Annotated in this window: 233 protein-coding genes, 1 tRNA gene, 1 other RNA gene and 1 pseudogene (2 of these 236 only partly in view); 134 read left to right on the forward strand and 102 right to left on the reverse strand. The window is 65.5% G+C overall.

Going from position 1 to position 216910, the window contains the following annotated elements; translation table 11 throughout:
• The 5 genes in view from ACZLZQ_RS02185 to ACZLZQ_RS02205 are tightly spaced (each overlapping or abutting the next) and all read right to left on the reverse strand, a layout consistent with a single transcriptional unit that may run on beyond the window.
• Positions 1 to 490 carry the 5' end (the start) of an oligopeptide/dipeptide ABC transporter ATP-binding protein gene (locus ACZLZQ_RS02185; protein WP_472947919.1) on the reverse strand. 524 nt of this gene lie to the left of the window's left edge, so 490 of the gene's 1014 nt are visible here — the first part of the coding sequence; its start codon is at positions 488 to 490; the stop codon falls past the left edge of the window.
• Complete coding sequence (locus tag ACZLZQ_RS02190) at positions 487 to 1494, reverse strand: ABC transporter ATP-binding protein (protein ID WP_472947920.1); 1008 nt, start codon at positions 1492 to 1494, stop codon at positions 487 to 489. Before ACZLZQ_RS02190 ends, ACZLZQ_RS02185 begins: the two co-directional genes overlap by 4 nt.
• Positions 1491 to 2378 carry an ABC transporter permease gene (locus tag ACZLZQ_RS02195; RefSeq protein ID WP_472947921.1) on the reverse strand — a complete coding sequence of 296 codons (888 nt, stop codon included), beginning with the start codon at positions 2376 to 2378 and terminating at the stop codon, positions 1491 to 1493. The genes ACZLZQ_RS02190 and ACZLZQ_RS02195 overlap by 4 nt, the downstream gene beginning before the upstream one ends.
• A complete protein-coding gene (locus ACZLZQ_RS02200; RefSeq protein ID WP_472947922.1) occupies positions 2378 to 3325 on the reverse strand; it encodes an ABC transporter permease in 948 nt (315 codons plus the stop codon). Before ACZLZQ_RS02200 ends, ACZLZQ_RS02195 begins: the two co-directional genes overlap by 1 nt.
• Positions 3325 to 4947, reverse strand: a complete 1623-nt coding sequence (locus tag ACZLZQ_RS02205) for an ABC transporter substrate-binding protein (protein ID WP_472947923.1) — start codon at positions 4945 to 4947, stop codon at positions 3325 to 3327. Before ACZLZQ_RS02205 ends, ACZLZQ_RS02200 begins: the two co-directional genes overlap by 1 nt.
• Positions 4948 to 5147: 200 nt before the next feature.
• On the opposite strand from ACZLZQ_RS02205, the gene ACZLZQ_RS02210 reads away from it, so the two are divergent.
• Positions 5148 to 5792 carry a GntR family transcriptional regulator gene (locus ACZLZQ_RS02210; RefSeq protein WP_472947924.1) on the forward strand — a complete coding sequence of 215 codons (645 nt, stop codon included), beginning with the start codon at positions 5148 to 5150 and terminating at the stop codon, positions 5790 to 5792.
• Positions 5793 to 5885: 93 nt separating this feature from the next.
• Here ACZLZQ_RS02210 and atzD read toward each other — a convergent pair whose 3' ends face one another.
• Both atzD and ACZLZQ_RS02220 read right to left on the reverse strand, forming a co-directional pair.
• Positions 5886 to 6974 (reverse strand): cyanuric acid amidohydrolase, encoded by a 1089-nt coding sequence (gene atzD, locus ACZLZQ_RS02215; protein ID WP_472948428.1) that lies wholly within the window; start codon positions 6972 to 6974, stop codon positions 5886 to 5888.
• A 46-nt stretch (positions 6975 to 7020) separates the two neighbouring features.
• Positions 7021 to 8484 (reverse strand): amidohydrolase family protein, encoded by a 1464-nt coding sequence (locus tag ACZLZQ_RS02220; RefSeq protein WP_472947925.1) that lies wholly within the window; start codon positions 8482 to 8484, stop codon positions 7021 to 7023.
• A 447-nt stretch (positions 8485 to 8931) separates the two neighbouring features.
• Here ACZLZQ_RS02220 and ACZLZQ_RS02225 point away from each other — a divergent pair, with 447 nt between their 5' ends.
• The 10 genes from ACZLZQ_RS02225 to ACZLZQ_RS02270 all read left to right on the forward strand — a co-directional run bounded on the left by ACZLZQ_RS02225 (position 8932) and on the right by ACZLZQ_RS02270 (position 19081).
• Positions 8932 to 10044, forward strand: a complete 1113-nt coding sequence (locus ACZLZQ_RS02225; protein WP_472932181.1) for a BMP family ABC transporter substrate-binding protein — start codon at positions 8932 to 8934, stop codon at positions 10042 to 10044.
• A 20-nt stretch (positions 10045 to 10064) separates the two neighbouring features.
• Positions 10065 to 11174: an ABC transporter permease gene (locus ACZLZQ_RS02230; protein ID WP_472947926.1), complete on the forward strand. Its 1110-nt coding sequence runs from the start codon at positions 10065 to 10067 to the stop codon at positions 11172 to 11174.
• Complete coding sequence (locus ACZLZQ_RS02235) at positions 11171 to 12094, forward strand: ABC transporter permease (RefSeq protein WP_472947927.1); 924 nt, start codon at positions 11171 to 11173, stop codon at positions 12092 to 12094. The genes ACZLZQ_RS02230 and ACZLZQ_RS02235 overlap by 4 nt, the downstream gene beginning before the upstream one ends.
• An 11-nt stretch (positions 12095 to 12105) precedes the next feature.
• Positions 12106 to 13122, forward strand: coding sequence for a formamidase (locus ACZLZQ_RS02240; protein WP_472947928.1), 1017 nt, complete (start codon positions 12106 to 12108; stop codon positions 13120 to 13122).
• 23 nt (positions 13123 to 13145) lie between these two features.
• Entirely contained in the window at positions 13146 to 13856 is a 711-nt protein-coding gene (biuH, locus tag ACZLZQ_RS02245) for a biuret amidohydrolase (protein WP_472948429.1), read from the forward strand.
• Between the two features lie 26 nt (positions 13857 to 13882).
• Positions 13883 to 15421: an ABC transporter ATP-binding protein gene (locus ACZLZQ_RS02250; RefSeq protein WP_472948430.1), complete on the forward strand. Its 1539-nt coding sequence runs from the start codon at positions 13883 to 13885 to the stop codon at positions 15419 to 15421.
• Positions 15421 to 16083 (forward strand): cysteine hydrolase family protein, encoded by a 663-nt coding sequence (locus ACZLZQ_RS02255; protein ID WP_472947931.1) that lies wholly within the window; start codon positions 15421 to 15423, stop codon positions 16081 to 16083. The genes ACZLZQ_RS02250 and ACZLZQ_RS02255 overlap by 1 nt, the downstream gene beginning before the upstream one ends.
• On the forward strand, positions 16080 to 16433 hold the full coding sequence (locus ACZLZQ_RS02260; RefSeq protein WP_472947932.1) for a cupin domain-containing protein: 354 nt from the start codon (positions 16080 to 16082) through the stop codon (positions 16431 to 16433). The genes ACZLZQ_RS02255 and ACZLZQ_RS02260 overlap by 4 nt, the downstream gene beginning before the upstream one ends.
• Before the next feature lie 111 nt (positions 16434 to 16544).
• Positions 16545 to 18344 (forward strand): allophanate hydrolase, encoded by a 1800-nt coding sequence (gene atzF / locus ACZLZQ_RS02265; RefSeq protein WP_472947933.1) that lies wholly within the window; start codon positions 16545 to 16547, stop codon positions 18342 to 18344.
• Positions 18345 to 18352: 8 nt separating this feature from the next.
• Positions 18353 to 19081, forward strand: coding sequence for a GntR family transcriptional regulator (locus tag ACZLZQ_RS02270; RefSeq protein WP_472947934.1), 729 nt, complete (start codon positions 18353 to 18355; stop codon positions 19079 to 19081).
• A 74-nt stretch (positions 19082 to 19155) separates the two neighbouring features.
• On the opposite strand, the gene ACZLZQ_RS02275 is transcribed toward ACZLZQ_RS02270, so the two are convergent.
• Entirely contained in the window at positions 19156 to 19560 is a 405-nt protein-coding gene (locus ACZLZQ_RS02275) for a host attachment family protein (protein WP_472932171.1), read from the reverse strand.
• Between the two features lie 266 nt (positions 19561 to 19826).
• On the opposite strand from ACZLZQ_RS02275, the gene ACZLZQ_RS02280 reads away from it, so the two are divergent.
• On the forward strand, positions 19827 to 20267 hold the full coding sequence (locus tag ACZLZQ_RS02280; RefSeq protein WP_472947935.1) for a DUF1810 domain-containing protein: 441 nt from the start codon (positions 19827 to 19829) through the stop codon (positions 20265 to 20267).
• 6 nt (positions 20268 to 20273) lie between these two features.
• Here the strand turns inward: ACZLZQ_RS02280 and ACZLZQ_RS02285 are convergent, their stop codons facing one another.
• Positions 20274 to 20606: a hypothetical protein gene (locus ACZLZQ_RS02285; RefSeq protein WP_472932169.1), complete on the reverse strand. Its 333-nt coding sequence runs from the start codon at positions 20604 to 20606 to the stop codon at positions 20274 to 20276.
• Positions 20607 to 20904: 298 nt separating this feature from the next.
• On the opposite strand from ACZLZQ_RS02285, the gene ACZLZQ_RS02290 reads away from it, so the two are divergent.
• Complete coding sequence (locus tag ACZLZQ_RS02290; RefSeq protein WP_472947936.1) at positions 20905 to 21072, forward strand: hypothetical protein; 168 nt, start codon at positions 20905 to 20907, stop codon at positions 21070 to 21072.
• Positions 21073 to 21167: 95 nt separating this feature from the next.
• Here the strand turns inward: ACZLZQ_RS02290 and ACZLZQ_RS02295 are convergent, their stop codons facing one another.
• From ACZLZQ_RS02295 to rpsU, 3 genes are all read right to left on the reverse strand, one after another.
• Entirely contained in the window at positions 21168 to 21470 is a 303-nt protein-coding gene (locus tag ACZLZQ_RS02295; RefSeq protein WP_472947937.1) for a hypothetical protein, read from the reverse strand.
• Positions 21471 to 21810: 340 nt separating this feature from the next.
• Positions 21811 to 22023: a cold-shock protein gene (locus tag ACZLZQ_RS02300; RefSeq protein WP_472932166.1), complete on the reverse strand. Its 213-nt coding sequence runs from the start codon at positions 22021 to 22023 to the stop codon at positions 21811 to 21813.
• A gap of 172 nt (positions 22024 to 22195) precedes the next feature.
• Positions 22196 to 22453, reverse strand: a complete 258-nt coding sequence (gene rpsU / locus ACZLZQ_RS02305; RefSeq protein WP_472932165.1) for a 30S ribosomal protein S21 — start codon at positions 22451 to 22453, stop codon at positions 22196 to 22198.
• Between the two features lie 386 nt (positions 22454 to 22839).
• On the opposite strand from rpsU, the gene ACZLZQ_RS02310 reads away from it, so the two are divergent.
• Both ACZLZQ_RS02310 and ACZLZQ_RS02315 read left to right on the forward strand, forming a co-directional pair.
• Positions 22840 to 23472: a glutathione S-transferase family protein gene (locus ACZLZQ_RS02310; RefSeq protein WP_472947938.1), complete on the forward strand. Its 633-nt coding sequence runs from the start codon at positions 22840 to 22842 to the stop codon at positions 23470 to 23472.
• Positions 23473 to 23633: 161 nt separating this feature from the next.
• Positions 23634 to 23906 (forward strand): ribosome modulation factor, encoded by a 273-nt coding sequence (locus ACZLZQ_RS02315; protein ID WP_472947939.1) that lies wholly within the window; start codon positions 23634 to 23636, stop codon positions 23904 to 23906.
• Between the two features lie 47 nt (positions 23907 to 23953).
• Here ACZLZQ_RS02315 and ACZLZQ_RS02320 read toward each other — a convergent pair whose 3' ends face one another.
• A complete protein-coding gene (locus ACZLZQ_RS02320) occupies positions 23954 to 24193 on the reverse strand; it encodes a hypothetical protein (protein ID WP_472947941.1) in 240 nt (79 codons plus the stop codon).
• A gap of 329 nt (positions 24194 to 24522) precedes the next feature.
• Here ACZLZQ_RS02320 and recQ point away from each other — a divergent pair, with 329 nt between their 5' ends.
• Entirely contained in the window at positions 24523 to 26388 is a 1866-nt protein-coding gene (gene recQ, locus ACZLZQ_RS02325; protein ID WP_472948431.1) for a DNA helicase RecQ, read from the forward strand.
• 171 nt (positions 26389 to 26559) lie between these two features.
• On the opposite strand, the gene ACZLZQ_RS02330 is transcribed toward recQ, so the two are convergent.
• On the reverse strand, positions 26560 to 26772 hold the full coding sequence (locus ACZLZQ_RS02330) for a hypothetical protein (protein WP_472947942.1): 213 nt from the start codon (positions 26770 to 26772) through the stop codon (positions 26560 to 26562).
• Between the two features lie 345 nt (positions 26773 to 27117).
• On the opposite strand from ACZLZQ_RS02330, the gene ACZLZQ_RS02335 reads away from it, so the two are divergent.
• Entirely contained in the window at positions 27118 to 27336 is a 219-nt protein-coding gene (locus tag ACZLZQ_RS02335) for a hypothetical protein (protein WP_472947943.1), read from the forward strand.
• A gap of 158 nt (positions 27337 to 27494) precedes the next feature.
• On the opposite strand, the gene ACZLZQ_RS02340 is transcribed toward ACZLZQ_RS02335, so the two are convergent.
• A complete protein-coding gene (locus tag ACZLZQ_RS02340; protein ID WP_472947944.1) occupies positions 27495 to 28277 on the reverse strand; it encodes a hypothetical protein in 783 nt (260 codons plus the stop codon).
• Positions 28278 to 28510: 233 nt separating this feature from the next.
• Here ACZLZQ_RS02340 and ACZLZQ_RS02345 point away from each other — a divergent pair, with 233 nt between their 5' ends.
• Positions 28511 to 30412, forward strand: a complete 1902-nt coding sequence (locus tag ACZLZQ_RS02345) for a propionyl-CoA synthetase (RefSeq protein ID WP_472947945.1) — start codon at positions 28511 to 28513, stop codon at positions 30410 to 30412.
• A 90-nt stretch (positions 30413 to 30502) separates the two neighbouring features.
• Positions 30503 to 31714 (forward strand): winged helix-turn-helix domain-containing protein, encoded by a 1212-nt coding sequence (locus ACZLZQ_RS02350; protein ID WP_472947946.1) that lies wholly within the window; start codon positions 30503 to 30505, stop codon positions 31712 to 31714.
• Between the two features lie 43 nt (positions 31715 to 31757).
• Here ACZLZQ_RS02350 and ACZLZQ_RS02355 read toward each other — a convergent pair whose 3' ends face one another.
• The gene (locus ACZLZQ_RS02355; RefSeq protein WP_472947947.1) at positions 31758 to 32354 is read right to left on the reverse strand and encodes a histidine phosphatase family protein; all 597 of its coding nucleotides are present in this window, start codon (positions 32352 to 32354) and stop codon (positions 31758 to 31760) included.
• A 199-nt stretch (positions 32355 to 32553) separates the two neighbouring features.
• On the opposite strand from ACZLZQ_RS02355, the gene argB reads away from it, so the two are divergent.
• Positions 32554 to 33447, forward strand: coding sequence for an acetylglutamate kinase (gene argB, locus ACZLZQ_RS02360; protein ID WP_472932156.1), 894 nt, complete (start codon positions 32554 to 32556; stop codon positions 33445 to 33447).
• Between the two features lie 4 nt (positions 33448 to 33451).
• On the opposite strand, the gene ACZLZQ_RS02365 is transcribed toward argB, so the two are convergent.
• Together ACZLZQ_RS02365 and ACZLZQ_RS02370 are read right to left on the reverse strand one after the other, a co-directional pair.
• Positions 33452 to 33730, reverse strand: a complete 279-nt coding sequence (locus ACZLZQ_RS02365; protein ID WP_472932155.1) for an addiction module antidote protein — start codon at positions 33728 to 33730, stop codon at positions 33452 to 33454.
• The gene (locus ACZLZQ_RS02370; RefSeq protein WP_472932154.1) at positions 33727 to 34032 is read right to left on the reverse strand and encodes a type II toxin-antitoxin system RelE/ParE family toxin; all 306 of its coding nucleotides are present in this window, start codon (positions 34030 to 34032) and stop codon (positions 33727 to 33729) included. The genes ACZLZQ_RS02365 and ACZLZQ_RS02370 overlap by 4 nt, the downstream gene beginning before the upstream one ends.
• Before the next feature lie 150 nt (positions 34033 to 34182).
• On the opposite strand from ACZLZQ_RS02370, the gene ACZLZQ_RS02375 reads away from it, so the two are divergent.
• A complete protein-coding gene (locus ACZLZQ_RS02375) occupies positions 34183 to 35481 on the forward strand; it encodes an MFS transporter (protein ID WP_472947948.1) in 1299 nt (432 codons plus the stop codon).
• 18 nt (positions 35482 to 35499) lie between these two features.
• On the opposite strand, the gene ACZLZQ_RS02380 is transcribed toward ACZLZQ_RS02375, so the two are convergent.
• Positions 35500 to 36405, reverse strand: a complete 906-nt coding sequence (locus ACZLZQ_RS02380; protein ID WP_472947949.1) for an EamA family transporter — start codon at positions 36403 to 36405, stop codon at positions 35500 to 35502.
• Positions 36406 to 36490: 85 nt separating this feature from the next.
• Here ACZLZQ_RS02380 and ACZLZQ_RS02385 point away from each other — a divergent pair, with 85 nt between their 5' ends.
• Entirely contained in the window at positions 36491 to 37201 is a 711-nt protein-coding gene (locus ACZLZQ_RS02385; RefSeq protein ID WP_472932151.1) for a pyrimidine 5'-nucleotidase, read from the forward strand.
• A 52-nt stretch (positions 37202 to 37253) separates the two neighbouring features.
• On the opposite strand, the gene ACZLZQ_RS02390 is transcribed toward ACZLZQ_RS02385, so the two are convergent.
• Positions 37254 to 37559 carry a hypothetical protein gene (locus tag ACZLZQ_RS02390; RefSeq protein ID WP_472947951.1) on the reverse strand — a complete coding sequence of 102 codons (306 nt, stop codon included), beginning with the start codon at positions 37557 to 37559 and terminating at the stop codon, positions 37254 to 37256.
• 81 nt (positions 37560 to 37640) lie between these two features.
• On the reverse strand, positions 37641 to 38489 hold the full coding sequence (locus tag ACZLZQ_RS02395) for an LOG family protein (protein WP_472947952.1): 849 nt from the start codon (positions 38487 to 38489) through the stop codon (positions 37641 to 37643).
• A 118-nt stretch (positions 38490 to 38607) separates the two neighbouring features.
• Here ACZLZQ_RS02395 and dapD point away from each other — a divergent pair, with 118 nt between their 5' ends.
• Positions 38608 to 39456 (forward strand): 2,3,4,5-tetrahydropyridine-2,6-dicarboxylate N-succinyltransferase, encoded by an 849-nt coding sequence (gene dapD / locus ACZLZQ_RS02400; protein WP_472947953.1) that lies wholly within the window; start codon positions 38608 to 38610, stop codon positions 39454 to 39456.
• 70 nt (positions 39457 to 39526) lie between these two features.
• Here dapD and ACZLZQ_RS02405 read toward each other — a convergent pair whose 3' ends face one another.
• Positions 39527 to 40921 (reverse strand): lytic transglycosylase domain-containing protein, encoded by a 1395-nt coding sequence (locus ACZLZQ_RS02405; RefSeq protein WP_472947955.1) that lies wholly within the window; start codon positions 40919 to 40921, stop codon positions 39527 to 39529.
• A 320-nt stretch (positions 40922 to 41241) separates the two neighbouring features.
• On the opposite strand from ACZLZQ_RS02405, the gene ACZLZQ_RS02410 reads away from it, so the two are divergent.
• A complete protein-coding gene (locus ACZLZQ_RS02410; protein ID WP_472932146.1) occupies positions 41242 to 41877 on the forward strand; it encodes a hypothetical protein in 636 nt (211 codons plus the stop codon).
• Here the strand turns inward: ACZLZQ_RS02410 and ACZLZQ_RS02415 are convergent, their stop codons facing one another.
• The 4 genes from ACZLZQ_RS02415 to def all read right to left on the reverse strand — a co-directional run bounded on the left by ACZLZQ_RS02415 (position 41878) and on the right by def (position 45962).
• Positions 41878 to 43113, reverse strand: a complete 1236-nt coding sequence (locus ACZLZQ_RS02415; protein ID WP_472948432.1) for an MFS transporter — start codon at positions 43111 to 43113, stop codon at positions 41878 to 41880.
• Positions 43114 to 43455: 342 nt separating this feature from the next.
• Positions 43456 to 44199, reverse strand: a complete 744-nt coding sequence (gene truA / locus ACZLZQ_RS02420; RefSeq protein WP_472947956.1) for a tRNA pseudouridine(38-40) synthase TruA — start codon at positions 44197 to 44199, stop codon at positions 43456 to 43458.
• Positions 44199 to 45161, reverse strand: a complete 963-nt coding sequence (gene fmt / locus ACZLZQ_RS02425) for a methionyl-tRNA formyltransferase (protein WP_472947957.1) — start codon at positions 45159 to 45161, stop codon at positions 44199 to 44201. The genes truA and fmt overlap by 1 nt, the downstream gene beginning before the upstream one ends.
• A gap of 291 nt (positions 45162 to 45452) precedes the next feature.
• Positions 45453 to 45962: a peptide deformylase gene (def, locus tag ACZLZQ_RS02430; protein WP_472947958.1), complete on the reverse strand. Its 510-nt coding sequence runs from the start codon at positions 45960 to 45962 to the stop codon at positions 45453 to 45455.
• A gap of 144 nt (positions 45963 to 46106) precedes the next feature.
• On the opposite strand from def, the gene ACZLZQ_RS02435 reads away from it, so the two are divergent.
• Entirely contained in the window at positions 46107 to 47267 is a 1161-nt protein-coding gene (locus ACZLZQ_RS02435; protein ID WP_472947959.1) for a DNA recombination protein RmuC, read from the forward strand.
• Between the two features lie 197 nt (positions 47268 to 47464).
• Here ACZLZQ_RS02435 and ACZLZQ_RS02440 read toward each other — a convergent pair whose 3' ends face one another.
• The 5 genes from ACZLZQ_RS02440 to ACZLZQ_RS02460 all read right to left on the reverse strand — a co-directional run bounded on the left by ACZLZQ_RS02440 (position 47465) and on the right by ACZLZQ_RS02460 (position 52507).
• Entirely contained in the window at positions 47465 to 48697 is a 1233-nt protein-coding gene (locus ACZLZQ_RS02440) for a lytic murein transglycosylase (protein ID WP_472947960.1), read from the reverse strand.
• Between the two features lie 16 nt (positions 48698 to 48713).
• A complete protein-coding gene (locus ACZLZQ_RS02445) occupies positions 48714 to 49331 on the reverse strand; it encodes a LysE family translocator (protein ID WP_472947962.1) in 618 nt (205 codons plus the stop codon).
• A 40-nt stretch (positions 49332 to 49371) separates the two neighbouring features.
• On the reverse strand, positions 49372 to 49977 hold the full coding sequence (gene recR, locus ACZLZQ_RS02450; RefSeq protein WP_472932139.1) for a recombination mediator RecR: 606 nt from the start codon (positions 49975 to 49977) through the stop codon (positions 49372 to 49374).
• 293 nt (positions 49978 to 50270) lie between these two features.
• Positions 50271 to 50594: a YbaB/EbfC family nucleoid-associated protein gene (locus ACZLZQ_RS02455; RefSeq protein ID WP_472947963.1), complete on the reverse strand. Its 324-nt coding sequence runs from the start codon at positions 50592 to 50594 to the stop codon at positions 50271 to 50273.
• 11 nt (positions 50595 to 50605) lie between these two features.
• Positions 50606 to 52507, reverse strand: a complete 1902-nt coding sequence (locus ACZLZQ_RS02460) for a DNA polymerase III subunit gamma/tau (RefSeq protein WP_472947964.1) — start codon at positions 52505 to 52507, stop codon at positions 50606 to 50608.
• Between the two features lie 326 nt (positions 52508 to 52833).
• Here ACZLZQ_RS02460 and ACZLZQ_RS02465 point away from each other — a divergent pair, with 326 nt between their 5' ends.
• Complete coding sequence (locus ACZLZQ_RS02465) at positions 52834 to 53436, forward strand: methyltransferase family protein (protein ID WP_472947965.1); 603 nt, start codon at positions 52834 to 52836, stop codon at positions 53434 to 53436.
• Between the two features lie 88 nt (positions 53437 to 53524).
• Here the strand turns inward: ACZLZQ_RS02465 and ffs are convergent.
• An RNA gene (ffs, locus tag ACZLZQ_RS02470) (signal recognition particle sRNA small type) lies at positions 53525 to 53621 on the reverse strand.
• Positions 53622 to 53812: 191 nt separating this feature from the next.
• Between ffs and ACZLZQ_RS02475 the strand changes: the two genes are divergently transcribed.
• Both ACZLZQ_RS02475 and nudC read left to right on the forward strand, forming a co-directional pair.
• Positions 53813 to 54226, forward strand: a complete 414-nt coding sequence (locus ACZLZQ_RS02475; protein WP_472947967.1) for an HIT domain-containing protein — start codon at positions 53813 to 53815, stop codon at positions 54224 to 54226.
• Complete coding sequence (nudC, locus tag ACZLZQ_RS02480) at positions 54223 to 55149, forward strand: NAD(+) diphosphatase (RefSeq protein WP_472947969.1); 927 nt, start codon at positions 54223 to 54225, stop codon at positions 55147 to 55149. Before ACZLZQ_RS02475 ends, nudC begins: the two co-directional genes overlap by 4 nt.
• An 81-nt stretch (positions 55150 to 55230) precedes the next feature.
• Here the strand turns inward: nudC and ACZLZQ_RS02485 are convergent, their stop codons facing one another.
• Together ACZLZQ_RS02485 and ACZLZQ_RS02490 are read right to left on the reverse strand one after the other, a co-directional pair.
• Positions 55231 to 56124 carry a prephenate dehydratase gene (locus ACZLZQ_RS02485; protein ID WP_472947970.1) on the reverse strand — a complete coding sequence of 298 codons (894 nt, stop codon included), beginning with the start codon at positions 56122 to 56124 and terminating at the stop codon, positions 55231 to 55233.
• A complete protein-coding gene (locus tag ACZLZQ_RS02490; RefSeq protein ID WP_472947971.1) occupies positions 56121 to 56867 on the reverse strand; it encodes a 3-deoxy-manno-octulosonate cytidylyltransferase in 747 nt (248 codons plus the stop codon). The genes ACZLZQ_RS02485 and ACZLZQ_RS02490 overlap by 4 nt, the downstream gene beginning before the upstream one ends.
• A 210-nt stretch (positions 56868 to 57077) precedes the next feature.
• Here ACZLZQ_RS02490 and ACZLZQ_RS02495 point away from each other — a divergent pair, with 210 nt between their 5' ends.
• The 11 genes from ACZLZQ_RS02495 to ACZLZQ_RS02545 all read left to right on the forward strand — a co-directional run bounded on the left by ACZLZQ_RS02495 (position 57078) and on the right by ACZLZQ_RS02545 (position 69889).
• A complete protein-coding gene (locus ACZLZQ_RS02495) occupies positions 57078 to 58361 on the forward strand; it encodes a c-type cytochrome (protein WP_472947972.1) in 1284 nt (427 codons plus the stop codon).
• A gap of 254 nt (positions 58362 to 58615) precedes the next feature.
• Positions 58616 to 60565, forward strand: a complete 1950-nt coding sequence (locus ACZLZQ_RS02500) for an extracellular solute-binding protein (protein ID WP_472947973.1) — start codon at positions 58616 to 58618, stop codon at positions 60563 to 60565.
• Positions 60562 to 62439, forward strand: coding sequence for an extracellular solute-binding protein (locus ACZLZQ_RS02505; protein ID WP_472947974.1), 1878 nt, complete (start codon positions 60562 to 60564; stop codon positions 62437 to 62439). The genes ACZLZQ_RS02500 and ACZLZQ_RS02505 overlap by 4 nt, the downstream gene beginning before the upstream one ends.
• Before the next feature lie 68 nt (positions 62440 to 62507).
• Positions 62508 to 63593, forward strand: a complete 1086-nt coding sequence (locus tag ACZLZQ_RS02510; RefSeq protein ID WP_472947976.1) for a microcin C ABC transporter permease YejB — start codon at positions 62508 to 62510, stop codon at positions 63591 to 63593.
• 103 nt (positions 63594 to 63696) lie between these two features.
• A complete protein-coding gene (locus ACZLZQ_RS02515) occupies positions 63697 to 64818 on the forward strand; it encodes an ABC transporter permease (RefSeq protein WP_472932391.1) in 1122 nt (373 codons plus the stop codon).
• A 25-nt stretch (positions 64819 to 64843) separates the two neighbouring features.
• Complete coding sequence (locus ACZLZQ_RS02520; protein ID WP_472947978.1) at positions 64844 to 65089, forward strand: hypothetical protein; 246 nt, start codon at positions 64844 to 64846, stop codon at positions 65087 to 65089.
• Positions 65086 to 65514 (forward strand): type II toxin-antitoxin system VapC family toxin, encoded by a 429-nt coding sequence (locus ACZLZQ_RS02525; RefSeq protein WP_472947980.1) that lies wholly within the window; start codon positions 65086 to 65088, stop codon positions 65512 to 65514. Before ACZLZQ_RS02520 ends, ACZLZQ_RS02525 begins: the two co-directional genes overlap by 4 nt.
• A complete protein-coding gene (locus ACZLZQ_RS02530) occupies positions 65511 to 66617 on the forward strand; it encodes a cation diffusion facilitator family transporter (RefSeq protein WP_472947981.1) in 1107 nt (368 codons plus the stop codon). The genes ACZLZQ_RS02525 and ACZLZQ_RS02530 overlap by 4 nt, the downstream gene beginning before the upstream one ends.
• Positions 66614 to 68275 (forward strand): ABC transporter ATP-binding protein, encoded by a 1662-nt coding sequence (locus ACZLZQ_RS02535; RefSeq protein WP_472947982.1) that lies wholly within the window; start codon positions 66614 to 66616, stop codon positions 68273 to 68275. The genes ACZLZQ_RS02530 and ACZLZQ_RS02535 overlap by 4 nt, the downstream gene beginning before the upstream one ends.
• The gene (locus ACZLZQ_RS02540) at positions 68272 to 68925 is read left to right on the forward strand and encodes an NUDIX domain-containing protein (protein WP_472947983.1); all 654 of its coding nucleotides are present in this window, start codon (positions 68272 to 68274) and stop codon (positions 68923 to 68925) included. The genes ACZLZQ_RS02535 and ACZLZQ_RS02540 overlap by 4 nt, the downstream gene beginning before the upstream one ends.
• Positions 68926 to 68947: 22 nt before the next feature.
• Positions 68948 to 69889: a 2-hydroxyacid dehydrogenase gene (locus ACZLZQ_RS02545; RefSeq protein ID WP_472947984.1), complete on the forward strand. Its 942-nt coding sequence runs from the start codon at positions 68948 to 68950 to the stop codon at positions 69887 to 69889.
• Between the two features lie 25 nt (positions 69890 to 69914).
• Here the strand turns inward: ACZLZQ_RS02545 and ACZLZQ_RS02550 are convergent, their stop codons facing one another.
• The 3 genes from ACZLZQ_RS02550 to ACZLZQ_RS02560 are packed head-to-tail and all read right to left on the reverse strand — an operon-like array spanning position 69915 to position 72557.
• Positions 69915 to 70775, reverse strand: a complete 861-nt coding sequence (locus ACZLZQ_RS02550) for a C40 family peptidase (RefSeq protein WP_472947985.1) — start codon at positions 70773 to 70775, stop codon at positions 69915 to 69917.
• Positions 70772 to 71122: a MarR family transcriptional regulator gene (locus ACZLZQ_RS02555; protein WP_472932120.1), complete on the reverse strand. Its 351-nt coding sequence runs from the start codon at positions 71120 to 71122 to the stop codon at positions 70772 to 70774. Before ACZLZQ_RS02555 ends, ACZLZQ_RS02550 begins: the two co-directional genes overlap by 4 nt.
• Before the next feature lie 52 nt (positions 71123 to 71174).
• A complete protein-coding gene (locus ACZLZQ_RS02560) occupies positions 71175 to 72557 on the reverse strand; it encodes a leucyl aminopeptidase family protein (RefSeq protein ID WP_472947986.1) in 1383 nt (460 codons plus the stop codon).
• A 111-nt stretch (positions 72558 to 72668) separates the two neighbouring features.
• On the opposite strand from ACZLZQ_RS02560, the gene ACZLZQ_RS02565 reads away from it, so the two are divergent.
• Positions 72669 to 73481: a tetratricopeptide repeat protein gene (locus ACZLZQ_RS02565; protein ID WP_472947987.1), complete on the forward strand. Its 813-nt coding sequence runs from the start codon at positions 72669 to 72671 to the stop codon at positions 73479 to 73481.
• 98 nt (positions 73482 to 73579) lie between these two features.
• Here the strand turns inward: ACZLZQ_RS02565 and ACZLZQ_RS02570 are convergent, their stop codons facing one another.
• The 9 genes from ACZLZQ_RS02570 to ACZLZQ_RS02610 all read right to left on the reverse strand — a co-directional run bounded on the left by ACZLZQ_RS02570 (position 73580) and on the right by ACZLZQ_RS02610 (position 82592).
• Positions 73580 to 74572 (reverse strand): type II secretion system F family protein, encoded by a 993-nt coding sequence (locus ACZLZQ_RS02570; protein ID WP_472947988.1) that lies wholly within the window; start codon positions 74570 to 74572, stop codon positions 73580 to 73582.
• Positions 74573 to 74641: 69 nt separating this feature from the next.
• Positions 74642 to 75649 carry a type II secretion system F family protein gene (locus ACZLZQ_RS02575; RefSeq protein WP_472947989.1) on the reverse strand — a complete coding sequence of 336 codons (1008 nt, stop codon included), beginning with the start codon at positions 75647 to 75649 and terminating at the stop codon, positions 74642 to 74644.
• Between the two features lie 3 nt (positions 75650 to 75652).
• Complete coding sequence (locus ACZLZQ_RS02580) at positions 75653 to 77155, reverse strand: TadA family conjugal transfer-associated ATPase (RefSeq protein WP_472947990.1); 1503 nt, start codon at positions 77153 to 77155, stop codon at positions 75653 to 75655.
• 69 nt (positions 77156 to 77224) lie between these two features.
• The gene (locus ACZLZQ_RS02585; RefSeq protein ID WP_472932114.1) at positions 77225 to 78493 is read right to left on the reverse strand and encodes a CpaE/TadZ family protein; all 1269 of its coding nucleotides are present in this window, start codon (positions 78491 to 78493) and stop codon (positions 77225 to 77227) included.
• 14 nt (positions 78494 to 78507) lie between these two features.
• On the reverse strand, positions 78508 to 79251 hold the full coding sequence (locus tag ACZLZQ_RS02590) for a CpaD family pilus assembly protein (RefSeq protein ID WP_472932113.1): 744 nt from the start codon (positions 79249 to 79251) through the stop codon (positions 78508 to 78510).
• The gene (locus ACZLZQ_RS02595; protein WP_472947991.1) at positions 79248 to 80855 is read right to left on the reverse strand and encodes a type II and III secretion system protein family protein; all 1608 of its coding nucleotides are present in this window, start codon (positions 80853 to 80855) and stop codon (positions 79248 to 79250) included. The genes ACZLZQ_RS02590 and ACZLZQ_RS02595 overlap by 4 nt, the downstream gene beginning before the upstream one ends.
• 8 nt (positions 80856 to 80863) lie before the next feature.
• Entirely contained in the window at positions 80864 to 81679 is an 816-nt protein-coding gene (gene cpaB, locus ACZLZQ_RS02600; protein ID WP_472947992.1) for a Flp pilus assembly protein CpaB, read from the reverse strand.
• A gap of 140 nt (positions 81680 to 81819) precedes the next feature.
• Entirely contained in the window at positions 81820 to 82329 is a 510-nt protein-coding gene (locus ACZLZQ_RS02605; protein ID WP_472947994.1) for an A24 family peptidase, read from the reverse strand.
• A gap of 86 nt (positions 82330 to 82415) precedes the next feature.
• On the reverse strand, positions 82416 to 82592 hold the full coding sequence (locus tag ACZLZQ_RS02610; protein WP_472932109.1) for a Flp family type IVb pilin: 177 nt from the start codon (positions 82590 to 82592) through the stop codon (positions 82416 to 82418).
• A gap of 232 nt (positions 82593 to 82824) precedes the next feature.
• Between ACZLZQ_RS02610 and ACZLZQ_RS02615 the strand changes: the two genes are divergently transcribed.
• From ACZLZQ_RS02615 to ACZLZQ_RS02630, 4 genes are all read left to right on the forward strand, one after another.
• The gene (locus ACZLZQ_RS02615) at positions 82825 to 83307 is read left to right on the forward strand and encodes a pilus assembly protein N-terminal domain-containing protein (protein WP_472932108.1); all 483 of its coding nucleotides are present in this window, start codon (positions 82825 to 82827) and stop codon (positions 83305 to 83307) included.
• 148 nt (positions 83308 to 83455) lie between these two features.
• Positions 83456 to 84652, forward strand: coding sequence for a phosphopentomutase (locus ACZLZQ_RS02620; protein ID WP_472947995.1), 1197 nt, complete (start codon positions 83456 to 83458; stop codon positions 84650 to 84652).
• 133 nt (positions 84653 to 84785) lie between these two features.
• On the forward strand, positions 84786 to 85415 hold the full coding sequence (upp, locus tag ACZLZQ_RS02625; protein ID WP_472932106.1) for a uracil phosphoribosyltransferase: 630 nt from the start codon (positions 84786 to 84788) through the stop codon (positions 85413 to 85415).
• Positions 85416 to 85538: 123 nt separating this feature from the next.
• Complete coding sequence (locus ACZLZQ_RS02630; protein ID WP_472947996.1) at positions 85539 to 86081, forward strand: retropepsin-like aspartic protease family protein; 543 nt, start codon at positions 85539 to 85541, stop codon at positions 86079 to 86081.
• Between the two features lie 7 nt (positions 86082 to 86088).
• On the opposite strand, the gene deoA is transcribed toward ACZLZQ_RS02630, so the two are convergent.
• The 7 genes from deoA to ACZLZQ_RS02665 are packed head-to-tail and all read right to left on the reverse strand — an operon-like array spanning position 86089 to position 92808.
• Positions 86089 to 87405, reverse strand: a complete 1317-nt coding sequence (gene deoA / locus ACZLZQ_RS02635) for a thymidine phosphorylase (protein WP_472947997.1) — start codon at positions 87403 to 87405, stop codon at positions 86089 to 86091.
• A 58-nt stretch (positions 87406 to 87463) separates the two neighbouring features.
• Positions 87464 to 88261, reverse strand: coding sequence for a purine-nucleoside phosphorylase (locus ACZLZQ_RS02640; RefSeq protein ID WP_472947998.1), 798 nt, complete (start codon positions 88259 to 88261; stop codon positions 87464 to 87466).
• On the reverse strand, positions 88258 to 88650 hold the full coding sequence (locus tag ACZLZQ_RS02645; protein ID WP_472947999.1) for a cytidine deaminase: 393 nt from the start codon (positions 88648 to 88650) through the stop codon (positions 88258 to 88260). The genes ACZLZQ_RS02640 and ACZLZQ_RS02645 overlap by 4 nt, the downstream gene beginning before the upstream one ends.
• Before the next feature lie 45 nt (positions 88651 to 88695).
• On the reverse strand, positions 88696 to 89664 hold the full coding sequence (locus ACZLZQ_RS02650; RefSeq protein ID WP_472948000.1) for an ABC transporter permease: 969 nt from the start codon (positions 89662 to 89664) through the stop codon (positions 88696 to 88698).
• The gene (locus ACZLZQ_RS02655) at positions 89664 to 90803 is read right to left on the reverse strand and encodes an ABC transporter permease (RefSeq protein ID WP_472948001.1); all 1140 of its coding nucleotides are present in this window, start codon (positions 90801 to 90803) and stop codon (positions 89664 to 89666) included. The genes ACZLZQ_RS02650 and ACZLZQ_RS02655 overlap by 1 nt, the downstream gene beginning before the upstream one ends.
• On the reverse strand, positions 90800 to 91285 hold the full coding sequence (locus ACZLZQ_RS02660) for a VOC family protein (protein WP_472932099.1): 486 nt from the start codon (positions 91283 to 91285) through the stop codon (positions 90800 to 90802). Before ACZLZQ_RS02660 ends, ACZLZQ_RS02655 begins: the two co-directional genes overlap by 4 nt.
• Positions 91282 to 92808 (reverse strand): ABC transporter ATP-binding protein, encoded by a 1527-nt coding sequence (locus tag ACZLZQ_RS02665; protein WP_472948002.1) that lies wholly within the window; start codon positions 92806 to 92808, stop codon positions 91282 to 91284. Before ACZLZQ_RS02665 ends, ACZLZQ_RS02660 begins: the two co-directional genes overlap by 4 nt.
• A 175-nt stretch (positions 92809 to 92983) precedes the next feature.
• Here ACZLZQ_RS02665 and ACZLZQ_RS02670 point away from each other — a divergent pair, with 175 nt between their 5' ends.
• On the forward strand, positions 92984 to 93187 hold the full coding sequence (locus tag ACZLZQ_RS02670) for a SlyX family protein (protein ID WP_472940339.1): 204 nt from the start codon (positions 92984 to 92986) through the stop codon (positions 93185 to 93187).
• A 166-nt stretch (positions 93188 to 93353) separates the two neighbouring features.
• On the opposite strand, the gene ACZLZQ_RS02675 is transcribed toward ACZLZQ_RS02670, so the two are convergent.
• Complete coding sequence (locus ACZLZQ_RS02675; protein ID WP_472948003.1) at positions 93354 to 94355, reverse strand: BMP family lipoprotein; 1002 nt, start codon at positions 94353 to 94355, stop codon at positions 93354 to 93356.
• 210 nt (positions 94356 to 94565) lie between these two features.
• The gene (locus ACZLZQ_RS02680; RefSeq protein ID WP_472948004.1) at positions 94566 to 94865 is read right to left on the reverse strand and encodes a hypothetical protein; all 300 of its coding nucleotides are present in this window, start codon (positions 94863 to 94865) and stop codon (positions 94566 to 94568) included.
• 245 nt (positions 94866 to 95110) lie between these two features.
• Between ACZLZQ_RS02680 and ACZLZQ_RS02685 the strand changes: the two genes are divergently transcribed.
• The 7 genes from ACZLZQ_RS02685 to ACZLZQ_RS02715 all read left to right on the forward strand — a co-directional run bounded on the left by ACZLZQ_RS02685 (position 95111) and on the right by ACZLZQ_RS02715 (position 105041).
• A tRNA-Ser gene (locus ACZLZQ_RS02685) sits at positions 95111 to 95200 on the forward strand.
• 643 nt (positions 95201 to 95843) lie between these two features.
• Positions 95844 to 98867: a type I restriction endonuclease subunit R gene (locus tag ACZLZQ_RS02690; protein WP_472948005.1), complete on the forward strand. Its 3024-nt coding sequence runs from the start codon at positions 95844 to 95846 to the stop codon at positions 98865 to 98867.
• Entirely contained in the window at positions 98857 to 100158 is a 1302-nt protein-coding gene (locus ACZLZQ_RS02695) for a restriction endonuclease subunit S (RefSeq protein WP_472948006.1), read from the forward strand. The genes ACZLZQ_RS02690 and ACZLZQ_RS02695 overlap by 11 nt, the downstream gene beginning before the upstream one ends.
• A complete protein-coding gene (locus ACZLZQ_RS02700) occupies positions 100155 to 101381 on the forward strand; it encodes an AAA family ATPase (RefSeq protein WP_472948007.1) in 1227 nt (408 codons plus the stop codon). Before ACZLZQ_RS02695 ends, ACZLZQ_RS02700 begins: the two co-directional genes overlap by 4 nt.
• Positions 101378 to 102997: a type I restriction-modification system subunit M gene (locus tag ACZLZQ_RS02705; protein ID WP_472948008.1), complete on the forward strand. Its 1620-nt coding sequence runs from the start codon at positions 101378 to 101380 to the stop codon at positions 102995 to 102997. Before ACZLZQ_RS02700 ends, ACZLZQ_RS02705 begins: the two co-directional genes overlap by 4 nt.
• Positions 102998 to 103250: 253 nt before the next feature.
• Positions 103251 to 103796: a recombinase family protein gene (locus tag ACZLZQ_RS02710; protein WP_472948009.1), complete on the forward strand. Its 546-nt coding sequence runs from the start codon at positions 103251 to 103253 to the stop codon at positions 103794 to 103796.
• Between the two features lie 228 nt (positions 103797 to 104024).
• Positions 104025 to 105041, forward strand: coding sequence for a hypothetical protein (locus ACZLZQ_RS02715; RefSeq protein ID WP_472948010.1), 1017 nt, complete (start codon positions 104025 to 104027; stop codon positions 105039 to 105041).
• A gap of 451 nt (positions 105042 to 105492) precedes the next feature.
• Here the strand turns inward: ACZLZQ_RS02715 and ACZLZQ_RS02720 are convergent, their stop codons facing one another.
• From ACZLZQ_RS02720 to ACZLZQ_RS02740, 5 genes are all read right to left on the reverse strand, one after another.
• Positions 105493 to 106179: a hypothetical protein gene (locus tag ACZLZQ_RS02720; RefSeq protein ID WP_472948012.1), complete on the reverse strand. Its 687-nt coding sequence runs from the start codon at positions 106177 to 106179 to the stop codon at positions 105493 to 105495.
• Positions 106180 to 106702: 523 nt separating this feature from the next.
• On the reverse strand, positions 106703 to 107506 hold the full coding sequence (locus ACZLZQ_RS02725; RefSeq protein ID WP_472948013.1) for a transporter substrate-binding domain-containing protein: 804 nt from the start codon (positions 107504 to 107506) through the stop codon (positions 106703 to 106705).
• Positions 107507 to 107553: 47 nt separating this feature from the next.
• Positions 107554 to 108327, reverse strand: coding sequence for an amino acid ABC transporter ATP-binding protein (locus ACZLZQ_RS02730; RefSeq protein ID WP_472948015.1), 774 nt, complete (start codon positions 108325 to 108327; stop codon positions 107554 to 107556).
• Positions 108327 to 108977: an amino acid ABC transporter permease gene (locus ACZLZQ_RS02735; protein WP_472948017.1), complete on the reverse strand. Its 651-nt coding sequence runs from the start codon at positions 108975 to 108977 to the stop codon at positions 108327 to 108329. Before ACZLZQ_RS02735 ends, ACZLZQ_RS02730 begins: the two co-directional genes overlap by 1 nt.
• A 49-nt stretch (positions 108978 to 109026) precedes the next feature.
• Positions 109027 to 109710 (reverse strand): amino acid ABC transporter permease, encoded by a 684-nt coding sequence (locus ACZLZQ_RS02740; protein ID WP_472948019.1) that lies wholly within the window; start codon positions 109708 to 109710, stop codon positions 109027 to 109029.
• A gap of 243 nt (positions 109711 to 109953) precedes the next feature.
• On the opposite strand from ACZLZQ_RS02740, the gene ACZLZQ_RS02745 reads away from it, so the two are divergent.
• The 5 genes and pseudogenes from ACZLZQ_RS02745 to ACZLZQ_RS02765 form a co-directional block, all read left to right on the forward strand.
• Complete coding sequence (locus ACZLZQ_RS02745; RefSeq protein WP_472948021.1) at positions 109954 to 111486, forward strand: UxaA family hydrolase; 1533 nt, start codon at positions 109954 to 109956, stop codon at positions 111484 to 111486.
• Between the two features lie 101 nt (positions 111487 to 111587).
• A complete protein-coding gene (locus ACZLZQ_RS02750) occupies positions 111588 to 112565 on the forward strand; it encodes a GntR family transcriptional regulator (protein WP_472948023.1) in 978 nt (325 codons plus the stop codon).
• A 285-nt stretch (positions 112566 to 112850) separates the two neighbouring features.
• Complete coding sequence (locus tag ACZLZQ_RS02755; protein ID WP_472948025.1) at positions 112851 to 114563, forward strand: AAA family ATPase; 1713 nt, start codon at positions 112851 to 112853, stop codon at positions 114561 to 114563.
• Positions 114547 to 115380: a hypothetical protein gene (locus tag ACZLZQ_RS02760; protein WP_472948027.1), complete on the forward strand. Its 834-nt coding sequence runs from the start codon at positions 114547 to 114549 to the stop codon at positions 115378 to 115380. Before ACZLZQ_RS02755 ends, ACZLZQ_RS02760 begins: the two co-directional genes overlap by 17 nt.
• Positions 115381 to 115453: 73 nt before the next feature.
• A pseudogene (locus tag ACZLZQ_RS02765) lies at positions 115454 to 115639 on the forward strand (helix-turn-helix domain-containing protein); the annotation flags it as partial.
• 34 nt (positions 115640 to 115673) lie between these two features.
• Here the strand turns inward: ACZLZQ_RS02765 and ACZLZQ_RS02770 are convergent.
• From ACZLZQ_RS02770 to ACZLZQ_RS02805, 8 genes are all read right to left on the reverse strand, one after another.
• Entirely contained in the window at positions 115674 to 116045 is a 372-nt protein-coding gene (locus ACZLZQ_RS02770; RefSeq protein ID WP_472948030.1) for a DUF3768 domain-containing protein, read from the reverse strand.
• A gap of 12 nt (positions 116046 to 116057) precedes the next feature.
• A complete protein-coding gene (locus tag ACZLZQ_RS02775) occupies positions 116058 to 116801 on the reverse strand; it encodes a hypothetical protein (RefSeq protein ID WP_472948032.1) in 744 nt (247 codons plus the stop codon).
• A 328-nt stretch (positions 116802 to 117129) separates the two neighbouring features.
• Entirely contained in the window at positions 117130 to 118149 is a 1020-nt protein-coding gene (locus ACZLZQ_RS02780) for a hypothetical protein (RefSeq protein ID WP_472948034.1), read from the reverse strand.
• 193 nt (positions 118150 to 118342) lie between these two features.
• Positions 118343 to 119167 (reverse strand): hypothetical protein, encoded by an 825-nt coding sequence (locus ACZLZQ_RS02785; protein ID WP_472948036.1) that lies wholly within the window; start codon positions 119165 to 119167, stop codon positions 118343 to 118345.
• A gap of 133 nt (positions 119168 to 119300) precedes the next feature.
• Positions 119301 to 120134: a hypothetical protein gene (locus ACZLZQ_RS02790; protein WP_472948037.1), complete on the reverse strand. Its 834-nt coding sequence runs from the start codon at positions 120132 to 120134 to the stop codon at positions 119301 to 119303.
• A 62-nt stretch (positions 120135 to 120196) separates the two neighbouring features.
• Positions 120197 to 120445 carry a helix-turn-helix transcriptional regulator gene (locus ACZLZQ_RS02795; RefSeq protein WP_472948039.1) on the reverse strand — a complete coding sequence of 83 codons (249 nt, stop codon included), beginning with the start codon at positions 120443 to 120445 and terminating at the stop codon, positions 120197 to 120199.
• 129 nt (positions 120446 to 120574) lie between these two features.
• Positions 120575 to 121603, reverse strand: a complete 1029-nt coding sequence (locus ACZLZQ_RS02800) for a helix-turn-helix domain-containing protein (RefSeq protein WP_472948041.1) — start codon at positions 121601 to 121603, stop codon at positions 120575 to 120577.
• Complete coding sequence (locus tag ACZLZQ_RS02805; protein WP_472948043.1) at positions 121603 to 122790, reverse strand: tyrosine-type recombinase/integrase; 1188 nt, start codon at positions 122788 to 122790, stop codon at positions 121603 to 121605. Before ACZLZQ_RS02805 ends, ACZLZQ_RS02800 begins: the two co-directional genes overlap by 1 nt.
• A gap of 293 nt (positions 122791 to 123083) precedes the next feature.
• On the opposite strand from ACZLZQ_RS02805, the gene ACZLZQ_RS02810 reads away from it, so the two are divergent.
• On the forward strand, positions 123084 to 124430 hold the full coding sequence (locus ACZLZQ_RS02810) for a site-specific integrase (RefSeq protein ID WP_472948044.1): 1347 nt from the start codon (positions 123084 to 123086) through the stop codon (positions 124428 to 124430).
• Positions 124431 to 124780: 350 nt separating this feature from the next.
• Here ACZLZQ_RS02810 and ACZLZQ_RS02815 read toward each other — a convergent pair whose 3' ends face one another.
• From ACZLZQ_RS02815 to ACZLZQ_RS02825, 3 genes are all read right to left on the reverse strand, one after another.
• Positions 124781 to 125869 carry a helix-turn-helix domain-containing protein gene (locus ACZLZQ_RS02815; RefSeq protein WP_472948045.1) on the reverse strand — a complete coding sequence of 363 codons (1089 nt, stop codon included), beginning with the start codon at positions 125867 to 125869 and terminating at the stop codon, positions 124781 to 124783.
• On the reverse strand, positions 125866 to 126483 hold the full coding sequence (locus tag ACZLZQ_RS02820; RefSeq protein ID WP_472948047.1) for a hypothetical protein: 618 nt from the start codon (positions 126481 to 126483) through the stop codon (positions 125866 to 125868). Before ACZLZQ_RS02820 ends, ACZLZQ_RS02815 begins: the two co-directional genes overlap by 4 nt.
• Positions 126484 to 126645: 162 nt before the next feature.
• A complete protein-coding gene (locus tag ACZLZQ_RS02825; RefSeq protein ID WP_472948049.1) occupies positions 126646 to 127002 on the reverse strand; it encodes a MerR family transcriptional regulator in 357 nt (118 codons plus the stop codon).
• A gap of 281 nt (positions 127003 to 127283) precedes the next feature.
• Between ACZLZQ_RS02825 and ACZLZQ_RS02830 the strand changes: the two genes are divergently transcribed.
• Positions 127284 to 128807, forward strand: a complete 1524-nt coding sequence (locus ACZLZQ_RS02830; RefSeq protein WP_472948051.1) for a FecR domain-containing protein — start codon at positions 127284 to 127286, stop codon at positions 128805 to 128807.
• Positions 128808 to 128924: 117 nt separating this feature from the next.
• Here the strand turns inward: ACZLZQ_RS02830 and ACZLZQ_RS02835 are convergent, their stop codons facing one another.
• The 11 genes from ACZLZQ_RS02835 to ACZLZQ_RS02885 all read right to left on the reverse strand — a co-directional run bounded on the left by ACZLZQ_RS02835 (position 128925) and on the right by ACZLZQ_RS02885 (position 134228).
• Positions 128925 to 129215, reverse strand: a complete 291-nt coding sequence (locus tag ACZLZQ_RS02835; protein WP_472948052.1) for a DUF2312 domain-containing protein — start codon at positions 129213 to 129215, stop codon at positions 128925 to 128927.
• Positions 129208 to 129342, reverse strand: a complete 135-nt coding sequence (locus ACZLZQ_RS02840; protein WP_472948054.1) for a hypothetical protein — start codon at positions 129340 to 129342, stop codon at positions 129208 to 129210. The genes ACZLZQ_RS02835 and ACZLZQ_RS02840 overlap by 8 nt, the downstream gene beginning before the upstream one ends.
• Before the next feature lie 49 nt (positions 129343 to 129391).
• Positions 129392 to 130426 (reverse strand): phage Gp37/Gp68 family protein, encoded by a 1035-nt coding sequence (locus tag ACZLZQ_RS02845; RefSeq protein WP_472948055.1) that lies wholly within the window; start codon positions 130424 to 130426, stop codon positions 129392 to 129394.
• Complete coding sequence (locus ACZLZQ_RS02850; protein WP_472948057.1) at positions 130419 to 130601, reverse strand: hypothetical protein; 183 nt, start codon at positions 130599 to 130601, stop codon at positions 130419 to 130421. Before ACZLZQ_RS02850 ends, ACZLZQ_RS02845 begins: the two co-directional genes overlap by 8 nt.
• Complete coding sequence (locus tag ACZLZQ_RS02855) at positions 130598 to 130834, reverse strand: hypothetical protein (protein ID WP_472948058.1); 237 nt, start codon at positions 130832 to 130834, stop codon at positions 130598 to 130600. Before ACZLZQ_RS02855 ends, ACZLZQ_RS02850 begins: the two co-directional genes overlap by 4 nt.
• Positions 130831 to 131901, reverse strand: coding sequence for a hypothetical protein (locus ACZLZQ_RS02860; protein WP_472948059.1), 1071 nt, complete (start codon positions 131899 to 131901; stop codon positions 130831 to 130833). Before ACZLZQ_RS02860 ends, ACZLZQ_RS02855 begins: the two co-directional genes overlap by 4 nt.
• Positions 131902 to 131916: 15 nt before the next feature.
• Positions 131917 to 132150 carry a hypothetical protein gene (locus ACZLZQ_RS02865; RefSeq protein WP_472948060.1) on the reverse strand — a complete coding sequence of 78 codons (234 nt, stop codon included), beginning with the start codon at positions 132148 to 132150 and terminating at the stop codon, positions 131917 to 131919.
• The gene (locus tag ACZLZQ_RS02870) at positions 132147 to 132464 is read right to left on the reverse strand and encodes a hypothetical protein (RefSeq protein ID WP_472948062.1); all 318 of its coding nucleotides are present in this window, start codon (positions 132462 to 132464) and stop codon (positions 132147 to 132149) included. Before ACZLZQ_RS02870 ends, ACZLZQ_RS02865 begins: the two co-directional genes overlap by 4 nt.
• A gap of 2 nt (positions 132465 to 132466) precedes the next feature.
• Positions 132467 to 133411 carry a DUF3164 family protein gene (locus ACZLZQ_RS02875; protein ID WP_472948063.1) on the reverse strand — a complete coding sequence of 315 codons (945 nt, stop codon included), beginning with the start codon at positions 133409 to 133411 and terminating at the stop codon, positions 132467 to 132469.
• 72 nt (positions 133412 to 133483) lie between these two features.
• A complete protein-coding gene (locus tag ACZLZQ_RS02880) occupies positions 133484 to 133693 on the reverse strand; it encodes a hypothetical protein (protein ID WP_472948064.1) in 210 nt (69 codons plus the stop codon).
• Positions 133694 to 133700: 7 nt separating this feature from the next.
• Positions 133701 to 134228: a hypothetical protein gene (locus ACZLZQ_RS02885; protein WP_472948065.1), complete on the reverse strand. Its 528-nt coding sequence runs from the start codon at positions 134226 to 134228 to the stop codon at positions 133701 to 133703.
• Between the two features lie 436 nt (positions 134229 to 134664).
• Here ACZLZQ_RS02885 and ACZLZQ_RS02890 point away from each other — a divergent pair, with 436 nt between their 5' ends.
• Positions 134665 to 135003, forward strand: a complete 339-nt coding sequence (locus tag ACZLZQ_RS02890; RefSeq protein WP_472948066.1) for a hypothetical protein — start codon at positions 134665 to 134667, stop codon at positions 135001 to 135003.
• Here ACZLZQ_RS02890 and ACZLZQ_RS02895 read toward each other — a convergent pair.
• Complete coding sequence (locus tag ACZLZQ_RS02895; protein WP_472948067.1) at positions 134996 to 135991, reverse strand: S24 family peptidase; 996 nt, start codon at positions 135989 to 135991, stop codon at positions 134996 to 134998. The two genes, ACZLZQ_RS02890 and ACZLZQ_RS02895, sit on opposite strands and share 8 nt — an antisense overlap.
• 169 nt (positions 135992 to 136160) lie before the next feature.
• Here ACZLZQ_RS02895 and ACZLZQ_RS02900 point away from each other — a divergent pair, with 169 nt between their 5' ends.
• The 38 genes from ACZLZQ_RS02900 to ACZLZQ_RS03085 all read left to right on the forward strand — a co-directional run bounded on the left by ACZLZQ_RS02900 (position 136161) and on the right by ACZLZQ_RS03085 (position 166751).
• Positions 136161 to 136604: a hypothetical protein gene (locus ACZLZQ_RS02900; protein ID WP_472948068.1), complete on the forward strand. Its 444-nt coding sequence runs from the start codon at positions 136161 to 136163 to the stop codon at positions 136602 to 136604.
• Positions 136605 to 136908: 304 nt separating this feature from the next.
• The gene (locus ACZLZQ_RS02905; protein ID WP_472948069.1) at positions 136909 to 137481 is read left to right on the forward strand and encodes a winged helix-turn-helix domain-containing protein; all 573 of its coding nucleotides are present in this window, start codon (positions 136909 to 136911) and stop codon (positions 137479 to 137481) included.
• The gene (locus ACZLZQ_RS02910; RefSeq protein WP_472948070.1) at positions 137478 to 137852 is read left to right on the forward strand and encodes a hypothetical protein; all 375 of its coding nucleotides are present in this window, start codon (positions 137478 to 137480) and stop codon (positions 137850 to 137852) included. The genes ACZLZQ_RS02905 and ACZLZQ_RS02910 overlap by 4 nt, the downstream gene beginning before the upstream one ends.
• Entirely contained in the window at positions 137849 to 138244 is a 396-nt protein-coding gene (locus ACZLZQ_RS02915; RefSeq protein WP_472948071.1) for a hypothetical protein, read from the forward strand. Before ACZLZQ_RS02910 ends, ACZLZQ_RS02915 begins: the two co-directional genes overlap by 4 nt.
• Positions 138241 to 140766: a DNA methyltransferase gene (locus ACZLZQ_RS02920; RefSeq protein WP_472948072.1), complete on the forward strand. Its 2526-nt coding sequence runs from the start codon at positions 138241 to 138243 to the stop codon at positions 140764 to 140766. Before ACZLZQ_RS02915 ends, ACZLZQ_RS02920 begins: the two co-directional genes overlap by 4 nt.
• The gene (locus ACZLZQ_RS02925) at positions 140763 to 140948 is read left to right on the forward strand and encodes a hypothetical protein (protein WP_472948073.1); all 186 of its coding nucleotides are present in this window, start codon (positions 140763 to 140765) and stop codon (positions 140946 to 140948) included. Before ACZLZQ_RS02920 ends, ACZLZQ_RS02925 begins: the two co-directional genes overlap by 4 nt.
• Positions 140949 to 140953: 5 nt before the next feature.
• A complete protein-coding gene (locus ACZLZQ_RS02930) occupies positions 140954 to 141169 on the forward strand; it encodes a hypothetical protein (RefSeq protein ID WP_472948074.1) in 216 nt (71 codons plus the stop codon).
• On the forward strand, positions 141166 to 141987 hold the full coding sequence (locus tag ACZLZQ_RS02935; RefSeq protein ID WP_472948075.1) for a DNA cytosine methyltransferase: 822 nt from the start codon (positions 141166 to 141168) through the stop codon (positions 141985 to 141987). The genes ACZLZQ_RS02930 and ACZLZQ_RS02935 overlap by 4 nt, the downstream gene beginning before the upstream one ends.
• Positions 141984 to 142802 carry a phosphoadenosine phosphosulfate reductase domain-containing protein gene (locus ACZLZQ_RS02940; protein ID WP_472948076.1) on the forward strand — a complete coding sequence of 273 codons (819 nt, stop codon included), beginning with the start codon at positions 141984 to 141986 and terminating at the stop codon, positions 142800 to 142802. Before ACZLZQ_RS02935 ends, ACZLZQ_RS02940 begins: the two co-directional genes overlap by 4 nt.
• Positions 142799 to 143794 (forward strand): helix-turn-helix domain-containing protein, encoded by a 996-nt coding sequence (locus ACZLZQ_RS02945; protein WP_472948077.1) that lies wholly within the window; start codon positions 142799 to 142801, stop codon positions 143792 to 143794. Before ACZLZQ_RS02940 ends, ACZLZQ_RS02945 begins: the two co-directional genes overlap by 4 nt.
• A complete protein-coding gene (locus tag ACZLZQ_RS02950; protein ID WP_472948078.1) occupies positions 143778 to 144335 on the forward strand; it encodes a hypothetical protein in 558 nt (185 codons plus the stop codon). Before ACZLZQ_RS02945 ends, ACZLZQ_RS02950 begins: the two co-directional genes overlap by 17 nt.
• Before the next feature lie 140 nt (positions 144336 to 144475).
• Positions 144476 to 145147: a hypothetical protein gene (locus tag ACZLZQ_RS02955; RefSeq protein WP_472948079.1), complete on the forward strand. Its 672-nt coding sequence runs from the start codon at positions 144476 to 144478 to the stop codon at positions 145145 to 145147.
• 269 nt (positions 145148 to 145416) lie between these two features.
• The gene (locus tag ACZLZQ_RS02960; protein WP_472948080.1) at positions 145417 to 145602 is read left to right on the forward strand and encodes a plasmid mobilization protein; all 186 of its coding nucleotides are present in this window, start codon (positions 145417 to 145419) and stop codon (positions 145600 to 145602) included.
• A complete protein-coding gene (locus ACZLZQ_RS02965; protein WP_472948081.1) occupies positions 145602 to 147299 on the forward strand; it encodes a DUF262 domain-containing protein in 1698 nt (565 codons plus the stop codon). Before ACZLZQ_RS02960 ends, ACZLZQ_RS02965 begins: the two co-directional genes overlap by 1 nt.
• 363 nt (positions 147300 to 147662) lie before the next feature.
• Entirely contained in the window at positions 147663 to 147968 is a 306-nt protein-coding gene (locus ACZLZQ_RS02970; protein ID WP_472948082.1) for a hypothetical protein, read from the forward strand.
• 72 nt (positions 147969 to 148040) lie between these two features.
• Positions 148041 to 148628 (forward strand): hypothetical protein, encoded by a 588-nt coding sequence (locus ACZLZQ_RS02975; RefSeq protein ID WP_472948084.1) that lies wholly within the window; start codon positions 148041 to 148043, stop codon positions 148626 to 148628.
• A gap of 490 nt (positions 148629 to 149118) precedes the next feature.
• On the forward strand, positions 149119 to 149520 hold the full coding sequence (locus ACZLZQ_RS02980; protein ID WP_472948086.1) for a hypothetical protein: 402 nt from the start codon (positions 149119 to 149121) through the stop codon (positions 149518 to 149520).
• Complete coding sequence (locus ACZLZQ_RS02985) at positions 149480 to 151477, forward strand: phage terminase large subunit family protein (protein WP_472948087.1); 1998 nt, start codon at positions 149480 to 149482, stop codon at positions 151475 to 151477. The genes ACZLZQ_RS02980 and ACZLZQ_RS02985 overlap by 41 nt, the downstream gene beginning before the upstream one ends.
• Before the next feature lie 9 nt (positions 151478 to 151486).
• Positions 151487 to 153199, forward strand: a complete 1713-nt coding sequence (locus tag ACZLZQ_RS02990; protein WP_472948089.1) for a phage portal protein — start codon at positions 151487 to 151489, stop codon at positions 153197 to 153199.
• The gene (locus ACZLZQ_RS02995) at positions 153199 to 153447 is read left to right on the forward strand and encodes a hypothetical protein (RefSeq protein WP_472948090.1); all 249 of its coding nucleotides are present in this window, start codon (positions 153199 to 153201) and stop codon (positions 153445 to 153447) included. Before ACZLZQ_RS02990 ends, ACZLZQ_RS02995 begins: the two co-directional genes overlap by 1 nt.
• 13 nt (positions 153448 to 153460) lie before the next feature.
• A complete protein-coding gene (locus ACZLZQ_RS03000) occupies positions 153461 to 154534 on the forward strand; it encodes a head maturation protease, ClpP-related (RefSeq protein ID WP_472948091.1) in 1074 nt (357 codons plus the stop codon).
• Positions 154535 to 154570: 36 nt separating this feature from the next.
• The gene (locus ACZLZQ_RS03005) at positions 154571 to 154945 is read left to right on the forward strand and encodes a head decoration protein (RefSeq protein ID WP_472948092.1); all 375 of its coding nucleotides are present in this window, start codon (positions 154571 to 154573) and stop codon (positions 154943 to 154945) included.
• 28 nt (positions 154946 to 154973) lie between these two features.
• Positions 154974 to 156002: a major capsid protein gene (locus ACZLZQ_RS03010; RefSeq protein ID WP_472948093.1), complete on the forward strand. Its 1029-nt coding sequence runs from the start codon at positions 154974 to 154976 to the stop codon at positions 156000 to 156002.
• Positions 156002 to 156199 carry a hypothetical protein gene (locus ACZLZQ_RS03015; protein WP_472948094.1) on the forward strand — a complete coding sequence of 66 codons (198 nt, stop codon included), beginning with the start codon at positions 156002 to 156004 and terminating at the stop codon, positions 156197 to 156199. The genes ACZLZQ_RS03010 and ACZLZQ_RS03015 overlap by 1 nt, the downstream gene beginning before the upstream one ends.
• A 22-nt stretch (positions 156200 to 156221) precedes the next feature.
• The gene (locus ACZLZQ_RS03020) at positions 156222 to 156620 is read left to right on the forward strand and encodes a hypothetical protein (protein WP_472948095.1); all 399 of its coding nucleotides are present in this window, start codon (positions 156222 to 156224) and stop codon (positions 156618 to 156620) included.
• The gene (locus ACZLZQ_RS03025) at positions 156617 to 157375 is read left to right on the forward strand and encodes a hypothetical protein (RefSeq protein WP_472948096.1); all 759 of its coding nucleotides are present in this window, start codon (positions 156617 to 156619) and stop codon (positions 157373 to 157375) included. Before ACZLZQ_RS03020 ends, ACZLZQ_RS03025 begins: the two co-directional genes overlap by 4 nt.
• 3 nt (positions 157376 to 157378) lie before the next feature.
• Entirely contained in the window at positions 157379 to 157873 is a 495-nt protein-coding gene (locus ACZLZQ_RS03030) for a phage baseplate assembly protein V (RefSeq protein WP_472948097.1), read from the forward strand.
• A complete protein-coding gene (locus ACZLZQ_RS03035; RefSeq protein WP_472948098.1) occupies positions 157873 to 158136 on the forward strand; it encodes a PAAR domain-containing protein in 264 nt (87 codons plus the stop codon). Before ACZLZQ_RS03030 ends, ACZLZQ_RS03035 begins: the two co-directional genes overlap by 1 nt.
• A 13-nt stretch (positions 158137 to 158149) precedes the next feature.
• Entirely contained in the window at positions 158150 to 158350 is a 201-nt protein-coding gene (locus tag ACZLZQ_RS03040) for a hypothetical protein (protein ID WP_472948099.1), read from the forward strand.
• 63 nt (positions 158351 to 158413) lie between these two features.
• Positions 158414 to 158743, forward strand: a complete 330-nt coding sequence (locus ACZLZQ_RS03045; RefSeq protein WP_472948100.1) for a GPW/gp25 family protein — start codon at positions 158414 to 158416, stop codon at positions 158741 to 158743.
• On the forward strand, positions 158740 to 159600 hold the full coding sequence (locus ACZLZQ_RS03050) for a hypothetical protein (RefSeq protein ID WP_472948101.1): 861 nt from the start codon (positions 158740 to 158742) through the stop codon (positions 159598 to 159600). The genes ACZLZQ_RS03045 and ACZLZQ_RS03050 overlap by 4 nt, the downstream gene beginning before the upstream one ends.
• Positions 159597 to 160529 carry a phage tail protein gene (locus ACZLZQ_RS03055; protein WP_472948102.1) on the forward strand — a complete coding sequence of 311 codons (933 nt, stop codon included), beginning with the start codon at positions 159597 to 159599 and terminating at the stop codon, positions 160527 to 160529. Before ACZLZQ_RS03050 ends, ACZLZQ_RS03055 begins: the two co-directional genes overlap by 4 nt.
• 8 nt (positions 160530 to 160537) lie before the next feature.
• Positions 160538 to 161044, forward strand: coding sequence for a BW3TFN family phage tail fiber component (locus tag ACZLZQ_RS03060; protein WP_472948103.1), 507 nt, complete (start codon positions 160538 to 160540; stop codon positions 161042 to 161044).
• Positions 161045 to 161046: 2 nt separating this feature from the next.
• Positions 161047 to 164304: a DUF4815 domain-containing protein gene (locus tag ACZLZQ_RS03065; protein ID WP_472948104.1), complete on the forward strand. Its 3258-nt coding sequence runs from the start codon at positions 161047 to 161049 to the stop codon at positions 164302 to 164304.
• 3 nt (positions 164305 to 164307) lie between these two features.
• Positions 164308 to 164913, forward strand: coding sequence for a hypothetical protein (locus ACZLZQ_RS03070; RefSeq protein ID WP_472948105.1), 606 nt, complete (start codon positions 164308 to 164310; stop codon positions 164911 to 164913).
• Between the two features lies 1 nt (position 164914).
• Entirely contained in the window at positions 164915 to 165322 is a 408-nt protein-coding gene (locus ACZLZQ_RS03075) for a hypothetical protein (RefSeq protein WP_472948106.1), read from the forward strand.
• A 140-nt stretch (positions 165323 to 165462) separates the two neighbouring features.
• Entirely contained in the window at positions 165463 to 166131 is a 669-nt protein-coding gene (locus ACZLZQ_RS03080; RefSeq protein WP_472948433.1) for a glycine-rich domain-containing protein, read from the forward strand.
• Positions 166128 to 166751, forward strand: coding sequence for a hypothetical protein (locus tag ACZLZQ_RS03085; protein WP_472948107.1), 624 nt, complete (start codon positions 166128 to 166130; stop codon positions 166749 to 166751). Before ACZLZQ_RS03080 ends, ACZLZQ_RS03085 begins: the two co-directional genes overlap by 4 nt.
• Before the next feature lie 6 nt (positions 166752 to 166757).
• Here ACZLZQ_RS03085 and ACZLZQ_RS03090 read toward each other — a convergent pair whose 3' ends face one another.
• Positions 166758 to 166934: a hypothetical protein gene (locus tag ACZLZQ_RS03090; RefSeq protein WP_472948109.1), complete on the reverse strand. Its 177-nt coding sequence runs from the start codon at positions 166932 to 166934 to the stop codon at positions 166758 to 166760.
• 181 nt (positions 166935 to 167115) lie between these two features.
• Here ACZLZQ_RS03090 and ACZLZQ_RS03095 point away from each other — a divergent pair, with 181 nt between their 5' ends.
• From ACZLZQ_RS03095 to ACZLZQ_RS03175, 17 genes are all read left to right on the forward strand, one after another.
• The gene (locus tag ACZLZQ_RS03095; RefSeq protein ID WP_472948110.1) at positions 167116 to 168543 is read left to right on the forward strand and encodes a phage tail sheath protein; all 1428 of its coding nucleotides are present in this window, start codon (positions 167116 to 167118) and stop codon (positions 168541 to 168543) included.
• A gap of 68 nt (positions 168544 to 168611) precedes the next feature.
• The gene (locus ACZLZQ_RS03100; protein WP_472948111.1) at positions 168612 to 169127 is read left to right on the forward strand and encodes a phage major tail tube protein; all 516 of its coding nucleotides are present in this window, start codon (positions 168612 to 168614) and stop codon (positions 169125 to 169127) included.
• A gap of 73 nt (positions 169128 to 169200) precedes the next feature.
• Entirely contained in the window at positions 169201 to 169491 is a 291-nt protein-coding gene (locus tag ACZLZQ_RS03105) for a phage tail assembly protein (protein WP_472948112.1), read from the forward strand.
• Positions 169492 to 169695: 204 nt separating this feature from the next.
• Positions 169696 to 172368, forward strand: a complete 2673-nt coding sequence (locus ACZLZQ_RS03110) for a phage tail tape measure protein (protein WP_472948113.1) — start codon at positions 169696 to 169698, stop codon at positions 172366 to 172368.
• Positions 172368 to 172802, forward strand: a complete 435-nt coding sequence (locus ACZLZQ_RS03115) for a phage tail protein (protein ID WP_472948114.1) — start codon at positions 172368 to 172370, stop codon at positions 172800 to 172802. The genes ACZLZQ_RS03110 and ACZLZQ_RS03115 overlap by 1 nt, the downstream gene beginning before the upstream one ends.
• Positions 172802 to 173017: a tail protein X gene (locus tag ACZLZQ_RS03120; protein ID WP_472948115.1), complete on the forward strand. Its 216-nt coding sequence runs from the start codon at positions 172802 to 172804 to the stop codon at positions 173015 to 173017. Before ACZLZQ_RS03115 ends, ACZLZQ_RS03120 begins: the two co-directional genes overlap by 1 nt.
• A gap of 3 nt (positions 173018 to 173020) precedes the next feature.
• Positions 173021 to 174004: a phage late control D family protein gene (locus tag ACZLZQ_RS03125; protein ID WP_472948116.1), complete on the forward strand. Its 984-nt coding sequence runs from the start codon at positions 173021 to 173023 to the stop codon at positions 174002 to 174004.
• Positions 174005 to 174075: 71 nt separating this feature from the next.
• On the forward strand, positions 174076 to 174570 hold the full coding sequence (locus ACZLZQ_RS03130; RefSeq protein WP_472948117.1) for a hypothetical protein: 495 nt from the start codon (positions 174076 to 174078) through the stop codon (positions 174568 to 174570).
• A gap of 91 nt (positions 174571 to 174661) precedes the next feature.
• Positions 174662 to 175300, forward strand: coding sequence for a hypothetical protein (locus tag ACZLZQ_RS03135; protein ID WP_472948118.1), 639 nt, complete (start codon positions 174662 to 174664; stop codon positions 175298 to 175300).
• A gap of 9 nt (positions 175301 to 175309) precedes the next feature.
• Positions 175310 to 176092, forward strand: a complete 783-nt coding sequence (locus tag ACZLZQ_RS03140; protein ID WP_472948119.1) for a hypothetical protein — start codon at positions 175310 to 175312, stop codon at positions 176090 to 176092.
• The gene (locus ACZLZQ_RS03145) at positions 176092 to 177648 is read left to right on the forward strand and encodes a hypothetical protein (RefSeq protein ID WP_472948120.1); all 1557 of its coding nucleotides are present in this window, start codon (positions 176092 to 176094) and stop codon (positions 177646 to 177648) included. The genes ACZLZQ_RS03140 and ACZLZQ_RS03145 overlap by 1 nt, the downstream gene beginning before the upstream one ends.
• An 88-nt stretch (positions 177649 to 177736) precedes the next feature.
• A complete protein-coding gene (locus tag ACZLZQ_RS03150; RefSeq protein ID WP_472948121.1) occupies positions 177737 to 177976 on the forward strand; it encodes a DUF7940 domain-containing protein in 240 nt (79 codons plus the stop codon).
• Entirely contained in the window at positions 177963 to 178544 is a 582-nt protein-coding gene (locus ACZLZQ_RS03155; protein WP_472948122.1) for a lysozyme, read from the forward strand. Before ACZLZQ_RS03150 ends, ACZLZQ_RS03155 begins: the two co-directional genes overlap by 14 nt.
• Positions 178544 to 178990 carry a hypothetical protein gene (locus ACZLZQ_RS03160; RefSeq protein WP_472948123.1) on the forward strand — a complete coding sequence of 149 codons (447 nt, stop codon included), beginning with the start codon at positions 178544 to 178546 and terminating at the stop codon, positions 178988 to 178990. The genes ACZLZQ_RS03155 and ACZLZQ_RS03160 overlap by 1 nt, the downstream gene beginning before the upstream one ends.
• 31 nt (positions 178991 to 179021) lie before the next feature.
• Positions 179022 to 179144 (forward strand): hypothetical protein, encoded by a 123-nt coding sequence (locus ACZLZQ_RS03165; protein ID WP_472948124.1) that lies wholly within the window; start codon positions 179022 to 179024, stop codon positions 179142 to 179144.
• Positions 179145 to 179220: 76 nt separating this feature from the next.
• A complete protein-coding gene (locus tag ACZLZQ_RS03170) occupies positions 179221 to 179499 on the forward strand; it encodes a hypothetical protein (RefSeq protein WP_472948125.1) in 279 nt (92 codons plus the stop codon).
• Positions 179499 to 180050 carry a hypothetical protein gene (locus tag ACZLZQ_RS03175; protein ID WP_472948126.1) on the forward strand — a complete coding sequence of 184 codons (552 nt, stop codon included), beginning with the start codon at positions 179499 to 179501 and terminating at the stop codon, positions 180048 to 180050. The genes ACZLZQ_RS03170 and ACZLZQ_RS03175 overlap by 1 nt, the downstream gene beginning before the upstream one ends.
• Positions 180051 to 180342: 292 nt before the next feature.
• Here ACZLZQ_RS03175 and ACZLZQ_RS03180 read toward each other — a convergent pair whose 3' ends face one another.
• Positions 180343 to 181311, reverse strand: coding sequence for a Bug family tripartite tricarboxylate transporter substrate binding protein (locus ACZLZQ_RS03180; protein WP_472932094.1), 969 nt, complete (start codon positions 181309 to 181311; stop codon positions 180343 to 180345).
• A gap of 272 nt (positions 181312 to 181583) precedes the next feature.
• Here ACZLZQ_RS03180 and ACZLZQ_RS03185 point away from each other — a divergent pair, with 272 nt between their 5' ends.
• From ACZLZQ_RS03185 to ACZLZQ_RS03215, 7 genes are all read left to right on the forward strand, one after another.
• Complete coding sequence (locus tag ACZLZQ_RS03185) at positions 181584 to 181886, forward strand: hypothetical protein (protein ID WP_472948127.1); 303 nt, start codon at positions 181584 to 181586, stop codon at positions 181884 to 181886.
• A gap of 115 nt (positions 181887 to 182001) precedes the next feature.
• Positions 182002 to 183153: an ABC transporter substrate-binding protein gene (locus tag ACZLZQ_RS03190; RefSeq protein ID WP_472948128.1), complete on the forward strand. Its 1152-nt coding sequence runs from the start codon at positions 182002 to 182004 to the stop codon at positions 183151 to 183153.
• Positions 183154 to 183480: 327 nt separating this feature from the next.
• Positions 183481 to 184479 carry an ABC transporter ATP-binding protein gene (locus ACZLZQ_RS03195; RefSeq protein ID WP_472948130.1) on the forward strand — a complete coding sequence of 333 codons (999 nt, stop codon included), beginning with the start codon at positions 183481 to 183483 and terminating at the stop codon, positions 184477 to 184479.
• A complete protein-coding gene (locus tag ACZLZQ_RS03200) occupies positions 184476 to 185414 on the forward strand; it encodes an ABC transporter permease (RefSeq protein WP_472948131.1) in 939 nt (312 codons plus the stop codon). Before ACZLZQ_RS03195 ends, ACZLZQ_RS03200 begins: the two co-directional genes overlap by 4 nt.
• Positions 185404 to 186216 (forward strand): ABC transporter permease, encoded by an 813-nt coding sequence (locus ACZLZQ_RS03205; RefSeq protein WP_472948132.1) that lies wholly within the window; start codon positions 185404 to 185406, stop codon positions 186214 to 186216. The genes ACZLZQ_RS03200 and ACZLZQ_RS03205 overlap by 11 nt, the downstream gene beginning before the upstream one ends.
• 11 nt (positions 186217 to 186227) lie before the next feature.
• Positions 186228 to 187655: a gamma-aminobutyraldehyde dehydrogenase gene (locus tag ACZLZQ_RS03210; RefSeq protein ID WP_472948133.1), complete on the forward strand. Its 1428-nt coding sequence runs from the start codon at positions 186228 to 186230 to the stop codon at positions 187653 to 187655.
• Positions 187656 to 187810: 155 nt separating this feature from the next.
• A complete protein-coding gene (locus ACZLZQ_RS03215; RefSeq protein ID WP_472948134.1) occupies positions 187811 to 188632 on the forward strand; it encodes a sulfite exporter TauE/SafE family protein in 822 nt (273 codons plus the stop codon).
• A 19-nt stretch (positions 188633 to 188651) separates the two neighbouring features.
• Here ACZLZQ_RS03215 and ACZLZQ_RS03220 read toward each other — a convergent pair whose 3' ends face one another.
• Positions 188652 to 189098, reverse strand: a complete 447-nt coding sequence (locus ACZLZQ_RS03220) for an RbsD/FucU family protein (RefSeq protein ID WP_472948135.1) — start codon at positions 189096 to 189098, stop codon at positions 188652 to 188654.
• A 168-nt stretch (positions 189099 to 189266) separates the two neighbouring features.
• Here ACZLZQ_RS03220 and ACZLZQ_RS03225 point away from each other — a divergent pair, with 168 nt between their 5' ends.
• Positions 189267 to 189431 carry a hypothetical protein gene (locus ACZLZQ_RS03225; protein WP_472932085.1) on the forward strand — a complete coding sequence of 55 codons (165 nt, stop codon included), beginning with the start codon at positions 189267 to 189269 and terminating at the stop codon, positions 189429 to 189431.
• Between the two features lie 91 nt (positions 189432 to 189522).
• Here ACZLZQ_RS03225 and ACZLZQ_RS03230 read toward each other — a convergent pair whose 3' ends face one another.
• From ACZLZQ_RS03230 to ACZLZQ_RS03255, 6 genes are all read right to left on the reverse strand, one after another.
• Positions 189523 to 189642: an MFS transporter small subunit gene (locus ACZLZQ_RS03230; RefSeq protein ID WP_472932084.1), complete on the reverse strand. Its 120-nt coding sequence runs from the start codon at positions 189640 to 189642 to the stop codon at positions 189523 to 189525.
• A gap of 10 nt (positions 189643 to 189652) precedes the next feature.
• Positions 189653 to 191008 (reverse strand): L-lactate MFS transporter, encoded by a 1356-nt coding sequence (locus ACZLZQ_RS03235; protein WP_472948434.1) that lies wholly within the window; start codon positions 191006 to 191008, stop codon positions 189653 to 189655.
• Between the two features lie 168 nt (positions 191009 to 191176).
• The gene (locus tag ACZLZQ_RS03240) at positions 191177 to 192403 is read right to left on the reverse strand and encodes an OpgC family protein (protein ID WP_472948136.1); all 1227 of its coding nucleotides are present in this window, start codon (positions 192401 to 192403) and stop codon (positions 191177 to 191179) included.
• Positions 192404 to 192471: 68 nt separating this feature from the next.
• Entirely contained in the window at positions 192472 to 194355 is a 1884-nt protein-coding gene (gene mdoH / locus ACZLZQ_RS03245) for a glucans biosynthesis glucosyltransferase MdoH (RefSeq protein ID WP_472932387.1), read from the reverse strand.
• Between the two features lie 102 nt (positions 194356 to 194457).
• Positions 194458 to 194823: a hypothetical protein gene (locus ACZLZQ_RS03250; RefSeq protein WP_472948137.1), complete on the reverse strand. Its 366-nt coding sequence runs from the start codon at positions 194821 to 194823 to the stop codon at positions 194458 to 194460.
• Complete coding sequence (locus tag ACZLZQ_RS03255) at positions 194820 to 196460, reverse strand: OpgD/OpgG family glucan biosynthesis protein (RefSeq protein ID WP_472948138.1); 1641 nt, start codon at positions 196458 to 196460, stop codon at positions 194820 to 194822. The genes ACZLZQ_RS03250 and ACZLZQ_RS03255 overlap by 4 nt, the downstream gene beginning before the upstream one ends.
• A gap of 167 nt (positions 196461 to 196627) precedes the next feature.
• Here ACZLZQ_RS03255 and ACZLZQ_RS03260 point away from each other — a divergent pair, with 167 nt between their 5' ends.
• On the forward strand, positions 196628 to 197509 hold the full coding sequence (locus tag ACZLZQ_RS03260) for an SMP-30/gluconolactonase/LRE family protein (protein WP_472948139.1): 882 nt from the start codon (positions 196628 to 196630) through the stop codon (positions 197507 to 197509).
• A gap of 53 nt (positions 197510 to 197562) precedes the next feature.
• Here the strand turns inward: ACZLZQ_RS03260 and ACZLZQ_RS03265 are convergent, their stop codons facing one another.
• On the reverse strand, positions 197563 to 198519 hold the full coding sequence (locus tag ACZLZQ_RS03265; RefSeq protein WP_472948140.1) for an aldose epimerase family protein: 957 nt from the start codon (positions 198517 to 198519) through the stop codon (positions 197563 to 197565).
• Between the two features lie 208 nt (positions 198520 to 198727).
• A complete protein-coding gene (locus ACZLZQ_RS03270) occupies positions 198728 to 199213 on the reverse strand; it encodes a MarR family winged helix-turn-helix transcriptional regulator (RefSeq protein WP_472932078.1) in 486 nt (161 codons plus the stop codon).
• Positions 199214 to 199458: 245 nt separating this feature from the next.
• Here ACZLZQ_RS03270 and ACZLZQ_RS03275 point away from each other — a divergent pair, with 245 nt between their 5' ends.
• Positions 199459 to 199869: a diacylglycerol kinase gene (locus ACZLZQ_RS03275; RefSeq protein ID WP_472948141.1), complete on the forward strand. Its 411-nt coding sequence runs from the start codon at positions 199459 to 199461 to the stop codon at positions 199867 to 199869.
• A gap of 13 nt (positions 199870 to 199882) precedes the next feature.
• On the opposite strand, the gene ACZLZQ_RS03280 is transcribed toward ACZLZQ_RS03275, so the two are convergent.
• Genes ACZLZQ_RS03280 through pabB form a run of 3 tightly spaced genes read right to left on the reverse strand, consistent with a single transcriptional unit; the run spans position 199883 to position 202750 of the window.
• Positions 199883 to 200749 carry an aminotransferase class IV gene (locus ACZLZQ_RS03280; protein WP_472948142.1) on the reverse strand — a complete coding sequence of 289 codons (867 nt, stop codon included), beginning with the start codon at positions 200747 to 200749 and terminating at the stop codon, positions 199883 to 199885.
• Positions 200730 to 201326 carry an anthranilate synthase component II gene (locus ACZLZQ_RS03285; RefSeq protein WP_472948143.1) on the reverse strand — a complete coding sequence of 199 codons (597 nt, stop codon included), beginning with the start codon at positions 201324 to 201326 and terminating at the stop codon, positions 200730 to 200732. Before ACZLZQ_RS03285 ends, ACZLZQ_RS03280 begins: the two co-directional genes overlap by 20 nt.
• Entirely contained in the window at positions 201323 to 202750 is a 1428-nt protein-coding gene (gene pabB, locus ACZLZQ_RS03290; protein ID WP_472948144.1) for an aminodeoxychorismate synthase component I, read from the reverse strand. The genes ACZLZQ_RS03285 and pabB overlap by 4 nt, the downstream gene beginning before the upstream one ends.
• Before the next feature lie 303 nt (positions 202751 to 203053).
• Between pabB and sthA the strand changes: the two genes are divergently transcribed.
• On the forward strand, positions 203054 to 204529 hold the full coding sequence (gene sthA / locus ACZLZQ_RS03295; RefSeq protein WP_472948145.1) for a Si-specific NAD(P)(+) transhydrogenase: 1476 nt from the start codon (positions 203054 to 203056) through the stop codon (positions 204527 to 204529).
• A 224-nt stretch (positions 204530 to 204753) separates the two neighbouring features.
• Here the strand turns inward: sthA and ACZLZQ_RS03300 are convergent, their stop codons facing one another.
• Positions 204754 to 206253 carry a CoA-acylating methylmalonate-semialdehyde dehydrogenase gene (locus ACZLZQ_RS03300; RefSeq protein WP_472932072.1) on the reverse strand — a complete coding sequence of 500 codons (1500 nt, stop codon included), beginning with the start codon at positions 206251 to 206253 and terminating at the stop codon, positions 204754 to 204756.
• A gap of 122 nt (positions 206254 to 206375) precedes the next feature.
• Between ACZLZQ_RS03300 and ACZLZQ_RS03305 the strand changes: the two genes are divergently transcribed.
• The 5 genes from ACZLZQ_RS03305 (at position 206376) to ACZLZQ_RS03325 (ending at position 210028) form a co-directional block, all read left to right on the forward strand.
• Positions 206376 to 207257, forward strand: a complete 882-nt coding sequence (locus tag ACZLZQ_RS03305; RefSeq protein ID WP_472948435.1) for a LysR family transcriptional regulator — start codon at positions 206376 to 206378, stop codon at positions 207255 to 207257.
• A gap of 107 nt (positions 207258 to 207364) precedes the next feature.
• A complete protein-coding gene (locus ACZLZQ_RS03310) occupies positions 207365 to 207619 on the forward strand; it encodes a ribbon-helix-helix domain-containing protein (protein ID WP_472948146.1) in 255 nt (84 codons plus the stop codon).
• A complete protein-coding gene (locus ACZLZQ_RS03315; protein WP_472948147.1) occupies positions 207606 to 207899 on the forward strand; it encodes a type II toxin-antitoxin system RelE/ParE family toxin in 294 nt (97 codons plus the stop codon). The genes ACZLZQ_RS03310 and ACZLZQ_RS03315 overlap by 14 nt, the downstream gene beginning before the upstream one ends.
• A 221-nt stretch (positions 207900 to 208120) precedes the next feature.
• Positions 208121 to 208321, forward strand: coding sequence for a DUF3329 domain-containing protein (locus tag ACZLZQ_RS03320; RefSeq protein WP_472932068.1), 201 nt, complete (start codon positions 208121 to 208123; stop codon positions 208319 to 208321).
• Between the two features lie 171 nt (positions 208322 to 208492).
• Positions 208493 to 210028, forward strand: a complete 1536-nt coding sequence (locus ACZLZQ_RS03325; protein ID WP_472948148.1) for a putative bifunctional diguanylate cyclase/phosphodiesterase — start codon at positions 208493 to 208495, stop codon at positions 210026 to 210028.
• A 49-nt stretch (positions 210029 to 210077) separates the two neighbouring features.
• On the opposite strand, the gene cobT is transcribed toward ACZLZQ_RS03325, so the two are convergent.
• Entirely contained in the window at positions 210078 to 211094 is a 1017-nt protein-coding gene (gene cobT, locus ACZLZQ_RS03330; RefSeq protein WP_472948149.1) for a nicotinate-nucleotide--dimethylbenzimidazole phosphoribosyltransferase, read from the reverse strand.
• Positions 211095 to 211327: 233 nt separating this feature from the next.
• Here cobT and ACZLZQ_RS03335 point away from each other — a divergent pair, with 233 nt between their 5' ends.
• Entirely contained in the window at positions 211328 to 212104 is a 777-nt protein-coding gene (locus ACZLZQ_RS03335; protein ID WP_472948150.1) for an adenosylcobinamide-GDP ribazoletransferase, read from the forward strand.
• A gap of 3 nt (positions 212105 to 212107) precedes the next feature.
• Here the strand turns inward: ACZLZQ_RS03335 and cbiB are convergent, their stop codons facing one another.
• Together cbiB and ACZLZQ_RS03345 are read right to left on the reverse strand one after the other, a co-directional pair.
• Entirely contained in the window at positions 212108 to 213151 is a 1044-nt protein-coding gene (gene cbiB / locus ACZLZQ_RS03340; RefSeq protein WP_472948151.1) for an adenosylcobinamide-phosphate synthase CbiB, read from the reverse strand.
• A gap of 175 nt (positions 213152 to 213326) precedes the next feature.
• On the reverse strand, positions 213327 to 214631 hold the full coding sequence (locus ACZLZQ_RS03345; protein ID WP_472948152.1) for a cobyrinic acid a,c-diamide synthase CobB: 1305 nt from the start codon (positions 214629 to 214631) through the stop codon (positions 213327 to 213329).
• Positions 214632 to 214684: 53 nt separating this feature from the next.
• Between ACZLZQ_RS03345 and ACZLZQ_RS03350 the strand changes: the two genes are divergently transcribed.
• Both ACZLZQ_RS03350 and ACZLZQ_RS03355 read left to right on the forward strand, forming a co-directional pair.
• Positions 214685 to 215866: a cobalt-precorrin-5B (C(1))-methyltransferase gene (locus tag ACZLZQ_RS03350; RefSeq protein ID WP_472948153.1), complete on the forward strand. Its 1182-nt coding sequence runs from the start codon at positions 214685 to 214687 to the stop codon at positions 215864 to 215866.
• A complete protein-coding gene (locus tag ACZLZQ_RS03355; RefSeq protein ID WP_472948154.1) occupies positions 215859 to 216647 on the forward strand; it encodes a cobalt-precorrin-6A reductase in 789 nt (262 codons plus the stop codon). The genes ACZLZQ_RS03350 and ACZLZQ_RS03355 overlap by 8 nt, the downstream gene beginning before the upstream one ends.
• On the opposite strand, the gene cobM is transcribed toward ACZLZQ_RS03355, so the two are convergent.
• On the reverse strand, positions 216644 to 216910 hold the 3' end of the coding sequence (gene cobM, locus ACZLZQ_RS03360; RefSeq protein WP_472948155.1) for a precorrin-4 C(11)-methyltransferase. The gene runs 558 nt beyond the window's last position; only the last 267 of its 825 coding nucleotides appear in the window; the start codon falls outside the window, past its right edge — the gene reads right to left on this strand; it ends in the stop codon at positions 216644 to 216646. The two genes, ACZLZQ_RS03355 and cobM, sit on opposite strands and share 4 nt — an antisense overlap.

Consider the following 216910-nt stretch of genomic DNA (forward strand, 5'->3'; position numbering starts at 1 on the left):
CGGCGGCAAGGCCGACGCGGCCGAGCAGCTGCGCGACGCGCGCCTCGATCTCGTCCGTGGCGCAGATGGCGAAATGGCGCAGCGGCTCGGCGATGAGCGCGCCGACGGTCATGCGCGGGTTCAGCGAGCCGCGCGCATCCTGGTAGATCATCGCGACGTCGCGGGCGAAATCGGGCCCCGCCGCCCGCATCTCGGTCACCGCCTTGCCCTGGTAGAGCGCAAGGCCCTGCGACGGCTCGGTGAGGCCGAGGAGGACGCGCAGCAGCGTCGACTTGCCGGACCCGCTCTCGCCGACGAGCGCGACGCTCGCCCCGCGGCGGATGCTGAGGCGCACACCGTCGAGCGCGGCGAGATTCTGCTGCCGTCGCTTCAGAAAGCCGGCGGGACGGGTGACCTGGTAGACCTTCTCGACGTCGAGAAGCTCGAACAGCGGCGGGCCCTCCGGGAAAGGCGCTGTCTTCGTCGGGAGCGGTGCGGCAAGGGAGGTCATTGCGGATTCCAGCAGGCGAGCGATCGGCCGTCGACCTCGGCGAGCGGCGGCCGCTCGGCGGCGCAGCGCGGCAGGACGGCGGGGCAGCGGCTGGCGAAGCGGCAGCCGGACGGCATGGCATCATAGCTCGGAACGCCGCCTTCCGGCGGGTCGAGGTCGCTCGTGCCGATCTCCAGCACGCAGGACTTCAGGAGCTTGGTATAGGGGTGTCGCGGATGCTCCAGCACGGTGCGGCATTCGCCAGCCTCCATCACCTGCCCGGCATAGAGCACGACGATCCGGTCGCAGGACTGGCTGGCGAGCGCCAGATCGTGCAGCACGAAGATGCAGCTCGCGCCGCGGGCCTTGGTCTGGTCGAGGATCAGCCGGACGATCTGCGCCTGGATCGTCACGTCGAGCGCCGAGGTCGGCTCGTCGGCGAACAGCAGGTCCGGATTGCAGGCGAGCGCGATCGCCACCATCACCCGCTGCTGCATGCCGCCGGAGAGCTGGTGCGGAAAGGCGGAAAGGCGCGCCGCGGCATCGTTGATGCCGACATCCTCGAGCAGCGCGACGGCCCGCAGCCGTGCCGCGCGGCGGTCCAGACCGAGATGGCGGCGCAAGACCGAAATGAGCTGGCTGCCGACGGTGTAGCAAGGATTCAGCGCGGAGCCGGCGTCCTGGAAGACCATGGACAGGCGCCGTCCGCGCAGCTTCGCCCAGCCCTTCTCCTTCAGCGTCACGAGGTCCGGCACGTCGTCGAAGCGGGCGCGGCCCTCGATCTCGGCCTCGCCGCGGCCGAGGAGCCCCATCAGCGCGACGGCGATGGTCGACTTGCCGGCGCCGCTCTCGCCGACCAGCGCCAGCGTCTCGCCGCGCCCGACGGTGAGCGAGACCGCGTCGAGAATGCGCTTGCCGCCCCGGTGCAGCGTCAGGCCCTCGACGTCCAGCAAGGCCTCGGCCCGCGACGCTGCGATCACGGGTGCGACGGGGGTGGAGGCGTGGAGGGTCGCGGCGGCGTTCATCGGGCGCTCCGGAGTTTTGGATCGAACTCCTCGCGCACGCCGTCGCCGACGATCGAGAGGGCGATGAGGAGCAAGGCCAGCGCCAGGCCCGGCATGCCCGACATCCAGGCCGCGAAGGAGACGAAGCCGCGGCCCTCGGCGATCATCAGCCCCCAGTCGGGCGTCGGCGGGGTGACGCCGATGCCGAGGAAGGAGAGCGAGGACGAGACGAGGATCGCTTCGGAGACGCGGATCGTCACCTGCACCAGCAGCGGGAAGAGGACGTTCGGCAGGATATGGCGGAGGATCACGGTATGGCGCGGGATGCTCATCAGGCCGGCCGCCTCGACGAAGAGCTGCACCTTCACCTGCAGCACGTCCGAACGCACGGTGCGGGCGAACGGCCCGATCAGCGAGAAGCCGACGGCAAGGATCACCTTGTCGACGCCCTGGCCGAGAATGGCGATGAAGGCGACGGCCAGGATCAGCGAGGGCAGCGCCAGGATCGAATCGATCAGCCGCATCAGCCACCATTCGGTCCATCCGCTGGCAAGGCCTGCCGCGATGCCGAGGACGAGCCCGCCGAGCGCGCCGATGAGGACGGAGACGACGCCGATCAGAAGTGCGTAGCGGGCGCCATGGATGATGCGGGAGAAGATGTCCTGCCCGTAGCTGTCGGTGCCGAGGAGGTGCGCGCCGCCGGGCGGGGCCATCATCGCCTCGATCGACTGGTCGGTCGGGCTGTAGGGGGCGAGTTGCGGCGCGAAGAGGGCGCAGACGACGAAGCCGAGGGTGACGAGGAGCGCCAGGGTGAAGAAGGGCCGGCGCAGGAACAGCGACGTCTGGCGACGGGGGCGTGTCGCGGCCGGCAGGCCGGCGGCAGGCAGCGTATCGGAAACGGTCATCAGCGCGGCTTCAGCCTCGGATCGAGGAAGGGATAGGAGAGGTCGACGATGAGGTTGACGACGATGAACAGCACCGCCGTCAGCATCACGGCCGCCTGCACCAGCATGTATTCGCGCCCGAGCACTGCGCCGGTGAGGAGCTGGCCGATGCCGGGCAGCGAGAACACCGTCTCCGTCAGGACAGCGCCCTGCAGGATGCCGCCGAGCTGCAGGCCGATCATGGTGACCACCGGCATGGCGATGTTGCGCACGCCATGCACCCAAATCACCCGCCATTCCGGCTCGCCCCGCGCGCGGGCGGCGGCGATGTAGGGCTGGTCGAGCACGTCGACCAGCGAGGCGCGGGTGATGCGCACGATCATGCCGATGAAGAAGGTCGAGAGCGTCAGCGCCGGCAGCACCATGTGGTACAGGCCGAGCCAAAGGTCGTCCCACGGCGCGACGAAGCCCATCACCGGAAAGGCGCCGAGCTGCACGGCGAGGAACCAGATCAGGCAGATGCCGAGGAAGAACGAGGGAAAGGCCGTCCCGGTCAGCGCGAAGACCGCGATGCCAGCGTCCCAGATGCTGTCCTTCTTCACCGCCGAGACGACGCCGAGCGGGATGCCGACCAGCACCGCCAGCACGATCGAACAGGCGGTGAGCGTCAGCGTCACCGGGAGCGCCTGGTGGACGACATAGTCGAAGATGTCGGCGCGCCCGACATAGGAGACGCCCCAATGGCCGGTGATGAAATTGCAGAGCCAAGAGACATACTGGACGACGACCGGCTGATCGAGGCCGAGCGCCGTGCGCAGCTGGTCGTAGCTCTCCTGCGAGAATTCCGAGCCCAGCATCAGCATCACCGGATCCCCGGGCGCCAGCTTCAGGAGGGAGAAGCTGGCGACCGAGACGATCAGGAGGACGACGAGGGTCTGGAAGACCTTGCCTGCCGCCTGCGCCAGCATCAGGACATGCTCACGCCGTGTAGGTTGACGAGATCGCAGGGAATATACTCGAAGCCCTGCACCTTCTTGGAGAACACCTTGTAGATCGGCATGTGCGCGAGCATGGCGATCGGCGCCTCGTCCATCAGGATGTCCTCGGCCTTGTGGTAGAGCGCGGCGCGCTTCGGCACGTCGATTTCGGTTTGCGCCTCGACGCAGAGCCGGTCGAATTCCGGGCTGGACCAGCCCCAGTAGTTCCAGGAGCCGCCGGTCTTGAACTCGGGGAAGATCGTCTCCTCCGGGTCGAGATCGGCGACCCAGTCGAAGTCGAGCATCTCGAACTTGCCGTCCTTCATCCGCTGCACCCAGGCGGCCGGCTCCAGGAGCTCGAGGTTCACCTTGATCCCGATCTCGGCCAGCATCGTCACGATGGTCTGGGCCACGCGGGTGCCGACCGGGCCACGCTCGGCCATGATGTAGGTAACGGCGATTTCGCCTTGGTTCTTGGCCTTGGCGCGGAACTCCTTGGCCTTGGCGAGGTCGAAGCGGTGGCCGCGGTCGGTCTCGCCGATCTTCGGGTCGTAATAGCCGGTCATCGGCGGCGAGATCGGGCTGAAGGCCTGCTGCGCCAGCCCGAAATAGGACCGCTTGAGCAAGGTCTCTCGATCGATGGCGAAGGCGACGGCCCGGCGCAGATTCACGTCGTCGAAGGGCGCGGCGCGGTTGTTCATGCCGATATAGGTGTAGTTGCCCTCGACCTCGCCGTAGAGCGTGACCGTCGGGATCTGCTTCACCTGCGCCACCAGCTGCATCGGACAATCGGTCATGCCGTCGATCTGGCCCGACAGCAGCGCTGCGACGGCGGTGCTCGCCTCGTCGATGAGCATGAAGGAGGCACGCTGCAGCTTCGGCAGGCCCTTCTCGAAATAATCGGGATTGGCCTCGAGCTCGATCGAGTCGTTCTCCTTCCAGGAGACGAACTTGAACGGGCCGGTGCCGACTGGGTTGCGGCCGTAGTCGAGGCCGTACTTCTGGGCTGCCGCCGGGCTGACGATGGTGCCGGCGCGGCCCGTCGAGCCGGTCAGCGCCACCGGCAGGAAGGCGTAGGGCTTCGAGAACTTCAGCCGCACGGTCAGCGGGTCGACGATCTCGATCTCGTCGAGCAGCTCCAGCTTCCAGGCATGCGGCGAGGCGGGGGTGCCGGCCTTGACGCGCATCAGCGAGAACTTCACCGCCTCCGCGTCACACGGCGTGCCGTCGTGGAATTTGACGCCGGGGCGCAGCTTGAAGAGGTGGGTCTTGTCGTCCTCGAGGTCCCAGCTCTCGGCAAGGTCCGGCTCGAACTTCACCGCGGTACCGTCATAGGTCACCTTCAGGAGGCCGTTGTGGATGTTGTTGATCACCTGCACGGCCGAGAGGAAGAAGGTGAAGTGCGGGTCGAGCGTGTCGATGTGCTTGATCGCGGCGATGCGGATATGGCCGCTCTGCTGGGCGCGTGCCTCGCCGGGCATGAAGCCCGCGCCGGCCGCGGTGAGGATCCCGGCGCCGAGACCCTTCAGGAGGGTGCGGCGGCCCATGCGCAGCGTGATCCGCTCTTCCAGGATGCGCTTGTGGTCGATCTTGCCGGCAGTCTCGTTCGTCATGTCTGGACCTTTCTCCGTTGTCCCCTTCCCGCGGGACCGGATCGCGCGACGGCGACGGGAAAAGCTCGGTGGTCCGCATCGCCGGGGCCCGTCGAAAGCCTCTTCTGGGCGACCTCTTTCCGCTGCCGATCTTCTGGTGTCGACTTTGATGGCGTTGTGTATACAATTGCAAGCCTAAATAATAAGCACGAGTAGATAATATGCAGACACCCCGTGGCTGGGCGGATCAGATCCATTCCGCGCTGATCGAGCAGATCGTCGAGGGAAAGCTCGGGCCCGGCGACGTCCTGAACGAGCAGCCGCTGGCCGAGGCTTTCGGCGTCTCCCGCACCCCGGTGCGCGAGGCCTTGCAGCGCCTCAGCGCCGCGGGTCTCGCCGAGCGCGGGGCACGGCGCGCCTTCGTGGTCCGGCGGATGGAGCCCTCGGCCCTGCAGGCGCTGTTCGAGGCGGTCGGCGAGCTCGAGGGGCTGGTCTCGCGTCTGGCCGCGCTGCGGATGACCGAGGTCGAACGGCAGGCGCTGACGGCCATCGTCGCGGACGGCGAAGAGGACGGCGTCGACTATGCCGAGGCCAATGCCCGCTTCCATGCCGCCATCCACCAGGGCGCGCACAACCCCGTTTTGGCGGCGACGCTTGCCGATATCAGCCTGCGCACCTTGCCCTGGCGCGGCGCGCAGTTCCGCGCCCGCATCGCCCGCATCCAGAGCTCGCGGACCGAGCATCGGGCGATCCTCTCGGCGATCCTCGCGCAGGACGGCGAGGAGGCGCTGCGGCTGATGCGCGCCCACGTCGCCGCCTCCTTCCTCGGCATCATGGCGATCGTCCGGAGCAGCGCCGGGGCCTGACCCGCGCGAAGGCCACCGTCCCCGCGGCGCTAACGTCCCTGCGCAGAGCGCGTCGGCCGCCCTTTGCGGGCGGCCTCAGCGGGGCTGGCGCGATCAGCGCGCCGGTATTCGCTCGGCGATGATCGCGACCGGACCGCCGCCGTCCGGGCCTTGGTGCTCGGCACCGCCGGAGACGAAGATTTCGGTCGTGCCGACGAGACCGGAGAGGACGCCGGCGACGAAGGCGCGGGCATGGCGGGTGGCCGAGATGTCGCTGTCGTCGTTCATGGTGTGGCGGCTGCCGCGCACCCGGCCGCTGCGCGACGCTTCCGCCTTGGCGAGCAGCGCCCGGAAGCCGGCGCCGGCGGGGATGCCGAGCCTATCCATCGCCGCGCGCACGGGCTCCGCATCGATCGCGTCGCCCATCACTGCGTGGTCGATCGCCAGCGGCCCGCGCCACCTCGCGCTCATGCCGAGAACCAGGATCTCGTGCCCCATCAACTCGATCCCGGCCGAGGTGCTGGCGCGGCCGGAATAGAGGTTCATGTCAGCCCCGATCCGGCTGTCGCCGAGCGCTGCGGCGTCGATCTCGCCGAGCGCCAACGCGACGCCGAGCGCGCTCGCGCCCCGCGACAGGCCCATCGACTTCAGCGTATCGCCGGTGGCGCAAGCCGCGCCGCGCCCGGCCGCGTCCGTCATCCGGGCAGAGGTCAGCAGCGGGCATTTGATCTGGACGAAATGCACGTCGGCGGGGTCGGTGATCCCCGCTTGCGCCATCGCCGCGGCGACACCGGCCCGGACCGCATCGACCTGCGCCATCCGCCCGACCTCTTCGGGCAAGAGGTCCGGCGTGATGGCGGCGCCGAGCGCCAGCGACATGCCGCCGGCCCCCGACGCCTCGTCGTCATTGTTGCGCTCGAACACCAGCCAATGCGGGCTGAGCGCGCCTTCCGTGCCGCCGGACATGACGAGGACCACGCGGGCGGCCGCCTCGCCGATCTCGGCCGCCAGAAAATCCGTCAAAGCACGGGTGGCAAAGCCGCGGGTGAAGTCGTTGACGCAGCCATTGCCTTCGGTCTTGCCGAGGATGGCGACGATGCCGGCGGGATCGAGCCGGCCGGCGCGCACGAGGGCCTCAAGACCCGAGACGTCGTCGGGGGCGGCGGCGGGCACGCGGTGAAGGCGGGCGACGGGAGCGGTCAGGGTCGGTCTCCTTGGGTCAGGCGGCCGGCGGGAGGCCGGCGGGACGTCAGCAGCAAGGCGGGGCGCGGAAATGGGCGCCCAGCGCCGCTTCGAGATGCGGCAGGGCGGCGGCAAGGTCGGCGGACGCGCCGATGCCGTGCCGCAGCCGGTCCATCAGCTCGCGCTGCGCGGCGGGGTGATCGATGCCGGTCAGCCTGCCGTCTGCGAGGATGGTACGGCCGCCGACGATCATCTCCGCGATATCGGCCTTCACACCCCGGGCGAGCAGCAGGTCCAAAGGATCCGAACAGGGCAGGAGGGCATCGGCATCCAGCCGGTCGAGGTCGAGCAGCAGGAGATCGGCGGGCTCCCGCGCGGCGATCCGCCCGCCGGCGTCAACGCCGGTGATCGAGGCCCGGCCGTTCCGCATGGCCATGTCGAGCAGCGCTTCGGGCGCGATCACCGCGTCGAACCCCCAGCCGCGGTGCAGGAGGTTGGCGAGGCGCATTTCGCGCAAGGCGTCGTCGTCCTCGTCGAGCGCCAGGCCATCGAGCCCGAGGGCGACGCGGCATCCCGCCCGGACCATGTCGCCGACCGGCGCGATGCCCGAGCGGATCTGCAGGTTGGAGCTGGTGTTGACGGCGATCGTCGCGCCGCTCTCGGCGATCAAGGCCAGCTCGTCCGGCCGGGCGTAGGTGCAGTGCGCGAGCGTCAGGCGCGGCGACAAGAGGCCGATCTCGGCGAGATAGGCGACGAGGCCTCGGGGATAGGCGGCATCGGCCCAGGCCCTCTGGTAGCGGGTTTCGAGGAGATGCATGTGCACGCGGCGACCGGTCAGCGCCGAAGCCTCGGCGACCGCCTCGAGGAGTGCGGGGCTGCACCATTGCGGGCCAGCGGGCCCGTATTGCACGCAAGCGCCCTCCCCGACCGCCGCGGCCGTGTCATCAACCAGCCGCAGATGCTCGGCGACGGTCGGCGGCGGCGCGGCGATGCGCCGGGCGATAGCGGCGCGCGCCGGCGGCGGCAGCGCCGCCAGAACCGGATCGGCCGGGCCGTAGACCAGCGGGTTGATGTCGCGGAGCGCCGGGGCAAAGCCGATGCGCACGCCGATGTCGCGGGCCGCCCGCGCGGTCTCGGCCGCCTCCTGCGGAAGCCGGCCGACGCTCTGGAACCGCGTGTGGTGCACCATCACCGCGCCGGCGCCGCCGAGGACGCTGCGGCCGATCGAGGCGCAAGCCGACAGATAGGGATCGACATGCGGCAGCAGCGCGAGATGGCTGAGCCAGAGCTCGAGCGGCTTGCCGCCCGCCCCGAACGAGCTGGCGCGCACCGGCCGCGCATGATCATGGGCGTTGGCCAGCACCGGAATCGCGACGCGGCGCGGCGGCTTTCCCCCTTCAGCCGGAAAGGCGGAGGCGACTACGTCCACGATCACCCCTTCGGCAATCTCCAGCCGCGCCGGCACGGTGGGGGAGAGCGCCGGCGCGCCGATCACCCCGGCACAGTCGATGATCCGCCGGTCCGGGATCAAGCGACAGCGCCCGCGGACGGCAGAAGGCGGCCTTCGGCGGGAGCGGATCCGTGGCGTGCAGGCGTCGGAAGAAGGTGGGTCAAAGGCACATCGGCTTCCTGGTGCGAGGGGAGCGGGCCGCCGGCCGGTGCGCGGCGAGAAGGGGTGCCGTCGGCCACCCGAATCGCTGGAGCATACACAAGCCCGCAGCAGTTCCCACCCGCGGCGCCTGCATCCCCGCGATCGTCGCCGGGAAGAAAGACCTGCCATCCTAAGCCAGGCCCCACACAGCTTGCCGCACTGCACAAGCGGCCAGCGATCGCGCCCTTGTCTGCCCACAAAACAAGCAAAAAGAGATCGGCGCCTTCCTCTCGAACCATTAATTAGCCAGCCAATACAGCCGGATGCGGCGTTGGCACGGTCATTGCATGCAATCCCCGTATCGGACCCCGAGATTGGATTTTTGCCATGGCCCTCCTCCCGCTTCACCGCCGCCGCTTCCTCACCGGCGCCGCCGCTCTCGCTGCCAGCCCGCTCATCATGCGGGCGGGCCCGGCCCGTGCCGCGGACATGACGATCGGCTTCCTCTATGTCGGGCCGAAGGACGATTTCGGCTACAACCAGGCGCATGCGCAGGGCGCCGCCGCGGTGAAGGCGATGGCCGGCGTCACGGTGCTGGAGGAGGAGAACGTGCCGGAGAGCGAGGCGGTGGTGCGCTCGATGCAGTCGATGGTCGAGCTCGACGACGCCAAGCTGATCTTCCCAACCTCGTTCGGCTACTACAAGCCCTTCGTGCTCGACGTCGCCGCCGCCAATCCCGAGGTGCAGTTCCGCCATTGCGGCGGCCTCTGGAGCGACAAGGACCCGAAGAATGCCGGGTCCTATTTCGGCTATATCGGCATGGCGCAGTATCTCTCCGGCATCATCGCCGCCCACCAGACGAAGTCGAAGAAGCTCGGCTTCATCGCGGCCAAGCCGATCCCGCAGGTGCTGCTCAACATCAACTCCTTCACCCTCGGCGCCCGCTCGGTCGATCCCTCGATCACCACGCAGGTGATCTTCACCGGCGACTGGTCGATGCCGGTGAAGGAGGCGGAAGCCGTCAACGCGCTCGTCGACCAGGGCATCGACGTCATCACCAGCCATGTCGACGGCCCGAAAGTGCTGACGCAGACGGCCGCCGGCCGCGGCGCCTTCGTCTGCGGCTACCACACCAGCCAAGCCGCGCTCGCGCCCGATCACTACCTGACCGGCGCCGAGTGGAACTGGGAGAACGTCTACCGCTCCTTCGTCGAGAAGGCGCAGGCGGGCGAGGCGCTGCCGAACTTCCTGCGCGGCGGTCTGGCGGAAGGCTTCGTCAAGTCGAGCCCCTACGGCGCGATGGTCGGCGAGCCCGCCCGCAAACAGGCCGACGCGGTGCGGGCCGAGATGATGAAGGGCGGCTATGCCGTCATCCAGGGCCCGCTGAAGGACAACAAGGGCAAGGAGGTCGTCGCTGCCGGCGCCCGCTATCCCGAGACCGCGATCGAGCTGGAGAGCATGGACTACCTCGTCGAGGGCGTCATCGGCTCGACGAACTGAACAAGAGCGGGACCGGCAAGATGACCCTACCCCTCTCCTCCCCGGTCGCCCGGCTCGGCGGCCCCGCGCTGTCCGAGGTCGCGGCCCGGCGGATCGAGGCCGTGGCCTTGCCGGTTCTCGCCATCCTCGTGGGCTTTGCGGTCTTCGCGGTCTTCATCGCGGCGCTCGGCAAGTCGCCGCCCGAGTTCTTCCAGCTGGTCTGGCGCGGCGGCTTCGGCACCGCCTTCTCGGTGGCGAACACGCTGCAGCGGGCGGCACCGCTTCTCCTCACCGCGCTCTGCGTCGCTCTGCCGGCGCAGCTCGGCCTCGTCGTCATCGGCGGCGAAGGGGCCTTCGTTCTGGGCGGGCTCGCCGCGGCGGCGAGCGGCACGCTGATGGCCGGCATCCCCGCCGCGCTCGCGCTGCCGGCGATGGCAGTCTGCGGCATGGCGGCCGGCGGGGTCTGGATCGGCCTTGCCGGCTGGCTGCGCCACCGCCGCGGCGTCAACGAGACCATCTCCTCGCTGCTCCTCGCCTATATCGCCATCGCCGTCTTCAACCATCTGGTGGAAGGGCCGCTGCGCGACCCCGCCTCGCTGAACAAGCCCTCGACGGCGCCGCTCGGGCCCGAGCTGAAGCTCGGGACGATACCGGGGATCGACGTCCACTGGGGGTTTGCGGTCGGCGTCGTCGCTTGCCTTGCCGCCGCCTTCGTCATCCAGCGCACGACCTTCGGCTTCGCCGCCCGCATCGCCGGCGGCAATGCGCGCGCGGCAGCCGTGCAGGGCTTGCCGGTCGGCCGGCTCGTCGTCGCCTTCGCCGTGGCGGGGGGCGCGGCAGCGGGGCTCGCGGGCATGATCGACGTCGCCGCCGTGCAGGGCTCGGCCAATGCCTCGCTGATCGCCGGCTACGGCTATACCGGCATCCTCGTCGCCTTTCTCGCCCGGCAGAACCCGCTCGCGATCATCCCGATGGCGATCCTGATCGGCGGCATCGAGGCTTCCGGCGGCCTGGTGCAGCGGCGGATGGGCTTGCCGGACGCGACCATGCTGGTGCTGCAGGGCCTGCTCTTCCTGTCGATCCTCGTCTCCGAGACCTTTGCGGGCCGCCTTGTGCGCCGTCGCGGCCAGCCTGCGGGAGCTTCGGCATGAGCGATGATCTCGGCCTCTGGAGCGTCGCCGTCGCCATTCTCGGCGGCGCCATCCGAGTCTCCGTCCCGTTCCTCTTCGTCAGCCTCGGCGAATGCGTCACGGAGAAGAGCGGGCGCATCAATCTCGGGCTCGAGGGCACGCTCGTCTTCGGCGCGATGGCCGGCTATGGCGGCTCGCTCTATACCGGCTCGCCCTGGCTCGGGGTCCTCGCCGCCGGCCTCTGCGGGGTGCTGTTCGGCCTGCTGCACGGCGCGCTCTGCTCGCTGCGCAACGTCAACGACATCGCCGTCGGCATCGCCTTGATGCTGTTCGGCATGGGGCTCGCCTTCTTCTTCGGCAAGCCGCTGATTCAGCCTGCGGCGCCCATGCTGCCCTCGATCGACCTCGGCTTCTGGACCAGCCAGCCGGCGGTGAAAGCGGCGCTGCAGATCAGCCCGCTGTTCCCGATCGGCATCGCCATCGCTTTCGGCCTCGGCTTCGTCTTCCGCCGTACCCGCATCGGCCTCGTGCTGCGCATGGTTGGCGACAGCGCCGATGCCGCCCGCGCCATGGGCTACGCGATCCTGCCGGTGCGGATTCTTGCCACCGCCTTCGGCGGCTTCATGGCCGGCGTCGCCGGAGCCTATCTCTCGCTCTACTATCCCGGCTCCTGGAACGAGGGGATCTCGCAGGGCCAGGGCCTCATCGCCGTCGCGCTCGTCATCTTCGCGCGGTGGAACCCGGTCGCTTGCTTTGCGGCGGCCCTCCTCTTCGGCGGCGCCGGGGCGCTCGGGCCCGCCCTCCAGTCGGTCGGCGTCACCGGCGGCTACTACCTCTTCTACGCCGCCCCTTACGTCCTGACCCTTATCATCCTCATCCTCACCTCCTCGCCGCGGCGCGCCCTCGACGGTGCCCCGCGCGAGCTGTCCATCACGAAATAGGAGCAACCCGCATGAACGGTCTCGGCGGACTGAACAAGTCGGAACACGGCGTCGTCATCGGCTGCGTGCAGCTGCAGCTTCCCACCGTGGTCACCCCCGCGGATCTCGCCCGGCAGACGGAAAGGATCGTCGAGATGGTCGCCAAAGCCCGGCGCAATCTCGGCACGATGGACCTCGTCGTCTTCCCGGAATACGCCCTGCACGGCCTCTCCATGGACACCAATCCGGAGATCATGTGCCGGATCGACGGACCGGAGGTCGCGGCCTTTTCCAAAGCCTGCCGCGACAACGCGATCTGGGGCTGCTTCTCGATCATGGAGCTGAACCCAGGCGGCATGCCCTACAATACCGGCCTCATCATCGACGACACCGGCGAGATCCGCCTCAACTACCGCAAGCTTCACCCTTGGGTCCCGGTCGAGCCGTGGGAGCCCGGTAATCTCGGCATTCCCGTGATCGACGGCCCGAAAGGCGCCAAGCTCGCGCTGATCATCTGCCATGACGGCATGTTCCCGGAAATGGCGCATGAATGCGCCTACAAGGGCGCCGAGATCATGCTGCGCACGGCCGGCTACACCGCGCCGATCCGCCAGTCCTGGCGCTTCACCAACCAGGCCAACGCCTTCTCCAACCTGATGATCACCGCCAATGTCTGCATGTGCGGCTCGGACGGCTCGTTCGATTCCATGGGCGAGGGCATGATCGTCAACTTCGACGGCACGGTCATCGCGCACGGCACCTCCGGCCGGGTCGACGAGATCATCACCGCGGAGGTCCGGCCCGATCTCGTGCGCGAGGCCCGCCTCGGCTGGGGCGTCGAGAACAACCCCTACCAGTTCGCCCATCGCGGCTATGTCGCGGTGAAGGGCGGCGCCGGCGATTGCCCCTACACCTACATGGAGGACCTCGTCGCCGGCACCTACCGCCTGCCCTACGAGGACGCGGTGAAGGTGACCGACGGCACGCCCTGCGGCTTCCCCGCGCCGACCCGCCTCTATGGCGGACCGCTGAAGCTCGCGGCCGAGTGAGGGGAGACGAGACCGTGGACACCGTGACTGCGCACCGGACCATTGCCTCCACGCCCTATCGCTGGCCGTTCGACGGCAGCCTGCGGCCGGACAACACGGCACTCGTCATCATCGACATGCAGACCGACTTCTGCGGGGTCGGCGGCTATGTCGACGCCATGGGCTACGACCTGTCGCTCACCCGCGCGCCGATCGAGCCGATCCGGGCGGTGCTCGCCGCGATGCGCGCGGGCGGCTACCCGATCATCCACACCCGCGAGGGTCACCGGCCGGACCTTGCGGACCTTCCCGCCAACAAGCGCTGGCGGAGCCAGCAGATCGGCGCGGGGATCGGCGACAGCGGGCCTTGCGGGCGCATCCTGGTGCGCGGCGAGCCAGGCTGGGAGATCATTTCCGAGCTCGCGCCGCTGCCGGGCGAGGTGGTGATCGACAAGCCGGGCAAGGGCTCGTTCTGCGCGACCGACCTCGAGCTGATCCTGCATTCCCGCGGCATCCGCAACCTCATCCTCACCGGCATCACCACCGACGTCTGCGTCCACACCACCATGCGCGAGGCGAACGACCGGGGCTTCGAATGCGTGATCCTCGAGAATTGCTGCGGGGCGACCGACAGGGGCAACCACGACGCGGCGATCAAGATGGTGACGATGCAGGGCGGGGTCTTCGGCGCCGTGGCAACCAGCGCCGCGCTGATCGACGGCCTCGCCGAGACGCGGGCGGGACCAGCCACGTGAGCGCCCTCTCCCGCCCAGCCGAGACCGTGGCCGTTTCTGCCACGCCGGCGTCCGAGCGCCCGCTGCTGGAGGCGATCGGCCTCACCAAGCGTTTCGGCGCCTTCACCGCGCTCGACGACGTGTCGATCGCGCTGATGCCTGGCGAGTTCCACGCGCTGCTCGGCGAGAACGGGGCGGGAAAGTCGACCCTCGTCAAATCCATCCTCGGCTACTACCGCCCGGAGGCCGGCGCCGTGGTGCTGGACGGGCGGGAGCAGACGATCGCCTCGCCGCGCGACGCGCGGCGGCTCGGGATCGGCATGGTCTACCAGCACTTCACGCTGGTCCCCTCTATGACCGTCCTCGAGAACCTCGTGATGGCCGGCGCCGACGTGCCGACGCTGATCGACTGGCCGGCCGAGCGGCGCCGGCTCGAGAGCTTCATGGCGACGATGCCGCTGAAGGTGCCGATGGACACTCCTGTCGACCGCCTGTCGGCCGGCGAGCGGCAGAAGACCGAGATCCTGAAGCAGCTCTACCTCGGCTCGCGCGTCCTGGTGCTGGACGAGCCGACCTCGGTGCTGACGCCGGGCGAGGCGCAGGAAGTGCTGTCCTTCCTGCGCGATCTCGCCCGGTCCAGCGGCATGGCGGTGCTTCTCATCACCCACAAGTTCGCCGAGGTGACCGGCTTCTGCGACCGGGTGACGGTGCTGCGCCGCGGCCGCGAGGTCGGCAAGGGCTGGGTGGCCGATCTCGGGATCGACGCGATGGCGCGGCTGATGATCGGCGAGCGCGACCTCACCGATTTTCCCGAGCGCGCGCACATGCCGGCATCCTCCGCGGTGCTGGAAGCTGCGGCGCTGGAGGCGGGGCTTCCCGATCAGCGCGGCGCGATCCGCATCGAGCACCTGCAGGTCGCGGCCGGCGAGATCGTCGGCATCGCCGGCATCTCCGGCAACGGGCAGACGACGCTGGTCGAGGTGCTCTCCGGGCAGACGCCCGTCACCTCAGGCGCGCTCAGCGTGCGAGGCAAGCCCTACGGCGCCAGCCGCCGGGAGGCGCAGGCGATGAAGGTGCGCTGCTTGCCCGAAGAGCCGCTGCGCAATGCCTGCGTCGGCACCATGAGCGTCTCGGACAACCTCGCCTTCCGCGCCTTCGACCGCGCGCCCTCCGGCCGCCGCCGCCGGCTGCTCGACCGCGGCGCGATGCGCGCGGCCGCCGAGCGGCTGATCGCGGCCTATTCGGTCAAGACGCAGTCGCCCTCCTCGCCGATCGCGACGCTGTCCGGTGGCAACGTGCAGCGCGCGGTACTCGCCCGCGAACTCGACGGCGAGACCGACCTGCTGGTCGTCGCCAATCCCTGCTTCGGCCTCGATTTCGGCGCCGTCGCCGACATCCGCGCTGAAATCCTCGCCGCCCGCAACCGCGGCACCGCGGTTCTCCTCGTCTCCGAGGATCTCGACGAAGTCGTCGCCTTGTCCGACCGGATCCTGGTGATGTTCGAGGGCCGCATCGTGTTCGAGACCCCGGGCGGCGCCGGCGCCGATCCCTATGTGATCGGCCGCGCCATGGCGGGGCACGCGTGATGCTGGTCGCTTCCGCTCTGCCCTCGCCCTTCCCGCTCGATGCCGCCCGCATCGGGCTCATCGTCATCGACATGCAGCGAGACTTCCTCGAGCCTGGCGGCTTCGGCGAAAGCCTTGGCAACGACGTCGGACCGGTCAACGCCATCGTGCCGGCCGTGGCGCGGCTCATCGCCGGCTTTCGCGCGGCGGGCCTGCCGATCCTCCACACCCGCGAATGCCACCGGCCGGACCTTTCCGACTGCCCGCCGGCCAAGCGCGCCCGCGGCACGCCGGGGCAGCGCATCGGCGATCCCGGCCCGATGGGGCGGATCCTGATCGCCGGCGAGCCGGGCGCCGAGATCGTTCCGGCTCTCGCACCGCTGCCCGGTGAGACCGTTATCGACAAGCCCGGCAAGGGCGCCTTCTACGCCACGGATCTCACCGCCGAGCTCGAGCGCTGCGGCCTCACCCAGCTCGTCCTCGCGGGCGTGACCACCGAGGTCTGCGTGCAGACGACGATGCGCGAGGCCAACGACCGCGGCTATGACTGCATCCTCGCCGAGGACGCCACGGCCAGCTATTTTCCCGCCTTCAAGCAAGCGACGCTGGAGATGATCCGCGCCCAGGGCGGGATCGTCGGCTGGACGGGGACCGTCGACGCCCTTTTGGAGGCCTTGCCATGAGCGTCCCCTTGCTGTTTCCCGCCCTCCTGACCAGCGGGTTCGCCAAGGCCGCCTACGAGCCTTTCCGCGAGGGCGTCGAGATCTGCCACCTCCAGCGGGCAGAGGCGGGCACCGGACCGGCCCTCGCGCTGCTGCGCTACCGGCCCGGCGCCTCGGTGCCCCGCCACGAGCATACCGGGCTCGAGACGATCTGCGTCCTGTCGGGCAGCCAGAGCGACGAGCACGGCACCTACCGCACCGGCGACGTCGTCCTGAACCGGACCGGCAGCCGGCACCGCGTCTGGTCGGAGGAAGGTTGCACCGTGCTGATCTCCTGGGCTGCGCCGGTGCGCTTGCTGGATGCGGACTGAACTCGCTCTTTCCCACCGTCAACGACCATGCCCAACCCTTGGGCCCACCCCTTAGCCGACCCCTGAAGCCCGTGCCTTGAGCCCATGCCTTGCAATGCCGAAAGTCCGGATATGACCCAGCTTCCCCCCATCCTCGATTTTGCCCGGCTGCGTCAGGCCTATGCCGATGGCCTGACGCCTCTGGCGCTGGTGGAGGCGCTGCTGCCGCGCCTCGATGGCGCCGACCCCGCCGTCTTCATCACGCGCGTGTCGCCGGACGCGCTGCGGGCGGCGGCGGGTGCGCTGGTGGCCCGGGCGCCGGCGCCGAATTCGCTGCCGCTCTGGGGCATGCCCTTTGTCGTGAAAGACAATATCGACGTCGCCGGCCTGCCGACGACCGCCGGCTGCCCGGACTTCGCCTATACCCCCGACGCCGACGCCACCGTGGTGGCCCGGCTGGAGGCGGCCGGCGCCCTTCTCGTCGGCAAGGCCAATCTCGACCAGTTCGCGACCGGCCTCAACGGCACGCGCTCGCCCTATGGGGCGCCGCGCTGCGTCTTCGACGAGGCCTATGTCTCCGGCGGCTCGTCCTCGGGCTCGGCCGTCGCCGTGGCCGCGGGGCTCGCCGCCTTTTCACTCGGGACCGACACCGCCGGGTCGGGCCGCGTCCCCGCCGCCTTCAACAACATCGTCGGCCTGAAACCCTCGCCCGGCCGGATACCCACCACCGGCGTGGTGCCGGCCTGCCGGTCGATCGACGTCGTCACCATCTTCGCCGCCGGGGTCGCCGATGCCGACGCGGCGCGGCGGGTGGCGGAAGGGTTTGATGCCGAAGACGTCTACGCCCGCCGCTTCGGCGCCGTGCCCCTTCCAGGAAAGCTCCGGCTCGGCGTGCCGACGGAGGCCGAGCGCGAGTTCTTCGGCAATGCGGCCTATCGCACGCTCTACGACGCGGCGATCGAGCGCGCCCGGGCAGCCGGAGCGGAAATCGTCGAGTTCGACTACCGGCCGTTCCGCGAGGCGGCGGCGCTCCTCTACGAGGGGCCTTGGGTCGCCGAGCGGCTGCACGCCGTCTCCGCCTTCCTCGGCACCCACCCCGATTCCTTCGATCCGACGGTGCGCGGCATCATCGAGCGTGCGCGCGGCATGACGGCGGTTGATGCGTTCGACGGACAGTACCGGCTCGGAGCCTTCCGGCGGCAGGCCGAGGCGAGCTGGGACGCGGTCGATGCCTTGCTGCTGCCGACCTCGCCCGACATCCAGAGCGTCGAGGCCATGCGCGCCGATCCGGTGGCGATGAACGCGCGTTTCGGCCGCTTCACCAATTTCGCCAACTTCTTCGGCTGCGCGGCGATCGCCGTGCCCGCCGGGTTCACGCCGGCCGGACTGCCCTTCGGCGTGCAGTTGGTCGCGCCTAAGGATACCGACGCGGCGCTCGTCCCTTTCGCCGCGCTTCTCCATGCGTCGGCCGGCACCGGCGCCGGTCTCGACCGCGAACTCGTTCCACCGACCGTGCCCGCGTTACCGGAGGACCGTCTCTTCGTCGTGGTGGTCGGGGCGCATCTCACCGGCATGCCGCTGAACCGCGAGCTGACGGCGCTCGGCGGCCGCCTCGTGCGGGAGACGAAGACGGCCAGCGATTACCGCCTCTACGCCCTCGCCGGCACCGTCCCGCCGAAGCCCGGCCTCATCCGCGCGCCGGGGTTCGACGGCCCGGGCCTGGCGGTCGAGGTCTGGTCGCTCGACGCCGCCGGCTTCGGGCGCTTCGTCGCCGGCATTCCGCAGCCGCTCGGCATCGGAAAGCTGACGCTCGAGGACGGCACGCTGGTGTCCGGCTTCATCTGCGAGCCGGCCGCGGTCGAGGGGGCGCTGGAGGTGACGGGGTTCGGCGGCTGGCGGGCCTATGTCGCGTCGAAGGCGAATCCGGCCTGACGCAGTCCATGGCCAGACGTTCGAAGCCCCTCGCGCCAAAACGCACCCAGGCCGAGATGATCCGCGAGGTTCTGTCGGACCGGATCGTGCACGGCATTCTCCGGCCCGGCGAGGCACTGGACGAGACCTCGCTCGCCGAGGAGTTCGCGGTGTCGCGCACGCCGATCCGCGAGGCCCTCCGCCAGCTCGAAACCATCGGGCTCGCCTGCTCGCGTCCGCACCGCGGGACGGTGGTGACCGAGATTTCCGAGGCGGAGCTGCACGACATGTTCCGCGTGATGGGCGAGCTCGAGGCCCTCTGCGCCCGCATGTCGGCCGAAGCCATGACCAGCGCTGAGCGCGACGCGCTGGCCGTGCTGCATGCGGAGGGCGCCGCGCTGGTCGAGGCCGGCGCCATCGAGCCCTACCGCCTGCACAATGACCGCTTCCACCAGAGCCTCTATGCCGGCGCGCACAATGCTTTTCTGGAAGGCCTGGTGCAGTCGGTGCAGCGGCGCCTCCAGCCGTTTCGGCGCCTGCAGTTCGAGGCGCTGCACCGGATCGAGAGCTCGCAGCGGGAACATGGCCTCGTCGTCGCGGCCATTATCGACGGCCATCCCGAGGCCGCCGCGCACGCGATGCTGCGGCATCTGTCGGTGGTCGAGGAAACGGTGGAGCGGACGGTCGCCGCCATCGACGTCAGCAGTGCGGCACACTTCCTGGCGCCTGACAGCGAACACGCCCGCCGCCAGGGGTGAGCCGTCCATGACGGTCCCATAAAAAAGGACCGCGCCGGGCGCGGTCCTTTTTCATCATGTCGCGGCTGCCGGGATCAGGCGGCGGCGATGGCCTTCTCGATGGCGTCGCTGCTCTGGCCCGTCAGGTCCTTGGAGAGCTCGCCGGCCAGGATGTCCTTGAGCTTGGCGTGGTAGTGCTTGCGCAGCTCGCCGAGCGCGCGCGGGGCCGCGATCACGACGAGGTCCTTCATCTTGCCCTCGATCGCCTGCTTGTTCAGGTAGTCGGCGATGCCGGCGGTGAAGCCGTCCTCGTCCTGCTGGCTGTCGGAGGGGTTGGCCGAGCTGCTGGGATGGCCGACGCCGCCGCTCTTGTTGTCGGTGTTGATCGTCGGGGTGGCAGACGCCTTCAGCGAAGGGTTCGCCTCGTCGCCGGTGTTGTGAAACAGGCTGAGCTTCTGGCCGTCGAGGACGGCGACGGTGGCTCCCTTGGGGATCTTCATGCGGCTTCTCCAGGCTATCGGCCGATCCCCGAGGGACCGGCAAGGTCAAGCGAACCGAACCGTGCGTTCGGCTCGTCCTGCCCGCACAACGTGGCCGCCGCCGTTTGGATGCCTTTTCCGTCGATCCGCGCCAGATACCTATCGGCGCAACCGGTGTCCGGCACGCGACGGCACTCGAACGCTCAATACGGCGTTCGCTTCAGGCACCGTCGCCCCCGTGAAGCTTCGCGCCGGCGCCCCCGCTTCCTGATCAACGGAGAAAAGCCATGCCCGCCTATGAGTTGAGCCGCTTCGTCGCGGCGCAGGATCCGGTCATCGATGCGGTGTTTGCGGAACTGCGGCAAGGGCGCAAGACAAGCCACTGGATGTGGTTGGTGTTTCCGCAGATCGCCGGCCTCGGCCAAAGCGACATGGCCCGGCGCTTTGCGCTCGGCTCGCTGGCGGAGGCGCGGGCCTATCTCGGCAACGGCGTGCTCGGCGCCCGGCTGCGGGAGGCGGTGCGCCTCGTCTGCGCGGTGGAAGGGCGAAGCGCGCACGCGATCTTCGGCTCGCCCGACGACATGAAGTTTCGCTCGTCGATGACGCTGTTCGCCGAGGCCCTGCCGGAGGAGACGATCTTCCAGGAAGCGCTCGACCAGTATTTTGATGGGGAGCGCGATCCCCTGACAATGGCGAAGCTCGCCGGAGCGGCGCCGGAAGGCCGGTGACAGGTATCAGGCGACGCGGGCGAGCGAGATCGGACGGCGATGACGGCTGGCGGTGTCGAGTTCGGGGGTCTGCGCGCCGCGCGACTGTTCGAACAGGACCTCGCCGGCGACGCCCGCCACCTCGGCCAAGGAGTGTTCGTCGCAAGCCGACGCCACGGTGAGTCCGAGCGAGCGCATATGCGACCGGCCGAAAGCGAAAACCGCAAGACTTGCCCGATGGGTCGGCGACAACTGCAAAACGACCTCCCTCACCCGCTCGGCGTTCGATCGCAGCAGCAAGGCCAAGAGTTCGTATGGGATGGGACAGACCGCTTCGTTCGGTGCGTATCGGTTGCTCATCTTGGCCTCCTTGCTGGACAAGGACACGATGCCGCCGGTGTGGTTAACAGAAGCTTAATAGGAAGGAGACCTTCCCGTTAAGCCTCTGATGGTGCGTCATTTCTGCATCGCCTTTGGCAGGCCAGCAGGAGCCGTCCGCCGGCCCGAGGCCACAGTTCCGAGACCGCCCAGGGCCGTCAACCATGGCACAGCCAACGACTTTTTCGAAAACGATCGCGCCGCGTTGCGCTCGCGAGGGAACCGCAGGCCGGTTCGGTGATTCCTGCGAGCATCAAGGCTCCAACTACAGGATCATTTCATGTCGAACGCTGACGCAGGTCCCTTCGAAGAGGGCAAGATCGCCGCTTCCGACGGCGAGCGCATCTCCGCCAATCCCTACGAGAAGGGAACGGATGAATTCGATCTCTGGCGCGAGGGTTTCAAGTCTGACGACGACGAGGAAGACGACAGCTACGTTGAAGAGTAAGGCAATCGCCGGCAGGTTTTGAAACGCCTGCCGGCATCAACGCCTGTTATGAGCCGCGAACCCGTTTTTCTTGCAGACGGATCAGAGGCAAATCCTCAGTTGGCCAGTTCATCCGGGCCGAGAAAGACCGCAATTCCTTTTTCCTCGAGAACGAGGTTGAATTCTTCGTAGGCCTCACGCTCCGTTGCGAAGAGCGTATCCCAGCTTGTCGTCGTTTCATTGACGTCGACGACCTCCATGGCCCAGCCGCGGTCGCTGCCGACAGTCCTGAAGATCAGTACCTGAACCGTCCGCTCGTCACGCGTGACGAGGCCGCCGAGGGGCGAGAACTCAAGGTCGGGATCTGCGGCCACCGGCTCCTGCTGGTCTTGTTCCGGCAGCACCATCTTTCCGGTCACCCCTCACTCAGATGAAAACCATTGCTCCCACCATCATCATGGCCGCGGCGGTTGCGGCGATCTGCCAGATCGGCGCCGCAGTGACGGAGGTAGCGGGACGGCGGGACGAGGAGATGATCATCTGATGTTCCTGCAAGGAGCCGGGTGCGCGGTCGCAGATTAACGGGCGTTAACGCTTTGGAGTTGCATGGCGGATGCCGTTTTGTGAACCTGCTGCGACGCCCTGCGCGGCAGACGATACCGCCGCAGGTCGTCGGCGGCTTTCTTGATGGTCACAGCAACAAAAAACCCGCCGGCATTTCTGCCAGCGGGTCGTATTCTGCGCGGGGACCTGAAGGTCTCAGAGCGCCTGGAGGTTGACGGCCTTCGGGCCCTTGCCGCGGGTGTCCGGCTCGGCGTCGAAGGAAACCTTCTGGTTGTCGGAGAGCGAGGACATGCCGGACTGCTCGACAGCCGAGATGTGCACGAACAGGTCGGCGCCGCCGTTGTCCGGGGTGATGAAGCCAAAACCCTTGCTCATGTTGAAGAACTTGACGGTGCCGGTCTGGGCCATGGGATATTCCTTTTAGAACCGGGCGCTTGCGCCCGTGGTAACAAACCCCTGCCGGTCGGCAGGGCAATCTGAAAACGACAACAGCGGACACACCGAGGATCGCAGCCGATCTTCGGTGTGTCCGCTGTTGAGATGGATCAAGTGCCCACGCGCCCCGAAAGGCGCGGCAGGATCAGGTGCGAGGGGCGGGAGCGCCGCGCTCGAACACCTTCTTCTTCGGGCTCGGCAGCAGGCCTTCGCGCTGCAGCTGCTTGCGGGCGTTCTTTCGGGCGCGGCTGACGGCCGCTGCCTTCTCGCGAACGCGCTTCTCCGAAGGCTTCTCGAAGAACGAGCGTGCCTTCATCTCGCGGAACACGCCTTCGCGCTGCATTTTCTTCTTCAGGACGCGGAGGGCCTGATCGATGTTGTTGTCGCGAACTTCGACTCTCAAAAAAAAATCCTAACGTAGACAGGTCCCGCCGCATCGGCAGCGTCGGACGCTATTTCGCACAAAACTTGCTGTCAGGGTAGCGAATGCCATCATGACATGGCTTCAGTCTCGGAGCATGACCGGACGTTGCCGCCCGCCTGTTCTTTGCCCGAAGCCATTGGAGGCGTCGGCTCATGACGAGCCGGTCCACCGCGCTTTGGGGGTTCCCTACAACATTCCGGCGTCAGAGGCCATAGGGGAAATCAGTGCTAGTGCAACGAACCTAGTGCGCCTTGGTCTGATCGAAAGTCCCGCCGCAGGACTGCTCACATCGGCGTGTGCGGGATGCCGGGCGAATGCGCCCGCCTATAAACCCGTGTCGACCATCATGCCAAGGGAGAGAAACAATGGCCGACATCACGCTCTGGGGCTTCGACGGCTCCACCTATGTGCGCACCGTCAAGATGCTGCTCGCGGAGAAGGGCGTCACCGCCTACGAGCAGGTTCCCGTCGACGTCCTCGCCGGAGAGCCACAAAAGCCCGAGCATCTGGCGCGCCATCCTTTCGGCAAGGTGCCGGTGCTCGATCACGGCGACCTCCGCCTGATCGAGACGTCGGCGATCACCCGCTATCTCGACGACGTGCTGCCGGGAAAATCGCTGACCCCCGACAATGCCCGCGACCGGGCCCGGATGGACATGACGATCGGCCTGATCGATTCCTACGGCTACAATGCCCTCGTCGGCGGCGTCGCCGCCTATCACCTCTTCCCCGACTTCGTTGGCGGCAAGAACGAGGATATGCGCAAGTCCGGAATCGAGACGGGGCGGAAACTGATCGACTATCTCATGAAGATCCGCGGATCCTCACCCTTCATCGCCGGCGAGCTCAGCCTCGCTGATCTCTATCTCGCGCCGGTCATCGCCTACGTCACGATGACGCCGGACAAGGACGCGCTCTTTGCGTCGGAAGGTATCGCCGACTGGTGGCAGCGCATCGAGGCTCTGCCGAGCTTCGTTGAGACGCAGCCGAAATCCTGATCGTCGCAAAGCCATCCCGTTCCCGCTGGCCGGGACGGGATGGCGCATCGGGCGGTCACCGACTAGCGTCTGAGTGCGCCTGCGCCCCGCCACCGGTTGGGACGCTATCCGTTCTGCCGAGATATCGACGGGCCGGGCGCCGGAAAGAGAAGGATTGGGACATGACGACCATTGCGACCGAGGAAGGCGCCACCGCCGCGCGGAACGGGGAGCCGCAGGAAGCTTGCCCGCACGCTCTGGGATCGCCGGCGCATCGCGACTGGCTTGCGGGATGGCAGAGCCAGGCTTCCCTTGCGCCGTCCGCTGGACAGCCCGACACTTCCTTGGAGACGTCCGGCAGGATCAGCAGCGAGGAACTGGCCGACGTGATCGGTGCCGACGATTACGAGGCCGGCGCCGAAACCATCGCCGCACCGGCAACGCCCCGGCCCTGAAGCTGTGCTGTCGGCGTGGCACGAACGCGTGCCGCGCCGATCATCATCTACAGCCAGCTGCTTCCGTCCGGCGAAGTGCAGCCATAGGGCGGCAGCTGGCCTTCGAACCGCGACTGCATCTTCCGGCACCCCCAGGTCCGCAGCGGCGCCGGCGCGTATCCGTTCAGCGCGATGCCGACCTCGTCATACGGTGTGTCGCTGAGCGCCACGTACATATACCAGCGACCGCCCAGCATCACGACCGCGGCGACGAGAATGACGACGACAACCTGAACTATCTTCTGCACATCTGCTCCTTGTGGATATCGATGGAAGAGACCGCGCGATCTCGCGGAAGAGCCCGCCATCTGACGGCGAAGCACCCGGCGATGAAGCAATGGCGGCGTTAAGCCACAGGCGCTTGCGGCGCCTGCTGCCGGGCTGCGACGGGGCCGCATTGCAGCCAGGGTCCGCTCTGTCAAGCATTGCGCCTAGGCACGACGCTCGGCGAAGCGGCGTGTCCGGGCATCGTCGAGCGATTGGAAACCCGGCCATGCGGGTGACGGATGCCACCGGAAGAGGATGCCCGCCGACACGCCGACAGCGGCTCCGTTGACGGGATCGAAGGGTTTGCCGTATCTCGCCGTACTCCCCATCTCGGCGGGAAGACCACGGCAAGGAGCACGGCGAGTTGAAGGATCCCTCCGACGTCCTGCAGGACGTTTTCGGCCATGCGGCGTTTCGCGGGCAGCAGGAAGACGTGGTGCGGCATGTGACGTCGGGCGGCGATGCGGTCGTGCTGTTCCCGACCGGTGCCGGCAAGTCGATGTGCTACCAGGTGCCCGCCCTTTGCCGGCCGGGCGTCGCGATCATCGTCTCGCCGCTGATCGCCTTGATGCGCGACCAGGTCGAAGCGCTGCGCCAGGCCGGCGTCGCCGCGGCCGCGCTGAACTCGTCGATCTCGCCGGAAGAAGCCTCCGACATCCGCCGCCAGGTTGCCGACGGGACGCTCGACCTTCTCTACGTCGCACCCGAACGCGCTTCCACCTCCGGCTTCCGCCGCATGCTGCAGGACGCGAAGGTCGCGCTGATCGCCATCGACGAGGCGCACTGCGTCAGCCAGTGGGGGCACGACTTCCGGCCGGACTACCGCGAGCTCTCGCATCTCGGCGAACTCTTTCCCGGCGTGCCGCGCATCGCCCTGACGGCCACCGCCGACCCGATGACGCGCGCGGACATCATCGAGCGGCTCGATCTCGGCGACGCCCGGGTCTTCTCCTCGAGCTTCGACCGGCCGAACATTAGCTATTCCATCGTCGAGCGCGACAATGCGAAAGCCCAGCTCCTTAAATTCCTGGCCGAGCACGAGGGCGACAGCGGCATCGTCTACTGCCTGTCGCGGGCGAAGGTCGACGACACCGCGTCCTGGCTGTCGGCGCAAGGCATTCGCGCGCTGCCCTATCATGCCGGGATGGACGCCTCGAAGCGCGGCGCGCACCAAGATGCCTTCCTGAAGGAAGAGAACCTCTGCCTCGTCGCTACCGTCGCCTTCGGCATGGGGATCGACAAGCCGGACGTGCGCTACGTCGCGCATCTCGACCTCCCCTCCTCGATCGAGGCCTACTACCAGGAGACCGGCCGCGCCGGCCGTGATGGCGCGCCGGCCGATGCCTGGATGAGCTACGGCATGGGCGACGTCGTCCAGCGCCGGCGGATGATCGACGACGGGCAGGCGCCCGAGGAGGTCAAGCGCGTCGAGCGCGGCAAGCTCACCGCCCTCCTCGGCCTCTGCGAGACCACCGGCTGCCGGCGCCAGGCGCTGCTCGCCTATTTCGGCGAGGTCTACGACCACGCTTGCGGCAATTGCGACACCTGCCGCTCGCCGGTCGAGACCTTCGACGGCACGGATGCGGCCGTGAAGGCGATGGCGGCGGTCTACCGCACCGGCCAGCGTTTTGGCGCCGGGCACGTGGTCGACGTGCTCACCGGCAAGGCGACCGAGAAGGTGCTGCGCTTCGGCCATGAGAACCAGGCGGTGTTCGGCGCCGGCAAGGATGTCGACGGAAAAACCTGGCAGTCGGTGCTGCGACAGCTCACCGCCAGCGGCCTGCTGGTCGTCGACCACGAGTCGCACGGCGCCCTGAAGCTCGGCGAGGGCGCGCGCGACGTGTTCCGCGGCGAGCGCCAGATCACCTTGCGCAAGGACCGGCCGCGCAAGGCGACCGAGTCCCGGCGCTCGACCAGCCCCGCGGCGGTCGACCTGCCGGCGGAGGCACAGGCGCTGTTCCACGCGCTGCGGGCCGAGCGGACGAAAATTGCCAAGGCGCAAGGCGTGCCGCCCTATGTCGTGTTCCAGGACACGACGCTGAAGGCGATGGCGCTGACCCCGCCGGATAGCCTCGACGCGATGATCGCGTTGCCGGGCGTCGGCCAGGCCAAGCTCGAGCGCTATGGCGAGGCGTTCCTCGCCGTGCTCGAGCACGAGCGTCAGCGCGCCGGCTGAGATCCGAACGCATTGGTCACCCATAGAAGATGACGGTTACGCAGAGCGGGTTGGCTGAGAAGAAGACGGTCTGACAGCCGTCGTGAAACTTTCAAACGTCGGAACACGGTCTCGATGCGGCTGCGGCGACGGTACCGACGGCTGTCGCACCTATTGGACTCAAGCCGCGCTTTACGACCCGACTGCAGGCTTGATGCCCTTCGCCTCCAAAGCCGCCCTGAACGACTTGGCATCATGGCAGCGCTCGCCCATCAGCCGCTGTGCCGTCGGCAGAGCTTCGATCAAAGCTGCCGCACCGGTGTCCTCGCGGACCGACCCGGTGGCCCTAGAGAAGCGCAGGCAGCAGGCGTTCGCATCGGCGACAGCATGAAGCTTGGTGTTCATGGGGCCTTTGGTGCGTCCGAGCTGTCGTCCAAGCCTCTGGACTTGCCGCGGCTCCTGGAAACGAACGGACGCAGGCGGTTGATCTGGTCGTCCGTCAGCCATTACAGGCCCCGCCTATCCAGCCTCCTCACGGAGCCTGAAACATGTTTCGACCTTATACAGATGACCCCGACCCTTAACCGGACCGATAAACTGCCGGATTATACGGCTTCTATACGAAACTGTAACTAGCGTATTTATTTAGCATGACACTATTATCGTCTTGAATGACAAATCTGTCGAAGACAGATCCACATCTGTATTTTAGATTTTTAGAGCTTTTAGTGAATAGGCAGGGTTTTTTTGATGGATATCGGCTCCGAACAAACCAACGAAGTGCTCGCCAAAGAACTTCACCGCGCCGATCAGCTGTTTGATAAATTCAGGCGCAGAGAGTGCGCTAGGCATCAAGTTCGCATGAGCCATCTGCAGAGGCTGCATCTCAATGCGCGAGCAACTGCTTTCGGCAAGGCAGAGTTCTCGGATGCAGAAATCGCTGTATACAAGGATCGTCCGTTACCATGAGAAGCGCATTCTCCGCGTCCGTTCATCCTATCCAGAGCGGAATTTGGAGTTGATAAGTCGGCGCGCCGTTTCGGGTGGACAAGGGAACGCACAAGCCTTTCGGCGACCGATACATTCGGCCGATGGAACGAGGCCTCACGCCGACGACGGGAAGAGCGTCAGAAGCGCACCCAGAGCGCCGTGACCACGCCCCGCTCGCGCAAGGCGTTCTCGCCGGATACGGTGGCGATGCCCCCGAGCTGCACGGAGAGGCTCTGCGTCAGGTCGTAGACGACGCTTACCTCGGCCTTGTGCTCGCGATGGTCGGCGGCGTGACCGACCGAGAACGTGTTGAAGCTCTGCGCCATCCAGAGAAGCCGCGGGCGGGGGCGCACGCCGAAGGTCAGATCGCCGCGGATCTCGTCCGCCTCGGCCCCGGGACGCAGGCGATAGGCGCCCTGGAGATCGGCAAAGCCGCTCCAGTCGCCGAGTGTGAAGCCGCGGCCGGCAAGCAGCCGCAGGTCGATCTCGGCGTCCGGATCGCCGTCCCACCGCCGGGCGGCCTGCCCCGTCGGCAGAAGGCCAGTCGCCTCGATCGACACAACGGCGCCGTCTTCCTCGAAAAGCCGCAGGCGCGCGCCGAGGCCCGAGAGGCCGAAACGGGCATCCTCCAGCGCCATGGGCGCGCCGGCGGCCTCCGTCTTCATCTCCGTCCGCGCGATCGCGGTCAGCCCCTCGGCAAGACCATATTCGGCGTAGACGCTGAGCTCTGCCTTGCGGAAGACTGGAATGGTGCCCGCGCTGCCCTTTCCGTCGAACGATTCCATCGCCTCGCTGTAGAGGCCGCTGACGATCACCTGACCCCGGCCCTTCGGCAGCGTCCAGGCGCCGGACTGGGCGGGCGTCGGCGCCAGCAGCACGAGACCGCAAATGGCGCGTAAGAGGGAGACATAGAGGGCCATGCCATGCGCCATGCCGCCCCCGCTTAAACTGGCAGATGCCGGCTTCACTCAACCGCGGGCCGCAGCCGGTTGCAATCGGCCTTGGCCTGCAATCTGCGGAGCCACCTAGTCACCAGAGGCGGCGAAAGTCCCATTTGCATCCGGCAGCCCCGGGCCTAGACTGCCCGGGATGACAGCGGGCGAAGACCTGCGTGATCTGCGGCCGCAGGGCTGCCCCATCCGGGAGGGAACGCATGGAGAGCCACTACCGCGCCGTCTATGCCGAATGGCAGCAGGATCCGGCGGCGTTCTGGATGGAGCAGGCGAAGGCGATCGACTGGGCCGAGCCGCCGACGATAGCCTTCGAGGGCAACGCCGGCGTCTACGGCCGCTGGTTCCCCGATGCCACCTGCAACACCTGCTTTAACGCCCTCGACCGTCACGTCCTGGCGGGCCGCGGCGACCAGGCGGCGATCATCCACGATTCGCCGGTGACGGGCACGCAGCGCACTCTCTCCTATTCGGCGCTGCTGCTGGAAGTGCAGGCGCTGGCGGCGAGCCTCGAGGATCTCGGCGTCATCAAGGGCGACCGGGTGATCATCTACATGCCGATGGTGACGGAGACGGTGGTCGCCATGCTCGCCTGCGCCCGCATCGGCGCCGTCCACTCGGTGGTGTTCGGTGGCTTTGCCGCGGCCGAGCTTGCGACGCGGATCGACGATGCCCGGCCGAAAGTGATCCTGTCGGCGTCCTGCGGCATCGAGCCGGCGCGCATCGTGCCCTACAAGCCGCTGCTCGACGCCGCCATCGCCAAGGCCCGGCACCAGCCGGACGCAACCGTGATCCTGCAGCGTCCGCAGTCGCCGGCGGCAATGGTCGAGGGTTTTGACCACGACTGGGCGAGCCTGCGCGCCACCGCACTCGACGGCATTGCGGAGGGGCGCGAGGTGCCTTGCGCGGTCCTCAACGCGACCGATCCGCTCTACGTCCTCTACACCTCCGGCACGACCGGCCAGCCGAAAGGCGTGGTGCGCGACAATGGCGGCCACATGGTCGCGCTGCACTGGTCGATGGGCTCGATCTTCGGCGTCGAGCAAGGCGAAGTCTGGTGGGCGGCATCCGATGTCGGCTGGGTCGTCGGCCATTCCTACATCGTCTACGGGCCGCTCCTGAAGGGTTGCACGGCCGTGCTGTTCGAGGGCAAGCCGGTCGGCACGCCGGATGCCGCGACCTATTGGCGGGTGATCGCCGAGCACAAGGTGGCAGCGCTCTTCACCGCGCCGACGGCGATCCGCGCGATCCGCAAGGAGGACCCGGAGGGTGTTCTGCCCCGCGGTCACGATCTCTCGGCCTTCCGCACCCTGTTCCTCGCCGGCGAACGCGCCGACACCGAGACCATCCGCTGGGCCGAACGAGCGCTGGACGTGCCGGTGATCGATCACTGGTGGCAGACCGAGACCGGCTGGCCGATCGCCTGCAACCCGGTCGGCCTCGGGATCCTGCCGGTGAAGTATGGCAGCCCCGGCGTCGCGATGCCGGGCTACACCATCGCCATCCTCGACGAGGCCGGCACGCCGCTGCCGCCCGGCGGCCTCGGCGCCATCGCCTTGAAACTGCCGCTGCCGCCCGGTGCGCTGCCGACGCTCTGGAATGCCGACGACCGCTTCCTTGCCGGCTATCTCGAGACCTTTCCCGGCTACTACTCGACCGCAGACGCCGGCTCGCTCGACGAGGACGGTTACCTCTTCGTCATGGGCCGCACCGACGACGTCATCAACGTCGCCGGCCACCGCTTGTCGACCGGCGAGATGGAGGAAGCCGTCTCGGGCCACCCGGCGGTCGCCGAATGCGCGGTCATCGGCATGCATGACGCGCTGAAGGGCGAGGTGCCTTGCGGCTTCGTCGTCCTCAAGAACTCCAACCGCCTCGGCGATGCGGTGGTCGAGGCCGAGCTGGTCGACCTCGTGCGCGAGCGCATCGGCCCGGTCGCCGCCTTTCGCAAGGTGGTCGTCGTCGACCGGCTACCGAAGACGCGCTCGGGCAAAATCCTGCGCGGCACGATGAAGAAGATCGTCGACCGCACGCCCTTCGACATGCCGGCGACGATCGAGGATGCCGCAGCGCTCGACGATCTCCGGCGCGCGCTCGGGCTGTAGAAGCCGGCGACTTGACCCGGCGAGCCGCCTCCCCGAAGGTCCGCCGCGATGGACGACGGGCAGCACAGCCGAGAGGCGGGGACAGGCGGCATGACGGAGCACCTTCCGGCAAGGCTCGCCCGCCGGATCGCGCTGGCAGCGCAAGGCTTTGCCGAGAAGCGCCCGGACACGCCCGCCGATTGGCGCAGGATGAACCGGGTGATCGAGCGGCTGGGGCTGCTGCAGATCGACTCGGTCAGCGTCTCCGCGCGCGCCCACTACATGCCGCTGTTCTCGCGGCTCGGTGACTATCCCCGCGCGGCGCTGGAGCAAGCGGCCTGGGGCAAGCCGCGAAAACTCTTCGAATATTGGGCGCACGAGGCCTCGCTGCTGCCGCTGGAGACGCAGCCGCTGCTGCGCTGGCGCATGCAGCGCGCCGCCGCGGGAGAGGGCATCTATGGCGGGCTTGCAAGCTTCGCCCGGGAGCAGAAGGCCGAGGTCGAGGCGGTTCTGCAGCGCATCGAGGCGGAGGGAGCCCTCTCGTCCTCCGACTTCGCGGCGCCGAAGGGCGCCGGCGGCTGGTGGGGCTGGAGCAACACCAAGCGGGCGCTGGAATTCCTGTTCTGGTCCGGCCGCATCACCACTGCGACCCGGCGCGGCTTCGAGCGGGTCTACGATCTGCCGGAGCGCGTGCTGCCTTCGGCCATCGTCGCGGCGCCGACGCCCGGCAGCGCGGCCGCGCACCGCGCCCTCCTGCTGGTCGCGGCGAAGGCGCTGGGCATTGCCACCGCCGCCGACCTTGCCGACTATTTCCGTCTGGCGCCCGCGGACGTCCGGCCGCGCCTTGCCGAGATGGTCGAGGACGGCGTGCTGCTGCCCGCCACCGTCGAGGGCTGGCGGCAACCGGCCTTTCTCGATCCGTCGGCGCGGCGTCCGCGGGCGATCGCCGCCGCCGCGCTGCTCTCGCCCTTCGATCCGCTGGTGTTCGAGCGGGCGCGCACCGAGCGCCTGTTCGGCTTCCGCTACCGGATCGAGATCTACGTGCCGGCGGAGAAGCGCGTGCACGGCTACTACGTCCTGCCCTTCCTCCTCGGCGACCGGCTGGTTGCCCGCGTCGACCTGAAAGCCGACCGGAAAGCCGGAACGCTCCGCGTGCTCTCCGCCCATGCCGAACCAAACGCGCCACCCGAGACGGCCGAGGCGCTGTGCCGGGAATTGCGGCGCATGGCCGGCTGGCTTGGCCTCGACAGGCTCGTCGTGCAGCCGGCCGGCGATTTCGGGCCTCGGCTGGCCGATGCGGCGTCGCATCTGCCGGCCAGCTGAGGCGGGCCAAACCCCATCCCCGCGCCGTCTGCACCAGCAGTCTTTAGTCGAGCCGGATCCGTCCGCGGACGGCCAGCGTGCCGTCCGCATCCCGCGCGACGACAATCATCTCGCCGGAAGCCGGAAAGATGCCGGTGAGGGCCGTAATGTTCACCTGGTGCGTCACCATCACCAGCTTCTCGCCCGGCGGCAGCGCGGCGAGACGGTCGAGCACGGCGCGGCTGGCGGCATCGGCGGTGCCGCGATCATCGAAGAACGAGTTCAGCGCGGGCTCGGCGACCACCGGCGCGACGCCGAGCAAGGCGGCGGTGTCGCGGGCGCGGCACCATTCGCTGGTGAGGACGCGGTCGACGGTGATCCCGGCCTCCCGGATGGAGGCGCCGATCCGCTCGGCCTGCGCCCTGCCCTGTCGATCGAGATTGCGCTGCGTGGTGCAGTCGCCGAGGGTGAAACCCTCGGGGTCGCCGGTGCCGGGGGCGATCGCATGGCGCATCAGGACGTGCGCGCCCGGCGCCTTCAGAGCCGCCCATCCCGCCGCCGCCCCATCTGCCGACGCCCCCACCGCAGACGCCGCGAGGAGCGAGCAGGCCAGCGCGACGGCCTGAAGCCATCGCCACGCGCGGTCCCGGCTAGGCACCATGGTAGAACTCCCGCTTGCTAGACCGTCCGCCGTCGAAGGGCTGGCACCATCCTTCCACCGTCGGCCGCCCGGCGAAAGCCTTGACCGGTCACAGCTGCGGGACCGGGAGACGCATCGCTGCATCCAGCCGATTGCCGCTGTGCGCGAATGCCGCTAAAGCCTCGCCGCGAACCTTTTGGCATTTTCGAAGGACCCCGGCATGGACGCCCATTCCCCCGACGGCGAGAAGCAGGCGGCGCTCCTCGCCGAAGCCCTGCCCTTCATGCAGGCCTACGAGCACAAGACCGTCGTCGTGAAATACGGCGGCCATGCCATGGGCAATGCCGAGCTCGGCAAGGCGTTCGCCCGCGACATCGCCCTTCTCAAGCAGTCCGGCATCAACCCGATCGTCGTCCACGGCGGCGGCCCGCAGATCGGGGCGATGCTCGCCAAGATGGGCATCGAATCGAAGTTCGAGCACGGCCTGCGCGTCACCGACGAGCGCACCGTCGAGATCGTCGAGATGGTCCTCGCCGGCTCGATCAACAAGGAAATCGTCGCCCTCATCAATGCCGAGGGCGAATGGGCGATCGGCCTCTGCGGCAAGGACGGCAACATGGTCTTCGCCGAGAAGGCCAAGAAGACCGTGATCGACCCCGACAGCAACATCGAGCGGGTGCTGGATCTCGGCTTCGTCGGAGAACCCGTCGAGGTCGACCGCACCCTCCTCGACCTTCTCGCCCGCTCGGAAATGATCCCGGTGATCGCGCCGGTGGCGCCTGGCCGCGACGGCCACACCTACAACATCAATGCCGACACCTTCGCCGGCGCCATCGCCGGCGCGCTGAAGGCCTCGCGCCTCCTGTTCCTCACCGACGTGCCGGGCGTCCTCGACAAGCAAGGCCAGCTGATCAAGGAGCTCTCCGTCTCCGAAGCCCGCCAGCTGATCCGCAACGGCACCATCACCGCCGGCATGATTCCGAAGGTCGAGACCTGCATCCAGTCGCTGGAGCGCGGCGTCGAGGGCGTCGTCATCCTCAACGGCAAGACCCGTCACGCCGTTCTGCTGGAACTCCTGACCGAGCACGGCGCGGGAACGCTGATCGTTCCGTAGAGCGTCAGACCGAGACGGTGAGCTTGACGCCCAGTGCGTCCATGATCTTGCGCACCGTCTCGAAACGCAGCTTCGACCCAGGAGCCAGAGCCTTGTAGAGGCTTTCGCGGCCGAGCCCCGTCGCATCGGCAATGCCTGTCATCCCCCGTGCCTTCGCGACGTCGCCGAGGGCCGCGATGAAGAGATCTGGGTTATCGTCCTCGAGCGCCGCCGCGAGATACTCAGCGATCGCCGTATCGTCAGTGAGATATCTGGATGCGTCGAAGAGAATAAGTCGGGTCATTCATTCTTTCCGTCAAGCCGTGCGAGCATCTCCTTGGCCCGCTCGATATCGCGCCTCTGTCCAGACTTGTCGCCACCGACAAGCAAAAGAAAAACCGTCTCGCCGCGGCGTGCGAAATATAGGCGATAGCCGGGGCCATCGTGCACCCGCATTTCCGAGACGCCCCCACCGACGGATGCGACATCGCCGAAATTGCCCAGTCCCGCAGACCGAATGCGCGCAACGATGCGCGCCTGCCCACGCCTGTCGCTTAGCTTAGAAAGCCAATGGTCGAACTCATCCGACATCAAGATCGTGAGCATTCGGGCACTGTATCCTATCGGATACGGTCGTCAAGCACCGCACCCTAACCGTACCCGGCGTTACGGATTCTGCTTGTGGCGTGACGTAACCTGCGGTACTGCGGCTGCAACCTGTTCGCCCGTCACGCGTATTTGGAAAGCAGAAGCCCCGTGTCCTCAGCCGCCGCCGTCACGCCCCGCAATTCGCCGGGCCGGGTTCTCTTCGCCAGCCTCATCGGCACGACAATCGAATTCTTCGACTTCTATATCTACGCCACGGCCGCGGTGATCGTGTTCCCAAAACTGTTCTTCGCGGGCGGTGACCAGACCACGGCGATGCTGCAGTCCTTCGCGACCTTCGCCATCGCCTTCTTCGCCCGGCCGATCGGCGCGGCGCTGTTCGGCCATTTCGGCGACCGGATCGGCCGCAAGGCGACGCTGGTGGCCGCGCTGATGACCATGGGCGTCTCGACCATCGCCATCGGCTTGCTTCCGACCTATGCCTCCGTCGGCATCGTCGCGCCGCTGCTGCTGGCGCTCTGCCGGCTCGGCCAGGGTCTCGGCCTCGGCGGCGAATGGGGCGGCGCGGTGCTGCTCGCCACCGAGAACGCACCGGAGGGCAAGCGCGCCTGGTACGGCATGTTCCCGCAGCTCGGCGCGCCGATCGGCTTCATCTGCGCCACCGGCAGCTTCCTGATCCTCAGCGACCTCCTCACCGACGAGCAGTTCTTCTCTTTCGGCTGGCGCATCCCGTTCCTCGCCAGCGCGCTTCTCGTCTTCGTCGGTCTCTACGTGCGGCTGCAGATCACCGAGACGCCGGTCTTCCAGGAGGCCATCGACAAGGACGAGCGGGTCCGCGTGCCTTTCCTCACCGTCTTCACCGAGTACAAGAAGGAGCTGTTCGTCGGCACCTTCGCGGCGCTCGCAACTTTCGTGCTGTTCTACCTCATGACGGTGTTCACGCTGAGCTGGGGCACGACCAAGCTCGGCTTCACCCGCGACCAGCTGCTGCCGATCCAGATGCTCGGCGTCGTGTTCTTCGGCCTTGCCATCCCGTTCTCGGCCAAGCTTGCCGATCGTTACGGCCGGCAGAAGACGCTGATGGTGACGACCGCCTTCATCTTCCTCTTCGGCTTCCTGTTCGCGCCTCTGTTCGGCTCGGGCACCGGCTACGGCGCCGTCGCCTTCTCCATCATCGGCTTCTGGCTGATGGGCTGCACCTACGGCCCGCTCGGCACGGCGCTGTCGGAGCTGTTCCCGACCTCGGTGCGCTACACCGGCGCCTCGCTGACCTTCAACCTCGGCGGCATCGTCGGCGCCTCGCTCGCCCCCTACATCGCGACGACGCTCGCCACCAACCATGGCGGCCTCGCTTCGGTCGGCTACTACATGTCGCTCGCTGCGGTGGTGACGGCGCTGGCGCTCCTCGCCATGCCGAAGAACGCGCATCTCGAGCGCCAGCCGAGCTGACCGGGACGCGCGGCTCTCTCAGGCGGTCCCGGACAGAAGCGCCAGGATCGCCGCGAGGATGAGGACGCAGCCGATGAACTCCATCGGCCGGATCCGCTCGCGAAACAGCAGGACCGACGAGGCGAAGGTGAACACCAGCTCGATCTGGCCGAGCGCCCTGACATAGGCGACCTTCTGCAGCGCCATGGCGGTGAACCAGCCGATCGAGCCGGCGACACCGACGAGCCCGACGGCGAGCGAGGGCCGCCACGACCGCCCGATGGCCCGAAGCTCCGCCGGGTCGCGCACAGCCAGCCAGGCGAGCATGGCGACCGTCTGGAATGCCGTCGCGAAGGCCAGCGCATAGGCGGCCCGGATCATCACCTCGCCGCCGTCGAGGGCGAGGGACGCCCAGCGAAACGCCACGGCGGAAATGCCGAAAAGAGCGCCGGAGAGAACGCCGATCCCTGCCGCCCGCGAGAAGAGGGCTCCGCGCCAGCCCCCCGTCGCCGCGGTCTTTCCCGCAAGCGAGATGCAGCCGACGCCGATCACCCCGACGATGATGGCAGCCGTCCCGGCCACCGAGATCGTCTCGCCGAGGATCAGCAAGCCGAACAGCGCCGCCTGCACCGGCTCGGTCTTCGAATAGGCCGTGCCGACCATAAAATTGCGCAGTGCGAACAGGCTGACCAGGAAGAAAGTCCCGCCGATCTGCGCGAGACCGCCCAGCGCCACCGCGACGAAAAAGTCGGGCGTCGCGCGGGGCCAGTCCATTCCGAGATGGTTCAGGGACAACAGGTAGATCAGCGCGAAGGGAAAGCCGAAGCCGAAGCGCGCGAAGGTGGCGCCCGTGGTCTTCAACTCGCCGTTCAGCTGTTTCTGCAGGGTCGAGCGGGCGTTTTGCAGGAAGGCCGCGGCGATGGTAAGGGGTATCCACAAAGGCATGGCGGCATTCCGGTTGACGATCTCACCGCCTTAGCACCTTGGTCCCGCCCGCGGCGACGGGATCCTCTCCAGCCCCCCGAGCCAGATGACCGATATTCGAAAGACCGCCGACGCCGCTCCCGCCGATTTTGCCGATGTCAGCGAGTGGGTGTTCGATCTCGACAACACGCTCTACCCGCGCCGGACCAATCTGTTCGCCCAGATCGACGTGCGGATGACGAGTTTCGTCGCCGACTTCCTGAAGCTGCCGCCCGAGGAGGCGCGACGCGTCCAGAAGGACTTCTACCGCGAACACGGCACGACGCTGCGCGGGCTGATGAGCGTCCACGACGTCGATCCCGACGCCTTCCTCGAATTCGTTCATGACATCGACTATTCCGGCCTTGCCGCCGACCCCGACCTCGGCGTCGAGATCCAGCGGCTCCCGGGCCGCAAGTTCATCTTCACCAATGGCGACCGAGGCCATGCCGAGCGCACCGCCCGGGCACTCGGCATTCTCGACCATTTCGAGGATATCTTCGACATCGTGGCGGCGGGCCTCAACCCGAAGCCCGCCCAGGCGACCTATGACAAGTTCGTCGGCCTGTTCGGGATCGAGGGCACGCGGGCGGTCATGTTCGAGGATCTCGCACGCAACCTCGAAGTGCCGAAGCGTCTGGGCATGCGCACCGTCCTCATCGTCCCGCCGAACCTCGAGGAAGTGCTCGGCGACGTCTGGGAGCACGAGGGCCGCGACGGCGAGCACATCGACTTCATCACCGACGACCTCACCGGCTTCCTCCGCTCCATCCGCTGAGGACCAGCGCCGAGACTATCGGTGAGACCGTCGGCGCTGGAAGTCGCCGGCGTCAGCGGCCGAGCAGCGAGCGGCCGGCGCTGGCGAGCGGCGGCTTGTCCGGACGATCGCCCTTTTCGAGCACCTCCGCCTCGGTGGAATAGTCGGCCCGCTGGTTGTCGGAAAGAACCTTGCCCTGCTGGTTCTGCGGATAACGGGCCGCACCGGCTTTTGCCGAGTCGCGTCCGGCTGCGCTGACGGGGTCGCTGTCGGAACGCTCCGGCGGGGCGTGGGTCTCGTCCGGCGCGATGGCCGCGGGGGCGTCCTTGCCTTGCTGGATCCGCATTATTTCGGAATCGGTGTCTTCGCCGTCGCCCATGCTCATCTCCTCGCCGGCCCATGCCGGCCCTGCTTTTCAACGCCGCGTCAGCGGGCGGGTTCCTGTTGCAGGGGCAGGGCGCTAGAAGCCGTAGAACTGCCGGATCACCGCCCAGCCCTCCTCGGCGGTGTCGACGAAGGTGATGAGGTCGACATCCTCCGGCGCGATGACGCCTTCCTCGGCGAGCGCATCGAGGTTTAGCACCTTGCGCCAGAATTCCGAGCCGAACAGCACCACCGGAATGCGCTGCATCCGCCGTGTCTGGATCAGCGTCAGCGCCTCGAACAGCTCGTCGAGCGTGCCGAAGCCGCCGGGGAAGATCGCCATCGCCTTGGCGCGCAGCAGGAAGTGCATCTTGCGGATGGCGAAGTAGTGGAAGTTGAAGCAGAGCTCGGGCGTTGCGTAGAGGTTGGGCGCCTGCTCGTGCGGCAGGACGATGTTGAGCGCGATGGATACCGCGCCGACATCGCCGGCCCCACGGTTGCCGGCCTCCATCACCCCTGGCCCGCCGCCGGTGACGACCACGAACTCCTTGCTGCCGGAGGCATCGGCCGAGTGCTGCGAACAGAGCCCGGCAAAGCGTCGGGCCTCGGCGTAGAAGCGCGAATTGGCCTCCAGCCGCGCCTTCTGGGCCGGGTTGCGTGCCGCCCAGGCGGCCTTGCCGGGCTCGGGGATGCGGGCGCCGCCGAACAGCACCACGGTCGAGAGGATTCCGGCCTCGACCAGCGCCATCTCGGTCTTCACCAGCTCGAGCTGCAGGCGGACCCCGCGCATCGCTTCGCTGGTCAGAAAATCCTCGTCGGCATAGGCGAGGCGGTAGCTCGGCGACCGCGTCTGCGGCGTATCGGGCTTCGTAGCAAGCTTCTGCTTGTCCGAATGCGAACTCGGAAACGGGTCCCAGGTGCCCTTGGCCTTGTCGTCGTTCGTCATGCGCATCGCCTTATCGCTGGTCGCGAGGGTGAGGGGCCCCGTCGATTGACCGATTCGGGACCTTCTACTAGACGAAGACGGCAGGATAAAACGATTGTCCGACCCGGAGAGCTGCCCGATGACCCCCCATGATTCCCTGGCCCAGACGATCGAAGCCGCTTTCGACGCCCGCGATACGGTCTCGACCGACACCAAGGGCGAGGTCCGCGATGCTATCGATACAGCGCTGAACCTCCTCGACAGCGGCGAGGCCCGCGTCGCTTCGCGCGGCGAGGACGGCGCCTGGACGACGCACCAGTGGCTGAAGAAGGCGGTGCTGCTGTCGTTCCGGCTGAACCCGATGTCGACCGTCTCCGGCGGCCCCGATGGCGCCCACTGGTTCGACAAGGTGCCGGCGAAGTGGGCGGGCTGGGGCGACGCCGAGTTCCGGCAGGCGGGCTTCCGCGCGGTGCCCGGCGCCATCGCCCGCCGCTCGGCCTATATCGCCCGCGACGTCATCCTGATGCCGTCCTTCGTCAACCTCGGCGCCTATGTCGACACCGGCACCATGGTCGACACCTGGGCAAGCGTCGGCTCCTGCGCGCAGATCGGCCGGAACGTCCACCTCTCCGGCGGCGTCGGCATCGGCGGCGTGCTGGAGCCCATGCAGGCCGGCCCGACGATCATCGAGGACAATTGCTTCATCGGCGCCCGCTCGGAAGTGGTCGAGGGCTGCATCGTGCGCGAGGGCTCGGTGCTCGGCATGGGCGTTTATATCGGCCAGTCCACCCGCATCGTCGACCGTGCGACCGGCGAGATCAGCTATGGCGAGGTGCCGGCCTATTCGGTGGTGGTGTCCGGCACCCTCCCCGGCAAGCCGTTCCCGGACGGCACGCCCGGCCCCGGCCTCTACTGCGCGGTAATCGTCAAGCGGGTGGACGAGCGCACGCGCTCGAAGACCTCGATCAACGAACTGCTGCGCAGCTGATCCGCTCCTGAAACGACGACGCCGTCGCGGGCAGGACCCGGACGGCGTCGTCGGCTTATTGAAGAAGAGCCTACTCGTCGAAGGCGAGCGAGGCGGCCATTGGCTTGGCCGAGGTGAGAATACGACCGCCACGGCCACCCTCGCTCGCCGCGACCGCGACGGGCGCGATGCTCTGGCGCACGCCCGGCAGCGGCGCGATCGCACCGGGGGCGGCGGGCGCGGCGGTCACCGAACTGGCGACGGCGACCGGTGCCGTCGCGGCCTGGGCGACCGTGCCCTTGCGGACCGAGGCGATCGCGGCCCGGGCGCGGATCGTGGCAGGGTTGGATGCGACGTCGACCTGACGCTGGCGTTCGTTGGCGGCGACCAGCGTTCCGGCATTGACCGGGCCGCGGCGGCGCTCGATGGCGGCCATATGGCGCTTGACGTTGGCGCAATAGGCGGCGGCCGAGCGGCTCATGACGGTGGTGCGGTGACCGCCCTTGTACTTCATCGCGGCGCCGCAAACGTCGTGGCCGCTCTGCTTCCAAGCGCCGGCGAGATACTTCATGCCGTAGCGCAGATTGGTTTCGGGGTCGTAGAGATCGGAGGCCTGACCGGAGAAGCCGAGGCTGCGGGCCGTCGATGGCTGGATCTGGGAGAGGCCGTAGACGCCGCTGCCCCGCGCCTTCGGGTTGTAATGGCTTTCCACCCGCACGACCGCATAGGCGAGCTCGCTCGGGATGTTGTTGTCGGCCGCAGCCTGCTCGATCATCTTGTCGATCGACGCACTGCCGGTGATGGTGTCCTTGCCGCCGAACGTATCGCCAAAACGCTCGGTGACGACGGTGTAGGCCTTGGCGCTGGTCTCGACGGCAGCGGTCTTCACCGCGACGGCGGTATCGGCGACGGCGGCAACGGTCGCCGGCACGGCGTTGACTGGGTTCAGCGCGGTGGCGACCGCTGCGACGTTGTCGAGCGCCGACGGGCGCTTCTGCGCTGCGACCAAAGCGGCGCGGGCCACGAGATCGTCCGGCGCGATGACGAGGATCTCGGGCGCCAGCGTCGTCGCCTTGCGCTCGGCGACATCCGCCTGCAAGGCCGCGACCTCGACGGCCGGCTCGGCCGCGGCCGACGCTGCCGGCGTTGCGGCGGAAAGGCGCGCGGTCTTGCCCGCGGCGGCGGTGGTGGCAACTGGCGCCGGCGCTGGTGCCGGCGGCGCGGCGGCGAGCTTGGCGGCGAGCTTGGCGGCGTCGGGCTTCTGCGAGGGCTGGGCGACGCGGCGGCCATCGCTGAACGCGGCGATCCGCACCGGCGCGTAGCCATAGGCATCGACGCTCGGCGTGCCCGACTGGTTTTTCGGCTCCAGCGAGCTGGTCTTGGTGCCCGCCTGGTTGGAGACGCAGGCCGTGAGGAAGAACGGGGCGGAGAGAGCGATCAGGGCGATCGGACGAAAGCTGGCAGGGGCGACGGACCGCCGAAGCATTTTCGTTGCTGATCGCATGCTGTTCTCCGAGAACGTTAAAGATCGTTCATGAATTCAGATCGGTGCCAATCATGGCAGCGAGAAGGCAAGGCGCGGCCCCAGCGGGGCGCCGATCACGTTGTGCACCGGACTGCAACCTTTTGGCAACTATTGCCGCCAAACATGGCGCGAGGCTTGGCCCGAAATCCATTGCCTGTGGAAAAACCATCCTCATCAGCCGCGCTCCCGTTTGTGACAACGGCTGCGCAAGGGGCTTGTCGAAGAGGCCGCCGGCATGGCCAATAGAGCGGATGCTTCTCTCGCTTCGCTGGCGGATACCCATGACGTCGTCCTTTCCCGCAGGCTCCCCGCCCACACCCGAGACGACGCCGACCGTCAGTGAGGTGCTGCAGTATTTCGCCGGCTCGGCGCAGTTGATGGCGGGAAATCCGGAAGGGTTGCGACGGCTTGATCTCTCGGCCGACGGTTTCTGGACCTCGTTCTTCGCGATGATCGTCTCGGCCCCACCGCTGGTGCTGTCCTGGATCGAATACGAGGCCAGCGAGCGCGCGGGGCATCCGACCGATGCCGGGCCGGTGATGATCTATGCGGCGCACGCGCTGGCCGATGCGCTGGCCTGGATCCTGCCGGTACTGGTGCTGATGGTACTGGCAAAATCGATCGGCTTCCGCCGCAAGATCGTGCCGCTGGTGGTCGCCACCAACTGGGGCGGCGCGCTGCTCGCCTGGCTGTTCGCGCCCTATTGGCTGCTGCTCTACGCCACCGGGCCGAACCCGGTGATGGACGGAATCGGCTACGCCGTCGGCCTCGGCTCCATCGTCCTCACCATCCGCCTTGCCGCATCGGCGATCGGCCGGGACCTGCCGGCGGCGATCGCCGTCGTGGCCTTGATGATCGTGACCTCGCTCCTCGCCTATGGCGCGGTGATGGACGTGACCGGCGTCGCGCTGATCTGATCAGGCGGCAGAGGCTTGCCGTGCACCGGCGCGCCGCTCGCTGACCACAGCCAGGAGGAAGATGAGGAAGCCGCCGACCGCCAGCACCGCGCCGACCCAGCCGGTCGCGGCAAGGCCGTAGCCTCTGGCAATCGCAAGACCGCCGAGCCAGGCGCCGAGGCCGTTGGCGACGTTGAAGGCGGAGTGGTTGAGGGCGGCGGCGAGCGTCTGCGCGTCGCCCGCGACGTCCATCAGCCGGGTCTGCAGCGCCGGCCCGACGGCGACGCCGCAGCCGATCAGGAAGACGCAGATCGACAGCATCACCGGGCTCGAGGCCGTCAGCGCGAAGACGATGAGGACGATCGTGTCGACCACCAGCATGCCACCGATCGTGCCCATCAGCGAGCGGTCCGCCAGCCAGGCGCCGACGATGTTGCCGCCGACCATGCCGGCCCCGAACAGCACCATGATGAGCGGCACGCTCGACGCGTCCATGCCGGCGACCTGCATGGCGGTGTCGGCGATGTAGCTGAACACCGAGAACATGCCGCCGAAGCCGATGGCGGCGATGCCGAGCGTGTACCAGACCTGGCTGCGCCGGAACGCGCCGAGCTCGCGCATCGGGCTCGCGCCCTCCTTGACCTTGTCCTGCGGCACCAGTGTCCAGACCAGTACGAAGGTGAGGACCGCGATCGCGCCGACGATGGCGAACAGCGAGCGCCAGCCGAACACCTGGCCGACATAGGTGGTGAGCGGCGTGCCGATCAGCGTCGCCACCGTCAGCCCCAGCATCACCCGGCCGACCGCCTGCGTCCGCTTGTGGTGCGGCACCATCGACGCCGCGACGAGCGCGGCGACGCCGAAATAGGCGCCGTGCGGCATGCCCGACAGGAAGCGGAAGACCAGCAGCGAGCCGTAGGTCGGCGCCAGCGCGCTGGCGAGGTTGGCCAGCGCGAAGATCACCACCAGCGACAGCAGCAGGAAGCGGCGGCTGAGCTTGGCGGCGGCGACCGCGATCACCGGCGCGCCGATGACGACGCCGAGCGCATAGGCGCTGATGATATGCCCGGCCTCGGGCGTCGAGATCGACAGCCCTTCGGCGACGTTCGGCAGCAGGCCCATGATCGCGAACTCGCCGGTGCCGATGGCAAAGCTGCCGGTGGCCAGCGCCAGCTCGGTCAGCGCACCGGTGCGGCGTGAGACCTGCGGCACTGTGTTGCTGGCGGGCAGAAGCGTGGCGGCCTCGACGGCGGAGATCTCTGTCACGGGCGGTCTCCGGGCCTCGCCACGGGACGACCAGCGCCCGAAACAGGAGGCGGATCTGATGCGGTCGGGCAGGGCCTTTTAGAAGGTAAGACTTAGCGATAGCGGCCCGATGCCGGCGCACCTAGCCAGCGATTGCATGGCAGGCATCGTCTTTTTGCAGGGCCTGTCCAGGCGGCAAGGGCATGGTGGTTAGGACGTTGCCGTCACCAAGGACAGGCTCGCGCCGTTCCAGGCGGCAGGAAGCGTCTGGGGTGCGGTTCCCGCAGGCGCGGACGTCGGGATGCCGTTCCCGAAGGCAGGAGGGTCAGAGTGCCGTTCCCGCTTGCGGGAGCGTCAGTTGTAATCGACCTGGGTGAGGTAGAGGCCGTCCGGCGGGGCGACCGGGCCGCAGCGCTTGCGGTCGAGCGATTCCAGCGCCGCGACGAGGTCGTCGCCGGTCCAGCGGTGCTCGCCGATCAGCTTCAGCGAGCCGGCGAGCGAGCGGATCTGGTTGTGCAGGAAGGACTGCGCCGAGGCGTGGATGTGCACCTCGTGGCCCGGCCCCTTCACCACGTCGAGCCGGTCGAGCGTCCGGACCGGGTTCTTCGCCTGGCAATGGGTGGAGCGGAAGGTGGTGAAGTCGTGCGTGCCGAGGAGCAGCTTCGCAGCCGTGTCCATCGCGGCGACGTCGAGCGGCTTCCACACCCACCAGACCTGTCCCGCCAGCAGCGCCGGCGGCGGGCGGCGGTTGAAGATGCGGTAGAGGTAATGCCGCTTGCGCGCCGAGAAGCGGGCGTCGAAACCATCGGGCACCCGGTCGACGGAAAGGATCGAGACGCTCTCCTGGCGCAGGAACGCGTTCATCGCGTCGCGCACCGTGTCGGTCTCCCATTCCTTGGCGAAGTCGACATGCGCGACCTGGCCGGACGCATGGACGCCCGCATCGGTGCGCCCGGCGCCGAAGATCGTCACGGCCTCGCCGATGAAGCCGGCCAGCGCCGTCTCGATCGCCTCCTGCACGGAATAGCCGTTCTTCTGCCGCTGCCAGCCGACATAGCGCGTGCCATCATACTCGATGGTCAGCTTGTAGCGGGGCATCAGCCGGCCCGGCCGCCGGCCGGCAGCGGCGTGCCGCGTAGGAGATCGGCGGCCCGCATCGGCTTGCCGCCGGCGCGCTGCAGGTCGAGCACGCGCACGGCGCCGCCGTTTGCCGCGGCGATCAGCAGGCGGTCGTCGAGAAGCGCGCCCATCGCCGCGCAGTCCCGTCCAGTCTCGACCGCCGCCCGCAAAAACTTCACCCGCTCAGGGCCGGCGCCGACGTCGAGCGTGGTCCAGGCGCCGGGGAACGGCGAGAAGGCGTTGATCTTCTGCGCCACGGCCTCGGCGCTGGCGGTAAAGTCGAGTTGCGCCTCGGCCTTGTCGATCTTGCGGGCGTAGACCATCTGCCGGCCGGTACGCTGCGCCATCGCATCCTGGTCCTCGAAGGTCAGCGTCCCCGCCTCGAGCCTTGCCAGCGCCTCGACCATCGCCGCGGCCGAGACCGCCGACAGCCGGTCGTGCAGCTCGCCCGCGGTCTCGGTGTCGCCAATGGCGAGTTCCTCGGTGATCGCCACCGGGCCGGTGTCGAGCCCGGCCTCCATCCGCATCACCATCATGCCGGTCGCCCGGTCGCCCGCCTCGATCGCCCGCTGGATCGGCGCGGCCCCGCGCCAGCGCGGTAGCAGCGAGGCGTGTCCGTTGAGGCAGCCGTGCCGCGGCGCATCGAGCGCGCCCTGCGGCAGCAGCAGGCCGTAGGCGACGACGACGCCGATGTCGGCTTTCAGGTCCGTCAGCGCGGCAATCTCCGCCGGATCCTTCAGCGACAGCGGCGAGCGCACCGGCAATCCCAGCCGCTCGGCCTCCACCTGCACCGGCGACGGCGTCAGCGTCAGGCCCCGGCGCCCGGCGGCGCGCGGCGGCTGGGTGTAGACGGCGGCGATCCGGTGCCCGGCGTCCGACAGGGCGGTGAGCGTCGGCACGGAGAAGGCCGGCGTGCCCATGAAGACGACGGTCAGCGGCATGAGGGGGTGGTCTCCGGTTTTGGCAAAGTTGGCATGGAAGGACAGGGACGACGTCGAAGATGATGTGGCAGCAACCCGATGGTTGCGACAGGCCGCTCACCTCTCCGCTTCGTCATCCCGGACTTGATCCGGGATCCATTCCTCTGCGGTGCAATCGCAGTCCGGTTCAGAACGTCCGGGAAGGTCAACCCTCAGCCAGCATGTTCAACGGCTTGGAATGGATCCCGGATCAAGTCCGGGATGACGAAACTGACGCGTCGCAACGCAGCTCCCTCTACCCCAGGCCGCTCCTCACCCCCGCCGCGCCAACTTCGTAAACTTCTTCACCACCATCTCGCGCTTCAGCTTCGAGATGTGGTCGATGAACAGCACGCCGTTGAGGTGGTCGAGCTCGTGCTGCAGGCAGGTCGCTAGCAGCCCGCTCGCCTCCTCCTCGTGCTGCTGGCCGTCGAGGCCGAGATAGCGGACCACGACCGTCGCCGGCCGCTCGACCTCGGCGTAATAGTCGGGGATCGACAGGCAGCCTTCCTCGTAGGTCGAGCGCGCGTCGGAGGACGACAGGATCTCGGGGTTCAGGAAGACGCGCGGCGCCTTCTCCTCGTCCTCGCCGGAGAGATCGATGGTCAACATGCGCAAGGGCTCGCCGACCTGGATCGCGGCAAGGCCGATGCCCGGCGCATCGTACATCGTCTCCAGCATGTCGTCGGCGAGCGCGCGGAGCGCTGCGTCGACGGTCTCGACGGGGCGGGAGACCTGGCGCAGGACCGGATCGGGCAGGATGATGAGGGGCTTGATCGTCATCGCGCTCACCTAATGCCTGCCGGCGGGACCGTCAATCCGAAGCCCCTGCCCCCGCGTCCCCAGAGACGTTGTCCGACAGCGGATCGCCGCATCCGTTCCCGTTTTGATCTAGCCCGCCCCCGGTTTCCGCGCTATGGCTCAGGGATGTCCTCCGCCCTCGATGCCTTCGATGCCCCGCTGCTCGTCCTCTCCGGCCATGTGATCAGCGTCGGCACCGCGGCGCTGGCCGGGCTCTGCCTCGCCCTCTCCGTCGCCGTCCTGATGCTCCTTTCCAGCCGCTCGCGGCTGCGGCGCGAGATGGAGGCGCTGTCGGCCGAGTCCTCCGACAGGCTCGACGCCATCCTGCGCTCGCAGGCCGAGGTCACCGGGCGGATGCAGACCATGGCGGAAATCTTCGGCGAGCGGCAGGCCGACATGGCGCGCACCCTGGCCGAGCGGCTCGACGGGATGTCGAACCGGGTCGGCCAATCCATTCTCGACACCACCAAGGAGACCAAGCAGAGCCTCTCGGCGCTGGCCGAGCGGCTGGCGATGATCGACCGGGCGCAAGGGCGGATCTCGGACCTTGCGGGCGAAGTGGTGCGGCTGCAGGACATCCTTAGCAACAAGCAGACCCGCGGCGCTTTCGGCCAGGGGCGGATGGAAGCGATCGTCGCCGACGGGCTGCCGCTCGGCGCCTTCACCTTCCAGGCGACGCTGTCCAACGGCAAGCGGCCGGACTGCCTGATCTCGATGCCCAACGGCGCGCCCTCGCTTGCCATCGACGCGAAGTTTCCGATGGAGGCGTGGTCGGCCTTCCGCGAGGCGGAGGACGAGGCGCACCGCCTGTTCTCGGCCCAGCGCCTGCGCCGCGACATGGACGTGCATGTGAAGGCGATCGCGGAGAAGTACCTCATCCCCGGCGAGACGCAGGACACCGCCTTCCTGTTCGTGCCCTCGGAATCGATCTTCGGCGAGTTGCACGAGCATTTTCCCGACATCGTCCAGAAGGCGCACCGGGCGCGGGTGGTGATCGTCTCGCCCTCGCTCCTGATGCTGTCGATCCAGGTGGTGCAGGCGATCCTGCGCGATGCCCGGATGCGCCAGGAGGCAGGCCTGATCCAGAAGGAGGTGCGCCTCCTCACCGACGACCTCGGCCGCCTCGACGCACGGGTTGCGGCGCTGCGGACGCACTTCACGCAAACCGGACGGGACGTCGACCAGATCCTCGTCTCGACCGAGAAGCTGCTGAAGCGCGGCGAGAAGATCGCGCTCGTCGAACTCGGCGAGGCCGAGCCGCTGGTCGCGCGACAGATCGCGGAGTGAAGCGATGGTCGATCTCCCCCCTTGAGGGGGAGATGCCGGCAGGCAGAGGGGGGCGAACTGCCGCAAACATCTGCTTGAACGCATTTCGCAAACACAGCGCTGTCCGGCGGCCGTGATAGGCAGAGCTTCAGACCTCGGCGCCCTATGGCGCCCCCCTCTGTCCTGCCGGACATCTCCCCCTCAAGGGGGGAGATCGGCTAGCCTCTCAACTTGGCGGCCAGGCCCTTGCTCGGCCAGCAGGTCTCCGGAAGCCCGAGCTTCTTCTCCACCATGCCGATCACCCGCCGCGTCTTGAAGCCCGGCAGACCGTCCGCGCCGCCGACGTCGTAACCTTGCGACACCAGCCGCTCCTGTAGCCGGGCCACGTCGCCGCGGGTCATGCCCTCGACCCGTTTCCATGAGCCCTCGAAAGCCCCGCCACCGCGGATGCGATCGGCGACCTGGCCGATGTAGAGGGCGTAGAGGTCGGAATTGTTGTAGGTCTTGATGACGTAGAAATTCGGCGTTGCGATGAAGGCCGGGCCGAGCCGGCCGGCCGGCATCATCAGATGCCCCGTCGCCCGCGCCTCGCCCGATGGAAACGCCTTGCCGGAGATGCGCGTGACCCCGCCCTTGGTGAAGTCGGCGATCGGCCGTCCCTGGTCCGGTCCCTCCAGCGTGCAGGAGACGCCCGCGGGCACGCTCGCCTCGTATCCCCAGTCGCGGCCGGCGACCCAGCCGGACTGCTGCAAATAGTTGCCGATCGAGGCCAGCGTGTCGGGCACGGACTTCCAGATGTCGCGGCGCCCGTCGCCATCCTGGTCGACGGCATAGGCCATGAATTTCGAGGGCATGAACTGCGGCTGGCCGAGCGCCCCGGCCCAGGAGGAGCGCATGTCGGCGACCGTCAGATGGCCGTCGGCGACGATGTCGAGCGCCGAGAGGAGCTCGGTGCGGAACATGTCCTTGCGGCGCGAGAGATAGGCCTTCGTCGCCAGCACCTCGAAGGCGTTGTAGGGGATCTTTGCCGCGCCATAGCCGGATTCCCGGCCCCAGATCGCGAGGATCACCGCCGCCGGCACGCCGGTGCGCTTCTCGATGCGGGCGAGCACCGCCGCATGCGTCTTCGCGAGCACCCGCCCCTTGGCGGCAACGCCGGAAATGCTCTTCTCGTCGAAATAGGCCGAGGGGCTTTGGAACTCGGCCTGCCGGTTCTTCTCCTCGACCTTGGCGGTATCGCCGGGAAGTTGAAGGTCCGGCAGCTTGAGGTTCGGCTTCACGCCCTGGAAGGCGTCGTCGAAGACGCGGCGGGAGACACCGCGCGCTTTTGCAGCCGGCCAGATGTCCTTCTCGAGGAAGGCCTGGAACCCCTTGTCGACCGAGGTCCCCTGCGCCGACGCGGCGACGGGCGCCAGCATCAGCAAGGCCACAGCGGCAAAGCGCGCTCTCATCTTCGCTCTCATGTCCTCAAACCCTTCGCATCACGGTCCAGACGGCGGCCCCGGCAAGGATCGCCGCGGCCGACCGGTTGAGCCGCGCCAGCATTTCCGGTCGGCGCAGCGTGGCGCGGGCGCGCCAAGCAAGCGCCGCATACGGCGTGAGCACGGCGAAGAGCACGAGGGCGGTCACCGGCACCAGCACCACAAAATCGCGAAGGCCGACCTTCGACAGGTCGAGCAGGGTCGGCAGCAAGGCGAGGTAGAAGAAGATGGTCTTCGGATTCGACAGCGTGATCACGAAGCCGGCCATGAAGCTCTTCGTCTTTTTCTCCGAGGCCATCGCCTCGATCCGCCCCACCGTGCCGGCCGAGCGCCAGAGGGCGACGGCGAGGTAGAGAAGATAGGCGGCCGCGAGGTAGCGGATCACGGTGAACACCTCGCCGAAGGTCTCGGCGAGGATGGCAAGGCCAAGGCAGGCCGCGGTGAGGTAGGCGACGTCGCCCAGCACCAGTCCCATGAGGAAGGCCATTCCGTGCCGAAAGCCCGAGCCGAGCGAACGCGCGACGAGGGCAACGACCCCCGGGCCCGGAATGGCGGCGGCGATGGCCAGCGCCAGGCAATAGGTGGCAAGGCTCGTCGCCGTCATCGGAAGTTCCTCCCCACAGGTTTTCCAGATCGTTTCCGCATCAGAACGCCGTCCGCGCGCGCATCGCGGCTGACAGCGTGCCCTCGTCGAGATAGTCCAGCTCGCCGCCGACCGGCACGCCATGCGCGAGGCGGGTGATCTTGACGTCGAAGCCGGCGAGCTGGTCGGTGATGTAGTGCGCTGTGGTCTGGCCCTCGACGGTGGCGTTCACCGCGATGATCACCTCGCGCACCGCGCCCTTGGCGATGCGCTCGACCAGCTGCGGGATGGTGAGGTCCTCCGGCCCGACGCCGTCGAGCGGCGACAGCACGCCGCCCAGCACGTGGTAGCCGGCGTTCAAGGCTTTTGCCCGCTCCAGCGCCCAGAGGTCGGACACATCCTCGACCACCACCACCAGCGATTGGTCGCGCGCATGGTCGCGGCAGATCGTGCAGGGGTCCTGCGTGTCGATATTGCCGCAGACCGAGCACACCAGCACCCGCTCCAGCGCCTGGTTCATCGCCTGCGCCAGGGGCCCCAGCAGCTGCTCCTTGCGCTTCACGAGATGCAGCGTCGCCCGCCGCGCCGACCGCGGCCCGAGGCCGGGGAGCTTTGCCAGCAGCTGGATCAGCCGCTCGATCTCGGGGCCGGCGATGGGTTTTGCCATGGGATCAATCGCAGTGGAGGTAAGAGCGGTATGGGCGGGCGGCACGGTGCCGACCGATAGGATTCAGCGAGGCTGTTGTTCGGGCATTTGGGCGGAACCGGAGGGCGCCGCCTTGCGGCGTGGGGGACAGGACGCAAGCCGCTTCAGTTTCGTCATCCCGGGCTTGACCCGGGATGACGAAGCGTTGAGGTTTCGCCAGGCCTGTCAACGTTCCCTAGCCTAGGCCGAAACCGCGAAGTGTCATCGCCGCGCCAGCAACCGCCACCGCAACGCCACCCCTTCCCCGAACCCGCCTAAAACGGCAGCTTCATCCCGCCCGGCAGCTGCAGGCCGGCGGTCAGCGCCTGCGTTTTCTCCTGGATCACCACTTCGAGCTTGGCCTTGGCGTCGGCATGGGCGGCGACGATGAGGTCCTCGAGGATGTCCTTCTCGTCTTCCTTCATCAGCGAGGGATCGATGTTGAGCTGCACCAGCTCGGTGCGGCCGTTCAGCCGGACCGTGACGAGGCCGCCGCCGGACTGGCCGGTGGCGGAGATGTCGGCGATCTCCTGCTGGAGGTCCTGCATCTTTTCCTGCATGGCCTTCGCCTGCTTCATCATGCCCAGGATGTCTTTCACGTCATTTCTCCTCAGAAATCGTCGTCGTCGTCGGATTCGAGCGGCGGCTCGGGGGTGAAGTCGGCACTGCCGGCGCTGCCGGGATAAAGGGTCTCGACCGCTTCCGCCTCGGCGGCGGCGTCGCCGCGCAGCCGGACGTCGATCACCTTGGCGCCCGGAAACTGCTGCAGGATGGCGGCGACCTCGGGATCGGCGATCGCGTCGGTGACGAGCGCCGTGTGGCGCGCCTCGGCCGCCTCGGCGATGGTCGGCGCGCCCGCCTCGTTGGAAATGGTGACGACCCAGCGCTTGCCGGTCCAGTCGAGCAGGCGCCGCTGCAGGTCGCCCGGCAGCGAGCGCGGCGCGCCGTCGGTCAGCGAGATCTCCATCCGCCCCGGCTCGATCTTCACCGGCCGGATGTAGCGCGTCAGCGAGGCCTTCATCAGCGAATCGCGGTGCTTTTCCGACAGCGCGACGAGATCCTGCATGCTGCGGATGTCGGGCATCGCCTCCATCGGCTGCGGGGCCGGCTGCGCCGCGGGACGCTGGCCCTGCGCCGCCAGCATCAGCCGCGGCGGCGAGGCCATCACCGGCGCCGCGGGCTGGGCGGCGATGGGCGCCGAGACGGCGGACGCGGTCGCGCCCGTTCGCGCCATGCCGTTGCCGGCCGGCATGGACGGCGCTGATCCAGCGGAGGCGCCGCCCTCGCCGGCGTTTCCTGGCGGGCCGGGGATCTGCGGCGTGCCGGCGGGCAGGCCGGCGCCGGTCTGGATCAGCCGGACGAGGTCGGCGGGCGAGGGAAGGTCCGCGGCATAGGCGATGCGGATCATCGCCATCTCCGCCGCCTGGCGCGGCGAGGTGGCGGCGCGCGCCTCCTCGATCGCCTTCAGCAGCATCTGCCAGACCTGGGAGAGCGTGCGCACCGACAGCGTCTTCGACAGCTCCAGGCCCCGCCCCGATTCGGCGGGCGACAGCGTCGCGTCATCGGCCGAATCCGGGACGAAGCGCAGCGAGGTCACGAGATGGGTGAAGTCGGCAAGGTCGGCGAGCACCACGACGGGATCGGCGCCGGCATCGTACTGCGCCCGCAGCTCGCCGAGCGCGGCGGCCGCATCGCCGCGCATCAGGTGCTCGAAGAGGTCAATCACCCGCCCGCGGTCGGCAAGGCCCAGCATGTCGCGCACGGTCTCAGCGCCGATGGCGCCGGCGCCGTGCGAGATCGCCTGGTCGGTCAAGGACAGCGCGTCGCGCACCGAGCCCTCGGCGGCGCGGGCGATCAGGCGCAACGCGTCGTCCTCGGCCTCGACGTTCTCGGCCTTGGCGATCCGGCCGAGATGGCCGATCAGCGTCGCCGCGTCGACCCGGCGGAGATCGAAGCGCTGGCATCGCGAGAGGACGGTGATGGGCACCTTCCGGATCTCGGTCGTCGCGAAGACGAACTTCACGTGCTCCGGCGGCTCCTCCAGCGTCTTCAGCAGGCCGTTGAAGGCCTGCGTCGACAGCATGTGGACCTCGTCGATGATGTAGACCTTGTAGCGCGCCGAGACCGGGCGGTAGCGCACCTGGGCGATGATCTCGCGGATGTCGTCGATGCCGGTGTGCGAGGCCGCGTCCATCTCGACCACGTCGACGTGCCGACCCTCCATGATCGCCTGGTCGTGAATGCCGGGCGTGCGCATGTGGATCGTCGGCTCGTGGATCTCCGATGTCTCGTAGTTCAGCGCGCGGGCGAGGATGCGGGCGGTCGTCGTCTTGCCGACGCCGCGGACGCCCGTCAGCATCCAGGCCTGCGCGATGCGGCCGGTCTCGAAGGCGTTGGTGAGCGTGCGCACCATCGGCTCCTGGCCGATCAGGTCCTCGAAGCTGGTCGGCCGGTATTTCCGCGCGAGCACGCGGTAGGCCTCGGCCATCTCGGGTTTTTCCTGATCGTCCATCCTCGGCAGTCGTCCTTCGGTTACCGCTGCGCTCCGTTAATTCTGCGGCACATCGCAGCACGAACGTCGCGTTGAAACGAACACTGGGAGCGCCCTGTAGGCCGCGGGTATGGCGATACGGTGCTGCAGCGCATCTGGAACGGCTGCCGGAAGATTGCAAGGCAAGGGTAGAGCAAGACGGCAAGCTTTTGAAGCGCCGCAATGCGGCCACGAGTTCCGCGCATCTGCCGCCGTTGCGCTGCAACAGCCTTCGCGGCAACGCGCGCCGCAGACGATTTGCCGATGCAGACCTCCGCCGGGGGGCGCATGTCCCCCAGGAGCGTTCCATGGCGTTGTCCCGATACCAGTCCTTTCGCCGTCTGGCGCTCGCCATTCTGATCGGCATCGCCTTCGTGCTGCTGCTGGTGGTGCGCTCGAGCTCGGACGGACAGTTCCACGAATATGTCGAGGCGATCGGCCGCGGCCTGATCGTCGTCGGCATTCTCGGGCGGATCTGGTGCACGCTCTATATCGGTGGCCGCAAGGCGTCGGAGATCGTTTCGACCGGCCCCTACTCGATCACCCGCAACCCGCTTTACGTGTTTTCCTCGATCGCGGCGGCCGGTGTCGGCGCGCAGACCGGCAGCATCCTGCTGGCGCTGATCTTCCTTGTCGCCTGCATCGCGAGCTTCCTGATCGTCATCCGCCGGGAGGAGCAGTACCTGTCGGTGCAGTTCGGCGCGGCCTACCAGGCCTATCTCGACGCTGTTCCGCGCTTCTTTCCGCGCTTCGGCCAGTTTCGCGACAAGACTGAGCTGACCGTGCGCACGCGCCTGGTCTACCGGACGCTGACCGATGGCATGGTGTTCTTCGTCGCCATACCAGCTTTCGAGGTGGTGGAGACGCTGCAGCAGGCCGGGATCCTGCCCGTGCTGCTGCGGATCTCGTGACGCGCGGCACGACCACGATTCCGCAGGCCGTAGTCCCGAGGGGACCGGCCAGTACCGCGGCAGCATGTTTACAGCAGGAAGGAAAAAGGTGGGAGGCTGGCACGATGACCCGTGCCGTGCTCGTTGGGGCTGCTTCCTTCCGGATCTGACCCGGTTGGCGAGTGGCTCGTCCACCACCAACCTCCCGGCGCTCATATCGCGCTTTTGCCGCCAAAACGCAAGACCCGCATCCGGTCATCGCCGAGATCGCGATGCTGCCCCTCCCCGGCGGCACAATACCCCGGGAAGCCTGATGTTTTGCAGCGAAGACCGATTCCCCTTTTGGCCGGGAGACTCTAGATGGTGGACATCTCCCCTTCCTCCGACGGATCCCCCCATGCGCGGCTTCGAACTCGACCCCCGGCTCGCCCGTGACACGCTGCCCGTCACCCCGCTCGGTCTCTGCGACCTCCGGCTGATGAACGACAGCCGCTGGCCCTGGCTGATCCTCGTGCCGAAGCGCCACGACATCACCGAGGTGCACGACCTCAGCCCGCTCGACCAGACGATGCTGGCCTTCGAGACCGCGCTCGTCGCCAAATGTCTGAAGGAGACGGTGATGGCCGACAAGATGAACCTCGGCGCGCTCGGCAATGTCGTGCCGATGCTGCACATGCACGTCATCGCACGGCGCGCCGGCGATACGGCCTGGCCGGGCCCGGTCTGGGGTGTCGGCACCGCCGTTCCCTACGCGCCGGATGCGGCAGAGGCGTTCGTGCGAACGATCCGCGAGGGAGTGCTCGCGCCGTGAGGGCCGAGGGCACCGTGCCGCTCGGCTTTGCCGGCAACCGCCTCGTCCGCGATGGCGAGAACCGTCTGCCGGACACGCTGGCTAATGCGCTCGCCGACCCGCTGGCCCGGGTCTACCTGATGCACGAGGGGCGCTGGCTGTGCCGCGGCGATGCCGGCAGCGTCGATCCGCGCTTTGACACCGCCGCTGCCGTGGCGCTGGCGGGGGATGGCGACATCGTCCTTCTCGGCCACGATCCCGACGGGCTCGGGCCGCGCCTTGCCGCAATGGCCCTCACCTTGCCGCCGGAGGAGGAGACCGGCATCGGGGCCGAACCCCTGCGGGCGCTGGCGTCCGGACGCCTGCTCGACGCCGACACCGAAAGCCAGCTCGGCCAGGCCGAGCATCTCCTGAACTGGCACGCGCGCAACCGGTTCTGCGGCAAGTGTGGGACGCCGACGCTGCCCGATGCCGCCGGCTACCGGCGCCGCTGTCCCGGCTGCGACGACGTACAGTTCCCGCGGACCGATCCGGTGTCGATCATGCTGATCCACGACGGGGCCGGCCGCTGCCTGCTCGGCCGCTCGCCGCGCTTCCCCGAGAAGATGTGGTCCTGCCTTGCCGGCTTCATCGAGCCCGGCGAGACGCTGGAACAGGCGGTGCGGCGCGAGACGATGGAGGAGGCCGGAATTGCCGTCGGCGAGGTCCGATACCACTCCTCACAGCCTTGGCCCTTCCCGGGATCGCTGATGATCGGCTGCATGGCGCTTGCCACCTCGACCGAGATCCACTTCGACACGGTGGAACTCGAGGACTGCCGCTGGTTCGGCCGCGACGAGGTCCGGGCGATGATCGCCGAGACGCATCCCGACGGCCTCACCGCGCCCAAACCCTTCGCCATCGCGCACCATCTGGCGCAAGCCTTCGTCGACCTCGTCGACTGAGGGTGCTCAGTTGGCACGTCGACTGAGCTGGCCCAGCCGTCTCGTCGACTGAACACGTTCAGTCGACCGCGTTGACGGCAGCTATTCCGCCGGCGTCAGGAACTGCTGGCGGTCGGGGGCCGCGGGGTAGACGCCGACGACGGCGAGCTCGGCCGAAAAGAAGGCGAGTTCGGCCAGCGCCCGCGCGACAGCCGGATCGTGCGGATGGCCTTCGATGTCTGCGTAGAACTGCGTCGCCGAGAAGCTGCCGCCGATTTGGTAGCTCTCGAGCTTGGTCATGTTGACGCCGTTGGTGGCAAACCCGCCGAGCGCCTTGTAGAGCGCTGCCGGGATGTTGCGGACCCGGAAGACGAAGGTGGTGACGACGTTGCGGCTGACAGGCGATTGGCCGGCGTCGCGCGCCGTCCATAACGCATCGTCTTCCGGACCCGGCCGCGACAGCACGACGAAGCGGGTCATGTTGTTGTCGGCATCCTCGACGTTCTCCTCGGCGATCTCGAGCCCGTAAAGCTCGGCCGCAAGGCGCGGCGCCAGCGCCGCCGCGCTGCGGTCGCCGGCCTCGGAAATGATGCGCGCGGCGCCTGCCGTGTCGCCGGCGACGATGGGCTTCCAGCCATGCGAGCGGATGATGGCGCGGCACTGGCCGAGCGCATGGATATGGCTGTGGACGCTGCGGATTTCGCCGAGCGACACGCCCGGCAGCACCATCAGCTGGAAGCGGATCGGCAGGAAATACTCCCCGACGATCTTCAGGCCCGAGATCGGCAGGAGGTGGTGGATGTCGGCGACCCGGCCGGCGATCGAGTTCTCGATCGGAATCATCGCGAGATCCGCCTCGCCATTGGTTACGGCGGCGAACGCATCCTCGAAGGACGGGCACGGCAGCGGCACCCGGTCGGGAAACATGTTGCGGCAGGCGGTATCGGAGTTGGCGCCGGCCTCGCCCTGGAAGGCGATGAGGTTGTTGCGGCTCATCGGGCAGCTCCAGCGGTGGCATGATAATGAAGGCGGGCCTGCTCGAGGTCCTCCGGCGCGTCGACGCCGAGCGGAACGGTGTCGACGATCTCGGCGTCGATCCGCATGCCGGCTTCCAGCGCCCGCAGCTGCTCCAGCCGCTCGCGGCTCTCGAGGGTCGAGGGCGGCAAGGCGACGAAGCGCGCCAGCGCGGCGCGGCGATAGGCGTAGATGCCGACGTGGTGGTAGAGCGGCCCATCGCCCCAAGGGGCGGTCGCCCGGGTGAAGTAGAGCGCCCGCAGCCGCGTCGGCGCGATCGGAGACCCCACCAGCTTGACGATGTTCGGGTTGACGCGGTCGGCCTCCGACCGGATTTCGACCGCCAGCGTCGCGATGTCGCAGCGCGGATCTTCGAACGGCGCAAGCACCTGGCGGACCGCCTCCGGCTCGATCGTCGGCAGATCGCCTTGGAGGTTGATCACGGTCTCGACCGAGCCGTCGGGGTCGAGGCTCGTCAGCGCTTCGAAGATCCGGTCCGAGCCCGACGGATGGTCGGCGCGCGTCATTACTGCCTCGAAGCCTGCCGAGGTCACCGCCGCGCGCACGGCTTCGGTGTCGGTCGCCACGACGACCCGGCCCATGCCGGCGGCCGCGGCACGTTCGGCGACCCTGACGATCATCGGCCGGCCGGCGATGTCGGCGAGCGGCTTTCCCGGCAGCCGGGTGGAGGCCATGCGGGCCGGGATCAGGATCAGGATGGACATGGGGCCCTGGGAAACATGGATGACGGCGAAACTTGGAAAGATGCTAAGGAGCGGATTGAATGATCGGCACCGGAGTGTCAAAAGGTTGCTTCGCAGCGCCTTCTACAGATGTTGCCCTCAATCCGCAAAAGACCGGGTCTCACGCGTCTTCTGCTCAGTGCCAAAACGGCCGCAACAGACGGCCTCATCGACCCGGGAGCCGCTCTGTCCATGGATTCTTTCGAGTTCAACAAGATTGCCGGCGCCGTCCTGGCGACGGTCTTCCTCGTTTTCGGCGGAAGCCTGCTCGCGGGCGGCATCTATCATTCCGAGACACCGGAGACTTCCGGCTACACGATCGTCGCCGCTGAGGCTCCGGCTGCCGGCGAAGGCGCCGCGGCGGCCGTCGCGGAGGATCCGCCGATCGCGACGCTCCTCGCTTCGGCCAATCCCGAGAAGGGCGCGGCCGAGTTCAAGAAGTGCCAGGCCTGCCACAGCGGCGAAGAAGGCGGCCCGAACAAGGTCGGCCCGCATCTCTGGGACGTGGTCAACCGCCCGATCGCCTCGATCGGCGACTTCTCCTATTCCGCCGCCATGAAGGATTTCTCCAAGGGCAGCTCGGTCAAGTGGGACTATGATCACCTCTACCACTTCATCAAGGCGCCGAAGCAGTACGTGCCGGGCACCGCGATGGGCTTTGCCGGCCTCAAGGATCCGCAGGGCCGTGCCGACCTGATCGCCTACCTCAGAACCCTCGCCGCCAGCCCGGCCGCCTTGCCGGATCCGGCTGCGGCCGCCCCGGCTGACGCTGCCGCCGCGCCTGCGGCAGATGGCGCGGCCCCGACCGCCGATGCCGCCCCGCCGGCTGCCGATGCCGCTGCCCCTGCGTCGGCCGCAGCAGCTCCGGCAACCTCGACGCCTGAACCTGCTTCGCCGGCGGCACCGGCCGCCACCCCGGCACCGGCGGCCCCCGCACCTGCCGGCACTCCGGCAACGGCACCCGCGGCGCCTGCCGCCCCTGCAGCAGCGCCTGCCACCCCTGTTGCTCAGGCTCCGGCCGCACCGGCACCAGCAGCACCAGCCGCCCCTGCGCCCCCGGCTCCAGCCGCACCGGCCGCTGCCCCTGCCCAGCAGGGCGCTGCCGCGCCCGCCGCCCCGGCCGCGACGCAGACCGCTTCCGCGGGAGACGCCAAGGCCGGCGCCAACGTGTTCAAGAAGTGCCAGGCCTGCCACGCCGTCGGCGCGGGTGCAGCGAACAAAGTCGGCCCAGAGCTGAACGGCATCATCGGCGAGGCCGTCGCCGGCGTCGAAGGCTACAACTTCTCGCCCGCGCTGAAGGCCTTCGCCGGAACGAACCCGGCCTGGACCGAGGCGCTGCTGACGCAGTGGCTGGCCAACCCGAAGGGCCTCGTGCCCGGCACCAAGATGGCCTTCCCCGGCCTGAAGAAGCCGGAAGACATCGCCAACGTGCTGGCCTACCTCGCCACCTTCGACGAGAGCGGCAACCCGAAGTAAGCGCCATCGGCGGCTGCTTCAGACCTTTAGAAGCCCCGGCCCACGCCGGGGCTTTTTTGTATGGGCGGGAGCCCATGGAAGCGGGCCGAAGCTGCCGGAGTTTTGACTTGTGGGACCGGGGCCTGCATGAAAAGGCTGATGCTGCCGTGGGTTTTAGCCGGGTGAAACTTTCGTCATGCGCCGCGCGCGCCGAACGAAGGCCACAAACCGCCCCGACGGTGGTGAAAACCTGTCTGCCGCACCGGAGGTCTTATTTGACGCTGCTCTCGCGATCCGCCCGCGCCTTGCTTCTCGCCAGCCTCCTCGGAACGCTCGCCCCCTCGGGCAGCCTGGCACAGGACCAGGGTTCCGCCGCGGCCGCCGGGGCCCAGGCACCCGAGAACGCGCCGGAGAAGATCGCCCCGGCCCTGCCGGCCGCAGCCGCCACCCACGACTGGCGAAACGGCACCAGCCTGATCGGCGAGCCGAAGTACAAGGAAGGCTTCCCGCACTTCGATTACGTCAACCCGGATGCCCCGAAAGGCGGCACCGTTCGGCTCGACGGCAGCGGCACCTTCGACAGCCTGAACCCGATCCTGTCCAAGGGCGACGTCGCCGAGGGCATTACCCTCGTCTACGAGACGCTGATGGCGCCCTCGAGCGACGAGAGCTCGACGAATTACGGGCTAATCGCCGATGCCATTTCCTATCCCGCCGACTACTCCTCGGTGACCTACCGGCTGAACCCCTCGGCGAAGTGGCACGACGGCACGCCGATCACCACCGACGACGTGATCTGGACCTTCGAGACGCTGAAGGAGGTCAATCCGAGCCAGGGCTTCTACTACCGCCACGTCCAGTCCGCGGCGGCGACCGGCGAGCGCGAGGTGACCTTCACCTTCGACGAGAAGAATAACCGCGAACTGCCGAACATCGTCGGCCAGCTGATCGTCCTGCCGAAGCACTGGTGGACCGGCAAGAACGCCGCCGGAAAGCAGCGCGACATCACCGAGACGACGCTGGAGCCGCCACTGGGCTCGGGGCCCTACAAGGTCGACAGCGTGTCGACCGGCCGCGGCATCAGCTATGTCCGGGTTCCCGACTACTGGGGCGCCACGTTGCCGGTGAATGTCGGGCAGAACAATTTCGACCGGATCGAGTACATCTACTTCCGCGACGACACCGTCGCCTTCGAGGCGTTCAAGGGCAACCAGTTCGACTACTGGCTGGAGAACAAGGCGGCGCGCTGGGCCTCGGGCTACGATTTCCCGGCGGCGCGGGACGGCTTCGTGACGAAGACGCGCTACGAGAACCCCTACCGCACCGCCGGGCTGATGGTCGGCTTCATCCCGAACCTGCGCCGTCCGGTGTTCCAGGACATTAACGTGCGCAAGGCGCTGAACCTCGCCTTCGACTTCGAGACCATGCAGCGCACGCTGTTCTTCGGCGAATATGTCCGGCCGAACTCCTTCTTCTTCAACACCGAGCTCGCCTCCTCGGGCGTGCCGGGTCCCGACGAACTCGCCTTCCTCGAGCCGCTGCGGGGGCAGATCCCCGACAGCGTCTTCACCGCGCCCTATGCCAACCCGGTCGCCGGCGACAACGCCAAGATCCGCGACAACCTGCGCGCCGCCGTCGGCCTCCTGAAGCAGGCGGGCTACGAGCAGAAGGGCGGCCGCATGGTCGAGGTGAAGACCGGCGCGCCTTTGTCTTTCGAGGTGCTCCTGAACGGGCCGACGCTGGAAGGCGTCGTCACCCAGTACCAGGACAGCCTGAAGCGGATCGGCATCGAGATGCGCATCCGCACCGTCGACCCCTCGCAGTTCGTCAACCGGGTCCGCGGCCGCGACTACGACATGATCTATGGCGGCCAGGCGCAGTCGCTGTCGCCGGGCAACGAGCAGTACGACTATTTCAGCGCGGCCGCCGCCGACAAGCCGGCCTCGCAGAACTATGCCGGCATCAAGAACCCCGCCGTCGACGCGCTCGTGCGCGAGGTGGTGCAGGCCAAGGACCGGCCGACGCTGATCGCCGCGACGCATGCGCTCGACCGGGTGCTGCTCGCCAACCAGTACATCATCCCCTCCTATGTGCCGAAGGACCAGCGGATCGCCATGTGGGACCGCTTCTCGCATCCCGAGAAGTTGCCGGAATACAGCGTCGGCTGGCCACAGGTCTGGTGGTATGATCAGGCGAAGGCCGCCAAGATCCCGGCGGCGCGATGAGCACGGCGCTGGGCCTGACGCGCCGCCGTTTCGGCCAGCTGCTGGTGGCAGCCGGCGCGTCTGCGGCCTTGCCGCGCCTCGCCTTTGCGGCGACGCCGACGGAAACGCCGCTGCACGGCGTTTCCGCTTTCGGCGACCTGAAGTACGGCCCCGATTTCCAAGCCTTCGACTACGCTGCGGTCGACGCCCCGCAAGGCGGGCGGATCAACTATTCGGTGCCGAACTGGCTGTTCAACCAGTCGACGCAGACCTTCGACACGCTGAACACCTTGGTGCTGCGCGGCAACGCACCGCCGCGCGTCGAAAAGCTCTACGACGCGCTGATGGTGTCCTCGCTGGACGAGCCGGACAGCCTGTACTGCGCGCTGGCCGCAAACGTCAGCCTTTCGGCCGACCGCAGCAGCTTCACCTTCGTCCTGCGGCCGGAAGCGAAATTCTCGACCGGCGCGGCGGTCACCGCCGAGGACGTCGCCTTCTCCTATCTAACGATCAAGGAAAAAGGCCATCCGGCGCTGACAACGATCCTCAAGGCCGTGACCGACGTCGTCGCGGTCGACGCGCGGACGGTGAAGATCGTCTTTTCCGGAAAGCAGACCCAGCAGGAGGCGCTGGAGGCGCTTGGTATCCCGATCCTGCCGAAAGCCTTCTTTGGCAACCGCTCGTTCGAGACCAACGACCTCACCGAAATCCCGGGCAGCGGCGCCTATAAGGTCGGGCGCTTCAAGGTCGGCCAGTTCATCGAATACGAGAAGCGGGCCGACTACTGGGCGAAAGACCTCCCCTTCGCGCGCGGCCTCGACCATTTCCAGACCATCCGCATCGACTTCTTCCGCGACCGCCAGCCGGCGCTCGAAGCCTTCAAGAAGGGCGAGATCGATTTTCGCGAGGAGTTCACGACCCGCGCCTGGGCGACCGAGTACGAATTTCCGGCGGTTGCCGCCAAGCGCGTGGTCAAGCGCGAGTTTCCCGAGGAGACCCGCCCGAAATTCCAGTGCTGGGCGCTGAACCAGCGGCGCGAGCGGTTCCGGGACGTGCGGGTGCGGCGGGCGATCAACCTCTGCTTCGACTTCGAATGGACCAACGCCAACCTTCTCTTCGGCCTGCGGACCCATTCCAATTCCTGCTTCGAGGGCTCGGACTTCGTCGCCACCGGCGCCCCCTCGGGGGCGGAGTTGGCGATCCTCGAGCCGCTGCGCGCCGACCTGATGCCGGAGGTGTTCGGCGAGGTCTGGGTGCAGCCGGTCAGCGACGGCAGCGGCAATGACCGCAAGCTGCTGCGCGAGGCCTCGCAACTGTTTGCCGCCGCCGGCTGGAAGCAGCAGGACGGGCGCCTCGTCAACGCCAAGGGCGAGGTGTTTAAGCTCGAGCACATGATCAACGGTGCCGAGCAGCAGCGCGTCTACGGCAAGTTCTTCGACACGCTGCGCCGGCTCGGCGTTGATGCGAGCTTCCGCCTCGTCGACGAGGCGCAGTACACCGACAGGCAGAACAGTTACGACTACGACATGGTGCTGGCCGCCTTCAGCCTCGGCGCGACGCAGACCCGCGAGGGCCTGTCGATCTTCTTCGGCAGCGCCGCGCGCGACTATCCCGGCTCCTACAATCTGCCGGGCATGGCCGACAAGGCGGTCGACGCGCTGATCGAGAGGGTCGGTGGCGCGAAGACCCGCGAGGAGATGACGCTCGCCATGCGCTGCCTCGACCGGGTCCTGCGCACCCGCCTCGACTGGCTCCCGAACATCAGCGCCGGCGTGCACCGTGTTGCATACTGGGACATGTTCGGATTCAAGGAGCAGAAGCCCGACTTCGGCTTCCCCGTCGAATCGCTCTGGTGGTTCGACGAGGCCAAGGCGAAGGCCATCGGCCGGGGCTGACGCCCGATCCTGCAGACGACCGGCTTCCGCTCTCCTGGCGGAGGCACCCACCAAGGTGACGAGACCCTATGGGCGCCTACATCCTCCGACGGCTGCTGCTGATGATCCCGACCTTGCTCGGGATCATGGCGATCTCCTTCGCGGTCATCCAGTTCGCGCCGGGCGGCCCGGTCGAGCAGGTGATCGCGAACCTTCAGGGCCAGGGCAGCAACGGCGCTGACCGCATCGGCGGCGGCGCCAGCGATTTCGGCGGCCAAGGCAGCACCGACAGCGGCTACCGCGGCGCCCAAGGGCTCGACCCCGCCTTCATCAAGAAGCTCGAGGTGCAGTTCGGCTTCGACAAGCCGCCGCTCGAGCGCTTCGGCAAGATGATCTGGGACTATAGCCGCTTCCAGTTCGGCGAGAGCTATTTCCGCTCGGTCTCGGTGCTCGACCTCATCATCGAGAAGATGCCGGTGTCGATCTCGCTCGGCCTCTGGATTACGCTCCTGTCTTACGGCATCTCGATTCCGCTCGGCATTCGCAAGGCGCTGAAGGACGGCTCGACCTTCGACGTCTGGACCTCCGGCGTCATCATCGTCGCCTACGCCATTCCCGGCTTCCTGTTCGCAATTCTTTTGATCGTGCTGTTTGCCGGCGGCTCATTCTACGATCTCTTCCCGCTGCGGGGCCTGACGTCGGAGAATTGGAGCGAGCTCTCCTGGCCGGCGCGGATCGCCGACTACTTCTGGCATCTGACGCTGCCGCTGATCGCGCTGTCGCTCTCGGCCTTCGCCACGACGACGCTCCTGACCAAGAACTCCTTCCTCGACGAGATCCGCAAGCAGTACGTCACCACGGCGCGCGCCAAAGGGCTCACCGAGAACAAGGTCCTCTACGGGCACGTCTTCCGCAACGCGATGCTGATCATCGTCGCCGGCTTCCCCGGCGCCTTCATCTCGGCCTTCTTCGCCGGCTCGCTGCTGATCGAGACGATCTTCTCGCTCGACGGCCTCGGCCTGCTGGGCTTCGAAAGCATCTACAAGCGCGATTACCCCGTGGTCTTCGCCACCCTCTACATCTTCTCGCTGATCGGCCTTGTCACGGCCCTCCTCTCCGACCTCACCTACACCTGGATCGATCCCCGCATTGATTTCGAGAAGCGGGAGGTCTGAGATGGACACGACCCGAGAGAACCTGACCGAAACCGGCTCGACCATTCCCGCCGCCGTCGAGGCGCGAGAGGATGCCAGCACCGATACCGCCGGCATCGCCCAGATGGCGCCCGGCGCCCAGGTCGCGCGCAGCCGGCTGTCGCCGCTCAACGCCCGCCGCCTCCAGAGCTTCAAGGCGAACCGGCGGGGCGTCTGGTCGTTCTGGATCTTCCTGTTCCTCTTCGTGGCGACGCTCGGCGCCGAGTTCGTCGCCAACGACAAGCCGCTGCTGATCGAGTACAAGGGCGAGTACTACGCCCCGATCTTCGTCGACTATCCGGAAGAGGTTTTCGGCGGCTTCCTGCCGGTGACCAACTACCGCGATCCGTTCGTGCAGGAGGAGATCACCGCGAACGGCTGGATGGTCTGGCCACCGATCCGCTACTCCTACCGCACGGTGAACAACGAGATCCCGACGCCCGCCCCCTCGGCGCCGTCTTGGACCTTCACCAAGGAGGAGCGCTGCGCCCGCTATCCACAGGGCGTGAACGATCCAAACTGCGTCCTCGGCAACACCAACTGGCTCGGCACCGACGACCAGGCCCGCGACGTCGCCGCGCGGCTGATCTACGGCTTCCGCATCTCGGTGCTGTTCGGCCTGATCCTCACGGGCCTGTCGGCCGTCATCGGCGTCTCGGCCGGCGCGGTGCAAGGCTATTTCGGCGGCTGGGTCGATCTTCTCTTCCAGCGCTTCATCGAGATCTGGTCGTCGATCCCGGTGCTCTATCTCCTCCTCATCATCGCCGCGATCCTGCCGCCGGGGTTCTGGATCCTCCTCGGCATCATGCTGCTGTTCTCCTGGGTCTCTTTCGTCGGCGTCGTCCGCGCCGAATTCCTGCGGGCGAGAAACTTCGAGTACGTGAACGCAGCGCGGGCGCTCGGCGTCGGCGACTGGACAATCATGGTCCGGCATTTGTTGCCGAACGCCATGGTGGCGACGCTGACCTTCCTGCCGTTCATCCTCAACGGCTCGATCACCACCCTCACCTCCCTCGACTTCCTCGGTTTCGGCTTGCCCCCGGGCTCGCCCTCGCTCGGCGAACTCCTGGCGCAAGGCAAGAACAACCTGCAGGCGCCCTGGCTCGGAATCTCCGGCTTCGTGGTACTGTCGCTGATGCTCTCGCTGCTGGTCTTCGTCGGCGAGGCCGTGCGCGACGCCTTCGATCCGCGCAAGAGTTTCCGGTGAGGGCCTCAGCCGCAGGAGATGAGAGATGGGCGAACGTGTGGTGATCGAGAACTATCCTGCAATGAACTTGCCGGATGACCTCCGCGGCAAAATCGATCCTACCCACCGCGTGCGCGTGACGGTTGAAGACGACACGCGCGGAAAACCGGAGCGCTCGCTCGATTCGCTCATGCAGAAGATCGATGACTACCGCAGGCATAACCCCGGCAAGGCCATCACAACGGAAGAAGCCGTCGCGCGGGTCAGGGCATTGAGGGACGAATGGGATTGACCGCTTCGCCGATCTATCTCGACACCAATGCTTTGATCGACGCCGTCGAAGGTCAAAAGCCGCATCTCATGGCCTTGCTGAGGAGGTTAAGATCCCGCGGTGCGGCCTTGCTTAGTAGCGAACTGTCCCTGTCCGAGGTTCTTGCAAAGCCGTTTAGAGAAAACGACGAAGCCTTGATCGCCATCTACGATGACATGATCCGATCAGACGGCTTGGTTTCTGCCATCCCTGTCGATCGCTCCGTCCTCCGCCGTAGCGCCGAGCTTCGGCGTCTTGGGGGCAAGCTGCCCGATGCAATCCATGTCGCCACCGCTCTGATCACCGGCTGCAAGGTCATCCTATCCTCCGACAAGCGCCTGCCGCTTCCTGATGGCCTCAAGCGACTTCCGACCGAGGAAGCCGCCGCGCTGGAGAACATCGCATGACCTCTCATTCCCATGCCGGACACGACCACGGCCCCGGCGGCCATGACGGTCACGACCATGCCGGCCATGCCAGCGAGAAGCGCCTGCTCTGGGCAGCGGCGCTCACGGGCTCCTTCATGCTGGCGGAAATCGCCGGCGGGGTGATCTCGGGATCGCTGGCGCTGCTCGCCGATGCCGGGCACATGTTCGTCGACTTCGCGGGCCTTGCGCTCGCCTTCTTCGCCATCCGCCTGTCGCGCCGGCCGGCCGATGCCAGCAAGACCTATGGCTATGGCCGCTTCCAGATCCTCGTCGCCTATTCCAACGGGCTCGTCCTGTTCGGCATTGCCGGCCTGATCATCCTCGAGGCCTGGCACCGGCTGGACAATCCGGCACCGGTGCTCGGCGGACCGATGCTGGTCGTCGCCGTCGGCGGCCTCCTCGTCAACATCGCCGCCTTCTTCGTCCTGCACGGCGGCGACAAGGAGGATCTCAACATGCGCGGCGCCTTGCTGCACGTGATGGGCGACCTCCTCGGCTCGGTCGCGGCCATCGTCGCCTCGCTCGTGATCCTGTCGACCGGCTGGACGCCCATCGACCCGCTCCTCTCGGTGCTGGTCTCGCTGCTGATCCTCGGCAATGCCTGGGGCCTCGTCCGCGACTCCGGGCACATCCTGCTCGAGGGCGCACCGAAGGACGTCGCCGCCCCCGATGTCGGCGCGCATCTCGAGGCGACGGTGGTCGGCATCGTCGACGTCCACCATTTCCACGTCTGGGCGATCACGCCGAAGATCCGCGCGGCGACCTTGCATGCCCGGATCACCGAGGGCACCGACCCGACCGAGACAGTGCGCGCCGTCAAGCGGGCGCTTGCCGAGCGCTTCGCCATCGACCATGCGACCGTCGAGATCGAGAGCGGGCCTTGCGCCGACGGCCGCCATGACTGCAGCGGGCCGGGCGCCCGGCACAGCGAGAACCACGCCAGCCATCCTTACGCGGGCCATGACCATTCCGGTCACAGCCATGCGCACGCCGGGCACGACCACGCGGCACCGGCAAAACCACATGCCCATGGGCACCCCGCACATAGCCACCGCGCCAACCTGACGGGATCCGTCGCATGAGCTCTGTTTCCGCCGCACCAGTTGCCGCTGCCGAGGGCCCGCTGCTCTCGGTGCAGGGGCTGAAGGTCGCCTTCCACCAGAACGGCAAGACGACGCTCGCCGTCGACGACGTCTCCTTCGACATCGCGGCCGGCGAGACGCTGGCGCTGGTCGGCGAGAGCGGGTCGGGCAAGTCGGTCTCGGCGCTGTCGATCCTGAAGCTCCTCCCCTATCCCTCCGCCAGCCATCCCGGCGGCGCCGTGCTCTACCGCGGCGAAAACCTCATCGACGACGACGAGCGGGACCTGCGAAAGGTGCGCGGCAACAAGATCTCGATGATCTTCCAGGAGCCGATGTCCTCGCTCAACCCGCTGCACACCATCCAGCGGCAGGTCGGCGAGGTCCTGAAGATCCACCGCGGCGTGTCCGACAAGGAGGCCAACCGCCGGACGCTCGAACTCCTGCACCAGGTCGGCATCCGCGACCCGGAAAAGCGCCTCGACGCCTATCCGCACCAGCTGTCGGGGGGCCAGCGCCAGCGCGTGATGATCGCGATGGCCTTGGCCAACGAGCCCGATCTTCTCATCGCCGACGAGCCGACCACGGCGCTCGACGTCACCGTGCAGGCGCAAATTCTCGAACTCCTGAAGGTGCAGCAGCAGAAGCGCCGCATGGCGATGCTGTTCATCACCCACGACCTCGGCATCGTCCGCAAGATCGCCGACCGGGTCTGCGTGATGTACCACGGCAAGATCGTCGAGACCGGGCCGACCGAGGCGATCTTCGCCAACCCGCAGCATCACTACACCAAGCATCTCCTCGCCGCCGAGCCGCGCGGCACACCGCCGCCGGCCAACCTCAACGCCCCCGTGGTGATGGCGGCCGAGGGGTTGAAGGTCTGGTTTCCGGTGAAGACCGGGTTCATGCGCCGGACCACCGACCACATCAAGGCGGTGAACGGCGTCGACATCAGCCTGCGCGCCGGCCAGACGGTCGGCGTCGTCGGCGAGTCCGGCTCGGGCAAGACAACGCTCGGCCTCGCCCTCTGCCGAATGATCTCGTCGAAGGGCGCGATCAGCTTCGAGGGCGAGCGGCTGGACCAGCGCTCTTTCAAGGCCATGCGCCCCTTGCGCAAGCGCATCCAGATCGTTTTCCAGGATCCCTTCGGCTCGCTCTCGCCGCGCATGTCGATCGCCGACATCATCGCGGAAGGGCTGAAAGTGCACGAACCGCAGCTTTCGGCCGACGGGCGGGACGCCCGCGTCGTTTCAGCACTCAGCGAAGTCGGGCTCGACCCGGCAACCCGCTTTCGCTACCCGCACGAATTCTCCGGCGGCCAGCGCCAGCGCGTGGCGATCGCCCGCGCCATGGTGCTGAGCCCGCGCTTCGTCATGCTCGACGAGCCGACATCGGCGCTCGACATGAGCGTGCAGGCGCAGGTGGTCGACCTCCTGCGCAGCCTTCAGCAGAAGCACGACCTCGCCTATCTCTTCATCAGCCACGACCTGAAGGTCGTCCGCGCGCTCGCCAACGAGGTGATCGTCATGCGCAACGGCGAGGTGATGGAGCGCGGCCCGGCGGAAGAGATCTTCGAGCGGCCGAAGACCGACTATACCAAGGCGCTGATGGCGGCCGCCTTCGACATCGCGACCGCGCCGACGGACATCGCCGCCCAATGACCAGCCACTACCGCGATGCCCTCGCCGACCAGCCGCTCGCCGTCACCATCGAGCGCCGCGAGCGTCTCTGCGACGGGTTCCGGCCGTTCGAGGCGGTGACGCTTCGGCACCGCTCGCTCGACGGGGAGAGCGAGATCGGGCCGCTCAGGCGCGAGCTGATCGCCACCGGTTCGGTGGTCATCGTCATCCCCTACGACCCCGTGCTCGACCGCATCGTCATCATCCGCCAGTTCCGCATCGGCGCCGCGCTGAAGACGGCGAATGCCGCAGCGCTCGAACTCCCCGCCGGCCTCGTCGACGAGGGCGAGGCGCCGGAAGCGGCCGCCGTGCGGGAGCTGCAGGAGGAGAACGGGCTCATCGCCCTCGGTGTCGAGCGCTGCTTCACCATGCTGCCCTCGCCCGGCCTCACCGACGAATACGCCTTCATCTTCCTCGCCCTCGTCGACGCGTCGGCGCTGGCGAGCGCGGCGGGGCTTGCCGAGGAGCACGAGGACATCCGGCCGATCGCCGCCGACGTCGACGCGCTGATCGAGGCGGTGGACGAGGGCCGGATCGAGAACGGCTTCCTCATCGCCTGCACCCACTGGTTCGCCCGCAAGGGCCGCGCCCGGGCGGCGAGCCTTCTTGCCACCTTGCCGGAACCGCGCTGACCGGCCCCAGAGAGGACCTGACTTGACGATTCTCCTGTCCGTCACCGGCTTCCAGCCGAACCATTGGCTGCACGTCTTGAACCGGCACGCGCCGCGCCGCTCGGTGGTGCTGACACCGGCGAGCGAGCACGATGCGACGATCGACTATGCCGTGGTCTGGAAGCAGCCCGCCGGCATCCTGCAGAAGCTGCCGAACCTCAAGGCGATCTTCTCGCTCGGCGCCGGGGTCGACCATGTCCTTGCCGACCCGCATCTACCCAACGTTCCGATCGCCCGCATCGTCGCGCCGGACCTCAGCGCCCGGATGAGCGAATACGTCGTCTGGCGCGTGCTCGACCATTTCCGGCGTGGGCCGACCTACCGCGCGCAGCAGGCGGCAGGCCATTGGAACGAGCGGATGCAGCCGGCGGCATCCGATATCACCGTCGGCATCATGGGGCTCGGCGAGCTCGGCACCGATGCGGCGCGGAAGCTGTCCATGCTGGGCTTCAGGATCGCCGGCTGGTCGCGCTCGCCGAAAAAGGTCTCTGAGATCAGCAGCTTCCACGGCAACGACGGTCTCGACGGCTTCCTCGCGGTCTCTGACATCGTGGTCGTGCTGTTGCCGATCACGCCGGACACAAAGGGCATCCTGAATGCCGCCCTGTTCGCCAGGATGAAGAAGCAGACCCCGATCGGCGGCCCGGTGCTGATCAATGCCGGTCGCGGCGGCCTGCAGGTGGAGGCGGACATCCTGAAGGCGCTGGACGACAAGGTGTTGATGGAGGCCTCGCTCGACGTCTTCGAGACCGAGCCGCTGCCGGCCTCCAGCCCGCTGTGGAAGCACCCGCGGGTCTTCGTCACGCCACACGCCGCCGCATCTTCCGATGCGGAAGCGCTGGTGCCGCTGATCCTCGCGCAGATGGACGCCTTCGAGCGCGGCGAGCCGCTGAAGCATCTCGTCGACCGCAGCGCCGGCTACTAAGCCGGCTTAGGTCGGCCCAGCGACTTCAGCCGAGACGGCGGATCGAGGTCACACGGGAGCCCCGCGCCTCGGCCCGCGCCGTGGCCTCGGCGAGCAACTCGACCGTTGTCATCATGTGGTGCGCGTTGGCATGCAGCAGGCGATCGACGTCGAGCATGATGCCGACATGCCCCTTCCAGAAGACAAGGTCGCCGCGCCGCAGCGGGGCCCCCTCGGCGAGCGCGGTCCCCAGCCCGCGCTCCTGCATGTCGGTGTCGCGCGGCGCTTCGACGCCGGCCATGCCGAGCGCGACCTGGACGAGGCCGGAGCAGTCGATGCCGAGCGTCGTCTTGCCGCCCCAGAGATAGGGCACTCCGACGAAGCGCTCGGCGACCCCAACGAAATCGGCGGCAGCGTGGTCGATCGGCCGGAGATGCTGCGCCACCACCGCGCCGGCGGGAGCGGCGAGCACATAGGCGGCGTTCCGGTCGCTCGCCTCGCCCCACGCCGTCAGACGCGCCCCCATCGGCAAGCCCATCAGCGGCGGCATCTTGATGTCGGGGCCGGGAAACAACAGCGTGCGCGGCACGCCGACCTTGTGCGTCGGCACCCCGTCGGCCGCCCCGAGCGCTGCCGCCGCCATCCAGCCGACATAGCCGTCGGCGGTGAGCTGCACCCAGGCAAAACCTTCCTCGGTCGTCTCGAACACGAGGACGTCCTCGCCGAACAGCGCCTCGGTCTCCTGCGCCGCATCCGGCCGTGGCTCGCGCCGCAGCGCGGCCGACGAGACCAGAACCCGCTCGGGCCTCCCCTCGACGAACACGTCCGAGTCGACCTTGCCCCTCAGCCGGGTGTCGGCAAGGTCCGGGCGATAGGCGTTCAGCCGCTTGTCCAGGGTGTCGCTCATGGTGCGAGGGCTCCTGCCTGTTCGACCAGCCGGTCCGCCATCTTGGAGACGTAGAGGCTGCCCTTGACGGTGCGCCGGATGAGCACGTTGCGCTTGTCCGCCGGGTCGCGCCGCCGTTCGACGAATTCGAGCGCGCCCATGGTATCGAGGGCGCGGGTGATCACCGGCTTGGTGACGTTCAGCCGGGCGGCGAGGCCCCGCACGGTATGCGGCGGGGCCTCGAGATAGATGGTGAGGAGGATCGCGGTCTGCCGCAAGGTCAGATCGTGCGTGTCCTCCCAGGCCTGCAGCAAGGCCGTCTGGTGGAGAAGCCGAAGCGCCTGCGCAGGTCTAAGCTCGATGCCCATGACCTTGCTCTAGCACGCGTTCGTTTCGCTTCCGTTTCAGTTCTGGCCGAGCTTAGCGCCCGTAGCGCTGCTTTAGCACGCTGAAGATCGCCCGGATCGCCTGCGCCTCGCCGCCGACGGGCCCGACCGGCGACGCCTGCGGACGCCAGCCATAGACGTCGAAATGCGCCCAGGCGCCGGCCTTCTCGACAAAGTCCTGCAGGAACAAAGCGGCGGTGATCGCGCCGGCAAACCCGTCCGGCGTCACGTTGTTCACGTCGGCGATCTTGGAGGAAAGGTTCTTGGCATAGGGCTGCCAAAGCGGCAGCCGCCAGATCGGGTCGGCCACCTCAGCGGACGCCGCGGCGAGCTCTGTGGCGAGCGTCTCGTCGTCGGTGAAGAAGGGCGGCAGGTCGGGGCCGAGCGCGACGCGGGCGGCCCCGGTCAGCGTCGCCATGTCGATCAGCACCTGCGGGGCCGTCTCGTCGGCCAGCGCCAGGGCGTCGGCGAGGATCAGCCGCCCCTCCGCGTCGGTATTGCCGATCTCGACCGTCTTTCCCTTGCGGCTTTTGAGGATGTCGCTCGGGCGGAAGGCCGCCCCGGCGATGGCGTTCTCGACGGCGGGGATCAGCACGCGCAGCCGGATGTCGAGCTTCAGCGCCATGATGATCCGCGCAAGGCCGAGCACGTTGGCGGCGCCGCCCATGTCCTTCTTCATCAGGAGCATGCCGGAGGCCGGCTTGATGTCGAGCCCGCCGGTGTCGAAGCTGACGCCCTTGCCGACGAGTGTCACCGCCGGCGCATCGGTGCGCCCCCAAGTCATGTCGATCAGCCGCGGCGCGACGGAGCTCGCCCGGCCGACCGCATGGATCATCGGGAAATTCTGCGCGAGAAGATCGTCGCCGACGATCGAGGACACTTCGGCGCCGTGATCGACTGCCAGCGTGCGGACCGCCGCCTCGATGGCGTCCGGCAGCATGTCGTTGGCGGGCGTGTTGATGAGGTCACGGGTGAGGAACACGCCGGCGGCGAGCGCTTCCGTCTCGCTTTGCTCGCCTTGGCCGGCGAACACCAGCTGTGGTGGCACGGCCTGGCTGGGCTTGGCGCGGTAGCGGTCGAAGCGATAGCCGCCGAGCAGGAAGGCGAGGCTTGCGAGATCGGCATCGAGGCCGTGCCCGTCGGCGAGGTGCCATGGTCCCTCCGGCAGGCCGGCGAGTGCCCCCGCCAGCAGCGAGCGCCGCGGGCCGTCCGCCGTCCTGTCGCTGCCGAGGCCGAGCACCGCGCCGAGGATCGCCCCCTCCTCCCCCGGCACCAGGAGCACCTCGCCGGCGCCGGCCTTGTAGGCGCTGGCCTTGGCCCAGCGGGCCGCCGGCAGCGGCAGGCTTTCGAGCGCGGCGGGCGAAGCGGCCCAGATCGGGCGCGCGCCAGGAGCATCGGCGGGAAGGAGGCTCGTCATGTCGGGGTATCCCTTTCGGCGGAAGGCAGCGTTAACGCCTCATTAGGGTTAACACTTTATTGTCGGCCTTCTCAGTTACCGGCGGATCGCCGGATCCATGCGAGGACCGATATGCGTCATACGGATCATAGCTGCCGCGGCGCTTATCGGAAGGTCTTTGTCGTCGCCATCGCCGCCGGTCTCCTCGGCGGATGCGCCCAGACCTCCAAGATGCATACCGGCTCGATCGGTGCGCCGCGGACGGCCAAGCCGATGGACCGCATGTCTTCGAGCGAGCTGCAGGGCGCTCTCACCACCTACGGCATGGCCTACGAGAAGACCCCGAAGGACAAGTCGGTCGGCCTCGGCTATGCCGCCGCCTTGCAGATGGCCGGCCGCAACGACCAGTCGCTCGCGGTGATGCAGCAGATGGCGATCGCCCATCCCAAGGACCGCGCGGTTCTCGCCGCCTACGGCAAGGCGCTGGCCGCCGCCGGCGAGCTCGAGAAGGCGCTGGAGACCATCCGCCGCGCCCAGACCCCGGACTTTCCGGACTGGAAGCTCTATTCGGCCGAAGGCGCGATCCTCGACCAGCTCGGCCAGTCCGACGGCGCGCGAACGCTCTACCGCAAGGCGTTGGAGATCCAGCCGAACGAGCCGGCCATCCTCTCCAATCTCGGCATGTCCTATGTCCTTGCCAACGATCTGAAGTCGGGCGAGACCTATCTGCGCCAGGCGGTGGAGCGGCCCGGCGCCGACAGCCGCATCCGCCAGAACCTTGCGCTCGTCATCGGCCTGCAGGGCCGGTTCGCCGAAGCCGAGGAGATCGCCCGGGCCGAGCTCTCGCCCGACGATGCGGCCGCCAACGTCGCCTATCTCAAGGGCATGCTGAAGCAGCAGAACACCTGGTCGATGCTGAAGGACCAGGACTCGAAGAAGTCCTGACCCCTTCGCAAGCGCAACCCGACATGCCGAAGGCCGCTCCCACCGGGATGCGGCCTTTTCTGTTGCGGTCCTGCAGCCTTGCCGGCGACCCCGGGTGATCAGGTCCGCGACATGACCTGGATGACGGCAGGTCCGATGATGACCGCGAAGAGGACCGGCAGGAAGAACAGGATCATCGGCACGGTGAGTTTCGGCGGCAAGGCGGCCGCTTTCTTCTCGGCCTTGTTCATGCGGGTGTCGCGGCTTTCCTGGGACAGCGTGCGCAGCGCCTGGCCGAGCGGCGTGCCGTAGCGTTCGGCCTGGATCAGCGCGGTCGTCACCGAGCGGACGTCATCGATGCCGGTGCGCAGGAAGAGGTTCTCATAGGCGGTCTTGCGGTCGGGCAGGTAGGAGAGCTCGGCGCAGACCAGCACCAGTTCCTCGGCCAGCGGCACCGACTGGATACCGATCTCGTCGGACACCCGCCGGAACGCCGCCTCGATCGACAGGCCGGATTCGACGCAGATCAAGAGGAGGTCGAGCGCGTCGGGCCAGGCCCGGCCGATCGAGAGCTTCCGCTTGGAGACCTTCTGCGAGATGAAGATGTTGGGCAGGTAGAAGCCGAGATAGGCGACGACGATACAGATCAACACCCGGATCATGAACGGCCGGTCGGCCAGCGCGCCGATGACGAAGATGTAGATGATCGCCGCCAGGAGGAAGACCAGCGGCAAGGTGGCCCGGGCGAACAGGAAGAGCGTCAGCGGGCGCTGGCCGCGGTAACCGGCGATGCGCAGCTGCCCGACGGTCTTCTCGTCGGCGAGCGCCTTCTTCAAGTCGAACTTTTCGACGACGGCGGCGGCAAAGCCCTTGCTCTCCGCCTGGCGGACCGAACCCTTGCGCCCGCGCTCCTTCTCGATCGACATCCGCGCCCGCTCGCGGGCCCGCACCTCCTCGCGCTCGAGGGCGACCGCCTTCATCCGCGATTTCAGCTCGTTGCCTTGCAGCAGCGGCAGCGCGATGCTCATGATCGTCGCAAACACGGCGATGCAGACGAAGATCGCCAGCGCCTGGGCGCTGGTGAGCCCGACAAGGGCGAAAAGGCTTTGCATGGCACCGTTTCCATTCCGCTCGGGGCGTTGCAGGTCGAGCGAGCGCTGGGCGCTGGCAGGCCCGCCGTCTCAGAAGTCGAAGTTGATCATCTGCTTCATCACGAAGATGCCGAGCATCATCCAGAACGCCGAGATGACGAGGATGATGTTGCCGGTCGAGGTGTTGAACAGCAGCGAGATGTAATCGGGGCTGGTGACGTAGACGAGACCGCCGACGACGAACGGCAGCGAGCCGATGATGCCGCCGGAGGCCTTGGCCTCCATCGACATGGCCTGGATCTTCTGCTTCATCTTCTTGCGGTCACGCAGCACCCGCGACAGATTGCCCAGCGCCTCGGAGAGATTACCGCCGGCCTGGGCCTGGATGGTGATGACGATCGAGAAGAAGTTCGTCTCCGACAGCGGGATGTTCTGGTAGAGTCGCTCGACGGATTCGGGCACGGTCATGCCCATCTGCTGGGCCTCGACGATCTTCTTGAACTCCGAGCGCACCGGCTCGGCCGCCTCGCTGGCGATCATCCGCAGCGTGTCGTTCAGCGGCAGGCCGGATTTGACGCCACGCACGATGAGATCGACCGCGTTCGGGAACTCGGCGATGAACTTCTTCTGCCGCTGGTTGCGCAGATAGTTGATCACCCAGCGCGGCAGCCCGAAGCCCGCGACGACGCCGATGCCGAGCGCGACCAGCACCGATGACTGGACGATGAGCGCGACCAGCCCGAACAAAAGGCCCGCCGCGATGCTGATCAACTGGAACTGCTTCTCGCTCATCGACATGCCGGCCTGGTCCATCCGGCGGCGCAGGCTGGGCCTCGCCGCGTGCTTGGAGCGGACCTTCTGCTTCTCCTCGATCTCCTTCAGCGAGTTCTGGATCGTCTTGCGGCGCTTGCTCGCCTCCTGCACGCGGTCGCGGGCGATGCGCTTGGAATTGCCGTCGGTCTCCGCCCGCTTGAACTGGTTCAGCCGGGCCTCGGCGTTCTTCTCCGCGGCCATCCGGGGCTGCAGGAAGACGTAGGCGATCGCTCCGGCCGACAAGGTCGTCAGCATCACGAAGAGGAGGATGGTGAGGCCGGACATCGGCTAGAGCCTCGTGCTCACGTCGGCCGCGTCCAGCGCCGCCGCCAGACGCTGCTCTTCGTTGTAGTAGCGGGCCCGGTCCCAGAACACCGGACGACCAATGCCGGTCGACGAGTGCTTGCCGAGCAGCTTGCCGTCGGCGCCCTCGCCGAGGATGTTGTAGACGAAGAGGTCCTGCGTTGTGATGACGTCGCCTTCCATGCCCACCACCTCGGTGATGTGGGTGATCCGGCGCGAGCCGTCGCGCAGGCGGGCGGCCTGGACGATGACGTCGACGGATCCGACGATGATCTCCTTCACGGTCTTCGCCGGCAAGGTGAAGCCGCCCATGGCGATCATCGATTCCATGCGGTTGAGGCACTCGCGCGGGCTGTTGGCGTGGATCGTGCCCATCGAGCCGTCATGGCCGGTGTTCATCGCCTGCAGGAGATCGAAGACCTCCGGTCCGCGCACCTCGCCGACGATGATGCGTTCGGGCCGCATGCGCAGGCAGTTCTTGACGAGTTCGCGCATCGTCACCTCGCCCTCGCCCTCGATGTTGGGCGGGCGGGTTTCCAGGCGCACGACATGCGGCTGCTGCAGCTGCAGTTCGGCCGTGTCCTCGCAGGTGATGATGCGCTCGTCCTCGTCGATGTAGCGCGTCAGGCAGTTCAAGAGCGTCGTCTTGCCCGAGCCGGTACCGCCGGAAATGATGACGTTGCAGCGGACGCGGCCGATGATCTGGAGGATCGTCGCCCCTTCCGGCGAGATCGCGCCGAACTGCACCAGCTGGTCGAGGGTCAGCTTGTCCTTCTTGAACTTTCGAATGGTCAGCACGGCGCCGTCGATGGCGAGCGGCGGGGCGATGACGTTGACGCGGCTGCCGTCGGGCAGGCGCGCGTCGCAGATCGGCGAGGCTTCGTCGACGCGCCGGCCGACCTGGCTGACGATGCGCTGGCAGATGTTGAGGAGCTGCTGGTTGTCGCGGAAGCGCACATTGGTCTCGATGACCTTGCCGCCGACTTCGATGAAAGTCTTGCGCGCGCCGTTGACCATGATGTCGGCGATGTCGTCGCGCATCAGGAGCGGCTCCAGCGGACCGTAGCCGAGCACGTCGTTGCAGATGTCGCCGAGGAGGTCCTCCTGCTCGGCAATGGTCATCGCGAAGTTCTTGATGGCGATGATGTCGTTGACGATGTCGCGGATTTCCTCGCGCGCGCTTTCGGCATCGAGCCGCGCGAGCTGCGACAGGTCGATCGTGTCGATCAGCGCGGCGAAGACCTGCGTCTTCGTCTCGTAATAGCTGCCGGACCGCTCGCGCGGCGATGCCGCCTGTGGCGGCGGAATGACCGTCGGCGCGGCCCGAGGGGGCTCGCGGACGTCGGAAGGCGCTGCCCTCACCGGCTCGACCGCGCGGCTCGGGGCGGGGTCGCGCTGCGGGGCCGGCGAGGGCCGCTCGGCGACGGCAAGCCCGCCGGCGCCCGCTGCCCGGTCCTTGGTCCCTTCGTTTCCGCGTTTTCCGAACATGGTCTACTCTTTCTGGGCCTCAGCCCCGCCCTAAGCCCTTGCGGACGGGCATGCCGGCATGCCGTCTGGCTACTTGCGCCGCAGTCTTCCAAGGAAGTCGCGGCTCGGCTTCTTCGCCTTCTTGGCCTCGGTACGGCCGGTCAGGAGATGGGCAATCTGCTGGAAGGCCTCGACCGAGGCATGCTTGCCGTCGGTCTCGGCGATCATCCGACCATTGTTGGCCGCCGTGCCGAAGACCGCCGGATCGAAGCCGATCAGCGCGATCGGGGTCAGGCCGAGCGGGTCGGCAAACTCCTGCGGGCTAATCTCCGGGCGCTTCGGCATCTGCAGCTGGTTCAGCACGAGATGCGGCGGCCGATCGTTCGGGCGGCTGCGCTTCAGCGTGTCGATGAGGTTCTTGGCGTTGCGCAGGTTGGCAAGGTCGGGCGTTGCGGTGATGACGATCTCGTCGGCGCGCGACAGGACGCTCTTCGTCCACTCCGTCCAGCCATGCGGCACGTCAAGCGCGACGATCGGCGTCGAGCGCTGGGCGGTCTCGATCAGCGCGCTGAAGGCCTCGGCGTCGAAGTCGTAGGTGCGATCGAGGATCGAGGGCGCCGCCAGCAGCGACAGGTGCTCGGCGCACTTCGACAGCAAGCGGTCGAGAAAGACGTCGTCCATCCTGTCGGCCGAATACACCGCCTCCGCGATCCCTTGCGCCGGGTCCTGGTCGAAGTTGATGTTGGCGGTGCCAAAAGGCAGGTCGAGATCGGCAAGGACGACGTCGCTCGAAAACAGCTTCGAGATCGACCAGGCGACATTGTGGGCGACGGTCGAGGAGCCGACGCCGCCCTTGGCGCCGACGAAGGCGACAGTGCGGCCCATCGGCTCGGCATCGGCCGCCATGAACAGGGTCGAGATCACCGACATCAGGTCGGCCATGGAGATCGGCGCGACGAGATATTCCGAGATGCCGCGGCGGATCAGCTCGCGGTAAAGCGGCACGTCATTGTAGTGGCCGACGATGATCACCTTCGAGCCGGGATCGCAGACATCGGCGAGCCCCTCGAGCTCGGCGAGGAGCTCGGTCGGCGCGAAGCGCGATTCGAGGATCACGAGGTTCGGCGTCGGGGCGCTGGCATAGTGGTCGGTCGCCGCACGGATGCCGCCCATGTGGACGCGCACGTGTGCCTTGGCCATGCGCCGGTCCTCGCCGGCCCGCTCGATCGGCCTTGCGACGCCCTCGCTCTCGCAGAAAGCCTGGATCGAGATGCGCGGGATCGGGCGCACGGCGTCCATCAGCGACGCCTCCTCGCCGACAGCGTCGTCCAGGCGATCGGTAGTGCTTCTGTCGATCATCGTCGTTTTCCCGCCTACCAGTCGTAGTCAGTTTCGGTGTTCGACCGGTCCGAAGCCGTCGCGGCACCCCGGCGGTAGTCGCTCAGCATGTTGGTGCGGCGTTCAGCGTCGATCTCGCCGAGGCCGCGCGGCTCCAGGAGATCGCGCGGATCGGCGATCTGCGCGGCAAGGTTCTGCTGGCTGGCGCAGCCGAAGTTGAAGTAGTTCTTGTTCTCGTGGGTATCGCCGAGGTCTTCCGGCCAACGGCCGCAGCGCTCGGTCGCGGCCTTCAAGGTAGCGAACGACAGCCGGATCGGCGACGGCCCATTGAAACCGGCGGTCCGGTAGGGCTGCACCAGGATGCGGTCGGCCTTGATGCCCTCCCGGCGCAAGGTGCGGATCACGTCGCGGGAAGCGAGTTCAGCCGCCCCCGCATTCTCGGAGCCCGAGGGCAGGAGCACGCGGATGGCAGCCGAGCCCGAGCGCAGGAAGCGCGTCGCGAAATGGCTGATCCGGTCGCGCGAGGCCGACGGCAGGCGGCTCTCCGACGAGACGACCGGGATGTCCAGCGTCTCTTCCGCCTCGCCGACGGTGATCGGGTGGCGGGTGCGGTAGTCGTCGGGGATGGCGCCGACCTCGATCGAGTGCCGGTCGGCACAGCCGCCGAGGAGCGCGAGACCCGCCAGCAGCATCAAGGCGGGAGCGGCACGCCGCCCCTTCCCCGGGGCAAGGCGCGGCGGGAACGGCGACAGGACGGAGACTTTCCTCGAAGCGCTCATTTGTAGATGTATCCGACAACGCCGTGGTACCGGCCGGGGGGGAGCTTGGTTTCCATCGCGCCGTAGACGCGGTTGATGCGGCCGAGGAAATTGCCGGCGCCATCGGAGGAGAAGTTGAGCCCGTCATCCGGCCGCGCGAGCTTCGCGCGGGCGGTCGGGCGCACCAGATAGGGCGTGACGATGATCACCAGCTCGGTCTCGTAGCGCTGGAAGTCGCGGCTGCGGAATAGCGTGCCGAGCACGGGGATCTTCGACAGGCCAGGATAGCCGGAGATCACCTGGCGTGTCTCGTCGCGCACGAGACCGGCAATCACTAAAGAACCGCCCGAGGGCAACTCGACCGTCGTATCGGCCATGCGTTTGCGCAAACCGATTACGTTTACGCCAGGTGCCAGACCGGCGGGCAAGGAGTAGGGGGATTCGAATGTCGGTTCCGAAACGCTGGTGCGCAACTTCAAACTGATGCGGCCCGGAGACAGGACTACGGGAGTGAAATCGAGACCAATTCCGTAATCGATCTTTTTGCTCTGATAAGTCACAGTACCCGGAATTTGGCGCTCGATGGTCTTTCCGTTGACTTCGACATACTCAACCGTCGCCGCTTCTTCGTCCTTACCGTCTGAAACAGTAAATTCGCCACCGACCTTGAAACTGGCCGACTCGCCGGAGATCGCCGTCAGGCTCGGTTCAGCGAGGGTCCGCATGACACCTGCCTGCTCGAGCGCTGTCAGCTGCCCCTGGATACCGGTCGGATCTGTCGAGTTGGTAAAACTGTCGATTGTTCCACCAGAGCTGGAAATTGCCTTTCCGAGGCCGAAGGGGCTGTCTGAGATCGTAGAGAATTTCATCCCGTCGACGACGCCCTTAGCGATGCCGTTTAGACCCAGCTGCTTGATCACCGAGCGTTGCACTTCCGCCACGGTAACCTTCAGGGTCACCTGATCGTCGCCCTGGATCTGCAGGAGGTTGACGATCTGGCTCTGCCGGCGGTTTTCCTGTGCAAGGGCGACGGCGCCGCCCTCGGGGCCCGCGCCGGAGGTTGCCGACTTGATGTAGGAGCCGGTCGTCGCCTCGCCGCCGGTGAGGTAGATCTCCGCCAGCTGCACGGCGCGGGCGGCGTCCTGCGGCGTCTGCACGGTGCCGGTCAAAACGACGTTGTCGTTGAGGATCTCGACCTTGACGTCGGCATCGGCGACGTATTTCCGGATCGAGCTCTCGAGCCCGGAGATGTCGCGCTCGATCCGGAGATCGAGGACGGCGATCTCCTTGCCGCGGGCGTCGAAGATGAAGATGTTGGTCTGGCCGATCTGCTTGCCGAAGATGTAGATGCGCCGGGCCGTCCGGGTCACCGCGTCGGCGACGGCCGGGTTGGCGACGAGGATGTCGTGCGCGTCGACCGGCAGGTCGATGACCTTCGACTTGTCGAGGCCGAGGCTGATCGTCTGCTGCGGCCGGTTGACCTGGACGATCGAACTGTTGGCCGCCGCCGCCGGGGACACCGAGGCGACGACCGGCGAGAGCGCGGTGGTGAGCGCCATCAGGCCGGCGAGAAGGCTGCGGGCGCCCGATGCACGGCGAAGACGCGTCTGTGGTGAGATCAGCATGGCGCTCGTCACTTCTTGGTCGTGATGTCGGACGTCTGGCCGTAGCGGACCAGGCGAATGCGGTTCGGGCTCTTCTCACCCTCGAGAAGGAAGGCGGCATAGCCCGCGGAGCCGGGGATCGAGTCCTCCAGCGAGCGCAGCGCGAGGACCAGCTTTTCGGCGATCGGCTGGGCGGCGATCAGGGCTTCGGCTTGTGTCGGATCGACCTCCAACGTCGCTGTCGAGCCGACGACGACCTTCGTGCCGTCCTGCTCTTCGATCGTCTGGTCGATGGCGAGGACGCGCAAATTGCGCAGGATGGTCTCGGTGTCGTAGGTGCCGGCCACCTGCCCGTCGACCTTGCGCCGGGTCATGATGATGTCGACATGGTCGTTCGGCAGGATGAAGCCGCCGGCGGACGTGTCGGCCGAGATCTGGATGGCGATGGCGCGCTTGCCGGCGGGCAGGATGGCCGACATGAAGCCGCGATCGGTCTTGATCAGCTTGCTTTCGCGCACCGGCTCGCCGCTGAAGAACGACTGCCGGGCGACGGAACCCTTCAGCTCCTCGATTGCCTCCGGGCGCGTCGTCCTCAGGATGAACGTGCTGCTGACGCCGTCTTCCGGCCATTTCTGCCAGGTCAGCGCGTCGGCGATCGACGAGCCCATCGGCACATCCTTCGACGCGACGAGCACTTCGGTCAGCTTGATCGGGGGTTCGGCGGGCGCCGCCGTGATGATCACGGGCTCGGCGGACTCCTGCGACGACATGGTCATGGCCAGAAGTCCGGCACCGCCCGCGGCGAGGATCGCTATTCCGAGCACCGCAAGGCGGGCGATATTCATGTCCAACCCTCTCTCGAGCACCCGCGGAACACGGGCAGGTTGGACATCTTATGGGGGACAAACCCTCACTATATGGTTAACGAAGCCCTACGCCCTGGCAGACCTGGTGACGCTTTGTTCAGGCTTCCGCAAGGACCGGTTCACCCCATGCTTTGGAGGGCGTACTCGATCCAGGCGCTCGAGGAATAACTGGTCAGCCCAGCCGCGCCGAGCGCGATGCCGTAGGGGATACCGGTCTTCTGGTCGAGCAGATGGTCGACGAAATCGATGCCGGTCGCAGGGACGAGATTGATCCGTATCGCCAGCAGGCCAAGCGTCAGGAAGCCGCCGTAGACGCTGCCGATGGCAAGATATTCCATCAGGGTCTGGCTTGGTCCGAACCACAAAGCGGTCGCAGCCACGAGTTTTGCGTCGCCGCCCCCCATCCATCCCGCGGCAAAGAAGCCGAAGGTGACCGTGAGGCAAACAAGGGCGATACCAATATGCATCGCCATTTCGAACGCCGGCACCCCAAGCGCCAGCGACAGTGCGATATAGGCGACCGACAGGATCACCGGAACGCGGTTGGAAATGGTCATCGAGACGAGGTCGGAAAAAGCCGCGTAGATCATCGCGAACGGAAAGATGACCAACAAGGCGGCCGCCAGCATCGACTAAAACCCTTTTTACGGAGGGAACGTGGTGAGGCCGAAAGCCTCACCACCATCCCACACAGTTACTTCAATTCGTCTGACGTTTAGGCGCCCTTGCCGGAAAGCTTGCCCGCGATGTTGTTGAACACGGTGGTCAGGTTGGTGCCGACAAGGGTCACGGCAGTGATGATGACGACGGCGATGAGGGCGGCAATGAGGCCGTACTCGATGGCGGTCGCGCCGGATTCATTCTTGGCGAAGCGCTTGATCAGGTTGGACATGGAAAGCTCCTTGGATCCGTGTGGGGAAACTGGCCCGGCGACGCGGTCTCGTCGGTCGGATGAGGTCACCCTAGCGGCGGCTGATTTCGATCGTTTTAAAGAATAAGCTTAATTTATCCCGAAAAATATGTTGGTGGCTGAACGACTTATCAGGGCTGCCGTCCGCTTAAACCTTCATTCACCAAGCCATGCTAGGGAAGAAGCCTTAACCAGCGTCAAGGCGGGCTCTCTCATGTTCAGGCACAGCCGCGTCATCTTCGCCGCGATCGCCATCGCCGCATCCGGCGCGGCCTTCATCATCCCGGCATCGGCCGCTCCGGCCACGGCCGCCGACGGGCGCCTCCACGTCTCGGTCGACCATGCCCGCGTCCTGAAGATCGACCGCGCGGCAGAGACGGTGATCATCGGCAACCCGTCGATCGTCGACGTCACCGTGCACGATTCCACCACGCTGGTTCTCACCGGACGGTCCTACGGCATCACCAACCTCGTCATCCTCGATGGCGACGGCAAGTCGATCGTCGACGAGGAAGTGGCTGTCCAAAGCTTTGAGGCGGGCACCGTCCGCATTTACCGCCAAGCCGAACGGACGACGCTGGCCTGCCTGCCGACCTGCGAGCCGACGGTGACCATTGGCGACAACGAGACCGCCTTCGCGGGCGCCTCGGGCCAGTTCACCGCCCGCCAGACCATGGCGACCAGCGGCAACAAGTAACGGGTCAACCCATCGGGGCCGTCGCGGGGGCCGATAACGACACGACTGCCAAGGCAGCCATGCGGCATCCGCGATTCCCCCTCCCCCGCCGATGTCGTAGACTGGCCGCCCGCGCCGGAAGCCTCGGCGCGCTGTGGGAGAAGATGTCGTGGGCCGTGCCGTTCTCATCGTGATGGATTCCTTCGGGATCGGAGGGGCGGCAGATGCCGCCGCCTATGGCGATGTCGGCGCCGATACGCTCGGCCATATCGCGCAAGCCTGCGCATCCGGCCGAGGCGATCGCCCCGGCCTGCGGCAAGGTCCACTCGCCTTGCCGCACCTCGTAACGCTCGGGCTTTTCCAAGCCGCCGGGGCACCGACGGCAGGCGGCGCGCCGAGCGGTCTCTGGGGCTCGGCCGGCGAGGTCTCGCGCGGCAAGGACACGCCGTCCGGCCACTGGGAGATCGCCGGCGTTCCCGTCACCTTCGACTGGGGCTATTTCCCGCAGACGATTCCGACCTTTCCGGCCTCCCTCGTCCAGCAGCTGATCGACGACGGCGACCTTCCGGGCATCCTCGGCGACCGCCATGCCTCGGGCACCGAGATCATCGCGGAGCTCGGCGAGGAGAGCATCCGCACGGGGAAGCCGATCGTCTACACCTCGGCCGACAGCGTGCTGCAGATCGCCGCGCACGAGACGCATTTCGGTCTGGACCGGCTCTACGCGCTCTGCGAAAGCGCGCGAAAACACGTCGACCCGCTGAATATCGGCCGGGTCATCGCTCGCCCCTTCACCGGCGAGACGGCCGAAAACTTCCGCCGGACCGCCAACCGGCGCGATTATTCCGTGCCGCCGCCGGAGCCGACGCTGCTCGACCGGGCGGTCGCGGCCGGCCGCCGCGTGATCGCCATCGGCAAGATCGGCGACATCTTCGCTCACCAGGGCGTCAGCGAGGTCCGCAAGGGTGACGGCAACATGGCATTGTTCGATGCGCTTCTCGGCGCTCTGGACGATGCTGAAGACGGCGACCTCGTCTTCGCCAACTTCGTCGACTTCGACTCGCTGTTCGGCCACCGCCGCGACGTCGCCGGCTATGCTGCCGCGCTCGAGGCCTTCGACGCCCGGCTGCCGGAGCTCTTCGCCACCCTCCGCCCCGGTGATCTCGTCCTCGTCACCGCCGACCACGGTTGCGACCCGACCTGGCCCGGCACCGACCACACCCGTGAGAACGTGCCCGTGCTCGGCTTCGGCCCGGGCGTCGCCCCCCGCGGGATCGGCCACCGCAAGAGCTTTGCCGACATCGGCGAGAGCATGGCCGCCCATCTCGGACTGCCGCCGGGGCCGCACGGCACGAGCTTTCTCTAGAAGGTTCGGCAGGAAGGGCGCGAAAAGCGTGGAGTTTGGCGGTCTAGGCCCGTGTGCGGGCGCCGCCGCGCTTGGCGCGCGCGCCTCCACCGACTAGGTTCGGCCCGAGAAATTCCGAGGAAAGGTTTGCGGCATGGACGGCGTTACCGTTATCGATCACCCGCTGGTCCAGCACAAGCTGACGATCATGCGCGACAAGGAAACCTCGACGGCGAGCTTTCGCCGGCTGCTGCGCGAGATCTCGACGCTGCTCTGCTACGAGGTGACGCGCAATCTCGACCTCACCACCAAGCGGATCGAAACGCCGATGGTGGCGATGGATTCGCCTGTCCTGGAAGGCAAGAAACTGGTCTTCGCCTCGATCCTGCGCGCCGGCAACGGCCTGCTCGAGGGCATGCTCGACCTCGTGCCGGCCGCCCGCGTCGCCCATGTCGGCGTCTACCGCGACCACGAGACGCTGATGCCGGTCGAATACTACTTTAAGGCGCCGGAAGACCTTGCCAGCCGTCTCGTCATCGTCGTCGACCCGATGCTCGCCACCGGCAATTCGGCGATCGCTGCCATGGACCGGCTGAAGGAGCGCGGCGCGAAGAACATCCGCTTCCTCTGTCTGCTGGCGGCCCCCGAGGGCATCGAGCGCTTCCGCGCGGCGCATCCCGACATCGCCATCTACACCGCCTCGATCGACAGCCACCTCAACGAGCAGGGCTACATCGTCCCGGGCCTCGGCGATGCCGGCGACCGGATGTACGGCACCAAATAGCCGTTAACCGCTCGGCAACCCTTTCGGCAATCGCCGCCGGACGCACGGCGCAGCGTTAATGAAAGGCGTGACAGGGTTTGGCCATGGCTCCTCGTGGGGAGCGTGGGCGGAGCTTGAGATCGAATGCAGAAAGTCGTGGTGTTCATGGCGGGCGCCGCCGTCCTGGGTTTCCTGTTTCCCTCGACCTTTGAGCGCTACCAGAAGCGGATGGCCGACGAGCAGCGGGCGGAGGCGGTCACCGCGGCGCCCGCGGTGGTGGAGGTCGCCGCCCGGCCAAACGCCCCTCCCTTGTTGTCCGGTCGCGCCCGCATCGACGCCGATCCGGACGGGCACTTCCGCACGGCGGCGCGGATGAACGGACGCCCGGTGCCGGTGCTGATCGATACCGGGGCGACCTATGTCTCGATGAGCGAGGCCACCGCCCGCCAGCTCGGCATCCAGCTTTCCGCCGCCGACTACCGACACAAGGCGCAGACCGCGAACGGCGAGACCGCCGTGGCGCTGGCCCGGCTCGACCGGATCCAGATCGGCAATGTCGCCGTGGACGACGTGGACATCATGGTCGCCCGCGGCACCGGGCTGCCGACGACGCTGCTCGGCATGAGCTTCCTGTCCAAGCTGAAACGCTTCGAGGTCCAGTCGGATCAGTTGAGCCTGGTGCAGTAGGCGCGGATTAGCCGAAGCGCGTCAGCACCGCCGGCCGGACGGCGACGGCGTCCGCTGCGATTGTATACGCTTTCTGGATACGATCCGCGGCAGCCTGCGCCGCCTCCGCCGAGCGCGCATGGATCCGGCAGAGCGGGTCGCCCGGCATCAACCGCGCGCCGAGGCCGACGAGGTCGGTCAGCCCGACCGCGTGGTCGACCGAATCCTGCGGCCGTGTCCGGCCACCGCCGAGGGTGACGACGGCAAGGCCGAGCGCCCGCGTATCGACGGCCGTGACATAGCCGCCCGCCACGGCGCCGACGTCGCGGATGATCTCGGCTTTCGGCAGGTAGGCGCCGAAGCGCTCGACGAAATCGGCGGGCCCGCCGAGCGCTGCGACCATCCGCCCGAACACCTCCGCGGCCCGGCCATCGCCAAGCGCCGCCTCGGCCTTGCGCCGCCCCTCGCCGGCGTCGGGCGCAAGGCCGCCGAGCGCCAGCATCTCGCCGGCGAGCGCCAGCGTGACATCGAGCAGCCGCGCGTCCTGCCGGTCGCCGGTGAGGAAGCGCACGGCGTTCTCGACCTCGACGGCGTTGCCGGCGGCGGAGGCGAGCGATTCGTCCATGCCGGTGAGGAGCGCGGTGGTCCTGAGGCCTGCGCCGTTGGCGACCTCGACGAGGCTTGCCGCCAGCGCCGCCGCATCCTCCTCCCGCGCCATGAAGGCACCTGAGCCGGACTTCACGTCGAGCACCAGGCCCTGCAAGCCCGCCGACAGCTTCTTCGACAGGATCGAGGCGGTGATCAGCGGGATCGATTCCACCGTCGCGGTAACGTCGCGGATGCCGTAGAAGCGCTTGTCGGCCGGGGCGAGGCGCCCGGTCTGGCCGATCACCGCGCAGCCGACCTCGGCCACCGTCTTGCGGAACAGCGCATTGTCGGGGGTGACGGAATAACCGGGGATGGACTCCATCTTGTCGAGCGTGCCGCCGGTATGGCCGAGGCCGCGGCCGGAGATCATCGGCACCGCCCCGCCGCAGGCCGCGACGATCGGCGCCAGCATCAGCGAGACATTGTCGCCGACGCCGCCGGTCGAATGCTTGTCAAGGATCGGCCGGTCGAAGCCCGACCAGTCCAGCGTATCGCCGGAATCGCGCATCGCCTCGGTCAGCGCCACGGTCTCGTGCTTCTGCATGCCATTAAAGAACACCGCCATCGCGAACGCCGCGACCTGTCCCTCGGTGACGCGCTCACCCTCGAAACCGGCGATGAAGGCCTTGATGTCCTCGGCCGCGAGCGTGCCGCCGTCGCGCTTCTCGCGGATGATTTCCTGGGGGAGACGGGTCATCGGCAAAGGCCTTTCTTCAGGCGGCAGGCAAGAAGTGAGCAAGGAAGCATCGCCGGTCTCAGAGAAACCGCGGCAGGGCCGCCTTGAGGATGCGGGCAAGGATCGCCCCGCCCCGCGGCGCCACGTCCTTGGTCTCGGCATGCGAGAGCTCGGCGCCGGTCATGCCGGCCCCGTAATTGGTGATGACCGAGGCCGCCACGACCTTCAGGCCGAGGAAGCGGGCGAGGATCGTCTCGGGCACCGTCGACATGCCGACGGCGTCGGCGCCGAGGATGCGGGCCATGTTGACCTCGGCCGGCGTCTCGAAGGACGGGCCGGAGAACCACATGTAGACGCCCGCCGACAGCGGCACGTCCACTTCCACGGCGGCTTCCTTCATCACCCGGCGGAGGTCCTCGTGATAGGCCTCGGTCATGCCGGTGAAACGCGCGTCCGTCGGCTCGCCGATCAGCGGGTTCTCGCCGGAGAAGTTGATGTGGTCTTCGATCAGCATGACCGCCCCGGGGCGGATCTCGGACCGCAGCGATCCCGCCGCATTGGTGAGGACGAGGATCGAGACACCCAGCGCCTTCAAGGCCTCCAGCGCCGGCCGCATCGCCGCGGCATCGCCCTTCTCGTAGTAGTGCACGCGGCCCGACAGGAGGAGGACGTCGACGCCGTTTAGCCGCCCGGCCACAAGCTCCCCGGAATGGCCGCTGACGCCGCTTTGCGGGAAGCCCGGGATCTCGGCGTAAGGGATCGCCAACGGGTCCTCGAGTTCACCGACGAGCCCGCCAAGGCCGGAGCCGAGGATCAGGGCGATCCGCGCCTTGCGACCGCCAAGCTTCGCCTTCAGCGCTTCGATGTCGACGCTCATCCCAGGTTCTCCGCCGCAAAGCCGCGCGGGAACAATTCGCCGAGCGAAATGGTCTCGCGCACGCCCGTCTCGTCGCAGAGATGCACCTTGGTCTCCGGCGTCCCGAACTCGGCGATGCGCTGGCGGCAGCCGCCGCAGGGCGTGCACAGCGCCAGCTTCTCGGCGAGCACGGCGATCTCGGCGATGCGCCCGCCGCCGTCCATCACCATCTGGGCGATCGCCGTGGTCTCGGCGCACCAGCCTTCGGGAAAGCTCACCACCTCGACGTTGCAGCCGGCAAACAGCCGGCCGTCGCGGGTGCGGATCGCCGCACCCACCGGAAACTTCGAATAGGGTGCATGCGATTTTCGCAGGGCCGAACGGGCCAGCGAGAACAGGTCTTCGGACATCACGTTTCCTTTGCGGTAGGGCCGAAGCCGGTGCGGATGGCGGAACTACCGCTCCTTCACATAGGGCACGCCGCCGGCCTTCGGCGGCACCGCCTTGCCGACGAAGCCGGCGAGCAGCACCACGGTCAGGAGGTAGGGCAGCGCCTGGACGAACTGCACCGAGACCTGACCGACCACCGGCAACTCGACGCCCTGGATGCGGATCGACACCGCGTCGAGAAAGCCGAAAAGGAGGCATGCGAACATCACCGGCACCGGCCGCCATTTCGCGAAGATCAAAGCGGCGAGCGCGATGTAGCCCTTGCCGGCGGTCATGTCACGGTTGAATCCGGCCGACTGCGCAAGCGCGAGATAGGTCCCGGCGAGCCCCGTCAGGACGCCGCAGACGATCACCGCGCGGTAGCGCAGGAAGGCGACCGAGATGCCGGCCGTGTCGACCGCCGCCGGGTTCTCGCCGACCGCCCTCAGCCGGAGGCCGAAACGGGTGCGAAACAGCACCCACCAAGCCAGCGGCACCATCAGGAAGGCGACGTAGACGAGGACGTTCTGCCCCGACACCAGCGTCTGGTAGATCGGCCCCAGGACCGGAATGGTGCCGATCGTCTCGGCCCCCGGCAGCGTCACCGCGCCGAAGCGCGCGCTTTCCGGCAGCGAGGGCGTGCGCCCGCCTTGCCCGTACCAGTTCTGTCCAAGCAGCACCGTCAGCCCGATCGCGACGAAGTTCAGCGCCATGCCGGAGACAATCTGGTTGCCGCGGTAGGTGATCGACGCCAAGCCATGCACCAGCGCGAAGCCGACGGCGGCAGCGACGCCCGCGGCAAGGCCGAGCAGTGCCGAACCGGTCGCCGCGGCCGCGACCGCCGACGCGAAGGCGGCAATCAGCATCTTGCCCTCGAGGCCGATGTCGAACACCCCTGCCCGCTCGGAATAGAGCCCGGCGAGCGCGGCGAGGAGCAGCGGCGTCGACAGCCGGATCGCTGAATCGGCGACGTTGAGAATCACGCCGAAATCCATCACACGCGCTCCCCGGCTGCGACCGCCGGCGTCTTCGCCCGCGGCGACAGAAAGCCGTAGGCGATGCCGACACCCGGCCGGATCATGTTCTCCAGCGCGCCAGCGAACAGGATCACCAGACCCTGGATGATGACGATCATGTCGCGCGAGATCGCCGGCATGTCGAAGGCGAGTTCCGCCCCACCCTGGTAGAGCACGCCGAAGAGCAGCGCCGCGGGCAGGATGCCGGCGGGATGGCCGCGGCCCATCAGCGCCACCGCGATGCCGACGAAGCCGGCGCCCTCGGGAAAGTCGATCTGCAGCCGCGCCTGGTCGCCCATCACCGGGTTCAGCGCCATCATGCCGGCGAGTGCCCCCGACAGCGTCATGGCGATGAGGATCAGCCGCGTCTCCGACATGCCGGCATAGCGCGCCGCGCTCGGCGAATGGCCGAGGGTCCGCAGCTCGTAGCCGAGCCGCGTTCGCCAGATCAGCACCCAGACGGCGAGCGCGGCGACGAGCGCGATGAGGAAGGTGACGTTCAGCGGCGCGCCGCCGAGGTCGAGGCCGATCATCTCGAACAGGCCGGTCAGCTTCGGCGCCTGTCCGCCCTCGGCGAAGGTGCGGGTCGCCGGCTGCATCGAGCCCGCGAGCTTCAGCGGCCCGACCAGCAGATAGTTCATCAGGCTGGCGGCGATGAAGTTGAACATGATGGTGGTGATGACGATGTGCGCGCCGCGCCTTGCCTGCAGCAGGCCGGGCATAAAGGCCCAGAGCGCGCCGAAGGCGGCCGACGAGAGCACCGCGACCGGCAGCGTCACCCACCAAGGCGCGATGTCTCCCAGGCTCAGCGCCACGACCGCGACGCCGAGCCCTCCGAGATAGGCCTGGCCCTCCCCACCGATGGTGAAGAGGCCGGCGTGGAAGGCGACGGCGACGGCAAGCCCGGTGAAGATGAAATTGGTGGTGTAGTAGAGCGTGAAGCCGATACCCTCGCCGTAGCCGAAGGCGCCGCGCCACATCAGCTCGGCCGCCTCGACCGGGCTCTCGCCCACCGCCAGCACCACGAGGCCGGCGACCGCGAAGGCGAGCACGACGTTGAGCAAGGGAATCAGGCCGAAATCCACCAGCGGCGGCAGCTTGGCATAGGGACGGCTCATGCAAGGCCTTTCGCGGCGGCGGCTTCTTCGGCGCCGCTGTCTCTCGTCGGCTTGCCGAGGTCAAGATGGCCTTTCTTGGTCAGGCGGAAGAAGGGATTGTGCGCCAGTTCCCAGAGATGGCCGTCGGGATCGGCGAAATAGCCGGAATAGCCGCCCCAGATGGTCGGCTCCGGCGGCTTGATCGGCCGCGCCCCGGCCGCGGTGGCGGCTTCGAACACCCGGTCGACATCGGCCTCGCTTGGAAAGTTCACCGCCAGCGCCGTGTTGGGGAAAGGCACGTCGCCTTGGCTCGACAGGCCGACATCGGCTGCAAGATCGCGCCGCCCGAACAGCGAGAGCACCATGCGCTCGCCTTGCAGGAAGACGACGCCGTCATTGCCGGCGCTGGTGCGCGTCCAGCCGAGGGCGACGTAGAAGCGCGCCGCCCGGTCGAGATCGTCGACCGCCAGCGTCACCAGCGAAATCCGGGCGTCGCGCATCATGCCGCCACTTCCCTCCCGATGCCGGCCATCAGCAGGCCGAGCTGGTTCTCCGCCGCACCCGCAGCGCATTCGCCGACGATCCGCCCGTCGAACATCACCAGGATGCGGTCCGAGAGGGCCTGGATCTCGTCGAGCTCGACCGAGACGAGGAGGATCGCCTTGCCGGCATCGCGCATGGCGACGATGCGGCGGTGGATGAACTCGATGGCGCCGACGTCGACGCCGCGCGTCGGCTGGCCGATGAGCAGCACCGCGGGGTCGCGCTCCATCTCGCGGGCAAGCACGATCTTCTGCTGGTTGCCGCCGGAAAAATTCGCGGTCTTCGCCCGGCAGTCGGCGGGTCGGATGTCGTAGGCCGCGATCTTCTCCGACGCGTCCCGGCGCATGGCGGCGAGATCGAGCAGGCCGTTTCGGCTGAAGCGGGGATCGCCGTGATAGCCGAGCATGGCGTTCTCCGCCTCCTCGAATGCCAGCACGAGTCCCATGTGGTGGCGGTCCTCCGGCACGTGGGCAAGGCCCATCCGCCGCATCTCGGCGGGATCGACGGCGCCCGACGCCGGGTCGATCTCGCGGCCGAGCAGCGTCACCGCTCCCGCCTCGGCGCGGCGGATCCCGGCCAGCGCCTCGAGCAGCTCCGACTGGCCATTGCCCGCGACCCCGGCAATGCCGACGATCTCGCCGGCCCGCAGCTCGAACGAGATGTCCTTCGCCATCGCGACGCCGCGCCCGTCCCGCACCGTGAGGCCGCGCACGGCAAGCTTGACGGGGCCCGGGGTCGCCGGCGCCTTGTCGACCCGCAGCAGCACCCGGCGGCCGACCATCAGCTCGGCGAGCTCGGCGACGTTGGTTTCGGCCGTCCGGCGCGTCGCCACCATCTCGCCGCGGCGCATCACCGAGACGGTGTCGGTGACATCCATGATCTCGCGCAGCTTGTGGGTGATGAGGATGATCGTCTTGCCCTCGTCGCGCAGCTGCCGCAGCACGCCGAAGAGGTGATCGGCCTCGGCCGGCGTCAGGACGCCCGTCGGCTCGTCGAGGATCAGGATGTCGGCGCGCCGGTAGAGGCTCTTCAAAATTTCCACCCGCTGCTGCAGGCCGACGGGCAGCTCGCCGACCACGGCATCGGGGTCGACGTCGAGCGCGTGCTCGCGCGCCAGCCGCTTCAGCTCGGCCCGCACCTTGCCGATGCCGGCGCGCAGGAAAGGCGACTGCTCGGCGCCGAGCATGACATTCTCGACCACGGTGAAATTTTCGACCAGCATGAAGTGCTGGTGCACCATGCCGATGCCGGCGGCGATGGCGGCTGAGGTGTCGGCGATGGCGACGGGCTTGCCGCCAACGCGGATTTCGCCGGCATCGGCCTGGTAGAAGCCGTAAAGGATCGACATCAGCGTCGACTTGCCGGCGCCGTTCTCGCCGACGATGCCGTGGATCGAACCCTTCTCGACCGTCAGGCAGATGTCGTGATTGGCACGCACCGCGCCAAAACTTTTGCCGATCCCGATGAGTTCGATGGCCGCCATGCCTGCTCCCTTGTGCCGGCGAAGTTTAAGGGGCCCGCCGCCGGAAGGCCAGCCTCCCCGCGCCGCCGGCCGGCCGGCATCCACCAGGGAACGGCCTCGACAAGACCGGCCGCTTCGTGATCTTGGGCCGGCGCGCCGGCAGCCTTCAGTGCGCCGAGACCGACGGGGACATGCCATGACCGACACCGACCGCATCGATGCGCTGGAGATGACGCTCGCCCACCAGCAGCAGGTGATCGACGATCTTTCGGCCGAGGTCCAGCGCCAGGGCGAGGCGATCGATCGCCTGCTGAAGGCGGCCCGCAGTCTCGGCGACCGCTTCCAGGCACTGGAGGACATGGCCCCCGCCCCCGAGCAGACCAAGCCGCCGCATTACTGAAGACGGGGCCATCTCCCCACCCGAGGGGGAGATCGCCGGCAGGCCAGAGGGGGCGACGTCGGGCGGGGCGGCTTCCCGCTTGAGGCGCTGCCGCCACGTCGGGGGAGCAGATCTCGCCCCCCCTCTGCGTGCCAGCATCTCTCCCTCAAGGGGAAGTCAGCTCACCTCAATACGGGCAGGCGCTGTCCGAATTGTAGTTGTGAACCTTCACCGTGCCGGCGACGATGTCGGCCTTTGCCTTCTCGACCGCGGCCTTCATTTCCGGCGTGATCAGCGCCTCGTTGTCCTTGTCGAGCGAATAGCCGACGCCGTCATCGGCGAGGCCGAGCGTCACCGCGCCCGCGGTGAACTTGTCGTTCGCCGCATCGTCGAAGGCCTTGTAGACGGCGTTGTCGACGCGCTTGACCATCGAGGTCAGGACATGGCCGGGATGGAGGGCATTCTGGTTGGAATCGACGCCGATGCCGAACTTGCCAGCGTCGCTGGCGGCCTGCAGCACGCCGATGCCGGTGCCGCCGGCGGCATGGAAGATCACGTCGGCGCCTTGGTCGATCTGCGATTTCGCGAGCTCGCCGCCGCGCACCGGATCGTTCCAGGCGGAGCCGGTCGTGCCCGTCATGTTCTGCAGCACCTTGGCGTCGGCCTTGGCGGCCTTCACGCCACCAACATAGCCGCAGGCGAAGGTGCGGATCAGCGGGATGTCCATGCCGCCGACGAAGCCGACCGTGCCGGTCGCCGACTTCATGCCGGCGAGGATGCCGACGAGATAGGAGCCTTGCTCCTCGGAGAACAGCACCGAGCGCACATTGGGCAGGTCGACGACGGAATCGATGATGACGAACTTCGTCTCCGGAAACTCCTTGGCGACCTTCTCGATCGCCGCGGCCTGGCTGAAGCCGATGCCGACGATCGGCGAGGCACCGCGCTGGGCGAAGCGACGCAGCGCCTGCTCGCGCTGCGAATCGTTCTGGATCTCGAAGTCGCGGTATTCGGTGCCTTTGTCCTTCTTGTATTTCTCGGCGCCGGTGTAGCCGGCCTCGTTGAACGACTTGTCGAACTTTCCGCCCATGTCATAGACCACGGCCGGGCTGATCTCAGCCGCCTCGGCCGTCGGCAGGCTCGCGGTCAGGACGGTCGCAGCCAGAAGGCCCGCCACAAAGTTTTTCATCTCGCTCCAGATCCTTGCGATGGGCAGCGGCGCCGCCCCGTTGAGCCGGCGGGATCGCCCTCAATCCCGGCCTTCAAGGCGCGAGACTGGCATGCGCGGGGTGAAGTTTCACGCTCTTTCTGCGCCGCGGGACGACGCTCCACGGGGTTTGCCGCCGGCCGCGCTGGGCCACTCCGGCCGCCCGGCTCCCAGCCCGGCTTGCGAGCGCGATCAGCGCCGGGGCGGCCGGCCGCGGACCGGGCCGGGCCGGCGACCGAAAAACATCAGCACGAAGGCCAGCACCGCCAGCACCAGCGCCGCCGGCCAGACTGAAACCAGCGCGATCACGTCGAGCACGCTCGCATCGCCCTCCGCCGGTGCGAGCGGCAGGCGCAAGGCCGCCGCCGCTTCCGCCAGCGTGGTCAGGCTCAGCGCATCGTTGGCGAGCGAGCGGGCGATGTCGGCGACCGCGAAGACCAGGCCCACGGCGAGGACGATCTGGCCGGCGAGGCGAAACAGAAATCGGATCATGCGGCCTCCCCTGATAGGCGAACGCGCCGCGCTTCCCGCGCCGTAGCCCGCGCCCTTCTAGAGCGGAATTGCCCGCCGATCCAGCGCTGCGCCGCCACCCGGAACCGCGGCAGCACGCGCCATCACCGAAAGCCCCTTGAACAGAAGGGGGTTCTCGCTATAAGTCGCCCCCAACCGACTCGCCGGTTTCTTCGAAGCCCGCGAGCCCCCGACCCGCCTGGCGCCCGCGCCGACGGAACGGGGATGGAGAGGTGGCCGAGTGGTTGAAGGCGCACGCCTGGAAAGTGTGTTTACGTGAAAGCGTAACGGGGGTTCGAATCCCCCTCTCTCCGCCAGATCTTAGGATAAGCCTATGAAAGTATTCATAGATTTTAACCGCCGCCGTCGGCGCTCCACATAACACCCCACAAAATCACTGCGCCTTACCTGACTCGTTAGTGGTCCGGTACGAGATCGTACACCCTCGCTATCTTCATGCAGGCGCTTACGCCGTCGCATATCGCAAAAGTTCGCTGCTACCTTCAGCTTGGTATTATATACGAGCTTACGCACCGGATGTTCGGCAGCAATTCTCCACGGACAACGAGGTGTAGAAGGCTACGGAAGTTTCCCGGCGAGCAAGTGCATCCTTGAAATTACCGATTTTGAGAAGAGGTGCCTTGCTCCCTCACGAGCAAGGCGCATGCCAGTCCGCCTCCCGAGGCGTTCGAGACGAAAGCGGTCCATCCGCTTTTGGAAGGCAGGCTTCGGAAGCAGACGATGATCGCGAGAATGTTGCCGCGGTACGTTCGAAACCGGTAAGGGTTTGTAGGCTCTTGGTGGCTCCAGAGCCAGCAACCTGCGTAAAAGGCGAACCCAGTCTCTACCTCCTGCCGGGCCAGCCACGGGCTTTCAATTTCGCCAATCCACGGGTAGTCACGTGGAAGCCCTGCAAAGGGAGAAGCATATCCTTTCAGTCTTCGGAGTGACGCCTTTAACATGATCACACTAGAGCGCGACCTTGAGGATACGCTAGTTTCGAAGCTCCAAGAATTAAAGTACGAGTATCGTCCCGATATCCAAGACCGCGCCCAGCTCGACCGAAATTTTCGTACGAAGTTCGAGGCGCTCAATCGTGTAAGCCTTACCGACTCAGAGTTTACGCGCCTCCTGGAGGGGATCGTCACGCCGGATGTTTTTACGGCGGCGCGAACACTTCGTGAGCGCAATAGCTTCACCCGTGATGATGGGACGCCGCTCAACTACACGCTCGTCAACATCAAGGACTGGTGCAAGAACTCCTTCGAAGTGGTCAACCAGCTTCGCATCAATACGGACAACAGCCATCATCGGTACGATGTCATTCTGCTGATCAACGGCGTGCCGGTCGTTCAGATCGAGCTGAAGACTCTCGGCATTAGCCCGCGTCGTGCCATGGAGCAGATCGTCGAATACAAGAACGACCCTGGAAGCGGATATACAAAGACGATCTTTTGCTTTCTCCAGCTATTCATCGTTAGCAACCGCGATAGAACATTCTATTTCGCGAACAACAATGCGCGTCACTTTGCCTTTAATGCCGAGGAACGTTTCCTGCCAGTCTACGAGTTCGCCGACGTAGACAACAAGAAGATTGTCCATCTCGATAGCTTCGCCGAGACATTCCTCGTCAAGTGCACACTCGGCCAGACCATCAGCCGCTATATGGTTCTGGTCGCAAGCGAGCAGAAGCTCCTGATGATGCGGCCCTATCAGGTCTACGCGGTGAAGGCGATTGTCGACTCGATCGCACAAGACTGCGGCAATGGCTACATCTGGCACACCACCGGCAGCGGCAAGACGCTGACTTCCTTCAAAGCGTCAACGCTGCTGAAGGACAATCCGGACATTGAAAAGTGCCTTTTCGTCGTGGACCGAAAGGACCTCGATCGGCAGACGCGCGAGGAGTTCAACAAGTTCCAGGAAGGTTGCGTCGAGGAAAACACCAACACCGCATCCCTTGTCCGCCGCTTGGTCTCCGACGATTACGCCGACAAGGTAATCGTCTGCACGATTCAGAAGCTTGGCCTCGCGCTTGACGAAAATAGCAAGCGCAACAAGCAGCAGAAGAAGGACGGCAAGAAGTCCTTCAAGGAACAGCTAGAACCCCTGCGCGAAAAGCGCATCGCCTTTATTTTTGACGAATGCCATCGGTCACAGTTCGGCGAGAACCACAAGGCCATCAAGGAGTTTTTCCCGCGCGCCCAGCTCTTCGGTTTCACCGGAACACCCATTTTTGACCAGAACGCCGCTCACCAGAAGATTGAAGACACGCAGGCCAGCATGAAGACGACGGAAGACCTCTTCCAGCAGCGTCTTCACACCTACACGATCACGCATGCCATCGAAGACAGAAACGTTCTTCGCTTCCATGTCGACTACTTCAAGCCGCAGGGCAAATCCCTGCCGAAGCCGGGCGAGCCGCTGGCCAAGCGGGCGATCATCGAGGCAATCCTGACCAAGCACGACGCCGCGACCGGTCAGCGCCGGTTCAACGCTTTGCTCGCCACATCGTCGATCAATGACGCCATCGAATACCACCGCCTGTTCGCCGAGATGCAGGCGGAGAAGCAAGCCGATAACCCGGTTTTCAAGCCGCTGAACATCGCCTGCGTCTTCTCCCCGCCCGCCGAGGGCAATCCTGATGTGAAGCAGATCCAGGAAGACCTGCCCCAGGAGAAGGAAGACAACGCGGTCGAACCGGAGAAAAAGAAGGAGGCCCTGAAGGCCATCCTCGCGGACTACAACGCCAACTACGGCACCAACCACGCAATCGGGGAATTCGACCTGTATTACCAGGACGTTCAGAAGCGCATTAAAGACCAGCAATGGCCGGATGCCGACTTGCGCCAGGCTTACCCCAACCAGCCAAACCACAAGATCGACATCACGATCGTGGTGGACATGCTGCTCACCGGCTTTGACTCGAAGTTCCTGAACACACTCTACGTCGACAAGAACCTGAAGCATCACGGCCTGATCCAGGCCTTCTCGCGCACCAACCGGGTGCTGAACGCCACCAAGCCCTATGGTAACATTCTCGACTTCCGGCAGCAGCAAGCGGCCGTCGATTCTGCCATCGCCCTCTTCTCCGGTGAGGCGGCTGCCGAGAAGGCCCGCGAAATCTGGCTGGTGGACAAGGCTCCGGTGGTCATCCAGAAACTGGAAAGCGCGGTGCAAAAGCTCGACACCTTCATGAAGTCGCAGGGCCTCGAATGCGCCCCCGACGCAGTGCCCAACCTCAAGGGCGACGCGGCCCGCGCGGCGTTCATCGAGCATTTCAAGGAGGTCCAGCGGCTCAAGACCCAGCTTGACCAATACACCGACTTGACCCCGGAAAACGCCGCAGCGATCGAGCAGGTCCTGCCGCGCGATAATCTCCTTGGGTTCCGCGGTGCCTATTTGGAAACGGCCCAGCGTCTACGAGCCCAGCAGGGCAAGGGCGCGGACAAGCCGACTCAGGAAGCGGACCAGCTTGATTTCGAGTTCGTCCTCTTTGCCTCGGCCGTGATTGACTACGACTACATCATGGGCCTGATCGCTCGCTATTCCGAGGCGACCCCCGGCAAGCAGAAGATGAGCCGCGAGGAGCTGATCGGCCTGATCCAGTCCGATGCCAAGTTCATGGACGAGCGTGACAATATAGCCGCCTACATAAGCACCCTGAAGGCGGGCGAGGGGTTGAGCGAAAAGGCCATCCGCGAGGGCTATAGCCGCTTCAAGGCCGAGAAGAACGCGGCTGAGCTGGCGGGCATTGCGGGCAAGCACGGCCTTGCTGTAGAGGCGCTTCATCGCTTCGCCGATAGCATCCTGCAACGCATGATCTTTGATGGCGAGGCGCTCACCGATTTGATGGAGCCCCTCGGCCTGAATTGGAAGGCGCGCCGGGTGAAGGAACTGGACCTGATGGCCGACCTGATACCGCTGCTGCTCAAGCGCGCCGGTGGCCGCGAAATCTCGGGGCTGAGCGCTTATGAGCAGTAAGGCGACATTCTCGACGGCAGCAGTCGATGGGTCTGTATCGATGCCTGAGCTGCGCTTTCCAGAGTTTCTCGGCCAGCAAGTGGAAGCGCTTCAATTGGCGGACGCTACGATTGAAAGCACAGAACGAAACGGCGCTGGTAAAGCCACATCTCAAATCATGGGGGTCTCCAAGGTCGAAGGCATCGTGCCTATGGAAGAACGCATCGTCGCGGCAGACACCGCACGTTACAATTCTGTTCGAAAGGACTGGTTCGCTTACAATCCGATGCGGCTTAACATCGGCTCAATAGCTCGGTGGAAAGGCGAAAACAACATTCTGGTTAGTCCTGACTATGTTGTCTTCAAGTGCAAGAGCGTCGGCCCTCACAGGCTCGATCCAGCCTATCTCGATCACTTCAGACGTTCTGACGCCTGGGAGAATTTCGTTTCGGAAAAGGGCGACGGAAGCGTTCGTGTTCGCATCTATTACAAGGACCTTGCGCGTCTACGAATAGCGCTGCCGTCCTTCCCTGAGCAACAAAAGATCGCCGAATGTTTGGACTCAGCGGAAGCGTTGATCGAGGCGCAGAGGCGGAAGGTGGAGGCGGTCAAGGCCCATAAAAAGGGCCTGATGCAGCAACTCTTCCCCCAGGAAGGCGAAGCCCAACCCCGCCTGCGTTTCCAAGAGTTTAAGGGGGCGGGGGAGTGGGAGTTCGTTCAATTGGGAAAGGTTCTCAAGGCCCCTCCCGATTATGGAGTTAGTGCGGCAGCCGTCCCCTACGCTGCAGAATTGCCTAAGTATCTTCGTATAACGGATATATCAGAAGACGGAAGCTATCGGGGAGAGAACAAAGTCTCCGTTGATATGGTGCCAACTGCTGGTAACTATCTCGATGAAGGTGATATTGCGATTGCCCGCACTGGTGCCAGCGTTGGAAAGTCGTATCGATACCGCCGGGATGACGGCAAGCTGGTGTTTGCAGGCTTCCTAATCCGATTGAGACCCGACCAGCGCAAATTGGCGACCGCATATCTCGCACAGTACCTGACAACTTCAAAGTATTGGGATTGGATTGCTATAAACTCTGCCAGGAGTGGGCAGCCAGGTATTAACAGTGCTGAACTTAGTTCACTGCCGGTGCCGTTGCCAGCAGGTGACCGCCTGCTGAAGGAACAAGACCGCATCGCCGACTGCCTCACTGCTCTTGATGACCTCATTGCCGCTGAAAGCCAAAAGCTCGGCATCCTCAAGACCCACAAGAAGGGGCTGATGCAGCAGATTTTCCCCTTGGTCGAAGAGGATGACGCATGAGCGGCATTCGCAACTACCAGAGTTTGGGAAAGCTGGTGACACGTCTGCGGGATGATCTGAACGACTCCGATCTCGTGCTGCTTTTCGCTTACAACCGCACTGGCAAAACGCGCCTTTCTATGGAATTCAAGGACGCGGGCAAGCGCAAGACGAAGAAAAACCCGACCGGGACGCCCGACACGCTCTATTTCAACGCCTTCACCGAGGATTTGTTCGTTTGGGAAAATGACCTCGAAGGCGACAGCGTGCGCCGCCTGCAACTGAACGACAAGTCGTCCTTCTTCAACGCGATGACCGAACTCGCGCTGGACGAAACGATTGCCCAGTACCTCTTCAGATATGCCGACTTCGAATTCGACTTCACCTACAAGGAGGTTCCTGCAGACACCGGGACCGTCTCCAAACCGGACTACGTGAGTTTCCGAAAGGGCGACGAGATCAACATCAAGGTATCGCGCGGCGAGCAGAACATCTTCATCTGGTGTGTGTTCATGGCGATCTGCGAGCGGATGCTCGACGGCCATGAGTCCTATCAGGGGAAGAACTACCTATATATTGACGATCCGATCTCATCGCTCGATGACAACAACGCGATCTCCGTCGCCTGCGATCTGGCGAAACTCCTCCGCCGGACGGCGACAAGGAAGGATGGCGCGAGTGCGCCTGCGCCGATCAAGGTGATCTTCTCTTCGCATCACTCCTTGTTCTTCAACGTGATGTGCAACGAAGTCGGCAGGCGGATCGATGGCGAGCCAAGAATCACCCATAAACGCTACTTCCTGCACCGCCCGGGCGGCGACGGCGCCTTCACGCTCCAAGTCACCGACGACACGCCCTTTTTCCATCACGTCGCCACCTTGGCCGAGTTGCTGCGTGCCGCCGATCCCACCAAGGGAAAGCTCTATACTTTCCATTTCAATGCCCTGCGCAGCGTCATGGAGAAGACGGCGTCTTTCTTCGGGCATCCGAGCATGGCGTTCTGTCTGAAGGCGCTCGACAACGAGGAAGATCGGGCGCTGTTCAACCGCGCTCTGAACCTGTTGAGCCATGGCGCCTACGCCATCCATGAACCTACTGAAATGGGCGAGGACAACAAGGAACTTTTCCGCCGCATCCTGCGCGAATTCATCGCGCGGTTTGAGTTCGCCCTGCCAGGCGTAGTCGCCGCCCAACCCGTAGTTCCGGCGCCCGCGCCCGCCGCAGAGGAAGCACCCGCACAATGAACGACCAAAACCAAAAGCAACTGGGCAAAACGCTTTGGAACATAGCCGATACGCTCCGCGGCGCGATGAACGCGGACGATTTCCGCGACTACATGCTGTCGTTCCTCTTCCTGCGCTACCTCTCTCACAATTACGAGATGGCCGGGAAGAAGGAGCTCGGGCGCGACTATCCAGATCCCAACGCGATAGGCAACGGCGGGCGCTCGCCCTTATCTGTTTGGTACGCGGAGAACCCCGATGATGTTACGGCTTTTGAAAAGCAGATGCGCCTGAAGGCGCACTACCTAATCAAGCCGGAGCACCTCTGGACCAGCATCGCCCATATGGCGCGCACCCAGAACGACGACCTATTGAACACCCTGCAGGCGGGCTTCAAATACATCGAAAACGAGTCGTTCCAAAGCACGTTTGCTGGCCTGTTCTCGGAAATTAATCTCGGTTCTGACAAGCTCGGCCGGACGTATGCTGATCGCAACGCCAAACTCTGCGCCATCATTAGCGAGATCGCCAAAGGGCTCGCCGACTTCTCCTCGGATGTGGATGCGCTTGGCGACGCCTACGAATATCTGATCGGCCAATTCGCCGCCGGTTCGGGCAAGAAGGCGGGCGAATTCTATACCCCGCAGCAGGTGTCAGACATCCTTTCCGCTATCGTGACACTCGACAGCCAGGAGCCCGCAACCGGTAAAAATGAGCGGCTCGCCAGCGTGCTCGATTTCGCTTGCGGCTCTGGCTCGCTGCTGCTGAATGTGCGCAAGCGCATGGGGCCGCACGGCATCGGCAGAATTTACGGGCAGGAAAAGAACATCACCACTTACAACCTCGCCCGCATGAACATGCTGTTGCATGGCGTGAAAGACACGGAATTTGAAATTTACCACGGCGACACGCTGACCAATGACTGGGACATCCTGCGTGAGTTAAATCCCGCCAAGAAGCCCTCATTCGATGCCATCGTAGCGAACCCGCCCTTCAGCTTGCGCTGGGAGCCGACTGAGGCGATGGGCGATGATGTGCGGTTCAAAAACTACGGGCTGGCGCCCAAGTCGGCCGCGGACTTTGCCTTCCTGCTGCACGGTTTTCACTATCTAAAGGATGAGGGTGTGATGGCCATCATCCTCCCCCACGGGGTGCTGTTCAGAGGCGGGGCGGAAGAGCGCATCCGAACCAAGCTGTTGAAGGATGGCCACATCGACACGGTCATCGGCCTGCCGGTGAACCTATTCTATTCGACTGGTATCCCGGTCTGCATCCTTGTGCTGAAGAAGTGCAAAAAACCGGACGACGTGCTCTTCATCAACGCAGCCGAGCATTTTGCGAGGGGGAAGCGCCAGAATCAGCTTACGCAAGCGCATATCGGTAAGATCATCGAGACCTACCAGTTTCGCAAAGAGGAGGAGCGCTATTCAAAGCGGGTGAGCATGGGTCGGATTGCCGAGGAAGGCTATAATCTGAATATTTCGCGCTATATAAGTACTTCCGTGGGAGAGACGGAAATCGATTTATCGGCCACGCACGCCGACTTAGTCGCGATCGACAACCAAGTGCGTGAGGCAACCAATAAGCACAACGTCTTTTTAAAGGAACTCGGTTTGCCTATGCTGCCGGTACGATAGGCAAGAGCTAGTATCTCAATCCCTTGGCGCCACGAGCCGAGTGGGAAATTTAACTGACTAATGACGTTTGCCTTCTGGGCCATCGCATTGCTCCAGATGAACGAGGGCATAGGGCGCCGAGCAAACGCCCTTTCAACACATCAGCGTATACCCTGCAGTGACGTCACCCGGCAGGCGAGTGCTTGCGTAACATCTGGGTTGACTGCGCCTATTTACGGCTTGGTAGCCTCGCGCCTAAAGCTTGAGGTGACACATGGCCCGTATCGGTTACGCACGCGTGAGCAGCATCGACCAGGATCTCGACATACAGCTTGGCAAGCTCAAGGCCGAGGGATGTGCTGTTATTCGGTCAGAGAAGGTGTCCGGCGCCAGTCGCGACGGCAGGGGTGGGCTTGCCACAGTGCTAGAGTTTTTGCGGCCCGGTGATGAGCTTGTCGTTACGAGGCTTGACCGCCTCGGCCGAGACACCCGCGACGTGTTGAATCTTATCCATGAATGCGAGCAGCGCGAGGCTTTTGTCACGGTGCTAGATCCGCATGTTTCTACGCGCGGCGAAATGGGCCATCTGGTGCTAACTGTGTTGGGCATGGTCGCACAAATGGAACGGCGATTTATCAAGGAGCGGCAGCGTGATGGGATCCAGCGGGCGAAGGCTGAAGGCGTCTATCACGGAGGAAAGCGGCGGCTCGACCATGACCGTGTTAAGGCTATGCATTTGGCCGGCGCCGGACCGGCGGCTATAGCGCGCGAGCTTGGGTGCTCCCGTATGCAAGTATACCGCATTTTGCAATCTGAGTAGGTAGAGTCAGGACTCATGATACGAATGCCGCTTTGCGCCGAAAGCTAACTGTCCGCTACAGGACGCGGATGCTAGACAGCCTTCGTATCATTTGGTGAATAGCTCCGACGCCGCGAAGCTTACGAAAGTCTAGCAGGAGCGAACTTGTGAGAGTCTAAATAGAGCAGAACAACGATGCCTGATGAGCCTCAGGTGAATGCCATTATACAAAGATGAGCAATACCAAATATGGCCGAGGTCACGCGTTTTCCGCATTATCACCAGGCCGAGAATGTGGTGACCAACCACGTGATGGTCCTTCTGCGCATACTATACGACGCGTCGCCGAAGCTACTCGAGTCTTTGCTCCGCGCCTTTTGCGTCGAAGAGATCACAGTAGGCCCTCGTTTCTCGCAGCAGGTCGCCGGGACGCATAGTGTGCCTGACGGGCTCGTACTGCAGGAACCTTTGTCTGTATTCATAGAGACGAAACTAGGCCCCTCGTCGGATCCGGACCAACTGAGTAGGCACTGCCGTACAATCGTTGACCGCCTGCCCGGACGGAAGGGCAGCTTCCTTATATCTCTGACCTCCGGCAAAAGCAGTCAAGTGATGCCCGCCGAAGTAACCTCGATCGCGAAGGAACACGGGGTGACATTGGTTGAGACCACCTTCGGCGAGTTCGTTGCGCAGGTGACCACCCTTCCGGTGACCGACCTTGGGCTACGCGAAACCCTACAGGAATTCGCCGACTTCATCTTCGCGCAAGGCTTGATACCGCGCGAGGAGCAAGTCATGGTCGCCATGCTGACCGGGACGTCGTGGCGGGAAAATTTGGCTCATGGGGTCTACTACGAGCCGGTTGAACGCAGCCCCAAGTGGCAGCGTGCAGCATTCTTGGGTCTGTATCACGACAAGCAGGTCAGCCACGTCGGGCGCATCGTTTGCGCGGTTTCTGCGATGCGGGACGACGCAGGGCGGATTGCCTTCGAGATACCCGAGACAGGAACCCTCGACGACAACGGGAGGCAGGCAGTCCGGGACGTGATCGAAGCGGCCCAGGGTTACTATCCAGGATTTGAGCTCTCACCGCATCGCTACTATGTTGTCGACGCTTTCGTAGCCACGGGCTTCCGCAAGGCATCACCCGGCGGGATGATGGGACACCGGTACTTCGACATCGAGGAAATCGCGCGGAGGCGATTGCAATCAGGGGCAGCCGCTATCGCAGCGGCCCAAGCGCTTGATGGTTACAACTTCGTCTGACGTGTGCCCTTCAGCCTAAGCCTTTCTCGACGGTGACTGGATCCGCATATTCCTATGTGTTGTAGCGGCGGCAGTCTGAGGGCTGCGTGTTGACATCTACAAGCGCAAATAGCCTGAGCTTTGGCGTAACTTATTAACAGGGTCCGGGACTGCCGCTGTACTTAATGAGTTCAGTCGACCCGTTTGCCGTGCAGCTTAGTGCGTTTCGGCATCATGCGCCTACGACGAGCTAGTGGCGATAGAGACCGACCGCCATCAGCCTCGCTCATGGTTCGCCGCAAGCAACTGGAGTGCGATTGAAGATATCATCTGCTTGGGCGCAGCAGGTAAAATTTGCGGATCTGCAAATAACTACCTGGCCTGTTTATAATTGTAATCGCTTACTGATAGCTAATAACATTACCTTACTGCGCGGATGCGATTGCTCCGCTCTATGTACCTTTCGACCAACTTATGCGTCATCAGCCGGGGAAAGGCGCACTAGTTGATCTCGTAGCGATGCCATCTGTTCAACGTTTGCATGCTCAACCCGTATCCGGTTCGGGCGGAACCGATGCCAGAGGTCTACGGCTTCTCGAAAGCGCTCGGCTGCCCCCTGGAGTCGTTGATCAAAATCAAGGGAGTCGATCAACCAATGATAATTTCGTCGATCGATGCGAGCGTATTTTGCGCGTGTTCGGCCGTCAACGCCAGGGTCGGCAGCTATTGTTTCAAGCGTGTCGCGAATTTGCTCCCAAGAGTTACGAAGCTGCTCCCGATAGCCATCCGCCGGCAAATAAGCATCGCCCGCAGGGGCATCGTCTCCTGCGCGGTTTGCCGACAAGTCGCCGATTGATCCTCTGACCTGGCCTAGACCCTCGATGGCGGTGCCAAAAAGCGCTTCCATCTCACTCAATTTATCGCGGATCTGGTTCAACGAACTTTCCACATCCGAGCGGTGTTGAGCTACGAGTTGCTTGGATGCATCCAGTGAAGACTGCAGGTCCTGCACCCGATTGCCGAAAAGCCGCGCTCCGAGCATTACACCGATCACGGCGGCAGCTAAGGTCAAAATGCCAGATAGCAAAATGGCTTGGGGTTCAGTAAGGGAAGTCCACATATGTATCCTGGTATGCGCATCGTAATGAAATAGTTGCATGTAGTTGGTTCGTGTACAACCAATTTATGCATCATTCGCCCTTGCGACGTAGGTAATCCGCTACCAAAAAATCTAGCCAAAAAGGATCGAGGATGAGTGCAGCCGGTCACAAGCTGATCTGAATCCACCATACGGGCCCATGAGCAGCATTCACTGCGCTGGGCAACCGGCTGCGCCCGGCTCGCCTTGCCCTTTGGCGACGGTGCACCTCGCTGCGACGCCTATCGGTAATCTTGGAACGAACCACCTACATCATTTTCGGTTAAACGCTCTGTAGTCCACCCCAAGCTGGAGATACGTTCGATGCCCGTTAGGGGCCGATACCGGACCGTCTGCTTGGGGTGCGCCTTCGCCGGATACCTGCCGTTCCGTTCGCCACCTAAGCCGGCCACGCTTGATCCCAACGAGCAACAAACCTCCGCCGTCCAACGAAACCCATTCTGTTGGAAAGCGCGCGAACCACCAGCAAGTGATACGCGCGCAAAATTGGTCGCTCGGTCGCCGAGAATAAGTTAAGTCGCTGCTATTTTGTGGTCATCTCGGCGGGTAGGTCCTGCCCGAAGTACTTTTTGTAAATCGTGTTTAGCTTGCCGTTCTTGAGGTTCGTGTCCACGAAGCCGTCGAGCGTTGCCTGGAAGGCCGCGTCGCCCTTCCGGAGACCCATTGCCATCGGGTAGTTGTTCAGCTCCATCTTGATCTCGAGACCGAGGCCGGGGCTTTGGTCGGCGACCGCCTGGGCGGTGGAGAGCGCGGCCGCGAACACCTTCTGCTGGCCAGTGGCCATGGCGGTGTTCGTGGTCGACTCGTCCTCGTAGCGAACGATGCTTGCGTCGCTGCCGCTGGACTTGACTAGCTTGGTCAGCTCGATGTCGGCGGTCGTGCCGCGCGCGACGGCGACTTCCATCCCGGCAAGATCGGCGGCGGCCTTGATCGCTGCGTCCTTCGGGCCGGAGATCACGACCGGGATGACGCCGTAGGGCTTGGAGTAGTCAATGACCTTCTTGCGCTCTTCGGTGACGGAGAACGAGGCGATCACGACGTCGGCGCGGTTCGAGAGCAGGAACGGCACGCGGTTCGCGCCGGACACGGGCACGATCTCGAGCGTCACCCCGAGATCCTCGGCAAGGAGCTTGGCGGTCTCGACGTCGGAGCCGGTCTCCTTCGCGGAGCCGTCCAGCATGCCGTAGGGAGGATGGCTGACGTCGACGGCGACGATGATCTTGCCGCGCTCCTTGATGTCGGAGAGCGTGTCCGCGAGGGCGGCGCCCATCGAGGCGACGAGGCTGGCCGCGAGCACGACGCCCGCCAGAAGTGATGTCTTGCGCATGGTGTTATCCTCCCATTATGCCGCGCCCGAAATGGACGAGGAATTCGTCACAGGCCGTTGCCGACGAACTGCCGGAGTTCCGACGTCGTTGGTTCTGCCAGCATGCCGCCGTCGCCCTTCTCCCAGACACGGCCTTCATGCATAAACACGATCTGGTCCGCGACCTTGGCGGCGAAGGCCATCTCGTGCGTCACGAGGACCATGGTCATGCCGCCCGCCGCGAGCTTGGCGATCACACGCAGCACCTCACCCGTCAGCTCGGGATCGAGCGCCGAGGTGATCTCGTCGAAGAGCATCAGACGCGGACGCATGGCGAGCGACCGCGCGATGGCGACCCGCTGCTGCTGGCCGCCGGAGAGCTGCTCCGGGTAGTTCTTGGCCTTCTCGGACAGCCCGACCTGCTCAAGCACCTCGGCGGCGAGCGCGCCGACGGCGACGCCCTTCAGCCCGTTCACCTTGCGGGGCGCGAGGGTCACGTTCTCCTCGACGGTCAGGTGCGGGAACAGGTTGTAGCTCTGGAAGACGATGCCGACTTCCTTGCGCAGGTCGCGCAGGTCGAAGTCGCGGGCGAACAGGTCGCGCCCGCAGACAGAGAGCTGCCCGGCGTTGATCCTCTCGAGACCGTTGATGCAGCGGAGCGCCGTGCTCTTGCCGGAGCCACTCTTGCCGATCAGGGCAACGACCTGCCCCTCCTTGATGTCGAGCGTGATCCCCTTCAGTACCTCGAGGGCGCCAAAACTCTTTCGGACCTCATGAAAGCGGACGAGCGGGGTTCCTGCCGATACGAGCGGGTCTCTTGAGGTCTGGGTCAGCATGTCCATCACTCCGGGATTCGATGAAGGCGACGCTCGAACCGCCGGGCGAAGACCGACATCGGGAAGCAGATCGCGAAATAGATGAGGGCGGCGAGGGTGAACACGACGAACGGGTTGAACGTCGAGTTGTTGATGACCTTCGCCGAGTAGGTGAGGTCGATGAAGCCGATCACCACCGAGTAGGAGGTATTCTTCACGATCTGGACCATGAAGCCGACGGTGGGCGGGACCGCGATGCGCAGCGCCTGCGGCAGGATCACGTAGACAAAGCGCTGGTACGAGGTCAGCGCGAGGCACTCGCCCGCCTCCCACTGGGTCTTCGGCACCGACTGGAGGCAGCCTTTCCAGATCTCGCCAAGGAAGGCGCTGGAGTAGAGCGTCATCGCCATACCCGCGGCGACGAGGGCCGAGACGTTGTAGCCGTAGATGCTCATGCCGAAATAGACAACGAACATGATCACCGGGAGGGGAATGCCCTGGACGAGCTGCACGTAGAGGCTCGCCGTGCGGGATACCCAACGCTTGCGGGCTGCACGGGCCATGGCAAGCGGCAGGCCGAGGACGGTACCGCCGACGAAGCCGAGAAGCGACAGGACGATGGTCCAGATGGCGCCCTGAAAGATGTAGAGTATCTGGTCGATCGTCAGCCCGAACATGGGAGGCTCCCCTTCCAGGTTGCGGGAGCTGCGATCGCTCGGAGGGCGGTCACAGCGGGGTTCCTAGACGGCGGAGCCGCGGGAACGCAACGTTGGCCACGCCGTGCAGGAGGAATCGCAGGGCGGTCGCCATGATCAGGTAGAGCACTGCGATGACGAGGTAGACCTCGAAGCCCCGGAACGTGAAGGACTGGATCTGGTAGGCGACGCCCGTGAGTTCCTCGGCCGAGATCTGGGACATGATCGAGGTGGCGAGCATCATCAGGATGAATTGGCTGACAAGTGCCGGGTATACGCGCTCGGCGGCCTGCGGAAGCTGGATGTTCCAGAAGAGCTGGCTGCGGCTCATCGCGAGGCAGGAGCCCGCCTCGAGCTGGCCGCCGTGCACGCTCTGGAAGCCCGCCCGCATGATTTCGGCGGTGTAGGCGCCGACGTTGATCACCAGCGCGACCACAGCGGCGTTCGTTGGGCCGATGCGGGCGCCGAGGATGGCGAGGCCGAAAAACAGCCAGAAGACCTGGATGATGAGGGGGGTGTTGCGGATGCCCTCAACGTAGACGGTCACGACGCGCTGGACCCACTTGGGACCGTATAGCCGGCCGACCGCGCAGGCGGTGCCGAGAGCGAAGCCGGGAATGATCGATATGGCCGTCATCCAGATGGTCAACCACACGCCGTTGCCCAGTTCGCTATAATAGTCTGGCAGAAAGCTGAAATCGAAAACGTAAGACACGGCGCATCCTCACGCAGGAAGTAGTCCCACGTCGCTACAGTCTACGATGTAGATGGAAACCCATCACGGCGACTTAGCGTTAACGCCTAGGTGCCGCAATCCTTTTGACGAAACATGCAACCTCCTCCCAAAGGCTTGTCACCCGAAAGCAATTCGACTTGACAAATCCATGGCTAACATGGATGGCTATTGCTTGCAATAGCCATTTGGAACGCCTCCAAGCCCACCCCGAGGAAATGCCCGATGTCTGCCATCACCACTCCGCTACCTGCCATACGCCTCAACATGAAGGACAACGTCGCCGTCGCGCGATCGGCCATCTCGGCCGGCGAGAATGCGGGCGACGTGTTCGTCACCACGGATGTGCCGGCCGGCCACAAGCTAGCGCTGGGGCCGATCATACTGGGCAGCGACGTCGTGAAGTACGGCCAGGTGATCGGCTTCGCGACCCGCGACATCGCTCCCGGCGAGCACGTGCACCTCCAGAATATGGCCATGCACGACAGCGCGGTGGTGCATCAGTTCGCCGCCGATGCCCACGCGACCCCGCTGCTGCCGGAGTCCGCGCGGCGCATCTTCATGGGTTACAAGCGGACTGACGGCCAGGTAGGCACGCGGAACTACATCGGCATCATCTCATCGGTGAACTGCTCGGCGACGGTGTCGAAGGCGGTCGCCGACCGCTACAACCGCGGCGGTGGGCTTGCAGGCTTCCCGAACGTCGACGGCATCGTGGCGCTGACCCACGGCACCGGGTGTGCCATCAGCATGAAGACCGAGGGCTACCAGTACCTGATCCGGACGCTGAGCGGCTACGCGCGCAATCCGAACTTCGCCGGCATCCTGATGATCGGACTGGGATGCGAAACGAACCAGATCAGCTTCATCACCGATAAGTACGGCCTCGAGGAAGGGCCGTTCCTGCGCACGATGACGATCCAGAACCTCGGCGGCACCCGAAAGACCGTGGAGGCGGCGTCCGCGATCATCGATGAGATGCTCCCGGCCATCAACGCGATGCAGCGGACGGAGCAGCCGCTCTCCGGCCTGAAGCTTGCCCTCCAGTGCGGCGGCTCCGATGGGTATTCCGGCATCTCCGCCAATCCGGCGTTGGGCCTCGCCTCCGACCTCCTCGTGCAGCATGGCGGCACGGCAGTCCTCTCCGAGACGCCGGAGATCTACGGTGCCGAGCACCTGCTGACGCGTCGGGCGACCTCGCCGGCGGTCGCGCAGAAGCTGATGGACCGGATCGACTGGTGGCAGGGCTATACCGAGCGCCACGGCGCGGAGCTCAACAACAACCCGTCGCACGGCAACAAGGCGGGAGGCCTGACGACAATCCTTGAGAAGTCGCTGGGTGCAGTGGCCAAGGGCGGCTCGATGCCGCTCGAGGCCGTCTACGAATACGCGGAGATCATCGACAAGACGGGCTTCGTCTTTATGGACACGCCCGGCTACGACCCGGTCGCGGTGACCGGCCAGGTGGCGGGCGGCTGCAACATGATCGTCTTCACCACGGGCCGCGGCTCGGTCTCCGGCTTCAAGCCCGCGCCATGCATTAAGGTCGCGACCAACACCGCGATGTTCGAGCATATGGACGAGGACATGGACATCAACACGGGCGGCATCGTAACCGGCGACGACACGATCGACGCTGCCGGTCACCGAATATTCGAGAAACTGATCGCCGTGGCCTCCGGCGAGAAGACGATGAGCGAGACCTACGACTACGGGGACAACGAGTTCGTCCCGTGGCAGCTCGGCGCGGTCACTTGAGCCGGCTGAGGCCATAAGCTTCGAAGCGTCGTGACAGTCGGCGGACTTCACTCTACCACTTCGGCCGGGACGGACATGTTTTGAGAACGGGTGAGCAGATTTTGGTCGCGTTCGAGCGGAAGCCAGCCTACGCGAGCATGACGGAGACGCTCCGGGAAAGCATGGCCCGAGGAAGCATCCCGGCAGGGACCGTGATCCTCGAGAGCCATCTCGCGACCCTCTTCAACTCGAGCCGTGCGCCCGTCCGACAGGCGCTGGCGACCTTAGAGAGCGAGGGCCTCGTCGGCCGCTTCGCAGGACGCGGCCTAGTCGTCGGTCCGGGTTCGGCGCCGTCGCGCATCCCTATCACAAAGGAAATGCTGGCGCGGTCTTCGAGCGACGGCCTGCTACCGGACGTCGATCCGGCCGACGCCATCTACTACGCGGTGGAGCGCAACATCATCCTGCACTCGCTGTTCGGCGGATACCGGGTGAACGAGCTGGCACTCGCCCGCGAGTACGACATCAGCCGCCTCGCCGCGCGCAACATCCTGCTGCGCGCCCAGGGCCTCGGGATCGTCGGCAAGGGCGAGAAGTCCCACTGGTGGATTGTCCCCCTCAACCTCGATCGCATGGCGGCACTGTACGAACTGCGCGCGATCCTCGAGCCCGTCGCCCTCGGCAACGCCGCCGCGCGGATCCCCATGGCGCTCGTCGAAGAGATCTTCGATCGTCACCGAGACGCCATCGAGCGTTTCCCGGAGGTAGACATCGCGACGCTCGACGAGCTTGAGGACGACATCCACGTGAAGCTGCTCGGGCACTCCACCAACCCGGAGATCGTCGAGGCGCTGAAGCGGGGCCGCGCGCTGTTCGTGTCGACCAAGCACATCCAGATCGCCCTCCGGCGGACCGCGCTGATCGATCCGTTCCTCGACGAGCACCTGTCGGTGGTGGAGGCGTTGCGGGAAGGCCGGGTGGAGGCGGCCCAGCAGTGCCTGCACGACCACCTGCGGGCGTCGAACGCGAAGTCGCTCTGGAACCTCGCCAGCTTCAACGAAAGCCAGAAGGTCGAGCCCGTCGACTATATCCTAACTTAGTGGCTACGTAGGGCCGAAAGCAGCCTGTCAGCCTTTAGCTCATCTAGATGCAATAGTGGTCATCGCGATGACCAGCAGTCGCATTTCGCGCTTCGCTCCAACCGCTGCCGCGTCCTAAGGCGCATCGAGCGTGCCACGCGGGACAGACGTGCGACTCCTGGCGGCTTCGCAGAGTCCGCCGATGTGCAAACCGCTGGTCCCCCGCGTTCCTCTGGTTCTTCGGCTAGACTAGCGTACAAAGCTGGCCAAAGAAGCTGCCAGTCCTTAACGCACGCGAGGCTGACCGTGAAAATCATCTACCGCTCAAGAACGGACCATAAGCGGCAAGCGGGAGGCGGGCCGGAGCCTGTTCTCCAGCTCTCGTGGAATAACTGGGACGACTATAGCCATAAGACTAGCCTGGTTGCCCATCTCCAGCTCGCCGACGGGGAGCGACAACTCGACCCGATAAAAATTCTTGTTGCGGGAAAGAGCTTCACGGCGAACTATTTTGAAAAGCTCATCGAGAGCGGGTGGGATGGAGTCTTCCCCCCGCCGGACACGCACTACATCTCCAATCCCAGCGGGATTACTTTCTACGAAGAACTCATCGCTATCGCCGGGCAGGACGCTGCGCTGAGTGCGGCCGAGACGCTGCATGACGCGTCACTACTGGCTCGAGTGCGCGACGATGAGGAAGCTTTGGGACTGATCGCCTTATCCGAGTTCCGCTCTTCGCTGCTGCGCGAGCGTGGAAGCCAACGGGCATTCAACGAGGGCTGGAAGCTGTTCACCGGCGAGGATTCGACGGTCGAAGACTTTCGCTTCGCATTTCAGGATCGCGACGGGACCATACAGACGATCCTATTCGAGTTCGGATCGGAATCATTGCTGCCCCATGACGTCAGCCTTCTGATTGGCCCAAACGGGGTCGGGAAGTCGCAACTCCTCTACCAGTTTGTCGAACATTGGCTCCAGGCAGGCGGTCCGCCGGACACTGGATTCGAGGCAGCTCCAAGCTTCGGGCGGTTGATCGCAGTGTCGTATAGCCCGTTCGAGCGCCTGCGCGTCGACACCGAAGGCCTCAAGCTCGCGGATCGGGCAGTCTACCAGTATTTCGGGCTGCGCGGCCGAAGCGGCCCGCGCACCACTTTGTCGCTCGACCATGCCCGTGAGGCCGCGGTCCAGTCCCTCATCAGCTGTGCGCGGGACGACCGCCGTTTCAGCGGGATCAAGGCGTGGTCCGAGAAGCTGTGGACCCTGCACCAGGTGCTGGGTGAGGCCATCCAGTTCGATTTCGCGACGGTCGAGGTTCCCGCGACCACGAACAGAGAGACGTTTGAAGTCGCGCTTGAGGGGTATCACTCGCCTCTGGTCGAGGTCCCCGACGTCGATTCCGACGGCAAGGCCATCACACGCCGCTTCGTTCGCATCGATCACGATACCGCCGGAAATCTCAACCTTGAGGCGGTGAAGCGTCACGCCAAGATCGTATCGGGCGTTTCGCTGTTCCGAAATGGGCAAATCCTGGAGATGAGTTCCGGGCAGCGACTCTTTTCGTACTTGGTGATCAACCTCCTCGGGTCGATCCGGCGCAACAGCCTCGTCATCATCGACGAGCCGGAGCTTTTTCTCCATCCGACGCTCGAACTCGCCTTGGTCACAATGCTCAAATCGATCCTCGCCCAATACGATTCAAAGGCCATCGTCGCCACGCATTCGCTGGTGCTGGTTAGGGAGGTACCACGCGATTGCGTCCATGTATTCGAGCACACCGATGAGGGGTTGTTCATCAAGCGCCCGCCGTTCCAGACGTTCGGCGGGGATATCCAGCGTATCTCGACCTATGTGTTCGGCGACAATTCGGTATCCAAGCCGTTCGAACGGTGGATCGAGGAGGCGGCAAAGGCCGTAGGCGGCCGTAAGGAGCTACTTGCGCGCTTCGCCCCCGAAGATCTGAACGAGGAGCTTCTGATCGAGCTCGGCGACGAAGTAGGTATCGATGATCCGGCTGCCTAAGCCCGTTATCGATATCGCTTCCTATGTAAGCGAGGTCGTTGCCGAGCGACAAAATGGGATAAACGCGGCCTTCTTCGCTGGGATCCAGGCGAAGTGGACCACCCGGTGTCAGGGTTATGATACGAAAGCAGGCGATCCAAGCCAGTTGCCAACCTGGGCAACCGCACTTGCACAGGCGACTTCCTTCAAGACCCTCTATGCCTCGCCTGCCGAAGAGGCCGCACAAGCGCCGATCCTGAAGACGCTTCGCGATCGCAGCCTCACCCTGTGCCCGATGTGCGGCGAGGGCGGGACGCCCAATACGCTTGATCACTATCTGCCCAGGCAGGACTATCCCGATTTCGCCATCCTGCCGCTAAACCTCGTACCGGCGTGCGACATCTGCCAAGGGCATAAGCTCGCGCGCTATTCCGGGCCGAATGGCCGGCTGTTCCTCCACCCCTATTACGATGCGTTTCTGGAAGGACCGGTCGCGGCGCTGCGCATACACCCGCCCTATAATGCGCCGACGCCCGAGCTGCTCTGCCATCCCGGGGTGCCGGCGGCGGCCACTGATGTGGTGACCCGCCACCTTGACGAGCTGCAGCTCCATTCCCGGTTCAAGTCCTCCTTCAGGAAGGAATATATTCGCGTGCTCCGGCACGCGGCGAGGATGCGCAATCGCAATCGCGACGTGCACGCGGCCTTCGAGGACCTGCGCGAGCACGCCGCAGACAGGTCGGTGAACAGCTGGGAGCATATCCTATACGATTCCGTTGTGAACAATACTGAACTGATAGCGTACTTAGCAGCAGGACAATTGCCGAACTACCTATAGCCGGGAAAACCTCCGCCCTTCAGTCGCTTGACTTGGGCGCGAGGAGCTCGCGCCGCCGACCTTTGCGCTTGCCGCAAACGTTGACCGCTCGTACGTCGGCAGGGTCGAGCGTGGCAGCGAGAACGTCACGATCTCGACCTTGGAACTGCTCGCCACAGCCCTCGACGTTCCAATCTCTCGACTGCTGCTGAAACCCGAAGCAGGTGAACCGAAACCGTCGCCCTTGCACTCGGGGCGAAGAGCCGTCCCGAAGTGTTGAGCTGCCGACGCGGGGGCACGGTTGAGGATCATCCTCAGTACTCGTCAGCGCGCATGATCGTGAGCACACGCGCCGTGACGGCAGGGTCGCCGGGATCTGGCGAGGCATAGGTGAAGTTGCGGTCGTAGTCGTCGATCTTCCAGAAGTACCGGACCCCGTCATGTTCGACCGTACCGAAGTCGTGGTCGCCATAGGGGTCGCATCCGCTTGTGAACGCGTCGAAGCCACGAACAGCATCGAGTATGGCCAGCCGGTCGGCATGGTCGAGGCTGGCGACACCGGCGGTCAGCATGACCTGCCCACCGGTGAATGTTTGACGTAGGGCGTCGTTGATGGCGGCGGTGGGGCTGAGACCCGCCGCAACCCGCTGAGACTGACCGTGGTTGGCGAGGGGCGTCAGGCGCATCATTGATCCCCCTCACGCCGCTGCATGATCGGGGTGGAGAAGGCCGAGGTGACGACGATGGCGCACCAAGGTCGCCAGTTCAGGCCAGTCGCGCCAGCGAACCGTGAACAGCGCGTCTTCATGGGCCTCGACGACGACGGCTTCGTACCAGCCGTGCCCATCGCCCTCCGACATGAGAACGAGGCTGCCGACGACGATGGCCGACCAATCTAATGGAACGGTCGGTGCCTTGGTGTTAGGCTCGCCTGTACCGCTCGCCTCGGATGCCGCAGCCTGACGTTTCTGACGGTCACTGGCGGCTTCCCCGGTACTGCGGCTAGCCATGGCACCCGCCGCAGCTTCTCTCAGCGCAGGCGCCCCTTTCGGCATTGCCTGCAGCGCCGCTCTTGCCGATGGATCAAGGTGCGTGGAAAGGTCATCGAAGGTTGCCGCCTTGACGAACGGCACGAAAGCTTTGCCGCTGGCGAACACCCGACCATGGGGCAATGACGCGGCGGCTCCGCGTATAGCGTCGCTAGTGATCTCCAGCGCCTGCATGCCCATGAGGCCTGCTGCCTTTGTGGCGAGGGGGGCCTCGGAAGCCGTGAAATAGGAGCCATGAGTCTTCCCGGCGTCGTCACGGCCCAGCACGATCAGCGTTGCGGTGGCCGGCAGTTCCTTCGAAGATTTGGCAGCGCGCGGCTGAGCGATCAAATGGGGCGACATGCCGTTTGCCGATGCCGTCGATGTTGCGGTCTGTGCAAGGGTGATGGTCAAGTGAGTTCTCCTGAAACAAAAAAGACCCCGAGGGGGCCTTTGGCGAGATGATCGAGGGGTGAGGCTAACGGCGCGCACGTTTGCCGCTTTGCCGCGACGTCGGCATGTAATGGCGTATGAAGATTGGCATTGTAGGGCACTCCCGAAGTCGTTCGGCACAAGCCGCACCACCACGATGCGGCTTAACGAATAATTACAGCTTATAATATTATATTAATACTGTCAAAGATCAGTGTCGACTGTGTCTAATTGCCCAGAATTCTTAGCGAGTGTCTGGGCCTCCGCCAAAAGACTTAGGTGGTGGTTCAGTTACTGCTTAGCCCAACGTTCAACTACCCGGTGAAAGAGCGATCCGGGAGCAAACTGAGCCCGCCGGACACCAGCGATCTCGGCAGCGATGGCGATCATCGATCTGCCGGCCGTTGCAGATGTTACGTTCGTCTGCAGCGCAGAAGCGCCAGATCGATTGCTGAATGAAGCGAGGGAAGACGGCCGGGTAAGTTGAATTAAAAGCCCGGGCGTCGACGCGGTGGGCGATACCTTCGATAATGGCCGCACAGCCGCGTTCCGCGTAGCACCCCGGCCCGTAGGCATGCTCGGCTCCGAAGCGCTTCAGGACCCCCGTGCGGGCCAGGAAATTGTGCACCAGTGTATCAATGGCGATCATCGAAGCGCCGGTCGTTACCCAGCGCTCGCGGTTGGGGTCACCGCCGATCAGGAGGTCGGCCAGTGCCATCGAAAGAACCTTGTGGGACACGCCGAAGATTTGACTTAACGGGCCGAGCAGCGCGTCCCGCATCATCTCAGCGCCAGGAGGGCTGCCAACCTCGTCAGCTTCCGCTAGACGCCTGTCGATCCAGCCGACAAGATCGCTGTCACAGACATCGCGCATAAACAGAAAGAGGCTGTACGCGCCCTGACTAAGACGACCATTCCGAAGCGGATGCCTCGGCAGCGGGCACCGAGGCATCAAGTCGGGTGAAGCGCATGACTGTGCCATTTTGCGGTAGCCGCAGTCGGCAAATTGCCAGTAGCTTTTAAGACGCTCACAGGCCGAGCCTGTCTCAAGCATGCCACCGATATCTGCCCACCGAACCGGCCCATGCTTCGCCGTAAAATCTGCGGCGTTCGCATCGGAAATTCCCTGCATCTGGAACATCGCCAGCAGCCAGTTGAAGAGCGCAGGGGTATCGTGCTCGCTGACCGCCTGTGTAATACCGTCTTGCTCAAGACCCGTTCGAAGTGCGGCGACGAGGTCGTGATTACCCAGAACTAATGCCGGTCGCACGACGGAGAGGGCGTGTTCTATTGCCGTTGGTTTGGAAGGAAATGGTTTGATCGCGGTCATGAATGACCGGTAGCAGGGGCTCAATGGACGCGGTCAAGCGCCGGCTGTTGGGAGTGGTCACCCTTACCTGTATACCAATACCAACTACCCCCAACGCCCACGACGCAACCCGCAACACCAAGCAGCTGGCACCCAAGGCCATCAACGACCCGCCCGGCACCAGCTGCTCATATTTGGTGTTATCACTGCCCCCTTAGAGGAGGTGAAGCTTTCCGTGAAATCGCTTCATCCCTCGGATGAAGATACGGCTTGCTGGAGACTGGCTCAAAAGCCAGAGATCGTGTTCGACTAGGTGCTGGACCGGAATGCGTCCGGGCTGGCTACCGCGGTTTCCATGCCGGTCACGAAACCGGGTATTAAACTCTGGACCCCTCTTACTACTGTAAGCTAGCACATTGTGAAGGCGGGTTACTGGTTTCACGACCACTGGTCTTCGACGCTTGGTATTGCTGGTTTCCTCTGCAGACGCCGGCATGGACGGTCGCAGAGCGTCCACAATCGCTCTCTGAGTTGCCCAAGTTGCCATGACGAGGTGAAGGTGCAAACTCCAGGTCTCCCGTCCATTCTCTTCTTTCTCTAACGCTACCTCGAAGAAACCAAACATGATGTCGCCATCGAAGAGGTTTCCTGCTTTGTTAATCTGCCGACGTAAAGCCAACTGCATCGCACTAAGGCTCGCTGACTTCAGATCGCCCAGATCGTACGACCTTGTGGGATAGATGACAGTGACGAACTGCAGCGGTTTCCCGGTTCGCTTCATAAGCCGAGCGGCCTGCAGAATCAGGTTGTTCACAAGCCCCCGATCTCCAAACCAGCATGCCGCCGAACAACCAGCCAGTCGGCATTTCGTCGGGCGGCACTTCATCAGACGTCGACACACCCTGCTTTCAACACCCGCATTCGCAAAACGGCTTAGCATGCGCTGCTGATGGCTATGCAATTCGGAGATCGCACAAATCTGTTGAGATCCTTTATTTTTGAGCTTTCGAATATCATTCTCTGTGTCTTTTACGATCATTGCGAACCTGTCCTTATATTTTTGTTTCAGACATAGCTTCGCCGTTCCCTGAAACCGGGCATATGAAATTATAGATTATCTGGGGAAGGCGAAGCTTGTTTTGATGTTTTCTTAGAGATACAGTCCTGAGCGGCTACTCGTCATCGACCAGATCAATTGCTTTGACGTCGCGCCATTCGTCTTGCATAGCTCCGTAAGAGACGTGGATAAATCCCGTCCCGTTCGGCCGATTAGTCGCTTGATGCATTTGCTTGTCAGTCAATTCAACGAGAAGATATCGACTGAGATCAATTTTTAACGACTTTGCTTTTGAGGTCTTGCTATTGCCGTTGTCGCCGACTTGATCGTTTGTGGCGGCGACGGCCTTGGCCGTCGTTTTGGGTCGCGGCTTCTCGGGATGGGACGGAGGATCACTGTCGGCCATTGCGCCAGATCCATCGGCAATAGCGTCCTCTTCGTCGTCGCCGTCATTTGTGCTGGACGGAGCAATGAGGGTCGGACGGCGAGATGCTGCGGCCGCAGCTGCCTGAACCCGGGCCAGCTCCTCGAGGCCCCCTCCGGCATGAATGCAGTCGTAGATATCTTCGGCAGGAACTTCTTTGTCGAAGAACGGCCTCAGTGCTCTTTCGTGCGCACATCCACGGCCATAGACAACCCCTTGTGCGGGCGCCTTATAAAAGAACAGAATTGCATGGCGCAGAATGTGTTCAGGTTTGCGTCGCTTTCTCTCTCCCTTATTCCACTGAGGAAGGCTATAAAACCTCCTCGTTAAATCAGGATCATGCTTCGCCTTCAAGGCGAAGCCGTAAACCCCAGCAAGCTTACGATACAATTCTTCGTGGTAACCCTTGTCAGCGATGCCGAAGCTTTCCCGCCATTCGATCATCGCGTTGATGGGGTTCTGCTCCAGCGAGCCCAGCATCGCGATCTGCTCCGCTCTCTTAGTAGGAGACATAAGATTCATCATCGTAATATCCTTCCGAAAAATTCGGTTACCGAATAATTCCGTGTTTGCAGTCGAGGGGAGGGTTACTTGCAGCCGTCGAAGCTAGCGATCAAATTCGCGATGTCTTCGCGGCGCCACGCCGTGGTGCGGGGGCCGAGCTTTACGGAAGCGGGGAAGCGGCCGGAGCGGACGCCTGCCCACCACGTCGAGCGGCCAACAGGAATTGGGCCATCGGGTGCAAGGATTGCCTTAAGCCGCACAAAGCCACCTCGCTGAGGCATTTCGGTCGCGGCGGCTTCAGCTGGAAAATATGAAGGCGCTTTCACTTTCATCTCCTTGTTGGGCGGTCTCTGTTGACCGCCAGGAGAAGATGCCGGATTGCCGGCGCGCCTCGAACTCAGGTTAATTCTCAGATGACATTTTCATTATTGAAATCAAATGCTAAACAGCATTTTTAGGCTTTACGACTCGTACAGTGCCTCTTCGAGCTTGTCGATTGTGCGCTGAGGGAGAGGCCGTGGGCTGAAAGGCATTTTCTCTAACTCGTCTGGAAACTTAGGAAATTTCATCCGACTCCACGCTCGAGCATCGATGACGCCTCGCAGATGTGCGATGGCAAATTTGCATCGGCCCATGTATTCCGCCACCTGATCGCTGTGGCCGAGTAGGTCATTTACGGCTTCAACAAAACCGGGGGCTATCGGGTCGAACTCCCAGTCGAGATTGCTGTGCGACTTCTCGACATACCAAAAGGGTGCTGCAGCACCACCCTTTGACCAGCTTTTCTTGAAGGTCGACTCTGAAACAATCCAGTTATAGCGAAATGCGTTCTTCCGAGTAAGTTGATGAAATTTGGCAAGGCTGGCGTTCTTTCGCTTATCGTCGCTCTTATTTCGGAAGGCAAAGAAGAACCATACCGCATCGGTTAAAACATCATTTTCAGTAAAGGGTTTTCCATCGATATTGTAGATCGAGAAAGTAGGAAAATCGATGAACTCAGGGGAGCACATTCGAGAAAGCGTGGTTAGCGAGATGTTCTGATGAATAAGCCCCTGCTGTTTGGCTGACAGAGATAGTATGCTGTCCGTGGATGCCACCCTGCTCAGATAAGAGGTGAGGCAACACGCGACCCCGACGTCGTGATAGGCCGTTGTGGTCGGCCACCTGAGCCAGACCGCGAAGCGGAAAATTGCCATGAGGCGAGCTTCCCAGCTCTGATCGCCAAAACCTGAGAGTATCCTGATAGCGGCGCTAACACTGCTGAGGCTGTCGTCGACTGTTTGTGTTGCGCTGATTTTGTCGGCGTCCGCTATCCAGCGATATGCGGTGGAGAGCGAAACGCCCAGCGCAGCAGCTGCCTCAGCGGCCGGCTCTTCTCGCTCCCGACTTTCTCGGAAGGCATAAAGTAGTCGTGCCTTCTCCGCAGCTGAACGCTTCGTCGGACGCGGGGCCGCTAAACTAGTTCGGATGGGTTTCTTTCGAAACGACATTAGGCGTTCCTCGGTTCTTCGACGAAGAGCGACCACTGATCCATCATTGCCCGCCGCTTTTCGAGAAGGTCGCCACGTCGATATGCAGCTTCTACCTTGTTGCTGACCTCATGGGCCAGCGCTGCCTCGGCAACCTCGCGCGGGTAATTTGTGGTCTCAGACGCCCAATCGCGGAATGATGATCTGAAACCATGAGCGGTTATCGTAACCTTCATCCTGCGGAGCACCATCAGAAAAACCATATTCGACAGCGGCTTGTCGCCGGATCGCCCGGGGAAAATGTATTCGCTGCCGGCCCCTAGCGCCTCGACTCTCTCCACAATTTGCAGACTGCGCGGGCTTAGTGGCACTCGATGGATGCGCCCTGCTTTCATGCGTTCGCCCGGCACAGTCCACAGCGCGGCCTTACTGTCTATCTCGTCCCACCGCGCTCCCAACACTTCGCTTGTACGTGCCGCGGTGAGGATTAGAAACTCAAAAGCCAACCGGGACAATTCGGCGTCGCCCGACGACCGCAGGAGCGCCACGAATTTCGGCACCTCCTGGTAAGGCAAAGCGGAATGGTGGTTCTTTCTGTCTCCCTGCTTGGGAAGGCCCTTGGCAACACCGGCGATAGGATTTTCGGTGTCCCGGTGCCCAGCTGCCTTCGCCCAATCGAGCACTGTTCCTATCCTCTGCCTGACGCGCCGAGCGGTCTCCTGTTTGGTCAGCCAGATCGGAGAAAGTACGAGCAGGACGTCCGGGGTGTCGATCTTATCAACCGGCTTTTCGCCGATGAATGGGCAGGCGTACTGTTGAAGCGTGTTCCTCCACTGCTGAGCATGCTTGGCATTTTTCCAAGTCGACGCGTGCTCCGCGTGAACCAGCTCAACTGCTTCGGTAAAGGTCGGCATAATCCTGCGCACCTTACGACGCTCAGCGAGGGGATCGCCGCCTTCGCGGGCGAGCTTGCGGAACTCCAGCGCCTTCTCCCGCGCCTCTGCCAGCGAAACCAGAGATGCACCGCCGAGCCCTATGTCGCGACGGTTGCCCTGTATTGTGACCCGTAGCAGCCATCGGCGAGCGCCCGACTTATCGACGACGAGGTATAGCCCGTTGCCATCAGCGTAACGTCCCGGTAGCTTTATGTTTCGAACCTGGACCGCAGTAAGCGCCTTATCTGGATGTCGTCCCGTTCGCTTCGCCATCGTCACCCCACAAATTACCCCACATGGTATTGCGGATGTTGGAAGATATCAACGGATCGCGTTGGACAACGTGAATGAAATAAACATATGATATCGTTGCCGATAATTGACTTCTCTGATCTTCCTTGGCCGCTAAGTCGGCGGACCCTCTCTCCGCCAGTATCCAACCTCTAAAATTAGCCTGAAATGCCTGCAAATGCGGGGCTTGCTGGCTTACACGGCCGACCGCGATCCTTGACGCGCAGCGGTTTGCGGGTCATTTTGCCATACAAATCGACGTACAAGGCAATCCAGTGGCGAAATCATCCCTGCCGAAATGGCTACAGTGGCGGGGTGACCGGCTTCACTATTATCGCCGGGTGCCGACCCGGTACGCGCACCTTGATCAGCGTCGTTTCGTCACCGCATCCTGCGAGACGGACGACGTCGGCAAGGCGGTCATCGCTCGCGACAGACTGAACGCCATCTTCGAAGAGTTCTGGACGACGCTGTCGCGCAGCGAGGATCCGGACGCTCGGCAGAAACACCTGGCCGCGATCGACCGGGCCCGCGTCGAGGGGTTCACCTACATCCCGGCGACTAAGCTGCTCGACGGTCCGGACGAGGAGATCATCCGTCGCCTGGTGCAGCTTGGCTTCAGTCAGAAAGCCGCCCTGCGTGACCCCGAAGCGAAAGCACCGGCCGACGAAAAGGCGGCGACGGTTTCCCTGCTTGGCCTGGCCAAAGAGCCCGAGCTGACGTTCAGCCGCCTCGTGGAGACGTACGAGGACCTGACGAAAGAGCAGCGCCGCAATATGTCGGACATGCAGCGGCACAAATGGCGGCTGCCGCTGACCCGGGCGACGAAGAACATCATCACCGCGCTGAACGGGGACCGGGCGATATCGTCCTTCTCGCGTGCCGATGCGCTCGAGTTCCGAGACTGGTGGTACGAGCGGATCATCGACGAGCAGCTGTCGGTGGAATCGGCGAACAAGGACATCACCCATATCGGAAAGATGATCGCGATGATCTCCGATCGTCACGACCTCGACCTGCCTCGGCGGTTTCGCGCGCTGCGCTTCGTCAGCAATGACCGCACGACGCGCCCTCCCTTCAGCAAGGAGCACATCCAAAAGGTGTTGCTCGCGCCCGGCGCGCTCGACGGGCTTAACGCTGGCGCCCGTGGCGTTGTCCTCGGCATGGTCAACACTGGCGCCCGGCCGTCCGAGCTGGCGGGGCTCCGGCCGGAAGACATCCACCTGGACGCGGAGATCCCGCATATCACGATCGCCGCCTATAGCGGCCGGGTGCTGAAGACGAAGTTTTCGGAGCGAGTGCTGCCGCTAGTTGGGCCATCGATCGATGGCGTCCGCCTCATCCTCGACAGCAAGGGGCAGTATCGCGACAGGGGCGGCCAGCTCTCCGGTGCGGTGAACAAGTTCCTTGACGAGAATAGGCTGCTTGAGACGCCGGACCACGTTCTCTACTCGCTGCGCCATTCGTTCAAGGACAGGCTGACGGATGCCGATGCTCCCGACCTGATCGACACCGATCTGATGGGGCACAAGTTCGATCGACCCGACTATGGTCGCGGGCCGACGCTGGAAAAGAAGCTCGAGTGGGTACTGAAGGTCGCGATCTACCGGTCGGGCGGGTGACCATTCGGAACTAAAGGCGCGCTCCGCTTCTGCCGGGCAGGCCTTCTCATCAGGTTTTTAAGGGTTACCTGAGGGAAGAGCATTTGCTGTTTCCCCACTCTGCAAATTCATGAGCCTTATGTGCCAGTGTAATGATGGATCTTCGTTAATCGCTATTTGAGCACCAACCTTCCATCTACGCACCATGTCACCATATGCAGTTCCCACTCGCCAAACAGTTCCGTCGTCCAGCGAAACTCGGTTTCCAGAATTGATACTTACAAACCGCGGATGGGCCTCTTTGTTATCCGACATTTCTGCTTATTCCGTTATGCTGATCGGTAATATTAACATTTGTAGATTGGGGAAACCTACTTCACCAATCGCAAACGCCTCTGCGGAGCTTCGGACGGCTTAATACCATAGAGCGTCAACAAATCATTTTCGGATGTATGCAGCAAGTTCTGCAGATCAATACTCGTGTACCCCATCTCAGTAAAATGCAGTTCAATGATGTGGTTATAGAGTTTTGGGGGCTCAGCTGCGAACTGTGTTTCTTCTGGCTCACGGGTGCGCCAGCCGCGCGCACTAATCTGCTTCCAAAGATATGTTGACTGATTTGGCGTTAGGAAACCTGCCTTTCCGAGCTTATATAGCAGAGAAGCGACAGAAACCTTCCAATACATTTTCAGCTGCACAAGGCGCTCAAGCGTAATTTTGCCTCCGATAACGTCGGCTCTTACCTGCGCGACTGGTGCAAGCAGCTCTCCTGCAAACGTATCCGCCTCATCCTCCATTTGCTCAGTTGGGATTGTATGCATAATCAGGTGCCCGAGTTCATGAGCAAGTGAATGCCTCATTCGATCGGCAGGCGTGTTGCGGTTCAAGAAGATGAGGGGCGGGAGACCTCGCACGCGCATCGTCATACCATCGATCTTCTCGACGAAATCACAATGGATCACCAGAATCCCTGCACGCTCGCAGTAAGAAGTTAGATTGCCAACTGGCCCATCGGGAATTGACCATGCACGGCGTATTGCCGCTGCAACCTTACCAGCGCCACCCATGTCCTCCGCGTCCATCCTTGGAAGGGGAAGGTCGGCATTGAGGTCAACGGCCTCGAGATATCTGCGCACATGGATGATGCGGAGATTGAGTTCGGCATGCAGCCTCTTCAAGTCCGTCGCACTTACCGTAGCTCGTTTGCGCCAGAATGGATCGTGCACGCTGAGGGGCAGCCCCGAGATATCCTCGCGCTGATAGAAAAACGACAGCGGAAAGCCGAGCACCTCCGAAATCGCGCTCAACGCACTCTCTGACGGAGGACCGTTCAATAGCCCCCGTTCCAGGCGCGAGTAGTTTCCCTGGTCGAGGCCAGCTTCAGAAGCTACCTCAGCCTGACTTTTCCCGCGAAACTGCCGCGCCGTCAGCAGCAGTTCGCGGTTGAAAATCTGTGTCATGTCGCACCGGAATCTTTCTTGTTCGTGCGCTCCGTATCCGAAGCGACTTTCTTAACGCTGACCAACCGGGTGGTATCGACTTCCGGTGCTTCGAGTGGCAACCGAACAGGCGCCTCGACAATGCCCGTATCGCTCAGTTCAATCTTCCAAAGGAAGCGACCAACGTTGTGGGCGGCAACGCCGATCCAGTGCATCTCAGTCTCAAACTCGTTAAGCACGTAGCAGAGACGGACGCGCTGTAGACCAGTTCGCCCGAACAGATCGACCTCATGTCGATCGAAGTCCAAGGCGTCGCCGGTCGGCACATTCCGGGTTACCAGACCAACATCAGCGTGCTTGAGCCGCAGGAGCACTTCGTCCTCGATAATCAATGACACGGTGTCGGCGTGCTCGATCAGTTCAATCCCGTCATCCTCTGCAGCGATCTGGCGAAACTTTCGAACGACAGATTCCCAGTAGACATTCCGGGAGGTCGCTTTTCGCACCCATCGATGCCGCTCAGGATAGGCTTCATTAAATTCGAGAAAGCTCTCGCCGAGCGCGGCATGAAATTTTCGGCCGCGGTCTCGCTCGAGAAGTACTGCGCGGACATGGTCTTCGAGGGGCAGAGGCATCGATCGTGCTCCGTTTTCACCTCCACCATTATGGCCGTCAATTTTCCAAAATCAAGGTTGGAATATGTAAATTACAATGTTTGGAGGCCCCCGGCCCCGTTTGGATGGAATCTAGCTGGTGCTCGCTGCGGACTGGACGGCGCCGGCAGCAGCGGCTGCATCTTACCGCACACGCGCTGCAGCGATATCGTCTGATATGTCGCCCAGAACTCGCTGGAGGTGCTCAATCTCCGCGGAGATCTCATCGCGCCGCCGGTGTAGCGCCCCAACAATCTGATCTTCCGACCGGGCGTTCAGCAGCTGCTTCACCTCGACAAGCGAGAAGCCAAGGTGGGCTAGGTGCGTGATCTTCTGCAGGCCGGCCAGATCAGCATCGCTGTATAGGCGGCGCCCGCGCGATATGCGCTTAGGCGAAACTAGGTGAATTCCCTCGTAGAACCGCAGCGCGCGGTGCGTGACGCCGAGCTTCTCAGCGACGTCGGTGATGGTGTGCGGATGGGTATCGTTAATCGCGGTCATGCGAAGTGTGAAGCATACACAGTTGGAAGGAGTCTAGCCGGCGCGCACCCCGGACTGACCAGCGCCGGCAACAGGCCAGCGTCATCTACTCAGCCGGTAGCAGCCAAAACAGATCGCTCATATCCCAGTCTCCTCAGGGAGCCTGATTTGGATTCCTGCTTCAAAACCAGTGGGTCCAAGCACTACGTAACGTGACCCACAGCAAGTATTAACAGTGCGGATTAAGCGATCCTTAGCTGGACACCCTTATTCTAACGCCAAACTCGCACTGGCGGATAAACATGCTTAAAATTCTCATCTTTCTTTTTACGCTTATAAGCTCGATTTTCACCGTCAGCGTTGGTGCGGCCAGAGAATGGTCGGTCGATCGCATCTCAGGCACCGCCTATGCCATCTCGCAGTCGAAAGAGCGCTTCGAGATCAAGCGGGAGATGAAGATCGCCGAGGGTCTGACGATCGCGACGGGACCGAATAGCCGCGTGCGTCTCGTCAGCGAGAACAATGTGATGACCTTGATGCCGAACAGCGTGGCGGCGGTCGTCCCGAAATCCTTCTTCAGCGCGAAGACGGAGGTCAGGCAGAAGGCCGGCAGCATCGAATTCGACATCGAGAAGCGGAAGCAGCCCCACTTCACCGTGCAGACGCCGTACATGGCAGCCGTCGTGAAAGGCACGAAGTTCACGGTCAGCGTTGCTAGGGCGAACACAAACATCGGGGTCATCCGCGGTCTGGTTCAGGTCAGCGATCTGCGGACGGGTCAGACAGCCGCCGTCGGCGCCGGGCAGAATGCCAGCGTTGCCACCGCGAAGGGCGGCCTAAGGACCGGCGGCGTGAACGCGCCTGCAGTGGCGAAGGGCACGCCTTCCTCGCCGTCCGTGGCGCCGGCGGGTATGACCATGAAGGAATTCAGCGCCGAAGCTCGGGTCGGCAACACCGAGGCGTCGACCGCCGATGCGGGGGCCGCGGCGTCGACCGCGACGTCTGACAACCGGGGCGCGCAGGCATCCTCCGCGCGTTCGGACGATAGCAACAACAGTGACGGCCGCAGCGAAAGCGACGGCACCGGTGACGACGGCAAGGGCGGCAATGGCAAGTCGGGTGGCGACAAGGGCAAAAACGGCGGCGACGAACCGGGCGGTAACGACGGGAAGGATAAAGGAAACGGCAACAAACCTGGCGGCAGCGACAAGCCTGGCGGGAACGGCGGCAATGGCAACGGCAACGCCGGCGGCAATGGCAACGCCGGCGGCAACGGCAACGGCAACGCCGGCGGCAATGGCAATGGCAACGCCGGCGGCAATGGCAACGGCAACACCGGCGGCAATGGCAACGGCAACGCCGGCGGCAATGGCAACGGCAACGCCGGCGGCAATGGCAACGCCGGCGGCAACACCGGCGGCAATGGCAATGGCAACGCCGGCGGCAATGGCAACGGCAACACCGGCGGCAATGGCAACGGCAACGCCGGCGGCAATGGCAACGGCAACACCGGCGGCAATGGCAACGGCAACGCCGGCGGCAATGGCAACGGCAACACCGGCGGCAACGCCGGCGGCAATGGCAACGGCAACGGCAACACCGGCGGCAATGGCAACGGCAACGCCGGCGGCAATGGCAACGGCAACAGCAACGCCGGCGGCAACAGCAACGCCGGCGGCAACAGCAACGCCGGCGGCAACAGCAACGCCGGCGGCAATGGCAATGGCAATGGCAACGCCGGCGGTAACGGCAATGCCGGCGGCAACGGCAACGCCAGCGGCAATGCCGTTGGCAAGGGCAACACCGGCGGGAAGGGTAAGTCCTGACGGACAGGACCACTTGAATGTCCAGGGATCAACTGCCGTCTTCCAGCAGACCTCGGCCTGCACTCTTCCGCCAACGTCGGGGTCTGGCCATGGCCGAGACACCTCTACGGCGAGCCATCAAGTCATTCCCAGTGCTTGGAGGTAGAGCTCGAGGATCGCATCCATCTCGGCGCGCTCGTTCGCATCCTGCTTCCGAATGCCGACGATCTTCCTGATGACTTTGGTGTCGTAACCCCTGCCCTTTGCCTCGCCGTAGACCTCCTTGATGTCCTCGGCGATCGTCTTCTTCTCCTCCTCGAGACGCTCGATGCGTTCGATAAAGGCGCGAAGCTCGTCGGCTGCGACCGTGCTGTCGGCAGGCGCCGTGTCCTCCCCGACATAGATGTGCAATCGGACATCGTCAGGCATCTTCTCTCTCCTGCAGGTATTGGGCCGCCAGCTTTTTCAGCCGGGACTCGTCGCTGTGGACGTGCTCGACGCCAGCCTCGACGAAAGCGTCGAGGCTCTCGGCCTGCAGCTGGGCCTCGCTGGTCATCGGCAGGCGCCGGCCGGCGAGGACCGCGGCGATGGGTTGATATCGGGCATCAGAAAATTACCTCGTCGCAGGCGGGGTAGCCGTCGTGCTGAACGCCATTGAGGACGCGGCCGGCGGCTTTCTTGCCCACGCGCTTCATGGGCCAGCCTGCGCCGCCCCCTTCGTTCGCGCTCGTGCAGTCGGTGCGGCCGTTCGGCCAAAGCAGAATGTCGCCTTCCTCGCGCGGATGCGACGTCGGCATCCATTCGCCCCATTGCTTGAACAGGAAGGCGGTACCGACGCGGGCGCATTGATCGTGGATGGACCCCGCCCATGCCGGGTGCATCGGCCGGGCGCTGGTACCGCTCTCGCCGCCGACCACTATCCAGTCGATGCCCGGAATGTAGCCGGTCATCTGACCGACCATCCCGTGTTTCTCCTCGCCGTCGAGGTAAGCGCTAAAGTCGATCGGTCCCAGCAACGGCTCGGCGCTGACCCAGCGCACGGCCGCGGGCGCGTCGCGCAGGATCGGCACGCGCTCGTCGGCCCAGCGTTGATCCTCGGCCGAGACGCCGAGCCAGACGTTCGGCAGTGGCCACGCCTCGCCAGTATCCATCCGACTGACCATGTCGCTCCCGCGCACCATGCCGTCGATCGACCCCTTAGCCGTAAAAGCGGCCATCGCCATCGCAATCCGAGGCTTTACCATCGGGTGCGTCAGGTAGCCCCGCATCCGCTCCGCACGCTTCGTCAGCACCTGGAAGGTGTGCCGGGGCGCCAGCGACATGACGGCGAAGACCTGGTCGATCCAGGCATCGGGCACTCCCTCGGCGAAGAGATCGCCGTGCGCGCAGACGAAGATCATCCGCGGGTTGCGCATCTTTAGCGGCTGGGTGAGCCACTCTTCGTTGAAACGCACCTCCCCCGTCCAGACCGGGCCCGCCTTGCTGTCTCGCGTCAAGCCGATGCGCGAGGCGATGTGCTTCAGCCGGGTGCCGGCGAGGCGCATGGCATAGCAGTTGGTGCAGCCAGGCGAGACCACCTGGCAGCCGGTGATCGGGTTCCAGGTGGCGTCGGTCCACTCGATCGAGGTCTTGTCAGCCATGGGAAACCACCGCGATGAAGAGGGCGAGGCATGCGGCGCCACCGGTGATGGAGCCGAAGGAAATGACCGCTACGCCGGGCGGGAGCGGCCGCGCTGCCTGGACGAGAACCGAGATCCCTCCGATCAGCAGGCCGACGCCGGCGGCGAGTGTCGCTATGGCGGTGAAGGGGGTCATGCTGTGGCCACCTCCGGCGGCTCAAGGCATTCCAGCCGGTCGATCACAAGCGCGCTGAAAACGATCGCCATGCCGTTGCGCTTGTCGGCCGGCGACAGGTTGATGATCGCCTCGGCTACCATGCCGGCGAGGACAACCATGACGTCGGACGACACGAAGCCGGGCGGCAGCTGTTTCTGCAGGTGACCCATCGTGCAACGGTGGGCGGCGTTGATCTCCTCGAGGGTCATCATGCCGCCGCCCTCTCTTCCTGATCGAAGCGGACATGCACGCCGTCGGCCCCGACGAGGCTGAGGATGTGCGGCACGCGGCGGACTTCGCGCTCGGCCTCGGCGCGTGTGTAGCGGCCCGCAGCGACCGTCTCGGTCGTGTAGCCGGAACAGTTCGACCGGTACCAAGCGGAGTTGTCGCGCGACCAGATCATGAAGACCGGCTCGTCGCCGAACAGGATCTGACGCAGCAACTCGGCGCGGCGGAAGTCCATGGCGAGAATGGCGGCCGTCAGCAGGCTTTCCAATTTCACCCGCCGCTGGCGGCCATTCCGCTTCTGGCGCAGGTCCTCTGGTAGGTGGCAGAAAATCTCGTGGCACGCGAGATTGTGCAGCTCGTACCGGCCACCGACGACGAACCACATGTTATTGATGTGATAGAACGCCTTGCCGCGCCGAATGCGCCGGTCGCGTCCGATGAACCAGACGGTGGCACCGTGCTCTATCCGTCCACCGTCGCCCGAGTTGGCATAGCTGGCAGTTTTACAGACCGGACGCCCAAGCTCCTTGTCGCTGTGCCAGCTTTCCGACCAACTGCGCTCGACGGCTTCCATCGCGGTCGCCCGCCCGAAACCGGGACCAATGTATTTCGATGGTGCCTTGACCTTGGCGACAGTCGCGATCGTTGCCAGCCAGTCAAGAATGCGGCGGCGTTCCAGTTCGAAGCGAAGGCGGTTCAGGTAGCCGAGGCGCTGGAGCTTGTTGAAGTCGTACCTCTGCCCGTTCCGGTTATCGAGCGGCCAGGTCTCGGCCCAGAACTCGAGCTCGACCACCCGGCCGCTGATCCTGATCTCCGCCCGAAGCTCTGCCCCTGCAGCCAGGCGGAAGTTCGAGCTGATGCAGCGATGGTGTTTCAGAACCTCCGGGTCGGCCGTCACCTTCCAGCCGCGCCGCTTCATCTGCCGCAGCAGGCCGTCGAAGACGTCGGTGCGAAACGTCGGGTCGTTCGGGTTGTCCTGCCAGATGCCAATTTTCATATCGTAGAGATTGACGTCGACGCGGCGAGGCGTGGCGGTTTCGGATGCGGGCATGGGATGCTCCACGGTTTAGGGCTGGGCGCCCAGGATCTCGTTGATGGCGGCGGCGATGCCGGCGGCGGCGTTGCGGCGTAGCTCGAGCGCGCGCCGTTCCTTGCCGGCGCTGCTGGAAATCGCGGACTTCTCGGCGACGGCTCGGGCGAGATCGCGCTCGTCCCGCTGGCGCAGCTTCTCGACACCGGCGGCATGCGCATCGTGCTGGCGCACAGCGGCCGCGTGCAGGCTTTGCAGGTCGACGATCACGCGCGCGCTCCTTCCACTCGCGCCCGAAACAGGGCCTCGCGGACGGCCGAGCGCTCCGACGGCGTGCCCTCGCCCGTCGAGATCTGCTCGTGCCCGGCGCAGTAGGGACGGACGGGCGCCGCGGCGGCGCCGCAGCAGCGCTTCGCCTCGATCGGCTCGCCGCCGATCCAGAGCGGCCAGCCGCAACGCGTCTGCGGCCGGCGGGCGAACAGGGGCTGCGCGGCGTACGCCTCAGCCGGTGACATGATGCGCTCGACAGCCGACATGATCGGAACCGAGCGGTGGCTGGCGACGAAATCCAGAGCGTTCGACATGGTCAGGCCTTCGCGATGTCGAGGGAGATCGAGCGCCAGGCTGCGCCGCGGCCGTCGCGCTCCTCGAAGCAGACGTAGGTCTTGGTGCCGTCGGAGCGGATCGAGTCCCGGATCGCCTTCATGGCGCGCTGCCAATCGGGATCCGCGATGTCGAGGCGCAGCAGCATGAAAAGCTCGCCCTTGTTGATCTGGCCTTCTTTACCGACGTCGAAGGCGCGCATCACGAGGGTGCGGATCTCCTTGCGGCTGTCCGCTGACCAGTCGGAGATGAGACCGTCCAGGATAGCCTTTGCCTGCTGCAGCTCGGGCCCGAAGGAGATCGTATCGTTGACGCGGACTGAGAAGCGCTGCAGCCCGTCGATGGTGGTGAAGGTGACGTTACCCTTCGCACCGCCCTTCGGCGCCTGATATTCCTGCGCCAGCAGTTCGCGAAATCCTTCGGCTTCACCGAGCGCGCCGTCGCGAAATTCCGTCAGCGCGTCGCGCGCGACCTTCGCCCGAGCAACCAGGCCGCGCACCATGTCGTCCTGCAGGATGTCCTGCGGCCGGAACATCGTCTCGTCTGTCCAGCGACCTTCGGCGTCCTGCCGGTGCGGCGATCCGGCGATGCTGAGGACATGCGCCGGCGGCACCGCTCGCATCAGCTCTCGGGCCCGGTGCACGCCATTCTCCGCGGAGCCGGTGATGACCGACACGCCGGACACGTCCACTGCGACGGAATCGAGGAACCGCTGCAGCGGCGCCATGCCTTCATCACCGTTGTCGCGCTGCAGCTCGAAGCTGAACTCTTTGGCGAACTGGCCGGGGTCGCCGATCTCTGCTTGATCCTCCCACTCGGGACCGGATTGTGCGGCCACCGCAAGGCGGGCGACACCGATCTGGATCGAGAGAACGTCGTCGACAACGTCGACGGTCAGGGGCATGGCAGCGCGCGGTTTGTCGGGCATGGTAGGTCCTTCTTTTCGGCGCTCGGCCGGGAATATCGTCGTGCCGGCGAGCCGAGGCTTCAGCCGGCGGCGCTAGCGAGCGCCCTGCAAAATTCTGGATATCCGAGCCTTACGGGCGACATCTCGGTCGGGCCCGCGCCGGGCGTAGATCTCTTCCATGCGCTCGAAGATCAGCTCAGCCTCACCGCCGAACTTGTCGGCCGCGCGCGCCGCGGCGCGGAGAGCCTGCTCAAGGATCTCCGGCGTGATTTCGAAGTTGCTGGGGAGCTGCGCGCGGGCCATGACTGGATCAGGCGGCGATCAGATGAGCTGCCAAGCTGTGAAGCATGTCGCGGCAAAGAGGCTCGACCAGATCGACATCCTCGTCCGCCAGCGCAGCGGTGCTGAACATGTCCCGGTCGCCGATGCGGCCCACGATCGACGTGCCGCCCTCGACGGCATCCATGCGCAAGAAGATCGCAACCTTACCGGCACTCTTCGCGGCGGCCGCCTCGGTTGCGGCATCGCGGGCCCGGCGGGAGACGTCTTCAGCATTGTAGAGGGTGATGCGAGCCTCTGCATCGAGGTTGCGATCAACCAGACCGTTTGCAGTGGCCGCCTGCCGGCCGACGATCCGCTCGTGGGTCTCGACGGTATTCTCCTGCGTGACCATGAGGTCGAAGTCGTCGGGCAGGGACTGGTCGAGGCTTAGGTCATCAACGCGGATACGCGGATTGCGGCGGCAGAAGGCAACGCCGCGGCTCAGGACTTCATGAATGGGGTAGCCGGTCGCCACCGCGACGGCAGCAGCGTTTGATGAGGGCATGTTGATCTCCATCGCAGCGTGGCTGGCCGTTAGGAGAAACATTGCGATAATCGCGAAAAAGGGTCAAGCCTGATAGTCGCGATAATCGCGAATAAATCGATATGCGATGTCCACAGGCGACTCGAAGCCGACTAGACTCTCCCCCCGTTCTCAGGAATCAATATAGAACAAAAAGAGAACAGGAGGCTGGAATGACTGGCGAGTTGGGTGCGCGTTTCAAGCTCTATCTGGCCTGCGCGAACTGCCTTCGGCGAAGTGCGACAACGATATGCTCGCCGGCCGTCGATGACGCCCCTCGGGATGTTGATGAACTCCGAGGAAGTGCTCTTCTGGACAGCCACAGGTTCCACTGCAGCCAGTGCGACAGCACGATCGCGAAGATCATTGGCATGAATCAAATTTACGACGAGGTGGCAGCTTGAAATTCAAAAGAGGAAAGCCTTGGGCAATGACTGAGGCCCCGCCCGGCATCAGTGGAAAGGGCGCGGCCCTGATCGTGAAGGGCAATACCATGGGCGGCATCGCCAATAACTCGCTCGTCTACTACGAAGCCGAGATCGAGATGCCCTGCTTGGATTTGCTTGGCGAACTGGTGGTTGCCGCGGTCGAGCCGTCGGGTGAAAGCTATGTCCGCTTTCTTGAGCAGGGCACGCAACCAGGGCTCTATAATCTCAGGTCCGCCACTGGACCGACAATGACGGACGTGAAGCTGCGATGGGCAGCGCTTGTGAAATGGGTAAAGCTGCCGCCGCACAGCCAAGTCTACGAACGACCGCCCGCTAACTGATGGCGTTCGTGACAGATCGAACAAGGGCGATGATCTCGACCTTGGTCCCGTCGTCGGCATCTGCATTCCGTTCGACGACGATGGGCTTGTGTTTCGCGTTGGTTGAGCGGGGGTGAAACTCAATTCGATCATCATGCAGCTCCACCTGCTTGATCGACCACTCGCGAAGATGTCCGCCGTCGCGCTCCCGCTCGACAACGACGGTCATGCCATTTCGCACCGGATATAGGTGGGCCACGTCTTCATAGGCGACACAAACTGCCTTGCCGCCGGGCAACAGCGGCGGGTGCATGTTATTCATCGAGTCCCCTCGGATTTCAAAAACGAGCACGCGTGCGTTCGGAAACTCAGGATCCTCCGGGACGATGACACGCTCTGGCTCGCGCTGATCGAACTCATCGATTTCCCGGAACGAGCCAGCTTCTACAACGCCGGCCACCTGTGCATGGGTGAACCCCCCGACGATCGGCTTGACCTCGTCGACATCCGGCCCGCGAGAACCGTCGACCTTCTGCCCAAAGAACTCCTCAATCTTCGGTAGCTCGTGCGCCTTGATCTCGCGCGTCTCGGCGCCCAACGCCGTGCTCGCCATGCGAGAGATTTTGGTCGGCGTTAAGCCAAGATGCTGAGCCAGCCGAGTGCGGGTACCCCGGCCTCCCTGCTCCAGCAAATGAGCCAGCCAAATTTTCAGTTCGTGTTGATCGTGCATCTTCCCATTTTTGCGGATTACGCGAATTTTTCCATCGCGATATTCGCGAATTAGCCTTGACATATTATCGCGAAATTCGCGATTATTTGGCTCATGAGGAAGCACCACCTTGAACCCGCCCGATCTGTCATCGCTAAGCTCGGCGGCATTGATGCCGTTAGCGGAGCGACCGGAAGGCATGTGTCCCGCATCTACCGATGGATGTATCCGAAGGATCAGGGCGGCACTGGAGGCATCATTCCCCAGAGTGAGGCAGCCAAGCTTCTCGCATTCGCTCATGCAAACAGCATCCCGCTTTCCCCGGCCGATTTCTTCTCCGCTAGCGATGAGCGAACGGGGGTGGCGGCGTGATGACACCCATCTGTTCTCGCCAATCCGAAGATGGCGACACTCTTGCTGCCCGTCACGGTAATTCGGCGCCGGGCGCTTTCCATACGGAGGCAGCCCGATGAGCACCCCCTTTACCGATCTCGACGCGAGAGCCCTGAAGGCAATGACCAGCGAGCTGGTCTCGGCCTGCGGCGGTACCAAGGCGGTGTCGATGATCCTCGGCATCTCGGAGCCGTCCGTCTCGCGCTACACCAGCGTTGCCGAGATGGATCGCTTCATGCCGATCCGCTCGGTGACGAAGCTGGAGACCGCCATCGGATCGGCAATCGTCAGTCGCTGGATGGCCGATCGCCCGGCCCGCGAGGGCGGCGCCACCGCCTCGGCCGTAACCGTCAAGGATCTCTGCCGCATCGTGCAGGAAACGTCCGACCTCAACGGCATCATGGGGGAGGCGCTCGTCGACGGCGTCGTCTGCTCGGCTGATCGCGCTGCGATCCGCGCGGCAATTACCGATCTGAGGCTCGTGCTCGACGCGCTCGATCAGAAGGTCGAGCTGACGTGAGCTCGCACCCTCCCTGACCCTTTCGCGCGGATCCTCCCCCGCGCGATGACTGGCGGGCCCGCCGCGTAGCGTAAGGCGTGCCCGCCCTTTTCTTCCCTCAACCGTGAAAGGTCGCCGATGGACACGTTCCGGCGAGACGCCACCCCTTTGCCTGCCGAAAGGACGATCTCCGCAGCGCGCGGCGAGCTCGACCAGGTCGCGGACGGCTGCGTCGCAGCGCGGCGCCTCGCCGGCTATATGCTTCGGTGCCGGGATATCCCGTTTGGGATAGACGTCACCTCTCTGTGGGATACACGAGGTTTTTATGGCGAGGCGTGAAGCTGTCTTCGCCGCCGACGGGTGCCCATGCTGCGGCGGCGATATCTCGCCAGCCGACATCCACATCGACGAGGCCCGCGGCCGGATTGTCCACCGCGGCGTGGCACTGCAGATGACACCGCAGCAAATGCGCCTTTTCAGCGTCCTCTGGTCCGCTTTCCCCAGGGTAGTGACACGCGAGGCGATGCTGGCGGCGGTGACCGACCCGGCCGACCCCGACCATGGCCCCGGCATGGCGGTGATCTCAGTGATGGTCCACCACATCCGCCCGCGGCTCGCCACCATCGGCATGTCGATCGAGTGCGCGATCGGCGTCGGCTACGCGCTGGCCCTCGACGAAGAGGCGCGCGCCGCTCGGACCGATAGCAACACCTCGGCGATCGCCCGCATCTCACCGCAGGACCTGCTGCGCGTCGCCGTTCTGGTCGGCCAGCGCCTGCCCGCCGCCGAGATCACGCGTCGCACCGGCCTCAGCTATCGCGCGCTGAATGCTGTGGTGGCCGCCATCGACGCCGGCGGTCAGCGCCCGGCTGCCGGCGGCCGGAGTGCGGCTGCATGAACGGGTTGCTCGCCACTCGGATCGAACTTTCCAAGCGCGCCGACCTCGAGCTCGATGCGCAGCTGCTGGAATGGCTCTCGACGCTGCCAGAGATCGGCCAGAAGGAAATGTGGCTCCGGCACTCCTATGGCCTCATCGGCAACCTCACCGGCGCCGAGCGGCTGCTCGCCGATCTCTTCCCCTTCGCCACCTGGTTCGTCGCCTCCCTTCCCGAAAACGGGACGCTCGTGATGGAAGCCGGGATCCTGCCCGTCGCCACGTCGACCCTCTTCAAGGCCCGCGGCCCCGTCGCAGCCAACGTCCTGATCGCCGCCATCCTGCGCGCGCACCTCGCCGTGCGCGTCCATCATCACGAGGAGCAATCTGCATGAGGGACGTCGTCACCAGCCATGCCGTCATCCGGTGGCTCGAGCGCATTAAAGGCGTGACGCCGGAGATGATCCGCGCGCGCCTTCCCGCCAATCCCTCCGACAACCGTATCGCGTCTGAGGGTTGCCGGATGCTTGGCCTCACCGTTCGCCAGGCGGAGCTGCTCATTTGCCCGCCGTCGGTGCTCTCTGCCGTCCGCATGGGTGCGAAGACCGTCTTCACTGGCACGTTCACACTCTGCTGCCGCGAAGGGACCATCACGACGGTCATCGCCGGGCGGGCGAAGCCGGTCGTCGGTCACAAGCCGGGCGTCAGCAAGTTCCACATGGATCGGCGAGAAGCGCGGCGGGTCCGCACGGATCTTCGCGGCATGATGGCGGGAGCGGAGGCATGAACGCCTACACCTCCTTCCTCGAAGACAAGAAGCGCATCGCGCCGAAGCTCGGCTTCGAGCTCCATCCGTCGGATTTCCACCCCCGGCTCAAGGACCATCAGCGCGCGATCGCCCGCTGGGGCGTTGCCGGTGGCCGACGCGCGTACTTCACAAGCTTCGGCCTCGGCAAGACCGGCATCCAGTTGGAGACCGTCGACAAGGTTCTTGCGAACCTGCCGGCGGATGCGGTCGGCCTGATCATGATGCCGCTCGGCGTGCGGCAGGAGTTCACCCGCGAGGCTGCGGCGCTCGGCCTCGAGGTCCGCTTCATCCGCTCGGCCGCCGAGATCGATCCCGGCTGCCGGATCTACATGACGAACTACGAGACGGTGCGCGACGGCCGGCTCGACCCGAAGCTCTTTGCTGTCGTCAGCCTCGACGAAGCGTCGGTGCTGCGGTCCTACGGGTCGAAGACCTACCAGACGTTCCTGACCATCTTCCGCGACGTGCCGTTCCGCTTCGTCGCCACCGCCACGCCATCGCCGAACCGGCTGAAGGAGCTGATCCACTATGCCGGCTTCCTCGGCGTGATGGACACCGGCGAGGCGCTGACGCGCTTCTTCCAGCGAAACAGTGAGAAGGCCAACGACCTCACCCTCTATCCGCACAAGGAGCGCGAGTTCTGGCTATGGGTGAACACCTGGGCGGTTTTCCTGCAGAAGCCCTCCGACCTCGGCTTCTCCGACGAGGGCTACACGCTGCCGGCGCTCGACGTTCGCTACCACGAGGTCGAGACGGCGCTGTTCGACGGCAGCTTCGACCGCGACGGCCAGGGCGCGCTGATCCGCGACAACAAGGTCGACCTCGCCGGCGCCGCGCGGGAGAAGCGCGAGACCCTGCCGCTGCGCATCGCCAAGATGCGCGAGGTCGTCGACGAAGCCCCGGCCGACCACTTCATCGTCTGGCACGACCTCGAGGACGAGCGCCGCGCCATCCAGCGCGCGCTGCCGGAGGCGGTGGCGATCTTCGGAACGCAGGATCTAGACGAGCGCGAGCAGGCGATCATCGACTTCTCCGACGGCGCCTTCCGGATCCTCGCCGCCAAGCCGGTCATTGCTGGCTCCGGCTGCAACTTCCAGCGCCACTGCCACCGCGCCGTGTTCCTCGGCATCGGCTTCAAGTTCAACGATTTCATCCAGTCCATCCACCGCGTCCAGCGCTTCGGCCAGGACCGGCCCGTGCGCATCGACATCGTGCACGGCGAGAGCGAGCGCGAGGTGCTGCGCACCCTTCGCCGGAAATGGACCCAGCACGAGGAGATGGTGGAGACCATGAGCGAGATCATCCGGCATTACGGGCTTGAGCAGCTGAACATGGCGAACGAGATGCTGCGAGCCCTCGGCATCGAGCGCCATGAGGCGGCCGGCGCGATGTGGCGCGTCGCCAACAACGATTGCGTAGACGAGACCCGGTCGATGGCGGACAACTCGGTCGACCTGATCGTGACCTCGATCCCCTTCGCCAATCACTACGAATACACGCCGAGCTACAACGACTTCGGCCACACCGACAACAATGACCACTTCTGGCAGCAGATGGACTTCCTGACGCCGGAGCTCGTGCGCGTGCTGCGGCCCGGCCGGATCGCGGCGCTGCACACCAAGGACCGTATCAACTTCGGATCAGTCACGGGCCACGGCCGGCCGACGGTCTCGCCCTTCCACGCCGAGGGCATATTCCACGGCCTGAAGCACGGCCTGCAGTATCTCGGCATGATCACGGTGGTGACCGACGTCGTCTTCGAGAACAACGGCACCTACCGCCTGTCCTACGGCGAGATGCTCAAGGACTCGACCAAGATGGGCGTCGGCTCGCCCGAATACGTCCTCCTGTTCTCGAAGCCGCAGACGGACCGATCGCGGGGCTATGCCGACACACCGGTGGTGAAGACGCGCGAGGAATACTCGCTGGCGCGCTGGCAGATCGACGCGCACGCTTTCTGGCGATCCTCGGGCGACCGGCTGATGACCGCGGCCGAGCTGGCGCGCCTACCGACTAAGCTCTTGGTGAAGGCCTTCACCGATCGCAGCCTGCAGGGGGTCTATGATTTCGCCGAGCACGTGGCGATCGGCGAGACGCTCGAGGAGAAGCACGTCCTCCCCGTCACGTTCATGAGCCTGGCGCCGGGCTCCGCTGACCCGAACGTCTGGCACGACATCAACCGCATGCGCACGCTTAACGGCGAGCAGGCGGCGAAGGGACGCGAGAAGCACATCTGCCCCTTACAGTTCGACATCGTCGACCGGCTGATCGAGCGCTACTCGATGCGCGGTGAGACGGTCTACGATCCCTTCGGCGGCCTCTTCACCGTGCCCTACCGCGCCATCGGCCTCGGCCGGCGCGGCGTCTCGGTCGAACTCAACGGCGGCTACTTCCGCGATGGAGTGCGGCACCTAGAGGCACAGGAGGCGAAGCTCGCCGTACCAACGCTGTTCCAGCTGATGCACGCGCCGGCCGCTGTGCCACAGGGAGCGGCCGCATGACAGCGCCTTCTTCGCTCGCCCTCCTCGCAGCCACCTTGGTCATCGCCACGAGCGCCCTGCTTTTCGGCATCTGCCTGCCCTCAGATCCAGATGCCCGCGCTAGCGCCTACCGCATCGGCCTCAGCATGATGACGGTCGGGGCGTTCGGCTTCATCGCATTCTTCGTCGCGGTCGCGGGATGAGCGCGGTGGATCTCTTCGATCTCGAGTCACCGGCGGCACCGTCGCTGCGCGTGCCGCCAAAGCCTGCCGTTGCCGTCGAAGCATCGGGCGAGCCGCTGTGCCCATGTGGCGCGGCCGCTCGCTGGGGCTTTGGCTTCAGCGTCCTGCAGGGAACCCGCGGCGTCCGCCGTTGCGGCGCCTGCGCCATCGCCGAAGGCAGAATGTCGAAGGGAAAGCTATGAAACTCGGCTCCGTCACCTCCGGCATCGAGCGCGCGTACTACAATGAGGTCGATCCCTATGCTGCGGACTGGCTACGCAACCTCATCGCCGCGGGTCACATCGCGCCGGGCGATGTCGACGAGCGCTCAATTGTCGATGTTCGACCTTCCGATCTGGAAGGGTATCGGCAGTGCCACTTCTTCGCTGGCATCGGCGTTTGGTCCGCTGCCCTCCGAGGCGCTGGTTGGCCCGACAATCGCCCCGCATGGACCGGCTCCTGCCCCTGCCAGCCCCACTCCGCCGCAGCGTCCGATCGAAAGCTTGGTTTCGCCGACGCGCGCGACCTCTGGCCCACACAGTTTGCGCTCATCCAGGCCGTCCGGCCTGACGTGTTCTTTGGCGAGCAAGTTGACGACAGTGCTTTGTGGATCGATCGAACGGCGTCTGATCTGGAAGGTTCGGGTTATGCCTTCGGGGCGATCGATCTACCGGCTTGTGCCGCAGGCGCGCCCCACGACCGAATGCGGACTTTTTATGTGGCCCACGCCGACTGTTCAGGACGCGGAGAACCGCGCAGGTCCGTCGCAATGGCGCCGCAACAGTTTCCCACTGAACGTTCAGGCGGTGGCCCATTCTATGGCGACCACAGAACGTCCGGCGAACTTGGCCGAGCTAGGCGATCTGAACCCTCAATTTGTCTGCTGGCTCATGGGTCTGCCGCCCGAGTGGGACGCCTGCGCGCCTACGGCAACGCGATCAACCTCGAAGCGGCCAAAGCCTTCGTAGCTGCTTTCGCCGATGCACTTCCGAAGGGGACAAATCGCGAGGTCGCGGAATGATCCGACCCATCTCCGATCTTATAGCCAGCAGCCGCACCGTCCTAGACGCCGCGATCACCAAATTCAGCCCGACGCATATTGTCTCAATGGTTAGCGGCGGGAAGGACAGCGCAGCGTCCGATCAAGTCGCGCGCGAGCTGGGCGCCGCAGTCAACCTCGTGATCCACGGTAACACCCAGTGCGGTATTGCCGAGACGACGGACTTTGTCCGCAAGACGTACAGCAAGCTGGGCGATTATGCGGAGGCGGACGCCGGCACAGCCTATGAAGACTACGTGCTGCGGAAGGGCTTTTTCGGCAGCGGCCAAGGGGCACACGGCTTCGCATATCGCATCCTGAAGGCGACGCCGTTCCGCAAGACGATATCCCGCGAAATCCGACACGGCAGAACAGGCGTCCGTATCCTGCTTCTGAACGGCGCACGAAAGGACGAGAGCGAAAACCGCGAGAAGCATCTGAAGGTTTGGCGGCAGGATCCGGCCTCGCCTGGAAACATCTGGGTGAGCCTGATCTTCGACTGGAGCCAAGCGGAACGGGACTTCTACCTTTCCAGCAGGGGTACGCCCATCAACCCGGTCGCGACGCAGCTTTGTCGATCTGGCGAGTGCATGTGCGGCACGATGCAGACGAAGAGCGAGCGACACGAGGCCGCCGCCCTTTATCCCGAGTGGGGCAGATGGCTGGATGCTCTTGAGGCTGAAGCTCGACAGATACACGGCTTCGGTTGGGGCGAGAGCTACTCCGATCGTCCAGATCCAAGACAGCTGAACCTCTTCCAACCTATGTGCGTCGGGTGCGCGCGGAGGACAGCGTGAGCGACTGGGGAAAGGTCCCTCGGGACGTCTTTATGGACGGCCGGCTGACGCGGCAGGATATTCGCGTGTTCGGCATCCTGTGCGCCCATGCCAACGGCAAGACCGGCATCTGCACGCGCCGGCAGGATGCCATCGCGCAAGAGATCGGTGCCAGCCGGGAGGGCGTGAACCGATCGCTGAAGAAGCTCGTCTCACTCGGCTACGTCGCCACCAAGGCTCGGGCGGGAATGAAGCGCAGCCTCGAATACCGGGTGATGATCGGCGAGGGCACGGCCGGCCAGATGACGCTGTTCGACGTGCAGGATGCGCCCCGGCTTGCCAAGCCCAAGGCGAAGGCAGGTGACCGGAAGATCACATCTGTTGTGACGCCAGAGGCCACATCTGTTGTGACATCGGAGGTCACAGCTATAGAACAGACCCCCGTTAACAGGACCGAGCCTGACGGCTCGGCACAGCTGCGCGGGCCGGGCAAGCGGGCGGACCTGAACGAACGGCCGAAAGCGGCCAACGACCACCATACCAGCGAGCCGGATGCCGTTCCGAGCGCTGTTCCGGTTCCGACCTCACGATGCGACCTCTCAGTTCTCGCCGGCCGGCTCCGCGATGCGGCGGGCTCGGCGATCAACGAGGCGCATCCGGCCTTCATCGTCCTTTCGGAGCCGCTGGGCTGGCTGGCGAACGGCTGCGATCTCGATTTCGACGTGCTGCCGACCATTGCAGGCCTAGCCGCACGGCCGCGGAGCTCGCCGATCCGGGCGTGGTCCTATTTCGCGCCGGCCGTGCTGCAGGCGCGCGACCGGCGCCGCGCCGCGGCGGGGCCGCTGACGGATGTCAGCCCCTCGCCGGCCGGCGGCGGCGGTAGCATCCCCAACATCGTCCAGCTTCGCCCGAGAGGATCTCAACATGACGGCACTCCAAGCCCCCAGCCCGGTAGCCGCTTCCGTTCAGCCTTCGCCCGCCGAGTTGATCCTCGGCATGGCGAAGACACTTGAGGACAGGGTAGAACGCCTGCGGCCCGGCCACTGCCGGTACCGCCGCGGCGATGCGCCGACGGCCGACGAACGCGAGGCCGCGCAGCAGGCGATCGACCGGATCGACCGTACCCTCGACACGCTGGTGACGCCGTCGCGCATCGAACAGGCCGCCGAGCAGCTATACGCTGCGATGAAATCGCGCCGCGACGACTTTGACCCGAACGCGCTGGCCGACGCCTTCCTGATCGCGCTCGACGGGCGGCTGCAGGCGGCGGTGACGGAAGCGGTGCGGCGGATCCTGCGCGGCGAGGCGGAGGGCATGTCCCGGACCTTTGTGCCGACCAGCGCCGAGCTCTCCGCCCTTGCGCTTCAGATCGAAGGGGAGTGGCGCTTCGCGCGATGCCGCCTTGCCCGCGTTCTGGCGATTGAGGACATGCCGGACGAGCCGGCGCGCGTACCGCTGTCGCCCGAGCAGCTGGCGCTGCTGCAGCGTCGCCTCGCAATGTCCGCAACCCGGCGCACGGCCGGCAACCGCGGGATCGTGACAGAAGGCGCATAGCTGCCCTGTGCTGCCACTAAAGTCAGGCGGAACAACTTCATTCCATGCCTTGTGAAACCGTTGCAGAATGCTGAAAAGATTGGCATATATCCAGCTGCATTGACTGAACGGGCCGACCCTGTGCAGAGGAGCGGCCAAGCATGCCGGATACCGAAATCCCGACCATCGGGACATCGCCATCTCAAGACAAAAACGGCAGGTCGAATCTCGACGAGGCATCGCGTGAAACCCGTGTCGCCGGACCCTCCTTCCCCAAGCGCGCACCGTCGCGCGCGGTGAAGCTTCCGCCACCAGTCCATCTGGCCGGCGCGCAGATCGATCTCCGCTTCGCCGAGGTCGACAACCCGTATTTCAGTCGTGACCATGCCGAGAACCTCGGCAACCCAAAACGGGTGCAGGCGGCGCGCAATTCAAACGAGAGCCCACTCGTGCGATTAGAAATGCTTGGGAGCATCGACGCCGCACAGGCTGCCGCTGGCCATAAGTTCCGCGCCTTGGTCGAGAGGCTGATGGCCGGGCAGGCTTCACCTTCCGCCATCAGGGAGCATGTCGATGGCGGCTCCGCATCCGACGTCTTCACCGAGGGCCGGATGCGCGCCTCTCTGCAGCTCCGTAAGGCGGCTGAGGCGATGACGCATGTAGAATTCTACGTCCTGCATTTTGTCTGCGGCGAAGGCAGGTCGTTGAACGAGCTGCATCGGCGCCTGAATATGCGCAAGGGCACCGTGCGCGCGATCCTTCTTGCGGGCCTCGACCATCTCGCCGAGATCTGGAACCTAAGCCCAGCGAACGATCATGCCCGTCGGCGGTGACCCGCAGAAAATAGCATGCGCCGACGCAATCGAAGACATCGCCGCCGCCATCATGCGGCTCACGATTTCTCGACATGACCCAGATAGATTCTTTGAGGACCGATCAGAGCTTGCTCACAAGCTACGTCTTGAAGCCGTACGGCTTCGAAGCACAAACGCGAGTTGCCGCACGCGCTTATAAAGCCGACCTAGTGTGGCTACAAAAAATGGAGCGCTTGCTATAGTGGACACATTGTGGCTACAGTATCCTCCTTTGGGAACACGCGCGTATGAAAACTGAGATGACCCGCTTTCGCCTTCAACCAGAGGAGCGGGAAGCGTTTGAAGAAGCCGCGCGTCTTTCAGGATTGCCACTTTCCGCTTGGATTCGAGAACGTCTACGGCGAGCTGCTCGGATTGAGCTCGAAGATGCCGGAATTCCAATTGCATTCGTCAAGGCTCAGAAGGGCATCTAATGGACGAGACCAATACTGGACTAAATTTTGATGAGCGCGGGCTTGCCAGCGCCTTGGCGCATCGAATTCTGCGTGTGCCACTCAATCAACGTTCTTACGCTTGGACAGCAGACGAGGTTCAAACCCTACTGAACGACTTATACCGCGCCTTTGATGATGGAGATCAGATATATTTTCTGGGCACGATAGTTTTGACACGTGGCAGCAACAAAAGCTGGGAAGTTGCTGATGGACAACAACGCCTTGCAACCACTTCGATTCTTATTGCAGCCGTAAGGGACTATTTGCTTGAGCTCGGAGATGTCGATGGAGCCAAGAAGTATCAGTCGACATATCTTTTGGATTATGACGTAAGAAGAAAAGACTCAACTCCGAAGCTGTATCTCAACTATGAAGATCATGAGTTTTTTGTCAGTCAAATTTTGAAGCCATCGAATGAGCGGACTTCTTTTGAAGGGCAATCATTTGAGTCCCACCTAAGGTTACAGGAAGCCACGCGCCTAGCGTCTGCACACGTTAGGAAGATTGTTGCGGCACTACCGAACGAAGAGAAGGCTCACCGCTTATACGATTGGATCGACTTTCTTAATGACAATGCCAAAATCATTATGATTATGGTTTCCGGTAAAGTTGGCAATGCGTTCAAGATGTTCGAAACCTTGAACGCCAGAGGCATGGAGGCATCCAAGACCGATATTTTAAAAAACTACTTGTTTGATCATGCGAAAGAACGCCTGGCAGATGTGCACCCTCGCTGGATAAGCATGATTACAACAATCGAAGGAGTTGGGGAGGATGATCTCTTGATGAGGTTTATTCGTCACTTCTGGGTTTCGCAGCATGGGCCTACAACAGAAAGGGAACTGGGCAGCGCCATCGAGCGCGTAGTTCGCACAGAGAGACAAGCCGTCGATTTCATCGGCCAGCTAGCATCAAATGCCTCTGACTATGTGGCGCTACTCACTCCGCGAGACCACGCTCGCTGGAATGCTATGGGCAGAACTGGGAAGAGTGCGCTTTTCACAATTAGTAGGGAGCTAGGTGGTGAGCAGATAAGACCGCTTATGCTTGCGGTTGCGCGTCACTTTTCTACTGCCGAGGCGGAGAAGGCCTTCGTAAAGATGGTGTCTTGGTCGGTCCGCTTTCTTATCGCCGGCGGTGGCGGCGGTGGTGTACTGGACAGAAGCTATGGGCTTAGAGCGAGAGATGTTACGCGGGGCGAGATCACAACAGCGAAACAGCTGAGGGAACGCATGACGGAGGTGGTGCCTAACGACACCGCATTTAGACGCGCCTTTGCCAGCGCTTCTGTTCGGAAAACCAACTTGGCGCGATATTATCTCCGAGCACTGGAAACGCATGCAAAGGGCGAAAAAGAACCTCAGCTTTTGCCAAACGAAGACACCTCAGCGGTCAACCTCGAGCACATACTTCCGATCAACCCGGGTGCCGGCTGGGCTCTACCAGAGGAAGTTGCATCAGCATATTACCGTAGACTGGGAAATATGGTGCTGCTCAATGCTCGGAAAAACGTCGAGGTCGGAAATTCTTCCTTTGTGGTGAAGCGACATACCTTTGCTGAAAGCCCCTTTGTCTTGACGAGTAAACTGGCGGAATATGCCAGCTGGGGGCCAGGAGAAATTGAGAGGCGGCAGAACGAGCTCGCCGAATATGCTCCGGCTGTTTGGGCACTTTAATCAATAGGTGCTCTTGACAACGGGAACCGCTTATAACCATAAGCAAGCAAGGTCGGAAGTTGCGCTTAACAGCGCCTCCGGCCTTTTTCGTGAGCTTTTCCCAGATCTGGTCTAGGCCTTTGCCCTCAGACCGCTCTAGCTTGCCCGGGCGAATGGGTCGCCCTGGTGAGACTGTCGGCCCGCCAGCGATGCACCAGGGAGAGACGGATCCTGCACCGATCCTGTCTCTCCCATCCGCCGCCGTGAGCCACCAGATTCCGCAGTGCAGTTCGAACGCCGGTTCTGTCATCGAGATGCGTCGAACGGCTGATGCGTCATCCGCCCCGGCGGCACCGGGCCACCTCTTACGACAAGGACGCTGACATGAAGACATTCGGACTTCGATCATTCCTGTTGGGCTGCATAGCCCTCTGCTCGCTCGCCTTTTTCTACTCGTCGCCGGCCGCGGCTAGCGAGTTTCGCCTCGACCATGGCACTGGGTTCTCGCGCGTCGTCGATATGCTTTCCCCGGTCATGGTGCTTTCCGACGTCGCTCTGATGCCGGCCGTGCCGAGTACGGATGAACCGGACCTACAGCAGATCAGCGGTACCGGACCTCTGGCGCCGGTTTATGTGCTGTCACATCGGACCGGTGGCGCAATCTTTCGCGACTATCATCGGCGTTGCTAAAGCCGCGCCGAGGCCTCTGCGCCGGACGGCGCAGGGGTCCTCCGTCCATCGCTATACGAGAGGCCGACGCTGATGCCGCTGACCGTCACCATCCGAGGCAGCGGCCTTCCTCGGTTCGAAGATGCGGTCGAAGCCCTCGGCTCCCGCGAAAAGGCGCAACGCGCCTACCGACGTTCCCTCAACGAAGCTGGACGCGACACGACGGCGCCGACTTACCGAGCGCTCGCATCGCAGACTGGCCTGAAGATCTCGACCGCCAAGCGAGCACTGCGCCCGCAGAAGGCGACTATGTCGAACCTCGAATTCAAATTGCACGGCCGCGGTGGCGATATCGGCCTGAAGTACTTTGGCGCTCGCGAGACGAAGGCGGGCGTCAGCGCAGCGCCATTCGGCAAGCGCGGTGCGTTCCCGACATCCTTCATCAAGGGTGGTCACTGGGGCAACCGGAAGACGTTGCCGTTCAATGGTACGGTCTTCTGGCCTGCCACCTCGTCACCAGAGTGGGGCCGCAAGTTCGTCAAGGTGAAGAGTGGTGTGCGCATCCCCGTCGAGATGGTGAAGGGGATCACCTCAAGCACCTTCGATCGGGTCGGCCTGACCAAGCTCAATGCCAAGATAGAGAGGCACATCCGTCTCATCACCAAGGGCGTGCTGTCCTGATCGACCTGTGCAAACGGGTCACATAGCAGGCCACCCATATCATATGGCATGCACACGATGTGTCTTTTCGGCAACACACCCCCCCGGTTTAGGGACCGTCCGGGGCACCCTCAGCCCCACGGAGGCAGGGCCGCGGATCGTCCGCAGGTGCAGGCTCGGAAAAGGTGTCCGCACTCGTTCTGGAGTGCCTGCACTGCAGGGGTTTCAGGGGGTCGCATCGTTGGTCCGGCGTTCGAACGGCCCGTCTGAAAACTTCTTGCGGAATTCAGGTAGATTTTGAGCGCCAAACGGAGCCCGTAATATGCCGCAAGGCCTTTCAATTAGGGAGTTTGCGCGGCGCGACGGCTGCAATGAGAAGCTGGTCCGGCGGAAGCTCACATCAGGGCATCTGAAGGCTTTCGAAGACGGCTCCGTCGACCCTGCACTGGTAGGTTCGAACTGGCGATCGCGGGTGCGGACACCTGGTGCGGACAGTGCGGACAAGCCGCAGGTGTCCGCACCCGGTGTCCGCACCGAGGCAGATGATCCCGAGAGCATTGGAGAGATCGCCGAGCGCATCCTGCACGACGCGCTTGGAGATGGTCAGCCGCTCCTGTCGAAGGCCGGCGCGGAGCAGCTGAAGGAGAACTACATCGCGCTGCTGCGGCAGCTTCAGTACGACCGCGAGAGCGGCGCGGTCGCCGAGATCGACGAGATCACCACTGCGGTCGCGGCCGAATATCAGCTCGTGAAGAACCGCTTGTTCAACATCGGCGCGCGTGTCGCGCCCCGCTGCGCGATGCTGAAGTCGGCCGAAGAGATCAAGGCCATGATCGACGGCGAGGTCACGCTGGCCCTTCAGGAGCTGACGCTTGATCAAGGCGGCCGCGGCCAACGCGCCGCCGACACATAAGAGGTACCAGTCCGGCGCGCGCGAGCTGCGCGCCAAGCTCCGCCAGGCGCGTCGCGCCGCACTGAAACCTCCCGAGCCGCTGTCGCTTAGCGAGTGGGCCGACCGGCATGCCTACCTGTCGGCGGAGACCAGCGCTGACGCGGGAAAGTTCAAGGCCTTCGGCTACCAGAACGGCATCATGGATGCCGTGACGGATCCGACCGTCGGCATGATCACCGTGATGAAGTCGGCGCGCGTCGGCTACACCAAGATCTTGGATCATGTCGTCGGATATTTCCTCGCCCATGATCCGGCGCCGATCCTCGTCGTGCAGCCGCGCGTCGAGGACAGCGAAGACTACAGTCGCACCGAGCTTGCGCCAATGCTCCGTGACACGCCGGTGCTCAAGGCGATCGCCGGCGACGAGAAGTCGAGAGATTCTGGTCAGAGGATCCTGAAGCGGACGTTTCGCAATGGCGCCTCGGTCTCGCTGGTCGGTGCCAACGCGCCCGGCGGCTTTAGGCGCATCACAGCGCGCATCGTCGCTTTCGACGAGGTCGACGGATATCCTGAAGGCGGCGCCGGCGACGATGGCGACCAGATCCGGCTCGGCATCAAGCGGTCCGAAAGCTTCTGGAATCGCCGGATCATTCTCGGATCGACACCCCTCGTCGACGGCCGGAGCAGGATCCAGAAGTCGTTCAAGACGAGCGACCAGCGTTACTACCATGTGCCTTGTCCGCACTGCAGCGCCCGCCAGGTCCTTAAGTGGGAAAACCTGCAGTGGGACCGGGATGACGAGGGCCAGCATCTCCCGGAGACGGCCTATTTTCGCTGCGAAGCGAAAGGCTGTCGGATCGAGGAGCACGACAAGCCGGCAATGATCGATGCCGGGGTCTGGGTGGCGTCAGCTCCCTTCAACGGGCATGCAGGCTTCCACATCTGGACGGCCTATTCGCTGTTTCCAAACGCCGCGTGGGGCAAGCTCGCTGCCGAGTGGCTGGAGGTCTACCGCGATCCTCTGCAGCGCAAGAGCTTCCACAATCTCACGCTCGGGCTGCCGTATGCTGAGACTGTCGAGGTCGCTGATCCGGATCGATTGAAGGCCAGATGCGAAATGTACAATCACGAGACGCTGCCGGAAGGCGCGCGCCTCGTGACCTTCGGCGCGGACACGCAAGACGATCGGATCGAGGTGACCTTCGTCGCTTGGGGACTGGATCAAGAGAGCTGGATCGCCCGGCACGAGGTCATTCCGGGCGATACCTCGAAGCCATACGTCTGGAAGCTCCTTGACGAGATGATCGTCAAGCCGCTCGAGACAGACGACGGCCGCAAGCTGTTCCCGCAGGCCGGCTGTATCGATTCCGGCGGCCACCGATCTCAGATGGTCTACGAGTTCTGCAGGACCCGAAAGCGCCGGCGGATCTATGCGGTTCGCGGTCAGGCTAACCTCAACCCAGCGAAGCCGGCGATGATCTGGCCGAAGACAGCGTCCCGGACCGGCGGCGGCGACAAGCCATACACGATCGGCGTCGACACGGCGAAAGACGATCTGTCGGCGCGCTTGGCAATCGTCCCACATCCCGATGCACCGACGGCACGGGCGATCCACTTCCCTGCGGTCGGCCTCAGCGCCGACTATTTCGAGCAGCTCACCGCCGAGCACGCGGTGACCACGTTCGTGAACAATCGCCCCCGGCGCGCCTGGAAGCCGAAGACGATCGGCCGGCGCAATGAGGCATGGGATTGCCTCGTCTACAATCTGGCCGCTCGGCTCTCGCTGCCGACGAAGCTCGAAACCGTGAAACCGGCTCGGCGTGCGGCTGCCAAACCGAAAGAAACGGAAATGGCGAACGACGGTGCTGATCCGAAACCAGAACCGCAGGAAACGCCGGCCGTCGTCCCCGATCCGCCGCCTCCGAAGCCGATAACCAAGCCGCTGAAGAAGCGGTCCAGCTGGAACACCTACCGTTAGGATTGAAGAATGGCCGCTGAGAAGCCGCGATATCGGGTGAAGGCGGGAGCCGTCGCGCTCTCGCCAACCCCGCCATCGGCGGCCTTGGCTGCCACAGCGAACGTCGCGAAGGCGACAATGCGGCATCTGCGCCCGGATCGCACCGGCCTACTGAACATGCGCCGCGCTATCACACGCGACGCGAAGGTCGACGTCTTCGAGGCCGCGGAACGTGCGTCGGCTCTCGCGCTGGACTTCATCCACAATTCCGGGTGGATCTCCGGCGCCGTCACCCAGATCGTTTGCGACACGATCGGCGTCGAGCTGAAGCTGAACTGCCAGGCGAAGCTGAAACAGTTCGGCTACACGGACAAGCAGGCGAACGACTGGTGCCGCAATGTCGAGGCCGCGTGGCTGAAATGGGCCTGGAACCCGAAGGAGTGCGACCTCGCCGGCGAGATGACGATCGCCGAGATGGCGGACGCCATCTTGAGATCCTTCCTCGCCTACGGCGAAGGCTTCGGGATCTTCGACCACTTCACAGTTCGCCGGCGCCGGCAGTACCAGGTCACCACCGGCATCAAGGTTTCGCTGGTCGCGCCTCACCGATGCCCGCGGGTCTCGCGCGAAGCGGAGGGACTGGACGGCGGGGTCATCCGGGACAGTATCCGGCGGCCGCAGGCATACCGGTTCCGCCGGCGCGAAGACGGCTTCGAGCGCGATCACGATGTGCCGGCCGCCGACGTCGTCCATGTCATGGACCGTGGTGAACATCTGAACGCGGGACGTGGCATCAGCCCGTTGACCCCCATCCTGAAGGTCGCCGCGCAGGCCGACCAGCTGGCCGATGCAACCTTGGCTGTCGCGTTGATGCAGCAGGCGTTCGCAGCGATCGTCAAAAGCCCTGAGGCAAGCAAGGAGGCCTTCGAGGCATTCCAGACGCTGGACGAGACCGATCCGCCGGAAGGGTATGAACCCGAAGACTGGTCGGAGCTGGTGTCGGGTGTCCGCGGCGACATGGTTGAGGTCTGGTCACAGCGCTTCGCTTCTCTGAAGTCTGGCAGCCTTTCTCTGACTGACCCCGCCCGGATTGCCCATCTTGGGCCCGGCGAAGAGCTTGAGATGGTCACCGCCTCGGCGCCACAGAACAACTACACCGCGTTCAAGCAGGATCTGCAGCGGGAGATGGCGCGCTGTATCGGCGTTACCTTCGAAAGCTTCACAGGCGACCATTCGAGCGCGAACTATTCGTCGGTCCGGATGGCAGTGGCAAGCATCTGGCCGGTGGTGACGCGTCGGCGGCAGCGTGTGGTGGCGCCGTTCTACCAGGGCTCCTACGAGCAATGGCTGGAGGAAAGCATCTACGAGGGTCGCATCCCTTTCAAGGGCGGCTACCGAGCCTTCGCTCGTGACCCTGAAGCGGTGTTCCAGGCTGAGTTTCAGGGGCCGGAACGGCCGTCCGCTGACCCCTATAAGGACTCCCTCGCCTCCAAGATCCTCATGGAGCTCAACCTCACCTCGCATGCGGACGAAGCCATAGCTCGCGGCAAGAACCCGCAGGAACTGCTGACCCAGATCGGTCGTGAGATTCGGGCGATGGAAGCGGCGAAGATTCCCGTCCCGTTCGGCCGTACGCAAGGCGGCGGAGCGGGCGTGAACGGGGCGGCCGCTGACGGCCGGCGCGAGCCACCAAAGGACGAGCCGACAGCGAAGGTGAAACGCGGGCGAGAAGGGAGCGCCTGATGTCTGACACGCCGTCCCCTGCCCCGATCGACTGGTGCGCCCGGGTAGAACGTCTGCGCGAGATCGAATTCGCCCGCTTGTCCGGGGAGAGCGTCGAGGAGACGCGCTTCGATCGCGACATGGTGCGCTTCGTGAAGGTTTCGGCCAACGAGCTGGCGGCCGCGATCCAATACGCCGAGCGCATGTGCGCGAAATCACAGGGCAAGCGGACTCGCTACGCGATGTCTGCGAGAGCCCGGCCCTACTGATCAGGATCCTCGAATGGCTGCCATTCTGAAAGACGGTGAGCTGACCCTCACCGGCGACGTCGGTGACTTCTTTTTCGGCGACTGCTTCACCTATGCGGACGTCGTCGTTGCACTTGCCGAGATCGAGGATGACTCCCTCCTGACCGTCTTCCTGAATTCAGGCGGCGGCATCGCGACTGAGGGCGCCGCGATCCACGCGTCGCTTTCGGCGCGCGCCGGCACCACGAACATCGTCGTGAATGGCATCGCAGCCTCCGCGGCATCGCTGATCGCGATGGCGGGCGAAAGGGTCACCATGTCGCCCGGCGCCGTGATGATGATCCACGATCCGAGCGCCTTCACCTTCGGCACGTCCGACGACCACACGAAGACGATCAAGGGCCTCGAGGCTCTCGCGACGGCCTATGCCCGCGTCTACGCCGACAAGTCGGGCAAAACCATCGACGAGTGCCGCGACCTGATGAAGGAAGAGGTCTGGCTCACACCGGAGGAGGCGATCGCGAACGGCTTCGCCGACGCGACTGAGTCCGGCGAAACGCACGCCGTGGCCGCCTTCGACTACCGCGCCTATGCGCACGCGCCGAAGAAGCTCGCTCAGCTGGCGAAACGCAAGAACTGGTCTCTCCCAGAGGCCAAGGAGCGGTCCACCCCGACCGCCAATTTCAACCGTCAACCCGAGGAGATCCAGATGACGGACAAAGAACGAGCCGAAAAGGCGGAAGCCGACCTGGCCGCGCTGCGCGCTCAGATGAGCACCTCGGCCACTGCTGTCGACCAGGCCGTACAGGCTGATCGTGATCGCCGCGTCTCGATCATGGCGCTGCCGGAGGCGCAGGGCCGCGAGAGCTTGGCCGAGCACCTCTACAACACTGGCAGCTCGGTCGACGCCGCGAAGGCGACCCTCGCCGCGTCACCAGTGGCCGTCGCTCCGGAAGCCCAGCAGGGCAGCGAGACCGAGGCGGAAATCTTCGAGCGCCGTCGCCTCAATGGCGAGGGTCTCGGCGGCAAGCCGCAGACCATGAAGAAGGGTGACCGCACCCTTCTCACCGCAACCGTCGAAAAGGCCAACGCGCGCCTGAAGCGCTGATAAGCGCGCCGCCAGCGCCGACAGGAGATCGCTGAAATGTCGAACATTCTGACCGAGGACCGCCGGAATGCGGCCCACTACATCGTCTCCGAAGCCGCAGGATACCGCTCTCGCGAGCAGGCGATGATCGCTTCCGGCGCCGGCAAGCTGATTGCCGGCGCCGTGCTCGGCCGCGTCACCGCCACGAAGAAGTTCGTGGCTTTCGACGCAACTGCCAACGACGGCAGCCAGGTGGCTGCGGCCATCCTCTTCGAGGGTTGCGATGCGACCTCAAAGGACGTTCGCCGCACCATCTCCGCCCGGGACTCCGAGATCCAGGCGGCTGTGCTCGTCTGGAAAACAGGCGTCACCGACAACCAGAAAACCGCCGCGCTCGCCTCCCTGGCCGCGCTGGGCCTTGTCGCCCGCTAACCGCTCGCCAGAAGGAGGAGCACGGAAAATGGCTCTCGTAACTGATATCTTCACCGCCAATGGCTGGGGCGTGATCGAATTCCACGAGGACATCGTGGAGCGGGTCGAATTCCTGCCGCAGCTGCTGGGTTCCCTCGGCCTCTTCGAGCCGATCTATTCGCGTTCGCGGACGATCGCCATTGCCGATCGCAACCGCACCCTGACGATGATCCCGACCTCGGAAATGGGCGCTCCGCTCGAGGAACTGATCCCGCAGGGCTCGCGCCTCCGCAAGTTCGATGCCGTCCGCCTCGCCAAAGGGTCGACGGTCTATGCGATCGAGCTTGCCGGCGTCCTGTCGCTACCGCTCGAGATGCAGACCAAAGACATCGTCGAGGAGGTCACCGATCGCTCCGGCCAGATCAAGCAGGATCTGGAGCTGACGCACGAGCACATGCGCTTCGGCGCCATCATGGGCAAGGTCGTCGACGCCGATGGCGTCACCGTGCTGCACGATTGGTATGCCGAGTGGGGCATCGAGGTGCCGGACGAGATCAATTTCCAGTTGACCACCGCCGGAACCGACGTCCGCAAGAAATGCCGTGACGTGAAGCGGGTCATGCAGAAGGCCGCCAAGGGCGTCTGGACACCCCGTACGCGGGTCTACGCCCTCGTCGGCGACACCTTCTTCGACCTCTTGGTCAACCATCCGTCGCTGAAGGAGACGAAGCTCGGCACCGACCGCGCGGCCGAGCTGGAGAACATCGAAGGCTACTCGGCCGTCACGATCGAGGGCATCACCTTCGTGAACTACCAGGGCACCGACGACGGCACCACGCTGGCGATCGGCAGCGATAAGGCCCGGTTCTTCCCCGTCAACGCGCGCGGCGCTTTCAAGGTTGGCTGGGCGCCGGCGTCTGAGTTCAAGCCCTACGTCAACCAGCGCGGTCGCGAGTACTATGGGCTGCTGCTGGAGGACAAGTCCGGCCGTGACGAGTGGGACCGGGTGGAAGTCTACAGCTATCCCCTGTTCATCTGCACGCGTCCGGAGATGCTTCGCCAAGCGAGGTCAAGCTGATGGCGGGCAAGATCGCCCCGGAGCCCGGCTTCTACGCTGGGCAGTTCCGGAAGGCTGGTCAGGGGTATGTCGCCGAGGTGACGCTCGACGAGATGTCCAAGGATGAGCTGCTCGCTGAGGCCGCCGACCGTGGCATCTCGGTAAAGCCGTCGGACACGAAGGCGGAGATCATCGCCGCCCTGTCCGCGTCGGCCTGACCGGCACGACGAGATCGAACAGATGACGCCCGCCCGGTTTCACGCCATCCGAGACCGGGCGGTCGCCGCCGTCGACCGCACCTTTGCCGAGCCGGTCGTCGTTCGCCCCCAGTGCGCCGGCAACCAGTACAAGCCATCCGGTGACGATCCCGATCGACCAGAATTCCAGATCGAGGCGATCCTGCGCACTCAGACAGGATCAGAGGACGCAGGCGGCGAAGGCAAGCGCTCCTGGAACACGTTCCTGCCGAACGGCCTGATCCTGCTCTCGATCGACATCGCCACATGGTCGGATGCTCGGACGATCAGAGCAGGCGACATCATCCGCGCCGTCGCCCGTGCCGGCGCCCCAGAATTCACCGTCCAGCAGCCGGACCCGACCACGGGGAACCGGCTCGACTTGAGATTGACCGCACGATGAGCCTTGCGCGCCTCGCTACCCAGCTGTGCGCCGTGCAGGCGCTGCGCCATCGCACTGCGGCCGGCGACAACATTCGCGACAGCGAGACCGGGCTGATTAACCTCGATGCCGACGGCAACATTGAGACCAGCGAGCAGCGGCCCTTCGTCAACGTCTTCTGCGATGATGTCACCGGCAACGAGGGCGACAGCCTCCTCGGCCGCGGGCAGCTGACGATGGCGTTTCAGTTCGGCGTGACAGGGTCGATGCCGCTGTTGACCGCCGACGGCAGCTACATCGTCGACGCGGAGAGTGGCGAGATCGTCGTCGCGGATCTGGAGAAGCCGTCCGACGCCGGCATCAACATCATCGTGGAGACGATCGAGCGGCAGATCATTGTCGCCCTCGTCGATCCGCTGAACCCTTGGGCTGTCCTCTGGAATCGATTCTTCAGTGGCCCGTTCAAGAAGCAGAGCGAGCGCGGCGCATCGGCAAAGAATGGCGTGCGCTTCGGTGCGCGCAGCCTGAAGATCACAGGTACCCTCCTTGCGGATCCTGTCTTCGGCAGCGAGGTGCGCTCGAAATCAGCTTGGGCAGACTTTCTGGCGGCGCTGTCAGGCTCGCAGATCGAACATCTGCTGCCGTCCTTCGAGCAGCTGCTCGGCGTCGGCTCGCCCGCGGCCGACCACATCCTGATCGCCCGGCGACACGGCCAGACCTCCGCCGAGGCGGCAGCGCTGGGCTACGCGCCCGCGTTCGTCGCGGGATCTGACTGATCGATGTCCACGATCCCCGATGATCTCCCCAGCCAGGTCGTCTGGCTGGTCAGGGAAATGGCGGAGATGAAGCGGCGCGAGCGCAACCGGTCGCGAGATGGCGTCGTCGTCGAGGCGAAGCCTGCGGAAGGACTCTACAAAGTCCGGTTCAGGGAGGCGGATGGCGACCAGCCGGCATTCGACAGCCCTTGGCTTCGCGTCGAGGCGCTCTCGACCGGTACCGTAAAGATCCAGGGCGAGCCGGTCGTCGGCCAGCCCGTTCGGGTACGATCTGAAAGCGGCGACCTGACTGACGCGACGATCTCGCTCTCTTCGTTCTCCGATGACCAGGCGCGGCCGCACGACAAAAACGGCGAGCTGAAAATCACCGTCTCCGATGGCGCCTACAGCCAGTTGCTGGCGACGGACGGCTCGGAGACGACGAAGGCGAAGTCCCGCAGGCACGAGACCGAGGGCGACGTCGAGTTCGTGACCAGCGGCATCGTTCGGTTCTCCTGATGCCGTTGGCCGTTGCAACGCTCGGTGACGGCGCCAGCCACCCGGGCAGCATCACCTCGTCATGCTCGCGGCACTACGCGAACAACGGCGCGCTCATCGCGCGCCAGTTCGACACCTTCACTTGCCAGATCCACGGCCCGAACCCGATCCTCGGCAACGTCTCGCCAAAGGTCGTGGTCGAAGGCGCCATGGCGGCGCGCGATGGCTCGGTGACCGCTTGCGGCGCTGTCATCGCCGCCAGTGCCACCTCTCCCGAAGTCTGAAAAGGAACCCAGCATGGCCGAGAAGCTGAAGTACTACGTCCACATCGAGGGCTACATCCTCCAGGTCTTCAAGGAGGTCGGCGAGACGGTCGATCTGACGGCCGATCAGGCGCGCGAATTCCTTTTCGAGGAGCGCATCTCGACGGAGCCGCCGGTCACTACCGACCCGGACGATGTCGACGCCGACGCCGACGCCGACGAGACGGCCGCCTGATCCATGCCGGCGTCCGCGGGTCTCAATGCTGACACCGGCAGGCCGCTCACGGACTTCGATCACGTGCGCCAGTCGATCCGCATCATCCTGAAGACGCCGATCGGCAGCCGCATCATGCGGCGCGAGTTCGGCTCGGAGGTGATGGAGCTGATCGGCCGGCCCATGACGACGAGGGTCATCCTCGCCGTCTACGCGGCAACGGCAAACGCTCTTCGCAGATGGGAGCCGCGGTTTCACCTGCTCGGCTGCGAACTGGTGACGGTCTCCGCCGACGGTACGCTCGCGCTAAGCATCATCGGCCAGTACCTGCCGCGTGGCCACCTCGGCGACTTCACACCCGCCAACGACAACACGGTCTCGCTGATGGTGAACCTCGGGAGAGCGGCAGCGTGACCAACTTCACCACGGCCGGGCTGCCGCGGCCCGTCATCACGCCCGAGCTCGATTACGAGGCCACGATGCAGTTGCGGCTGCAGGACTTCGTCGAGCGGATGCGGGCAGCCGGTTTCGAATACGACGTCGATACGATGGAGACCGACCCGGCGGTGATCGCGGTGGAGGCTGCAGCCTATGCCGACACCTATTACGTCGCCCGTCTGAACGACATGGCGCGGGTCGTCCTGTCGCCGTCTTTCGCCCGTGGCAGCGACCTCGATCTCCACGCCACGAGGGCGGGCCTCGAGCGAGCCGCCGGCGAAGGCGACGCGGCGCTTTTCGAACGCATCCGCCTGGCCTCCAAGGGCAAGAGCGCGGCTGGGCCCGACGACTATTACAAGTCGGAAGCCCGAAACACGGATGCCCGGGTGCGCGACGTCGCCGTGACGGCCGAGACGCGCAATGCCTCGGAGCGCGTGCTGATCGTCTCGATCCTGACGAACGACAATGGCGGCGAGGCGAGCCCCGATTTGATCGATGCCCTGACCGTGGCGCTGAACGATCCATCATTCCGATCGAGAAACATGACGGTTGAGGTGGTGCCCGCGATCATCACCACGAAGGACATTGCTGCGAGGGTCTACCTCTACCCTCAGGCAACACAGCTCACCGACGGCGCGCTGGCGCTGCGCACCGCCTACGCGGCGGACCAGAGGCTCGGCTTCGACATCACCCGCTCGTACGCTGAGAAGCATCTTCATCAGGTCGGCGCGCAGCGCGTCGAATTGGTCGGGTTCACCGACACTGAGGCCGCCTACAATGAGGCCATCCGGCTCGGCAACGTCACGATCACATACGAGCGGCTGACGTCGTGAGCGCCGCCCTTCTGCCGGGGGACAGCGACGCCTACACGCAGGCGCTGGCATACACCTTCGACACCTTCAGGCGTTGGGCGTACCCGATCGCCACGGTGAAGGACTATGGCATCACGGTGGTGCCGGACGACTGGGTGCCCTGGTTCATCTACGACCTCGGCCTCGAGGATGTGATCCCCTACGTCCGCGACTATCGACGCGTCCTTGCCGAGGGCCCGGAATGGCAGCGGACAAGGGGCACGCCGCGCGGCATCGAGATCGGGATCGGATGGGTTCAGAGCGCTGGCATCGTCGCCCCCCCGGACGGCCGTCACGACTGGTGGAAATTCCAGGTCGGGTTCATCGACCCGCCCGAAGACCTCGCGCAAATCCAGCAGTTGGCCGGCGTGATCAAACTTTCGGCGGCCGCCGAGGACGATCTCTTCCGCATGTTCTCGCCGGATTACGACTTCCGACCCGTCCGCATGGACAGGCATCGCGCTGACGGCGCCAGCTGGTACGACGGCTATTCCGGCACACCACGCTGGGATGGCGGCCCGCTGATTTCGTTCGGGCGCAACGCCACGATGGGCACGGACCTTGGCGTATCGATCGATAGCTCCGCCTTCATCGTCTCCACCCGCGAGAGACGCTGGTTCGAGTCCTTCCGCTACGACGACGACGACACGAGGACCGGTAAGAGACAGATCATCAGCGCCTCGATCGAGCTGGATCTGAATGCCGACTTCGCGAGACCCGACGACGTCTGGCCTGACGACTACCCGAACGGCGCCTGGTCCGCCGACAACGGTCCGCGGACCATCCAGCAACGTGGCATCCGCTACGAGGATCCTGGGCAGATCGCGAGCCGTCCTGACTACTGGCCCGACGGGTATCCCGTGGGCACCTGGGCCGCTGGCGAAGAGCCGTCGGTGGTCCCGATCCCATAGGAGCCTGCATGAGCAGCGACGTCATTCCCACCAGCGGCCGCATCGTCATGGCGCAGGCCGTCTCAGCCTTGCCGTTCCTGTTTGCCCTGTCGAGCGGCGACCCGGCGTGGGACGGACAGCACGGCGGACTGAACCCGCCCACGCCGAGCCTTGGCGCCACCGACGTCTTGAACGTCTTCGGCTATGCCCGGCCGACGATCGTCGATTTCATCAAAGAGGATCCGAACGGGCAGATCGTTTCCTCGTCCGGGGCCAAATACTCCGTCAGCGACACCCCGACGCGGTACATGCGCGTCCGCCTCTCGATCCCGCTCGGCAGTTTCACCGGACCAACGCTTCGTGAGATCGGGCTCTTCGCTTTCCCCGAGATCGATCCGTCGGTGCCTCCCGGCGCCAGGACGATACCGCCAGAAGATGTGCTCGATGCCGGCACGCTTCTGAACATTCACTGGCGCGAGCCGGTGCCTCTCGAAGCCGGAGACAGCTTCGCCCAAAACTTCTACGTGAGGTTCTGAAGATGGCGTTTTACAATCGCTACAACCCTCTGAAGCGGTTCGCCAGATTCCTGTTTGCTGACCACCAGTTCGTAGAGACGGGCGAGTGGAACGAGATGGAGTCCCTCCGCGAGGAGATGGACGGCAAGATCGGCGACAACGTCTTCGGTGCGATCAGCTTGCGCTCCGGTGGCAGCGTTGTCATCGACGCGATCGCCGGCACGGTGCTGATCTCCGAGTCCGTCGTCTGGGCCGGCGGCTACTTCCAGACGGTGCCCGAACGCACGCTGACTGGCGTTCCAATGATTGGCACCGTGTCGATCGGCGTCGCTGTCGACGCAGTCATCGTCACCGGGATCGACGATCCAGATCTTCTGGGAATCGTGCCGGGCTCGGAAAGCCAAGGTGAATTGCTCGCCTCGCGCATCCGCTACGATGCCCGTTGGGCTACGTCCGGAGACCCGTTCTACCCGGTCTTCACCCTCATCGACGGGTTGCTCCGTAACGAGGTAGCCACCCCCCAGAACAACGGGGCCGAGCTAGCGGTCGAGCGGCACATCCTCGAGACGCATGGCTCGCACATCGTTGACGGCTTCCGCGTTCTCGCCGGCGGCTACAACTCGGTGACCAACGAACAGACGCTGATTATCGGCGCCGGCACGTTGCGGGCTTATGGCCGCCGCGTCGCGCGCGTGCAGGATCAGCGGTACAGCAAGACCGAAACCCCGACGCTTATTCAGGTGAACGGCGAGGCTCACGTCTACCCGGTCGGCGGTCTCGTGCCCGTCAACAATGGCCCGATCGATTCCGTACAGACGGCTATTGTCGTCAAGGAAGTCGTTCGAACCGTCACGCATCAGCTGGCCGGCGGTAAGGACAATCTTCCCGATACGCCGGTCTACTCGATTGTGGCGGTCAACGCCGGTGGCGCATGGGACCCGGTCTCCCGCACGTTCACCGGCGGGGTGAACTATGCCGTTAACACCAGCTGGGTGAAGGATGGCGATGGCATCAGCTGGGCACCGGCCGGCGTCGAGCCAGCGCCCGCCACGAGCGTCACCTATGTCTATCGCTACAGCGCCACGGTCGTCCCATCGGCCATCAACCGGCAGACAATGCAGCTTGAGGCCGCTGTCGTTGGCGAGCCAGTGATCCTGTCCTACCGGCACAAGCTGCCGCGGATCGACATCCTGGCGATCGACCTTGACGGCAACGTCGTCTACATCGAGGGCATCTCCTCGAAGTATGGCGCCACGCCACCTCCGGTTCCTGAGCCGCTGGCCCCGCTGGCGCGCATCAACAACCAGTGGGGGATCGACCCCATCATTGAGGACATCGATCAGCGCAAGCTGACCGAGGCAGAAGTCCGTGGGCTGCTGCGCACCGTTCTCGACATGCAGGACCGCCTCAGCCTGGTAGAGCTGCAGAAGGATGCGCAGGAGCGGGACCCATCTTCGGTGAAGGGCTCATTCGTCGACCCGTTCACCTCGGACAACCAGCGCGATCTGGGCCTTGTCCAGAACGCGGCGATCGTCGGCGGCATTCTGCAGCTACCGATCGAGGTTACGGCGATGGCTCTCGACGTCGGCCGTACTGCGATCACGCTGCCCTTCGTTACCGAGGCGGTGCAGTCGCAGCCCTTCCGGACACTCAGCCGGAAGATCAACAAGTACCTGAACTTCATTCCGCTACCGGCCATTGTGGAGATCATGCCGGCGGTCGACCGCTGGAACATCACGAACTCCTCGACGATCAGCCAAGCGACGTCGTCTTTCGTCCAGGTAAATTCCTACCGACCAGACCTGGTGGGCACGGATCTCTATGGAACGACCAGTCTGTCGTCGTCATCTTCGACGTCAATACAGCTGACCTCGTCGACGCAAAGGCCTGTCGATTTCCTGCGGCAGATTACGGTCAAGTTCTCGATGTCGAGGATGGGGCCGGGTGAGAACCTCGCAGCTCTAACCTTCGACGGCGTCAACGTCATGCCCAGCGTGACGGGCACGAAGAAAGCGAATGCGCAGGGCATCATGACCGGCGTGTTCACGATCCCGCCCAACATCCGCGCCGGTACCAAGCCGGTCGTGATTACGGGCGATGGTGGATCTCGAGGCGAGACCTCGTTCACCGGCCAAGGGACAATCACCACTCAGGTCTATACGCAGACGACCAACACCATCACGGTGGCCACCACCATCGATCCGGTGGCGCAGTCGTTCGCACTGGACGAGGCTCGGCAGATGACCGGCGCGCATGTGGAGTTCACAGCCCGAGGCAACCCCGCCAACCCGGTCATCCTGGAACTGCGCGAGATGGAAGGCGCCCTGCCGTCCGTCGAGTGCATCGGCGAGGGCATCACGCCCGGGACGTTCACGATTGGCAACCCAGCAGTGGACACTCCGGCCAACTGGACGGAGATCAATCTCCGGTTCCCGGTCTTGGTCGAGGCAGGGAAGTTCCATGCCATCGCTCTGCTGACGGACGACGCGGACCATTCCGTGGCCGTCGCACAGCTGGGCGACCAGACAGACCCAACGCAGGCCCGCGGCTACGATCCGCGCAAGAAGGACTGGGTCCGCCGGAACCCGGCCGGCGGCGACTTTTTCGACGGATCGAACGGCGTCTCCTGGCTCGTCGCCCCCGACACAGATCTCACCTACGAAATCATGGCGGCGCGCTACACCTCGCTCACGCGGGTTTTCCCGCTGGGGACCTTCGTCCTAGCCGACATCAATGCCCTCGGCATTTCGGACGTGATGGTTCTCCTGATCGCTCAACTGCCGAGCGCGACTTGCAAGGTCCAGATCGAGATGGTCCGGGCGACCGGTGAGGTCCTGGCGTTCGAGCCGAACTCCCGCCTTCAGCTGGACTCCTACCTGACTGAGACGGTCCAGCTGCGCATGGTGCTGATGGGGACGGAGAAGCTCTCCCCCATCGTTATGCCGGAGTGCCAGGTGCTGTGGGGCCATCTCGCATCGGAGGCGACGTACATCTCCGAGGCGAACACGATCAGCCTGACCAACGGCAGCGCGAAGATCCGGACCGTCATCGACGTGGTCACTCCTGGCGTTTCGTCGGTCGCGGTTGACGTCGGCGGGGTTGGGTCATGGATCCAGCAGGCGGCCGTCTCGTCCATCGCTTTGGGCGATGGCTGGATCGAGCGCAGCCACATCCAGAGCAACTACGCTCAGCCGGAAGCCCGCGAGCGCATCCGGCTGTCAGGCACCCCGAAGGACCGGCCCGGTGTCCGGAAGCTTCGGTCCCGAGCAACAGAGGTCTAATCGATGCCGAACATCATCACGGTACGGCCATCGGCTGCGATCATCGAGGGCGTCACCGTTGATGATCGGACGCCTCTGGGCTTCCCCCTGCCGCACAAGGATAACTCCCCGCGGCAGGGGGACATCGATCGGCTGCGCGACGCGCTGCTGCTGATCGACATTCTCCTCCAGGTTACCCCGTCCCTGGTGGACGGGAAGCTGCCGGTCAACATTCTGCCGGCCACGGCGATCAACGACACCTTCCCGGTGTCCTCTCAGGCGCAAATGCTGGCGCTCACCGCCGAGCGCGGCGACGTCGCCGTGCGCTCCGACATTCGAAAGAGCTACATCCTCCGCGCCGAGCCGGCGACGGCGATCGGCAACTGGCAAGAGCTGCTGACGCCGACCGACGTCGTCCAGTCAGTGGCGGGTTTGGTTGGCATCATCACCGCGAGCCAGCTGAAGGGCGCTCTGTCGATCGCTATTTCGGACGTCGCCAACCTTGCCGCCGCCTTGGCCGGCAAAGCGTCTCCGGATGACGTCAATACCAGCGTCAACAGTGCTCTCGGCAACGCGACCCTCAACCCCATGCAGATCGCAATGACGATCGCCCTTTCCGGAGTTCGATAACATGGCCAAGACCTTCACGCCGCCTTTCGCTCAGTCCAAGCAGCAAGGACAGGCGATCGCAACGGCGGCCAAAGCCACCTATACCGATGCGTCTAATACGGTCCTGTTGCTCACGGCCGGCCCCGAGGGGGCGCTTCTTCGACGCATCACGGCGATTGCCCGCGCCACAGTCACGGCGACGCAGCTTCAGCTTTACCGATCGACGGACGGCGGCGCGACGCTGAACCTCTGGCGCACAAAGCTGATGCCGGCGGCTACTTTGTCGGTGACGACGGAAATGGCGGCCATCGACTTCGGTCTCGATTTCGATTTCGCCACCGGCCTCGCGGCGAACGAACGAATTTATTTCGCGATCGGCGTCGCTCTGGCGAACGGCATTGTCGCGACGGCCGAGTACGAAAACTACTGATGCGCGGGATGCCGCGCCGGCCTTCGCCGGCAATGCGAGGATGTAGCGAGAGCGGGCAACGCCCGATCGGCTCGGGGGTGCGGTCAAAGAGGCGTCGCCCCCTCGATATCTACGCCAGTGATGGCTTGTCAGTGACGATGATGAGCAGCCGGCTTGTAACATTCCAGCTTTATGGGGGCGGCGGTCCCGGCGGCGCTACAGTCAACACATATACGGCCGGCGGCGGCGGCGGCTCGGGCCAGTACGTTGAAATCCAAATTCCGGTTGTGAGAGGTGAGGTTTACTCTTGGGCTATCGGCCTCGGCGGGACCGTTGAATATGGCAATTCTGGCAATCAGGGGGGGGCCACAGCCCTTTATCGAAACCTAACGAACGTCACCCTTTTAGCGAGCGCAGCAGGCGGACTTCCTGGCCAACCTTACTCTTCTGTTAACGGCGGGAATAACGGCGGCGGTGCATCTTACACCGCGGGCGGCTACGGCGGTGGCAATGCCACTAGCGGGCAAAATGGTACAAGTTCGCTTGGCGGCGTCGGCGGCCTTGGGGGGGCAACAGATGCTTCATTCGGCGGTGGTGGTGGCGGTGGTGCCGGCGGCCCCCGGTCGATCGGCGGCGACGGCGGCATAGCCAATGCCGGGGCAGGCCAAGGTGGCGAGCACGGTAAGGGTCCAGGCGGTGGCGGCGGCGGCGCGGCGGGTCAGACCGGCGCAGGATCAACCCCGGAAACTGCCAGTCGCGCAAAGTCGGGCGTCGGCGGCACTGGTGCCAATGGGGCAGTCTTCATCATGGATACGGTGGCTTATAAATGACGAACCTCTATTCGAAGATCACCATCTCGAGCTTCGCCGCCGCACAGCCGGCGACGCTGCCGCCCGAAGTCCTCGGGCTTGCCGACGAAAGCCTCGCGGATCTATCCGCGGCGCTCAACCCGGCGCCCGAGCAGTTCGCCGGAATTGGCTTCTGGCCTGTCGATGAGATCCCGGTGGAGTTCGATCGGGCAACACAGGTCCCGGGCCCGACCTTCTCAATCAACGTCGACAAGAAGGCAAAGCGGGTGACGGCGACCCGGATCCTTCGGCGGCTGACAGATGTAGAACTCGCGTCCGTTCCGCAGATCTCCGTCCCCGATCTGTCCAAGCGGCAGTTTTACCAAGGACTCGCGACAGATTGGCGGGATGCGGAGCTGCCCATGTTCCCGGTGATATCTCAAGCCGAGGCGCTCGACGCGTTGAAGACGGGCGAGGTGCCGGGCGCCATGCAGGCGGTCATCGACGGCTTGCCGCCGGCGATGGCCTTCCCGGTGACCTCGATTGTCATCGGAGCGACGACCTACCAGCGCAGCAGTCCGCTGGTGGATAGCTTCGCGGCATCGAAGCAGATGACGGCCGCGCATGTCAGCAAGTTCTGGCAGCTGGCCAGCGGGCTTTAACGCTCGCTAGAACGCTGGAGGGCTGCCCCAATCGGTTGCCAGAAAATCAAGGACTGAAGAAAGCGCTAGCGCATCATCCGCACTTAATTCGATCTTCTGGCTCTCGCCGCTTTTCTTTTTCAGGCTCGCGGAAAGCTTTGCGGCGATCTTCGCGGCTTCGTGGGCACCGAGTTCCTGTGGCATCGTATCTCCTTCTATGACGATCCCACGTTAGTTTTTGGCTGCGGATAACGCACTAAGGAATTGCGCGACCGGCCTTTGCAAAACTGCTGCTCGGATCTTGAGTTACCAGTCTTCGTCCACCCACCTTCACCAGGGCTCGCTTGCGCGGGCCTTTTTTATTGCCCGCACGAAAGGCCCTGAAATGACCGTCCCCTTCCATCACGGCGCGCGCGCCTTCCAGAACTCGGACGAGCGGGTGCTCGTGAACATGTCGGACGGCTCTGTTGCGGGTCTCATCGGCACGGTGCCGATCGCCGACGTCTCGAAGTACACGCTGAACACGCCGATCCTCATCAAGAAGCCGAGCGAGGCGGCCGCGCTGCCGGTCGCGATGCAGGATCACATCGATTCCATCTACGACAGCGTCATCACGCAGATCGTCGTTGTGCTGGTTGCCGAGGGCGCGACCTCGGCGGAGACGATCGCCAACATCGTCGGCAGCCAGGCGCAGAAGACTGGCGTGCACGCTTTTCTAAAGGCGAGCACGATGGGCCTGCCGAAGCCCCGCATGCTTGCGGCTCCCGGCCTGACCACCACCCAGCCGACGAACGGCATCGCATCGATCGCGGTCACGACGCCCGGCGGCAGCTATGACGAGAGCAAGGTCACCGTCACGATCGGGCGCGGGGCCGGCGACACCACCGGCACCGGCGCCACGGCCAAGGCCCTCGTCGCGCAAGACGGCTCGATCAGCGCCATCGTCGTGGTAACGCCCGGCTTCGGCTACACGGCCGCCCCAACGGTCACCATCGCCAGCAACGGCACCGGCGCGGGTGCGGTCGCATCGGCCGCCGCCGGTAGCGTCATGAGCCCAGTCGTTGCCGAGTTGATCGGGGTCGCCACCAAGCTCGGCGCCATGGTGTATGCCGATGGCCCGGACGGCACCGACCAGCAGGCCGTGCAGGCGCGAAAGCTGATCGGGTCGAAGCACGTCTTCTTCGTCGATCCCCGCGGTCTCAAGTCCGTCGACGGCTTGAACGTGCCACGCCCGAGCTCGCCGGTCTTCATCGGCCACCAGGCCGCAATGGATCGCCAGTTCGGCCCGCACTATGCCGGCACCAATCTGCCGGTCAGCACCTTCGTCGCTCTGAACCGGCCGGTCTCCTACCCCGAGGACTCGGACTACCTCAACGAAAACCGGGTCAACACCATGGTGAACATGGGCGACGGCCTGCGCACCTGGGGCGTCTGGACCTGCTCGCAGGATCCGATGTGGCAGTTCGTTTCCGTCGTCCGGACTTCGCTGCTGATCAATGAAGCGCTCGAGCGGGCCTTCCTGCCGTTCGTCGGCCGTCCGATGACGCTGCAGCGTCTCGACCTCGCCGTCATGGGCGGGGGCCGCGCCCTGAAGAACTTCGAGACACGGGACGGCATGCTGCTGCCGGGATCCTCGTTCCGCCTCGCCGAGGGCAACACGCCCGAGAGCGCTGTCCAGGGCATCCTTGAGTTCGACGTCCGCTACGAGGTGCCGGCGCCGATCGTCGACCTCCGCCTGCAGGTCTTCCGCAACGTCGAGGTCGCCTACACGCTGCTGTTCAACAGCGTCACCGGCGAAGTCGCCTACCGCTAATCGGCTGGGGCGCGAGCCCCCCGACACCCCTCCCCGCCCCAGCTTTCACGCCCTTCAAGGATCGCCCCATGGCCGACCAGCGCCCCGCCTACGTCATCAAGGACGTCAACCTGTTCATCGATCAGCACACTCGCCTCGGCCAGTGCTCGGAAATCACCATCCCGGTGCTTGCCGAGAAATACGAGGAGATGCGCAATGCGGGCATGGTCAAGCCTCGCCAGGTGATGATGGGCTACGAGGCCACCACCGCGAGCTTCAAGGAAACCGCGCTCGATCCCAAGGTGCTGAAGCTGTACGGCGTCGCTCCCGGCGATGAGACGCCCATCATCGCCTACGCCTACATGGAAGATGAAGACGGCGTGGCGCATTCGGCGCGCGCCGAGCTCGTCTGCCGCATCGGCAAGGTCGATGCGGGATCCTGGGCGGCCGGTGAGAAGGCCGAGGTCACCTACGAAGAGGTGGTCAACCACTCGGGCAAGCTGTTCATCGACGATGAGGAGATCCTCGCCTGGGACGACTTCAGCGTCAGCATCGGCGGCGTGCTGCGGCAGCCCGGCCGGCGCAACGCCCTGCGCATGGTCTGACCGACCGGCCGACATGATCGCCGGCGCCTGACGCGCCGGCGCACCCCGCCATTCCCCGCCCGAGAGAGAACCAATGTCCAAGACCATCACCTTCACGCCCAGCGAGCCCATCGAGTTCAAGGGCAAGACTTACGCGACCCTCGTATTCCGCAAGCTCAAGGGCCGCGACCTCGTCGCATCGGACATGGTGAAGGGCGAGACCGCCAAGGGTTTCGCGATCTTCGCCAGCATGGCAGACGTGCCGCTGCCCGTGATCCACGAACTCGACGCCGACGACATCGAACGCCTCGGCGAAGAGATCGCCCCGCTGATGGGAAACGGTTTCAAGAAGGTGGTCGCGGAGGCGGAGGCGGAAGCCGCGTAGACGGCGGCGCCACCTACACGCTGATGATCGCAGCGATGGGCCGGTATCTCCACCAGCCCATCAACGTCTGCGAGGACCTCGAGGCGGACCGCTTCTTCGCCTACTATGACACGATCGCGCCGCTGCTCGAGGGTGAGAACCCGAAGAAGTAGCCGCGCCTGCCGGCCGGCCGGGGCCGCGGCATCCCCCTATCGATGGTGAACAATGACAGCTTTGAAATCCGAGCTGATCCTGTCGCTCGTCGACAGGGTCACTGCCCCGGCGCGCGGCATCTCTCGCAGCATCGCCGCGATGCAGGAGCGCCTGCAGGTCAACACCGAGCGCATGCAGGCGATGCGCGGGCGCATGCTGGAGACGGCTGCCGCCGGGTATGGCCTCTACCAGGCGCTGTCGCGCCCGATCAAAGCCGCTGGTGAGTTCGGGTCTATGCTCGAGGACATCGGGCAGAAGGCCAGCATCCCGCAGGAGCGGCTCGGCGAGATCGGAAAGCAGATCCGGCAGATCGGCATCGATACCGGCCAGGGCGCGACGGCCGCCGGCAAGTCTGTCGACTTCCTGATGGGCATGGGCGCAGACCAGAAGACGGCGCTGTCGGTCGCCACACCGATCGGTAAGGCGGCCACCGCCTACCGCGCGGCAACCGAGGAGCTGTCGGCTGCCGTCTTCGCTGTGACCGACAACCTGAAGGTCCCGGCCGACCAAGCTGTGATGGCGCTCGACATCATGGCGGCCGGCGGCAAGGAAGGCGGCTTCGAGCTTCGCGACATGGCGAAGGAATTCCCCGTCATCACCGCGGCGGCGCAGTCCCTCGGCATCAAGGGCACGAAGGGCGTTGCTGACCTGGTCGCCATGCTCGAGGTGGCGCGCAAGGGCGCCGGCACTGGCTCCGAGGCGGCGACGAACCTGCAGAACTTCCTTGCGAAGATCACGTCGAAGGATGCGATCGGAAATTTCAAGAAGTTCGGCATTAACGTCACGAAGGAGCTGAAGCGCGCCGACAAGGCCGGCGTTTCGCCGATCGAGCATATGCTCGGCGTCATCGACAAGGTGACGAAGGGCGGCCGCTCCGACCTGCTCAACCAGCTGTTCGGCGACATGCAGGTGCAGAACTTCATCCGGCCGATGCTCGCCAACATGGACGAGTATCGCAGGATCCGCGAGAGCGCGCTGAAGGCCTCCGGCACGGTCCAGGAGGATTACGACCGCCGCATGAAGACGTTCGGCGGCGCCACCCTGCGCTTTCAGGCGCAGATGGAAAACCTCGCGATCGTCATCGGCTCGACCTTGCTGCCGGCTCTCAGCTCGATCATCGACAAGATCGCCCCGCTGATGGAGCGCTTCGCTCAGTTCGCCGAAGCCAACCCGGAGCTGATCGCCTCGCTCGTCGGCCTGGCGGCGGCTTTCATCGGCCTGCGGGTTGCGGCTTTCGGCCTGCAGTTCGCGTTCTTCTGGATGCGCGCTGGCTACCTCAAGGCGGCGCTGAAGGGCCTGCTGGCCTTGCGCGGCGGGGCCAAGGCGCTCGGCCTCGCGCTTGCGGCGATGGGCAAGACCTCGAAGCTCGCCGGCAAGGCGTCGCTCGCCGGGTTCTCAATGCTCGACCAGGCGGCCGGCAAGTCCGCCGCGGCGCAGGCCGCATCACGAGGCATGATCGAGGGCATGTCGGCGACACGGTCGGTCGCGGCATCCTCGGCCATGATCGCCGGCATGTCGGCGGCCGGCCGCGCTGTGGTGCCAGCTGCCACCGGTATCGTCGCCTCTCTGTCCGGCATCTTCACGGCCTTCGTCGGGTTCCTCGCCAGCATCACCGCGCCGGTCTGGGCTGCCGTCGCCGCGATCACGCTGGCGGTCGCTGCCGTCGGTGTGATGATCTACCGATACTGGGAGCCCATCTCGAACTTCGTGTCGGGCTTCGCCTCGAAGATCGGTGAGGAAATCGGCAAAGTGGTGAGCTCGATCGCGGGCGCCGGCCAGCGCATCGCAACGGCCGTCGCCAGCTGGGCGGTGCAGAAGGCTGTCGATATCGCGGCTTGGCTCGGCGTTGACGAGACGAGCGTCCGTACCGCGATCGACAGCGCCGTCACGTCGGTCACCGCCGGCGGCACGCGCATCATCGCCGCGATCAAGGCCATCCCGTCGCAGCTCGGCAACTGGATGGCCGGCATGTTCACGATGGTGGACTATTCCGAAGCCGACGAAGGTCGCTTCCGCGACATGGGCACCCGCCTGGCCGGTAAGCTGGTGGAAGGGATCACCTCGGCCGCGTCGACGGTCTCGACGGCGTTCGCCAGCCTGTTCACCGGCCTGTCCATACCGACGCCGGATTTCTCGGCTATCTCAGGTGCATTCGAGACGCTTGCGAGTGCCATCGCTTCGGCCGTCGAGAGGATCGCCGGTGCCATCGCGCGAGCGAAAGAGGCGCTGGCCGGGTTCTCAGGCTCGAGCTACATGCAGGGCCTTGCCGGGACCCCTGGAATCGGAAGCGGTGCGAGCAAGATCTCCGGCTCGGGGATTGGAGCGCAACTTGGCGCTGCTGGGGCCAAGGCGAGCAGTGTTCCTGCCCGCGCTGCCGGGGGACCCGTCCAGCGAAACGTTGCGACACTCGTCGGCGAGCGTGGGCCCGAGCTTGTGACGTTCGGCGCGTCCGGAATGGTCCACGACGCCCGCAAGACGGCTGCCATGCTTGGCGGCCGCGACCGTGGCTATGGCGCGCCGGCGGGTGCCGCCGCGGCGTCCGGCCGAGCTGGGCCCGCGAGCGTCACGTTCGGCAACATTGTCATCCAGGGCGGCGCCAACGCGTCGCCGCGCGAGCTGCGCAGCGAGTTCGGACGCGAGGCGTCCCGCCTGGCCCGCTCGCAGTTTTCCGATGGAGGCACCTGATGGCAGGACCGGCGACGCTCGCGCTGAATGGCCACGCCTTCGAGGCCTATGGCTTTGGCTACGCGAACATCAATCGACGCGTGAATCGGCGCTGGGCGAACATCGCTCTCGCCGGCGCGTCCGACGCACTGCAGTGGACTGGCGGGGCCGGCAAAACCACCACCATTCGTGGCGTGCTGTTTCCGGTGGAGTTCGGCGGGCTCGACACGCTCGCGGCGATCGAGCGCTTGGCCGATCAGGGGGCCGTCGTTCCTCTGGTCTCGATCGGCGCTGGCAACAACATCATCGACATGTTCGTCATCGAGGGCATCGACACGGATGAGGAGTTCCACGACGCCAGCGGGATGCCGATGAAGGACGCCTATTCGATCGACCTCACCGCCTATCCCGGTCGCGACTTCACGCCAGTTTCCGTTCTGCAGGGACTGTTCTGATGGCCGACACGCGCACGCTACGGCAGGGCGAGACGGTCGACCAGGTATGCCGCGAGGTCTACGGCGACGAGAGCGTCTTCGTTGAGTTGGTGCTCGCGGCCAATCCAGGCTTGGCGGATCTCGGCCCGGTGCCTGGCGTCGGCACGGTGATCATCCTGCCTGCGCGGCCGGCAGTCACCGCTGAGGCCGCCGCGCCGATCACGCTCTGGAGCTGACCGATGCAGCCGCAATGTCGGATCACTATCGACGGACAGCTTGCTTCCGGCGTCTTCTCCTCGCGGATCATCTCCTGCGAGGTCACGGACAAGGAGGGCGTTTCAGCTGATACCGTCTCGATCGCACTGAACGATGATCCGCCGGCAGCGCTGCCTCGCAAAGGCGCGGTGATCCGGGTCTGGATGGGCTACGCTGGCAGCATGGTGTTCATGGGAGCCTTCACGGCCGACGAGATCGAAGCCGAGTTCAAGCCTTATCGGCTTCTGATCACCGGGCGTTCGGCAGATTTGCGCAAGGCGAAGGCCAAGCAGAGCCGTGAACGGCACTGGGACGATAAGACCCTTGGCGACATCGTCTCGCAGATCGCGGGCGAACACGGCCTGTCGCCGAAGGTCGACGCGGCGATCGGGGGGCACCAATACGACTGGATGGGTCAGCAGAACGAAAGCGACATCCACTTTCTGGAGCGGCTGGCCGAGCGCCATGGCGCGACCTTTGGAGTGAAGGACGGCAACCTGATCTTCGCGACGAAGGGCAGCGGCAAATCGTCCTCAGGCGCCAGCTTGACGCCGGTGGTGGTAACTCTCGCAAAACTGGTCGAGGGATCTGGCCGCGTGCGGCTCGCCGACCGAACGCAGTACAAGTCGGTGAAGGCCAGCTATCACGATCGGAAGAAAGCGAAGCGGATCGACGTCGAAGAAGATAGCGACACCGATGGTGAATCGGTGTTCCGAGTTGGAGAGCCGATGGTCGACGAGAAGGAGGCGAAGGTCGCAGCCCGCTCCAAGGCCAAGGAGCTGAAGCGTGCCAGCGCCAGCTTTAGCTGCGAGATACTCGGTGACCCATCGGCTCGCGCTGGCGCCCCGCTGTCTTTCCAGGGCGTGCGGCCCGGCGTCGACGGCATGGCATTCATCATCGAGAGCGCCCGTCATTCTTTCACGAAGAGTGGCTACACGACGGGTCTCGACGGAAAGTTGCACGTATAGAGGCCACCACTTGACGGCGAAATGGGGCCATCGTTCTATTCGGGGACTCTACTCTGGCCGTCGGATTTCGCATGCATCGCGTCGCTCTTTTTGCCCTGGCCGCCGGTCTTCTTACCGCATCGCCTGCACTTGCCGGATGGGGGTTCCAAACCGATACCGATCCCTTTTCCGACGAGAAAACAGCGTATGTCGTTGGGATCGGATCCGGCGTGCAATTGGGTGCGAAATGCTGGAAGGGCGACCCGAAGAACACGATGATGATGATCATCCTGCCGACGCCGTTCGATCGGGCTGCAGAGTACAAGCAGTCCGTTTCAATTAAGGTGCGCGTCGACGAGGGAGATATCCAAGAGTTGCTCTTCACTCCCAGCGAAATGGGTGGACAGCTCGCATTCGTTACCAACCTCGAGCGTGAGGCAAGCCTCGTAGGAATCATCCGATCTTGGGGCGAGGCGAAGAAGCGTATCGCTCTTCAGTTGGAGACGATGAACCAGATAATTCCTGCGCAGGGATCTTCGAAGCCTGTGAAGCAGTTTTTCGAGGCGTGCGACTTACCCCCTACGTAGAGCGCCGGCACTGACGCCGGACATCGCTGACCGATCAGCACATCGACCCAAGCCCGGCCATAGCGCCGGGTTTTTCATTTCCGGAGCACCGATGACCAACTGGCGAAATCCCCTCTATGCCGGGATCGGCTGGGCGCAGGACATCCTCTTCCAAGGCGTCGAGCCGGATGACGTCGTCATCGTGACCATGCGGCGCGCTTTCACGGGTGCACGCGCGGTCGAAGTCTTCCGCGGCGAGCCCGACGACGAAGGCATCGCCGCCATCCGCATTGGCGGCGAGAAGACCCGAGATTGGCCTGCCGGCAATTACGAGTGGCAGATCGGTCTGCAGCGCGGTGGTGCAGCCGGCGTCTTTGCTCCGATGCCACCGATCGAGGTGAAGACCACGATCATCAATCCGCTGGGTGCCGAAGCTCCTCTGCTGGCGTCAGGCGGCGCGCCAATCAAACTGTCGATCGGCCCTTCCGGAGCGCCGGCGGTCAAGGTCACTCTGATGGCCGGCATTCGAGGCGATGTCGGCGAGCGAGGGCCGGCAGGTCAGTCATACCAGCATGACCAGCCCTCACCTGCGCCGGTCTGGACGATTGCCCACAACTTCGGCCACCGCCCGAGCGTCTCGACCTTCACCCTCGGTGGTGCGGTCATGCTCGGCGAGGTTCTGCACCTGTCAGTGAACGTGCTGACCATCACCTTCCTCACCCCCGTCGCCGGCACGGCGCACCTCGTCTAAGGAATCACCATGGAAATTCTGACCGGCATCGACATGAAGGGCGTTGCCCGGATCACCGGACTGCCCAACGCGATCAGCGATCAGGAGCCGGCCACGCTGGCGCAGGTCAACTCCCTCGTGGAAGGCCTCGCATGGAAGGACAGCGTCCGCGTTGCGACGCAAGCCAACATCTCGCTGTCCGCCCCGGGCGCAACGATCGACGGCGTCATCATGGCCTCAGGCGATCGCGTGTTGGTCCGCTCCCAGACGACGCCATCCCAGAACGGCATCTACCTCTGGAACGGCGCGGCCGCGGCCATGACCCGCGCGCCGGACGCATCAACCGCAGCCGAGCTTGAAGCCGCCACCGTTTCAGTGGAGGAGGGCACCTCTCTCGGATCAACCTTCCGGCAGTCGACGGTCAACTTCGTGATCGAGACCGGCAACGTCGTCTTCGGCGCCTTTGGTACCGCGGCGGCGCCGGCCAGCGACACAGTCCCTGGCGTGATCGAGATCGCGACGCAGGCCGAGGCCGACGCCGGCACGAGCGGCATCCTGGCCATCACCCCTGTGACGCTGAAGAACTCGGCCTTCGCCGTGAAGCGCGGCAACGGCGTCATCGGTGATGGGTCGGCGACCCAGTTCGACGTCGTCCACAACTTCGGGACCATCGACGTCATCGTCCAGATCATCGCCGTCGCGACCGGCAAGGAGATCATCGCCGACGTCACGCGCATCAGCACGACGACGGTCCGCATCAACTTCGCGGCGGCGTCGAGCGCCAACCAGTATCGCGTCGTGGTCATCGGCTGATGGCGAACTTCCTACTGGGTCGCCCACTGGCCGAGCTATACCTCGGCCCCGACCTGGTGGGCCGATACAAGGGGACGTCGCCCGAGTGGGCGGCGCCCGTCGTCACTCCAGGCTTCGACCCCCTCACGCTTTCGCCGTATGCCTGGTGGGATGCGGCCGACACCTCCAGCATCACGACCGATTCCGGCAACAACGCCCAGCGCATCGCCGATAAGAGCGGCGGCGGCCGGCACATGACAATCGGCTTCGGGCAACCGAAGACCGGCACCCGCCAGATGAACGGGAAGAACGCCATCTCCTTCAACGCGGCCACCGGCGGCGACCGCATGCAGGCTGACAACAGCGCAGGCGCGGGCTGGGGGATCGGAGACAGTACTGTGTTCGTCGTCTACCAGCGGGACACCACTTCCGGCGACGGCATGCTGATTTGCGGCACGACTGGCGATGGCCTTTCGCTGCTGTCCACGGCGAGCAACCTGACGTGGCGGCATCGAAACGCTGGCGTCTCGCCGTACACCGGAGAGCACACCCAAGGCCTTACAGCGGACCTTCAGCCGCACATTGCGCGTGCGGTCCGCAACTCCGTCGCCTACAGGCAGAAGATCGACAGCGCGAACGTCTTCGGTAACCAGAACGGCGGCCTCTCAGACGTTAATGCCGAGTTCCTATCGATCGGCAGCCAGGGCTCCACCTATCGCGCCTTCACTGGGTTGATCGCGGAGATCCTGATCTTCAAGCGCGAACTGACTTTCCGCGAAGCCGATCTGGTTGAGTCGTATCTTGCGGCGAAGTGGGGCGTGACCGCCTACGTCCCGCCGGTCTCGGCCGACAACCTTCTGACGAAGGCGCCTTCGTGGTGGCTCGACGCCATGGACCCGGCGTCGTTCGAGCTTGTCGACGATGCTGGCGTCTCGAAGGTTCGGCAATGGTTCGATAAGAGCGGCAACGCCAAGCACATCGTCACGTCCGACCTCAGCATAACAAAGCGCGCCACCTACAAAGCCTCTGATCCGCTGGCGGGCGGGAAGCCATCGGTATCAGCCACAGACCGTAACTCGGTCTTGGTGACCGGCACCCTGAACCCGGACGGTACCCCCGGGGGCGGAACTACCTTGGCGATGCAGGAGGTCTACATCGTCGCGATGGGGATGACCGGCGTCGAGACGACATTCTCGATCGCCAACGGCTGGGGCACTGGTCACGATGGCTATCAAGGGCTGTTCGGAAGCCCGCCCGGGTCAGCCGGTGCGCCGCGCATGCTCGGCAACTTGAACACTGCATCGTGGATCGGCAGCGGCGCTTTCTCGACCACAAGCGCGAAGAACGGCGGCGGATCTAGCGCCACCGTCCTGCCACTGCCTCTGTCGGCTCTGCGCATGACGAACACCGCGTCGAATACGACGGTCCCGCGGTGCCTGCTTAATCAAGACGCCTCTGCCGCGCGTGCATGGAAGGGGCCTGTCTGCGAGGTCATCGCATTCCCGGTCCCTCGGACTGCGATCGAGCAAGAGAAGATCACCCAGTACCAGATGAAGAAATGGGGCATCGCCGCCTGATCGCGATCTAGGCCGCCCTCCCACGCATCCCCTTCTTCCACCACAGCCCGCCCTTACCGGCGGGCTTTTTCATGTCCGGAGATACCTCATGAACCTCGTCCCCGACTGGCGCCGGGTGCTTCAGCACGCCTGGTCGATCCGGCTGATGCTGCTGACCGGCCTGTTCGCTGGCCTCGAAGTAGCGCTGCCGCTGATCGACGGCCTGTTCGACATCCCACCCCGTGTCTTCGCCGCTCTGTCCGTCATCACCGCGGCCGCGGCGCCCGTCGCTCGCCTCATGGCGCAATCCAACATCCCCGACACTGGAGGCACCGATGCCGATCAATAAAATCACCAGCAGCAAGCGCGGCAAAGCGGCGATCGCGGCCATCATCGGCGCCTTCCTTGCAGGCGGCGTGGCCGTCACGGGCGGCACGCCAGCGCCCGTCGTTCTGGCCGTCAACCACCTCATCAAGCCTTGGGAAGGCCTCGTCCTGAAATCCCACTGGGACCCGTACGCGAAGATCTGGGACATCTGCTACGGCGAGACCCGGATCAACGGCCGGCCGGTGACCGCCGGCATGACCTTCACGAAAATGCAGTGCGAGGCGATGCTGCAGAAGCGGGTCTACGCAGACTATTACCTCCCGCTGACGACGAGGATCCGGGGCTTCACCTCCTTCCCTGCATCTGTCCAGGCAGCGCAGATCTCCGGCGCCTACAATTTCGGCGTCGGCGGCATGGTCGGCTCGCGTGCAGCGGCGCTGGCCGCTGCCGGCCGGTACCGCGAGGCCTGCGAGGCGCAGACCGCTTGGAACAAGGCCGGCGGGCAGATCGTCAACGGCCTCGTGAAACGCCGCGAGATGGGCGATGCGCAGCGTATCGGCGAAGCCGAGCTCTGCGTGTCGGGTCTCTGATGCTGACGTTGCTCACAGCCCTGCCGTCGACCGTAAAAGCGGTGGCCGCGTTCGCCGCTGGAGTGCTGATCAGCTGGGCAGTGACCTTCGCCTACACGGAGCTCGTCACCCTGCCCGCCGCACACCAGGCTGGCCAGACGGAAGAGCGCGTCGTCTGGCAGGAGCGGCAGCGCAGCGCCGAGGCCAAGGCTGAAAGCGACCGTGCCGCAGCACAGGCGGCGATCGACGGCATCGAACGTGATTTCCACGAGAGAGAAGGCGCCCGGGCCGGCCAGATCGCCGCGCTCGAGCAGGCCCTGCAAGAGGAGCAGCAGAATGCTGTCCAGACGTCCCGCCCTGATGCTTGCCGCGTGCTCATTCCTCGCGGCGTGTCAAAACACCTCGACGATGTCGGTCGCGCCACGGCTCGCCAGCATTCCGCAGGTGCTGACCCTTCCATGCACTGACGTCGCGGACATCCCGGATCGGGATCTCGCGATGACAGAGGCCGCGCGTCTCTGGGCGCAGGACCGCCAGTCGCTCGGCGCCTGCCGAGACCGGCACCTCGCACTATCCGCCACCGCCTCGGCGCTCGCTCGGCAAGGGGCCGGCGAGCGCTAGGCGCTGCAACGCATTTCTAAAACCGGAGGGGGCTTTGTCCGAAAACCAAGACCGCGGCCAAAGCCGCGCAGTGACAATGACGATGGACGAAGCCGACCGGCGGGGCATCGAAGACTGGTTGCGGCTCCCGCAGAAGGACCGCGACCAGGCGATGGAAGTGACCAAGCTTCTCGTCAAAGACGGCAACCTCGACAAGCTGCGGGAACTGCTGACCATCCAGTCGGAGCTTTCGCAGTTCGTGCAGGTCCGAACCAGCATGAAGCTGGTCGGCGCTGCGGTGTTGAAGGCGGCAGCCCTAATCTCCGCTCTCGGAGTGATCGCCGTCGCCTTTCGCGAATTCATAGGGAGAACCTGATGCTGATGCTGTGGAAGCTCATCCGCGCGCTGCGGCCGAAGTCGATTGCCGACTTGGTCGCTTACGCCTTCGTGGCCGTTGTCGCGATGCCCTGCCTGTACTGGTCGCTGCTCGACACCCGCACGGTGGTCGACAGCATTGCCGAGGTCACCACGCCCGTCGTTCGTCAGGGCGAGGTGTTCCAGGTGCATTACAAGGTGAAGTGGAACAGGTCCTGCCGGCTGCAGGGCTACCGCTTCATCATCGACAGCGCCGGCGGCATGCACACGATCGCGCCGGACCAGCGCTGGATCAACGCCGGCAGCGACGAGTTCACGATCTCGATCCCGGTACCGCTCGGCGCCGTGCCCGGGCCGGCGCGCTACAAGGCGACGCTGCTCTACGAGTGCAATCCGTGGCAACGGTGGATCGCGCCGCTGCAGCGGGAGGTGCGCGAGCGGCAATTCTTGATCCAGCCCGGCAAGCCGACGGCCGGCGGTCTATCGTTTCACGTGCCAGCGACGATCATCCGACAGGGACCGCCGACAAGCCTACTCGCCGAAGCTCGGTAGTCGGGAATTGTCCGTCAGATCGACGATATTTGGCTTCTGCGCCGGCCGATTTCGGACTAGTCTCGCCACTCGGCCGGCGGCCAAGGCTGCCATACATCTTGCCATACATGCCGCGATACACCGATGCTGGGCGATCTGCCGCAACCCCAGCGTTGCTGGGCTTTCGGTGACAGGGCTTCGGTGGGATTGAATCCCCCTCTCTCCGCCATTACCTTGATCTATCCTGCTCGACTTCTGCCATTCGGTCGGGTCCGAAGGCGCCGCGCGCTCCCGGACCCATCCGCGATTTGCCTCAGTCCATCTGGACGTTGGCGGCCTTGATCACCGGGCGCCAGCGGGCGATTTCCGATTTTACGTGGGCGGCGAGCTGTTCGGGGGTGCCGCCGACCGTCTCGGCGCCGACATTGGCGAGCTTCTCCTTCACCGCCGGGTCGGCCAGCACCGCGTTCGCCGCCGCGTTGAGCGCCGCGACCGCCTCGGGCGGGGTGCCGGCGGGGGCGAAGAGCGCGTTCCAGGTATTGGTCTCGTAGCCCGGCACGCCCGCTTCCTCCATCGTCGGCACGTCCGGGAAGATCGCCGCGCGCTGCTTGGTGGTCACCGCCAGCGCCCGCAGCGCACCGGACTTGATGAAGCCGGTCGAGGACGGCAGGTTGTCGAAGTTGATCGGGACGTCCCCCGAGATCGCGTCGACCAGCGCTGGGCCGGAGCCCTTGTAGGGCACGTGCACCATCTCGGTTCCCGTCATCGACATGAACAGCTGGCCGGAAAGATGCAGCGGCGTGCCGTTGCCGGAGGAGGAATAGACCTCCTCGCCGGGCTTCTCCTTCAGCCGCGCGATCAGCTCCTGCACGGTCTTGGCCGGGTAGTCCTTGTTGACGGTGAGGACGTTCGGCACGGTGACCAGCAGCACGACCGGGGCAAAGTCCTTCTCCGGATCGAAGGGCGGGACGGCATAGAGCGAGGCCGAGAGCGCGTGCGTGGCGATCGTGCCCATCAGGATGGTGTAGCCGTCGGGATCGGCCTCGGCGACCGCAGTCGCGCCGAGATTGCCGCCGGCCCCGCCGCGGTTCTCGATCACCATTTGCTGCCCCAGCCGCTCGCCCATCGCCTGCGCCACCACGCGGGCGACGAGGTCGGTCGAGCCGCCGGCGGCGAACGGCACGACGAGCCGGATCGGCTTGTCGGGATAGGCGTCCTGCGCCAAGGCGCTGCCCGTCAGGGACAGGGCGGCGGCCAGCGCCAGAAAGGATCTCCGCTTCATTTTCGTCTCTCCCAGATCGTCTATCTTTGCGCCGGTCGTCGCCGGGACGGCGAGCCTAGCGCGGTCTGGGAGCGCAATCGACCGCCCCATTCGTCGAAGGGTGTTCTGCGTTGCCCGCCCCCTCGCTGGCGGTAGCGCTGGTTCTGGTTCCCTCCCTGGTGCTGGTGCTGGTGCTGGACAAGCTGCAATGCCTCTGCGCCTGTCAGGCAACCCAACCCGTTCCCGCTGGTTGCTCGCCCGACCGCCCTCTTCCGCCTGATGGAGCCGCCCCCTTGAAACGCTCGACGAAGATCCTCATCGCCTTGGCCTGCCTTGCCGCCGCCGCTCTCATCGGCCGCGCGCTCTACAGCGAGGGCACGGCGGTGCAGCAGGTCGAGAACGTCGCCAGCCAGGTGACGCAGGCCGAATGCGACGTCGCCGACCGCGACCGCACCGCCTTCGAGACCGGTGACGCCCGCGCAGCGACGCTCGACTCCGAGGTCGTCGCCGGCCTTCTCGCCAATTGCCAGAAGCAGGGCCTGGCGCTGCCGCGTCCGGCGCCACCGGCGGAATGGGCGCGGCAATACAAGAGGTAGCCGCGCTTCATTTCCCCTCGCGGATTTTTGAAGCACCCCGATTGCGCTGGCTCGGCGGCGCGATAAGCTCGTCTCCGCAAGGCCCGCGGTGGCGAGGCAGAAGAGGGATGGCAACATGGCGTCGATTCTCAGGACCTGTACCGTGGGCCTCATGGCCGCTGCCTTCGCCGGCCAGGCCGTCGCGCAGACCGCGATGACCGCCGTCGGCGACGGCGAGGGCGAAGTGCGCATCGTCGCCTGGCCCGGCTACATCGAGCGCGGCGAGACCGACAAGGGCTATGACTGGGTCACCGGCTTCGAGAAGGAGACGGGCTGCAAGGTCAGCGTCAAGACTGCCGCCACCTCCGACGAGATGGTGACGCTGATGAACCAGGGCGGCTTCGACCTCGTCACCGCCTCGGGCGACGCCTCGCTGCGGCTTGTCGCCGGCAAGAAGGTGCAGCCGGTGAACACCGACCTCATCCCCAGCTGGTCGAAGGTCGATCCGCGGCTGAAGGATGCGGCCTGGTTCACCGTCGACGGAAAGCATTACGGCGTGCCCTACCAGTGGGGGCCGAACGTCCTGATGTACAATACCGAGGTGTTCAAGACGGCGCCGACCAGCTGGAACGTCGTGTTCGAGAAGATGGACCTGCCGGACGGCAAGACCAATGCCGGGCGCGTCCAGGCCTATGACGGCGCGATCTACATCGCCGACGCCGCGACCTACCTGATGGCGACGAAGCCGGAGCTGAAGATCACCGATCCCTATGCCCTCAGCGAGGAGCAGTATGCCGCGGCGCTCGAGCTCCTGAAGGGCCAGCGCGCGCTCGTCGGCCGCTATTGGCACGATGCGGCCGTGCAGGTCGACGACTTCAAGACCGAGGGCGTCGTCGCCTCCGGCTCCTGGCCGTTCCAGGTCAACACGCTCACCGCCGACAAGCAGAAAATCGCCTCGACGATCCCTGCGGAAGGCGCGACCGGCTGGGCCGACACGACCATGCTGGCGAGCGGCGCGGAGCACCCCAACTGCGCCTATCAATGGCTGGAGCACTCGATCGACCCGAAGGTGCAGGGCGACGTCGCCGCCTGGTTCGGCTCGGTGCCGGCCGTGCCCGACGCCTGCAAGGCGAGCGACCTCCTCGGCGCGGAAGGCTGCAAGACCAACGGCTTCGACAATTTCGACAAGATCCGCTTCTGGCGCACCCCGACGGCGAAATGCGCGCAAGGGGAATGCGTGCCGTACTCGCGCTGGGTGTCGGACTACATCGCGGTGATGGGCGGCTGACGGCGGTAACTGGACAGCGCGCGCTGTCCGGTTTCTCGGCTGTCTGGCTGCAACGCTGAAATTTCTTCATCCCGGACTTGATCCGGGATCCATGCCAAGCCGTCGAACGAGTTTGGCCGGGTCGACATCCCCGGTGTTCTGCACCGGATTGATACTCTAGCGCTGAGGAATGGATCCCGGATCAAGTCCGGGATGACGAAGCTGAAAGGCTGGCATCTCTGCCCCCCTTCAAAAGGGATCCCGGGCCAAGCCCGGGATGACGAACCGCAGGCGTGGGCATCCCTTGCTTTCCTTCGCCTTCCCGCTGACCTCCCATCCAAGGCCCCCATGACCCCAGCCGTCTCGCTCCGCGCCGTCTCCCGCCATTTCGGCGCCGTCCGCGCGATGGATGGGGTTGATCTCGACATCGTGCCGGGCGAGTTCTTCGCGATGCTGGGGCCATCCGGCTCCGGCAAGACGACGTGCCTCCGGGTGATCGCCGGCTTCGAGCAGCCGAGCGCGGGCGCGGTCGCGATCTTCGGCGAGGACGTCACGGGCGTGCCGCCTTACCGGCGGGCGGTGAACACGGTCTTCCAGGACTATGCGCTGTTTCCGCATCTGAACGTCCGCGACAACGTCGCCTACTCCCTGATGCTGCGGAAGGTCGAAAAGCGCGAGCGTCGCGCTCAAGCCGACGCCGCGCTCGACCTCGTGAAGCTTGCCGGCTATGGCGAGCGCAAGCCCGGCCAGCTCTCCGGTGGACAGCGCCAGCGCGTCGCGCTCGCCCGCGCCATCATCAACCGGCCGAAAGTGCTGCTGCTCGACGAGCCGCTCGGCGCGCTCGACCTGAAGCTGCGCGAGAGCATGCAGGAGGAGCTGAAAAGCCTGCAGCAGACGCTTGGCATTACCTTCATCTTCGTCACCCACGACCAAGGCGAGGCGCTGTCGATGGCCGACCGGGTGGCGGTGTTCAGCGAGGGCCGGGTGATGCAGGTGGGCGCCCCCGAGGCAATCTACCGGCGGCCCGTGAACCACTTCGTCGCCGACTTCGTCGGCTCGTCCAACGTCCTGCCGCCGGAATTTGCCGGCCGCGTCGGCTTCGAGGCGCGCTGGGCCAGCCTGCGGCCGGAGGCGGTGCGGCTGGTGGCGCCGGGCATTGCGCCTGATCACCTCACCGGGCGGCTCGCCTCGACCAGCTATCTCGGCGCCACCACGCGGCTCGGCATCGACCTCGGCGACCTCCGCCTCCATGCCGTCGTCCCGGCGGGAACAGTCATTCCAGCCATTGGGGAGCCGATCGCCATCAGCTTTTCACCCGAAGCGCTGCACCTGATGGAGCCGGCGTGAGCGCCGTCGTCCTGCCGCGGCGGCCGGGACTCGCCGGGCGGCTGTCGGACCTCCTCTGGCGCCGGCCGAACCTTCTGGTCGTGCTGCTGCTCGCGCCGCCGGTGCTCTGGCTCGGCCTCGTCTATCTCGGCTCGCTCGCCGCGCTGCTGGTCCAGAGCTTCTATTCGCTCGACGACTTTTCCGGCGTCATCGTCGAGGAGTTCACGCTCTCGACCTATGCGGCGCTGCTGCAGCCGGCGAACTTTGCGATCATCCTGCGCACCGTGGTGATGGCGGCCGCGGTGACGCTCGCCGCCGGCATCATCGCCTTCCCCATCGCCTATGTCGCCGCGCGCCATGCGAAGGGCGCCTGGAAGGCGCTGTTCTACCTCTGCGTGATGCTGCCGCTGTGGTCGAGCTACCTCGTCAAGGTCTATGCCTGGAAGCTGATCCTCGCCAAGGAGGGCATCCTCACCTGGCTGTTCCAGACGCTCCACCTGACGCCGGTGCTGGACGCGGTGCTGGGCATCCCCGGCATCGGCGGCAACTCGCTGTCGGTCAGCTACATCGGCACCTTCCTCGTCTTCGTCTACATCTGGCTGCCCTACATGATCCTGCCGACGCAGGCCGCGCTCGAGCGGGTGCCGGTGAACCTCACCGACGCCTCCGCGGACCTTGGCGCGACGCCGTCCGAGACGTTCCGGCACGTGATCTTCCCACTGGCGCTGCCGGGCATCATCGCCGGCTCGATCTTCACCTTCTCGCTGACCCTCGGCGACTACATCATCCCGCAGATCGTCGGCTCGTCCCGCCTGTTCATCGGCCAGGCCGTCTACACCCAGCAAGGCACCGCCGGAAACATCCCGCTGGCGGCCGCCTTCACCGTGGTGCCGATCGTCATCATGGGGCTCTATCTCTGGATGGCGAAGCGCCAGGGGGCGTTCGATGCGCTCTGATGCCGCCCCAGCCCCGCTCGGCCTGAAGCTGGCCGCCGGCGCCGGCCTCGTCTTCCTCTTGGCGCCGCTGGCGATCATCTTCGTCTACGCCTTCACCACCGAGGAGAAGAGCTTCGTCTGGCCGCCGCCGGGCCTGACGCTGAAATGGTTCGCGGTGACCTGGGACCGTCCGGACGTCTGGGCCGCGCTGAAGCTTTCGGTGCAGGTGGCTTCCGTCTCGACTGCCATCGCGCTGGTGCTCGGCACGCTCTGCGCTGCCGCCGTCAGCCAGAAGAAATTCTTCGGCCGCGAGACGATCTCGCTCCTCGTCATCCTGCCGATCGCGCTGCCCGGCATCATCACCGGCATCGCGCTGCGCTCGGCCTTCTCGATCGCCGACATCCCCTTCTCGTTCTGGACGATCGTGCTCGGCCACGCGACCTTCTGCGTGGTGGTGGTCTACAACAATGCGGTGGCGCGGTTCCGGCGGCTGTCGGGCTCGCTGATCGAGGCGTCGATGGACCTTGGCGCCGACGGCTTCCAGACCTTCCGGCACGTGGTGCTGCCGAACATCGGCACGGCGCTGCTCGCCGGCGGCATGCTCGCCTTCGCGCTGTCCTTCGACGAGGTGATCGTCACCACCTTCACCGCCGGCCAGCAGCAGACCTTGCCGCTGTGGATGCTGGAGGAGCTGATCCGGCCGCGGCAGCGCCCGGTGACCAACGTCGTCGCGCTGGTCGTGGTGCTCGTCACCTTCCTGCCGATCCTCGCCGCCTTCTACCTCACCCGCGATGGCGACAGCGTCGCCGGCGCCGGCAAATAACGGAGACTCTCATGGACACCGAGATGCTGATCGGCTCGGCCTTCACCGCCGGCACGGAGACCGAGGAGGCCGTCCTCAACCCGCGCACCGGCGAGACCGTCCTCACCCTTGCGGAAGCCTCCGCCGCGCAGGTGGACGCGGCGGTAGCGGCGGCGAAGACGGCGTTCGAGACCTGGTCGCGCACGACGCCCGCCCAGCGCGCAGGCTATCTGCTGAAGATCGCCGATGCGATCGAGGCGGACGCGGCGGGCTTTGCCGCGCTGGAATCGCTGAACTGCGGCAAGCCGATCAACGCCGTCCTCAACGACGAGATCCCGGCCATCGCCGACTGCTACCGCTTCTTCGCCGGGGCGGTGCGCACGCTGCCGGGCCAGGTCGCGGGCGAGTACCTGCCCGGCCATACCTCGATGATCCGGCGCGATCCCGTCGGCGTGGTCGGCTCGATCGCGCCGTGGAACTACCCGCTGATGATGATGGCCTGGAAGCTCGCGCCGGCGATCGCGGGGGGCAACACCGTGGTGTTCAAACCCTCCGAGCAGACGCCGCTGACCGCGCTGAAGTTCGCGCGCCTTCTCGCGGACATCCTGCCGGAGGGCGTCGTCAACGTCATCCTCGGCCGCGGCGCGAGCGTCGGCAATGCGCTGATCCACCATCCCGGCATCGACATGGTCTCGATCACCGGCGATGTCGGCACCGGGCAGAAGGTGCTGCAGGCGGCCGCCACCACGGTCAAGCGCACGCATCTGGAACTCGGCGGCAAGGCGCCGGTCATCGTCTACGACGACGCCGACCTGTCCGCCGTGGTCGAGGGCCTGCGCGCCTTCGGCTTCTACAATGCCGGCCAGGACTGCACCGCCGCCTGCCGCATCTATGCCGGCGGGAAGATCTACGACAACCTCGTCGCCGACCTGTCCTCGGCGGTCAACGGCATCCGCTACGACCTCGCCGACGACACGGAGAACGAGATCGGCCCGCTGATCTCCGGCCGCCAGCGCGACCGTGTCAGCGGCTTCGTCGACCGCGCCACGGAATTGAAGCACGTCGAGGTCACCGCCGGCGGCAAGGTCTCGGGCGATCGCGGCTTCTACTTCCAGCCGACGGTGATCGCCGGCGCCTTGCAGGACGACGAGATCGTCCGGCGCGAGGTATTCGGCCCGGTGGTCTCGGTCACCCGCTTTTCCGACACCGACGATGCCGTCGCCTGGGCGAACGATTCCGACTACGGGCTCGCCTCCTCGGTCTGGACCAAGGATGTGTCGCGCGCGATGGCGACGGCGGCGCGGCTGCGCTACGGCTGCACCTGGGTGAACACCCATTTCATGCTGGTCAACGAGATGCCGCATGGCGGCCTGAAGCGCTCGGGCTACGGCAAGGACATGTCGCAATACGCCCTCGAGGACTACACGGTCGTCCGCCACGTCATGATCAACCACGGCTAGGCCGGAGCGGATCAACCGCCAACGGGCGATCGAGGGCACCGGGACAGCTTCGCCCCGGCCCGGTCCCAACGCCGGCGACCTGGCCGCAGAGGCGCGTCGGCCCCATGCTTACGATACGGCATTGCCGGCGGGGGTGCGGGCCCGTAAGAGCAGGGATGCCCGACATCGCCCTCCTCGTCCCCATGCTCCTCACCCTCCTTGCCGCCAGCGTGCTCGGCGGGCTGCTCGCCGGGCTGTTCGGCGTCGGCGGCGGGGCGATCTTCGTGCCGGTGCTCTACCACACCTTCACCTTGCTCGGCGTCGACCCGGCGATCACCATGCACCTCTCGATTGCCACCTCGCTGGCGATCATCGTGCCGACGGCGCTGCGCTCGCTCGCCGCGCACCGGCGCCATCCCGGCATGGTCGACATGGCGCTGCTGCGCGAATGGGTGGTGGCAGTGCCGCTCGGCGTCATCGCCGGCACGGTGGTCGCGGCCTATTCCTCCACCGCCGCGCTGAAGGGGATCTTTGCCGCCATCGCCTTCGTGCTGGCGCTGAAGATGATCATCGGCCGGCTGCCGCTGAATTTCGGCACCGACCTGCCGGGCCTTGCCGGGCGCTCGCTCGCCGGCTTCCTCATCGGGCTCCTGTCGGCGCTGATGGGGATCGGCGGCGGCGTCCTCAACAACACCTTCATGACCGCCTGGGGCCGTTCGATGCACCAGGCGGTGGCGACCTCCGCCGGCGTCGGCGTCATCATCGCCATCCCCGGCCTCGTCTCCTATGGCGTCGCGGGCTGGGGCGATCCGCGCCTGCCCGCCTTCAGCCTCGGCTATGTCAGTCTCGCCGCGACGCTGATCGTGGCGCCGGCGGCCATGCTCGTCGCCCCGATCGGCGCGCGGCTGGCGCACCGCCTGTCGAAGCGCCGCCTTCAGCTGGCCTTCGGCATCTTCCTCCTCGCCGTGGCGCTGCAGTTCGTGTGGGACCTCGTCTGAGCGCCTGAACGGCGGGGCTTCAGTCGAAGACGACGCCCTTCTTCAGGAGAAAGCAGCCATAGGGCCGCGACTCCGTGGTCTGCACCACCGCATAGGCGCGGCGCGCCGCCTCGTAAAAGGCGAAGCGCTCGACCTTCTCGATCCCGATGCTCTTGCCCTCGGCGGCATCGACCACCGCCTGCATGTCGGCGTGCACATCGAGCACCGCCTCGTGGTCGCCGACGACCGCCATGCGCCGCACCGGCTGATCGACGAAGCTGTCGAGCGGCAGCAGCGTCAGGATCGCGCGGGCCGCCTCCGTCGTGTCGACTCCGGCCAGCTGCACCAGCTTGCCGCTGACGGTGGCCCTCGCGGTCGAGACGGCCGGGAAATTGCGATCGGCGAGCACCAGTTCGTCGCCATGGCCCATCTCGGCAAGGATCGCCAGCAGTTCGCTGCCGATGATCGGCGGTATCGTCTTCAGCATGTTTCCTCCGGATGAATGCTTCGGCCCCGACGTCGTACCAGCGGGCAAAGCCGAGCGGAAGCCAAAGCGATCCGGGCGATCCGCCCCTGCCAGGCGCCTTCTCTATCCCGCCCACCCGTGACACCCGGCGGGAGGGCCCTATGTCATCGGCATAGAGGAGAGATCACCATGAGCCGCATTCCCACCGATGAATTCGACAACCAGCAGGACCAGCCGGACGACGAGGACCGGATGAAGGACCAAGGCGCCCAGCGCGTCCAGCAGGACGAGATCGAGGAGGCCCTGCGCAACCGCAAGACCTATCCCGAGATCAAGGCCCCCACCGGCAAGTAGTCCAACGCAGAAAGGCCGGACGCCCTGCGGCATCCGGCCTTTCCCTAGTCTGACAGACGCCCGCGCCTTCCCCGGCGCGGGCGTTGTTGTTTCAGGCGAAAAGCGCCATCGCGCTTTTCAGCGTCATCACGACGCCCCAGGCGAGCGGCAGGCCGACGAAGATCCAGGCGAGCGCCACGAGGATCGGGCTGGTGGTGATTTTCTCGTTCATCGCTCTCTCCTCAGGCGGCCAGCGGACGGGGATCGGCCGGCAGGTGGTGCTTGGCGGCGACCGGCTTCATCATGAAGTTCAGGAGGAAGCCGACCGCCAGCAGGCCGGCCATGATGTACATCGTCACCGTATAGGCGTCGGCCTTCGCCACGCCGTTGGCGATCTGGTACTCGCGGATGTAGTTGACGAGCACCGGCCCGGCGACGCCCGCCACCGACCAGGCGGTGAGGAGCCGCCCGTGGATCGCGCCGGCATATTTGGTGCCGAACACGTCGCGGAGATAGGCCGGGATGGTGGCGAAGCCGCCGCCGTACATCGACAGGATGATGGCGTAGAGCAGCACGAACAGGACGATCGAGCCCATCTGACCGGCGGTCGGCACCAGCGCGTAGATCACCACGCCGAGGGCGAAGAAGATCATGTAGGTGTTGCGCCGGCCGATATAGTCCGAGGTCGAGGCCCAGAAGAATCGCCCGGCCATGTTGAACAGGCTGAGCAGACCGACGAAGCCGGCGGCCGCGGCGGGGGTGATGATACCCGGGAACATTTCCTGACTCATCAGCGAGGCCTGGCCGAGCACGCCGATGCCGGCGGTGACGTTGAGGCAGAGCACGCCCCAGAGCAGCCAGAACTGCGGCGTCTTCAACGCCTCGTCGACATGGACATTGGCGGAGGTGACGAGGCCGCTCGACTTCGTCGCGGGCACATAGCCTTCCGGCAGCCAGCCCTCGCGCGGCACGCGCACCAGGGTCGCGCCGACCATCATGTAGACGAAGTAGATCAGGCCCATCGCGACGAAGGTGCCGGCGACGCTGAACTGGCTCATCAGGTAGACCGAGAGCGGCGAGGCGATGAAGGCGCCGCCGCCAAAGCCCATGATCGCCATGCCGGTGGCCATGCCCGGCCGGTCCGGGAACCAGGTCATCAGCGTCTTGACCGGCGAGATGTAGCCGAGGCCGAGGCCGCAGCCGCCGAGCACACCATAGCCGAGATAGACCAGCCAGAGCTGGTGGGTGGAGATGCCGAGCGCGGCGACGAGGAAGCCGCCGCCGAAGAAGCAGGCGGCCGTCGCCATGGTCCTACGCGGCCCGACCCGCTCGACCCATGCGCCGCCGAACGCCGCCGACAGGCCAAGGAAGACGATGGCGATCGAGAAGATCCACCCGAGCGAGGGGATCGTCCAGTCTTGCCCGACGGCGGGCTCGGTACCGCCGATCAGCAGCGACAACGGCTTGTTGAACACCGAGAAGGCGTAGGCTTGGCCGATGCACAGATGCACGCAGAGCGCGGCCGGGGGCACCAGCCAGCGGTTGAAGCCGGGCTCGGCCACCGTGCGGGACCGCGACAGCCAGCCGCCTCGCCCCATGTCATTGCTTGTCGTCGCCACCGCGTTTCCTCCCAGAGTTCGGTTGCACGCTTAACGCTTTTGCCGTCAGCCGCAATCGTACGAAGGGCTGATGAATAGCAGCAGGCCAGTGCCGGCAAGTCGCAGCGAAGCGGCACGACACATATCAGCGGTTTTATTTGATGTTGCTTAGGCCGTCGGCGTCGACGCGAGTGCCTCGCTTTGCTTCGGCGCAATGGTCCCGACAAACGGCGACGCGACGGGCGTTGCGACAACCGGACGCGGTGCCGCCTTCGGCGCTGGCTTGGTGCGCTTCCACCAGTCGAGATAGGCGGCGAGGGCAAAGTGCAGAGCCAAGCCCACGCCGATCAGGACCGAGTCGTAGAGGAAGGTCGAGGGCCGGCCGAAATGCACGATCTGCGCGATCAGCGACAACGCAGTTCCCAGCGCAAACACCGGTAGGGAATGACGTCCGAGAAGGGTGAAGGGGTTGTTCGCGCCGACCCGCTGCAGCGGCGAGGTGAGCGGCGCGTGCGCAAAGACGTAGATCATCGCCAGGAGATGCAGCAGCCGCGGCAGCGTGACGAAAGTCTTGTCGAAATAGCTGATCAGGAACGGCCAGCCGAGCAGCCGCTCCGAGCCCCAGGCATCGAGGCCAACGAACACGTAGGCGCCGACGAGATAGGCGATCGCGAGCGTGTAGAGAGTGGCGTTATATGGCACCGCCGGCTGCGACCGCTGCCGTTTCGACAGGCCGCACCACAGGCCGATGGCGAAGATGAACTGCCAGGCCAGCGGGTTGAAGAACCAGCCGCCGGGATAGGGGAAGTTCGGAATGTCAAGCCGGTAGAGCCCGGTGACCAGCCAGAACAGGCCCGACGCCAGCAGCATGCCGTGCCGCCCGACGAGCTTCACCAGGAGAAGGTGCACCGGCAGCATTAGGAGGATCACCGAATACATCGGCAGGATGTTCACGTAGCCGAGCTGGTGCGAAAGCGTAATGACGCCGACCAGCGCCTCGATCGGCCGGGTGATGAAGGTCTCGAGCCCAAAATGCAGCAGCATGTCGCCGCGCCCGAAAGCGAGCGCCGCCCAGCAGAACAGGCCGATGGCGAACATCGTCAGCATGATGTGGACGAGGTAGAGGACGCCCGCCCGCCGCCAGGCCTTCAGCAGTGTCACCAGCCGCGCCCCGCCGAGGAAGGGTTTGGCGTAGGCGAACGCCGAGGCGAAACCGGCGAGGAAGACGAAGAGCTCGGCGGAATCGGAGAAGCCGAAATTGCGGGAGGTGTAGTTCTCCCAGATGTTGCCGGGCACGTGGTTGACGAAGATCATCGCGAGCGCGATGCCGCGGTAGAAGTCGACCCGCTGGTCTCTGACAGGTTTCGGCGGCGGGACGGCGGTCTCTGACGGCATGCGTTCTTCGGCTCCGAAGGCTATCGGCATAGTGGAGATGCCACGCTGCCGGTGACGATCGTCGTCGATCAGGCCGGATTGGCAGCCAGGACCGGAGCCTGGCGGGTCTCCTTGTCGACAGCATGGCCGTCGAGAATATTTTCCAGCCGGCGACGCCAGGATTCGGACGCGCGGACGACGGGCTCCGGGTCGAGCTCGAAGGGCGTGGCGAAGAGGCCGTGGCGGCGCGCGAAATCGCCAAGCTGCGGATTGCCGGACAGACTGATGAGCAGCGGCGAGAACATCAGCGGGACGGCGATCGGGCAGACCCAGAGGAAGAGGTTCGGCGAGTAGAAGAAGGTCGCGAGAAGCAGCGCGGTGCCGGCGATGACCATGTACCAGCTGGCCTTGAAGGAATCGCGCAGCGGCAGGCTGCCGTCTTCGCGCTCGGTGGCCGGCCAGCCGCTGTCGGCACCGATCAGGATCTCGCCGACGGCCTTCGACTGGAACATCATCATGATCGGCGCCAGCGTCGAGGTCATCGCGAGCTCGGCGGTGGCACCCGCCAGCACCTGCCAGGCACCGCCGAACGACTTGCGCTTGGAGCCGAAGGCGCTGGCAAAGGCGATCAGCGTCTTCGGCAGGAGGAGAAGCAGGAAGATGCCGAACAGGAGCAGAAGCGCCTTGCCGGTCTCGGGCGTCGGGAAGACGGGGAACAGCGAGTCGGCGGGGAAATAGTTCGGCTCGGCGGCGATGATCGGGTCGAGCAGCGAGACGATCAGGAACATCAGCCAGATCGGCGACGCGGCATAGGCCATGATGCCACAGACCAGCGCAATGCGGCTCCAGAGGTTCAGCTGTGGCGCCGTGATCAGCCGTCCGTGCTGCAGGTTGCCCTGGCACCAGCGACGGTCCCGCTTGGCATATTCGATGAGGTTGGACGGGGCTTCCTCGTAGGAACCCTCGAGGTCGGGATCCAGCCGGACGCGGTAGCCGCCGCGGGCGAGCAGTGCCGCCTCGACGAAGTCGTGGCTGAGGATGTGGCCGCCGAAAGGTGCCTTGCCCGGCAGCGAGGGCAAGCCGCAGCAGTCAGCGAAGGCCTTGACGCGGATCATCGCGTTATGGCCCCAGAACGGCCCCTCGCGGCCCTGCAGCGCGGCAATGCCGCGCGAGAAAACCGGCGAGAACAGCGCGGCCGAGAACTGCAGCGCGCGCCCGAACAGGGTGCGGCGGCCGATGATCAGCGGCTGCGTCTGCAGCAGGCCGAGCTCGGGATCGGCATCCATGCGGTTGACCATTTCGAGAATGGTCTGCGGCCGCATGAGGCTGTCGGCGTCGAGCACCAGCATGTAGGCGTAGGCGCCGCCCGACGTCGTGACGAAATCGCCGACATTGCCGGCCTTGCGGCCGATGTTCTTGACGCGGTTGCGGTAGTAGAGGTGCCCCGCGACTTCCAGCTCGGCGGCCAGCACGAAGGTTGCCCGGCGCTCCGCCTCGACGAACTCCGCCTTGGTGGAATCGCTGAGGACGTGGAAGTCGAAGCCGTCGAGACGCTTGATCGCCCGAAGGCCCTCCATCATCGCCGCGATCCGGCCGAAAACCGCTTTCGGGTCCTCGTTGTAGACGGGGACGAGGATGGCGGTGCGGTTGGGGCTGGAACGCGAGGGAATGGAGACCGACTTGCGCTCGCCGATGCCCGACAGGATGCCGGTGACGGCGGTATTGAAACCCCAGGCCAACCAGACGCAGCAGATGGTCAGCAGCGAGACCTGCAGCACCTGCAGCCGGCTGGTGCCGCTGGCGGTGACGATCGACGCGAACAGTCCGCCGGCGATGAGCGCGAGGATCACCGCGGTGGCGGCGAAGCAGAAACGGCGAAAGGCGATCAAAGGGCGGCCTATTGTCGGACGAAGCATGACGCCAGGAACGGCGTCCTGGCCCGGAAGTGCGAAGTCTCGCGTAGCTTTATCAATTTCGCGTGCGCAGCGCCACCCGACCGAAAACCGGCGTCAGGTGAGGCGCTGCGAGGGAAGAATGATCAGGCGCTTATCGGAGCCAGCGCCTGGCGACCTTGATCAGCGCCCGAACGAGACGAGCTTCGACCAGGGAGAGGCGGACCGCTCGGGCGAACGCTCCCGCAGGATCGACTGGATCGGCATGACCAGCGCCGATTGCGGTGCCGGCAGGACCAGCTTGCGCAGCATGGCGAGCGCGAGCGGCTTGCCCGCGATGGCTGCCTTCAGCACACCAGGGGCGTGGGACGGATCCCGACCCTCGAACACCAGGCGCTCGGCGATCGCCGCCAGAACCGCTTCATCCGAGAGATCGGGACGTCCAAGGAGCATGCCGGATGTACGGGGACTGCGAACCGGCTGACGCGGCAAGGGCGCGACACGGTCGAGCGGTACGGTTTTCTCGGGGAGCGTTGCGAACACGGTCATACGGCATCCGTCCATTGATAGAGCCATGTTTCAGTGACAATGCGCTGCAGCATCGAAAGTTTCGCCCGCAGTTCCACCGGGGCGGAGTTCAGCTTCTGAATCTCGAGCGACAGGCGCCATCCGCCGTCCGGCAGGCGATCGAGCGCCGTGTGCACCAGCTTGGCATTGTCCGGCGTGTCGATGATGGCGTCCAGCACGGCGTCCGCCGGCAGGTTGCCGATGGTGCCCTTGATGAAGTTGATCGCGAAGCGTCGCGTGTTCGGCGGCGTCTCGTCGGCCGCGTTGCCACCGACGCCACCATAGGTGCCGGCGACATACGCGAGGCCCGCGGCCTCCTCCACGACATTGCCCCAGCGCATGCGGTAGCGGAATTCGTACTGGCTGCCGGCGTCGGGCTTCTTCTCCGGCACCCAGAAGGCGACGATGTTGTCGTTGATCTCGGAGTTGGTTGGAATCTCGACCAGCTCGACCATGCCGCGACCCCAGTCGCCGAGCGGCTCGATCATCAGCGACGGGCGAAGCTCGTAGCGCGACTCGATGTCCTCGTAGTGCGAGAAGTCACGGTCGCGCTGCATCAGGCCGAAAGCCGCCGGCGACGCTTCCTGGAAATAGGACAGTGCCAGGGATTCGGGGTTCTTCAGCGGACGCCACAGGCGCTCGCCATTGCGCCGGTGGATCGACAGGCCATCGCTGTCGTGCACTTCCGGGCGGAAATCGTCGCGGTTGCGCCGGTCGTTCTCGCCGAAGGTGAACATCGAGGTCAGCGGCGCGACGCCGAGACGGTCGACGGCGTTGCGGAAGTTCAGCCGCGCGGTGACGTCGATCAGCGTCTCCGGGCCAGGCGTGATGGTGAAGGCGTAGGCGCCGGTAAGGCTTGGGCTGTCCAGCTCGGCGTAGAGCTGGATGGTGTTTACGCCCGGCTCAGGCTTGACGATGTAGAAGGCGCTGAAATGCGGAAACTCTTCCGCCGTCTGTGTCGCGGTGTTGATGGCAAGGCCCCGCGCCGACAGGCCGTAGCGGTTGCCCATGCCGAGCGCCCGGAAATAGCTGGCGCCGAGGAAGGTGACGAGCTCGTCGAAATAGTCCGGACGCTGCAGCGGGTAGTGCAGGCGGAAGCCAGCCACACCCGGAAGCGTGATGCGCTGGAAGATCGTCGGATCGAGCGGCGCGCGGTATTCGAAATCGGCGCCGGAGAAGGCCTTCAGCTCGAAGCGCTTGCCGTCGCCGAGATAGATCCGCGTGGTGTCGCTGACCCGCGCGCCGGGATAGAAGGCCTGCAGCTGAAAGCTAAGCGGATCGCCTTGCCACAGCGCATGATCCGGCCGGAATCGGATGGCGCGGTGTTCGTCATAGGTGAGATTGGTCAACGCTTCCGGCAGCGCCGCCTCGTTCTCGACATAGGGCGTCTCCGCCCGCTTGCGCATCATTGCCGAGAAGGATTCAAAGTCGAAATTGTCGATCACCGTCGCCTCGGCGCCGGGCACCGCAGGGGCCGGCGGCGTGGGCGCCGGCGGGACGGGAGCCGGCGGAGGCGCCGATTCCTGCGCGGCACCAGGGCCGGCTGCGGCCGCCATTACGGCGGCGGCGACGCCCATCTTCAGGGCGGTGCGGCGGGAGAAATAGGGACGCTGTTTCAACTAGATCGATCTTTTTATAGTGCAGCTGCTCACTCCCTTAGCATATGCACAATTCTGCGCATTGCATAGCGAGTGGCTGGCGATTGGGACTCTTAATAACGCTCTAATGCGCCATCTGCGTGACCAAAGCGTTGACGAAGGATCGAAGCGGTTTGGGACGAGGAAAGATGCGGCAGGTTGCGGGCGTATTGAGCGAGGTGGCGGCGGTGCTCGGCGAGGGAATTGCCGTGAACCCAATGACCGGGGCACTCGCCTGGTTCGATATTCCCGGCCAGAAGAAGCTTACCCACGACTTCGTCACAAACATGACGACCGAGGAGCCGTTGCCCGAGATGGGCTCGGCCGGTGCGGCAGTCGATGCCGAGAGCGACATGGTTTTCCTCGCCAGCGGCCTCTGGCGTCGTCAGCGCTCCGACGGCGCGCTGGAGCGGCTGGCGGCAATCGAGGCGGACCGGCCGGACCTGCGCAGCAATGACGGCCGCACGCATCCTTGCGGCGCCTTCTGGTGCTCCACCATGGCGCTCGACAAGACCGAGGGCGCCGGGTCGATCTACTGGTTCTTCAAGGGGGAACTGCGCCAGCTCTACACCGGCCTCACCGTCGGCAATGCGATCTGCTTTGCCGAGGATGGCAGCTACGCGCATTTCTCCGACACCCCGCGCGGCACGATCTGGCGAGTCGCCACCGACCCCGCGACAGGCCTGCCGATGGGCGAGCCGGAAGTGTTCCACCAGGCGGTCCCCGGCGATCCCAGCGGTCCGGACGGCGCCGTCCTCGATCGCGACGGCCGCCTCTACAGCGCCCGCTGGGGCGGCGCGCGCGTCGACATCTTCGACCGCGATGCCACCCTCCTCGGCGAGATCGCCACCGGCGGCCCGAACACCACCTGCCCGGCCTTCTGCGGCCCGGCCCTCTCCTGGCTCGCCATCACCACCGCGCGCGACGAGTTGAGCCCCGAGGAGCTCGCCCGCCACCCGCAATCCGGCAAGACCTTCATCATCGACATCGGATGCCGCGGGCGGCTCGACCCGCCGGTGCGCCTCGGCTGACGGGCCACGGGTCGCAGGCTATGGCTGCGAGAATGCCGCGTTGCCGCCCCGGATCAGACGCGGCGGAAGCGGTAGACGCTCTCGTGGACGTAGGCGTCGCCGGGGCCAAGCAGCGTCGGCGGAAAATCCTTGTGGTTCGGCGCGTCCGGCCACTCCTGCGGCTCGAAGGCGATGCCGCCATAGGCGGCGATCCCTTGCCCGTCGAGGCCGGTGATCGTGCCGTCGAACAGCGCCCCGTCATAGACCTGCAGGCCTCTTTCGGTGGTGGAAAGCTCGAGCTCGACGCCGCCGCCGCGCACCGTCGCCACCGGCCGCGGCCGGGCCGTGCGGCCGCCGTCGAGGCAGAAGTTATGGTCCAGCATGTCCGGGCCCTCGACGAGACGCCGGGGCGTCCGGAAGTCGAAGCCCGTCCCCTCCACCGGCTGCACCGCGCCGGTCGGGATCAACGCCGCATCGACCGGCAGATAGGCCTCGGCGCCGACCTGCAGCAGATGATCGCGGGTGGAAGCCTCGCCGGAGAGATTGAGGTAGAGATGCGACGTCATGTTGAGGACGCTGCGCCGGTCGACCGTTCCCTCGTAGCAGATGACGAGGGTGCCGGGATCCTCGACGGCGAAGATCGCCCGGACGCTGGCGGTGCCGGGATAGCCGTCCGCGCCGTCGGGCGAGACGAGGGTCATGACCACCCGGTCCGCTCGGCTTTCCGCGATGGTCCATTCGCGCGCCCAGAAGCCTGTCGTGCCGCCATGCAGCTGGTTCGGCGGCTCGTTGATCGAGAGCTGGTGCACCGTCCCGTCGACCGGCAGGCGGCCACCGCCAAGGCGGTTGGCATTGCGGCCGATGGTGGCGCCGAGAAAGGCGCGGTTGGCCGGCCCGTAGAAGGAAAGATCGGGCGTCCCGAGCACCAGCGAATGCGCGACCCCGGCAAGGTGGACCGACTGGATCGACGCCCCCGCCGTAAGGACGACGACCTCGATCGAGCCCGTCTTCAGCATTACCGTCTCGGTCATGTCCGTCTCCTCCGCCTGCCGGCCGCCTAGAAAGGGCGCCACGGGAACCCTACCGCTCCAGGCGCCCGCCCGTTCCCTGGGAGCGGCGTTCTCCCGGAAAACGCTTCGGTTTCCGGGGGATGCTGTAGGAGACCGGGCGGGCGGAAGTCAAACCGACGCGCCACGCACGCGCCTTGGCAGGAAGAGCCGGGAGAAAGCCCGTCGGGCGCTAGCGAAGCCGGCGCAGCTTGGCGCTGAGGAGATCGTCGACCTGGTCCAGAACCGAGGTCACCCGGGCGACGTCGGCAAGGCTCAGCGAACTGACGAGATCGGCTTCCAGCCGGTCCCAGATCACCTTGACGGCGGCCTTGGCCGCCTCGCCCTCCTCGGTCAGCATCACCATGGTGCGCCGGGCATCGCGGTTGCTCGCGGCCCGCAGCACCAGCTTCTTCTCGATCAGCCGGTCGAGCATCTTGGAGACGGTCGACGGGCGAACGGCGAGCTGGTCGGCGAGCGCCGAAACGCTGACCGGCGCGTCCCGCTCCAGCCTGTTCAGCAGCTGGTCCTGGCCGGGATGCAGGTCGATTTCGCTGAGCACCAAGGTGAGGAAGGCGCGGGTCGACTTGGCGATGGAGAGCAGCGACGGGACGATATGGCTGGTATCGGCCCCGCTCGACACCGGCGAATTACGCCCATTGATCAAGCTGGGAGTCAAAGTCCGGGTATCTTCCATAAGAGCAAGGATCCAAATCGGCAGAAACGGTCGCTGTGGAGTGTTAATCCTTCATCAATTCAAGTCGTGCGACCGATCGTTGCAATTTGCGCGAAGTTCTTCATACCGCCGCTATGCACGACTGACAATTCAGCCTTTCGTTGCGGCAGCCCTCGTACGATTTCGTTCGGCTGCAGCGGGTTGAAGCAGGCTGGCGTGGATCGCGGCGACGTTCAACGGAGAAAGACATGGCCGATATCAGGGTGATCTGTGCCATCGGCCATAGCGGCCAGCTCGGCCTCGACGGCGTGCTGCCCTGGGAAGGCAATCCCGGCCGCCCCTTCGTCGAGGACGTCGAGCGCTTCTTCGAGGTCAGCCGCGGCCACGTGCTGATCGCCGGTCCACGCACCGTGGCGTCCTTCCCGCCCTTCGTGAAGCTCGACCGCACTATCGTCGAGATCCGATCGCACGAGGACCCGCAGGAAGTGCTGTCGCGCTTTCCCGACCGCGTCGTCTATGTCGGCGGCGGCCCGCGGGTCTGGGATGTCTACGCCCCCTTCGTCCGGCACTGGGACATCAACCGCGTGCCCTATGACGGCCCGGCCGATACCTGGTTCGATCCGGCCTGGCTGATCGCCGGCGGCGCGGGGCGGCGCTGACGTCCGATAGGTCTTAGCCCGGCAGCTTCGCGCCGAGGTCGCGCGGGTCCTTGCCGCAGTCGCGGGCGATCGCCTCGCAGAGCCCGATCATCAGCTGGCGGACGGCTTCCGGCACGTCGGCGCTCTCCGCCTTGCCGGACAGTGTCATCGGCGAGATCAGGCGCAGGCTGTTGGTGAGGAACAGCCCGTCGGCGGCGTCGAGGCTCTTCGGCGATACCGAGCGCTCGATCGGTCGGAGGCCGAAATCCTCGCCCTCCTCGATCACCCAGCCGCGGGTGATGCCCGGCAGAACGCCGTCCTTCAGCGGCGGGGTCGCGAGGTCCATGCCGTCGGCGACGAAGAGATTGCCGAGCGAGGAACAGGCGACGACGCCCTTGGTGTTGAGGAACAGCGCCTCGCTCGCCCCTTCCCGCTCCGCCCGGCGCGAGGCGAGGATGGCGTCGAGATAGCCGAGGCTCTTGATCCGCGACAGCGGCGAGGTCTCGTTGCGGCGCACCTCAGCCATCGCGCAGCGGATCGGCGCGAACATCAGCGAGGGCGTCAGCGGCGCGCTGGAACCCAAAATCAGCGGCGCCGGCTCGGACGGCAAGCGGAGCCCGCGCTGTCCGGGGCCGCGCGTCACCGTGAGACGGATCGAGCCGTCGACCTGGCGCTCCGCCAGCGCCGTCATCGCCGCCTCGATCTCGGCTACCTCGACCGGGATCTCCACGAGTTCCAGCGCCGCCGCCAGCCGCGCCACGTGCTGCTTCAGCCGGAAGACGGTGCCGCTGATCGCCAGCGCCGTGTCGAACAGCCCGTCGCCGAGCAGGAAGCCGCGGTCGCGCGCGTCGACCGCGGTGTCGGCGGGCACGAAGCCGCCCTTAGTCCAGACGGTCTGCATGCCAGCGCTCCGCAAGTCCGAGAAAGTTCTTGAAGAGGGTGAGGCCCTCGGGCGTCAGCACCGATTCCGGGTGGAACTGGATGCCGAAGGTCGGGTGCTCGCGGTGTCGCAAGCCCATCACCTCCCCCTCCTCCGAACGGGCATCGACGATGAGCTGCCCGGCCATCGCCCCGGTCTCCTCGACGATCAGCGAATGATAGCGCCCCGCCTGCATCGGGCTCGGCACGCCCGCGAACAGGTCCCGTCCGTCGTGCGTGATGGCGGAGGCGCGCCCATGCAGCGGCCGGCGGGCCCGCTCGACCCGGCCGCCGAAAACCTCGCCGATGCACTGGTGGCCGAGGCAGACGCCGAGGATCGGCACCGTGCCCGACAGTCTCTCGATCAGCTCCAGCGAGACCCCCGCCTCGGCCGGGCTGCAGGGGCCGGGCGAGACGACGATGGCGCGCGGAGCCCTCGCCACGATCTCGTCGACCGTGATCTTGTCGTTGCGCACCACATCGGTCCGGCCGCCGGCGCGCTCGACATAGCGGGCGACGTTGAAGACGAAGCTGTCGTAATTGTCGACGACGAGGATCATGCCACGTCCCCGGCAGGCGCTTCCCCGGCCTCCGCCTTGGCCTCGGCAGGCGCGGCCTCGAACGCGGCAAACACCCGCGCGGCCTTGGTCAGCGTTTCCTCGTACTCCGCCGCCGGGTCGGAGAGGACGGTGATGCCGCCGCCGGCCTGCAGCGTGGCCCGGCCGTTCGCCAGCGTCACCGTGCGGATGGCGATGTTGAGGTCGAGCGCGCCGTCGAAGCCGAGATAGCCGATCGAGCCGCAATAGATGCCGCGCGCCGTAGCCTCGATCTCGGTGATGATGTCCATCGCCCGGATTTTCGGCGCGCCGGTGATCGATCCGCCGGGAAAAGCGGCCGCGATGAGGTCGAGCCCGTCGGCGTCGCCGCGCAGTGTCGCCGAGACCACCGAGGTCAGGTGGTGCACGCCCGCATAGCTCTCGAGGCCGCAGAGCACCGGCACCTCGACCGAATCGGGCGTCGCGACGCGGGCGATGTCGTTGCGTAGGAGATCGACGATCATGATGTTCTCCGCCCGGTCCTTTTCCGAGGCGACGAGGGCGGCGCCGAGCGCTGCATCCTCCGCCGGGTCGGCGGCGCGCGGCGCGGTGCCCTTGATCGGCCGCGCCTCGACGCTGCGCCCCGAGAGTTTCAGGAAGCGCTCGGGCGAAGAGGAGGCGATCGTCAGGCCGGGAAACTCGAGATAGGCGGCGAACGGCGCCGGATTGGCCGCCCGCAGGCGCTCGTAGAAGGCGAAACCGTCGAAGGCCGGGGGGAGCGTCGTGGTGAACTGCTGGGCGACGTTCGCCTGGTAGATGTCGCCGGCGAGGATGTACTCCCGCACGGTCTCGATCGCCGCCTCGTAGCGCGCGCGGGTAAAGTTCGACGACCAGGCGAGCGCCGCACGCCCGGCGGCGGGAGCGCGCTCCGCAGGACGCGCTAGCGCCGCGAGGATCGCGTCGATGCGGGCCTCGGCCCGGACGGCGCGCCCGCCCTCTGCCGCCGGGAAGCCTGACGAGAAAAGGGTCGCGCTTTCCGCCTCGAGGTCGAAGGCGAGAACCGTGTCGTAGAAATTCAGGAGCAGCGACGGCGCCTCTGGATCGAGCCCCGGCGGTTGGTCGAGCTCCTCGAGATGCTGGGCGAAATCATAGCCGATGGCGCCGATCGCGCCGCCCTGGAACGGCGGCAGGCCGGGCACCGCCGGCATCGCGAAGCGCTGCATCACCTCCCGCAGGCAGTCGAGCGGCCGGCCCTCCAGCCGCACGCCGTCGAACACGGCGCCCTCGGCGTCGACGGTGAAGGCGGCGAAGGGCGCGGCCGCGACATAGGCGTAGCGGCCGAGGCCCGGATGCGGCATGGCGCTGTCGAGGAAGGCGAGCCCGCCCATCCCGCGCAACCGTGCCGCGGCCTCGGCCGGGGCGATGAAATCGATGCGTCGCTGCCACATGGCCGGATGTGAAGCATGCTTCCCCGGCTCCGTCAAAGCGTCAGTCGGCGCGCCGCGGCGATCTTTTGCCGCGCCCGGCACTGCCGGCCGTTCCACCGCAGGCGTGGCGCCGGCATGGCTCGGCCGATGAGGCCCGGCTGCGGGCGCCGGGGCCCTTGATCGCGGAATGCTTTGCCCTCCTTATAGCGGCATGCTGCGGTGCGGCAGGCGACGGGATCCTGTCGGCCTCACGCAATCTTGCCGGGTTAAGCAGGCGCGACGCTGCGGCCCGCCGCAGCCCGGAAAGCTCCGAGGAGTGCCGACATGGCAGACTACGACCTCATCGTCATCGGCAGCGGCCCGTCCGGCCGGCGGGCCGCCATCCAGGCCGCCAAGCTCGGCAAGACCGTGCTGGTGGTCGACAAGCGCGCGGAGGTCGGCGGCGTCTCCGTCCACACCGGCACCATCCCCTCGAAGACCATGCGCGAGACCGTGCTGAACCTCACCGGCTGGCGCGAGCGCGGCTTCTACGGCCGCTCCTACCGCGTTAAGAAGGACATCACCGCCGCTGACCTTCTCGCCCGCACCTCCAAGACGCTGGAGCACGAGGTCGACGTGCTCGAGCACCAGTTCAGCCGCAACTACGTGCAGACGGTGCAAGGACTGGCACGGTTCCTCGGCCCGCACGAGGTCGAGGTCCGCGAAAGCGAGACCGAGGCCGAGGTGCACACCGCGGCTTTCGTGGTCATCGCCTGCGGCACACGGCCGTTCCGCCCGGCCTACATCCCGTTCAACGGCACCAACGTCCTCGACAGCGACGAAATCCTGACCATCGACAAGCTGCCGCGCAGCCTGACGGTGGTCGGCGCCGGCGTCATCGGCGTCGAATACGCGACCATCTTCTCCGCCCTCGATGTCGCGGTCACGCTGATCGAGCCGCGCGAGAGCTTCCTCGACTTCGTCGACAAGGAGTTGATCGAGGAATTCGTGCACGAACTGCGCGACCGCAACGTCTCGATCCGCTTGGGCTCCGAGGTGACGTCCGTCGCCCTGGACCAGGCCGGCCGGCCGCATTGCGAGATCGCCAGCGGCCGCAACGTGACCAGCGACGTGCTGCTGTTCGCCGCCGGCCGCGTCGGCGAGACCGACGGGCTGAACCTCGACGCCGTCGGCATCGCCAGCGACCACCGCGGCCGCATCACGGTCGACCCGAAGACGCTGCAGACCTCGGTGCCGCACATCTACGCCGCCGGCGACGTGATCGGCTTCCCGAGCCTCGCCTCCACGTCGATGGAACAGGGCCGCCTCGCCGCTTGCCACGCTTTCGGCCTCGCCCCGCCGCCGCCGCCGGAATTCTTCCCCTATGGCATCTATTCCGTACCGGAGATCTCCACCGTGGGCATGACCGAGGAGGAGGTCCGCAAGCGCGGGATCGCCTACGAGTGCGGCATTGCCCGTTTCCGCGAGACCTCGCGCGGCCACATCATGGGTCTCGAGACCGGCATGATGAAGATGATCTTCTCCAAGAAGACCCGGCGCCTTCTCGGCGTCCACATCATCGGCGAGGGCGCGACCGAGCTCGTCCACATCGGCCAGGCCGTGCTGAACCTCAAGGGCACCATCGACTACTTCATGGAGTCGACGTTCAACTATCCGACGCTCGCCGAGGCCTACAAGATCGCCGCCCTCGACGCCTGGAACCGCGCCTTCGCGCCGTCGGCGGCCATCCCGGAGCCGGCGGATCCGGTCGAGGCGAAGGAGCCGGTGGCCGCCGCTCAGATCGCGGCCGCCGCCGAATAGCGAAAGGCGCGGCCGGCAAGGCTGCGTTCTTCTCCCCTCCGGGGAGAAGGTCGCGGCAGCGGGATGAGGGGGAGCGCCGCTGCCTTGCCCGAGAGGGGCGCGCGGTCGTCTTCCGGCGTCCCCCTCTTCGGCCTGCCGGTTCCCTTCTCCCCGGAGGAGCGAAGGAACAGCGTCACCACTGGGTGCCTCGCCGGCGCATCATGTCATCGACCGAGGCGTGAGCCTCAGTGCGAGATCGTCGGGATCGAGAACTCGGCGCCCGCCTTGATGCCCGACGGCCAGCGCGAGGTGACGGTCTTCGTCCGGGTCCAGAACTTGATCGAATCGGGCCCATGCTGGTTGAGGTCGCCGAAAGACGAGCGCTTCCAGCCACCGAAGGAGTGGTAGGCCATCGGCGTCGGGATCGGCACGTTGATGCCGACCATGCCGACATTGATGCGGCTGGCGAAATCGCGCGCCGCATCGCCGTCGCGGGTGTAGAGCGCGACGCCGTTGCCGTATTCGTGCTTCATCGGCAAGGCGATCGCGTCCTCGTAGGTCTTGGCGCGGATCACCGAGAGGACGGGGCCAAAGATCTCCTGCTTGTAGATCTCCATGTCGGGGGTGACGTGGTCGAAGAGGCAGGAGCCAACGAAGAAGCCGTCCTCATAGCCTTGCATCTTGAACCCGCGCCCGTCGACCTTCAGGTCGGCGCCCTCGGCAACGCCCTGCTCGATCAGGCCGAGAATCTTCTGCTGGGCGGCCTTGGTGACCACCGGGCCGTAATCGGCGGAGGCATCGGTCGCCGGGCCGATCTTCAGCGCCTCGACCTTCGGGACCAGCTTCTCGATCAGCGCGTTCGCCGTCGCCTCGCCGACCGGCACCGCCACCGAGATCGCCATGCAGCGCTCGCCGGCCGAGCCGTAGCCGGCGCCGATCAGCGCGTCGACCGCCTGGTCGAGATCGGCGTCGGGCAGGATGATCATGTGGTTCTTGGCGCCGCCGAAGGTCTGGGCGCGCTTGCCGAATTTGGCAGCCTCGGCATAGACATAGGCGGCGATCGGCGTCGAGCCGACGAAGCTCACCGCCGAGATGTCGGGGTGCTGCAGGATGCCGTCGACCGTCTCCTTGTCGCCGTTCACGACCTGGAGGATGCCCTTCGGAAGACCGGCCTCGATCATCAGCTCGGCGAGGCGCATCGGCACCGACGGATCGCGCTCCGACGGCTTCAGGATGAAGGCGTTGCCGCAGGCGATGGCGGGCGCGAACATCCACATCGGGATCATCGCCGGGAAGTTGAACGGCGTGATGCCGGCGCCGATGCCGACCGCCTGGCGGATCGAGTACATGTCGATGCCCGGCCCGGCGCCCTCGGTGAACTCGCTCTTCATGAGATGCGGGATGCCGATGACGAACTCGCAGACCTCGAGCCCGCGCACGATGTCGCCCTTGGAATCCTCGATCGTCTTGCCGTGCTCGGACGACAGGAGCTCGGCGAGCTCCTGCATATTCTCGTTGAGCAGCGCCACGAACTTCATGAAAACGCGGGCGCGCCGCTGCGGGTTGGTGGCCGCCCAGGCCGGCTGCGCGGCCTTCGCCGCGTCCACCGCAGACTGGAGGTCCGCGGCGGTCGCGAGCGACAGCTGCGCGGTCACTTGGCCGGTCGCGGGGTTGAAGATGTCGGCCGTGCGGCCGGCCGAGCCCGGCACGCGCTTGCCGTCGATGAAGTGGCCGATGCTGGTCATGTCCGTCTCCCTGATCCGATATGCCGCGCAGTGTCCGCCAAACCCGGACCGAATCAAGACATGCCAACGCGCATCCGTTGTGCAAAAACCAGCGTCCCCGCTCCGCTCGAAGGTCAATGCAAGTGAACTGGGACGATATTCGGCTCTTCCTCGCCGTCGCCCGCGCCGGCCAGATCCTCGCCGCAGCCCGCCGGCTGGGGCTGAACCACGCGACCGTCGGGCGGAGGCTCGACCAGCTTGAGAAGGCGCTGGCGGCCAAGCTGTTCGAGCGCCGGCCGAACGGCTGCACGCTGACCGCCGACGGCGCCGCCTTCCTGCCGGGCGCCGAACGCATGGAGGCGGAAATGCTCTCGGCGCGCTCCCTGCTCGGCAGTGCCGAGGTCGGGCTCAGCGGCACGATCCGGATCGGCGCGCCGGACGGTTTTGGCACCGCCTTCCTCGCCGCGCGCGTCGGCGTCCTGACGGAAAGGCATCCGGGCCTCACCATCCAACTCGTGCCGGTGCCGCGGGCCTTCTCGCTGTCGCGGCGCGAGGCCGACATCGCCATCACCATGGACCGCCCGGAAGAGGGCAGGCTGGTAGCGCAGAAGCTCGTCGACTATGCGCTCGGCCTCTATGCCGCGACCGCCTATCTCGACGTGCACGGACGGCCGATGGCGCTGGAGGACCTCGCGGGACACCGGCTAGTCGGCTATGTCGGCGATCTCCTGTCGACGCCCGCGCTTGACTACGCCGCCGAGATCGCCGGCAATGTCCGCAGCCGTTTCGAGATCTCGTCGGCGCTCGGGCAGACCGAGGCGGTGGCGTCGGGGGCGGGCATCGGCATCCTGCATGCCTTCATCGCCCGTCAGCGCCCCGGCCTCGAGCGCGTCCTGCCGGCGCGGGAACTGCGCCGCGCCTACTGGCTGGTCTATCACGAGAGCGCCCGCGGCAACGCCGCCGTCGCCGCGGTGGCAGCGGCGATCCGCGAGATGGTGGAGGCAGAGAAGGCAGGCTTCCTCTGACGCGGCCTCAGCCTTATTCCTCCTCGCCATTGCGCCCGCTCTGAGAGGCCATCGCGAAGCCCGGCCTGCTGCGCTATATCAAAGGCACCGACGAAGAGGGACCGCACATGGGACAGATCTCCATCTCCCTGCCCGACGACATCAACGCCTATGTCGCGCGCCGCGTCGAGGAAGGCGCCTATGCCGACGCCAGCGACTTCGTGGAAGCTCTCCTCCGCCAGGACCGGGAGAGCCGGCCCCTCGACACGGATGCGCTGTACGAACGGCTCGACGAGGCACTCGCGAGCGGCGTCGGCGACCGGCAACTGCCTGAGATCATGGCGGACGTGAAGGCGAGGCTGAAGGCGGATGGCCGGCTATAGGCTTTCGCGCAAGGCCGAGGAGAGGCTGGCGGAGATCTATGCCTATTCACTGCTGACCTTCGGCGAGACGCAGGCCGACCTCTATTTCGACAGCCTGCACCATGCCTTCGAGCTTCTTCAGGCAAATTCGGCGCTGGGCAAGGCCTTGGAGAGACGCGCGAACATGCGTTGCTTCGTGCACCGCCGACATACGATTTATTACGTAAGCGACGAAACCTCGATACTGGTCCTCGACATTCTTGGCGCAGGCCAGGATACGTTCAAATATTTGCAGAGGTAGGCGGTCCGAAGGCTCTACTTCATCGAACAATGAGGCTGTCGATCCGGAAATAAAACGGCCCTGGGAGGTCATCTCAGGCTGGTGGCGATTTAGAGCAACCGGGCACCGTTCGGAATGCCAACTGAGGCGATGGTTTACGCCGCGCCTCATGCCGCCTATCACGGGCCAGCGCGGCCGGGGACGCCCTCAAGTCCGTCGGCCGCAGTGCAGGAGCTTTGCGCATGGCGATGTCGAACCAGGAACACCCCTTCTTCCGCCCGCTCTGGCGCCGGATCGCCATCGTCGCGGTGACGGCGGCCTGGAGTGCGGTCGAGTGGTATCACGGCGAACAGGTCTGGGGCATGCTGACGCTGGGCATCGCCGTCTACTCCGCCTGGACCTTCCTGATCACCTATCCGAAGCAGCCCGGCGAAGTGAAGTAGCAGCGCCGCCCACCGCCGCAGGATCGCACCTTTTGCGGGCGGGCGCCTTCTCCGTCCAGGGCCGCTCCAACAGAAAATGCGGCGCCCCCGGGCGGATTTTTGTGACACCTGCAAACGATTCTTCATCATTTTGATAGCAAGCTACCATTACCCGCGACTGGGAGAATCCGCATGCGCCTCTTTCCCGACGCGGCCACCCGTGACGCCGCGATCCTCTTGGCTTCCGGTGTCGTTGCCTGGGGCCTGCTGCAGCACGTCGATGCCCATGAGATCCTGCATGGGTACTTCGAAGAGAACGAGGCCTGGCAGGCCGACGACCTCGTTCTCGGGCTCCTCACGACCGGAATGCTCGGCTTCGTCTATGCCTGGCGGCGGCTCGCCGATCTGAAGCGGGAGGCCGTCCAGCGCAACAGGGCCGAGGGCTACGCCGAATGGCTTGCCTATCACGACCCGCTGACCCGGCTGCCGAACCGCCACTTCCTCGAGGCGCGCCTCGCCGACGGCGACTGGGGCCTGTCATCGGTCGGCTCCGTCATCGCCATCGACCTCGACGGCTTCAAGAAGGTCAACGATCTCGTCGGCCATCACGGCGGCGACGAGCTTCTCGTGGCGATCGGGCGGCGCCTGAGCGAGAGCTTTCCGGTGGATGTCGCGATCCGGCTCGGCGGTGACGAGTTCCTGCTCGTCACGCCCCGCACGGGGAGCGCGGCCAAAGCGCTCTGCGAGGAGATCGTGCAGGTCCTCAGCAGTCCCTTGGTGATCGCCGATCTCCAGGTGGAGGTCGGCGCCTCCGTCGGCCTTGCAGCTTGCGGCGGGAGGCATGGGGTGGAGGCGGCCATGCAGCAGGCGGACCTCGCGCTTTATGCCGCCAAGCGCCAGGGCCGGAACTCGGTCTGCACCTACGATCCGAGCCTCCAGAACGCTCTGGCGGAGCGGATCGACCTTGAGCGGGCGCTGCGCAAGGCGATCACCAGCGGCAGCATCCGCCCGCACTACCAGCCGCTGGTCGACATGCAGACAGGAGCGGTCCGCGGCTTCGAGGCGCTCGCCCGGTGGACGCTCGACGACGGCACAGCAGTGCCGCCCTCGACCTTCATCGAGCTGGCCGAGGAGGCCGGCCTCATCACCGAACTGTCGGGCCAGCTACTGCGCCAGGCCTGCGTGGACGCCAAGACCTGGCCGGCCGAGACCTATATCGCCTTCAACCTGTCGCCGACCCAGCTGACCGACCGCCTTCTCGGCCTTCGCATTATACGTCTTCTCATGGACACCGGCCTGCCGGCCAAGCGCCTCGAACTCGAGGTCACGGAAAGCGCCGTGGTCCGGGATCTCGACGCGGCCATGGCGATCATCGGGGAGTTGCGGGCGGCCGGCATCCGAATCGCCATCGACGATTTCGGCACCGGCTTCTCCAGCCTGTCGCAGCTTGCCAACATCCCGTTCGACCGGATCAAGATCGACCGCAGCTTCGTCAATTCGTTCGAGGCAAACGAAAAGCAGGCGAAGATCGTGAAGTCGATCGTTGGGCTCGGTCAGGGGCTCGGCGTCGAAACCACAGCCGAGGGGATCGAACTCGCCAGCCAGTACGAGCACCTCAAGCTGCTCGGCTGCAGCAATGGCCAGGGCTATCTCTTCGGCAAGGCCATGCAGGCGTCGGACGTCGCGACCTTCATCGAGAACGCACCGACCCACCGCGACTGCGCCTGAGGCACCGTGCGGCCCGGCGGCGCCCGCCGGTGGTGCGGCGCGTGATCGATCATGCCTTGCCGGTGACGCCCGCCATCTCGAAGGTCGCCATGCCGGAATGGCAAGCGGCGGCCGCCTTGACGATGCCGGCCGCGATCGCCGCGCCCGCGCCCTCGCCGAGACGCATGCCGAGCGCCAGCAGCGGCACCTTGTCCATCGCCTCCAGCGCGTCGATATGGCCGGGTTCGGCCGAGACATGGCCGAACAGGCAGTGGTCGAGCGCCGACTTGTCGATCGACCAGAGGATCGCCGCCGCCGCGGTCGCGACATAGCCGTCGATGATCACCGGCACGCGCTGCAGGCGCGCGGCGACGATCGCCCCGGCCATCGCCGCGAGCTCGCGGCCGCCGAGCCGGCGCAGCACTTCCAGCGGGTCGCCGAGATGATCGGCATGCAGCGCCAGCGCCTGCTCGACCACGGCCGCCTTGCGCGCCATGCCCTCGGTGCCCTGGCCGGTGCCGGGGCCGACCCAGTCGCTGGCGGCGCCGCCGAACAGCGCGGCGAAAACGGCGGCAGCGATCGTGGTGTTGCCGATGCCCATCTCGCCGATGCACAGGAGATCCGGCTCGCCCATCAGGCACTCCATGCCGAAGGCCATGGTCGCCGCGCAGGTGCGCTCGTCCATCGCCGCCTCCTCCGAGATGTCGGCGGTCGGCACTTCGAGGGCAAGGTCGAAGATCTTCAGGCCGAGGTCGTAGGCCGCGCAGATCTGGTTGATCGCCGCGCCCCCGGCGGCGAAGTTCGAGACCATCTGCACCGTCACCTCCGGCGGATAGGCCGAGACGCCCTTGGCGGCGACGCCGTGATTGCCGGCGAAGATCGCCACCAGCGGCCGCGTCACCGCCGGGGCGCGGCCTTGCCAGGCGGCAAGCCATTCGGAAATCTCCTCCAGCCGGCCGAGCGAGCCCGCGGGTTTCGTCAGCTGCCCTTCGCGCGCCCGCTTGGCGTTGACGGCGGCAACGTCCGGGCCCGGCATCTGCCGGACGAGGGCGCGGATGTCGTCGAAGGGAAGGCCGGTGGCGGACATGGAGAACCTCGTGGCGAGCCGGAAACAGGCAGGGATCAGGCGCCTGACTTAAAGCCGCGCTGCCGCGCTGTACATGGCCCTCACGCTTTCGCGCCCTTGCCGGGAGCAGCGGCCTACCGCTGACCGTCCTGGCAGCCGATGCCATGCTGACCGCATCCTGCCGGACAGCGGTAATGACGCCCGCCGGATTCACCGGGCATATCGGCCGGCCGTTCGGCGCGCTATGAAGCCGCATGCCGCTATTCCTCGCCAGCACGCTCCGCGCCCTCGCCTTCCTCACCCGCCTGCCCGCCGCGTCGCGCGCCTTCACCGGCGCGCATCCCCTGGGGCTCGACGCGCACGCCTTTCCGCTGGCCGGTCTCGTCGCCGCCTTGCCGGCAGCGCTGCTGATTCTCGTCGGCGGCGCGCTCGGCCTGTCCGCCACGAGCATTGCCGTGATCGCGGTGACGGCGATGGTGCTCGTCACCGGCGGCCTGCACGAGGACGGGCTCGGCGACGTCGCCGATGGGCTCGGCGGCCATAAGCCAAAGGCCCGGGCGCTGGCGATCATGAAGGACAGCCGCATCGGCGCCTATGGCGCGCTGGCGCTGATCCTGTCGCTGGCGCTCCGTATTTCGCTGTTGGCGGAACTCGTCGCGGCACGGCCCGGCCTTGCGGCCTTGGCCGTGCTGGCGGCCGCGGCGGCGAGCCGCGGCGCCATGGCCTGGCTCTGGTCGAGCCTGCCGAGCGCCGATCCGCGGGGCCTTGCCGCCCGGATCGGCCAGCCCCCGGAGCGCACCGGCAGGATCGCCGGGCTCATCGGCGGCGGCTTGCTGGTCGTCGGTGGGATCGCCGCCGGGCCGCTCGGCGCCGTCCTGCCGCTCCTCTTGGGCCTTCTGATCCTCGGCCAGTTCCGCAACTTCATCCGCCACCGGCTCGGCGGCCAGACCGGCGACTGCCTCGGCGCCGCCCAGCAGCTGACCGAGATCGCCGCGCTGCTGGGCTTTGCGATTGCCGTCAGCGCCGGCTGAGAATCAACCGAGACCCGCGACGAGAAACAGCCCGAGCGCCAGCGCGGTCAAAAGGTTAGACAGGCGCCGCAGCAGCACCAGAGCGCGGTCGATGTCTTCCCCTGTGGCGGCAAGGCGCCCCTCGGGATGCAGCAGCGGTGCATCGACCACCAGCGCGCCGTAGCGCCGCGGACCGCCGAAGGCGAGGCCGAGTGCAGCGGCGGCCGCCGCCTCCGGCCAGCCGGCATTCGGCGAGCGGTGCAGGCCGGCATCACGCCGGGCGATGCGCCACACAGTGCGAGAACTCCGCGCGCCCGGCAGCGTCGGGGCGATAACAGCGAACATCAGCGCGTTGACCCGCGCCGGCACGAGGTTGGCGAGATCGTCGAGCCGCGCGGCCGCCCAGCCGAAAGCACGGTGACGCTCGCTCATGTGGCCGATCATCGAATCGGCAGTGTTCACCACCTTGTAGGCGAGAAGGCCGGGTAGGCCGAAGACGAGGTAGAACAGCCACGGCGCGACGATGCCGTCCGATGCGTTCTCGGCCAGGCTCTCGATCGCCGCACGGCAGACGCCCGCCTCGTCCAGCTGGTCGGGATCGCGCCCGACGATCATCGACACCGCCCGCCGCCCCTCGACGAGCCCGCCTGTTTCAAGGGCCTCGGCGACGCGGCGGACATGCTCGGCCATGCTCTTCTGCGCGAGGAAGATGCCGACGATGCCGGCTTCCACGACGAGGCCGAGGGGCCCGAGCCTGGCGAGCAGCGCGTGCAGCGCGAGGCCCGAGAGGATGGCGACCGCCAGCAGCCCGAGAATGGCGACGACGCCGTTGCGGCGGCGCGCGGCGAAGGAGAGGTCTTCGCGGTTGAAGCGACGGTCGAGCCCGCCGATCGCCCTTCCGATCCACACCACCGGATGCGGCCAGCGCCGCCACAGCCAGTCGGGATCGCCGATCAGGCGGTCGAGGAGCGTGCCGAGGAGAAGGATGAGGAAATGCGCCGTCACGTCGGTGTTTCTCCAGGGCCTGTCCCGCGGCGGCAGCGCGCCCCCCTCTGGCCTGCCGGCCATCTCCCCCTCGGGTGGGGAGATCGGTGCGTCGGGGGCGGCACGCGGCGCTCCGCCGGCTGCGATGCGGTGGTGCGACCCGGGACGCGCCGATCTCCCCCCTTGAGGGGGAGATGCCCGGCAGGGCAGAGGGGGGGCGTGCCCGGGCAACCCCGTAAAGGGGAACACCGACGCGCCCTCATGCCCGGTCGATCACGTGCAGAAACGACCCGCCGACCGTGCCGACCCGGCGCCCCATGGCCCCGAGGTCCGCGCCGGCTGCATCGCTCGCCGTGAGCAGCGAAGCGGCCCCGCCTTCCGACAGGATGCTCGCATAATGAAACTCGTGCGCCGCCAACGCGCCCGTCCACGGAAAATCCATCATCGCCCGGCGATAGCCGAGATGCCGGCGTCGCTCGGCGAAGCTGGTGGCGACCGGCAGCAGGCCGAGCATCGCATGCGCTTCGCCACCCGCATCCACCAGCGCCTCGCCCAGCACCATGTAGCCGCCGCACTCGCCATAGACCACGGCGCCGCGATCCGCCGCCGCCCGCATGCCGCACTTGAACCGCAAGGCCGCCGCGAGCCGGCCGGCATGCAGCTCGGGATAGCCGCCGGGCAGATAGACCGCATCGGCCGCCGCCTCCGGCGCTTCATCCGCCAGCGGCGAGAAGAAGCTGATCGACGTCCCCTGCTGCCGCCAGCCCGACAGGAGATGCGGGTAGGCAAAGGCGAAGGCGGTGTCGCGGGCGACTGCGATGTGCTGTCCGAGCGGCGGCAGGCGGGGCACGGCCAGCCCCTCCACGGGCGCCGGCGTCGCTCCCAGGCGCCGGAGCGCCGAGAGGTCGAGCCCGGCCTCGACCCATTCAGCGGCGCGGTCGAGGAAGGCATCGAGATCGCCATGCTCGCCGGCCTGCACCAGGCCGAGATGGCGCTCCGGCAGAGCCAGCCCCGGATCCGACGGCAGCACGCCCAGCACGGGCACGCCGAGCGGCACGAGCGCCGCCTGCAGCATGCCGGCATGCCTAGCGCTGCCGACGCGGTTGAGGATGATGCCCGCCAGCCTCACCTCCGACCGGTGGTCGCGAAACCCGCGCACCAGCGCTGCCACCGACTGCGACTGTTTGGCGCAATCGACCACCAGGACGACGTTCAGCCCGAGCAAAGCGGCAAGATCGGCCGAGGCCCCGGTCCCGTCGGCGGCGCCATCGAACAGCCCCATCATCGCCTCGACGACGAGACCGTCGGCCGCCCCACCAGAGCCCGCTCCCGCGACTGCCTCCTCGGCGAGCGCAGCAAGAAGCGCCGGGCGCATGGCCCAGGGATCGAGATTGACGCAAGGACGCCCGCTTGCCGCGGCATGAAACGCGGGGTCGATATAGTCCGGCCCCGCCTTGGCCGAGGCAATGCGCGCGCCAGCCCGGCGGAGCGCACGCAACAGGCCGAGCGTCACCGTGGTCTTGCCGGAACCGGAAGCGGGGGCAGCGATCAGAAGGCCGGGCATCGCGTGCGCTCCCAAAGCTTTCGCCGGACCGCCGGACACCGTATAAGCCGGACATGGCGCCGGACACTCCCTCCCGACCGGACACTTTCCCATCGCCGGAGCTCACCCGACGCGACGCCCCGGCGCGCCGTGCCGAGGCCCCGACGGGCGGCACCGAGGCGCCGACGCTGCGGCGCGGCTGGACGACAGGCGCCTGCGCCACCGCGGCGACCAAGGCGGCACTGACCGCGCTCCTCACCGGCGATTTTCCCGACCCGGTCGAGATCCGCCTGCCGAAGGGCGAGACGCCAGGCTTCACCCTCGCCCGCCAGTCGCTCGGCGACGGCATGGCGATGGCGACCATCATCAAGGATGCCGGCGACGATCCCGACGTCACGCATCTCGCCGAAATCATCGCGCGGATCCGGTTTGGTAAGCCGGATTCCGGGATCACCTTCCACGCCGGCGAGGGCGTCGGCATGGTGACGCTGGAAGGCCTCCCGATCCCGCCGGGCGAGCCGGCGATCAACCCGGTGCCCCGCGCTCTGATGCGGGCGGTCGTCGAGGAACTCTGCACCGAACACGGCCGCCCCGCTGACGTCGCGATCGAGATTGCGGTCACCAATGGCGCCGCGCTCGCGGAAAAGACCTGGAACCCGCGGCTCGGCATCGTCGGCGGCCTGTCGATCCTCGGCACGACCGGGATCGTCCACCCGTTCTCGTGCTCGGCCTGGATCCACTCCATCCACCGCGGCATCGACGTCGCCCGCGCCGCCGGCCTCGGCCACGTCGTCGGCGCCACCGGCTCGTCCAGCGAGGATGCGGCCCGCGCGCTTTATCCCGGCCTGCCGGAGAACGCCTTCCTCGACATGGGCGATTTCGCCGGCGGGCTGCTGAAATACCTGCGCGTCCATCCCGTCCCGCGCGTCACCATCGCCGGCGGCTTCGCCAAGCTGACAAAACTTGCCGCGGGCGCGCTGGACCTTCACTCCGGCCGCAGCCAGGTCGACTTCGCCTTCCTCAATGCGCTCGTCCAACGGCTCGACCCGGAGCGCGGCGAGGCCCTCCAGACCGGTATCCTCGGCGCCAATACCGCCAAGGCAGTGCTTGACCTCTGCCGTGCCGCCGGCATCGACCTTGCCGCCGCCGTTGCCACGGCCGCTCTCGGCACCGTCACCGACACGCTGCGCGGCGCCGCGGTGGCCGCCGAGGTGATCGTTATCGACCGCGCAGGCCAGGTGGTCGCGCGTGCCTGACACCATCCTCGTCCTCGGCGGCACGGCGGAATCGCTGAGCCTCGCCGCCCGCATCGCGGCCGAGCGCGGCGCGGACCGCTTGATCGTCTCGCTCGCCGGCCGCACCAAGCTGCCGGTCCTGCCCGCCGGCGAACTGCGCATCGGCGGCTTCGGCGGCGCCGAGGGGCTCGCGGCGTACCTTGCGGCAGAGCGCGTCACCCGGCTCGTCGACGCGACGCACCCTTTCGCCATCGGCATGTCGCGCAACGCCGAAAAGGCCGCAAGCATCGCCGGCATCGCGCGGCTGGCGCTGGTGCGGCCGCAATGGGTGCCGGTGCCGGGCGACCGCTGGACGACGGCCGACTGCCTCGCATCCGCGCGTGACGCCTTGGCCGCGAACGCCCGGCCGCTCCTGGCGCTCGGCCGGCAGCATCTGGCGCCGTTCGCGGCGCGGCCAGACCTCAGCCCCGTGCTGCGCATGGTCGATGCGCCCGCCGACCTGCCGTTTCCGGCCGAGGTGATCGTCGGCAAGCCCTCGCCCGACTGGCACGCGGAGGCAGACATGCTGCAGCGGCGCGGCATCACCCACGTCGTCTGCCGCAACTCCGGCGGCGCCGCCTCATATGCCAAGGTCGAAGCGGCCCGCCATCTCGGTCTCCCCGTGGTGATGATCCAGCGCGCCGCCGCGCCCGCGCCGCCACACGCGGCCGACGTCGACGGCGCGATGGCCTGGCTCGCCAGTCTCACGCCCAAAAGCACCGGAGATGCCTTCTCTTGCCCGAAAGCTGCCTTGAAGCTCTAACCCTCGGCATCGGACTGTCCGTCGACCGTCTCGATTTCTCCGGCCGCCGCCGTGGCTTTCCGCTTCGGCCGGAGCACATGCACATGGGCCGCGTCGTAGAGCTTGGAATCGATGAAATCGGTCGCCCCCAGCGCCCGTCCGACGAAGATCAGCGCGGTGCGCGTTAGCTTGGCCGCGCGCGCCTGGGCCTGGATCGTCGACAGCGTGCCCTTGATGAACGCCTCATCCGGCCAACCGACGCGGTAGGCGATGATCGCCGGGCA

The sequence above is a fragment of the Mesocryomonas lacus genome, from assembly GCF_055730105.2.

What these genes read in the sequence shown, in the direction of transcription:
- ACZLZQ_RS03100 (WP_472948111.1), top strand. Translation starts at nt 168,612, where the DNA reads ATGGCCGACCAGCGCCCCGCCTACGTCATCAAGGACGTCAACCTGTTC.
- ACZLZQ_RS03350 (WP_472948153.1), top strand. Translation starts at nt 214,685, where the DNA reads ATGGCGCCGGACACTCCCTCCCGACCGGACACTTTCCCATCGCCGGAG.
- ACZLZQ_RS02895 (WP_472948067.1), bottom strand. Translation starts at nt 135,991, where the DNA reads ATGAGCGAATGCGAGAAGCTTGGCTGCCTCACTCTGGGGAATGATGCC.
- ACZLZQ_RS02570 (WP_472947988.1), bottom strand. Translation starts at nt 74,572, where the DNA reads ATGCAAAGCCTTTTCGCCCTTGTCGGGCTCACCAGCGCCCAGGCGCTG.
- ACZLZQ_RS02655 (WP_472948001.1), bottom strand. Translation starts at nt 90,803, where the DNA reads ATGAGCCGTCCCTATGCCAAGCTGCCGCCGCTGGTGGATTTCGGCCTG.
- ACZLZQ_RS02560 (WP_472947986.1), bottom strand. Translation starts at nt 72,557, where the DNA reads ATGACGAGCCTCCTTCCCGCCGATGCTCCTGGCGCGCGCCCGATCTGG.
- ACZLZQ_RS02285 (WP_472932169.1), bottom strand. Translation starts at nt 20,606, where the DNA reads ATGAGCAACCGATACGCACCGAACGAAGCGGTCTGTCCCATCCCATAC.
- ACZLZQ_RS02935 (WP_472948075.1), top strand. Translation starts at nt 141,166, where the DNA reads ATGAAACTCGGCTCCGTCACCTCCGGCATCGAGCGCGCGTACTACAAT.
- def (WP_472947958.1), bottom strand. Translation starts at nt 45,962, where the DNA reads ATGACGATCAAGCCCCTCATCATCCTGCCCGATCCGGTCCTGCGCCAG.
- ACZLZQ_RS02460 (WP_472947964.1), bottom strand. Translation starts at nt 52,507, where the DNA reads ATGGACGATCAGGAAAAACCCGAGATGGCCGAGGCCTACCGCGTGCTC.
- ACZLZQ_RS03320 (WP_472932068.1), top strand. Translation starts at nt 208,121, where the DNA reads ATGGCGATGTCGAACCAGGAACACCCCTTCTTCCGCCCGCTCTGGCGC.
- ACZLZQ_RS02520 (WP_472947978.1), top strand. Translation starts at nt 64,844, where the DNA reads ATGGGCGAACGTGTGGTGATCGAGAACTATCCTGCAATGAACTTGCCG.
- ACZLZQ_RS03065 (WP_472948104.1), top strand. Translation starts at nt 161,047, where the DNA reads ATGGCGTTTTACAATCGCTACAACCCTCTGAAGCGGTTCGCCAGATTC.
- ACZLZQ_RS03150 (WP_472948121.1), top strand. Translation starts at nt 177,737, where the DNA reads ATGAACCTCGTCCCCGACTGGCGCCGGGTGCTTCAGCACGCCTGGTCG.
- ACZLZQ_RS02485 (WP_472947970.1), bottom strand. Translation starts at nt 56,124, where the DNA reads ATGAGCCGCAACAACCTCATCGCCTTCCAGGGCGAGGCCGGCGCCAAC.
- ACZLZQ_RS03315 (WP_472948147.1), top strand. Translation starts at nt 207,606, where the DNA reads ATGGCCGGCTATAGGCTTTCGCGCAAGGCCGAGGAGAGGCTGGCGGAG.
- upp (WP_472932106.1), top strand. Translation starts at nt 84,786, where the DNA reads ATGGACGGCGTTACCGTTATCGATCACCCGCTGGTCCAGCACAAGCTG.
- ACZLZQ_RS02535 (WP_472947982.1), top strand. Translation starts at nt 66,614, where the DNA reads ATGAGCTCTGTTTCCGCCGCACCAGTTGCCGCTGCCGAGGGCCCGCTG.
- ACZLZQ_RS03205 (WP_472948132.1), top strand. Translation starts at nt 185,404, where the DNA reads ATGCGCTCTGATGCCGCCCCAGCCCCGCTCGGCCTGAAGCTGGCCGCC.
- ACZLZQ_RS02890 (WP_472948066.1), top strand. Translation starts at nt 134,665, where the DNA reads ATGACTGAGGCCCCGCCCGGCATCAGTGGAAAGGGCGCGGCCCTGATC.
- ACZLZQ_RS03310 (WP_472948146.1), top strand. Translation starts at nt 207,365, where the DNA reads ATGGGACAGATCTCCATCTCCCTGCCCGACGACATCAACGCCTATGTC.
- argB (WP_472932156.1), top strand. Translation starts at nt 32,554, where the DNA reads ATGGACGCCCATTCCCCCGACGGCGAGAAGCAGGCGGCGCTCCTCGCC.
- ACZLZQ_RS02670 (WP_472940339.1), top strand. Translation starts at nt 92,984, where the DNA reads ATGACCGACACCGACCGCATCGATGCGCTGGAGATGACGCTCGCCCAC.
- ACZLZQ_RS02805 (WP_472948043.1), bottom strand. Translation starts at nt 122,790, where the DNA reads ATGGCGAAGCGAACGGGACGACATCCAGATAAGGCGCTTACTGCGGTC.
- ACZLZQ_RS03070 (WP_472948105.1), top strand. Translation starts at nt 164,308, where the DNA reads ATGCCGAACATCATCACGGTACGGCCATCGGCTGCGATCATCGAGGGC.
- ACZLZQ_RS02955 (WP_472948079.1), top strand. Translation starts at nt 144,476, where the DNA reads ATGCCGGATACCGAAATCCCGACCATCGGGACATCGCCATCTCAAGAC.
- ACZLZQ_RS03140 (WP_472948119.1), top strand. Translation starts at nt 175,310, where the DNA reads ATGGAAATTCTGACCGGCATCGACATGAAGGGCGTTGCCCGGATCACC.
- ACZLZQ_RS02905 (WP_472948069.1), top strand. Translation starts at nt 136,909, where the DNA reads ATGGCGAGGCGTGAAGCTGTCTTCGCCGCCGACGGGTGCCCATGCTGC.
- ACZLZQ_RS03025 (WP_472948096.1), top strand. Translation starts at nt 156,617, where the DNA reads ATGAGCCTTGCGCGCCTCGCTACCCAGCTGTGCGCCGTGCAGGCGCTG.
- ACZLZQ_RS03240 (WP_472948136.1), bottom strand. Translation starts at nt 192,403, where the DNA reads ATGCCGTCAGAGACCGCCGTCCCGCCGCCGAAACCTGTCAGAGACCAG.
- ACZLZQ_RS02310 (WP_472947938.1), top strand. Translation starts at nt 22,840, where the DNA reads ATGGCCGACATCACGCTCTGGGGCTTCGACGGCTCCACCTATGTGCGC.
- ACZLZQ_RS02650 (WP_472948000.1), bottom strand. Translation starts at nt 89,664, where the DNA reads ATGGATTTCGGCGTGATTCTCAACGTCGCCGATTCAGCGATCCGGCTG.
- ACZLZQ_RS03060 (WP_472948103.1), top strand. Translation starts at nt 160,538, where the DNA reads ATGAGCAGCGACGTCATTCCCACCAGCGGCCGCATCGTCATGGCGCAG.
- ACZLZQ_RS03095 (WP_472948110.1), top strand. Translation starts at nt 167,116, where the DNA reads ATGACCGTCCCCTTCCATCACGGCGCGCGCGCCTTCCAGAACTCGGAC.
- ACZLZQ_RS02790 (WP_472948037.1), bottom strand. Translation starts at nt 120,134, where the DNA reads ATGATGAATCTTATGTCTCCTACTAAGAGAGCGGAGCAGATCGCGATG.
- ACZLZQ_RS02380 (WP_472947949.1), bottom strand. Translation starts at nt 36,405, where the DNA reads ATGCCTTTGTGGATACCCCTTACCATCGCCGCGGCCTTCCTGCAAAAC.
- ACZLZQ_RS03015 (WP_472948094.1), top strand. Translation starts at nt 156,002, where the DNA reads ATGGCGGGCAAGATCGCCCCGGAGCCCGGCTTCTACGCTGGGCAGTTC.
- ACZLZQ_RS02590 (WP_472932113.1), bottom strand. Translation starts at nt 79,251, where the DNA reads ATGAGCGCTTCGAGGAAAGTCTCCGTCCTGTCGCCGTTCCCGCCGCGC.
- ACZLZQ_RS02925 (WP_472948073.1), top strand. Translation starts at nt 140,763, where the DNA reads ATGACAGCGCCTTCTTCGCTCGCCCTCCTCGCAGCCACCTTGGTCATC.
- ACZLZQ_RS02735 (WP_472948017.1), bottom strand. Translation starts at nt 108,977, where the DNA reads ATGTTCGGGCTGACGATCGACCAGATACTCTACATCTTTCAGGGCGCC.
- ACZLZQ_RS02370 (WP_472932154.1), bottom strand. Translation starts at nt 34,032, where the DNA reads ATGCTCACGATCTTGATGTCGGATGAGTTCGACCATTGGCTTTCTAAG.
- atzF (WP_472947933.1), top strand. Translation starts at nt 16,545, where the DNA reads ATGACCCAGCTTCCCCCCATCCTCGATTTTGCCCGGCTGCGTCAGGCC.
- ACZLZQ_RS02230 (WP_472947926.1), top strand. Translation starts at nt 10,065, where the DNA reads ATGACCCTACCCCTCTCCTCCCCGGTCGCCCGGCTCGGCGGCCCCGCG.
- ACZLZQ_RS02260 (WP_472947932.1), top strand. Translation starts at nt 16,080, where the DNA reads ATGAGCGTCCCCTTGCTGTTTCCCGCCCTCCTGACCAGCGGGTTCGCC.
- ACZLZQ_RS02345 (WP_472947945.1), top strand. Translation starts at nt 28,511, where the DNA reads ATGGAGAGCCACTACCGCGCCGTCTATGCCGAATGGCAGCAGGATCCG.
- ACZLZQ_RS03225 (WP_472932085.1), top strand. Translation starts at nt 189,267, where the DNA reads ATGAGCCGCATTCCCACCGATGAATTCGACAACCAGCAGGACCAGCCG.
- ACZLZQ_RS03080 (WP_472948433.1), top strand. Translation starts at nt 165,463, where the DNA reads ATGAGCAGCCGGCTTGTAACATTCCAGCTTTATGGGGGCGGCGGTCCC.
- ACZLZQ_RS03120 (WP_472948115.1), top strand. Translation starts at nt 172,802, where the DNA reads ATGGCCGACACGCGCACGCTACGGCAGGGCGAGACGGTCGACCAGGTA.
- deoA (WP_472947997.1), bottom strand. Translation starts at nt 87,405, where the DNA reads ATGACCCGTCTCCCCCAGGAAATCATCCGCGAGAAGCGCGACGGCGGC.
- dapD (WP_472947953.1), top strand. Translation starts at nt 38,608, where the DNA reads ATGACCCCCCATGATTCCCTGGCCCAGACGATCGAAGCCGCTTTCGAC.
- ACZLZQ_RS02315 (WP_472947939.1), top strand. Translation starts at nt 23,634, where the DNA reads ATGACGACCATTGCGACCGAGGAAGGCGCCACCGCCGCGCGGAACGGG.
- ACZLZQ_RS02875 (WP_472948063.1), bottom strand. Translation starts at nt 133,411, where the DNA reads ATGCCCGACAAACCGCGCGCTGCCATGCCCCTGACCGTCGACGTTGTC.
- ACZLZQ_RS02830 (WP_472948051.1), top strand. Translation starts at nt 127,284, where the DNA reads ATGCTTAAAATTCTCATCTTTCTTTTTACGCTTATAAGCTCGATTTTC.
- ACZLZQ_RS02815 (WP_472948045.1), bottom strand. Translation starts at nt 125,869, where the DNA reads ATGACACAGATTTTCAACCGCGAACTGCTGCTGACGGCGCGGCAGTTT.
- ACZLZQ_RS02820 (WP_472948047.1), bottom strand. Translation starts at nt 126,483, where the DNA reads ATGCCTCTGCCCCTCGAAGACCATGTCCGCGCAGTACTTCTCGAGCGA.
- ACZLZQ_RS03090 (WP_472948109.1), bottom strand. Translation starts at nt 166,934, where the DNA reads ATGCCACAGGAACTCGGTGCCCACGAAGCCGCGAAGATCGCCGCAAAG.
- ACZLZQ_RS02190 (WP_472947920.1), bottom strand. Translation starts at nt 1,494, where the DNA reads ATGAACGCCGCCGCGACCCTCCACGCCTCCACCCCCGTCGCACCCGTG.
- ACZLZQ_RS02515 (WP_472932391.1), top strand. Translation starts at nt 63,697, where the DNA reads ATGGCGCCCGGCGCCCAGGTCGCGCGCAGCCGGCTGTCGCCGCTCAAC.
- ACZLZQ_RS03035 (WP_472948098.1), top strand. Translation starts at nt 157,873, where the DNA reads ATGCCGTTGGCCGTTGCAACGCTCGGTGACGGCGCCAGCCACCCGGGC.
- ACZLZQ_RS02530 (WP_472947981.1), top strand. Translation starts at nt 65,511, where the DNA reads ATGACCTCTCATTCCCATGCCGGACACGACCACGGCCCCGGCGGCCAT.
- cpaB (WP_472947992.1), bottom strand. Translation starts at nt 81,679, where the DNA reads ATGAATATCGCCCGCCTTGCGGTGCTCGGAATAGCGATCCTCGCCGCG.
- ACZLZQ_RS02350 (WP_472947946.1), top strand. Translation starts at nt 30,503, where the DNA reads ATGACGGAGCACCTTCCGGCAAGGCTCGCCCGCCGGATCGCGCTGGCA.
- ACZLZQ_RS03145 (WP_472948120.1), top strand. Translation starts at nt 176,092, where the DNA reads ATGGCGAACTTCCTACTGGGTCGCCCACTGGCCGAGCTATACCTCGGC.
- ACZLZQ_RS02700 (WP_472948007.1), top strand. Translation starts at nt 100,155, where the DNA reads ATGAGCGGCATTCGCAACTACCAGAGTTTGGGAAAGCTGGTGACACGT.
- ACZLZQ_RS02970 (WP_472948082.1), top strand. Translation starts at nt 147,663, where the DNA reads ATGAAGACATTCGGACTTCGATCATTCCTGTTGGGCTGCATAGCCCTC.
- ACZLZQ_RS02330 (WP_472947942.1), bottom strand. Translation starts at nt 26,772, where the DNA reads ATGAACACCAAGCTTCATGCTGTCGCCGATGCGAACGCCTGCTGCCTG.
- ACZLZQ_RS02785 (WP_472948036.1), bottom strand. Translation starts at nt 119,167, where the DNA reads ATGATCGTAAAAGACACAGAGAATGATATTCGAAAGCTCAAAAATAAA.
- ACZLZQ_RS02475 (WP_472947967.1), top strand. Translation starts at nt 53,813, where the DNA reads ATGCGCGGCTTCGAACTCGACCCCCGGCTCGCCCGTGACACGCTGCCC.
- ACZLZQ_RS02555 (WP_472932120.1), bottom strand. Translation starts at nt 71,122, where the DNA reads ATGGGCATCGAGCTTAGACCTGCGCAGGCGCTTCGGCTTCTCCACCAG.
- ACZLZQ_RS03105 (WP_472948112.1), top strand. Translation starts at nt 169,201, where the DNA reads ATGTCCAAGACCATCACCTTCACGCCCAGCGAGCCCATCGAGTTCAAG.
- cobT (WP_472948149.1), bottom strand. Translation starts at nt 211,094, where the DNA reads ATGTCCGCCACCGGCCTTCCCTTCGACGACATCCGCGCCCTCGTCCGG.
- ACZLZQ_RS02550 (WP_472947985.1), bottom strand. Translation starts at nt 70,775, where the DNA reads ATGAGCGACACCCTGGACAAGCGGCTGAACGCCTATCGCCCGGACCTT.
- ACZLZQ_RS03020 (WP_472948095.1), top strand. Translation starts at nt 156,222, where the DNA reads ATGACGCCCGCCCGGTTTCACGCCATCCGAGACCGGGCGGTCGCCGCC.
- ACZLZQ_RS03220 (WP_472948135.1), bottom strand. Translation starts at nt 189,098, where the DNA reads ATGCTGAAGACGATACCGCCGATCATCGGCAGCGAACTGCTGGCGATC.
- ACZLZQ_RS02845 (WP_472948055.1), bottom strand. Translation starts at nt 130,426, where the DNA reads ATGGCTGACAAGACCTCGATCGAGTGGACCGACGCCACCTGGAACCCG.
- ACZLZQ_RS02675 (WP_472948003.1), bottom strand. Translation starts at nt 94,355, where the DNA reads ATGAAAAACTTTGTGGCGGGCCTTCTGGCTGCGACCGTCCTGACCGCG.
- ACZLZQ_RS02900 (WP_472948068.1), top strand. Translation starts at nt 136,161, where the DNA reads ATGAGCACCCCCTTTACCGATCTCGACGCGAGAGCCCTGAAGGCAATG.
- ACZLZQ_RS02795 (WP_472948039.1), bottom strand. Translation starts at nt 120,445, where the DNA reads ATGAAAGTGAAAGCGCCTTCATATTTTCCAGCTGAAGCCGCCGCGACC.
- ACZLZQ_RS02835 (WP_472948052.1), bottom strand. Translation starts at nt 129,215, where the DNA reads ATGCCTGACGATGTCCGATTGCACATCTATGTCGGGGAGGACACGGCG.
- ACZLZQ_RS02870 (WP_472948062.1), bottom strand. Translation starts at nt 132,464, where the DNA reads ATGTCGAACGCTCTGGATTTCGTCGCCAGCCACCGCTCGGTTCCGATC.
- ACZLZQ_RS02435 (WP_472947959.1), top strand. Translation starts at nt 46,107, where the DNA reads ATGTCCTCCGCCCTCGATGCCTTCGATGCCCCGCTGCTCGTCCTCTCC.
- sthA (WP_472948145.1), top strand. Translation starts at nt 203,054, where the DNA reads ATGGCAGACTACGACCTCATCGTCATCGGCAGCGGCCCGTCCGGCCGG.
- ACZLZQ_RS02490 (WP_472947971.1), bottom strand. Translation starts at nt 56,867, where the DNA reads ATGTCCATCCTGATCCTGATCCCGGCCCGCATGGCCTCCACCCGGCTG.
- ACZLZQ_RS03275 (WP_472948141.1), top strand. Translation starts at nt 199,459, where the DNA reads ATGGCCGATATCAGGGTGATCTGTGCCATCGGCCATAGCGGCCAGCTC.
- ACZLZQ_RS02240 (WP_472947928.1), top strand. Translation starts at nt 12,106, where the DNA reads ATGAACGGTCTCGGCGGACTGAACAAGTCGGAACACGGCGTCGTCATC.
- ACZLZQ_RS03215 (WP_472948134.1), top strand. Translation starts at nt 187,811, where the DNA reads ATGCCCGACATCGCCCTCCTCGTCCCCATGCTCCTCACCCTCCTTGCC.
- ACZLZQ_RS02725 (WP_472948013.1), bottom strand. Translation starts at nt 107,506, where the DNA reads ATGCGCAAGACATCACTTCTGGCGGGCGTCGTGCTCGCGGCCAGCCTC.
- ACZLZQ_RS02355 (WP_472947947.1), bottom strand. Translation starts at nt 32,354, where the DNA reads ATGGTGCCTAGCCGGGACCGCGCGTGGCGATGGCTTCAGGCCGTCGCG.
- ACZLZQ_RS02885 (WP_472948065.1), bottom strand. Translation starts at nt 134,228, where the DNA reads ATGGAGATCAACATGCCCTCATCAAACGCTGCTGCCGTCGCGGTGGCG.
- ACZLZQ_RS03075 (WP_472948106.1), top strand. Translation starts at nt 164,915, where the DNA reads ATGGCCAAGACCTTCACGCCGCCTTTCGCTCAGTCCAAGCAGCAAGGA.
- ACZLZQ_RS02235 (WP_472947927.1), top strand. Translation starts at nt 11,171, where the DNA reads ATGAGCGATGATCTCGGCCTCTGGAGCGTCGCCGTCGCCATTCTCGGC.
- recR (WP_472932139.1), bottom strand. Translation starts at nt 49,977, where the DNA reads ATGGCAAAACCCATCGCCGGCCCCGAGATCGAGCGGCTGATCCAGCTG.
- ACZLZQ_RS02855 (WP_472948058.1), bottom strand. Translation starts at nt 130,834, where the DNA reads ATGATGACCCTCGAGGAGATCAACGCCGCCCACCGTTGCACGATGGGT.
- ACZLZQ_RS03300 (WP_472932072.1), bottom strand. Translation starts at nt 206,253, where the DNA reads ATGACCAGCATCGGCCACTTCATCGACGGCAAGCGCGTGCCGGGCTCG.
- ACZLZQ_RS02710 (WP_472948009.1), top strand. Translation starts at nt 103,251, where the DNA reads ATGGCCCGTATCGGTTACGCACGCGTGAGCAGCATCGACCAGGATCTC.
- ACZLZQ_RS02195 (WP_472947921.1), bottom strand. Translation starts at nt 2,378, where the DNA reads ATGACCGTTTCCGATACGCTGCCTGCCGCCGGCCTGCCGGCCGCGACA.
- ACZLZQ_RS02595 (WP_472947991.1), bottom strand. Translation starts at nt 80,855, where the DNA reads ATGCTGATCTCACCACAGACGCGTCTTCGCCGTGCATCGGGCGCCCGC.
- ACZLZQ_RS02275 (WP_472932171.1), bottom strand. Translation starts at nt 19,560, where the DNA reads ATGAAGATCCCCAAGGGAGCCACCGTCGCCGTCCTCGACGGCCAGAAG.
- ACZLZQ_RS03175 (WP_472948126.1), top strand. Translation starts at nt 179,499, where the DNA reads ATGCTGATGCTGTGGAAGCTCATCCGCGCGCTGCGGCCGAAGTCGATT.
- cbiB (WP_472948151.1), bottom strand. Translation starts at nt 213,151, where the DNA reads ATGGCCGGCAGGCCAGAGGGGGGCGCGCTGCCGCCGCGGGACAGGCCC.
- ACZLZQ_RS02630 (WP_472947996.1), top strand. Translation starts at nt 85,539, where the DNA reads ATGCAGAAAGTCGTGGTGTTCATGGCGGGCGCCGCCGTCCTGGGTTTC.
- ACZLZQ_RS02840 (WP_472948054.1), bottom strand. Translation starts at nt 129,342, where the DNA reads ATGACCAGCGAGGCCCAGCTGCAGGCCGAGAGCCTCGACGCTTTCGTC.
- ACZLZQ_RS03190 (WP_472948128.1), top strand. Translation starts at nt 182,002, where the DNA reads ATGGCGTCGATTCTCAGGACCTGTACCGTGGGCCTCATGGCCGCTGCC.
- ACZLZQ_RS02665 (WP_472948002.1), bottom strand. Translation starts at nt 92,808, where the DNA reads ATGGCGGCCATCGAACTCATCGGGATCGGCAAAAGTTTTGGCGCGGTG.
- ACZLZQ_RS02565 (WP_472947987.1), top strand. Translation starts at nt 72,669, where the DNA reads ATGCGTCATACGGATCATAGCTGCCGCGGCGCTTATCGGAAGGTCTTT.
- ACZLZQ_RS03345 (WP_472948152.1), bottom strand. Translation starts at nt 214,631, where the DNA reads ATGCCCGGCCTTCTGATCGCTGCCCCCGCTTCCGGTTCCGGCAAGACC.
- ACZLZQ_RS02760 (WP_472948027.1), top strand. Translation starts at nt 114,547, where the DNA reads ATGATCCGGCTGCCTAAGCCCGTTATCGATATCGCTTCCTATGTAAGC.
- ACZLZQ_RS02920 (WP_472948072.1), top strand. Translation starts at nt 138,241, where the DNA reads ATGAACGCCTACACCTCCTTCCTCGAAGACAAGAAGCGCATCGCGCCG.
- ACZLZQ_RS03285 (WP_472948143.1), bottom strand. Translation starts at nt 201,326, where the DNA reads ATGATCCTCGTCGTCGACAATTACGACAGCTTCGTCTTCAACGTCGCC.
- ACZLZQ_RS03280 (WP_472948142.1), bottom strand. Translation starts at nt 200,749, where the DNA reads ATGCAGACCGTCTGGACTAAGGGCGGCTTCGTGCCCGCCGACACCGCG.
- ACZLZQ_RS03195 (WP_472948130.1), top strand. Translation starts at nt 183,481, where the DNA reads ATGACCCCAGCCGTCTCGCTCCGCGCCGTCTCCCGCCATTTCGGCGCC.
- ACZLZQ_RS02300 (WP_472932166.1), bottom strand. Translation starts at nt 22,023, where the DNA reads ATGGCCCAGACCGGCACCGTCAAGTTCTTCAACATGAGCAAGGGTTTT.
- ACZLZQ_RS03210 (WP_472948133.1), top strand. Translation starts at nt 186,228, where the DNA reads ATGGACACCGAGATGCTGATCGGCTCGGCCTTCACCGCCGGCACGGAG.
- ACZLZQ_RS02965 (WP_472948081.1), top strand. Translation starts at nt 145,602, where the DNA reads ATGGACGAGACCAATACTGGACTAAATTTTGATGAGCGCGGGCTTGCC.
- ACZLZQ_RS03260 (WP_472948139.1), top strand. Translation starts at nt 196,628, where the DNA reads ATGCGGCAGGTTGCGGGCGTATTGAGCGAGGTGGCGGCGGTGCTCGGC.
- ACZLZQ_RS02580 (WP_472947990.1), bottom strand. Translation starts at nt 77,155, where the DNA reads ATGTTCGGAAAACGCGGAAACGAAGGGACCAAGGACCGGGCAGCGGGC.
- ACZLZQ_RS03010 (WP_472948093.1), top strand. Translation starts at nt 154,974, where the DNA reads ATGGCTCTCGTAACTGATATCTTCACCGCCAATGGCTGGGGCGTGATC.
- ACZLZQ_RS02990 (WP_472948089.1), top strand. Translation starts at nt 151,487, where the DNA reads ATGGCCGCTGAGAAGCCGCGATATCGGGTGAAGGCGGGAGCCGTCGCG.
- ACZLZQ_RS02505 (WP_472947974.1), top strand. Translation starts at nt 60,562, where the DNA reads ATGAGCACGGCGCTGGGCCTGACGCGCCGCCGTTTCGGCCAGCTGCTG.
- ACZLZQ_RS02915 (WP_472948071.1), top strand. Translation starts at nt 137,849, where the DNA reads ATGAGGGACGTCGTCACCAGCCATGCCGTCATCCGGTGGCTCGAGCGC.
- ACZLZQ_RS02445 (WP_472947962.1), bottom strand. Translation starts at nt 49,331, where the DNA reads ATGACGGCGACGAGCCTTGCCACCTATTGCCTGGCGCTGGCCATCGCC.
- ACZLZQ_RS02200 (WP_472947922.1), bottom strand. Translation starts at nt 3,325, where the DNA reads ATGCTGGCGCAGGCGGCAGGCAAGGTCTTCCAGACCCTCGTCGTCCTC.
- ACZLZQ_RS02340 (WP_472947944.1), bottom strand. Translation starts at nt 28,277, where the DNA reads ATGGCCCTCTATGTCTCCCTCTTACGCGCCATTTGCGGTCTCGTGCTG.
- ACZLZQ_RS02225 (WP_472932181.1), top strand. Translation starts at nt 8,932, where the DNA reads ATGGCCCTCCTCCCGCTTCACCGCCGCCGCTTCCTCACCGGCGCCGCC.
- ACZLZQ_RS02880 (WP_472948064.1), bottom strand. Translation starts at nt 133,693, where the DNA reads ATGGCCCGCGCGCAGCTCCCCAGCAACTTCGAAATCACGCCGGAGATC.
- ACZLZQ_RS03030 (WP_472948097.1), top strand. Translation starts at nt 157,379, where the DNA reads ATGTCCACGATCCCCGATGATCTCCCCAGCCAGGTCGTCTGGCTGGTC.
- ACZLZQ_RS02585 (WP_472932114.1), bottom strand. Translation starts at nt 78,493, where the DNA reads ATGATCGACAGAAGCACTACCGATCGCCTGGACGACGCTGTCGGCGAG.
- ACZLZQ_RS02705 (WP_472948008.1), top strand. Translation starts at nt 101,378, where the DNA reads ATGAACGACCAAAACCAAAAGCAACTGGGCAAAACGCTTTGGAACATA.
- ACZLZQ_RS02270 (WP_472947934.1), top strand. Translation starts at nt 18,353, where the DNA reads ATGGCCAGACGTTCGAAGCCCCTCGCGCCAAAACGCACCCAGGCCGAG.
- ACZLZQ_RS02210 (WP_472947924.1), top strand. Translation starts at nt 5,148, where the DNA reads ATGCAGACACCCCGTGGCTGGGCGGATCAGATCCATTCCGCGCTGATC.
- ACZLZQ_RS02615 (WP_472932108.1), top strand. Translation starts at nt 82,825, where the DNA reads ATGTTCAGGCACAGCCGCGTCATCTTCGCCGCGATCGCCATCGCCGCA.
- ACZLZQ_RS03235 (WP_472948434.1), bottom strand. Translation starts at nt 191,008, where the DNA reads ATGGGGCGAGGCGGCTGGCTGTCGCGGTCCCGCACGGTGGCCGAGCCC.
- ACZLZQ_RS03005 (WP_472948092.1), top strand. Translation starts at nt 154,571, where the DNA reads ATGTCGAACATTCTGACCGAGGACCGCCGGAATGCGGCCCACTACATC.
- ACZLZQ_RS02335 (WP_472947943.1), top strand. Translation starts at nt 27,118, where the DNA reads ATGGATATCGGCTCCGAACAAACCAACGAAGTGCTCGCCAAAGAACTT.
- ACZLZQ_RS03135 (WP_472948118.1), top strand. Translation starts at nt 174,662, where the DNA reads ATGACCAACTGGCGAAATCCCCTCTATGCCGGGATCGGCTGGGCGCAG.
- ACZLZQ_RS02960 (WP_472948080.1), top strand. Translation starts at nt 145,417, where the DNA reads ATGAAAACTGAGATGACCCGCTTTCGCCTTCAACCAGAGGAGCGGGAA.
- ACZLZQ_RS02730 (WP_472948015.1), bottom strand. Translation starts at nt 108,327, where the DNA reads ATGGACATGCTGACCCAGACCTCAAGAGACCCGCTCGTATCGGCAGGA.
- ACZLZQ_RS03180 (WP_472932094.1), bottom strand. Translation starts at nt 181,311, where the DNA reads ATGAAGCGGAGATCCTTTCTGGCGCTGGCCGCCGCCCTGTCCCTGACG.
- ACZLZQ_RS02510 (WP_472947976.1), top strand. Translation starts at nt 62,508, where the DNA reads ATGGGCGCCTACATCCTCCGACGGCTGCTGCTGATGATCCCGACCTTG.
- ACZLZQ_RS03085 (WP_472948107.1), top strand. Translation starts at nt 166,128, where the DNA reads ATGACGAACCTCTATTCGAAGATCACCATCTCGAGCTTCGCCGCCGCA.
- ACZLZQ_RS03230 (WP_472932084.1), bottom strand. Translation starts at nt 189,642, where the DNA reads ATGAACGAGAAAATCACCACCAGCCCGATCCTCGTGGCGCTCGCCTGG.
- truA (WP_472947956.1), bottom strand. Translation starts at nt 44,199, where the DNA reads ATGCCCCGCTACAAGCTGACCATCGAGTATGATGGCACGCGCTATGTC.
- ACZLZQ_RS03155 (WP_472948122.1), top strand. Translation starts at nt 177,963, where the DNA reads ATGCCGATCAATAAAATCACCAGCAGCAAGCGCGGCAAAGCGGCGATC.
- ACZLZQ_RS02605 (WP_472947994.1), bottom strand. Translation starts at nt 82,329, where the DNA reads ATGCTGGCGGCCGCCTTGTTGGTCATCTTTCCGTTCGCGATGATCTAC.
- ACZLZQ_RS02825 (WP_472948049.1), bottom strand. Translation starts at nt 127,002, where the DNA reads ATGACCGCGATTAACGATACCCATCCGCACACCATCACCGACGTCGCT.
- ACZLZQ_RS03000 (WP_472948091.1), top strand. Translation starts at nt 153,461, where the DNA reads ATGGCTGCCATTCTGAAAGACGGTGAGCTGACCCTCACCGGCGACGTC.
- ACZLZQ_RS02720 (WP_472948012.1), bottom strand. Translation starts at nt 106,179, where the DNA reads ATGCAACTATTTCATTACGATGCGCATACCAGGATACATATGTGGACT.
- ACZLZQ_RS02940 (WP_472948076.1), top strand. Translation starts at nt 141,984, where the DNA reads ATGATCCGACCCATCTCCGATCTTATAGCCAGCAGCCGCACCGTCCTA.
- ACZLZQ_RS02860 (WP_472948059.1), bottom strand. Translation starts at nt 131,901, where the DNA reads ATGCCCGCATCCGAAACCGCCACGCCTCGCCGCGTCGACGTCAATCTC.
- ACZLZQ_RS02405 (WP_472947955.1), bottom strand. Translation starts at nt 40,921, where the DNA reads ATGCTTCGGCGGTCCGTCGCCCCTGCCAGCTTTCGTCCGATCGCCCTG.
- ACZLZQ_RS03115 (WP_472948114.1), top strand. Translation starts at nt 172,368, where the DNA reads ATGGCAGGACCGGCGACGCTCGCGCTGAATGGCCACGCCTTCGAGGCC.
- ACZLZQ_RS02715 (WP_472948010.1), top strand. Translation starts at nt 104,025, where the DNA reads ATGGCCGAGGTCACGCGTTTTCCGCATTATCACCAGGCCGAGAATGTG.
- ACZLZQ_RS02365 (WP_472932155.1), bottom strand. Translation starts at nt 33,730, where the DNA reads ATGACCCGACTTATTCTCTTCGACGCATCCAGATATCTCACTGACGAT.
- ACZLZQ_RS02410 (WP_472932146.1), top strand. Translation starts at nt 41,242, where the DNA reads ATGACGTCGTCCTTTCCCGCAGGCTCCCCGCCCACACCCGAGACGACG.
- ACZLZQ_RS03130 (WP_472948117.1), top strand. Translation starts at nt 174,076, where the DNA reads ATGCATCGCGTCGCTCTTTTTGCCCTGGCCGCCGGTCTTCTTACCGCA.
- ACZLZQ_RS02385 (WP_472932151.1), top strand. Translation starts at nt 36,491, where the DNA reads ATGACCGATATTCGAAAGACCGCCGACGCCGCTCCCGCCGATTTTGCC.
- ACZLZQ_RS03110 (WP_472948113.1), top strand. Translation starts at nt 169,696, where the DNA reads ATGACAGCTTTGAAATCCGAGCTGATCCTGTCGCTCGTCGACAGGGTC.
- ACZLZQ_RS02495 (WP_472947972.1), top strand. Translation starts at nt 57,078, where the DNA reads ATGGATTCTTTCGAGTTCAACAAGATTGCCGGCGCCGTCCTGGCGACG.
- ACZLZQ_RS03160 (WP_472948123.1), top strand. Translation starts at nt 178,544, where the DNA reads ATGCTGACGTTGCTCACAGCCCTGCCGTCGACCGTAAAAGCGGTGGCC.
- ACZLZQ_RS03125 (WP_472948116.1), top strand. Translation starts at nt 173,021, where the DNA reads ATGCAGCCGCAATGTCGGATCACTATCGACGGACAGCTTGCTTCCGGC.
- ACZLZQ_RS03325 (WP_472948148.1), top strand. Translation starts at nt 208,493, where the DNA reads ATGCGCCTCTTTCCCGACGCGGCCACCCGTGACGCCGCGATCCTCTTG.
- fmt (WP_472947957.1), bottom strand. Translation starts at nt 45,161, where the DNA reads ATGCCGCTGACCGTCGTCTTCATGGGCACGCCGGCCTTCTCCGTGCCG.
- ACZLZQ_RS02660 (WP_472932099.1), bottom strand. Translation starts at nt 91,285, where the DNA reads ATGATGCGCGACGCCCGGATTTCGCTGGTGACGCTGGCGGTCGACGAT.
- ACZLZQ_RS02290 (WP_472947936.1), top strand. Translation starts at nt 20,905, where the DNA reads ATGTCGAACGCTGACGCAGGTCCCTTCGAAGAGGGCAAGATCGCCGCT.
- ACZLZQ_RS03170 (WP_472948125.1), top strand. Translation starts at nt 179,221, where the DNA reads ATGACGATGGACGAAGCCGACCGGCGGGGCATCGAAGACTGGTTGCGG.
- ACZLZQ_RS03265 (WP_472948140.1), bottom strand. Translation starts at nt 198,519, where the DNA reads ATGACCGAGACGGTAATGCTGAAGACGGGCTCGATCGAGGTCGTCGTC.
- ACZLZQ_RS03165 (WP_472948124.1), top strand. Translation starts at nt 179,022, where the DNA reads ATGACAGAGGCCGCGCGTCTCTGGGCGCAGGACCGCCAGTCGCTCGGC.
- ACZLZQ_RS02205 (WP_472947923.1), bottom strand. Translation starts at nt 4,947, where the DNA reads ATGACGAACGAGACTGCCGGCAAGATCGACCACAAGCGCATCCTGGAA.
- ACZLZQ_RS02465 (WP_472947965.1), top strand. Translation starts at nt 52,834, where the DNA reads ATGGCGTTGTCCCGATACCAGTCCTTTCGCCGTCTGGCGCTCGCCATT.
- ACZLZQ_RS02540 (WP_472947983.1), top strand. Translation starts at nt 68,272, where the DNA reads ATGACCAGCCACTACCGCGATGCCCTCGCCGACCAGCCGCTCGCCGTC.
- ACZLZQ_RS02255 (WP_472947931.1), top strand. Translation starts at nt 15,421, where the DNA reads ATGCTGGTCGCTTCCGCTCTGCCCTCGCCCTTCCCGCTCGATGCCGCC.
- ACZLZQ_RS02680 (WP_472948004.1), bottom strand. Translation starts at nt 94,865, where the DNA reads ATGATCCGATTTCTGTTTCGCCTCGCCGGCCAGATCGTCCTCGCCGTG.
- ACZLZQ_RS03250 (WP_472948137.1), bottom strand. Translation starts at nt 194,823, where the DNA reads ATGACCGTGTTCGCAACGCTCCCCGAGAAAACCGTACCGCTCGACCGT.
- ACZLZQ_RS02995 (WP_472948090.1), top strand. Translation starts at nt 153,199, where the DNA reads ATGTCTGACACGCCGTCCCCTGCCCCGATCGACTGGTGCGCCCGGGTA.
- ACZLZQ_RS02575 (WP_472947989.1), bottom strand. Translation starts at nt 75,649, where the DNA reads ATGTCCGGCCTCACCATCCTCCTCTTCGTGATGCTGACGACCTTGTCG.
- ACZLZQ_RS02800 (WP_472948041.1), bottom strand. Translation starts at nt 121,603, where the DNA reads ATGTCGTTTCGAAAGAAACCCATCCGAACTAGTTTAGCGGCCCCGCGT.
- ACZLZQ_RS03040 (WP_472948099.1), top strand. Translation starts at nt 158,150, where the DNA reads ATGGCCGAGAAGCTGAAGTACTACGTCCACATCGAGGGCTACATCCTC.
- ACZLZQ_RS03335 (WP_472948150.1), top strand. Translation starts at nt 211,328, where the DNA reads ATGCCGCTATTCCTCGCCAGCACGCTCCGCGCCCTCGCCTTCCTCACC.
- ACZLZQ_RS02850 (WP_472948057.1), bottom strand. Translation starts at nt 130,601, where the DNA reads ATGACCCCCTTCACCGCCATAGCGACACTCGCCGCCGGCGTCGGCCTG.
- ACZLZQ_RS02950 (WP_472948078.1), top strand. Translation starts at nt 143,778, where the DNA reads ATGGCGAAGACACTTGAGGACAGGGTAGAACGCCTGCGGCCCGGCCAC.
- ACZLZQ_RS02745 (WP_472948021.1), top strand. Translation starts at nt 109,954, where the DNA reads ATGTCTGCCATCACCACTCCGCTACCTGCCATACGCCTCAACATGAAG.
- ACZLZQ_RS02610 (WP_472932109.1), bottom strand. Translation starts at nt 82,592, where the DNA reads ATGTCCAACCTGATCAAGCGCTTCGCCAAGAATGAATCCGGCGCGACC.
- ACZLZQ_RS02440 (WP_472947960.1), bottom strand. Translation starts at nt 48,697, where the DNA reads ATGAGAGCGCGCTTTGCCGCTGTGGCCTTGCTGATGCTGGCGCCCGTC.
- ACZLZQ_RS02975 (WP_472948084.1), top strand. Translation starts at nt 148,041, where the DNA reads ATGCCGCTGACCGTCACCATCCGAGGCAGCGGCCTTCCTCGGTTCGAA.
- ACZLZQ_RS02780 (WP_472948034.1), bottom strand. Translation starts at nt 118,149, where the DNA reads ATGACCGCGATCAAACCATTTCCTTCCAAACCAACGGCAATAGAACAC.
- ACZLZQ_RS02695 (WP_472948006.1), top strand. Translation starts at nt 98,857, where the DNA reads ATGAGCAGTAAGGCGACATTCTCGACGGCAGCAGTCGATGGGTCTGTA.
- ACZLZQ_RS02770 (WP_472948030.1), bottom strand. Translation starts at nt 116,045, where the DNA reads ATGCGCCTGACGCCCCTCGCCAACCACGGTCAGTCTCAGCGGGTTGCG.
- ACZLZQ_RS02395 (WP_472947952.1), bottom strand. Translation starts at nt 38,489, where the DNA reads ATGACGAACGACGACAAGGCCAAGGGCACCTGGGACCCGTTTCCGAGT.
- ACZLZQ_RS02390 (WP_472947951.1), bottom strand. Translation starts at nt 37,559, where the DNA reads ATGGGCGACGGCGAAGACACCGATTCCGAAATAATGCGGATCCAGCAA.
- ACZLZQ_RS02640 (WP_472947998.1), bottom strand. Translation starts at nt 88,261, where the DNA reads ATGAGCGTCGACATCGAAGCGCTGAAGGCGAAGCTTGGCGGTCGCAAG.
- ACZLZQ_RS02645 (WP_472947999.1), bottom strand. Translation starts at nt 88,650, where the DNA reads ATGTCCGAAGACCTGTTCTCGCTGGCCCGTTCGGCCCTGCGAAAATCG.
- ACZLZQ_RS02690 (WP_472948005.1), top strand. Translation starts at nt 95,844, where the DNA reads ATGATCACACTAGAGCGCGACCTTGAGGATACGCTAGTTTCGAAGCTC.
- pabB (WP_472948144.1), bottom strand. Translation starts at nt 202,750, where the DNA reads ATGTGGCAGCGACGCATCGATTTCATCGCCCCGGCCGAGGCCGCGGCA.
- ACZLZQ_RS02910 (WP_472948070.1), top strand. Translation starts at nt 137,478, where the DNA reads ATGAACGGGTTGCTCGCCACTCGGATCGAACTTTCCAAGCGCGCCGAC.
- ACZLZQ_RS02280 (WP_472947935.1), top strand. Translation starts at nt 19,827, where the DNA reads ATGCCCGCCTATGAGTTGAGCCGCTTCGTCGCGGCGCAGGATCCGGTC.